Source organism: Pedobacter ginsengiterrae, assembly GCF_039537385.1.
Lineage (GTDB): Bacteria > Bacteroidota > Bacteroidia > Sphingobacteriales > Sphingobacteriaceae > Pedobacter > Pedobacter ginsengiterrae.
In genome coordinates this window covers 346,029-576,714 of sequence record NZ_BAABAK010000015.1, presented here as the reverse complement: position 1 = coordinate 576,714, position 230,686 = coordinate 346,029, and the positions used below count along the sequence as shown (strand labels likewise).

General features: G+C 35.4%; 197 protein-coding genes and 1 riboswitch (2 of these 198 only partly in view). Of the genes, 92 read left to right on the top strand and 105 right to left on the bottom strand.

Annotated elements, in window-relative coordinates; translation table 11 throughout:
- The 5 genes from ABD692_RS15585 to def form a co-directional block, all read left to right on the top strand.
- A protein-coding gene (locus tag ABD692_RS15585; RefSeq protein ID WP_344768423.1) for a TIGR03915 family putative DNA repair protein crosses the window boundary here: on the top strand, positions 1-638 show its 3' portion. Its footprint begins 127 nt before the window's first position; the window shows 638 of its 765 coding nt (coding positions 128-765); the start codon falls outside the window, past its left edge; its stop codon occupies positions 636-638.
- 34 nt (positions 639-672) lie between these two features.
- Positions 673-1,698, top strand: coding sequence for a sensor histidine kinase (locus tag ABD692_RS15580; protein ID WP_344768421.1), 1,026 nt, complete (start codon positions 673-675; stop codon positions 1,696-1,698).
- A 166-nt stretch (positions 1,699-1,864) separates the two neighbouring features.
- Positions 1,865-4,015 (top strand): S9 family peptidase, encoded by a 2,151-nt coding sequence (locus tag ABD692_RS15575; protein WP_344768419.1) that lies wholly within the window; start codon positions 1,865-1,867, stop codon positions 4,013-4,015.
- 133 nt (positions 4,016-4,148) lie between these two features.
- Positions 4,149-5,381 carry a M16 family metallopeptidase gene (locus ABD692_RS15570; protein ID WP_344768417.1) on the top strand — a complete coding sequence of 411 codons (1,233 nt, stop codon included), beginning with the start codon at positions 4,149-4,151 and terminating at the stop codon, positions 5,379-5,381.
- 135 nt (positions 5,382-5,516) lie between these two features.
- The gene (def, locus tag ABD692_RS15565; RefSeq protein WP_316754709.1) at positions 5,517-6,077 is read left to right on the top strand and encodes a peptide deformylase; all 561 of its coding nucleotides are present in this window, start codon (positions 5,517-5,519) and stop codon (positions 6,075-6,077) included.
- A 67-nt stretch (positions 6,078-6,144) separates the two neighbouring features.
- Here def and ABD692_RS15560 read toward each other — a convergent pair whose 3' ends face one another.
- From ABD692_RS15560 to ABD692_RS15540, 5 genes are read right to left on the bottom strand one after another with little or no spacing between them, the layout of a single operon-like run.
- The gene (locus ABD692_RS15560) at positions 6,145-6,381 is read right to left on the bottom strand and encodes a hypothetical protein (protein ID WP_344768415.1); all 237 of its coding nucleotides are present in this window, start codon (positions 6,379-6,381) and stop codon (positions 6,145-6,147) included.
- A 2-nt stretch (positions 6,382-6,383) separates the two neighbouring features.
- Positions 6,384-6,635 (bottom strand): hypothetical protein, encoded by a 252-nt coding sequence (locus ABD692_RS15555; protein ID WP_344768413.1) that lies wholly within the window; start codon positions 6,633-6,635, stop codon positions 6,384-6,386.
- A gap of 9 nt (positions 6,636-6,644) precedes the next feature.
- Positions 6,645-7,283 carry a peptidase associated/transthyretin-like domain-containing protein gene (locus tag ABD692_RS15550; protein ID WP_344768411.1) on the bottom strand — a complete coding sequence of 213 codons (639 nt, stop codon included), beginning with the start codon at positions 7,281-7,283 and terminating at the stop codon, positions 6,645-6,647.
- A gap of 52 nt (positions 7,284-7,335) precedes the next feature.
- A complete protein-coding gene (locus tag ABD692_RS15545) occupies positions 7,336-7,581 on the bottom strand; it encodes a NifU family protein (RefSeq protein WP_316754714.1) in 246 nt (81 codons plus the stop codon).
- Between the two features lie 34 nt (positions 7,582-7,615).
- A complete protein-coding gene (locus tag ABD692_RS15540) occupies positions 7,616-8,692 on the bottom strand; it encodes an Mrp/NBP35 family ATP-binding protein (RefSeq protein ID WP_344768409.1) in 1,077 nt (358 codons plus the stop codon).
- 130 nt (positions 8,693-8,822) lie between these two features.
- On the opposite strand from ABD692_RS15540, the gene ABD692_RS15535 reads away from it, so the two are divergent.
- From ABD692_RS15535 to ABD692_RS15525, 3 genes are read left to right on the top strand one after another with little or no spacing between them, the layout of a single operon-like run.
- Entirely contained in the window at positions 8,823-10,976 is a 2,154-nt protein-coding gene (locus ABD692_RS15535; RefSeq protein WP_344768407.1) for a transglycosylase domain-containing protein, read from the top strand.
- 44 nt (positions 10,977-11,020) lie between these two features.
- The gene (gene hpt / locus ABD692_RS15530; RefSeq protein WP_316754721.1) at positions 11,021-11,563 is read left to right on the top strand and encodes a hypoxanthine phosphoribosyltransferase; all 543 of its coding nucleotides are present in this window, start codon (positions 11,021-11,023) and stop codon (positions 11,561-11,563) included.
- A gap of 55 nt (positions 11,564-11,618) precedes the next feature.
- Positions 11,619-12,278 carry a phosphatidylserine decarboxylase family protein gene (locus ABD692_RS15525; protein WP_344768405.1) on the top strand — a complete coding sequence of 220 codons (660 nt, stop codon included), beginning with the start codon at positions 11,619-11,621 and terminating at the stop codon, positions 12,276-12,278.
- A gap of 75 nt (positions 12,279-12,353) precedes the next feature.
- On the opposite strand, the gene ABD692_RS15520 is transcribed toward ABD692_RS15525, so the two are convergent.
- From ABD692_RS15520 to ABD692_RS15500, 5 genes are all read right to left on the bottom strand, one after another.
- Positions 12,354-13,523, bottom strand: a complete 1,170-nt coding sequence (locus ABD692_RS15520) for a mechanosensitive ion channel family protein (protein WP_344768403.1) — start codon at positions 13,521-13,523, stop codon at positions 12,354-12,356.
- A 139-nt stretch (positions 13,524-13,662) separates the two neighbouring features.
- Positions 13,663-14,010, bottom strand: a complete 348-nt coding sequence (gene rplS, locus ABD692_RS15515; protein ID WP_344768401.1) for a 50S ribosomal protein L19 — start codon at positions 14,008-14,010, stop codon at positions 13,663-13,665.
- 137 nt (positions 14,011-14,147) lie between these two features.
- On the bottom strand, positions 14,148-14,822 hold the full coding sequence (gene trmD, locus ABD692_RS15510; protein WP_344768399.1) for a tRNA (guanosine(37)-N1)-methyltransferase TrmD: 675 nt from the start codon (positions 14,820-14,822) through the stop codon (positions 14,148-14,150).
- An 18-nt stretch (positions 14,823-14,840) separates the two neighbouring features.
- Complete coding sequence (rimM, locus tag ABD692_RS15505; protein ID WP_344768397.1) at positions 14,841-15,368, bottom strand: ribosome maturation factor RimM; 528 nt, start codon at positions 15,366-15,368, stop codon at positions 14,841-14,843.
- Positions 15,369-15,550: 182 nt separating this feature from the next.
- Entirely contained in the window at positions 15,551-16,123 is a 573-nt protein-coding gene (locus tag ABD692_RS15500) for a 30S ribosomal protein S16 (RefSeq protein WP_316754730.1), read from the bottom strand.
- Positions 16,124-16,267: 144 nt separating this feature from the next.
- On the opposite strand from ABD692_RS15500, the gene ABD692_RS15495 reads away from it, so the two are divergent.
- On the top strand, positions 16,268-16,789 hold the full coding sequence (locus ABD692_RS15495; protein WP_316754732.1) for a 5' nucleotidase, NT5C type: 522 nt from the start codon (positions 16,268-16,270) through the stop codon (positions 16,787-16,789).
- A 111-nt stretch (positions 16,790-16,900) separates the two neighbouring features.
- On the opposite strand, the gene ABD692_RS15490 is transcribed toward ABD692_RS15495, so the two are convergent.
- Positions 16,901-19,939: a VIT domain-containing protein gene (locus ABD692_RS15490; RefSeq protein ID WP_344768394.1), complete on the bottom strand. Its 3,039-nt coding sequence runs from the start codon at positions 19,937-19,939 to the stop codon at positions 16,901-16,903.
- A 285-nt stretch (positions 19,940-20,224) separates the two neighbouring features.
- Between ABD692_RS15490 and ABD692_RS15485 the strand changes: the two genes are divergently transcribed.
- Entirely contained in the window at positions 20,225-20,548 is a 324-nt protein-coding gene (locus tag ABD692_RS15485; RefSeq protein WP_316754736.1) for a heavy metal-binding domain-containing protein, read from the top strand.
- An 84-nt stretch (positions 20,549-20,632) separates the two neighbouring features.
- On the opposite strand, the gene pfkA is transcribed toward ABD692_RS15485, so the two are convergent.
- From pfkA to ABD692_RS15465, 4 genes are all read right to left on the bottom strand, one after another.
- Positions 20,633-21,616: a 6-phosphofructokinase gene (pfkA, locus tag ABD692_RS15480; RefSeq protein ID WP_316754739.1), complete on the bottom strand. Its 984-nt coding sequence runs from the start codon at positions 21,614-21,616 to the stop codon at positions 20,633-20,635.
- Positions 21,609-23,303: a protein-disulfide reductase DsbD family protein gene (locus ABD692_RS15475; protein WP_344768391.1), complete on the bottom strand. Its 1,695-nt coding sequence runs from the start codon at positions 23,301-23,303 to the stop codon at positions 21,609-21,611. Before ABD692_RS15475 ends, pfkA begins: the two co-directional genes overlap by 8 nt.
- 137 nt (positions 23,304-23,440) lie before the next feature.
- Positions 23,441-23,890, bottom strand: a complete 450-nt coding sequence (locus ABD692_RS15470) for a protein-disulfide reductase DsbD domain-containing protein (protein WP_316754744.1) — start codon at positions 23,888-23,890, stop codon at positions 23,441-23,443.
- A 7-nt stretch (positions 23,891-23,897) separates the two neighbouring features.
- The gene (locus ABD692_RS15465; RefSeq protein WP_344768388.1) at positions 23,898-24,674 is read right to left on the bottom strand and encodes a biotin--[acetyl-CoA-carboxylase] ligase; all 777 of its coding nucleotides are present in this window, start codon (positions 24,672-24,674) and stop codon (positions 23,898-23,900) included.
- Positions 24,675-24,718: 44 nt separating this feature from the next.
- Here ABD692_RS15465 and rsfS point away from each other — a divergent pair, with 44 nt between their 5' ends.
- From rsfS to ABD692_RS15445, 4 genes are all read left to right on the top strand, one after another.
- Entirely contained in the window at positions 24,719-25,093 is a 375-nt protein-coding gene (gene rsfS / locus ABD692_RS15460; RefSeq protein WP_344768386.1) for a ribosome silencing factor, read from the top strand.
- Positions 25,094-25,120: 27 nt separating this feature from the next.
- Positions 25,121-27,220: an ATP-dependent zinc metalloprotease FtsH gene (gene ftsH, locus ABD692_RS15455; RefSeq protein ID WP_316754750.1), complete on the top strand. Its 2,100-nt coding sequence runs from the start codon at positions 25,121-25,123 to the stop codon at positions 27,218-27,220.
- 68 nt (positions 27,221-27,288) lie between these two features.
- On the top strand, positions 27,289-27,933 hold the full coding sequence (locus tag ABD692_RS15450) for a LutC/YkgG family protein (protein WP_316754752.1): 645 nt from the start codon (positions 27,289-27,291) through the stop codon (positions 27,931-27,933).
- Positions 27,934-28,303: 370 nt separating this feature from the next.
- Positions 28,304-29,380, top strand: a complete 1,077-nt coding sequence (locus tag ABD692_RS15445) for a 3-oxoacyl-ACP synthase III family protein (RefSeq protein WP_344768383.1) — start codon at positions 28,304-28,306, stop codon at positions 29,378-29,380.
- A 6-nt stretch (positions 29,381-29,386) separates the two neighbouring features.
- Here ABD692_RS15445 and ABD692_RS15440 read toward each other — a convergent pair whose 3' ends face one another.
- The 5 genes from ABD692_RS15440 to ABD692_RS15420 form a co-directional block, all read right to left on the bottom strand.
- On the bottom strand, positions 29,387-30,877 hold the full coding sequence (locus ABD692_RS15440) for a tetratricopeptide repeat protein (protein WP_344768381.1): 1,491 nt from the start codon (positions 30,875-30,877) through the stop codon (positions 29,387-29,389).
- 174 nt (positions 30,878-31,051) lie between these two features.
- On the bottom strand, positions 31,052-31,795 hold the full coding sequence (locus ABD692_RS15435; RefSeq protein ID WP_316754758.1) for a zinc ribbon domain-containing protein: 744 nt from the start codon (positions 31,793-31,795) through the stop codon (positions 31,052-31,054).
- The gene (locus tag ABD692_RS15430; protein ID WP_344768378.1) at positions 31,795-32,892 is read right to left on the bottom strand and encodes a Nif3-like dinuclear metal center hexameric protein; all 1,098 of its coding nucleotides are present in this window, start codon (positions 32,890-32,892) and stop codon (positions 31,795-31,797) included. The genes ABD692_RS15435 and ABD692_RS15430 overlap by 1 nt, the downstream gene beginning before the upstream one ends.
- Before the next feature lie 320 nt (positions 32,893-33,212).
- The gene (locus tag ABD692_RS15425) at positions 33,213-33,581 is read right to left on the bottom strand and encodes an NINE protein (protein ID WP_344768376.1); all 369 of its coding nucleotides are present in this window, start codon (positions 33,579-33,581) and stop codon (positions 33,213-33,215) included.
- 4 nt (positions 33,582-33,585) lie between these two features.
- A complete protein-coding gene (locus ABD692_RS15420) occupies positions 33,586-33,888 on the bottom strand; it encodes a DUF2752 domain-containing protein (RefSeq protein WP_344768375.1) in 303 nt (100 codons plus the stop codon).
- 251 nt (positions 33,889-34,139) lie between these two features.
- Here ABD692_RS15420 and mfd point away from each other — a divergent pair, with 251 nt between their 5' ends.
- Together mfd and ABD692_RS15410 are read left to right on the top strand one after the other, a co-directional pair.
- Positions 34,140-37,478, top strand: coding sequence for a transcription-repair coupling factor (mfd, locus tag ABD692_RS15415; protein WP_344768373.1), 3,339 nt, complete (start codon positions 34,140-34,142; stop codon positions 37,476-37,478).
- On the top strand, positions 37,478-37,696 hold the full coding sequence (locus tag ABD692_RS15410) for a DUF3820 family protein (RefSeq protein ID WP_316754770.1): 219 nt from the start codon (positions 37,478-37,480) through the stop codon (positions 37,694-37,696). The genes mfd and ABD692_RS15410 overlap by 1 nt, the downstream gene beginning before the upstream one ends.
- Positions 37,697-37,798: 102 nt before the next feature.
- On the opposite strand, the gene ABD692_RS15405 is transcribed toward ABD692_RS15410, so the two are convergent.
- Positions 37,799-38,515 (bottom strand): DsbA family oxidoreductase, encoded by a 717-nt coding sequence (locus tag ABD692_RS15405; RefSeq protein WP_344768369.1) that lies wholly within the window; start codon positions 38,513-38,515, stop codon positions 37,799-37,801.
- A gap of 97 nt (positions 38,516-38,612) precedes the next feature.
- Positions 38,613-41,315, bottom strand: a complete 2,703-nt coding sequence (locus tag ABD692_RS15400; protein ID WP_344768367.1) for a M14 family metallopeptidase — start codon at positions 41,313-41,315, stop codon at positions 38,613-38,615.
- Positions 41,316-41,504: 189 nt separating this feature from the next.
- Positions 41,505-41,708: riboswitch (cobalamin riboswitch) on the top strand.
- A gap of 197 nt (positions 41,709-41,905) precedes the next feature.
- Between ABD692_RS15400 and metE the strand changes: the two genes are divergently transcribed.
- The 3 genes from metE (at position 41,906) to ABD692_RS15385 (ending at position 45,449) form a co-directional block, all read left to right on the top strand.
- Positions 41,906-44,239 carry a 5-methyltetrahydropteroyltriglutamate--homocysteine S-methyltransferase gene (metE, locus tag ABD692_RS15395; RefSeq protein WP_344768365.1) on the top strand — a complete coding sequence of 778 codons (2,334 nt, stop codon included), beginning with the start codon at positions 41,906-41,908 and terminating at the stop codon, positions 44,237-44,239.
- Between the two features lie 79 nt (positions 44,240-44,318).
- On the top strand, positions 44,319-44,705 hold the full coding sequence (locus ABD692_RS15390; RefSeq protein ID WP_344768363.1) for an acyl-CoA thioesterase: 387 nt from the start codon (positions 44,319-44,321) through the stop codon (positions 44,703-44,705).
- 72 nt (positions 44,706-44,777) lie between these two features.
- A complete protein-coding gene (locus ABD692_RS15385) occupies positions 44,778-45,449 on the top strand; it encodes a class I SAM-dependent methyltransferase (RefSeq protein WP_344768361.1) in 672 nt (223 codons plus the stop codon).
- A gap of 150 nt (positions 45,450-45,599) precedes the next feature.
- Here ABD692_RS15385 and ABD692_RS15380 read toward each other — a convergent pair whose 3' ends face one another.
- Genes ABD692_RS15380 through ABD692_RS15370 form a run of 3 tightly spaced genes read right to left on the bottom strand, consistent with a single transcriptional unit; the run spans position 45,600 to position 47,569 of the window.
- Complete coding sequence (locus ABD692_RS15380; RefSeq protein ID WP_344768359.1) at positions 45,600-46,409, bottom strand: phosphatidate cytidylyltransferase; 810 nt, start codon at positions 46,407-46,409, stop codon at positions 45,600-45,602.
- A gap of 46 nt (positions 46,410-46,455) precedes the next feature.
- Positions 46,456-46,662 carry a putative signal transducing protein gene (locus ABD692_RS15375; RefSeq protein WP_316754785.1) on the bottom strand — a complete coding sequence of 69 codons (207 nt, stop codon included), beginning with the start codon at positions 46,660-46,662 and terminating at the stop codon, positions 46,456-46,458.
- Positions 46,643-47,569 (bottom strand): CPBP family intramembrane glutamic endopeptidase, encoded by a 927-nt coding sequence (locus ABD692_RS15370; RefSeq protein WP_344768357.1) that lies wholly within the window; start codon positions 47,567-47,569, stop codon positions 46,643-46,645. The genes ABD692_RS15375 and ABD692_RS15370 overlap by 20 nt, the downstream gene beginning before the upstream one ends.
- A gap of 44 nt (positions 47,570-47,613) precedes the next feature.
- Between ABD692_RS15370 and dusB the strand changes: the two genes are divergently transcribed.
- Both dusB and apaG read left to right on the top strand, forming a co-directional pair.
- Positions 47,614-48,621, top strand: a complete 1,008-nt coding sequence (dusB, locus tag ABD692_RS15365; RefSeq protein WP_316754789.1) for a tRNA dihydrouridine synthase DusB — start codon at positions 47,614-47,616, stop codon at positions 48,619-48,621.
- Positions 48,622-48,658: 37 nt separating this feature from the next.
- Entirely contained in the window at positions 48,659-49,045 is a 387-nt protein-coding gene (gene apaG, locus ABD692_RS15360) for a Co2+/Mg2+ efflux protein ApaG (RefSeq protein WP_344768353.1), read from the top strand.
- A gap of 490 nt (positions 49,046-49,535) precedes the next feature.
- Here apaG and ABD692_RS15355 read toward each other — a convergent pair whose 3' ends face one another.
- Positions 49,536-50,231, bottom strand: coding sequence for a zinc metallopeptidase (locus tag ABD692_RS15355; protein ID WP_344768488.1), 696 nt, complete (start codon positions 50,229-50,231; stop codon positions 49,536-49,538).
- An 86-nt stretch (positions 50,232-50,317) separates the two neighbouring features.
- Here ABD692_RS15355 and ABD692_RS15350 point away from each other — a divergent pair, with 86 nt between their 5' ends.
- Positions 50,318-51,454 (top strand): NAD(P)/FAD-dependent oxidoreductase, encoded by a 1,137-nt coding sequence (locus ABD692_RS15350; RefSeq protein ID WP_344768352.1) that lies wholly within the window; start codon positions 50,318-50,320, stop codon positions 51,452-51,454.
- A gap of 25 nt (positions 51,455-51,479) precedes the next feature.
- On the opposite strand, the gene purU is transcribed toward ABD692_RS15350, so the two are convergent.
- Entirely contained in the window at positions 51,480-52,319 is an 840-nt protein-coding gene (gene purU, locus ABD692_RS15345; protein ID WP_344768350.1) for a formyltetrahydrofolate deformylase, read from the bottom strand.
- Between the two features lie 117 nt (positions 52,320-52,436).
- Between purU and ABD692_RS15340 the strand changes: the two genes are divergently transcribed.
- A complete protein-coding gene (locus ABD692_RS15340) occupies positions 52,437-53,810 on the top strand; it encodes a DNA recombination protein RmuC (RefSeq protein WP_344768348.1) in 1,374 nt (457 codons plus the stop codon).
- Between the two features lie 53 nt (positions 53,811-53,863).
- Here the strand turns inward: ABD692_RS15340 and ABD692_RS15335 are convergent, their stop codons facing one another.
- The 4 genes from ABD692_RS15335 to nadA form a co-directional block, all read right to left on the bottom strand.
- On the bottom strand, positions 53,864-54,376 hold the full coding sequence (locus tag ABD692_RS15335) for a trypsin-like serine protease (RefSeq protein ID WP_344768346.1): 513 nt from the start codon (positions 54,374-54,376) through the stop codon (positions 53,864-53,866).
- A 242-nt stretch (positions 54,377-54,618) separates the two neighbouring features.
- The gene (gene thiL, locus ABD692_RS15330) at positions 54,619-55,659 is read right to left on the bottom strand and encodes a thiamine-phosphate kinase (protein WP_344768344.1); all 1,041 of its coding nucleotides are present in this window, start codon (positions 55,657-55,659) and stop codon (positions 54,619-54,621) included.
- Positions 55,660-55,756: 97 nt separating this feature from the next.
- A complete protein-coding gene (locus tag ABD692_RS15325) occupies positions 55,757-56,983 on the bottom strand; it encodes a dicarboxylate/amino acid:cation symporter (RefSeq protein ID WP_316754804.1) in 1,227 nt (408 codons plus the stop codon).
- A 43-nt stretch (positions 56,984-57,026) separates the two neighbouring features.
- On the bottom strand, positions 57,027-58,025 hold the full coding sequence (nadA, locus tag ABD692_RS15320) for a quinolinate synthase NadA (protein WP_486352094.1): 999 nt from the start codon (positions 58,023-58,025) through the stop codon (positions 57,027-57,029).
- A 449-nt stretch (positions 58,026-58,474) separates the two neighbouring features.
- On the opposite strand from nadA, the gene nadB reads away from it, so the two are divergent.
- Positions 58,475-60,061: an L-aspartate oxidase gene (gene nadB, locus ABD692_RS15315; protein WP_316754808.1), complete on the top strand. Its 1,587-nt coding sequence runs from the start codon at positions 58,475-58,477 to the stop codon at positions 60,059-60,061.
- A gap of 82 nt (positions 60,062-60,143) precedes the next feature.
- On the top strand, positions 60,144-60,659 hold the full coding sequence (locus ABD692_RS15310) for a gamma carbonic anhydrase family protein (protein ID WP_316754810.1): 516 nt from the start codon (positions 60,144-60,146) through the stop codon (positions 60,657-60,659).
- A 1-nt stretch (position 60,660) separates the two neighbouring features.
- Here ABD692_RS15310 and ABD692_RS15305 read toward each other — a convergent pair whose 3' ends face one another.
- From ABD692_RS15305 to ABD692_RS15280, 6 genes are all read right to left on the bottom strand, one after another.
- The gene (locus tag ABD692_RS15305) at positions 60,661-62,298 is read right to left on the bottom strand and encodes an Ig-like domain-containing protein (RefSeq protein WP_344768340.1); all 1,638 of its coding nucleotides are present in this window, start codon (positions 62,296-62,298) and stop codon (positions 60,661-60,663) included.
- A gap of 121 nt (positions 62,299-62,419) precedes the next feature.
- On the bottom strand, positions 62,420-64,282 hold the full coding sequence (gene mnmG, locus ABD692_RS15300; protein WP_344768338.1) for a tRNA uridine-5-carboxymethylaminomethyl(34) synthesis enzyme MnmG: 1,863 nt from the start codon (positions 64,280-64,282) through the stop codon (positions 62,420-62,422).
- A 146-nt stretch (positions 64,283-64,428) separates the two neighbouring features.
- Positions 64,429-66,291, bottom strand: a complete 1,863-nt coding sequence (locus ABD692_RS15295) for an ABC-F family ATP-binding cassette domain-containing protein (protein ID WP_344768336.1) — start codon at positions 66,289-66,291, stop codon at positions 64,429-64,431.
- A gap of 282 nt (positions 66,292-66,573) precedes the next feature.
- The gene (locus tag ABD692_RS15290) at positions 66,574-67,209 is read right to left on the bottom strand and encodes a GIN domain-containing protein (RefSeq protein ID WP_344768334.1); all 636 of its coding nucleotides are present in this window, start codon (positions 67,207-67,209) and stop codon (positions 66,574-66,576) included.
- A 425-nt stretch (positions 67,210-67,634) separates the two neighbouring features.
- On the bottom strand, positions 67,635-68,072 hold the full coding sequence (ybeY, locus tag ABD692_RS15285) for an rRNA maturation RNase YbeY (protein ID WP_344768332.1): 438 nt from the start codon (positions 68,070-68,072) through the stop codon (positions 67,635-67,637).
- 199 nt (positions 68,073-68,271) lie between these two features.
- Complete coding sequence (locus ABD692_RS15280; protein ID WP_344768330.1) at positions 68,272-71,589, bottom strand: DUF4175 family protein; 3,318 nt, start codon at positions 71,587-71,589, stop codon at positions 68,272-68,274.
- Between the two features lie 460 nt (positions 71,590-72,049).
- Here ABD692_RS15280 and ABD692_RS15275 point away from each other — a divergent pair, with 460 nt between their 5' ends.
- From ABD692_RS15275 to ABD692_RS15260, 4 genes are all read left to right on the top strand, one after another.
- Positions 72,050-73,558: a glycerophosphodiester phosphodiesterase family protein gene (locus ABD692_RS15275; RefSeq protein WP_344768328.1), complete on the top strand. Its 1,509-nt coding sequence runs from the start codon at positions 72,050-72,052 to the stop codon at positions 73,556-73,558.
- 72 nt (positions 73,559-73,630) lie between these two features.
- Positions 73,631-76,000 (top strand): phosphocholine-specific phospholipase C, encoded by a 2,370-nt coding sequence (locus ABD692_RS15270; protein WP_344768326.1) that lies wholly within the window; start codon positions 73,631-73,633, stop codon positions 75,998-76,000.
- Positions 76,001-76,058: 58 nt separating this feature from the next.
- Positions 76,059-78,968 carry a ligand-binding sensor domain-containing protein gene (locus ABD692_RS15265; protein WP_344768324.1) on the top strand — a complete coding sequence of 970 codons (2,910 nt, stop codon included), beginning with the start codon at positions 76,059-76,061 and terminating at the stop codon, positions 78,966-78,968.
- Positions 78,969-79,005: 37 nt separating this feature from the next.
- The gene (locus ABD692_RS15260; RefSeq protein WP_344768322.1) at positions 79,006-79,632 is read left to right on the top strand and encodes a response regulator; all 627 of its coding nucleotides are present in this window, start codon (positions 79,006-79,008) and stop codon (positions 79,630-79,632) included.
- A 403-nt stretch (positions 79,633-80,035) separates the two neighbouring features.
- Here ABD692_RS15260 and ABD692_RS15255 read toward each other — a convergent pair whose 3' ends face one another.
- The 4 genes from ABD692_RS15255 to ABD692_RS15240 all read right to left on the bottom strand — a co-directional run bounded on the left by ABD692_RS15255 (position 80,036) and on the right by ABD692_RS15240 (position 83,448).
- Positions 80,036-80,605 (bottom strand): DUF2911 domain-containing protein, encoded by a 570-nt coding sequence (locus ABD692_RS15255; RefSeq protein WP_344768320.1) that lies wholly within the window; start codon positions 80,603-80,605, stop codon positions 80,036-80,038.
- Positions 80,606-80,671: 66 nt separating this feature from the next.
- Entirely contained in the window at positions 80,672-80,857 is a 186-nt protein-coding gene (locus ABD692_RS15250; protein ID WP_316754834.1) for a hypothetical protein, read from the bottom strand.
- A 60-nt stretch (positions 80,858-80,917) separates the two neighbouring features.
- Positions 80,918-81,571, bottom strand: a complete 654-nt coding sequence (locus ABD692_RS15245; RefSeq protein WP_344768486.1) for a polysaccharide deacetylase family protein — start codon at positions 81,569-81,571, stop codon at positions 80,918-80,920.
- 71 nt (positions 81,572-81,642) lie between these two features.
- Positions 81,643-83,448, bottom strand: coding sequence for a glycoside hydrolase family 9 protein (locus ABD692_RS15240; RefSeq protein ID WP_344768317.1), 1,806 nt, complete (start codon positions 83,446-83,448; stop codon positions 81,643-81,645).
- A 115-nt stretch (positions 83,449-83,563) separates the two neighbouring features.
- Here ABD692_RS15240 and ABD692_RS15235 point away from each other — a divergent pair, with 115 nt between their 5' ends.
- The 5 genes from ABD692_RS15235 to ABD692_RS15215 all read left to right on the top strand — a co-directional run bounded on the left by ABD692_RS15235 (position 83,564) and on the right by ABD692_RS15215 (position 90,997).
- Complete coding sequence (locus tag ABD692_RS15235; protein WP_316754837.1) at positions 83,564-84,190, top strand: TetR/AcrR family transcriptional regulator; 627 nt, start codon at positions 83,564-83,566, stop codon at positions 84,188-84,190.
- Positions 84,187-85,506 carry a TolC family protein gene (locus ABD692_RS15230; protein WP_316754839.1) on the top strand — a complete coding sequence of 440 codons (1,320 nt, stop codon included), beginning with the start codon at positions 84,187-84,189 and terminating at the stop codon, positions 85,504-85,506. Before ABD692_RS15235 ends, ABD692_RS15230 begins: the two co-directional genes overlap by 4 nt.
- 8 nt (positions 85,507-85,514) lie before the next feature.
- Positions 85,515-86,594 carry an HlyD family secretion protein gene (locus tag ABD692_RS15225; RefSeq protein WP_316754841.1) on the top strand — a complete coding sequence of 360 codons (1,080 nt, stop codon included), beginning with the start codon at positions 85,515-85,517 and terminating at the stop codon, positions 86,592-86,594.
- 7 nt (positions 86,595-86,601) lie between these two features.
- Entirely contained in the window at positions 86,602-88,149 is a 1,548-nt protein-coding gene (locus ABD692_RS15220) for a DHA2 family efflux MFS transporter permease subunit (RefSeq protein ID WP_316754844.1), read from the top strand.
- Positions 88,150-88,411: 262 nt separating this feature from the next.
- Positions 88,412-90,997, top strand: a complete 2,586-nt coding sequence (locus ABD692_RS15215) for a phosphoenolpyruvate carboxylase (protein ID WP_316754846.1) — start codon at positions 88,412-88,414, stop codon at positions 90,995-90,997.
- Between the two features lie 318 nt (positions 90,998-91,315).
- Here the strand turns inward: ABD692_RS15215 and ABD692_RS15210 are convergent, their stop codons facing one another.
- The 5 genes from ABD692_RS15210 to ABD692_RS15190 form a co-directional block, all read right to left on the bottom strand.
- Entirely contained in the window at positions 91,316-91,564 is a 249-nt protein-coding gene (locus ABD692_RS15210) for a DUF6952 family protein (RefSeq protein ID WP_344768312.1), read from the bottom strand.
- Positions 91,564-91,872 (bottom strand): thioredoxin family protein, encoded by a 309-nt coding sequence (locus tag ABD692_RS15205; RefSeq protein ID WP_344768310.1) that lies wholly within the window; start codon positions 91,870-91,872, stop codon positions 91,564-91,566. The genes ABD692_RS15210 and ABD692_RS15205 overlap by 1 nt, the downstream gene beginning before the upstream one ends.
- Before the next feature lie 14 nt (positions 91,873-91,886).
- Complete coding sequence (locus ABD692_RS15200; RefSeq protein ID WP_010599334.1) at positions 91,887-92,519, bottom strand: peroxiredoxin; 633 nt, start codon at positions 92,517-92,519, stop codon at positions 91,887-91,889.
- An 858-nt stretch (positions 92,520-93,377) separates the two neighbouring features.
- Positions 93,378-95,765, bottom strand: a complete 2,388-nt coding sequence (locus ABD692_RS15195; RefSeq protein WP_344768308.1) for a S9 family peptidase — start codon at positions 95,763-95,765, stop codon at positions 93,378-93,380.
- A gap of 258 nt (positions 95,766-96,023) precedes the next feature.
- Positions 96,024-97,211: a hypothetical protein gene (locus ABD692_RS15190; RefSeq protein ID WP_344768306.1), complete on the bottom strand. Its 1,188-nt coding sequence runs from the start codon at positions 97,209-97,211 to the stop codon at positions 96,024-96,026.
- A gap of 111 nt (positions 97,212-97,322) precedes the next feature.
- Here ABD692_RS15190 and ABD692_RS15185 point away from each other — a divergent pair, with 111 nt between their 5' ends.
- Together ABD692_RS15185 and ABD692_RS15180 are read left to right on the top strand one after the other, a co-directional pair.
- Complete coding sequence (locus tag ABD692_RS15185; RefSeq protein WP_344768304.1) at positions 97,323-98,714, top strand: aldehyde dehydrogenase family protein; 1,392 nt, start codon at positions 97,323-97,325, stop codon at positions 98,712-98,714.
- 122 nt (positions 98,715-98,836) lie between these two features.
- The gene (locus tag ABD692_RS15180; RefSeq protein ID WP_344768302.1) at positions 98,837-99,364 is read left to right on the top strand and encodes a YfiT family bacillithiol transferase; all 528 of its coding nucleotides are present in this window, start codon (positions 98,837-98,839) and stop codon (positions 99,362-99,364) included.
- A gap of 177 nt (positions 99,365-99,541) precedes the next feature.
- On the opposite strand, the gene ABD692_RS15175 is transcribed toward ABD692_RS15180, so the two are convergent.
- The 8 genes from ABD692_RS15175 to ABD692_RS15140 all read right to left on the bottom strand — a co-directional run bounded on the left by ABD692_RS15175 (position 99,542) and on the right by ABD692_RS15140 (position 105,065).
- The gene (locus tag ABD692_RS15175; protein WP_316754861.1) at positions 99,542-100,261 is read right to left on the bottom strand and encodes a heavy-metal-associated domain-containing protein; all 720 of its coding nucleotides are present in this window, start codon (positions 100,259-100,261) and stop codon (positions 99,542-99,544) included.
- A 159-nt stretch (positions 100,262-100,420) separates the two neighbouring features.
- Positions 100,421-101,245, bottom strand: coding sequence for a 4,5-DOPA-extradiol-dioxygenase (gene ygiD / locus ABD692_RS15170; RefSeq protein ID WP_344768299.1), 825 nt, complete (start codon positions 101,243-101,245; stop codon positions 100,421-100,423).
- An 85-nt stretch (positions 101,246-101,330) separates the two neighbouring features.
- Positions 101,331-101,903: a YceI family protein gene (locus ABD692_RS15165; protein WP_316754865.1), complete on the bottom strand. Its 573-nt coding sequence runs from the start codon at positions 101,901-101,903 to the stop codon at positions 101,331-101,333.
- 212 nt (positions 101,904-102,115) lie between these two features.
- A complete protein-coding gene (locus ABD692_RS15160; RefSeq protein ID WP_316754867.1) occupies positions 102,116-102,676 on the bottom strand; it encodes a helix-turn-helix domain-containing protein in 561 nt (186 codons plus the stop codon).
- On the bottom strand, positions 102,676-103,179 hold the full coding sequence (locus ABD692_RS15155) for a DUF3347 domain-containing protein (RefSeq protein WP_316754869.1): 504 nt from the start codon (positions 103,177-103,179) through the stop codon (positions 102,676-102,678). Before ABD692_RS15155 ends, ABD692_RS15160 begins: the two co-directional genes overlap by 1 nt.
- Before the next feature lie 8 nt (positions 103,180-103,187).
- On the bottom strand, positions 103,188-104,000 hold the full coding sequence (locus tag ABD692_RS15150) for a hypothetical protein (protein ID WP_316754871.1): 813 nt from the start codon (positions 103,998-104,000) through the stop codon (positions 103,188-103,190).
- 3 nt (positions 104,001-104,003) lie between these two features.
- Positions 104,004-104,540: a heavy-metal-associated domain-containing protein gene (locus ABD692_RS15145; protein ID WP_316754872.1), complete on the bottom strand. Its 537-nt coding sequence runs from the start codon at positions 104,538-104,540 to the stop codon at positions 104,004-104,006.
- Between the two features lie 120 nt (positions 104,541-104,660).
- Positions 104,661-105,065 carry an HYC_CC_PP family protein gene (locus ABD692_RS15140; protein ID WP_344768295.1) on the bottom strand — a complete coding sequence of 135 codons (405 nt, stop codon included), beginning with the start codon at positions 105,063-105,065 and terminating at the stop codon, positions 104,661-104,663.
- A gap of 94 nt (positions 105,066-105,159) precedes the next feature.
- Here ABD692_RS15140 and ABD692_RS15135 point away from each other — a divergent pair, with 94 nt between their 5' ends.
- From ABD692_RS15135 to ABD692_RS15115, 5 genes are read left to right on the top strand one after another with little or no spacing between them, the layout of a single operon-like run.
- Entirely contained in the window at positions 105,160-105,879 is a 720-nt protein-coding gene (locus ABD692_RS15135; protein ID WP_316754876.1) for a peptidylprolyl isomerase, read from the top strand.
- Entirely contained in the window at positions 105,879-106,646 is a 768-nt protein-coding gene (locus ABD692_RS15130) for an exodeoxyribonuclease III (RefSeq protein WP_344768293.1), read from the top strand. The genes ABD692_RS15135 and ABD692_RS15130 overlap by 1 nt, the downstream gene beginning before the upstream one ends.
- A 9-nt stretch (positions 106,647-106,655) precedes the next feature.
- The gene (locus ABD692_RS15125; RefSeq protein WP_316754879.1) at positions 106,656-107,231 is read left to right on the top strand and encodes a hypothetical protein; all 576 of its coding nucleotides are present in this window, start codon (positions 106,656-106,658) and stop codon (positions 107,229-107,231) included.
- Positions 107,228-108,499, top strand: coding sequence for an imidazolonepropionase (gene hutI, locus ABD692_RS15120; RefSeq protein WP_344768290.1), 1,272 nt, complete (start codon positions 107,228-107,230; stop codon positions 108,497-108,499). Before ABD692_RS15125 ends, hutI begins: the two co-directional genes overlap by 4 nt.
- Positions 108,492-109,478 (top strand): formimidoylglutamase, encoded by a 987-nt coding sequence (locus ABD692_RS15115; protein ID WP_344768288.1) that lies wholly within the window; start codon positions 108,492-108,494, stop codon positions 109,476-109,478. Before hutI ends, ABD692_RS15115 begins: the two co-directional genes overlap by 8 nt.
- 84 nt (positions 109,479-109,562) lie before the next feature.
- Here ABD692_RS15115 and ABD692_RS15110 read toward each other — a convergent pair whose 3' ends face one another.
- Both ABD692_RS15110 and ABD692_RS15105 read right to left on the bottom strand, forming a co-directional pair.
- Positions 109,563-109,721 carry a hypothetical protein gene (locus tag ABD692_RS15110; protein ID WP_316754882.1) on the bottom strand — a complete coding sequence of 53 codons (159 nt, stop codon included), beginning with the start codon at positions 109,719-109,721 and terminating at the stop codon, positions 109,563-109,565.
- Between the two features lie 6 nt (positions 109,722-109,727).
- Positions 109,728-110,288, bottom strand: a complete 561-nt coding sequence (locus ABD692_RS15105) for a 5-formyltetrahydrofolate cyclo-ligase (RefSeq protein WP_344768286.1) — start codon at positions 110,286-110,288, stop codon at positions 109,728-109,730.
- A 104-nt stretch (positions 110,289-110,392) separates the two neighbouring features.
- Here ABD692_RS15105 and ABD692_RS15100 point away from each other — a divergent pair, with 104 nt between their 5' ends.
- The 4 genes from ABD692_RS15100 to ABD692_RS15085 all read left to right on the top strand — a co-directional run bounded on the left by ABD692_RS15100 (position 110,393) and on the right by ABD692_RS15085 (position 115,612).
- Positions 110,393-112,180, top strand: coding sequence for an AsmA family protein (locus tag ABD692_RS15100; RefSeq protein WP_344768284.1), 1,788 nt, complete (start codon positions 110,393-110,395; stop codon positions 112,178-112,180).
- A 61-nt stretch (positions 112,181-112,241) separates the two neighbouring features.
- The gene (locus ABD692_RS15095) at positions 112,242-114,041 is read left to right on the top strand and encodes a hypothetical protein (protein WP_344768282.1); all 1,800 of its coding nucleotides are present in this window, start codon (positions 112,242-112,244) and stop codon (positions 114,039-114,041) included.
- 60 nt (positions 114,042-114,101) lie between these two features.
- Entirely contained in the window at positions 114,102-114,659 is a 558-nt protein-coding gene (locus ABD692_RS15090; protein WP_344768280.1) for a LemA family protein, read from the top strand.
- Positions 114,659-115,612 (top strand): DUF3137 domain-containing protein, encoded by a 954-nt coding sequence (locus ABD692_RS15085; RefSeq protein WP_344768277.1) that lies wholly within the window; start codon positions 114,659-114,661, stop codon positions 115,610-115,612. Before ABD692_RS15090 ends, ABD692_RS15085 begins: the two co-directional genes overlap by 1 nt.
- Here ABD692_RS15085 and ABD692_RS15080 read toward each other — a convergent pair.
- The 7 genes from ABD692_RS15080 to ypfJ all read right to left on the bottom strand — a co-directional run bounded on the left by ABD692_RS15080 (position 115,609) and on the right by ypfJ (position 123,498).
- Positions 115,609-115,974 (bottom strand): response regulator, encoded by a 366-nt coding sequence (locus tag ABD692_RS15080; RefSeq protein ID WP_344768275.1) that lies wholly within the window; start codon positions 115,972-115,974, stop codon positions 115,609-115,611. The two genes, ABD692_RS15085 and ABD692_RS15080, sit on opposite strands and share 4 nt — an antisense overlap.
- Positions 115,975-116,008: 34 nt before the next feature.
- Positions 116,009-116,593: a chemotaxis protein CheB gene (locus ABD692_RS15075; RefSeq protein WP_344768273.1), complete on the bottom strand. Its 585-nt coding sequence runs from the start codon at positions 116,591-116,593 to the stop codon at positions 116,009-116,011.
- A complete protein-coding gene (locus ABD692_RS15070) occupies positions 116,578-117,396 on the bottom strand; it encodes a CheR family methyltransferase (RefSeq protein WP_344768271.1) in 819 nt (272 codons plus the stop codon). Before ABD692_RS15070 ends, ABD692_RS15075 begins: the two co-directional genes overlap by 16 nt.
- A complete protein-coding gene (locus ABD692_RS15065; RefSeq protein WP_316754898.1) occupies positions 117,389-117,769 on the bottom strand; it encodes a response regulator in 381 nt (126 codons plus the stop codon). The genes ABD692_RS15070 and ABD692_RS15065 overlap by 8 nt, the downstream gene beginning before the upstream one ends.
- A gap of 16 nt (positions 117,770-117,785) precedes the next feature.
- Positions 117,786-121,370 (bottom strand): response regulator, encoded by a 3,585-nt coding sequence (locus ABD692_RS15060; RefSeq protein ID WP_316754900.1) that lies wholly within the window; start codon positions 121,368-121,370, stop codon positions 117,786-117,788.
- 36 nt (positions 121,371-121,406) lie between these two features.
- Positions 121,407-122,555, bottom strand: a complete 1,149-nt coding sequence (locus ABD692_RS15055) for a sensor histidine kinase (RefSeq protein ID WP_344768269.1) — start codon at positions 122,553-122,555, stop codon at positions 121,407-121,409.
- 103 nt (positions 122,556-122,658) lie between these two features.
- Positions 122,659-123,498 carry a KPN_02809 family neutral zinc metallopeptidase gene (gene ypfJ, locus ABD692_RS15050; RefSeq protein WP_316754904.1) on the bottom strand — a complete coding sequence of 280 codons (840 nt, stop codon included), beginning with the start codon at positions 123,496-123,498 and terminating at the stop codon, positions 122,659-122,661.
- A gap of 133 nt (positions 123,499-123,631) precedes the next feature.
- On the opposite strand from ypfJ, the gene ABD692_RS15045 reads away from it, so the two are divergent.
- On the top strand, positions 123,632-124,387 hold the full coding sequence (locus ABD692_RS15045) for a DUF6597 domain-containing transcriptional factor (protein ID WP_316754906.1): 756 nt from the start codon (positions 123,632-123,634) through the stop codon (positions 124,385-124,387).
- 9 nt (positions 124,388-124,396) lie between these two features.
- Entirely contained in the window at positions 124,397-125,557 is a 1,161-nt protein-coding gene (locus ABD692_RS15040) for an FAD-dependent oxidoreductase (protein WP_344768266.1), read from the top strand.
- Between the two features lie 80 nt (positions 125,558-125,637).
- On the opposite strand, the gene gltX is transcribed toward ABD692_RS15040, so the two are convergent.
- Positions 125,638-127,146, bottom strand: a complete 1,509-nt coding sequence (gene gltX, locus ABD692_RS15035; RefSeq protein ID WP_316754910.1) for a glutamate--tRNA ligase — start codon at positions 127,144-127,146, stop codon at positions 125,638-125,640.
- Between the two features lie 225 nt (positions 127,147-127,371).
- Between gltX and ABD692_RS15030 the strand changes: the two genes are divergently transcribed.
- From ABD692_RS15030 to ABD692_RS15020, 3 genes are read left to right on the top strand one after another with little or no spacing between them, the layout of a single operon-like run.
- A complete protein-coding gene (locus ABD692_RS15030) occupies positions 127,372-128,577 on the top strand; it encodes a sensor histidine kinase (protein WP_316754913.1) in 1,206 nt (401 codons plus the stop codon).
- Positions 128,558-129,067, top strand: coding sequence for a DinB family protein (locus tag ABD692_RS15025; RefSeq protein WP_344768263.1), 510 nt, complete (start codon positions 128,558-128,560; stop codon positions 129,065-129,067). Before ABD692_RS15030 ends, ABD692_RS15025 begins: the two co-directional genes overlap by 20 nt.
- Entirely contained in the window at positions 129,057-129,479 is a 423-nt protein-coding gene (locus ABD692_RS15020) for a hotdog fold thioesterase (protein WP_316754917.1), read from the top strand. The genes ABD692_RS15025 and ABD692_RS15020 overlap by 11 nt, the downstream gene beginning before the upstream one ends.
- A 49-nt stretch (positions 129,480-129,528) precedes the next feature.
- Here ABD692_RS15020 and ABD692_RS15015 read toward each other — a convergent pair whose 3' ends face one another.
- Both ABD692_RS15015 and ABD692_RS15010 read right to left on the bottom strand, forming a co-directional pair.
- Positions 129,529-130,647, bottom strand: a complete 1,119-nt coding sequence (locus ABD692_RS15015; RefSeq protein ID WP_316754919.1) for a serine hydrolase domain-containing protein — start codon at positions 130,645-130,647, stop codon at positions 129,529-129,531.
- A gap of 1 nt (position 130,648) precedes the next feature.
- The gene (locus ABD692_RS15010) at positions 130,649-131,005 is read right to left on the bottom strand and encodes a DUF6249 domain-containing protein (RefSeq protein WP_316754921.1); all 357 of its coding nucleotides are present in this window, start codon (positions 131,003-131,005) and stop codon (positions 130,649-130,651) included.
- Positions 131,006-131,155: 150 nt separating this feature from the next.
- Between ABD692_RS15010 and ABD692_RS15005 the strand changes: the two genes are divergently transcribed.
- The 4 genes from ABD692_RS15005 (at position 131,156) to ABD692_RS14990 (ending at position 133,279) form a co-directional block, all read left to right on the top strand.
- Positions 131,156-131,710 carry a Crp/Fnr family transcriptional regulator gene (locus ABD692_RS15005; RefSeq protein WP_344768259.1) on the top strand — a complete coding sequence of 185 codons (555 nt, stop codon included), beginning with the start codon at positions 131,156-131,158 and terminating at the stop codon, positions 131,708-131,710.
- Between the two features lie 67 nt (positions 131,711-131,777).
- Entirely contained in the window at positions 131,778-132,098 is a 321-nt protein-coding gene (locus ABD692_RS15000; RefSeq protein ID WP_316754926.1) for a DMT family transporter, read from the top strand.
- A 117-nt stretch (positions 132,099-132,215) separates the two neighbouring features.
- Positions 132,216-132,797: an RNA polymerase sigma factor gene (locus tag ABD692_RS14995; RefSeq protein ID WP_316754927.1), complete on the top strand. Its 582-nt coding sequence runs from the start codon at positions 132,216-132,218 to the stop codon at positions 132,795-132,797.
- Positions 132,794-133,279 carry an anti-sigma factor gene (locus ABD692_RS14990; protein ID WP_316754928.1) on the top strand — a complete coding sequence of 162 codons (486 nt, stop codon included), beginning with the start codon at positions 132,794-132,796 and terminating at the stop codon, positions 133,277-133,279. Before ABD692_RS14995 ends, ABD692_RS14990 begins: the two co-directional genes overlap by 4 nt.
- Before the next feature lie 58 nt (positions 133,280-133,337).
- On the opposite strand, the gene ABD692_RS14985 is transcribed toward ABD692_RS14990, so the two are convergent.
- From ABD692_RS14985 to ABD692_RS14965, 5 genes are all read right to left on the bottom strand, one after another.
- Positions 133,338-133,862 (bottom strand): RBBP9/YdeN family alpha/beta hydrolase, encoded by a 525-nt coding sequence (locus tag ABD692_RS14985; protein WP_316754930.1) that lies wholly within the window; start codon positions 133,860-133,862, stop codon positions 133,338-133,340.
- Between the two features lie 114 nt (positions 133,863-133,976).
- Positions 133,977-134,168, bottom strand: coding sequence for a cold-shock protein (locus ABD692_RS14980; protein ID WP_010599196.1), 192 nt, complete (start codon positions 134,166-134,168; stop codon positions 133,977-133,979).
- A 104-nt stretch (positions 134,169-134,272) separates the two neighbouring features.
- A complete protein-coding gene (locus ABD692_RS14975; protein ID WP_344768254.1) occupies positions 134,273-135,202 on the bottom strand; it encodes a hypothetical protein in 930 nt (309 codons plus the stop codon).
- 41 nt (positions 135,203-135,243) lie between these two features.
- Entirely contained in the window at positions 135,244-136,110 is an 867-nt protein-coding gene (locus ABD692_RS14970; RefSeq protein ID WP_316754935.1) for a phosphodiester glycosidase family protein, read from the bottom strand.
- An 85-nt stretch (positions 136,111-136,195) separates the two neighbouring features.
- Positions 136,196-137,446 carry an aspartyl protease family protein gene (locus ABD692_RS14965; protein WP_344768252.1) on the bottom strand — a complete coding sequence of 417 codons (1,251 nt, stop codon included), beginning with the start codon at positions 137,444-137,446 and terminating at the stop codon, positions 136,196-136,198.
- Positions 137,447-137,583: 137 nt separating this feature from the next.
- On the opposite strand from ABD692_RS14965, the gene ABD692_RS14960 reads away from it, so the two are divergent.
- The 8 genes from ABD692_RS14960 to ABD692_RS14925 all read left to right on the top strand — a co-directional run bounded on the left by ABD692_RS14960 (position 137,584) and on the right by ABD692_RS14925 (position 147,799).
- Positions 137,584-138,825, top strand: coding sequence for a D-alanyl-D-alanine carboxypeptidase/D-alanyl-D-alanine-endopeptidase (locus ABD692_RS14960; RefSeq protein WP_344768251.1), 1,242 nt, complete (start codon positions 137,584-137,586; stop codon positions 138,823-138,825).
- Positions 138,826-138,831: 6 nt separating this feature from the next.
- Positions 138,832-139,629, top strand: coding sequence for an alpha/beta hydrolase (locus ABD692_RS14955; RefSeq protein WP_316754940.1), 798 nt, complete (start codon positions 138,832-138,834; stop codon positions 139,627-139,629).
- 12 nt (positions 139,630-139,641) lie between these two features.
- Positions 139,642-140,685 carry an aminotransferase class I/II-fold pyridoxal phosphate-dependent enzyme gene (locus ABD692_RS14950; protein WP_316754942.1) on the top strand — a complete coding sequence of 348 codons (1,044 nt, stop codon included), beginning with the start codon at positions 139,642-139,644 and terminating at the stop codon, positions 140,683-140,685.
- A gap of 92 nt (positions 140,686-140,777) precedes the next feature.
- On the top strand, positions 140,778-141,329 hold the full coding sequence (locus ABD692_RS14945) for an RNA polymerase sigma factor (protein ID WP_316754944.1): 552 nt from the start codon (positions 140,778-140,780) through the stop codon (positions 141,327-141,329).
- A 55-nt stretch (positions 141,330-141,384) separates the two neighbouring features.
- Positions 141,385-142,398: a FecR family protein gene (locus ABD692_RS14940; RefSeq protein ID WP_316754946.1), complete on the top strand. Its 1,014-nt coding sequence runs from the start codon at positions 141,385-141,387 to the stop codon at positions 142,396-142,398.
- Positions 142,399-142,524: 126 nt separating this feature from the next.
- The gene (locus ABD692_RS14935) at positions 142,525-145,800 is read left to right on the top strand and encodes a SusC/RagA family TonB-linked outer membrane protein (protein ID WP_316754948.1); all 3,276 of its coding nucleotides are present in this window, start codon (positions 142,525-142,527) and stop codon (positions 145,798-145,800) included.
- Between the two features lie 10 nt (positions 145,801-145,810).
- Positions 145,811-147,181: a RagB/SusD family nutrient uptake outer membrane protein gene (locus ABD692_RS14930; RefSeq protein WP_316754951.1), complete on the top strand. Its 1,371-nt coding sequence runs from the start codon at positions 145,811-145,813 to the stop codon at positions 147,179-147,181.
- A 117-nt stretch (positions 147,182-147,298) separates the two neighbouring features.
- Entirely contained in the window at positions 147,299-147,799 is a 501-nt protein-coding gene (locus tag ABD692_RS14925; RefSeq protein ID WP_344768246.1) for a phosphoglycerate mutase family protein, read from the top strand.
- A gap of 44 nt (positions 147,800-147,843) precedes the next feature.
- Here the strand turns inward: ABD692_RS14925 and ABD692_RS14920 are convergent, their stop codons facing one another.
- From ABD692_RS14920 to porX, 4 genes are all read right to left on the bottom strand, one after another.
- Positions 147,844-148,527: a M15 family metallopeptidase gene (locus tag ABD692_RS14920; RefSeq protein ID WP_316754955.1), complete on the bottom strand. Its 684-nt coding sequence runs from the start codon at positions 148,525-148,527 to the stop codon at positions 147,844-147,846.
- Between the two features lie 36 nt (positions 148,528-148,563).
- Positions 148,564-149,793: an alanine dehydrogenase gene (locus tag ABD692_RS14915; protein WP_316754957.1), complete on the bottom strand. Its 1,230-nt coding sequence runs from the start codon at positions 149,791-149,793 to the stop codon at positions 148,564-148,566.
- A 406-nt stretch (positions 149,794-150,199) separates the two neighbouring features.
- Entirely contained in the window at positions 150,200-150,628 is a 429-nt protein-coding gene (gene tsaE / locus ABD692_RS14910) for a tRNA (adenosine(37)-N6)-threonylcarbamoyltransferase complex ATPase subunit type 1 TsaE (RefSeq protein WP_344768244.1), read from the bottom strand.
- Positions 150,629-150,748: 120 nt separating this feature from the next.
- Positions 150,749-152,302: a T9SS response regulator signal transducer PorX gene (porX, locus tag ABD692_RS14905; protein WP_316754959.1), complete on the bottom strand. Its 1,554-nt coding sequence runs from the start codon at positions 152,300-152,302 to the stop codon at positions 150,749-150,751.
- A gap of 112 nt (positions 152,303-152,414) precedes the next feature.
- Between porX and ABD692_RS14900 the strand changes: the two genes are divergently transcribed.
- The 6 genes from ABD692_RS14900 to ABD692_RS14875 all read left to right on the top strand — a co-directional run bounded on the left by ABD692_RS14900 (position 152,415) and on the right by ABD692_RS14875 (position 158,159).
- Entirely contained in the window at positions 152,415-153,638 is a 1,224-nt protein-coding gene (locus tag ABD692_RS14900) for an HD domain-containing protein (RefSeq protein WP_316754960.1), read from the top strand.
- Between the two features lie 122 nt (positions 153,639-153,760).
- Positions 153,761-154,837 carry a UDP-3-O-(3-hydroxymyristoyl)glucosamine N-acyltransferase gene (gene lpxD, locus ABD692_RS14895; RefSeq protein ID WP_344768241.1) on the top strand — a complete coding sequence of 359 codons (1,077 nt, stop codon included), beginning with the start codon at positions 153,761-153,763 and terminating at the stop codon, positions 154,835-154,837.
- Positions 154,827-156,239, top strand: a complete 1,413-nt coding sequence (locus ABD692_RS14890; protein WP_316754962.1) for a bifunctional UDP-3-O-[3-hydroxymyristoyl] N-acetylglucosamine deacetylase/3-hydroxyacyl-ACP dehydratase — start codon at positions 154,827-154,829, stop codon at positions 156,237-156,239. Before lpxD ends, ABD692_RS14890 begins: the two co-directional genes overlap by 11 nt.
- Positions 156,240-157,025, top strand: coding sequence for an acyl-ACP--UDP-N-acetylglucosamine O-acyltransferase (lpxA, locus tag ABD692_RS14885; protein WP_154281849.1), 786 nt, complete (start codon positions 156,240-156,242; stop codon positions 157,023-157,025).
- A 32-nt stretch (positions 157,026-157,057) separates the two neighbouring features.
- Entirely contained in the window at positions 157,058-157,522 is a 465-nt protein-coding gene (locus ABD692_RS14880) for a GNAT family N-acetyltransferase (RefSeq protein ID WP_344768235.1), read from the top strand.
- Positions 157,523-157,544: 22 nt separating this feature from the next.
- Complete coding sequence (locus tag ABD692_RS14875) at positions 157,545-158,159, top strand: ABC transporter ATP-binding protein (RefSeq protein WP_344768233.1); 615 nt, start codon at positions 157,545-157,547, stop codon at positions 158,157-158,159.
- Positions 158,160-158,731: 572 nt separating this feature from the next.
- On the opposite strand, the gene ffh is transcribed toward ABD692_RS14875, so the two are convergent.
- On the bottom strand, positions 158,732-160,069 hold the full coding sequence (gene ffh, locus ABD692_RS14870) for a signal recognition particle protein (protein ID WP_344768231.1): 1,338 nt from the start codon (positions 160,067-160,069) through the stop codon (positions 158,732-158,734).
- Positions 160,070-160,260: 191 nt separating this feature from the next.
- Here ffh and ABD692_RS14865 point away from each other — a divergent pair, with 191 nt between their 5' ends.
- Positions 160,261-162,684, top strand: coding sequence for a DUF5916 domain-containing protein (locus ABD692_RS14865; protein WP_344768229.1), 2,424 nt, complete (start codon positions 160,261-160,263; stop codon positions 162,682-162,684).
- A gap of 172 nt (positions 162,685-162,856) precedes the next feature.
- On the opposite strand, the gene ABD692_RS14860 is transcribed toward ABD692_RS14865, so the two are convergent.
- The gene (locus ABD692_RS14860) at positions 162,857-163,846 is read right to left on the bottom strand and encodes a helix-turn-helix transcriptional regulator (RefSeq protein ID WP_344768227.1); all 990 of its coding nucleotides are present in this window, start codon (positions 163,844-163,846) and stop codon (positions 162,857-162,859) included.
- Positions 163,847-163,975: 129 nt separating this feature from the next.
- Between ABD692_RS14860 and ABD692_RS14855 the strand changes: the two genes are divergently transcribed.
- Positions 163,976-164,671 carry a siderophore-interacting protein gene (locus ABD692_RS14855; RefSeq protein WP_344768225.1) on the top strand — a complete coding sequence of 232 codons (696 nt, stop codon included), beginning with the start codon at positions 163,976-163,978 and terminating at the stop codon, positions 164,669-164,671.
- A 3-nt stretch (positions 164,672-164,674) separates the two neighbouring features.
- On the opposite strand, the gene ABD692_RS14850 is transcribed toward ABD692_RS14855, so the two are convergent.
- From ABD692_RS14850 to ABD692_RS14815, 8 genes are all read right to left on the bottom strand, one after another.
- Positions 164,675-165,676 (bottom strand): DUF3078 domain-containing protein, encoded by a 1,002-nt coding sequence (locus ABD692_RS14850; protein ID WP_316754980.1) that lies wholly within the window; start codon positions 165,674-165,676, stop codon positions 164,675-164,677.
- 127 nt (positions 165,677-165,803) lie between these two features.
- Positions 165,804-166,139 carry a hypothetical protein gene (locus ABD692_RS14845; RefSeq protein ID WP_344768223.1) on the bottom strand — a complete coding sequence of 112 codons (336 nt, stop codon included), beginning with the start codon at positions 166,137-166,139 and terminating at the stop codon, positions 165,804-165,806.
- The gene (locus tag ABD692_RS14840) at positions 166,136-166,888 is read right to left on the bottom strand and encodes a hypothetical protein (protein ID WP_344768221.1); all 753 of its coding nucleotides are present in this window, start codon (positions 166,886-166,888) and stop codon (positions 166,136-166,138) included. The genes ABD692_RS14845 and ABD692_RS14840 overlap by 4 nt, the downstream gene beginning before the upstream one ends.
- Before the next feature lie 48 nt (positions 166,889-166,936).
- On the bottom strand, positions 166,937-167,773 hold the full coding sequence (locus ABD692_RS14835) for a glucosaminidase domain-containing protein (protein ID WP_316754986.1): 837 nt from the start codon (positions 167,771-167,773) through the stop codon (positions 166,937-166,939).
- A gap of 50 nt (positions 167,774-167,823) precedes the next feature.
- Entirely contained in the window at positions 167,824-168,501 is a 678-nt protein-coding gene (locus ABD692_RS14830; RefSeq protein WP_344768219.1) for a glucosaminidase domain and LysM peptidoglycan-binding domain-containing protein, read from the bottom strand.
- 25 nt (positions 168,502-168,526) lie between these two features.
- On the bottom strand, positions 168,527-169,162 hold the full coding sequence (locus tag ABD692_RS14825; RefSeq protein WP_344768217.1) for an O-methyltransferase: 636 nt from the start codon (positions 169,160-169,162) through the stop codon (positions 168,527-168,529).
- A gap of 8 nt (positions 169,163-169,170) precedes the next feature.
- Positions 169,171-169,587 carry a Holliday junction resolvase RuvX gene (ruvX, locus tag ABD692_RS14820; RefSeq protein WP_316754992.1) on the bottom strand — a complete coding sequence of 139 codons (417 nt, stop codon included), beginning with the start codon at positions 169,585-169,587 and terminating at the stop codon, positions 169,171-169,173.
- Between the two features lie 174 nt (positions 169,588-169,761).
- Positions 169,762-172,044, bottom strand: a complete 2,283-nt coding sequence (locus ABD692_RS14815) for an outer membrane beta-barrel protein (protein WP_344768214.1) — start codon at positions 172,042-172,044, stop codon at positions 169,762-169,764.
- Between the two features lie 346 nt (positions 172,045-172,390).
- On the opposite strand from ABD692_RS14815, the gene ABD692_RS14810 reads away from it, so the two are divergent.
- Genes ABD692_RS14810 through ABD692_RS14800 form a run of 3 tightly spaced genes read left to right on the top strand, consistent with a single transcriptional unit; the run spans position 172,391 to position 175,485 of the window.
- Entirely contained in the window at positions 172,391-173,539 is a 1,149-nt protein-coding gene (locus ABD692_RS14810) for a DNA polymerase III subunit (RefSeq protein ID WP_344768212.1), read from the top strand.
- Position 173,540: 1 nt separating this feature from the next.
- On the top strand, positions 173,541-175,025 hold the full coding sequence (locus ABD692_RS14805; protein WP_344768210.1) for a PSP1 domain-containing protein: 1,485 nt from the start codon (positions 173,541-173,543) through the stop codon (positions 175,023-175,025).
- Positions 174,994-175,485 (top strand): gliding motility lipoprotein GldH, encoded by a 492-nt coding sequence (locus ABD692_RS14800; RefSeq protein ID WP_344768208.1) that lies wholly within the window; start codon positions 174,994-174,996, stop codon positions 175,483-175,485. Before ABD692_RS14805 ends, ABD692_RS14800 begins: the two co-directional genes overlap by 32 nt.
- A gap of 8 nt (positions 175,486-175,493) precedes the next feature.
- Here ABD692_RS14800 and ABD692_RS14795 read toward each other — a convergent pair whose 3' ends face one another.
- Complete coding sequence (locus ABD692_RS14795; protein ID WP_344768206.1) at positions 175,494-176,795, bottom strand: UDP-N-acetylmuramoyl-tripeptide--D-alanyl-D-alanine ligase; 1,302 nt, start codon at positions 176,793-176,795, stop codon at positions 175,494-175,496.
- 83 nt (positions 176,796-176,878) lie between these two features.
- Between ABD692_RS14795 and ABD692_RS14790 the strand changes: the two genes are divergently transcribed.
- The 8 genes from ABD692_RS14790 to ABD692_RS14755 all read left to right on the top strand — a co-directional run bounded on the left by ABD692_RS14790 (position 176,879) and on the right by ABD692_RS14755 (position 195,039).
- Positions 176,879-179,374, top strand: a complete 2,496-nt coding sequence (locus ABD692_RS14790) for a M14 family metallopeptidase (protein ID WP_344768204.1) — start codon at positions 176,879-176,881, stop codon at positions 179,372-179,374.
- Between the two features lie 568 nt (positions 179,375-179,942).
- The gene (locus tag ABD692_RS14785) at positions 179,943-183,080 is read left to right on the top strand and encodes a SusC/RagA family TonB-linked outer membrane protein (protein ID WP_344768202.1); all 3,138 of its coding nucleotides are present in this window, start codon (positions 179,943-179,945) and stop codon (positions 183,078-183,080) included.
- A 10-nt stretch (positions 183,081-183,090) separates the two neighbouring features.
- The gene (locus tag ABD692_RS14780; protein ID WP_344768200.1) at positions 183,091-184,710 is read left to right on the top strand and encodes a SusD/RagB family nutrient-binding outer membrane lipoprotein; all 1,620 of its coding nucleotides are present in this window, start codon (positions 183,091-183,093) and stop codon (positions 184,708-184,710) included.
- Positions 184,711-184,742: 32 nt separating this feature from the next.
- Positions 184,743-185,285 carry a DUF1735 domain-containing protein gene (locus ABD692_RS14775; protein WP_344768198.1) on the top strand — a complete coding sequence of 181 codons (543 nt, stop codon included), beginning with the start codon at positions 184,743-184,745 and terminating at the stop codon, positions 185,283-185,285.
- A 243-nt stretch (positions 185,286-185,528) separates the two neighbouring features.
- Positions 185,529-188,537, top strand: coding sequence for a SusC/RagA family TonB-linked outer membrane protein (locus tag ABD692_RS14770; RefSeq protein WP_344768196.1), 3,009 nt, complete (start codon positions 185,529-185,531; stop codon positions 188,535-188,537).
- A 10-nt stretch (positions 188,538-188,547) separates the two neighbouring features.
- A complete protein-coding gene (locus ABD692_RS14765) occupies positions 188,548-189,915 on the top strand; it encodes a RagB/SusD family nutrient uptake outer membrane protein (protein WP_344768194.1) in 1,368 nt (455 codons plus the stop codon).
- Between the two features lie 459 nt (positions 189,916-190,374).
- Positions 190,375-193,557, top strand: a complete 3,183-nt coding sequence (locus ABD692_RS14760; RefSeq protein WP_316755018.1) for a SusC/RagA family TonB-linked outer membrane protein — start codon at positions 190,375-190,377, stop codon at positions 193,555-193,557.
- A gap of 18 nt (positions 193,558-193,575) precedes the next feature.
- Positions 193,576-195,039, top strand: a complete 1,464-nt coding sequence (locus ABD692_RS14755) for a RagB/SusD family nutrient uptake outer membrane protein (protein ID WP_316755019.1) — start codon at positions 193,576-193,578, stop codon at positions 195,037-195,039.
- Between the two features lie 72 nt (positions 195,040-195,111).
- On the opposite strand, the gene ABD692_RS14750 is transcribed toward ABD692_RS14755, so the two are convergent.
- Both ABD692_RS14750 and ABD692_RS14745 read right to left on the bottom strand, forming a co-directional pair.
- The gene (locus ABD692_RS14750; protein WP_316755021.1) at positions 195,112-195,519 is read right to left on the bottom strand and encodes a DoxX family protein; all 408 of its coding nucleotides are present in this window, start codon (positions 195,517-195,519) and stop codon (positions 195,112-195,114) included.
- A 1-nt stretch (position 195,520) separates the two neighbouring features.
- Complete coding sequence (locus ABD692_RS14745; protein ID WP_344768191.1) at positions 195,521-196,420, bottom strand: S66 peptidase family protein; 900 nt, start codon at positions 196,418-196,420, stop codon at positions 195,521-195,523.
- A gap of 39 nt (positions 196,421-196,459) precedes the next feature.
- Here ABD692_RS14745 and metG point away from each other — a divergent pair, with 39 nt between their 5' ends.
- Both metG and ABD692_RS14735 read left to right on the top strand, forming a co-directional pair.
- Positions 196,460-198,565, top strand: a complete 2,106-nt coding sequence (gene metG, locus ABD692_RS14740; protein WP_344768189.1) for a methionine--tRNA ligase — start codon at positions 196,460-196,462, stop codon at positions 198,563-198,565.
- 563 nt (positions 198,566-199,128) lie between these two features.
- Positions 199,129-199,740: a GIN domain-containing protein gene (locus ABD692_RS14735; protein WP_344768188.1), complete on the top strand. Its 612-nt coding sequence runs from the start codon at positions 199,129-199,131 to the stop codon at positions 199,738-199,740.
- 152 nt (positions 199,741-199,892) lie between these two features.
- Here the strand turns inward: ABD692_RS14735 and ABD692_RS14730 are convergent, their stop codons facing one another.
- Positions 199,893-200,153 (bottom strand): hypothetical protein, encoded by a 261-nt coding sequence (locus ABD692_RS14730; protein WP_316755030.1) that lies wholly within the window; start codon positions 200,151-200,153, stop codon positions 199,893-199,895.
- 848 nt (positions 200,154-201,001) lie between these two features.
- Between ABD692_RS14730 and ABD692_RS14725 the strand changes: the two genes are divergently transcribed.
- Together ABD692_RS14725 and ABD692_RS14720 are read left to right on the top strand one after the other, a co-directional pair.
- On the top strand, positions 201,002-201,613 hold the full coding sequence (locus ABD692_RS14725; RefSeq protein WP_344768186.1) for a hypothetical protein: 612 nt from the start codon (positions 201,002-201,004) through the stop codon (positions 201,611-201,613).
- Positions 201,610-202,068: a hypothetical protein gene (locus ABD692_RS14720; RefSeq protein WP_344768183.1), complete on the top strand. Its 459-nt coding sequence runs from the start codon at positions 201,610-201,612 to the stop codon at positions 202,066-202,068. Before ABD692_RS14725 ends, ABD692_RS14720 begins: the two co-directional genes overlap by 4 nt.
- Before the next feature lie 271 nt (positions 202,069-202,339).
- Here ABD692_RS14720 and ABD692_RS14715 read toward each other — a convergent pair whose 3' ends face one another.
- The 4 genes from ABD692_RS14715 to ABD692_RS14700 all read right to left on the bottom strand — a co-directional run bounded on the left by ABD692_RS14715 (position 202,340) and on the right by ABD692_RS14700 (position 207,351).
- Positions 202,340-203,164: a carboxypeptidase-like regulatory domain-containing protein gene (locus tag ABD692_RS14715; RefSeq protein ID WP_344768181.1), complete on the bottom strand. Its 825-nt coding sequence runs from the start codon at positions 203,162-203,164 to the stop codon at positions 202,340-202,342.
- Between the two features lie 107 nt (positions 203,165-203,271).
- Complete coding sequence (locus ABD692_RS14710; protein ID WP_344768180.1) at positions 203,272-205,221, bottom strand: tetratricopeptide repeat-containing sensor histidine kinase; 1,950 nt, start codon at positions 205,219-205,221, stop codon at positions 203,272-203,274.
- A gap of 383 nt (positions 205,222-205,604) precedes the next feature.
- Complete coding sequence (locus ABD692_RS14705; RefSeq protein ID WP_344768178.1) at positions 205,605-206,315, bottom strand: LytR/AlgR family response regulator transcription factor; 711 nt, start codon at positions 206,313-206,315, stop codon at positions 205,605-205,607.
- The gene (locus tag ABD692_RS14700) at positions 206,308-207,351 is read right to left on the bottom strand and encodes a sensor histidine kinase (protein ID WP_344768177.1); all 1,044 of its coding nucleotides are present in this window, start codon (positions 207,349-207,351) and stop codon (positions 206,308-206,310) included. Before ABD692_RS14700 ends, ABD692_RS14705 begins: the two co-directional genes overlap by 8 nt.
- A gap of 240 nt (positions 207,352-207,591) precedes the next feature.
- Between ABD692_RS14700 and ABD692_RS14695 the strand changes: the two genes are divergently transcribed.
- Positions 207,592-209,964 (top strand): outer membrane beta-barrel protein, encoded by a 2,373-nt coding sequence (locus ABD692_RS14695; protein WP_344768175.1) that lies wholly within the window; start codon positions 207,592-207,594, stop codon positions 209,962-209,964.
- Positions 209,965-209,966: 2 nt separating this feature from the next.
- On the opposite strand, the gene ABD692_RS14690 is transcribed toward ABD692_RS14695, so the two are convergent.
- The 7 genes from ABD692_RS14690 to ABD692_RS14660 all read right to left on the bottom strand — a co-directional run bounded on the left by ABD692_RS14690 (position 209,967) and on the right by ABD692_RS14660 (position 217,085).
- Positions 209,967-210,479: a thermonuclease family protein gene (locus tag ABD692_RS14690; RefSeq protein ID WP_344768174.1), complete on the bottom strand. Its 513-nt coding sequence runs from the start codon at positions 210,477-210,479 to the stop codon at positions 209,967-209,969.
- Between the two features lie 289 nt (positions 210,480-210,768).
- Positions 210,769-211,650 carry a hypothetical protein gene (locus ABD692_RS14685; protein ID WP_344768172.1) on the bottom strand — a complete coding sequence of 294 codons (882 nt, stop codon included), beginning with the start codon at positions 211,648-211,650 and terminating at the stop codon, positions 210,769-210,771.
- Between the two features lie 9 nt (positions 211,651-211,659).
- Complete coding sequence (locus tag ABD692_RS14680) at positions 211,660-213,552, bottom strand: phospholipase D-like domain-containing protein (protein ID WP_344768171.1); 1,893 nt, start codon at positions 213,550-213,552, stop codon at positions 211,660-211,662.
- 99 nt (positions 213,553-213,651) lie between these two features.
- A complete protein-coding gene (locus ABD692_RS14675; RefSeq protein ID WP_344768170.1) occupies positions 213,652-213,786 on the bottom strand; it encodes a hypothetical protein in 135 nt (44 codons plus the stop codon).
- 613 nt (positions 213,787-214,399) lie between these two features.
- Positions 214,400-215,071 (bottom strand): response regulator, encoded by a 672-nt coding sequence (locus ABD692_RS14670; RefSeq protein ID WP_344768168.1) that lies wholly within the window; start codon positions 215,069-215,071, stop codon positions 214,400-214,402.
- Between the two features lie 6 nt (positions 215,072-215,077).
- Positions 215,078-216,757: a tetratricopeptide repeat-containing sensor histidine kinase gene (locus tag ABD692_RS14665; RefSeq protein ID WP_344768166.1), complete on the bottom strand. Its 1,680-nt coding sequence runs from the start codon at positions 216,755-216,757 to the stop codon at positions 215,078-215,080.
- 130 nt (positions 216,758-216,887) lie between these two features.
- Positions 216,888-217,085, bottom strand: a complete 198-nt coding sequence (locus ABD692_RS14660) for a hypothetical protein (RefSeq protein ID WP_344768165.1) — start codon at positions 217,083-217,085, stop codon at positions 216,888-216,890.
- Positions 217,086-217,455: 370 nt separating this feature from the next.
- Between ABD692_RS14660 and ABD692_RS14655 the strand changes: the two genes are divergently transcribed.
- The gene (locus tag ABD692_RS14655) at positions 217,456-218,535 is read left to right on the top strand and encodes a hypothetical protein (RefSeq protein WP_344768163.1); all 1,080 of its coding nucleotides are present in this window, start codon (positions 217,456-217,458) and stop codon (positions 218,533-218,535) included.
- Here ABD692_RS14655 and ABD692_RS14650 read toward each other — a convergent pair.
- From ABD692_RS14650 to ABD692_RS14640, 3 genes are all read right to left on the bottom strand, one after another.
- The gene (locus tag ABD692_RS14650; protein WP_344768162.1) at positions 218,522-218,797 is read right to left on the bottom strand and encodes a hypothetical protein; all 276 of its coding nucleotides are present in this window, start codon (positions 218,795-218,797) and stop codon (positions 218,522-218,524) included. The genes ABD692_RS14655 and ABD692_RS14650 overlap by 14 nt on opposite strands.
- Before the next feature lie 10 nt (positions 218,798-218,807).
- The gene (locus ABD692_RS14645) at positions 218,808-219,398 is read right to left on the bottom strand and encodes a sigma-70 family RNA polymerase sigma factor (protein ID WP_344768160.1); all 591 of its coding nucleotides are present in this window, start codon (positions 219,396-219,398) and stop codon (positions 218,808-218,810) included.
- Positions 219,399-219,496: 98 nt separating this feature from the next.
- Positions 219,497-220,513 carry a 2-hydroxyacid dehydrogenase gene (locus ABD692_RS14640; protein WP_344768158.1) on the bottom strand — a complete coding sequence of 339 codons (1,017 nt, stop codon included), beginning with the start codon at positions 220,511-220,513 and terminating at the stop codon, positions 219,497-219,499.
- Between the two features lie 158 nt (positions 220,514-220,671).
- Here ABD692_RS14640 and ABD692_RS14635 point away from each other — a divergent pair, with 158 nt between their 5' ends.
- Positions 220,672-222,267 carry an ABC-F family ATP-binding cassette domain-containing protein gene (locus ABD692_RS14635; RefSeq protein WP_344768156.1) on the top strand — a complete coding sequence of 532 codons (1,596 nt, stop codon included), beginning with the start codon at positions 220,672-220,674 and terminating at the stop codon, positions 222,265-222,267.
- A 56-nt stretch (positions 222,268-222,323) separates the two neighbouring features.
- On the opposite strand, the gene ABD692_RS14630 is transcribed toward ABD692_RS14635, so the two are convergent.
- Positions 222,324-222,746 carry a VOC family protein gene (locus ABD692_RS14630; RefSeq protein ID WP_344768155.1) on the bottom strand — a complete coding sequence of 141 codons (423 nt, stop codon included), beginning with the start codon at positions 222,744-222,746 and terminating at the stop codon, positions 222,324-222,326.
- A 236-nt stretch (positions 222,747-222,982) separates the two neighbouring features.
- Between ABD692_RS14630 and ABD692_RS14625 the strand changes: the two genes are divergently transcribed.
- Genes ABD692_RS14625 through ABD692_RS14610 form a run of 4 tightly spaced genes read left to right on the top strand, consistent with a single transcriptional unit; the run spans position 222,983 to position 229,981 of the window.
- Positions 222,983-223,669, top strand: a complete 687-nt coding sequence (locus ABD692_RS14625) for a hypothetical protein (protein WP_344768152.1) — start codon at positions 222,983-222,985, stop codon at positions 223,667-223,669.
- A gap of 1 nt (position 223,670) precedes the next feature.
- On the top strand, positions 223,671-226,430 hold the full coding sequence (locus tag ABD692_RS14620) for a TonB-dependent receptor (protein ID WP_344768150.1): 2,760 nt from the start codon (positions 223,671-223,673) through the stop codon (positions 226,428-226,430).
- Position 226,431: 1 nt separating this feature from the next.
- Entirely contained in the window at positions 226,432-227,601 is a 1,170-nt protein-coding gene (locus ABD692_RS14615; protein ID WP_344768148.1) for a DUF4249 domain-containing protein, read from the top strand.
- 10 nt (positions 227,602-227,611) lie between these two features.
- Complete coding sequence (locus ABD692_RS14610; protein ID WP_344768147.1) at positions 227,612-229,981, top strand: hypothetical protein; 2,370 nt, start codon at positions 227,612-227,614, stop codon at positions 229,979-229,981.
- Positions 229,982-229,987: 6 nt separating this feature from the next.
- Here the strand turns inward: ABD692_RS14610 and ABD692_RS14605 are convergent, their stop codons facing one another.
- Positions 229,988-230,686: the 3' portion of an aldose 1-epimerase family protein gene (locus tag ABD692_RS14605; RefSeq protein ID WP_344768145.1), read on the bottom strand. It continues 168 nt past the right edge of the window; only the last 699 of its 867 coding nucleotides appear in the window; the start codon falls outside the window, past its right edge; the stop codon is at positions 229,988-229,990.

Sequence of the window (230,686 nt, the reverse complement as noted above, 5' to 3'; positions counted from 1 at the left end):
GTTTTACGGTGTTAACTGCATCAGAAAAGGCAGATAGAGTTTGGGCTGGCTTACAAAAGAAATTAAAAAAAGACTGGTTACGTAAATTTTATTGCAGCTACCTCTCCGAAATTCCAGAAGCTTACAATCATCTGTTCCATTTTGCTTGTTATATTTTCCAAAATTCTGCAGGAGCCGAAAGCAATTATGGTAATGAAAATGTAATTGCCTTATCTAAATATGCTAAAAGTGTCGAGCGTGAAAAGCATAGAATGGAAGCCTTTATTCGTTTCCAGAAAACAGGCGATGGAATGTTTTATGCAAGTATTGATCCTGATTTCAATGTTTTACCGCTAATCTCCAACCATTTTAAAAATCGTTATGCCGATCAGCAATGGATTATTTACGATTTAAAGCGTAAATACGGCTTGCATTACAATTTAATCACTGTTGAAGAAATAACGATCAGTTTTACCAATGGAATTAATAAAGCAAACCCCGCAGCTGTATTATTGGATGAAAAAGAAGAACTTTATGCCGCACTTTGGAAAGATTATTTTAAAAGTGCAAACATTGTAGCCCGTAAAAACACTAAATTGCATGTACAACATGTACCAAAAAGGTATTGGAAATATTTAACTGAAAAGCAACTCACTTAACATTCCATTAATATAAAAACCACTAAATTGCCGAATGAAATTAAGTGTATTGGTTTTATTCACCGCTTTGGCTGTCGCCCTATCCATAGGGATGGTTAACTTTTATTTTCAACACAGCTTGTACTACCTTGCCATTTCTTTTGGCGTTTCTTTTTTAAGTAGTTTTTTAGTTTTCTATTATCTTTTAGAGAAATACATTTACACCAAAATTAAGCTGATTTACAAATTAATTCATAATCTTAAGCTTGGCAAAGATTTAAAGGATGCACTCGGCGAATATGTAAGTCCAGATCCAATTAATGATGTAGAACAGGAAGTAAAAGAATGGGCAGGAGCAAAGAAAAAAGAAATAGATTTGTTAAAAAAACAAGAACAATTTAGAAGAGAATTTCTATCTAATGTATCTCATGAGTTTAAAACACCATTATTTGCTATTCAAGGTTATGTAGAAACTTTGCAAGATTGCATTGTTGACGACCCCGAAATGGCTATGAAATTTTTAAAGAAAGCCGAAAGCAATGTAGAACGATTAAGTTATTTAATAAACGACTTAGATGTTATTGCTAAACTGGAAACTGGCGAGGCACCAATAAATTATCTAAAATTTGATTTCGTTCAATTAGCTAAGGAGGTAATGGAGAATTTGGAAGATAGAGCCAAAGCTAAAAACATTAAACTTTTCTTCAAGGATAAATACACCGCAATAACACCTGTTATGGCCGATAGAGAAAAAATCCGTCAGGTTCTAATTAATTTAATGGTTAACAGCATTAAATACGGTATTGAAAGTGGAGAAACTGCTATTAAGATTTTCGAGCTTCATGATCAGGTCTTAATTGAAGTTACCGACAATGGAATTGGAATCGAGGAGAAACATTTGCTTCGTTTATTTGAACGTTTTTATCGTATCGATACACACCGTGCCCGCGAGGTTGGTGGTACAGGTTTAGGGCTTGCAATTGTAAAGCATATTCTCGAAGCTCATCAGCAAACTATTTCGGTAAGAAGCACACCAGGAATTGGCACAACCTTCGCTTTTACACTACAAAAGGCTGGTTAATTATCTGTATAAATAGAAATATCTTTTTCAAAAGATATTACCATTAAACACCATAGTCTTGTGATTGGTTTATTAGCTATTTGCTTCAAATCAAATCCGTTACACAAGCAAAATTAAAAGGTTCCGGGTTTTTTGTTAAATTGCGTTAACTAATCCCGAACCAATCATGAAACTTATCTTACCATCGCTGGTTTTGCTCAGCGCAATTTCGGCTTGTAACAACCCACAAAAGAAAGAAATGAAACCTATGAAATGGCCAGATGCTAAAGCTCCAATAGCAGAAATTATTCCTCATAATCGAATTATACATGGCGATACTGTAGCGGATAATTACTATTGGATGATTGATTATTTTAAGAAAGGCCCAGATAGCACTAAAGTAGTTGATTACTTAAAAGCAGAGAATAGTTATTTAGACACTATGATGAAAAGTACCGATGCTTTTCAGTCAGATTTGTTTAAAGAAATGAAAGGCAGAATTAAAGAAAAAGACGAATCTGTACCTGTTTTAAAAAATGGATACTTTTATTATACAAAAACCGAAGATGGTAAACAATATTTTAAATATTGCCGTAAAAAGGGCAGCTTAACTGCTCCCGAAGAAGTGCTTCTTGATGTTGATGAAATGGCAAAGGGCCATGCTTATTACAGCGCCAGCGGATTTAGTATTAGTCCCGACAATAAACTACTTGCTTTTGGTGTTGATAAAGTTTCGAGAAGACAATACACCATAAACATTAAGAATTTAGAAACTGGCGAGATTTATAAAGATGCCATTACGAATACACAGGGGGCTGTGGCTTGGGCTAACGATAATAAAACCTTTTTCTATACGTCGAAAAATCCAGTTACTTTATTAAGTGAGAAGATTAAAAAACATCAGCTTGGTGCCGATGCAAAAACTGATGTTGTGGTTTATGATGAAAAAGATAACACCAACTATATTGGCGTTGGAAAATCAAAAAATGACAAATATATTTTCATTTCCTCAGCTGGAACATTAACTAACGAGTTTAGAATGATAGATGCTGATCATCCAGAATCGGCCTTTAAAGTTTTCTCGCCTCGTTCTAAAGATGTTTTGTACGATGTGTTGCCTGTTGATGGTAAGTTTTACATTACAACAAACTGGAATGCTAAAAACTTCCGACTAATGGAATGCCCATTAAATAATACCAGCAAAGAAAACTGGAAAGAAGTGATTCCAAACCGAAACGATGTCCTATTAGAATCTGGCGAAGAATTTAAAGATTTCCTTGTTTTATCTGAACGTAAAAACGGATTAAGAGAAATTCATGTTTTGAAAAACGACGGTAGCGATTATTATTTAAAGTTTGACGAACCTGTGTATGCTGCTGGTATTGGAGCCAATCCAGAGTATAACAGCAAAACGCTTCGATATTCTTATACATCTTTAGTTACTCCAAGCTCTACCTACGATTATGATTTGGAGAAAAAAGATAAAAAACTAATGAAACAACAAGAAGTTCTTGGTGGTTACGATGCAAAAGATTATGTATCAGAACGGGTGTTTGCGACGGCAAAAGATGGAACTAAAATCCCAATAGCTTTAGTTTATAAAAAAGGTTTGGATAAAAACGGAAAAGCACCATTATTGCTGTATGCTTATGGTTCTTACGGCTCCAGCACCGATGCAACTTTTTCTTCGCCAAGATTAAGTTTACTAAACAGAGGTTTTGTTTTCGCTATTGCCAATATTCGTGGTGGAGAAGAAATGGGCCGCCAGTGGTATGAGGACGGAAAACTAATGAAAAAGAAAAACACATTTACCGATTTCATTTCAGCAGGAGAATATTTAGTTGATCAAAAATTCACTTCGAAAAATCATTTATATGCTCATGGTGGTAGCGCAGGAGGCCTATTAATGGGTGCAGTTGCAAATATGGCTCCAGATTTATGGAATGGTATAATTGCCGATGTGCCGTTTGTTGATGTGGTAAACACCATGTTAGATGAAAGCATTCCGCTTACTACAAATGAGTTTGATGAGTGGGGAAATCCAAAGAAAAAAGATGCTTACGACTATATGAAAAGCTATTCGCCTTACGAAAATGTAGAAAAGAAAGCTTATCCAAATATGCTGGTTACCACGGGCTTACACGATAGTCAGGTACAATATTTTGAACCTGCAAAATGGGTAGCCAAACTTCGGGCAACGAAAACCGATAAGAATGTTTTACTGCTTAAAACAAACATGGAATTCGGCCATGGTGGTGCTTCAGGGCGATTCGATTACCTGAAAGATGTTTCCCTTAGATGGGCATTTTTATGCGCTCTTGAAGGTATCGAAAAATAGTTCTTCAATCTAAATCAGTTAGGCCAAAAGCTTAACTGATTTTTAGTTTTTATCATAAATTGATATCCTCTTTACAATTGTAATACTCTGAGTAGGAGGCATTGTAAGCAATTAGCTTTATCTTTGCCATCCAATGGAATACAATGTTCATACTTTACCTAACGGCATTCGCATATTGCATGTGCCTTCGGCTTCAGCAATATCTCACGCTTGCATTATTATTAACACAGGCTCTAGAGATGAACCCGAAAACAAAGCTGGCTTAGCTCATTTTATCGAGCACTTAATTTTTAAGCGAACCGAAAAACGTAGTACAAATCAAATTTTAAATCGATTAGAGAGTGTTGGCGCAGATTTAAATGCTTACACAACTAAAGAATATACTTGCGTTCATGCTTCTTTTCTTAACCCTTATTTAGATCGAACATTAGATCTTTTTAACGATATCATTTTCCACTCTACTTTTCCTGAGGAAGAAATGGATAAGGAGAAAAGTGTTATTTTAGATGAAATCGCATCTTACCTAGACCAACCTGAAGAAGCAATTAACGATGATTTCGAAGATATGCTTTTCGCAGGCCATGCATTGGGAAATAACATTTTAGGTACAACTGATTCTGTTCAGAATTTTACCAGGGAAGATGTTATCAATTTCAGAAAAGCGAATTACCGCACCAACGAAATCGTAATCGCAGTTTTGGGCAACTACACTTTAAACAGCGTGGTTAATAAAGGCACAAAACACTTTGCCGATGTTGAAGAAAATACACCAGCTAAAGAACGTTTCAAACCAGCTATTCTACAACAATCCAGTACAGCCATTTACAAGCCAATTATGCAATCGCATTGTATTTTAGGCACACAGGCTTATTCAACCTATCAGCATGAAAAAGTGCCTTTAATGTTGTTAAATAACTATTTTGGCGGAAATGGCATGAGTTCTGTTTTGAATCTTCAAATTAGAGAGAAGTATGGAATTGCTTACACCATCGAATCAAATTTTTCTCCTTTAAGTGATACTGGGATCTTTTCAATTTACTTTGGAACAGATAAGGAAAAGCAAATTAAAGCCTTATCCCTAATCTTCAAAGAAATAAAAAAGCTTAAGGAAAAACCGCTAAACGAACTGCAATTACATAAGGCAAAAAACAAATTTATCGGTCAAATTGCTTTAGGCGAAGAAAATAGAATTGGCTTAATTATTTCGATGGCTAAAAGCTTAATCGACCATAATCAAATTGATTCTTTAGCAACCGTTTTCGAGAAAATTAACGCGGTAACTACCGATCAAATAATAAACGTGGCTAATGAAGTTTTAGATATAGAACAGCTGAATATCTTTACATTCTCGCCAATAGAGGAATAATTCTTATTTTTGTAAAATAATTACTGTAATCCTAAAACATCTTAGGTGTTTGAGTCTGTTTTCAACGAACTCAGATTGACAAAAGTAAACCAAATTAATGAGTCGGATTTTAGATCTGAAAAAACACAACACATAATGAAATTACCTATAGTAGCTTACGGAGACCCTGTTTTAAAAAAAATAGGAACCGATATTGACAAAGATTATCCAGAATTGAAACAATTGATTAGCGATATGTTTGATACCATGTATTATGCAAATGGTGTTGGTTTAGCTGCACCTCAAATTGGTTTACCAATTCGTTTATTTATTGTAGATACCGGCGAAGATGAGGATGGAAATCCTGGCTACAAAAAGGTTTTTATCAATGCACAAATTTTAGAAGAAACTGGTGAACCTTGGTTTTTTAACGAAGGGTGTTTAAGTATTCCTGATATCCGTGAAAATATCTCACGTAAACCAAATGTGAAGATTAATTATCTGGATGAAAACTTTGTAGAGCACACAGATGATGTAGATGGAATGTCGGCCCGTGTAATTCAACATGAGTATGATCATATTGAAGGGAAATTATTTACAGACAAAGTAAGTGTTTTACGTAAAACGATGCTCAAAAGCAAACTGGACGCAATTTCTAAGGGAAATATAAAAACAGATTACAAAATGAAGTTTCCAAATAAAAGCAAGAAAAGATAAATTTCTTAATTAAAATATTGCAGGGAAAATGGAAACGTTTTCCCTTTTTTTATTTAATAAAATACCTCTATGCTTGTTCTCTTGCTTCAAGTATCTCAATCAAGATTTTTTTTACTGTTTTAGCATCGCTATTAAATGAAATCTTTGCTAACCCATAAGCAAATGCCAACATATTTAAAGGGAATAAACATCCTAAAATAATTTTAGAATCGTTGATCGCAGCTATTAAAATTACCAATAAAGCGAAACCTACAAAACTACACCACATTATTAAGAAAATAGAAACAAGAGGTTTCAATTTCATGTTTATTTTTTCACTAGAGTTTCTGTTTCTGTGATTTCCACTACACCGAAAATATCTGCCTTAAAACCGTTGCTGTAAGAAAGTACTCTGGAAATTTTAAACGAGTTTTCAGAAACAGATCCTTTAAATAGTCTTTTGTATTGCTTAAAGTGTTCTTGTTTAACAACTAATGTATTAGAAATTATTCTTTCCTTTACCTGAATCGGGGATAGGCTTGTAGATAATTCAAATGCCTTAAATGGCAAAAAATTCATCGTTAGCTACTAATTATCGCTTCGTTGTTTATCCCCATCAAAAATTTGTTGCATTAGCTTACCCCATGCAAAAGGATTTAACAAGGGATTGGTTTGAACCATGTTTTTGTTAATCATCCGATCGAAATTATATCGATAATTTTGGCTTCCTATTTCTCCAGCATCACGCGGTAACGCTTGTATTAAGCCATTAATTGATGACCGCGAAAGGTTCTTTTTAGCAATTGCCAAATCGTCATCCGCTAGTTTCATAGAAAGAAATTCACGGGTAAATTCCTCTGTAGTTGCCCATGGAAAAACACGAACAGTAGGCAAATTAATTACCTCTGCTCTTAATTTTACCATGATAGTGTATTTACTATCTGGTGTACCTAATGGGATAATTGTAGAAAACTTTTTGTAACCAATTGCAGTAAACAAAATCGTATCGCCAGGATTTACAATAAAAGTAAAGTAGCCGCGGTAATCGGCACCTACCCTTTTACTTTTTGCAGAAAGATTCGTTATAGTAACGTAAGGAATTACATTGCCGCTATCGATATCAGTTATAATACCAGAAAATTGGATCAGTTTATCCTTGTCGGTTTTTTGTTGACCAAAAGCCGTGACAGAAAAAACAAGCAAGATTAGGGTAAAACAATATCTCATTAAGACAAAAGTAATTTTAATAATAAAACTTCGGTGTTAAATATTGTTAAAGCTATTCTTGCTCGGCCATGTTTAACGCAACAACCGATGTAATAGTTGGTACAGCTTTCATAATTGCCTGCTCAATTCCCGATTTCATTGTCATGAAACTCATTGGACAAGAACCACAGTTACCTAATAACTTTAGCTTAACCACGCCATCTGATGTAATTTCTTCAACAGAAACATCACCCCCGTCGGCCTTTAAATATGGTCTGATAGTTTCTAATGCTTGTTCTACTTGCTCTGTTAAATTCATTATTTGTTTATTAATTTATAAAAATAGTAATTTTTTAGCAATTCACCATTTGCGCATTGTTGATAGATATTTGCTGAGCAATTTTACTTGCTATATCTCCAAATATAACATCCAACAATGGGTTTTCATTTAAAGCTACTGGCTTTCCATTATCCCCAGCCTCAGCAATACTCTGAATAATCGGAATTTCTCCTAAAAACGGAACGTCAAATCTTTCTGCAAGTTTTGTTCCCCCGCCTTTTCCGAAGATGTAATATTTGTTTTCTGGTAATTCTTCTGGCGTAAAGTAAGACATATTTTCGATTACGCCTAAAATTGGAATATTAATACCAGGCATGCGGAACATAGCTAAACCTTTATGTGTATCGGCTAATGCAACTTGCTGAGGTGTTGTAACTACAACAGCTCCCGAAATTGGGAAACTTTGCGTAATTGTAATGTGTATATCGCCAGTGCCTGGAGGCAAATCAACGATTAAATAATCTAGTTCGCCCCAGTTGGTATCGTTAAATAACTGCTTTACTGCATTCGAAGCCATTGGACCACGCCAAGGCACAGGTTGACCTGGATCAGCAAAAAAGCCCAACGACAATAACTTGATTCCGTATTTTTCAATAGGTAAGATTTTCGTTTTACCATCTGCGGTTTCTTCAGCTCCTGGTTTTGCATCAACCAAATCAAACATGGTTGGTACCGATGGGCCATAAATATCAGCATCAATTAAGCCAACTTTCGCACCATCTTTTGCTAAAACAACGGCCAAATTACTAGCCACTGTAGATTTACCAACACCACCTTTTCCAGATGAAACCAAAATGATGTTTTTGATGTTATCTAATGAAGATGAGTTTGTTGGCTGTGTAACTCTAGAGGTTATATTGATATTTATTTCCGCTTCTGCTGATACGAAATGCTTAATTGCATTTGTACAGGCATTTTTCAACATATCCTTCATAGGGCATGCTGGCGTAGTAAGTTCGAGTGTAAAGTTTATTTGAGTATCAACTATTTGCAAATCCTTAATCATGTTTAAGGTTACCAGGTCTTTTTTAAGATCTGGATCTTCTACATTTTTCAAGGCATCTAAAACTTGTTGTGGGCTAATCTGCATTATATTAATTTAAATCCAAAATTAACAAAACATAGCCACAAATACTTTTATTTAGGCTTTTAAACTGTAATTTTAACACGAAATAAACATTTAATTGTTACGTTTAAGCAATTAACCATTTTAACACTATATGCGAATACCCAAAATTAACGTCCCAAAAAAATATTTAAAAATAGGTGCCTGGATTTTAGGCGTGTTTTTTATTGTTTGCATTGCGCTTGGAGCGGTTGCCTATAGCAAAAGGGAGGCACTTTTGAAAAAAATGGTAGCTAAGGCAATTGCTAAAGCTGACAAAGACTATAATTTGGATGTTAAAATTGGTTCGGCAGGATTTACGGGATTAAGCACCGTGAAAATGACTGCAATATCTGTTGTACCTAAAGACAGAGATACTTTGGTTAATCTTAACGAGCTTAGCGTAGGTGTTAAGTTGTTCCCTTTAATTTTTGGCAATGTTAAACTAGCAGAACTAAAGCTTAATGAGGGTTTTGTAAACATCGTGTTTAAAGATTCTATTAGTAACATCGACTTCATCCTTAAAAGAAAGAAAAAAGACAGCACCGAAACCAAAAGCAAAGTAAACTTATCAGAAATAGCCAGTAATTTATTAAACCAGGTTTTATACAAAATTCCTGATGATATGGATGTAAAAAACATGGTGTTTAAGTTAAATGATAATGATACAGCTAAACTAAGTTTTGCAACAGTGGCTACGATAGATGGCGGCGATTTAAAGTCGACCATTAATGTTAATAACGGCGAATCTACGTGGCATTTCGATGGTTATGTTAATCCAGGAAGCAAGGAATTAAGTATTACCGCTTATGCCGATGGGAAGAAATTGGAGCTACCTTATCTAAACAATAAACTTCATGCAAAATTAAGTTTCGATACGCTTCAAACCGAATTAAAAAACGCGAAATATAGCGGAGATGATTATAAAATTTCAGGCTCGTGGTCGGTTAAAAACATGTTGATAAATCAGCCAAGAATTGCGAGTAATGATATAATTGTTCAAAGCGCCAAGCTTGACGCGGATGTTTTAGTCGGACCTAATTATATTGCACTGGATAGCACCTCTACAGCATATTTAAAAAATGCTTCAATTCATCCATACGTTAAATATACCTTAGGAAAAAATAAAATTTACGAACTTAAATTGGATGCTGAAGAACAAGATGCACAGGCTATTTTCGATGCGTTTCCACAAGGTTTGTTCGAATCGTTGGAAGGTTTAAAAGTTCAAGGTAAAATAAAATACAACCTAAACTTTCACTTAGACACTGCAATTCCAGATAGCGTTCGTTTCAGTTCTACTTTAACGCCGGTTGGTTTCAAAATTTTAAAATGGGGTAAAACCGATTTACAAAAAATTAACAGCCCTTTTGTTTATACGCCTTACGAATATGGTAAGCCGATGCGTGATATTACAATTGGCCCGTCGAATCCGAATTTTACACCACTTAATGCAATTTCCAAGAATTTTGTAAACTCCGTTCTAACGGCTGAAGATCCCTCATTTTTTACCCATAATGGTTTCGTAGAAGAATCTATTCGTAAATCAATTGCGGTAAATTTCAAAGAGAAGAAATTTAAACGCGGCGGAAGTACAATTAGCATGCAATTGGTAAAAAACATTTATTTAAGTCGCCAAAAAACGCTTGCCCGCAAAGCTGAAGAGATTTTAATAGTTTGGCTAATTGAACACAATCATTTGGTTAGCAAACAACGAATGCTTGAGGTTTATTTTAACATTATGGAATTAGGCCAAAACATTTATGGTATTGGTGAGGCTTCGAGATATTATTTCGGTAAGCAACCTGCTGATTTAACGATAGGTGATGGACTTTTCTTAGCCAGTATTGTACCTAAGCCTAAAGCATCAATGTACAAATTTATGGCTGATGGAAGCTTGAAGCCGTATATGTTCAACTATTTCAGGTTTATGGGTAACATCATGGCAAGAAGAGGATTAACACCATCTGATACTTCTGGTTATGGCTTTTACAATGTTCGATTAAGAGAAGGATTACGTCGTTATTTAGCGCCAGACACAGCCGTTATAGACACAGCAGTTTTCGATAATGACGACGATAATGATGTTGCGCCTGTTGTTATGCAAGACAAAAACAAAAGCTTATTCGATCGGATTTTCGGCGGTGGAAAAAAAGATACAACAACTAAAATTTCAAAACCTATTGACACTGCAAAAACTAAAAAGCAGTTGAGACAGGAGCGTAGGGAACAGCGCAGAAAAGAAAAGGAACTGGAAAACGGGCAATAAATTATCTGATAATTACCGTTAACTTCGTCGCAAATAATACTAGCATGCACAAAATAAAAGTAGAGGATAAAGAGTTCGAGATTTTTTTAGAAAACGATACGATAAGCAAAAGAATTCGCCTATTAGGCATTCAAATGAACGTTGATTACGAGCAGAAATGCCCGTTATTTATTGGCGTACTAAACGGAAGCTTTTTATTTATGGCCGATTTAATTAAAGAAATTAACGTTCCTTGTGAAGTTGCATTTATGCGTGTTGCATCATACGAAGGCACTTCAAGTTCTGGCAAAGTTAAAGAGTTAATTGGCCTGCCTGATGATATTGAAGGACGGGATATTGTTATAGTTGAAGATATTGTAGATACTGGCCTAACTTTAACACATATTTTAAAAACAATAAAAGAGAAAAACCCAGCCTCTGTAAAAGTAAGTTCTTTGTTGCTAAAACCTACGGCTCTTAAATATGAAATAGAAGAACTTGAATATATTGGTTTTGAGATTCCTAACGAATTTGTTGTTGGCTATGGCTTAGATTATAATGGATTAGGAAGAAATTTAACTGATATCTATAGGGCTACAGAAGCATAATTTATAGATAGGATTAATTTATTTTTCGCACCTTTGTTTCAAATTTTCTAGCACAATGACCATACACAAAGAAGGCTACACAACAATAGCTTTAAGCATATTATTTATTTTCATTATTAATGCACTTATAGATTACAAATATTATGATGTAACCTGGTTACGTTGGTTTGTTTACATCTTCTCTGCTGCATTATTTATTATTGTATTGCAGTTTTTCCGTAACCCAAGTCGTAGTTTTTCATCTGGCGAAAGCTTAGTTATTTGCCCTGCAGATGGAAAAGTTGTGGTGATTGAAGAAACAGAAGAAGGCGAATACTTTAAAGATAAACGTTTACAGGTTTCCATTTTTATGTCGCCAGTAAATGTGCACATTAATCGAAATCCAATTTCAGGCGTGGTTAAATTCTTTAAATATCACCCAGGAAAATACCTTGCGGCCTGGAATCCGAAATCTTCTACAGAAAACGAGCGTACAACCACAGTTGTAGAGCACAAAAACGGAACACCTGTACTGTTTCGTCAAATTGCGGGTGCGTTAGCTCGCAGAATTGTTTGGTACGTTAAAGAAGGCGATCAGGTTGTTCAAACCGAACAGTTCGGATTTATTAAATTCGGATCGCGTGTTGATGTTTTTCTTCCCGTTGGAACAAAAGTTAACGTAGAACTTAATCAAGTAGTGAAAGGCGGAATAACAACTTTGGCTACGCTTAGCTAAAAGGATTGTATAAAAATATAAAAGCCGATTTAGTAATTCTAAATCGGCTTTTTTGTTTGTTCTTTTTAATAATTATTAATCCGTTGTGTCGTTTCCAACCTCTTTATCGTGTGCTGCTAATGGTATATCGCTAATTAATCTTTGTGTTGGATACGCAAAATCAGATTTATTTTTCATTACAATATCCATAATCTCCAAATTTATTTCTTGTCTGATTTTTAGAAATTCTGCATTGTTTAAAATCACAACAAAATAAGAAACCTCAATATTCAATCCTGATTCTCCAAAACTTTTGAAAGAGGCACTTACATCTGCTGTTCCTTCTCTATTGCTAATATAATCCTCAATTTCGGAAACAATTTTCTTAACAGAGCCTGCGTTTGTTTCGTAAGTTAAGCCAATTGTAAATGCTACCTTCCGCGAATTTCTTAAAGAAAGATTCTCAAGAACTCCATCAATCATCCCCCGATTTGGTATTGTGGCCATCGTTTTTTCTGATGTTCGTATTCTAGTACTTCTAAAACCAACCTTTTCTACGGTTCCTTCAACTCCATCAACTTTAACCAAATCACCAACAATAAATGGTTTATCCAGAAAGATAGTGAACGAGCCTATCAAGTTCTCTAAACTTTCTTTTGCTGCTAAAGCAATAGCTATACCGCCAATACCCAATCCTGTAATCAAGGTTAATACATTTACTTCGAAAACAAAGCCTAAAAGTGTAAAAAAACCAATAAAGATTACAATGGTTTTGAAAAGTTCTTTTAAAAAAGGTACAAGTTGATCATCAGATTTATTATCTGTTAACGATGCCTTATATAATAAAACATGACTGATAAAATCGATTATCCTTAAAATTATCCAAAAAGTAGATAGAATGATACCGAATAGAAATATTCTATCGATACAATCTCCAATGCTCACTGGAATCTGTTCTTTAACCTTACCTACAAGTTTGCTGTAGTGAAATATGGCAACTTCTAAAGGATGTTTTAACTGATTTATAGAAAGGTATAGCGTTGTTAAAAGGATAAAGGTTTCTATAGGCTTTACCAGCAGCGCAACAAAAGCTTCATCATGAGATTGATTTGAAAAGCTTTTGAATAGTTTAAATAAGAGCTTACTCAGAAGTCTCGAAACAATTCTTTTAAAAATTAAACCAACAAAAAGTATTCCGCCGAAAAGGCAATAAGCTTTTACCGTATTACCCCAAAAAACCTGCTCAAAAAATGCCGAATCTAACATAAAAAGAAAATTGAATAGCTGAAATGTACTTAATTCATTAATCGCAATAATTTGCAAATTATTATCTGAAAAGAAAATTATAAACAAAAAAACCTCCACGATTTAGATCGTGGAGGTTTATATCTTGTAATAAAGAATATTATTTTCTTAAAGACTTAATACGAGCTGCTTTACCAGTTAATGCACGTAAATAGAACAATTTCGCTCTACGAACTTTACCATAACTGTTAACTTCTACCTTCTCGATATTTGGAGAATTTACAGGGAAGATACGCTCTACACCTACACCGTTGCTCATTTTACGAACTGTGAAAGTTTCGTTAGCACCTGCACTGTTGCGTTGAATTACAACACCTTGGTAAATTTGAATACGTTCTTTATTACCTTCGCGAATTTTATAGTGTACGCTCACTGTATCGCCAGACTTGAACGCAGGAAAATCTTTTTTCGCGATGGCCTGCTCTTCAACAAATTTTACTAAATCCATGATTTTAAGCTATTAAATCGATATTTCAACCCGTGAAATTCGGATTGCAATATTAGGGATTTTTTTTTAATAAAAAAAACTAATTTTATTTTTTCCACAATCTTTTAGAATTCCACATTAAGATTGTGTAAATGCTTCTATTCCAAAAGGTCAGGCCTACGGATTTTAGTTCTTTCCAATGCCTGTTCATGGCGCCATTCGTTAACTTTTGCTTCATGCCCACTTAACAAAACATCAGGCACTTTATTCCCCCGCCAGTCAGCAGGACGGGTATAGACTGGCGCATCTAAGAGCTCTCCCTGAAAACTATCAGACAATGCCGAAGTTTCATCATTTAAAACGCCAGGAATTAAGCGAACCACAGCATCAACCACAATAGCTGCGGGCAATTCTCCGCCACTTAAAACATAATCACCCACAGATATTTCTCGGGTAACAAAGATATCGCGTATGCGCTGATCTATGCCCTTGTAATGCCCGCATAAAATGATGATGTTTTTTTTAATGGAAAGTTCATTAGCCGTACTTTGGTTTAGCGTTACTCCATCTGGACTCATAAATATGATTTCATCATATTCACGTTCAGCCTGAAGTTTCTCAATACAAGCCGCAAATGGCTCTATGCTCATAACCATACCGCTTCCGCCACCGTATTGATAATCATCAACACTTTTTTGCTTGTTCGTAGCATAATCCCTTAAATTATGGACAACAATTTCTGCAATTCCTTTTTTTTGCGCTCGCTGTAAAATAGAATGAGCAAAAGGGCTTTCGAGCAAAGCGGGCAAAACGGTTATAATATCAAAACGCATAGGGCAAAGTTAATTTTTTTATTTTTCAAGATAAACATCCAATAAACCTTCAGGTAAATCGAGGGTTAAAATCTTTTGTTCATCATCAATCTCAATGATAAAGTCTTCGTTTAGCGGAAAAAGAATTTCTGTTTCCTTATACATAACTGCAGCTACGAATTGCTGAGGATATTCGTTTACTTCGATAATTTCACCAAGTTCTCCAAGTGTTTCATCAACCGCTACAAAACCCTTTAAATCGGTGTAAAAAAACTCATCCTCATCACGTTCTGGTTTTTGAGCAATAGGTAAATACAATTTCTTTTTTAGTAAAGGCTGGACTTTGTCAATATGATCAACATCATCAAAATTAAAATAACCTGTTTTGTTGGCTTGTAACTTTGCGGAGGCAACAAAGTAGGGTACAAGTTTGCCATTCATATCAGCAAAAACGATATCAAACTCAAGTTTTTCATAGTCATCAAATTCAAAAAATACTTGAACCTCTCCTTTCAAACCTCTTGTTTTTGTAACGTAACCTATATAAAATGCTTCTTCGTGTTTCATATCAAATTATTGTGTTTCCATCATTGCGAATCTGGATTTTTATCCGGTACGGCAATCTTTTCTTCGGGGAAGAAGATTGCTTTCTTGCCATGCAATGACCACACTGAAAAATTTCTTTCAAATAAAAATAGCGAAGCTCTTTTGAAAGAAACCTCGCTATTTCTGCAACAAAATAATTTAAATTATTCTGCGCCTTCTTCTTTAGTAGCTTCTGCTGCAGGAGCTTCTTCAGTTGCTTCAGCCTCAACAGCTGGTGCTTCTTCAGTAACTTCTTCTTCAACAACTTCTTCTGCAACTGGTGCATTTTTAGCTGCGATTGCTGCTGCTCTATCTTCTTTTTTCTTAGCTTCTGCAACTAATGCTGCTTTACGAGCATCTGCTTTAGAAGTAGCTAAACCTTCTGTTTTACCAGAGATTTTACCAGCTTTAGCATCAACCCAAGCAGCGAATTTTTCGTCAGCTTGTTCTTGAGTTAAAGCACCTTTTTTAACTCCACCTTCTAAGTGTTTTTTGTATAAAACACCTTTGTAAGATAGAATAGCACGAGCTGTATCAGTTGGCTCAGCACCACTGTTTACCCAAGCTAAAGTTTTTTCGAAATTAATTTCGATGGTTGCAGGATTGGTGTTTGGGTTATAAGAACCTAAACGCTCAATGAATTTACCATCACGTGGAGAGCGAGAATCTGCTACCACAACGTGGAAAAAAGGTTTTCCTTTTTTACCGAATCTTTGCAATCTGATTTTAGTTGCCATTTTCTTTTGTATTTATGTATTCAACATAGTTCCCGGAGCTTCATGCTGCGGGGCTGCAAAGATAACTAAAATACTGTAAATTAAAAACATAGTTTAATTTCTTTGTTTTAAGGATATTAGCGCCAAAATATTTGAAGATACGAAATGAAAAGAATTGCTATAGACATGGATGAGGTTATTGCTGATGTGATACCTAAATTTATTAGTCTTTACAACCGAGATTTTGATGTTCCGCTTGATTTGGTTATTGAGCCAGGTAACGAAGTTTTTAAACAGGTACCACAAGATGTTAATCAAAAATGGTTCGAATACATTAATGAGAAAGGCTTTTTTCGAGATTTAGCTGTAATTCCTGATAGCCAACGTGTAATTAAAGCTTTGCAAGAAAAATACGATGTTTACATTGTTTCGGCCGCTATGGAATTTCGTAATTCGCTTGAAGATAAATATGATTGGCTTGCTGAACATTTTCCTTTTATTGATTGGCAGCACATTATGTTTTGCGGAAATAAAATTGTTGAAGTAGATGTTTTAATAGATGATAGAATAAAAAACTTTGTCAATTTAAAAGGTCGTCCTTTGCTGTATACTTCTCCGCACAACCTTTTAATTACCGAATACGAAAGAGTAAATAACTGGGAAGAAATAGCTGGCTTACTACTTTAGTTTTTAAAAGTTGCTATGTTTTCATTTGGAACGTAGTGGAGAAATCTTTTTAATTAGCATAAAAGATTTCTCCATTTTCGTTGTACTCCCGTTAAAACAACAACAAGAGGTTTAGTTAAAATTAAACTCCCCAACTAAATTTCCACTTCTATTATCGGCTGCCATAGGCAGTACAATTACTTTTCTTTGTTGCTTGCCCGTAGCGTAACGGGTATAAATTTCCGCTGTAACTGTTGTTGGCCCGCTAATATTTATTTGTCTATCACCATAATAGTTTACTTCGATTTTATATTTGCCTTTCATGGCTTTTTTCAGCATAAACTGCTCAGGGCCATAACCCGAAGTAAAGTCATTACTAATTCTTCCGCCAATTTTGGTTTTTGGGTTGCCGTAATAACCCTTTTCGCCAGTTGGGTCGGTTAACCACAAATCGATATCCGTATCATTTTTATTCCAGTTTAAAACTACCCGAACATCAACTGGCAAAGGCTGAATTAATCTCTTATCAATGCCTTTTGTATTAAGCTTACTGCCATATTTGGCAATTAAGTTATTAATTTCCGAAATAATAATTTCTTCAATTCCCTGATCTCTATCTGCAATTTGCGAGTTATAACTTTGAGTTAACACTTTATATAAATTATTTAAAGCCTTTTGGTATTGACCAGCATCGGCCAAAGCCAGGGCATAATCGCGATAACTTTGTGCATCCATTGGGCGCCATTGTAAAACTTTCTCAGTTATAAAGATTTCGCTATCATAATTACCTGTTTGCTTCAATTTGTAAGAAAGTGTTTTATATAAATCAGCGTTTTCCAAATCTAAATCGGCAATGCTGCTTAAAATCGTTAAAGCCCTAACACTGTCTTTTTGCTGATAAAACCAATTCGCTACATCGAAATAAAACATTGGTGTAGTTTTATAATTAGGGCGCATTTTTATATATGCCCGATAAGCACTGTCGGGATTACCAACCAGGTTTTTCATGTAATCTTTATCGCTTTTAAATTCTGGAATAACAATGGTTGGTTGTGTTTCCACGTTTGTAGTTGTGCTTTTATTTTGTATGCTTACTCCTGCAACTCGTCCTTGCAAAGCTGAATTTGCACTAATAGACTGAGACCTGACTATTGTTGTGGCACTTGCAGTTTCCATTCGCTTTGCTTGTGCAGCGTATGCCACAACAACAACCTCATTTAATTGACCTTTTGCTTCCGATTCTTTTGCTCTTTCTACTCTTGGTGGTGCAGGCGGAGTACCTGCAGGGCGTGGTGGAGGTGTGGCTGAGATGTTTTGCGTTACCACTGGGGCGGCATCAATGGCATCTCTAACAGGAATAGGGTAGTCATTTTTACTCTTAATAGGCTCCTTATAACTAAAATCAGTGTTCCACCAGGTTTTTAAATCTTTAGTCATGGTAACCGCAGCATTTAGTAACTCAGTTTTACGCTCCTGAAAATCTACTCGGCGTTGTTTCAAAACTGCATCATAAGCCTGGCGTAGCTCTGCTGGAGGCGCAATATCATAACGCAAATAATCATCGAGATTTTCGAGAACAATTAAGCTGGTGTTTCGCGTTACAATACCAAATTGCTTGCTTAACACACTAATATCAGCCTTATTTGCTTCGTACTGGATATCCATTTCCGAAATTTTTTTCTGTGCCCAAACTCTGCTCACATCTATGCTACTTAGCGCATGTTCAGTAGCATTTAATTGGATATGCTGTTCTGAGGTAATCGAATTTCCATAGCCAAATTGTAACACAAAATCGGTATTTAAACCATTCAATATTCCTGCAAGAGAAAAATGCCCATTTACTTTTACATGCATTGATGGGTAAGTTTGACGCACATCTGAACCGTTTTTAATTCCCAAAAATTGTAAATTTTCCTGGCCTAATTGTTTAAAAGCATCATTTGTAGATATAGCGTTTAGGTTTACAAACTGGCCGCCAGTTTGTAAACTGATGTATTTTAATGTGCTGTAATCTGCCTTCAAAGATGTATTTATAGTATTAACAGGTTTATATAGCGCAATTGAATTTCGGCCAAAAGTTGATAACCCATCGCTAAAGAAAATATATTCGTCGGCCTGAAAAGACTGAGCGTTAACCGAACCAAAATTTGTACCCCCATCATAAACTATGTTTTCAAGTTTCTTTTTTAAATCATCCCAATTTCCTTTCGATATGATAAAAGTACCACTGTTTTTAAATCCGTTATTTAACAAACCTAGTTGTATGGTTAGATTTTGTTTTTGCTTGATAATTAAATCTAAAAGTTCTAATTCCTTTTTTGTGTCACGTTGTAAACCACTTAAAGATGTATCCCAAATTAATCCTATTTGGTTTGACCATTGACGGGGTCTGCTTTCTGATTTTGGAAAAACATTTACTAAAAAATAATACCCATTAGATGCTTTTTGCATTTGCACTTCTGGTAAATTATTGCGTTTAGGAAGATTTATCGTTAAACCTTTTTTTGGTTGATAATCAGTTTTGTTTATCTCGCCAACATAAGTATTTCCATTAACTTTTAAATTGAAGCTTCCATCGGGTTGTTCGCCTAGTTCGGGTTTTAAAATACTTTCGAAAACCGTAGTTTTTAATGCAAAGGTTTCTATAGGTTGGTTATAATCTAAAGGTAAATGATAAGTTAAAGCATTTGCGTTATTAAAATTAAGTTCTTCTTCATAACCAACAATTATAGTTCTACTGCCATTGGCAGGCATGGGATAAATCCTTGTTCTAAAATTATTTCCTTCTACTTTTTCGAGTAAACCAGGATCTACACGGCGGCGTTCGATACTTTCGAAAACCTCGGTTGCTTTGGCTTTTTCTACAGGGACAGCTTCACGCATTTTCCCATTAATATCTAAAGCGTAGCGGCTAATGCTTACACCTTCGGGCATTGGAAAAGTTAATTCTCCTTCTAATATTCTATTGCTGTTGTTGTAAAAAGTCATGGTCATTACGGTTGTTGCAATGTTTCCAGTAATTTGCACATCGATATTTAACTTTTTAAGCTTTACGGCATCGTTTTGCTGATTACTTTCTGCCCGCTGAACTTTAAGCACGGGCATTTGTGCGTGCAAAAAAGAATTGATAAATAATGAAAGGGCAATGAGTAGGATTTTAGATAGTTTCATAATTGTAGGTTTTAAATATTGATGCAAAACTTTTACATATTGCATAAATTTATTTTCGGGCGATGGGTGGGAAACCAAAAATAGCTGAACGAACCTGCGTAGAATAAACCCGATAGTAGTGCAAATACTTTTGATGCAGTTTTCGACGAGATCAGGCTGACGTTAACAAAAGATTGAAACGAATAGCGGGAGGAAATAAAGCTAAAAGTGTAGAACCTTGCTTTTCGAAAAAAAATTGTAACATTTTATAAAAAATACATTCTAAATATTAAAAAAACTGAAACTATGTTAGTAACCACAACGCCTACAGTTGAGGGCAGAAAAATTATAAAATATATTGGCCTGGTTACAGGTGAAACTATTATTGGCGCAAATATTTTTAAAGATTTGTTTGCAGGTATAACCGATATTGTTGGCGGAAGAGCGAGTTCTTACGAGCGTGTTTTACGTGAGGGAAAAGACACGGCCGTGAACGAAATGCAACAGTATGCCGCAGCTTTGGGTGCGAATGCTATTGTTGGAGTAGATTTAGATTATGAAACTGTGGGTAGCGGCGGAAGCATGCTGATGGTTAGTGCGAATGGTACTGCCGTTATTTTAGAAGATTAAAATATTGCTTAACGCGAAAACTAAGCAAAAAAAGAAAGTCATTCTGGTGCGAGAATGACTTTTCTTTTTTATAATGAGGTTTGATTAAAACGAAAGAATATCGATTAGTTTTAACCATGTTGAACTTACTTTTTCTGCATCGATATGCTTAATTGCATGGTCGAATGGTGTGTAAATCATTTCTTTGTTAACCTGTCCGGCCATTACATTTCGTTCGCCTTTAATTAGGCCTTCTACTGCCGAAACGCCTAATCTACTTGCTAAAACCCTATCCATACAGGTTGGTTTACCACCACGCTGAATGTGGCCAAGAACCGAAACTTTTGTATCGTAATGTGGGTATTTTGATTGCAAAATTTCGCCAACCTTAAAGGCTCCTCCTGCATCGTCGCCTTCGGCAACAATAATAATTTTCGAGGCTTTATCTTTACGGCTATGTTCTAATTTATGAAGAACATCTTCTACACCCATATTTGCTTCGGGGATAAGAATGGCCTCGGCGCCAACACCAATTCCGCTTCTTAAAGCAATAAGGCCTGAATCTCGACCCATAACTTCTACAATGAAAAGCCTGTCGTGAGATTCTGCTGTATCTCTAATTTTATCAACCGCATCAATAACTGTATTAATTGCAGAATCGTAACCAATTGTAAAATCGGTACCCACTAAATCGTTATCAATTGTTCCTGGCAAGCCAACAATAGGAAAATCGTATTCCTGAGCAAAAACATTTGCACCAGTAAAAGTTCCATCTCCACCGATAACAATTAAAGCATCTATTTTTCTTGCTTTTAAGTTTTCGTAGGCTGTTTTTCTACCTTCAACTGTTTTAAAGTTTTCACTACGGGCAGTTTTTAAAATTGTGCCACCACGTTGAATAATATTGGCTACAGATTTGCGATCCATAGGCATACAATCATCATTAATAAGGCCTTCATATCCACGAAGGAATCCTGTTACTTCAATATCGTAATAAATTGAGGCTCTAACAACGGCCCTAATAGCGGCATTCATGCCCGGCGAATCGCCACCGGAGGTTAAAATACCAATGTTTTTTATCTTATTCATTTGTTTGTTTCTTAGCAAATTCTGAAAGTCCCTTATCCAGATATTGCAAATATTTCTCTATACTAAATTCTACCCCGATTGGAGGCGAAACTAATTCTTTTTCGTCGGTACCCAAAAGTACATAATAAGGTTGCGAAATTGTATTAAATCTTTCGGCTTGTAAGTGTTTAAACTTTTTCCCTACGGTATTAACTTTAGTTTCTAAAACCTTCGAATCGAATTGCTCACTCTCTGGCAAAGCTGTTTTATCATCGGTATATAAGGATACAACGATGTAATCTTCCTTTAATTTTTTAAGTACTCGAGCATCAGACCAAACTCTTGCTTCCATTTCGCGACAATTAACGCAGCCGTGACCTGTAAAATCTAAAAATAATGGTTTTTTAACTTCTTTTGCATAAGCTAAAGCTTCTTCATAATCGAAGAAACCATCGATGTTATGTGGAATATGCAAGAATTCTGAATATTTTCTTTTAGGATGCTTTGATGAAGCTGTTTGATTACCAGAGTTACCTTCCTGGCCGATTACAAAATCTTGAGTAGATAGGGGTGGAACTAATGCACTAACTGCTTTTAATGGCGCGCCCCATAGTCCAGGCATTAAATAAAATGCAAATACAAATGCTGCTCCACCTAAAAACAATCTTGGAATTGATATATATGGCAAATCGCTATCATGAGAGAATTTAATTTTACCTAGCAAATAAAAACCTAAAATGAAGGCAATTACAATCCAGATTGCGATAAATACTTCTCTATCTAAAATTCCCCAGTGATAAGCCAAATCTGCTGTTGATAAAAATTTCAATGCCAAAGCAATTTCTATTAAACCCAAAACTACTTTAACTGCATTTAACCAACCACCAGATTTAGGAAGTGAAGTCATCCAACTAGGGAAAATGGCAAATACAACAAATATTAATGCTAAAGCGAGTGAGAAGCCGAACATACCCATGATTGGGGCTAAAAATCCACCAGTTTGTCCTACAGTAACTAAAAGTGTTCCGATTAATGGCCCAGTACATGAAAATGAAACAACTGCTAAAGTGGCAGCCATAAAAAAGATGCCTGTTAATCCTTTAGAATCAGATTTTGAATCCATTTTATTAACGAAAGAACTTGGTAAAGTAATTTCAAATGCACCTAAAAACGATATACCAAAAATTAAAAGTATAAGGAAAATAAATACATTAAAAAATCCGTCGGTAGCCAATTCATTTAAAGCACTTGCGCCAAAAATTACGGTGATTAGTAGACCTAACACTACATAAATCACGATGATAGAAACGCCATATATTATTGCACCTTGAATACCTTTACCCTTAGTTTCTGCTCTTTTGGTAAAATAACTTACGGTTAAAGGCACCATTGGAAATATACACGGAAGTAAGAAAGCTATTAGACCCGCAATAAAACCTGCGGCGAAAATAGAAAGCAATGTATTCGAACCTCCTTCTGTTGGTTGTGTTTTTGCAACAACGGCGGTTGCCCCGGTTGTGTCTTTTGATATAGAATCTTTTATCGCATTATTGGCTGCACTATCTTGGGCAGATCCTACTTCTGTAAATACAAGATCCTCGGGGGGAGCCGTTGCCGTTGTATCTTGAGCTACAGCGGCATAGCTTTTAACAGCTGGCAATGCAATAAACATGGCCGCCATCAGTAATAAAATTAAAACCTTTTTCATTTGTGTGTTTTGAGGCGGTGAAATTAAGAATAATTTTATAAAGGCTTGGTCTTTAAACCTATTCGAAACGTAGATTTTACTTTAAAAAGAAAGAGTCCCAAATAATTTGGGACTCTTTATAAATATTTTAATTTCAGTTACTTAACAGGGATGCTAAATTCAACCTCTTCTGGTGGAAGACATTGTCTATCATTACAAGTCATAAACTCTACTCTACCCTTTACAATAGTAGTACCCTTGTTTAGTTTTATTTTCTGCTGAAAAATAACTTGGTTTTCAAAATAACTAACATTCATTTTAAAAGTATCTTCGTATTTCACAATTGCTTTAGGTTCTGTTGTTTTTCCAACTAAGCTAAAATCTTTCGATGGAGAAAAAGCAAAAGTTGTTTTAACTGGCCCACCACTTTTAACATTTTGAGAGTAAATATGCCATTTACTATCGATTGATGCCTTTAAATATAAAACCGCTTCGGTTTTATTAACCTTTTTTGCTACATAAGACCATGTTACTGGCTTTTCTATTTGGGCAAATGCGCCAGCAATGGTAAAGAGTACCATTGACAATACTAAGGTGATTTTTTTCATTGTGTGTTTATTTTGTGTGTATGTATTCTATTTCCTTAAAGTTAAAAGTTGTGGTTTCTTGATCTACCTCCATAATTAATAAACCACTATCTTCAACTCCTTTTATAATACCTTCAAAAACCTGACCATTCTGAAGATATGTAGCAACAGTATTAAAATTCAAAAGCCTGTTGAGATAGCTTTTTTGCAAAATACTGTATCGTTCTGATTTCAAATTTAGATAGTATTTTTCCATATAAACGAATATTTTTGCCATAACAAGCTCTAAATCTACTTGTTTATGTAAAATTTGATATAAAGATGTTGCTTTTTCGGCCAAATCGTTGGTAAACTCCTCTTGGTTAATGTTTAAACCAATGCCAACCACTGCAGATTTTATGGTAGAACCTGTCAGTGTATTTTCGATAAGTATGCCACCAAGTTTCTTTCTATTGTAATAAATATCGTTCGGCCATTTTACCTTAACAGGATGAGGAAGAAAAGATGATAGTGCTTCTGCCACCGCTAAACTAACAGCCATATTTAAGAAAAACTGCTTATTTAGCGGTAAAAACGACGGTTTTAAATAAATACTTGCACTGATATTTTCCCCTGGGACGGTTTGCCAAACACTTTCTTGCTGCCCTCTTCCCGCAAATTGATGATCTGCCATAATTACAGTGCCTTCGGGTAATGGCTCGGAATTTGAAGCCAAATTCTTTAAATAATTATTAGTAGAATCAACTTCTTTTAATTTGATAAAATTTTGACCAACAAATAGTGTCGAAAAAGTGTTATTTTGCAAGTGTTGAATTTATTTTATTGTAATTCCAAAATTAAAGCATTTTAATGGTAAAAAAGAATATAGTAGCCCTTTCTACATACCTTTCTGAGTTGGCCGTACATGGCATACAAGAAAAAAAAGGAGAAGATATAGTGCGGTTGGATCTAAAAAATATTCATACATCTGTGGCTGATTATTTTATTATTGCGAGCGCCAATTCGGCAACGCAAGTAAAAGCTATTGCCGATAGTGTAGAAAAAGAGATATACAAAGCCACACAAGCAGACCCACGACATAAGGAGGGATTTGAATCTGCCGACTGGATAATTTTAGATTATTTTGATGTGGTTGTGCACATTTTTAAAACCGAAAAGCGCCACTTCTATGGCATTGAAGAATTATGGGGCGATGCTGAAAGCACAAATTATAAAAGCGCATAGCCAAACCAAACCTTTTGAAAAAGACAAATGAACGATAATCAAAATACAAACGAAAACAAAAAACCTGGGAAGAAATTACCAAACATCCCTAAAAAGCCTCAAAAGGGCACTAAGTTTAATATTTTTTGGGTTTATGCCGCGATTATACTAGCTATTGTTGCTGGCAATTATTTCTTAACTTCTGATGGAAGTAAGGAAGTTTCTTACAGAACTTTTGAAACGCAGATGTTGCTTAAAGGCGATGTAGAGAAAATCATCTCATATAAATCTGACGATATTGTAAAGGCAGAGGTTTACATAAAAAAAGATAGCCTCAACAAACCAGAATACAAAGCATACAAAAACACCAGCAACTTTAATGCAAACACAGGGCCTACTGTTTATTTTGTTGCGGGCTCGCCAGATGCGTTAGATAAACTTTTATCTGATTCTCAGAAAAATATCCCCGAAGGTTCGAGAATTTTAGCGCAACCAACAACAAGAAATAATCCTTTAGCAAGCTGGTTTTTAAGTATCATTCTGCCAGTTTTATTGTTAATCGGTTTCTGGATATTTATGATGCGCCGTATGGGTGGTGGTGCTGGTGGTGGCGGTCAGATTTTCAGTATTGGAAAATCTAAAGCAACCTTATTTGATAAAGAAAGCCAGGTTAATATTACTTTTAACGATGTTGCAGGTTTAGAAGAAGCTAAACAAGAGGTTATGGAAATTGTAGATTTCCTTAAAAACCCAAAAAAATACACAAACCTTGGTGGTAAAATTCCAAAAGGCGCATTGCTTGTTGGTTCTCCAGGTACTGGTAAAACGTTATTAGCAAAAGCTGTTGCAGGTGAGGCTCAGGTTCCGTTCTTCTCATTATCAGGTTCTGATTTTGTGGAAATGTTTGTGGGAGTTGGTGCATCACGTGTACGTGATTTGTTTAAACAAGCAAAAGATAAAGCACCATGTATCATTTTTATTGATGAGGTGGATGCGATTGGCCGTGCTCGTGGCAAAAATAGTGTGATGGGTGGTAACGATGAGCGTGAAAACACATTAAATCAGTTATTGGTTGAAATGGATGGTTTCGGAACGGATTCGGGTATTATCATTCTTGCAGCAACTAACCGTCCTGATGTATTGGATTCTGCATTATTACGCCCAGGTCGTTTCGACAGACAAATTTCAATCGATAAACCAGATTTAGTTGGCCGTGAACATATTTTTAATGTACACTTAAAACCAATTAAAACTTCTGCCGAGGTTGATGCTAAAAAATTATCAGCTCAAACACCAGGTTTTGCTGGAGCCGAAATTGCCAATGTTTGTAACGAGGCTGCGTTAATTGCTGCTCGTAGAAACAAAGAATCTGTCGATATGCAAGATTTTCAAGATGCTATTGACCGTGTAATTGGTGGTTTAGAGAAGAAAAACAAAATCATTTCGCCAGAAGAGAAACGAATCGTTGCTTACCACGAAGCTGGTCACGCAATTGCAGGCTGGTTCCTGGAACATGCAGATCCTTTAGTTAAAGTTTCTATCGTTCCGCGTGGTGTTGCTGCTTTAGGTTATGCACAATATTTACCTAAAGAACAATTCTTGTACACAACAGAGCAATTAATCGACGGTATGTGTATGACTATGGGCGGCCGTGTTGCAGAAGATATTACCTTCGGTAAAATTTCGACAGGTGCTCAAAACGATTTAGAGCGAATTACTAAATTATCTTATGCGATGGTTAGTATTTATGGTATGAACGAAGCGGTTGGAAATGTTTCTTTCCACGATCCTCAAAATGAATACAATTTTAACAAACCATATTCAGAAAAAACTTCAGAGTTAATTGATGTTGAGGTTCGTAAATTAATTGGCGATGTTTATATAAAAACAAAACAATTACTAACAGATAAGAGAGATGGTTTAGAAAAATTGGCGCAGAAATTATTAGAAAAAGAGATTTTATTCCAAGCTGATTTAGAAGAAATTTTAGGCAAACGCCCGTTCGATACACGTACAACTTACGATGAGTTTGTAAATGGAACTGGCGATCAATCTCCAGCTGCTGAAGGTTTAGTTCACGATGGCGTTAGCAGTCCTGATCTTAATCAAGATGCTGCAGGTTTAAACCCTAGTTCTGAAAAAGAATAAATATTAAAGGATATTAATATATTTGAAACCTCGGGTGTAAGAAATCCGAGGTTTTATTTTTTTAAGTGATGAAGGATAATACAACCGCGAAAGAACAGATACTAAAAAAGATAAGGAAAGCACTTTTAGAAAAGCGTGAAAACCCTTATCCAAACTTAGAAGATAGTTCGTTGTATAAAAAAAATGTAGATGAGCTTGAGGTTTTATTTGCAGAGCAACTAACAGCGATATCGGGCAATTTTATTTTTTGCGAGGATGGAATCGATTTTATCGAAAATATGCTTCAACTCGCCGATCGATTTAAATGGCGCAAAATTTATTGCTGGGAACCAGAGTTACAAGAGTTTTTATCGAAATACGAATTTCCATTTTACCAAACGGATAAAGATTTTGAACAGGCTGAAGTTGGCATTACCATGTGCGAAGCATTAATTGCCAGAAATGGCAGTGTAATGGTTACAAATGAAGGTGCCGCAGGCAGAAGGTTAAGCATTTTTCCACACCATCATATCGTTATTGCTAGAACAAGCCAATTGGTTTTAGATTTAAAAGATGCTTTTCAGCTGCTTAAAAATAAATACGGCAACCAAATCCCATCGATGATTAGCAACATAACGGGGCCAAGTCGAACCGCCGATATTGAGAAAACATTAGTACTAGGCGCTCACGGACCAAAAGAATTATTTGTGTTTTTGGTGGATGATTTTAGTTGAGCTATCATCAATAAAGCTTTAAATCAATATGCACAATAAAAAGGATAATTAATGGTTATAAAATGCCCGGCACTATTTAATTACCATGCTTATATTATTACTCGGTATTTTAAATTATGTTTTTGATGATTTAGGAATTACAACTTTATATTTTACAATACTATAGGTTTAGTTGTAGGTTATATTAGTATTTTTACAGTCGATACGAGCCGAAAAAACATGATTCAAAAGCTTAATATTGATAAAAAAAGCGGGTTTTTAAATTTTGTGATTAAAAATAATCTCTAGCTAAAAACGAATTTATTTCCATTTCTAATTTATTAACCATAGTTTTATACTACATACCGTTTTAGTATGCGGTATCATAATTATGAGCGCAACAATAAATACAGTAATTATCGGTACAGGAAGCTATATTCCTGAAAATATTATTTCTGGTAATGAATTTTTAAATTCAACTTTTTTTGAAAACGGAAATCTTTTAGAAAAAGAAAATTCTGAGATTATCCATAAATTCTCAGAAATAACTGAAATTGTAGAAAGACGCTACGCCTGTCCTGATCAATTAAGTAATCATATCGGAGCAAAAGCTGCTGAAAAAGCAATCGAAAATTCGGGTATAGATAAGGAAACATTAGATTATATTATATTTTGCCACAACTTTGGCGATATTCCATTAAACAGTAATCGAATTGATATTCTGCCATCACTCGCATCTAAAGTTAAGCAACAATTAGGCATTAATAACCCTGATTGTGTTGCTTACGATATTATTTTCGGATGTCCTGGTTGGGTTCAAGGTGCTATTCAGGCAGATTATTTTATAAAAAGTGGCGATGCTAAACGCGTATTGGTTATTGGCGCAGAAACGCTTTCGCGTATTATCGATCCGCATGATCGGGACAGTATGATATTTTCGGATGGTGCTGGTGCTGTAATTTTTGAAGGTGTTTCATCAGAAAATAAAAACGGAATCTTAGCTCATAAAACAGAAACTCATGCTGTAAATTATGGCAACCTTTTAATCATGGGCAAAGGTTCTCATCCAGAAGAAACCAGTGGCAATTACTATTTAAAAATGAACGGACGTAAGCTTTACGAGTTTGCTGTTGTTCAGGTTCCTCAAGTAATTAAAAAAGCAATTGACAAAGCGGGTTTATCTGTTGAAGATGTAAATATTGTTTTCGTTCATCAAGCTAACGGCAAAATGGATACTGCTATAATGAAACGTTTATTTAAACTTTATGGTTTAGATACCGTTCCAGAAAACCTGGTTCCAATGACCATCAGCTGGCTCGGTAATAGTTCGGTGGCTACAGTTCCAACGTTATTAGATTTAGTTTTAAAAGAGCAAGTTAAAGGCTATAAAGTTAAAAAAGGCGATGTTGCTGTTTTTGCTTCCGTAGGAGCAGGTATGCACATTAACGCTTTTGTATATAGATTTTAACAAGGCTTAGTTTAATCTTCTTAAGCCAGCCTTTGCCTGGCTTTCAATACTGTTTTCGTATTCATGATTTTTCATGCCGATTGCGGTATTGAAGGCTTCTTTAGCTTTTACTTTATTATTCTTTTTCTCGTAAACCTTGCCCATTTGCAAAGCAGCGTTTGCTGCGAAATAGTACTTTAAATTTCGGCCTTGATTTATAGTTGATTGATAATAAGTAAGTGCTTGATCATCTTTACCTAAATCATCATAAATTCGTCCCATTCTGTAATTAAACTCCGTTTTATCCTTATCTGTATTGTAATCGGCTGTTTTTTTATCATCAAGAACCTGGGCCGCTCTTGTTAAGTAACCTCCATCAAATAAAAGTCTGGCTTTTAGCAAATCTGTTGGTGGAACAGGGGCCGCAGCTTCGTTCTGGGCTTGCTTATCCTTTTCATTATAAGTGTAACCCGAATTAGTTGCTTTTGCTATATAGCTTGTATACCCAGATTTATCTCCTTTTAAGAGCGAAATCCAACCAAGATGAAGGTTTGTGTCTTTAATATAATTAACTCCCTTATTGGTCTGCAAAAAACGATTAAAATATGTAGCTGCATTCAAATCGAGCTTATTTAAATGTGCAATTCCTTCAAGATAATCCAAATAAGGAAAAGATTGATAAGTTGCGCCTTCGGGCTTTTTAGCTAAAATGTTAATGGCATCGTCATTGTGTGCGGTTTTGATACACACGTAACTTTGAAGATAGGATTTCAAAAGACTACTATCTGCAATGCGTTCGGTGTATTTTATGGTTTTCGAATAAGCTGAAGAACTATGAGCAACATCTGTTAATACGTAGGCATAGTAGAAAACAACTTCATCATAAAACGGCTCGTAGGTAGACTTCGGTAGGTTATCAGCAAGTTTCTCGAACATATTTAATCCGTTTTGAAGATTTCCGCGAATACCAAATGTGGCCAATGTGCTTTTTAGAGCTCCATCTGGCAAGTTTCCTAGTACTGCATTTATTAAACCCAAACCTTTGGCATTAAGCGGAAAATTTGGAAATTTTTTAGCGTTGTCCTGCAGCATATTATTCGCCTTACGTATTTCCATTGCTGCATTAAAATATTCGCCGTATCGACCTCTTATTAACGCCCATTGCAGGTTTATTTCTGCCTGAGCATATAAGTAATACGGTGAAGATTTATCATCATCACTTATTTTATCTAATCTTGATGATTTATTTCCTTTCAATCGATCAAAATCAGCCTTATTTTCAGATGTAATTAAAGTAAAGTAATCCACGTAATTCTCTAATAAAGGAATAATAGCATTATTAGGGCGAAGTTTTTTTTCGGTTGATATATAAGCTTTTGCATTACCTAATTTTAACTCGAAAATGCTTCTGTAAGCATTTAAACAATTGGCGTTAAAATCAAAGTTGGCGAAAGAAGATAGAGGAGATAGGAAAGCGAAGAGCAGAAAAGCGGCAATAAATCGTAAGCTTTTAATCATTTTATAATTCGTAATCGGATGGATAATATTTAAAAAGCACACAAATACTGTACCTCAAATAAATAACATTCTCCAATTAACGTAAAAATACTACGCTTCGTTTATTTTGGTATAAAACAAAAAGCGGTCACGAAAATATTCGCGACCGCTTTTATAAGTAATTTTAATTGTCGATTAAGCTTCTGCTACTTCTTGAGTTAAAGCCTCATCAACCAAAATACGACCACAGTGTTCGCAAACGATAATTTTTTTACGTTGACGAATATCTAATTGACGTTGAGGTGGAATTTGATTGAAACAACCTGAGCAAGAATCACGGTCGATGGTTACAACAGCTAAACCATTTACCGCATTTTTGCGTAAACGTTTGTAAGCAACTAATAAACGTTCCTCTATTTGAGGCTCTGATTTATCGGCTTTCTTTTGTAAATCTTGTTCTTCTTTTTCAGTTTCAGATGTAATTACATCTAATTCTCCTTTTTTAATTTCTAAATCTTTCTTTCTGCCATCCAATTCAGCTTTAGCAGCTTCAAAGATTTCAGTTTTAGAAGTGATTTCAAAACCGTGTTCTTTAATTTTCTTTTCAGAAACCTGAATATCTAAACCTTGAATCTCAATTTCTTTAGTTAAAGCATCGTATTCACGGTTGTTTTTAACTTCCTTTAATTGAGTATCGTATCTTTTGATTGCAGCTTGTGCATCTTTGATTGTGTTTTTACGGGTTACGATTGAATCCTCAAGATCATCAAGTTCGCCTTTGATTTTTGAAATTCTAGTTTCTAATCCTAAAACATCATCCTCCAAATCGGCAACTTCCATTGGTAACTCACCACGTACTTGGCGAATTTTATCAATTTTCGTGTGGATATTTTGTAATTCGTATAAAGCTTTTAGCTTTTGTTCTACGGTTTGTTCCATTAAAACAAGTAATTTATGGGGTTTGTATTTTGCTCCGTTAAACGGATTGCAAAGTTAGTAAATTTTTTCTGAATAATTTCAACCAATAAATTTGATGTAAATTGTTCAGTTTCAAAGTGTCCGATGTCGGCAATCATTATTTTTTCTTCTGCGTCGAAAAACTCGTGATATTTAAAATCTGCAGTGATAAAAGCATCAGCTCCGGCAGCAATTGCTTCTTTTAAAAGAAAACTACCAGAACCACCACAAACGGCAACTTTTTTTATTCTTTTTGGAAGAACGGATGTGTAACGAACAACTTTAGCCTGCATTCTGTCTTTTACCATGTGCAGAAAATCGTAAGCTTCCATATCGTATTCCAACCAGCCTAACATACCAGAACCAACTTGTTGATGTTTATTTTCGAGTTTATAAATATCGTAAGCTACTTCTTCGTACGGATGGTTTTCGAACAAAGCCAGTAAAATTTTTCGTTCGGCTTGTACTGGAAAAACAACTTCTATCCTTAATTCAGACTCGTGATGTTGTGCACCCTTTTCGCCAACAAAAGGATTTGCGTTTTCATTCGCTTTAAAAGTTCCGAAGCCTTCGGCATTAAAACTGGCCTCGCTATAATTACCAATATTGCCAGCGCCCGCATAAAATAAAGCCGAACGCAATTGTTCTGCCTGTGCCTGCGGGCAAAAAGTAACCAGCTTTTTTAACAAGCCCGATTTTGGTGAAAGTACTTTTATGCCGCTTAATCCAAGCGTTTCACAAATTCTCGCATTTACACCCGTATGTACGCTATCCAAATTGGTATGTATGGCATATAAGGCAACATTATTTTTAATTGCTTTTAACACCACCCGCTCTACATAATTTTTACCGTTAAGCTTTTTTAACCCTTTAAAAACGATTGGGTGATGCGTGATTATGAGATTGCAGCCTGTAGAAATTGCTTCATCAACAATTTTTTCTACACAATCTAAAGCCACTAAAGCAGCCCTAACTTCCATATTCGGATCGCCGACGATTAAACCAGAATTATCGTAATCTTCCTGATAATTTAATGGCGCTATACTTTCAAGGTAGTTTGTTATTTCTGATAATCTCATGCTATAAAGATATATAATTTCAAGTTTTTGTTTGAAATGAAACCATTAACTTTTTTTTAGTTTCGGTCGGTGAGGCACCAACCGGTAGTTAAAACTTGTGTCCGCTCTGAACTTTTAGAATACCTTATTATAATCGAAAACTAAAGTCAACAACCTGGTTATAATAGGTGGAAAAACCAACCCAAAAACTACAAAGCCTTACTTTTTTAACCCTGATAGAAATGAAAAGCCCGCAAACCCGATTCTTCATCGGGTGCGGACTTGTAATGTATAGCAGGACAAACGCTTAAAAAGTGTATTGTTTTTGCTTTTCTAAAAATTTATTGAAACCCACCCATTCTTACCATTTGTAAGCTTTCGAAGGCCATTTTCTGGTTATATTCGTAAGCCAGGTTTTTATGGTTAACAATATCTACGATTGAACCGATAAAACACAATCCGATTGTGAATAGGTACAATATGCCCATCCCAATTTGACCGATGATAAATCTTTGTAAGCCTGGCACAACAAACAATCCGATTAAACAGAATATCAACATATCTGACGGGTTTTTTCTTTTGCTACTATAAACCATCAAGAAATTACGCAATTGTTGCTCATTTAAACCTGTTGTTGCTTGTTGTAAGTATGAGTATTCTTCTGGCGTTATACCTGGTAACGACATAAAGGGTGATTGAAATATATCCATGATTTTATGTGTTTAATGTTGAGTATTTTTTATTTGTTATGTATTTTATTAGTGCAAATATTCTGTATCCTATAATTATTAAAGCAGGAAAGCCAAACCAATGTGCTGAAAAACTTTCGGCAAATTCGCCATGAAAAATGTAGCTTATCGATCTTCCTAAACCGCATCCTGGACACCACTGCTCGAAGCCTAAATTGGCTAGCGGACAAAGTGTAAAGTGATGCTGATGTATGTTTGCCGTTGCTAACAACACTAAAGCCGTAACCCAGAAAACAAGTTCTAGTGGAAAGCTTTTAATGTTTTTCATCTCTTTTGCTTTTTATATTGTTTAGAGGCTTTAAAGAGCCCATTGTTACGCAAATATCCTTTTACTCGACGAAAGGCACAAATATTTCGACCAAGCGGCTTTATAAATCTAAGAAATTATGAATTGCGTTTTCGGCAGCCAAGATAACCAAACTAAATAACAACATTTAACTAAGCCAAAATAGATGAAACTTAAAAAAACCTTTACATAACTTTACCGTTAAATATAAAAGATAAGCTTATTTTTGCACCTTGAACATTCGCGATTTAATAAACCGATACAAAACCGACGACAGGGTAACTGAGTTTACCAAAGCGTTAAACAGCACCAAAAACCCAAAGATACAATTGAAGGGTTTGGTGGGTTCTGCTGATGCTGTAGTGGCACTTTCATCATACTTCTTGCTTCATAAGCCTTTACTTTTCGTTTTACCTGATCGGGAAGAGGCATCATATTTTCAATCTGATTTAGAAGGTATTTTAGATAAACAGGTTTTATTATTTCCTTCTTCTTACAGAAAATCTTTCGATTTTACACAGGTTGATACGGCTAATGTATTAGCTCGTGCCGAAGTTTTAAACGAATTGAATCATGATTCGGAGTATGGCAAAATTGTAGTTTCATATCCAGAAGCTATTGCAGAGAAAGTTATTGATCGTTCTGCTTTAGAAAAAAATACGCTCGAAATTAGTCTTGGCGCAAAACTCGGCATCGATTTTATAAATGAATTTTTAATTGACTATGATTTCGACCGAAGAGATTTTGTTTATGAGCCTGGGCAATTTTCTATTCGTGGTGGTATTGTAGATATTTTTTCTTTTTCTTCGGATTTACCTTACCGAATTGAGTTTTTTGGCGATGAGGTAGAAAGCATTCGTAGTTTCGAAATCGAAAGTCAGCTTTCGGTTGCGGATGTAAAATCGCTTACCATTGTACCGAATGTGCAGGCAAAGTTTTTAACGGAAAGCAACATCAGTATTTTAGATTATATCGATCAAGATACGCAACTCTGGTTTAAAGATGTAGAGTTTACACTTGACATAATTAAGGCTGGATTTAAAAAAGCCGTAGAACTTTGGAAAGCTTTATCGATTGCTGATAAAACACAAAACCCAGAGTGGATTGACCCTAAATTTGCTTTTACTGATGAGAAATTACTTGGCGATCACTTACAGGATTTTCCGATAATTGAGTTTGGTAAACAGTTTTTTTATCAAACAGAAAATCGTTTCGAGTTTGAAACTAAACCGCAGCCATCATTTAATAAAGATTTTAACCTCCTTATTCATAACTTAAAAGAAAACGAAAAGGCTGGAATTATTAACTTCATTTTTACTGATTCGCCAAAGCAAATTGAGCGTTTGTACGCCATTTTAGACGACATTGATAAAACCGCGAAGTTTACACCGATTAACAGCATGTTGAGAGAGGGTTTTATTGATCCTCAAATTCAAATGGCTTTTTACACCGATCATCAAATTTTTGATCGTTACTATAAATACAAACTCAAAAAAGGCTATCAGAAAAGTCAGGCCATTACCCTTAAAGATTTACGTGAACTAAAATCGGGCGATTACGTAACCCATATCGATCATGGCATTGGAAAATATGCTGGATTGGAAAAGGTTGAAGTAAACGGAAAAACCCAAGAAATGATTCGCCTGATTTATGCAGATAATGATTTGCTTTACGTAAACATTAACTCATTAAATCGCATTGCAAAATACAGCGGCAAAGAAAGTGGCATACCGAAAATGAATAAACTAGGTACCGACGCCTGGGATAAGCTCAAAAAAACTACAAAAAAAAAAGTTAAAGACATTGCTCGTGATTTGATTAAGCTTTATGCGATACGCAAAACACAAGCGGGTACAGCATTTTCTCCTGATGGATATTTGCAAACTGAACTCGAAGCTTCATTTATATACGAGGATACCCCCGATCAGTTGAAAGCTACTCAAGATGTTAAAAAAGATATGGAATCGCCACACCCAATGGACCGTTTGGTTTGTGGTGATGTTGGTTTCGGTAAAACCGAGATAGCTGTTCGTGCGGCATTTAAAGCTGTAGCAGAAGGAAAACAAGCAGCGATTTTAGTGCCAACTACTATTTTGGCTTTACAACATTTCAAAACCTTTTCATCTCGATTAAAAGATTTCCCGGTTACGGTTGATTATATTAATCGTTTTAAAACAAATAAACAGATTAAGGATACTTTGGCCGAAGCCGCTTCCGGGAAAGTTGATATTTTAATCGGAACACATCGTTTACTTAGCAAAGATGTAAAGTTTAAAGACCTTGGCATCATGATTATTGATGAAGAGCAAAAGTTTGGCGTTACCGCAAAAGAAAGGTTAAAGGCCGTACGGGTAAATGTTGATACTTTGACTTTAACGGCAACGCCGATTCCGAGAACGTTACACTTTTCCTTAATGGGTGCTCGAGATTTATCAATTATCAGTACTCCACCGCCAAACCGCCAACCTGTTAATACAGAATTACACGTTTTTAATGATAAGTTAATCCAGGAAGCAATTCAATTTGAATTGGATAGAGGCGGGCAAGCTTTCTTTATTCACAACAGGGTAAATGATTTGATGCAGTTAGGCGGACTGATACAAAAACTTGTTCCTAAAGCACGAATTGGTATTGCACACGGCCAGTTAGATGGCGATGCTTTGGAAGATGTGATGCTTGATTTTATTAATGGCGAAAAAGATGTTTTGGTTGCAACCACCATTATCGAAGCTGGGTTGGATATTCCGAATGCAAATACGATCATCATTAACCATGCACACATGTTTGGGTTGAGCGATTTACACCAAATGCGTGGTCGCGTAGGCAGGAGTAATAAAAAAGCTTTCTGTTATTTATTATCGCCACCGCTTTCTACTTTAACTTCTGAGGCAAGAAAACGTTTGAGCGCCATTGAAGAGTTTTCTGATTTAGGAAGTGGCTTTAATGTGGCGATGCGAGATTTAGATATCCGCGGTAGCGGAAACTTATTGGGTGCCGAACAAAGCGGTTTTATCGCCGAAATTGGTTTTGAAATGTATCATAAAATTTTAGATGAAGCCATTCAGGAACTAAAAGAGGCAGAATTTAAAGGTTTGTTTGAGAATGAACCCGCTCGTCCGTTTGTTGGCTTTACTCAGGTTGATACCGATTTAGAGCTTTACATTCCTGATGCTTACATTACCAATATTACCGAGCGATATAACTTATATACCGAACTTTCTAAGCTAAGCGACGAAGCCGAATTAGCTGTTTTCGAAAAACATTTAGCCGATCGTTTCGGCCCTGTTCCGCCGCAAGTGAAAACTATGTTAAGCGTTGTGCGACTACAATGGTTGGGTAAAAAGTTAGGTTTCGAAAAAATAAGTTTTAAGAAAAACAGTTTGCGTGGTTATTTTCTAAGTGATAAACAATCGGCTTATTTCGATTCGAACACTTTCACCAAAATTTTAACTTTTGCTCAAAATCATCCACGAATGTGTAATTTAAAAGAGGTTAAAAATACTTTACGTATTGCCTTTGATAACATTAGCAGTGTTGAAGAAGCCATTGAAACTTTAGAATTAATCGATTAATGGACCCAACTTTATTGCTCGATTTAGTTAAAATGCAAATGCCCTATGGTAAATACAAAGGCTATTTAATTTGCAACATTCCAGAAAGTTATTTGCTTTGGTATAAAGATAAAGGTTTCCCGAAAGGGAAATTAGGTGATTTAATGGCAACAATGTTCGAAATTCGAGTCAATGGATTGGAGTATTTGCTAACGCCATTGAAGAATCAGAATAGGTAGTTATTTCACAAAGTCGTCATTGCGAGGCACGAAGCAATCTTAATGCTTTTGATATTTTTGCGATCGTTGTAGAATTGCTTCGTGCCTCGCAATGACGGAAGTCTATATCTCACAGCCATTTTCATCACAAATGGCATCGTTGTTTTTATTTAATGATGTCAATGTTGTTTTAGGCTGAGTTTCTTTCCACTCTGTAAAACTTTGCGTTAACGCATCTGTAAAGGCTTGTACTGGCTGTGCGCCAGAAACACCATACTTTCTATCCATTACAAAATAAGGTACGCCACGAATACCCAAATTTTGGCTTTCGTAAACATCATATCGAACAGCTTCAGCAAACTGATCGCTTTTTAAAACAGATTCTGCTTCGGATTTATCTAAACCAATTTGGATAGCTAGTTCAACCAAAACATTATATTCTCCAATGTTTTTGCTGTTCACAAAGTGAGCTTCAAACAGCTTCTCTTCTGCTAAATCTTGCAAACCATGTTTTGCGGCCAAATGAATTAGCCGATGTGCATCGAAAGTATTTGCGGGAATATTTTTATCAAAATCGATAGTTAAACCTGCATTAGCAGCCATATCAGATACCTGTTTCGTCATCTGTTTAGCTTGCTCAATCGGCATTCCCTTGCTTCTCGATAAGTAATCGTAAACCGTTTCGTTGCTTGTGTTGTGATAATCAGGATTTAACTGATAACTTTTCCAATCTACTTCAATTTCGTTTTTAAATGGCAATTTTTCAATTGCTTGTTCAAAATGACGTTTACCGATATAGCAAAACGGACACATCACATCCGACCAGATTTCTACTTTCATAATGTAAAATTACCCCATCTGGATTTAAGCAAAGTAAGCAGAAAGTAAAAAGCCGCTATCTTTTTGGATAGCGGCCGATTTATAAAATGTTGTTTTGTTATTTATATAACTGATTAAATATCAACTTAAATGTTCCATGCGTTTGCGCTCTAAAAGCAATTTCAGGACCAAAGGCGTAAAGTTTTCCTTTGCCTATATTAGCTTCGAAAGCTGTTACACCATCTTGCAAATAAGCTTGTCCCCAAGCCCAGCCACTACGCAAAGGGGTTGCAGAATTAAACCACATTAAAGGTTTAATTTTTCCAGCAGCAATTGCATCGCCAGTTAGCCTAAATACAGGGCTGTTATCAAAATAAACATCAGCCTCTTTTTCCATGCCCCAATTCGCCTGCTGCTTGCTGTCTACTTCAACATTAAGCATACTACCTGGAACATAATATTTTTCATCTGGTAAGCGTTTTTCTGTTCCGTTAACAATTTCGACCATTGCATTACGAACAGGCAACTGTAAATGATAAGCCAGGTTTGTACTCGAACCAATTGTTACCACTTTACCACCTTCTTCAAGGAATTTTTTAATCTGTGGAATTGATTTATCTGCAGTGATTCTTCCCGTTTGTTTTTTGTATTCATCAGGAATATCTTGTGGTGTTGGCGCATTAAAACCTCCGCCTCTTCCAGCTGCTCCAGCATTTGGCAATGCAGGAATTGCACCACCAACAAATACAATCACATCATATTTTGATTTCAAATCGCCTGCATCGATATCTTGAGGATAAATTACGGTTGCATTGTAGTGGTATTGCTCCATCATCCAACGTACCCAACCTGATGCCATAGAACCACCATAAGTATCCCAAAGAGCAATTCTGCCTGCTGCTATTTTAGTTTTATTTTTTGGTGCAGCGGCCGATTTTACTTTAACATTCGCTTTCTCTAAAATACTTTTTGCATTGCCTGAAGCAGAAACGTAGAAATCGCCATTTTCATTTGAACGATAAACATCTGCTTTTGCTTTTAAAAGATCGTTAACAGCGGTGTAAGAATCGTTTTGAGCAGCACTCAAAACAAAGCTCGATCCCGATGTTAATTTGTTCTCAGGCTTTAATAATTGACCAAAAGGAATTCGCTCAAAAGGTCCGTTGAAGTCATCTTGTAAACGATCGAATTTTACATCCATCATATAGGCTAATGTCCAGCCTGCAGCATCGTAAGGAGGCGTTGGAGCGCTACCTTCATATTTAAAGTCATTCGGGTGATCTTGTGGTTCGAACATATCTAAAACATGAGGTCGAAAAGCCTGATCGGTTTTTACAACATAGCTTCCAGCAGGATAACTTTTACCAGCGATAGAAAATGGTGCTGTAGCTTTTTGAACCAAAATTCCTGTTCTAATTAAAGCATTTAAAAATTTAATAGCCGAATTAAAGTCAGGTTGATCCGCTGATAAAATATAGCCTCTTGGATCACGGTTCAAGGGCGCTTTCATCACGGTATCAAAAGCTTTCATGCTTATAATGCCTCTACCTCGTCCAAATTCGCTAGCTCCTTCAGAAGTTGAGCTTTTTGCAGCAGCATTTATGGCATCTATCTTTTTAGGCGAGAAAGACCAATTGTCCTTTTTTCCTCTATCAATTGAGTTTTTACCCATCTGATAAATATTATACAACAATTCATCGTGGTAACGTTGTGCATAACCTAAAACTGCATAATTTAACGAAACAGAATAATCAATTGAGTTTTTGAAATACCATTTGCGTGGCGTAATTGGATTTGGAGAATCGCCGCTTGGCAATAATCTTGATGGAACTAGAGGAATATCAGACGGCGTTGGGCTACCGATAATTTCAGTTAACAAGCCAACCATATTATGAAAATAAGTTGTGGTACGCAAACCACCATTATACCATGTAGAATATACCGAACCTCCTCTTTGTGTATATCCCGCTTTGTTCTCCACATTCATTCTATTATGCATTGCCGCACCCACAGCATCAAGGCTGGTTAAAATGGTTGCATCAAAAACATAGTTAAATGGATCACGGTATGGAGGGCCAGCTACTACTGTTCCCGCAGGGCCTGCCTGGTGGTGATTGTACATAATTTGTGGTATCCACTCTACAAAAAGCTGACGACCCATATTTTGGGTTTCTTTAAGATTTAACATGAAGAAATCGCGGTTGTTATCATGTCCTGCGTACTTTTCATATAGTTTCGGCAAGCCAGATAAAGATCTTTTTTTAGGGTCTTTTTCTCTCATATACCAATTGCTCACCAATTCTTGTCCATCGGGATTTGCATGGGTAAACAGGATAATTACATTATCTAAAATCCTTAACGTTTCTGGATCGGTTTTCGAGGCAAATTCGTAAGCGGTTTGGATAAGTTGATGTGCGCCAACAGTTTCATTAGCATGTAATCCACCATCAATCCAAACTACTGCTTTACCTTCTTGGGCCAGAGCTTTAGCTTGTTCTGCTGTAATTTCGGCATGCGCCAGTTGCTGTGAAATCTCTTTATATCTATCTAATTTTTTTAGATTTTCAGGCGACGACATAATCATCATATATTGGGTTCTGCCTTCTTCGGTTTTACCAATATCTACAAGCTTAACCCTTTTCGAAGTTTCGGCTAGTTTTTTAAAATAAGCCTCAGTTTGGGTATATGTTGCAAGCTGGTAATCATCTCCAATATTAAAGCCAAAGTGAGATTTAGGGCTAGGGATTTCTTGTGCAATAGCAAGCGTGCTACTTAAGATTAAAAAAGCCACGCACAACTTTTTAAAGTAGTTTTTTATCATATTCAGGAAAGTTTGGTTGGTTGATATCAAATATATAACAGAAATATGGTGTTAATATCCTTGCTGTAAATTTGTTACAGTTAAAGGTTATTTTCAAAAGGCCGTTAAATCACAAAAAACCTAAATTCGTTAAAATTCCTGCTTCATATTGCATACATTTGCCTTTGATGTAAGTTCTTAACTTTATTTTTTCATCAAACCGATATTGGTTTTACTTAGCTGTAGATTAAAAGGGAATCGTGTGTAAATCACGAACTGTCGCGCAACTGTAAATCCTGTCTTTTTAAAAAAAAGACAACAAATTATCAATAATGCCACTGTACCAGGTAACGGAATGGGAAGGCGATAATTTGAGGATAAGTCAGGAGACCTGCCAAATATCGAATTGACAATGCTTTCGCGTTAAAGAGCAATTGGTCAGGTCTGATTTGTACAATAAAATTAACCGTTTTATTTGGTTTTGCTTTGAGCCTTCTGGCTGCGAAGAAGATTTTTTGTGCACAAACCTTTCCTTTTATTTTTATCAAAAATCATTGTAAAATATAGCTTAAAGGGCTTTTAACGATTTATTTACTTAATCTTTAAAAGAAATGCTAACGCAAAATCTGGGCTACCCGCGTATTGGTAGCCACCGAGAACTAAAAAAAATCTGCGAAAACTATTGGGCAGACAAAACCGGGTACAAAAACGTACTTCAGGTTGGAAAAAACATTCGCCAAGAAAATTGGCAACTACAAAAAGAGGTAGGAGTTGATGTTATTCCTTCTAATGATTTCTCTTTTTATGACCAGGTTTTAGACCATTCTTTAACTTTCGGCGCTATCCCAAAAAGATATAACGAAGTTATTTTAAGAAAAGGAAATTCTGAGCTTGATTTGTACTTCGCTATGGCCCGAGGCTATCAAAAAGATGGCCTTGATGTTGTAGCGATGGAAATGACAAAATGGTTTGATACCAACTACCATTACATTGTGCCTGAGTTTTACAAAGATCAGCCATTTAAACTTTTCTCTACAAAAATTATCGATGAGTTTTATGAAGCCAAACAGTTAGGAATTACAACAAAACCTGTTTTAATCGGCCCTGTTTCTTACCTCTTGCTTGGAAAAGAAAAAGAAGCTGGTTTCGAAAAAATTGATTTAATTAAAAATCTGCTTTCTGTTTATCTTGATATTTTAACACGGTTAGATTCGCTAGGCGTTGAATATATTCAGTTCGACGAGCCATTTTTAACCCTTGATTTATCTGAAAAGGAAAAAGAAGCTTACAATTATACTTACAAGCAAATCAGAAAATCGTTTCCAAAACTGAAAATTATTTTGGCTACTTATTTCGAAGGCTTAGGTAATAATTTAGCTTTAACAACTTCTTTACCTATTGATGTTTTACATGTTGATTTAGTAAGAGCGCCAAAACAATTAGACGAAATAATTTCTACATTAAATGAAAAAACAATTCTTTCTGTTGGAATAGTTGATGGCCGTAATATCTGGAAAAATGATTTTGAAAACTCCTTAGAAATCATCAATTCGGCAGTGGATAAATTAGGTAAAGAACGTGTTTGGGTTGCACCATCATGTTCACTAATTCATTCTCCTGTTGATTTAGACAACGAAACGAACGAACGAAATCTTTCGGAAGAGATTAAGCAATGGCTAGCTTTTGCTAAACAGAAAGTTGCCGAAGTTGTAACGCTAAAAAAACTTGCCACAAACGGAAGCCCTGCATCTACCCTGCAAAAATTCGAAGCCAATAAAAAAGCAACAGCCAATCGCAAAAGCTCTGTTCTAATTCATAATCCTGAAGTTAAACAAAGGGTAGAGCAACTTAAAGCAGGAGATGCGGATCGTTTAAGTCCGTTCGCTTTAAGAAAAATTAAGCAACAAGCATTAAAATTACCTGCTTATGCTACCACAACAATTGGTTCGTTTCCGCAAACAGCCGAAGTTAGAAGCTGGAGAGCAAAGTTTAAAAACGGAACATTTTCGGCCGATGAATACAATACGTTAATTGCCGAAGAAACCGCTAAAGCTGTAAAATGGCAAGAAGAAATCGATTTGGATGTATTGGTTCATGGCGAATTTGAGCGTAACGATATGGTTGAATATTTTGGAGAGCAGCTGGATGGCTTTGCTTTTTCTAAAAACGGCTGGGTGCAAAGTTATGGCTCTCGCTGCGTTAAGCCACCAATTATTTTTGGCGATGTTTCTCGTCCACAAGCTATGACCGTGAAATGGACCGCCTATGCGCAATCGCTTACTTCAAAATACATGAAAGGCATGTTAACGGGCCCAGTTACTATTTTGCAATGGTCGTTTGTTCGTAACGATCAACCGCGTTCGGTTACATGTACGCAAATTGCTTTGGCCATTCGTGATGAAGTTTGCGACCTGGAAAAAGCAGGAATTAAGATTATTCAGATTGATGAACCTGCAATTAGAGAAGGGTTGCCTTTGCGAAAAGCAGATTGGCAGGCATATTTAAATTGGGCTGTTAATGCTTTCAAAATCTCTGCTGCAGGCGTAGCGGATGAAACGCAGATTCATACGCACATGTGCTATTCTGAGTTTAACGATATTATTCAAAACATTGCCGATATGGATGCAGATGTCATTACAATTGAAACATCACGTTCGCAAATGGAACTTTTAGATGCTTTTGCAGATTTTAAATATCCTAACGAGATTGGTCCAGGTGTATATGATATTCATTCGCCAAGAGTGCCCAAACGCGAAGAAATGATTACGTTGCTTAAAAAAGCAAAGGCTGTAATTCCATCAGAACAGCTTTGGGTAAACCCTGATTGCGGCTTAAAAACACGCGGTTGGGATGAAACCAAAAAAGCACTGATTGAGATGGTTGAAGCGGCGAAAGAAATGCGAAAAACTGAAAATGTTTTAGCCGCAGAGAATCTGATTAATTAAATTATTTTTGCCACGGAAGCGCAGAAACATAGTATTTCTTTATAAAACTGTATTTCCGTGGCATTTTATATAAATCAACATGACCCTAGAACAAAGAATCGAAACTTCGAAAACCAGTATTTTTAAAGCTGTTTTCCCCAATACAACTAATCATTACGATACCCTTTTCGGAGGAACAGCTATGCACATGATGGATGAGGTTGCTTTTATAACTGCAACTCGTTTTAGCCGACAAATAATGGTTACCGTAAGTAGCGATAGAATTGATTTTAAAAAATCGATTCCAGCAGGAACAATTGTTGAATTAATAGGACAAGTTACCAAAGTGGGCAATACAAGCTTAAAAGTTAATGTAGAAATTTATATTGAGCAAATGTATGCCGAAGGTAGGGAATTAGCGGTTCATGGCGATTTTACTTTCGTTGCAATTGATGAGAATAAGAAACCTGTACAGGTAATTAAATAATTGCTGATAATATTATAAAGATTTATAGATAAAGTATAAATTTTCTGTTCTTCAATTTTTTTAAATTGCAATATGGAAAATCAACCTTCAGCAGAACACTTAAAGGAAATTGCCAGGCAATTGAGCTGTCCTGATGGCGAGCACGGCGTTAAAACAGGAGAGATGATGAACATTAGTAACATCGGAATGACAAGAAGCGCTGTAGAGGCTTTGTTGCTCAAACCGAATGATGTTATTTTGGAGCTTGGACATGGTAACGCGGCTCATATCGCTGATATTTTTAATAAGGCAGAAAACCTGACTTATTTTGGAGCCGATATTTCTAAAACAATTATTGCCGAGGCGGAGAAAAATAATGCTTCGTTTATTACCAACAAGCAAGCTTCTTTCTTCCTTACAAATGGCACAACATTACCTTTTGAAGATGATTACTTTGATAAAATATTTACAGTAAATACCATTTACTTCTGGCAAAATCCCATTCAATATCTCGAAGAAATTAAGCGGGTTTTAAAATATAACGGTATGTTAATTATTGCTTTTGCTGATAAAAGCTTTATGGAAACCTTGCCTTTTACTAAATTTGGTTTCGAGCTTTATGATGAATTAAAAGCACATAAAGTTTTAAAAGATTCTGGTTTTGAAATTATAAAATCAACCCAGAAACACGAAGAAATTCAAAGTAATGCAGGCTTTAAAGTAAATCGTGATTATTACGTTGTTTCGGCTGTGGCTAGTAAATAGCAGCACCAACTAAGTTAAATAAACTGGATTGCAGTGAAAATCCTTTTTTGCTGTAATTACGATGAATAGAGCAAAATACACTCACAAAAAAGATTGGAACAAAAAGCCAGACTACCGTAATTATACATTACTTCAGCACCTTTTCAAATATTAATATAAGATTAGATACAAATACGCGTAAACAACAGGCGCAGATAACAATAAGCCATCAAAACGATCTAACAAACCGCCATGGCCAGGAAGCAGGCCTCCGCTATCTTTTGTATCTAAACTGCGTTTAAGCATCGATTCTACCAAATCGCCAAGTGTACCAAAACTGGCGATTAAAATAGCCATACCAACCCAAACAACTGGTGTAGTTTCTTTAAATAGAAATGATAAACCAAATCCGACCAATGCAGCAGTTAACATTCCGCCAAAAAAGCCTTCCCAGCTCTTTTTAGGCGAGTGGCGTTCGAATAATTTACGTTTACCATATTTTACACCGAACATATAAGCGCCAGTATCGTTTGCCCAAAGCATTAATAAAAAGGCCAAAGGAAAATGAAAGTTATATTCGCTCCAGCTGTGGATAAAACCCAATGCATGAAAAAAGCAAAAAGGAAAGGTTACGTAAACAAAACCCACAAAAGTGTAAGATATGTTGGCAAATGGAATTTTGCTTTTTTTATAGAGTTCGGTTATAAAAACCGAAAAAATTAAAGGGATACAAAGTAAAAGATATTTAACATCGTATTTTAAATAATGCAAACCCGCCGCCATTAAAAATATTAAAGCACTTGCCGCCAAACCAATATTTCTATGGGGTCTAATACCCGAGTTTTTAATCAATTTATAAAACTCGAACAAAGAAAGTAAGCTTAAAATAAGGTAAAAAGCGGTAAAAACGTAAGTTCCTAAAAAAACAGAACCAAGCATTACAATGGTAAAAAAGAAAGCGGTTATTGCCCGGGTTTTCATTTATGTTTTAAGATAAGATGTGAAAGATAAAAGTTATAACGATAAATTATTCTATTTCGTTTTTAACTATATATTCGATTGCTTTATCGAAATCGACTTTGTTTACCAAAACATTTATCTCGCCAATATTATAGGCAGAAAGTTGTTTATTGATGATAACCGCAGGAATATCTTCTTCGACTAATCCTTGCTTTAATACTTCGGCGGCAAATGCATCGCCGGTTGTGTACACTTTAACCCAATTTTCGCTCACGTTGTGCTGTATCTTTAAAAAATATAAACAAAGCTATGGTTAATATTGCACTAATTAAATAGGCATACCAAGTAAAACCAACTGGGTCGTCTGCTTTATCGAGTGGCATATTGTGTTTTTGCATATATAATGCCGCACAAACTGCATAAGCATTATTTAAAAAATGTGCTAACATGGCGTACCAAATGCTTCCACTGAAATAATATAAATATCCAAATCCTGCGCCCAAAAGCAATCTTGGTAGAAAGCCATAAAATTGTATGTGTATGGCGCTGAAAATAATTGCCGAAATCCAAATCGCTGCGTGATGATTTTCAAACATTTTATTGATTGAACGCTGCACACCACCACGAAACATTAATTCTTCGCCAATGGCAGGTAAAACTGCAATCATAATCAGGTTTACGATAAAATCCCAATTGTTTCTTACGGTTAACAACTGAATCGTCATTTTCATTGCCGATTGCTCGCTCTCTTTCATCCACTTTTCGAGCCATTTCAAACCTTCGGGTAAAACCATTTTCTGATTCCAAACCGCTGTCCACTCCATAATTGGCATGGAAACTATCATAATTAGAATTACCAGAATTAGCAATATAAATTTCGGTTTAGCAAAGGCGTAAAAGTTAGATGTTTTTATTCCGTTGGTAAAGGCTAATGCAATTGGTGGCAATACAAACATACCGATTGAGGTACCGATTTGAAGTATTTTTAAGGCATCGGTATATCTTGGATCGCCAGATGCGATAAGGTTAAAATCTTTTACAATTTGGAACCCATAAATGGCTAAAATAAAAACAAATGAGATAATTGTAAAAATTACGGCACCAACAACTGCGTAAAATAAAAGTAAAAGTAATTGCAGGAAAGGGTTGATTTCTTCCTTATTAGGTGTTACAACGTTCATTATTTGTACCTTTGTATGTTTTTATTAATCGTTGAAGATAGAAAATGTCTGTTAAGATAGGAAATATAGATTTAGGTGAATTCCCATTATTGCTTGCTCCGATGGAAGATGTGAGCGATCCGCCGTTTCGTTTTGTTTGTAAACAGAACGGTGCAGATTTGATGTACACCGAATTTATTTCTTCTGAGGGATTAATAAGAGATGCGGCAAAAAGCCTTCAAAAATTGGATATTTTTGAATACGAACGCCCCATTGGCATTCAGATTTTTGGTGGAGATATTGAACACATGCGTGAAGCTTCGGAAATTGCTTCTGCTGCCAATCCCGATTTGGTCGATATAAATTACGGCTGTCCGGTTAAAAATGTGGTTTGCAAAGGTGCGGGTTCTAGCTTGCTTCGTGATATTGATAAAATGGTAAAAATGACCGAAGCTGTGGTTAAAGCTTCGCATTTACCAGTTACCGTAAAAACTCGTTTGGGTTGGGATGATGATAGTAAAAACGTTTATGAAGTTGCAGAACGACTTCAGGATGTTGGAATACAAGCCTTAACCATACACGGCAGAACCAGGGCACAGCTTTACAAAGGCGAAGCCGATTGGTCGTTAATTAGAGAAATTAAACGCAATCCACGCATTAAAATTCCAATTTTTGGCAATGGAGATGTAGATAGCCCTGAAAAAGCAGCTAACTGGCGCATGGAATATGAGGTTGATGGAATTATGATTGGTCGTGCTGCGATTGGTTATCCATGGATTTTCCGTGAGGTTAAACATTTCTTCAAAACTGGCGAGCATTTAGCAGGCCCAACCATTGAAGAAAGAATTAATGTTTGCAGAACCCATCTCGATAAATCTTTAGAGTGGAAAGGCCCGAAAACGGGCATTTTTGAAATGCGCCGCCACTACGCAAATTATTTTAAAGGCTTGCCCGATTTTAAACCCTACCGCATGCGATTGGTTTCTGAGGGAGATATAGCCAATATTTACAGCATTTTAGACGAAGTGGCAGAAAAATTTGCCAACTACGATCCTGCCAATCAACTGGCTTGATTTTTGAAAAGCTTTTTGTACATTCGTATAAATCATCATGGTTACAGCAATTACAGATGGAATTAAGGTTTCGGTAGAAACGATATATCAGCCAGAATATTCGAATCCGGCTAACGAGCATTTTATGTTCGCTTATCGTGTAGAAATTTCTAATCTTTCTGATTATCCAGTTCAGTTAATGCGCCGTCAATGGTTTATTTTCGATTCTAACAGCAGTAGCCGCGAAGTAGAAGGCGAGGGTGTGGTTGGTTTACAGCCAATTATCGAGCCTGGTGAAAGTCACGTTTATGTTTCTGGATGTAATTTAAAAACAGATATGGGCAGCATGCAGGGGAAATACTTAATGAAACGCATTGTAGATGATGCAGAATTTGATGTAGATATTCCTGAATTTCAGCTGGTAGCACCTTATAGGTTAAATTAATTTCTATATTATTTTTTTGTAAAATAAAGCTTTGTGGTATTGGCGGCCGCAAGTCGCGCTACCGTTATTGCAGCGCAGCAGAGAAATCTCAAGATTTTAAACAAAGCTAAATCTGTGAATACAGAAGCTATCTCTTTACCCTAATTTTAAAGATTTCTCCATAAAGTATAAATGAATAAGGGGTTTTAAATTCTTGCTCATCAGAAAACCAAGAAGTACTATTTTTGCCCATTAGCCCGACATAAACGGAAATACTTTTGGTTGCGTAAACTTTAATTTACCACTACAAATCGCCCAAAAGATTGAAGTATTGGCGGGACTGTATTAACAAAAGTACCACAGGTTTTCCGCTTCAAATCTTATAAACCATTAATTTATTTCGCTGAGCGGTCCATTCTATAAAAATGGGAAACATGGGTATTAAATGCGAAAGCGGCCGAAAAATTAATTCCGAGCCGCTTTTCAATTTTCATAAGTAGATGAAAATATTTTAATCTCTGCTTCTTCCGAAAAGCATTGATGCATAGTAAAGTAAATTGGCCAATGCGCCAACGGCTGCAACAACGTAGGTCATGGCTGCCCACCAAAGGGCGTCTTTAGCCTGTGCATTCTCTTCCTGCGTTTGCATTACGCCATTGTTGTTTTTTAACCAGGCTAATGCCCTGTTGCTGGCATCGAACTCGACTGGTAGTGTAACAATGCTAAATATGGTTACCAAAGCTAAGCCTACCACTCCAATTGCCAAAACGATTGGTGTAACTGCAAATACAAGCAACATTACGCCTAATAATAAAACCCATTGCAACAAATTCGATGATATGCTTACCACTGGAACCATTGTACTGCGCAAATTAAGCCAGGTATATGATTTTGCATGTTGAACCGCATGACCGCATTCGTGTGCTGCAACTGCCGCCGCTGCTACGCTTCGGCTATAATAAACATCGGTACTTAAATTTACCGTTCTATCTGATGGATTGTAATGATCTGTAAGTTGCCCTTCGGTACTCATCACTTTCACATCGAATATGCCGTTATCGTGCAGCATTCGCTCCGCCACTTCCTTACCCGATAAGCCCGAGCTTAATTGCATTTCTGCGTATTTAGAAAATTTGTGTCTAAAACGCCATTGTACAAACATGCTCAGTAATAATACCGGGACTATTATAATTAAATAAATTCCCATTTTCTTGTGTGTATGTTTTTCAGATACATATATATCAAAAAGCGTTCCCATATTGTAAGGCGTATAAAATGTATTATTTTTATAGCATGGCTAACGCATTATCTTACTGGGAAAAGACATCTTTTTTTGATTACGATGTTGTTGTAATTGGCAGTGGAATTGTTGGTTTAAATGCAGCAATTCACCTTAAAAAATCTTCGCCTTCTTTAAAAATTTCGGTTCTAGAAAGTGGCTTTTTACCAACGGGTGCAAGCACTAAAAATGCAGGTTTTGCCTGCTTCGGCAGTATTTCTGAACTGATTGAACAGGAAAGAATTTGTGGTACAGATGGTTTGGTGAATTTAATCGAAACCCGATGGAAAGGTTTACTAAAACTGAGGCAATTACTTGGTGACAAAACAATTGATTATATGCCTTTCGGTGGGTATGAACTATTTAGAGAAAGTGAAGTTGATTTGACCGAACAGTGTGTATCTAAAATTGAACATTTTAATAAACTTATTGAAACGATAGTTGGATTAAATGCTTTCTATTTAAAAAACGAAAATATAAAGACGTTTGGGCTAAAAGGTATAAAAAATTTAATAGCAAACCGATACGAAGCACAGATTGATACAGGGAAAATGATGTTTAACCTGCTTCAATATGCTCAACAAATCGGCATCTCGATCTTTAATAATTGCAAAGTAGAAAAAATAGTTTCTAAAAATTCTGCTGTTTTACTCAAAACCAAGGATGGAGATTTTAGTTGCAAAAAGGCAATTGTTACTACAAACGCTTTTGTAAATACATTAATACCCAATTTGGATGTTACTCCTGGTCGGGGTCAGGTTTTAGTTACCAAACCTATTAAGAATTTAAAAATTGAAGGCACTTTCCATTACGATAAAGGCTATTATTATTTCCGAAATATTAATGGAAGGGTTTTGTTAGGTGGAGGTAGAAATTTGGATTTTAAAGCCGAAGAAACAACTGAATTCGGACAAACTGATGGTGTACAATCTACATTAGAAAATTTACTTCGAGAAGTTATTTTACCCAATACAGATTTTGAAATAGAGCAGCGTTGGAGCGGAATTATGGCTTTTGGAAAACAAATTAATCCAATTATTACTGAAGCCAAGCCCAACGTTTTTTGCGCTGTTAGGTGTAATGGGATGGGCGTAGCAATGGGTCCGCAAACTGGTGCAGATGTCGCCGAATTGGTTTTGAAAAGTTTATAAGCTTAATTGCTTTCGGTGAATGCTACTATTTAAACACAATCGTTTTATTTCCACTTACAAAAACACGATCTTCGAAAATAAGTTCTAAGGCTTCTAACAAAACTTTTTTCTCAATTTCTTTTCCTGCACGAATCATTTCCTTTACACCAAAATTATGGTCGACATGTGTAGTGTGTTGAGTTATTATTGGGCCTTCATCCAAATTATCGGTAACAAAATGAGCTGTAGCCCCAATAATTTTTACACCTCGCTCAAAAGCTTGCCTGTAAGGGTTTGCACCAATAAAAGCTGGTAAAAAGGAATGGTGAATATTGATGATTTTTCCTGAATAATCCTTCACAAAATCTGAAGATAAGATTCTCATAAACTTCGCTAATACCAAATAATCGGCATCGAATTGGTTTATTATTTCTTTTACCTGCTTTTCGAACTGACTTTTATCTTTATCAATATGGGTAACATAAAAATAAGGAATACCTAGTTTTTCGGTAAAATCTCTTAATTCTTCATAATTACCAATTACGGCCTTAACATTTGCACCCAATGTTTTAAATTGATTTTTAATCAGTATTTCAGCCAAACAATGGTATTCTTTAGTTACTAAAACAACAATTTGTTTTTCCTTTTTAGTAATGAGGGTAACTTCTGCTTCATCAGGCAAATTTTGTAATAATTTTTCTTTAAGTTTTTCGGTTTCTTCGAAAACTCCAGTACAAGCTATTCTGGTAAAAAAGGCTTTGTTTTGTTCATCAACAAATTCTCGCATGGCGATAATATTTAATTGATGGCTAGCCAAAATCCTGGTAATATTGGTTACTAAACCAACTTGATCGGGACAGGAAATAAGAATTGTTAAATCATTCATTTGCAATATAGAAAGCTCAATTATAAATATTTTTTTTCGTTATATCCATCTCATATTAACTAATATTTTTTGGTATATCTGTTTTTAATATTCATTTTTACTAAAATTTTTATCATTATGGAAGTTGCTGGTATTGCTTTACTAATCGTTATTTTAATTGTTTTGATGCTTTTGTTTTTAAAGAAACCACAGGCAGCTATTTCTTTAATTTCTATTGAGGATTTTGAAAAATTAAAGGGCGAAAATGAAATGCTAAAAATTAATTTAGCTAAGGCAGATGAACGTGTTTCTAATTTATTGGCTGAAAAAGAAAATATAACTCTTTTACTTAAACAGGAACAAAAACGCTTAATTGACGAATTACAAGCAGAACGAGATCGGCTTGCAGATGCTAACCGTGAACTGGAAAGTACACGTTCTTTTTACATAGCAGAAAAAGAAAAACTGATTGAGCAAAAAGCCAGTTTAGAGCAGAACCAGGTGAAGTTTAATAAAGATTTTGAACTAATTGCTAATAAAATTTTAGAAGAGAAATCGACTAAATTTATTGAACAGAATAGAACAAATCTGGATATTATTTTAAATCCACTAAAAGAAAATATTAAAGCTTTTGAAGATAAGGTAGAAAAAGTTTACAAAGCGGAATCGGATGAAAGAAATACCTTAAAAGGTGTAATTTCTTTGCTTATGGATCAAAGTAAACAAATTCAAGAAGATGCAAATAACTTAACTAAAGCATTAAAGGGCGATACTAAGAAGCAGGGAAATTGGGGTGAAGTTATATTGGAAAAGGTTCTAGAACGCTCGGGGTTAGTTCGCGATCAGGAATATCGCATTCAGGCTTCGCATACCTCCGCCGAAGGCGGGCGATACCAGCCAGATGTAGTAATAGATTTACCTGATGATAAACATCTCGTGGTTGATGCTAAGGTGAGTTTAGTTGCTTATGAACGTTCTGTATCTGCAGAGACGGAAGAAGAGCGTGAAGGCCATGTAAAAGCGCATCTAGCTTCCATAAAAAATCATATTCAGGAATTATCTGCAAAGAACTACCAGGATCTATACAAAATCAATTCTCCAGACTTTGTTCTACTCTTTGTTCCGATTGAATCTTCTTTTAGTATCGCTGTACAAAAAGATGCCGAGTTATTTAATTTTGCCTGGGATAGAAAAGTAGTAATTGTAAGTCCTTCAACTTTGCTGGCTACATTGCGCACCATTGCCAGTATTTGGAAACAGGAAAGGCAAAATAGAAATGTATTTGAAATTGCAGAGCAAGCAGGATTTCTCTATGAAAAATTCGTCGGCTTTTTAAAAGACATGGAAGATATCGGGAGACATATCGGCTCAACACAAAAAGCTTATGATGGAGCATTCAATAAACTAAAAGAAGGCTCTGGTAATATGATTAATAAAATTGAAAATCTTAAAAAGCTAGGGGCTAAAGTGAAAAATAATAAACAAATTGATATTAAATATTTGGAGGAATAGGACAGTTTCGGCGGATGAGGACACCCACCGAGTGTGGAATATTAAGCTGACTCTTAATATTTTTTTTGATGCAAATTTTCTAAAAATACCTTTAATCCAATGATAGCGCAAGGAGCAAAATATGATTTTCCAGAATCTGGATCAGTTGTTTTACCTGATACAATACCAACAACTTTACCATCTTCGTCTAAAACTGGTGCTCCGCTTAGTCCTCCGAACTGTTCAGGAACAACAATATCTTTTAATAAAATGCGCTTACCAATCGTTTTATAATATTCAAATTCATAAATTCTCTGTTCACCATTTTCCATTTTTCTTGTCCACCCAACAACATAAACTTTCTCACCAGAAATTAAAGGTTTTTCTCTTATTTCAAGTGCTTTTGCTTTCGAAAAGTTGTTTTTTAATGAGAAAACCAACCAATCATCATCATAAGTCGATTTTTCTAGGATTGGCTCTTCCTTGTTTTCATTCAATAATTTATCAATTATAACATTTTCTGATGGTTTGGTTAAACCGTACAAACTCCATCTTTTTATTCCATTCTCAAATGAAACTCCTTCCATTTGCGGGGATTTAATAAATTTTAATAGATGCTTAGCTGTAATTCCAAAAGTATCCTTATCGAATTTCAGCAAAAAGGCACAACCGAACTTTTGTTGGTCATATTTGGAATTAACAAAATCAATTTTATTTAAAAAAGTGATGTCATCAAATTTTTTAGACGAACTTTTTTCCTGACTAAAGCAGTTTGCGATGTAAATAAACATCAAAGCAATCAGACAGATTGATCTCATTTTATTCTAATTTACTTATTAAATGCGTTCCAACCTTGTGCCTTTAATTCGTGAACATTATTAGATTTAGAAACCATTTTACAGCCAGAGTTTTTATCAGTTACATGGCCAATTACAGTAATGTCTACGTCGTGCTTTAATTTTTTATAGTCTTCCTGAGAGATGGTAAACAATAATTCATAATCTTCACCACCGCTTAAAGCACAAACTGTTGGGTCAATCCCCAACTCGCGAGCAGTTTCATAAGTCATTGGATCTAAAGGAATCTTCTCTTCGTATATGGTAATTCCTTTATCACTTTCAGTTGCTAGGTGCAAAATTTCAGAAGCTAAACCATCTGAAATATCGATCATAGAAGTTGGTTTAATATTCATTTCTTCCAAAAGCGCAACAATATCCATACGTGCTTCTGGCTTTAATTGTCTTTCTATTATATAATCTTTCCCTTCTAAATCTGGCTGAATTTGTGGGTTTTCTAAATAGATTAATTTCTCTCTTTCTAAGATTTGAAGACCAACGTAAGCACCACCTAAATCGCCAGAAACACAAAGCAAATCATTTTCCTGGGCACCATTTCTATAAGTTACTTTATCTGCATCGGCGTAACCAATGCTGGTAATGCTAATTACCAAACCTTGTTTGCTTGATGAAGTATCGCCTCCAATTAAATCGATGTTGAATTTATTACAAGCTAATTCAATGCCTTTATAAATTTCTTCGACAGCTTCTAGTGGAAATTTACTCGACAAACCAAGTGAAACCGTAATTTGACTTGCTTTTCCGTTCATTGCATAAATATCACTAAGATTAACCTGAACTGCTTTGTAACCCAAATGCATTAACGGCACATAAGCTAAATCGAAATGGATACCCTCAAGTAATAAATCAGTCGAAACTAAAATTTGTTTCCCTTTAGCGTCTAAAACAGCCGCATCATCGCCAACACCTTTTACTGAATAATCATTTCTTATTTTAAAATTAGTGGTTAGGTGTTTTATTAAACCAAACTCGCCTAACTCATTTATATCTGTACGCTCCTTATTTTCAAACATATTCTTATTTTTTGCAGTAAAAGGGCAAAGCCCCAATTTCTTTAAATGTCATTTAAGTAAAATATACGCTGAATTTAACAGCTTAACGATTTCTCGCTTATAGCTTACTTTCCATCCAGTTTTTTCCTTCAGTAAATCTGGCAATTAACATGGCAGCAACATTATCTCCAGTTGCATTTAATAAAGTAGCCATCGGATCTACCAAAGTTCCAATAATCATAGCTGGTGGCAAAGCTTCGGGCGGCAATTGATAGGCAGAAATCATCAATAATTCGCCAATGTAACCTCCGTTAGGTATTCCACCTTCTACAATGCTTACTAAAACCGTAATTCCCAATGCTAAAATTATGGTGTCTACCTGTACTAAATCTTTTCCAAAAATGGCAAAAACTACAGCAATTTTTATAATTGAACTAATACTCGAACCATCTTTATGTAAAGTTGATCCTAATGGAATGGTAACATTTGTTATGTAAGCAGGAACGCCCATTTTTGTAGTTCCTTCTAAATTTGCCGGTATTGTTGCAATACTGCTGCAGGTTCCTACGGAGGTCAATGAAGGTACAATATTATTTTTCCAGAAAACTTTTATCGCTTTAAAACCGCCTGCAATAAATGCATATAAAGTAAAAAAAACTATAAAATAAAATGCACCCACTCCGTAGTATAAGCCTAAAGCTTTTGCATATGTGCCGAAAAGTTGGGGACCGAAAACGCCAACCTGGTAAGCAAAATAAGCACCTAAACCTATTGGTCCTAATTTCATAATTAGGATAATAAGTTTTTTCATTACTTCATTTCCAGATACTAGAAATTTCTTAAAACCATCACCAGCTTCTTCCGCATATAAGGTAGAAAAACCAACTAAAACTGAAAAAATTATGAGCGCCAGCATATTTTTTCGGCTCCCAATTTCATAAAATTCTCCAACAGTTAAAAGTTGCGTCATTTGTTCGCCAACTGACTGAATTTTTTCTGTTTCAGTAGGTAAAACGCTAGTTCCTAATTGCTGATGGATAGGAAAAACCCAAGTGGCAACCAGGGTTAACATAGCAGATATTAAAACTGTTGATAGGAAAACCAAAACCATAACAGTTAATAATTTTCCTAGTTTTTTAGATCTATCTATATTCGCAATTGCTGATGAAACCGCAAAAAATACTAAGGGAATAACGGCAGTGAACAACAGATTTAAAAATATATCACCTAATGGTTTTATACTTTCAACACTTTTCCCGAAAATTAAACCAACTATACTTCCAACAGTTATACCTGCCAAAAGCCACAATAAGCCTGCGTAATTTTTAAGAATGTTGTTTTTCATTTTTTATTTTCTTTTCTCCATTGCGAGGCAATGAAGGCTTTTTTTAGAGTCCTAATTCTGCAGAAATATCAAGCATTCTCTGAATTGGTTTACGAGCTTGTTCTATAATATGTTCAGGAACAGTTACTTCTGGCGAACCATTTTTAAGACATAAATATAGTTTTTCTAAAGTATTTCGTTTCATATACGGACAATCATTACAAGCACAGCTGTTATTCGGCGGTGCTGGAATAAATGTTTTATCTGGACAAGCTTTTTCCATTTGGTGGATAATTCCACTTTCTGTAGCAACAATAAATTCAGTTGCTGGATTAGAAATTGCATATTTCAAAAGGCCTGTTGTTGAACCAATGTAATCGGCCATTTGTAAAACAGCATCTTCACACTCTGGGTGCGCAATAAATTTAGCATTCGGATGGCGTTCTTTCAGCTTCGTAATTTTCTCTTTCGAAAAAATCTCGTGAACCATACAAGCCCCGTTCCACAACACTAAATCTCTACCTGTTTTTTTTGCAACCCAGGCACCTAAATTTCTATCTGGACCGAAAATTATTTTCTGGTCTTTAGGTAAACTTTCTACAATTTGAACAGCATTTGTCGAGGTACAAACAATATCACTCAAAGCTTTTAGCTCAGCGGTACAATTTACGTAAGTGATAACCAAATGATCTGGATATTTCTCTTTAAATATTTTAAAAAGATGAGGTGGACAGCTGTCAGCCAAAGAACAACCTGCTTTCACATCTGGCAATAAAACCTTTTTTGAAGGCGATAATATCTTTGCTGTTTCGGCCATAAAATGCACACCAGCGAATACAATTACCTCAGCATCAGTTTTCGCAGCTTCTTGAGATAAACCTAAACTATCACCAATATAATCAGCAATATCCTGAATATCAGGTTCTTGATAATAATGCGCTAAAATAATCGCATTCTTTTCCTTCTTTAATTTTTCAATCTCAACAAATAAGTCAAGCGTAGGATCAATTTCTTCTTCTACAAAACCTTTTTTGTTAATTTCTTCTAAGACATCTATGTTCATTTGTAAATTTTCCTTTTTTGAATTTTGACGTTGGTCAAAGATAAAGCTTTCCACGTCTCAATAATTAATAAGTTATTTTAAATAAATAAATCTTGTTTGTTTATTAGTGTGTTAGTATTGTTGGCAAGTTTAGAAAATTTATTCTTTTATATAAGTTGTTAATCGTTTACTAACATTTAGATTACATTTTTATAATATGATAAGATTGATTTTCAGCACTATCGAAAAATGACTTAAATTTTATCAATATTGGAATGTTAATTGTTTATAAGTGTGTGAAAAGTTAATTACTTGTAGAAAGGTGCTTAAAAATTGAGTAAAAGATTGTGGCAAATTGTCTTTTTACAGTAGCTTTAAACATTCAAATTTATTTGTTAGCATTATTTCTACATAAAGCTAACAGTTGTTCTATAGTTATCAACATCGTTGATAAAGTAAATGTTTTTTAAATGAGAAAAGTAGATTTTCTGGTAATTGGTTCAGGTATAGCGGGTTTAAGTTTTGCACTTAAGGCTGCCAAGTTTGGGAAGGTTTTAATCGTCACCAAATCAAATGAAGATGAATCTAATACAAAATATGCTCAAGGCGGTGTAGCAGTTGTTGTAGATAAGGATGATTCTTTTGAAAAACATATAACAGATACACTAATTGCTGGCGATGGTTTGTGTGATGAAAAAATAGTGGAAATCGTTGTAAAAGAGGGGCCTCAACGAATTCAGGAGATCATTGACTATGGTATAAATTTCGATAAAGACAACTCTGGTTTTTATGATTTAGCAAAGGAAGGCGGTCACTCGGAGCATCGTGTTTTACACTATAAAGACATCACTGGATATGAAATTGAACGGGTTCTTTTAAATGAAATTCATGAGAATCCGAACATAGAGATATTAACACACTACTTCGCACTGGAGTTAATTACCCAGCATCACCTTGGTGAGTTTGTTGATAAGCGTAGTGAAGTTATTAACTGTTACGGTATATATGCCTTTAACACAGAGCTTAACGATGTGGAAAAGATTGTGGCAAACGTTACGGTTATGGCTTCTGGTGGTGCGGGACACGTGTATTCTGCTACCACAAATCCTGTTATTGCAACTGGCGATGGTATGGCAATGGTTTACCGCGCAAAAGGAAAAGTGAGAAATATGGAGTTTATTCAGTTCCATCCAACAGCTTTATACCATCCTGGAGAGTATCCATCTTTCTTAATTTCCGAGGCAGTCAGAGGTTTTGGTGGGGTTCTTCGTCGTAAGAACGGTGAAGAGTTTATGCAAGAGTATGATGAGCGTAAATCGTTAGCACCTCGTGATATTGTAGCCAGAGCGGTGGATAATGAAATGAAAAAATCGGGCGATGATTTTGTTTATCTGGATATCACTATGCGTAAGAAAGCTGATATTTTAAAGCACTTTCCTAATATATATGCTAAATGCTTATCTATTGGTATAGATATGACAAAGGATTTTATACCAGTTACACCAGCATCTCATTATATGTGTGGAGGAATATTGGTAGATGAATATGGTCGTTCATCCATAAAAAATCTTTATGCATGCGGAGAATGTTCTTCAACGGGTTTACATGGTGCCAATCGTTTGGCTTCAAATTCTTTACTCGAGGCTACCGTTTTCGCTCACCGTATTTATCAAGATGCGATCGAAAATTTTGAAAAGAATATAATTCCTGAAAATATTCCAGAATGGGATTCTAAAGGTGTAACACAAACTGATGAAGACATTTTGGTAACGCATAACCTTCGAGAACTGCAAAAAATTATGGGTGATTATGTGGGAATTGTTCGCTCAGATTTTCGTTTAGAAAGAGCACATCGCCGATTGTTTTTAATCTACCAGGAAACAGAGGAATTTTATAAAAAGAATAAGGTTTCTGTTAAACTTTGTGAATTGAGAAATGTAATTCAAACCGCTTATTTGGTGATTAAATCTGCCATGCAACGTAAAGAGAGTCGTGGTTTACACTATACTACAGATTATCCAAATCATGCAGAAGAATTAATTGACACAGTATTTTAGTTTTTTTGTTTCTGGTTTGTTAGTTTTTTAGACTTGCAAATCAACTATTCAAACAAAATAATTAAAAACAAAAAACTATAATATGCCCTTAATACTACCCGTTAAAAATAAATATCCTGAAATAGGAAAAGATAATTTTATTGCAGAAAACGCTACAATCGTTGGCGATGTTATACTTGGCGATAACTGTTCGGTTTGGTTTAATGCCGTTATTAGAGGCGATGTAAACAAGATTACCATTGGAAATGAGTCAAACATTCAAGATGGTGCTGTAATTCATGCAACATACTTAAAAGCTTCTACACACATCGGCAATCGTGTATCCGTTGGACATAATGCAATTGTACATGGTTGTAAGGTACAAGACAATGTTTTAATTGGAATGGGAGCAATTGTAATGGATCATGCTGTTATAGAAGAATATTGCATTATAGCTGCTGGTTCTGTAGTTTTAGAAAATACAATTTGCGAAACAGGTTATCTGTATGCTGGAACTCCTGCTAAAAAAATAAAGCCCATCACTGAAGAGCAAAGGGCTTTATTAAATAAGTTACCAGATAATTATATTATGTATTCAGGCTGGTTTACCAATCCTTAATTTATTTAGGTTCTGGAATTGTTAAGGTGTTTTCTACTTCCCAGTTCGGTCTAATTGATTGTTCTTCTAGTGAATACCAAATCGTTTCTGGCTGAGTACCTAATTTTACATTTCCTGTATCCCAGACACCATTTTTATTTTCATCATAAATAACTCTTACAAAATATTTACCTGAGGCAAAATTGGCTAATAGAATCCTTGTCTTTTTATTGATAACATAAGATTTTATAGGTACTTTTTTTTCGTTAATAAACTCTACAATATAATTCTTGGTTGTATCAGGGACTTGAACGGTTAAAGCTCGTGTTCCATAATTTTCTGTTGGTTCTAAAGTAAATTTCTTAGTAAATTCTTTATTCTTTGCGTTAAATATTCCAGTAAATGCACCAGCTGTAAACTTCAGATCATACGTTCTTTTTACTTTCCAAGGGAAGTTAATTTTGTATTTTAAAACGTTTGTGCTATCCTTTATCAGTACGAAGTTTGTTCTTTTAATAGAATCATCAAGCAAAGTTATTTTAGAAGCATCTGCAGCAGTAATAGGCAGTGGAAATGTTAATGTATAACTTTGATAAGGATTCAGTTTGCCATTATTTGTATTGTCGATAGGGGTAAGGTCTCTTACATAAGTATCCTTTTTACCACGATTTATGTTTATGGTTTGCAGTAGTTTTCCCTCATCTTTTATGGCAACCTTAATTGAATCAAAACTTAAATTGTTAAGCCAAACTTTAGCAGTATCGTTAGATAAATTAAACATTACTCTTTTTCCTTCATCAACAGATGCAGGTTCTGTAATCGTTAAAGTGGGCTTTTTTAACTGTTGCGTGAAGGTTAAAGATAAACTACCATCCGTATTTATTTTTCTTTCCAGAACCCTAAATTCTGGAGCAGTTTCTTTAAAAACCTTTAAGTTAATGTTCTCATTATTCTTCCCGATTACGATAGGATCTTTCACAAAACCAACTTCGTCTGATGTTTGCTGATAAATTTTGTCGCCACCACCAGTTGCTTCTTTTAGTGCATATATTTTATAAGTTCCTGCTCTTAAATTATTTAATTTAAAATTACCCGAGCTATCTGTTAAGGTATAAATTGAAGGTCTTTTTTTTCCAAACAAAGAATCTCTTTCTGCTGGAAGTATAAATACAGTGGCTTCTAGCTCAGCTTCACCTGTTAATGCACTAGTTACCTTACCAGCTAAGCTTAATGAATCTATTTCGTTGCCTGTAGAAAAAACATAACTTAAATTTTTGATAACATTACTTTCATTAATATCGGCAATAGCTTTACCAAAATTTAATGTGTAGGTCGTATTTTTCTCCAATGTATCTGGTAAGGTAATTTCTAAAGCTTTCTTTTTAATTTTTAATATTGGCGCTTTTTCTAATTCTGGCGAGATAGAAAATTCTTTTGTTTCATTCTGAATCTTAAAATATTCATCAAATTCTATAACTATTTTTTTAGCACTAAAATTCTTTGTCAAATTTTTTGGTGTCATATTTAAAACTTTTGGTGGAGTACGATCCTGTGGTCCGCCAGTTACTGGTTGGGGAGAGGCACAACCAAAAAGTTGTAGAATAATTGCCAGGGCAATAAAACTTATAAGGTTAAAATATTGAGATTTTAAATTTGGCATATTTTAAGCGTTTTAACGCATTTTTATTGTTTTTGGAATCTTAATATTAAAAAATGTTTTTTTTAGATTATATAGCTTTAATTAAAGTCTATTTATTTTTAGTTAAATAATTGATTATCAGCTACTTATTTATGTATACCATTAAAACTGATATATCTGAAGGTGAAACTCCAGAAATTCTTGATGCTTGACCTAAAGTACGTGGTTTTATCTTAAATAATTTTTCCCGAGCTTCTTTTGATATGGAAACTATTTTATTATAGTCGAAATCGGGCTTAATTTCTTTGTCTTCCATCTTAAGCATTTTCGCTACAATTTCATTTTCTTTTTCAAAATAGCTTTCATACTTAATCTTAATTTCAGCTTGTTCAATCGTTTCGTTATCTAAATCCTTTGTTGCTTCTGCTAAAGGTTTGCTTACTTTAATTATGTCTTGCAAGCCAACGTGTGGTCTGGCTATTAAACTATTTATTTTTACATTTTGATTTAAAGGACTTGAACCTAAACTCTCAAGCGTTGCATTTACATCACCCATTTCAATGCCCTGTGTTTTAGTAAATTTAACCAAGGCATCAGCTTTAGCAATTTTTTGGTTTACTTTTTCTAAACGTTCGTCAGAGATTAAACCCAATTCATGACCAATAGGAGATAGGCGAATATCTGCATTATCTTGTCTTAACAACAAGCGATGCTCAGCTCTTGAAGTAAACATGCGATATGGTTCTTCGGTTCCTTTAGTTACCAAATCATCAATTAAAACGCCGATATAACTATCTGATCTTTTCATGATCAGTTCGTGTTTATCAGTAATTTTTTGATGTGCATTTATGCCTGCCATGAAACCTTGGCAAGCTGCTTCCTCATAACCTGTAGTGCCATTAATCTGACCAGCTAAAAATAAATTACTGATTAACTTAGTTTCTAATGTTAATGATAATTGAGTAGGTGGGAAGAAATCATATTCAATAGCATAACCTGGTCTAAACATTTTTGCTTGTTCGAAACCTGGTATTAATCTTAATGCTTTAAACTGTACATCTTCTGGAAGAGAGGTCGAAAATCCATTTACATAAATTTCGCAAGTATTCCATCCCTCTGGCTCGACAAAAATTTGATGTCGATCTCGTTCAGCGAAACGGTTAATTTTATCTTCGATAGACGGACAATATCTCGGGCCTAAGCCTTTAATTCTCCCAGTAAACATCGGCGATTTTTCGAAGCCTTCTTTTAAAGTTTCGTGTACATCACTATTAGTATAAGTAATCCAACAACACCTTTGATCAGTCGAAACTTCAGTATCAGAGTAAGAGAATTTACCAGGATTTTCATCTCCCCACTGCTCTTCCATTTTGGTGTAATCTAAGCTTCTTCCATCTACTCGGGGTGGGGTACCAGTTTTCATTCTACCAGCTTCCATGCCCAGTTCTACCAATTGTTCAGTAATACCAGTTGATGCTCTTTCAGCCGTTCTACCACCACCAAATTTCTTTTCGCCAATATGCATTACGCCGTTAAGGAAGGTACCATTTGTTAGCACAACAGCTTTACTTTCTATCTCTATACCTAGTGAAGTTTTTACGCCATATACTGTATTATCTTTAACCAACAAGCCAACAACGCTATCTTGCCACATATCTACATTGGGTGTCTTCTCAAGAGCTAAACGCCATTCTTCCGCAAACCGCATTCTATCTATCTGCGCTCTTGGACTCCACATTGCTGGGCCTTTAGATTTGTTGAGCATTCTAAATTGTATCGTCGATTTATCAGATATAATACCTGAATAACCGCCCATAGCATCAACCTCACGAACGATCTGCCCCTTTGCTACTCCACCCATTGCTGGGTTACAACTCATCTGGGCGATGGTGCCCATATTCATTGTTATTAATAAAACAGATGATCCTAAATTGGCAGCAGCAGCGGCAGCTTCACAGCCAGCGTGGCCTGCACCAACAACAATCAAATCGTATTTTGAAAACATTTTATCTTTTATTTATTCAATTGTTCCACGTGAAACACTTTTATTTTTTAATCTTTTACTCAGAAAACTTGCTCGTTAAATTCATTTTAATTTAATGTTCCACGTGAAACATAACGTAGAAAACCAATTAGAATTGTTTTAAAATTTTACTCCGAAAGCTCCAGCCATCGCATGGTAAATTCGTCAAGTTTAAGTTTTAACTTTTCAATTTCATCAGAAACTTCTTGAATTTTTACATAGTCTGAAGCGTCAATTTTAAGTAAGCTTTCAGTTAATTCAGCTATTTTATTTTCAGTTTCATTCATTCCTTTTTCGCTGTCATCAAGTTCTTTTTGTTCTTTAAAACTTAACTTTTTTGCAGCTTTAAAAGGAGTTTGTTCAATGTCTGTTGTGACAGGTTTTTTAACTTCAGTCTTAATTTTTGGTTGGTCTAAACTTAAACGATATTCTGAATAGTTACCATTGTAAATCTTCACAATACCTTCGCCTTCCATAATGAAAAGCTGATCACTCATCTTGTCAAGTAAGTACCGATCGTGAGAAACCAACATCAAAATTCCAGGGAAGTTTTCTAAAAATTCTTCCAATACATTTAAAGTGTCAATGTCTAAATCATTAGTCGGCTCATCCAAAATCAGGAAGTTTGGATTCTGCATTAAAACCTTCATTAGGTTCAAACGCTTCTTCTCACCACCACTTAACTTCTCAACCATGCCATGTTGTTTCTTAGGCGGGAAGAGAAAAAGCGTTAATAGGGCAGAAGCTGTAATCACAGAACCATCGGCCATTTTAATATATTCAGCATCTGATTTTACAATGTCGATCACTCTTTCTTTTGGATCGAATGTTAAACCGCCTTGTTTGTAGTAACCAAAAACTGTGGTTTCTCCAGTATCAACCGTGCCTGCATCAGGACTTAATTGACTGGTAATAATATTTAGAAGCGTAGATTTACCCGTACCGTTTTTACCAGCTAAACCAATTCGATCTCCTTTTTTGAAAGTATAACTAAAATCATTGATAATCGGACGCCCATCAAAGGCTTTTGCAATATGATCGATCTCAATAATCTTCCCGCCTTGGCGAGACATCTTCATTTGGAGGTTAATAGTCTGATTATCAGACTTTTTCTTTGTTTTTTCCTCTAAATCGTAAAATGCATTGATTCTGGCGTTAGATTTTGTTCCACGTGCCTGCGGCATGCGTCTCATCCATTCTAATTCTTTCTTTAATAACTGTTGGTTCTTATGTTGAACCGTAGCGTCTAACGCTTCCCTTTCTGATTTCTTTTCTAAATAGTAAGCGTAATTTCCATTGTAATTGAAAATCTTTCCTCTATCCAATTCTACAATGGTATTACACACATTGTCTAAGAAGTACCGATCATGGGTTACTAATAGAATTGTTTTTTGTCCTGTGGTTAACAATTTCTCCAGCCACTCAATAGTATCAATATCCAAATGGTTGGTAGGCTCGTCTAAAACTAAAATCTCAGGGTCTTCAATTAAAAGCTTAGCAAGCGCCAAACGTTTCTTTTGTCCACCAGAAAGGGTAGATATTTTTTGTTGCAAGTGAGTAATGCCCATTCTATTCAAAATGGTTTTAATCTCATGCTCATATTCCCAAGCATTGTGCTCACTCAATTCTTCGTATAATCGATTAAGTGTTTTCTCGTCAGGATTAGGATTCTCAATTAATTCCTCATACTCCTTAATCAGCTGCTGCTGCTTATTTTCTAAAGAAAATATATGATCGCTGATGGAGAAACCTTCTGTAAATTGAGGTTCCTGATCTAAAAAACCGATCTTAACAGCTTTATTTTTTACAATCTTACCTTCGAGCGGAGGGAACCTTTCTGCCAATAATTTCAAAAGTGTACTCTTACCAGCCCCATTAATTCCTACCAACGCAACACGCTGACCAGAGTTAATGCCTAAGGTTAAATTTTTAAATAGCCATTCATCATGATAACCATGACCTAAGCCTTCTGCCGCAATTAGTGTGCTCAATTTTTGTGTATTTCGGATTTATAAAGGAAAATTAGTGCAAAAGTACGGATAAAATTTTTGGAACAACGTAAGCATATTTTAAAGAGCTTCTGTATCTACTAAAAATGGCAAAATATTGATTGTTTCCCATGAATACTTAACCACAAATGAAAAGGATCTGCATGGATAATTTATTTATTTAGCATATTAAACACTTGTTTTATAAACGAAAACAGCGGCTGGAATCGCTCCGCCGCTGCTTCAATCATTAACTAAAACTAAACTTTATCTTTATTTTGTTGCCTAGAAAAGAGTTTCTAAGAAATCAACTTTAATACCTTCATATCTGTTTGCACTATAAGTTGCAATAACTGGCGCAGTGCTAACATTGCTATTACTAGCGGTAAAATCATTCATGCCCACCTTAGCAAATGTGCCCAAAACAGCACTATAACTTTCGGTAGAACCACTTAACACTAGGTTAGAAGTGCCATTAATACATGTGCTTAAGTTTACCGTATTCGCTTTAATATCTGCAGTTGCCGCATCATTTAAAACCACATTTAAGTCTAATAAATTAAAGTTTCCTGCAGTTTGAATAGTAGAAGTGTTAGAGGCTTCAATAGATGAAACATTGTTCACATGTGCAATAACCGTAAGTGCTTCTTTAGTAAATGAGCTTATTCTTAACTCACCATTTTGCTGCTGCACTAAAGCGTTTTTAGCAAAGTAGTTATCGTAAACTTCAACACTTTCCTTAGCGTCCTGAATCAAAATCAATTTAACATTACCGCTGATTTTAATTTTGCTGATATTTTTAACCGAAGTTAAATTGGTGTAATTAGTATTGTTTTCTGTAGCGTTTGCGGCTACACTTGCAGTACCTAAAATAATTGTTGTTAAAGCTGCTGCGAATAATGTTTTAATAGAAGTTTTCATAACCGTATATTTTTAATTTTTTAAATCTTTTTGTTGTTGTTTTGAATATAAGACTGCAACAAGAAGAAAAGGTTGCACGCAGATTTGCGGTAATATACCAGCGTAGACTAATTATCGACGAACGCCTGTAACTATTAGACGAACAGGAAGAAAAATTTTTATTTGAAAAGCAATTTTCGGAGATAATAGGGAAGAGCAGCCCCGCTTTTTACTTCAACAAAAGCAGAAAAAGCTTTTGGTTTTCGTTACAATCGGGTTTATATCGTTGTGGTATAGTAACTTATATGAACAGTTTCCACTCAAACGAAAAATAACATCGTTTTTTTGGATGTATAATTCATTATAAAATCAATGGGAATGGGAGGAGGTTCTATTGCGAGAAAAGAAGCAATCCACTTCAATATCGACGAGAACGGAGGAGAAATTTAAACTAAGCCAACAACACTTCTATAACCTAAATATTCATCTTCTTTCTGAGTCATTAAGGCTTTGGCTGTTTTACCTTTATCCTTATAGCCAAGTAAATGTAGGGTTCCATGAATCATTATGCGGCAAACCTCATCAAAATCGTTTGTTTTAAAAATTTTTGCATTCTCTTTAACACGTTCAATACTGATGAAAATATCGCTCACAATTTGTTTTTCCACTTCAGAATTATCAAAAGTGATAATATCTGTGTAGGTATCATGGTTTAAGTACTGTTGATTAATACCCAAAAGGTATTCATCGCTGCAAAAAATGAAATTAAGCTCCTTTAATTTGAATCCTTCTTTTTCAATAGTAGCTTTAATCCACTTTTTAACCTTTAATTTCTGAGGAAGATTGTAATTAATGGATTCTGTAAAAAAGGAAATTGCAGGCATAATAGAAAAGTTTAAGGCGGCAAATTTAAGAAAATATTAGTCGTCTTTGTCAATCTGAACGCAGAGAAGAATCTCCCAGCAATGGAAATTAATTTCGAACAACTCAAAAATAGAACTAGTCGATGAATTTGAAGTGCTAATGTGTTTAGGATTCTTCGTACTTCAGAAGGACATTCAGTAAAACAAATCTCTGGCCAACCTACCTTACCATATTTAACGATTTCAAATATTCGGCAATCTTATTTTTGTAATAATAGTTTAACGATGGTGGTAATTTTTGCAACATATCACTTCCGTTTTTCTGCTGCTGATTATACTGTTGCAACATTTTTTGGTATGATGGCGGAAACTCCTTTGCTGCTTTACTTTCGCGTTTAGAATCCTCTTCCTGGTCGCGTTCTGCTTTTTCGGCATCTAACAGTTTGGTTAACAGTTCTTTCTGTCTGTTTAAAGTTTCTTGCTGTAAACGTTTATTAACCAAATCGCTTTCCGTCTCTTTCATTTCCTTAATGGCCTCGTTAAGATTGCCCATTTTGCCAGATCCATCTTTATTTTCTTCACGATTAATTTTTTCCAGCGCCTGTCGAATCATTTGCTGTTGTTGCGCCATTTTACCAAATTCCTGGCTCATTTGGCCTTTACCTACAGTACCTTGATTACCGCCCGACTTCTGCATCTGCTCGCGGGCTTTCTGCATACTCTTATTCAGTTGTTCCTGCATTTGCGAAAGCTGTTTCATACCCTGTTTTTGCTTTTTACCGCTGCCAGATTTAGAATTCTTTTGCATATTCTGTAATTGGTTTAAAGCTTCACTCAACATCAAATTTAAATTGTTAATCGAGGTCATGGTAAATTGCTGGTAACGATTTGCTTCAGGCGTTCTTCTTTCGCCTAAACTTTCTAAACTCTTATTAAGATTAAAATTAATTTTATTCATCTCCTCATTCACTGTCGATTCGATTTGAGGAACACGTTTGCTTAAGCTATACAAACTATCGGCAATAGTTTTAAGGTTATCTTTAATGCCTCGTTGCTTTTGCACATTTGTCGTATAAGAAGGATCAGCCTGATTCATTCTTTTTAAGGCTAACATTACTTTTTCCTGCTCAAAAGAGGTATTCAAAAGGTTTTCCAGTAAACGCCGTAACTCTTTAGCATTTAGGTTATTCTCCATTTCCTCTCCTTCTTGCTGCATTTCACTCATCTTTTTAGATAACTTTTCCATTTGTTCGCCAGCTTTTTGCTGTTTCTGACTAGCACCTTTCGAGTCTTTTTTATCTAACGCCTCTTTACTTTCTTGTTGTTCTTTTTCTATATCCTGAATATCTTTTTCTGGGCTTTCGAATGGATTAGGTCTTTCCAGAGATTGATTTTTTTCTTCCAGCTTCTTTAAATCCTCTTTCAAATCTTTCATCTCTTTGTTTAGCGCATCCTGCTTTTGCTTTAGTGCCTCGTTATCCTGCTTTTTACCAGCGGTTTGTGCTGAAAGTTCTTTTTGGTCTTTAGCCAGTTCATTTAAACGGTCTATATCGTTTTGAAGATTTTGCTCAAATTCTAATTGCTTGTAAAGCTCTAAAATCCTATCAAGCTCGTTTTTTAGCGTTTTATTATCCAATTGCATTTTCGAAAGCTCGTTTTGCGTTTGGTCTTTATTCTTCTCATTCATCAAATTTTGAAGTTTTTGCAAAAGCTCTTTCGTTTTTTCATCCAGCACATTATCAAATAAATCTTTAATCTGCTTTTGTTTTTCTAATAACGCTTCATTTTGCTTCTGGTCTTCATTTTGCTGAATGTTTTTATCATTCTGAGCCTTAATTTCTTTCACAGCATCGTCCAGCTGCTTTTGTTTATCAAGTAAGGCTTCTATTTGTTTTTTATCTTCAAACGAAATCTGTTTCTTGTCAATTAAACTTTCAGCAACCTTTTTACTTTCCTTTTCAATGGTATTTGCTAATCGAATGGCCGATTGCATTTTCTGTTTAAGCGCCTGATTATTAGCACTCACTTGCTCTGCCGATTCCTTTTTGGTGGGTTGCTTAAATGTTTTAATTTCCGAACGAGCGATTTTAGAGCCATTAACGCCGTCATTATCAGCTATTTCGAAATAATACTCAATTTCTTGTCCTGGTTTCGCAGTAACGGCTTTCAAGTCCCAGAAATAGAAAAAAATACTTTCCGTAACCTTTTCCTTAATGGCTATGTTTTTAGTAAACGAGTTAATAATTTTGTTATTCTCTTTAATATTATACTTAAAGCTTAATCTACTAAAACCATAATCATCCGTTACCTGACCATTAAAATACAACGCTTTATTACTTATCGAATCAGTTTTTTCTTCAACAGAAATACCAGGCGATTGATCTTTAATTACGGTAATTTGGTGAGATAAGGAATCTCTCAGCATTACAAAATCATTTTTTGGAGTAATACTATATTTAGAATTATTTTTAATTGTCGCCTTAAAGGCCGAAAGGTTGTTTTCGATTTTCAAAACATGCTCCGAACTATTTAACACAAATAAAAGCGCATTGCTTTTACCTGTTTTAAAGCTCCATGTTACCTGCGTTCCTTCGGGTAAAAGCAAATCGCCTACATTGGCAATTACTTCAGCTTTCTTACCCAGGTAAGGTGGATAACTTAAAGTTGCTGTTGCATTTAGCAATTCAGGCCTAGGTTTAACGCTTACCGTAAAAACGGAAGAGCTAAAACCGCCACCTTTGAAAATCAGTTTTTTATCACTTTGTATATTTTTAACATTGTAATTAAACTTGCTTATATTCTCTTTATCAAGCTTATACGTGTTTTTTGCGTCTTCCACGTACACTTCGGCAGGTAATTCATTGCCAACCAATTTCAAGTTTAAAGTAAAATCATCACCCTGTGTAACCGTTAAGTTTTTATTCAAAACAGAAAAACTAAAAGGCGCTTTGGGTGCAATATATTCATCATATTTAAGAAAGCTATTCGTGCCTTCGCGTAAAATTGCGGGCGCTATAATGGCAATCAGTAAAATAACCGAGAGCGGGATGAAAAGATATTTCAGGTATTTTTTATTGTCATTTATCCGAACAGCACTATAAAATGGAACAGGCTTTAATTCCAGAATTTTTTGGTCGATACTGGCTAAAATCAGCTGATTATTTTCTGGTCGATTTTCAGATAACTGGTGCAACTGCAAGGTATTTAAAAGCTTATCCTTAATATCAGAAAAATGATTTCCAATAATTACCGATGCCTCATCGAAAGATAAGTGTTTACCCAATTTGAGCATCGCAAGCAATGGTTTTATAATTAAAAAACCAACTAAAAAAATACCGAGCAATAAATATGTAAAAAAAATAAAGGTTTTAAAACCAGTAGAAGGATTAAGGTAATATAGGCTTAAAAAAACCAGCAGATACAACGCAAGCAGAATTGCGGCGGCATAAATGCTACCCCGCAAAATCTTATTCAAATAAAATTTTCGGATAAATTCATCTATTTTTTTAAGTAAATCGCTGTAGTTACTACTCACCATATCACCGTAAATGTAAAAATTGTTCCAATCAATTGAAAGAATCCTGCATTAAGGTAACGCGTTTATTTCAAATAGTTTATTTCTTGGTGGTTAAATATAATTTAGAAAAACAATGTACCGTGTTTCATAGCAATTTCAGTCCCGCTTTTTGTTCCAATCTTTTTTCAACTTCTGTCGTTCGGTCCATAATCGTTATTTCGAAGATCAAAGACATCGCAATTTTTTTCGTCCGTATAGAAAAAAGTATTTTCACTTCAATCGGGTTTATAAATAACGCTTTTCGGTTAAAACCCAAAATGCTCTAAGAAAACGCAGTCGAGTAAAGCCACAGTTGGTTTCAATCAAAGGAAAAATAATTTAAAATATATATCTTGGTTTATAGTTAATACAAAGGTTACATAGATTTTAAATTAGTCAGTTTATAAAAATCTACTTTTGACTTTTCGTAAAAAACCCCAATATGAAACGAGTACTTATATCAACCTTTATGGTTTTCATTTTCACAGCTTCTTTTGCTCAAAAATTTAACTGGAACAAAAACCAGGTAATTGCACATCGTGGTGCATGGAAGAAGCAAAATTTCCCCCAAAACTCGATTGCTTCGTTAAACGAAGCCGTAAAATTGGGTTGTTATGGCTCCGAATTCGATGTTTGGATGACCGCCGATAATGTTTTGGTTGTAAATCATGATCCAGAATTTCAAGGCTTAACCATCGAAAAAGTAAAATATGAAGAGCTTTTAACCAAAACAATGAGCAATGGAGAAAAAATCCCTACGCTTGAGGCTTATTTAAAAGAAGGAAAAAAACAAAAAACAACCAAGCTAATTTTAGAGATCAAACCATCATTAATTAGCAAAGAACGAGGAATCCTTGTTACCAACGCTTGCATCGATATGGTTAAAAAGCTTAAAGTTTTAGATTGGACAGAGTACATTAGTTTTGATTATGATTACTGCAAACGCATTTTAGAAGTACTACCAAAAGCTAAAGTTGCTTACTTACGCGGCGAGATTAGCGCTGAACAATTAAAAGCCGATAAATTAACAGGCGTAGATTATCACTACAGCGTTTATCAAAAAGATGGATGGATAGAAAATGCACATAAATTAGGTTTATCAGTTAACGCATGGACTGTAAATACAGTTCCAGAAATTCAATGGTTATTGGCACATAAAGTAGACTATATAACCACCAACGAACCAGAATTAACTTTTGAAGAGCTAAAGAAAACTCCAGCTGCTTTAGGTTGGAATTTAAAATGGAGTGATGAATTTGACGATAATGGATTGCCTTTAACGAAAAACTGGAGCTACGATGTTGGTGGCAAAGGCTGGGGAAATAACGAATTACAATATTATACTGATGCAGATTCTACAAATGCACTTGTAAAAAAGGGGAATTTAAATATTACAGCTGTAAAAGCGGATAAAGAAAACAACCATTACACTTCGGCAAGGTTGGTTAGTAAAAACAAATTCGATTTTAAATATGGCAGGGTTGAAGTAAGAGCAATGTTGCCTAAAGGACGAGGTTTATGGCCAGCAATTTGGGCATTGCCAACCGATTGGAAATATGGCGGCTGGCCAAAAAGTGGCGAAATAGATATTATGGAGCATGTAGGTTACGAGCCCGATAGCGTTTACGGAACCGTTCATACCGAAAAATTTAATCATGTTATTCATACACAAGTTGGTAAGGGCGTTAAAATAAATCCATACAATGCATATCACGTTTACGCAATAGAATGGTTTGAAGATAGAATTGAATTCTTTGTTGATGAACAGAAATACTTAAGTTTTAAGAATACAGGAAAAGGTGCTGGAGATTGGCCATTCGATCAAAATTTCCATATAATTTTAAACATTGCCGTTGGTGGTGGTTGGGGTGGTAAAAAAGGTGTTGATGATACCATTTTCCCTGCAATAATGAAAGTAGATTATGTTAGAGTTTACCAGAAGGGAAAGTAAAAGAGATCATTACTCAACCTTTTCGAGTATATAAAATTGTAAACTACTTATTGAAATAACCAAATATTATCTATGGATTCGCGTAGAGAATTTTTAAAAAAAGCAGCTTTATTTGCTGGAGCAACTGGCATGGCTAATACCTTGCCTAGCTCAGTACTTAGGGCTATGTCTATAAATCCCGAATTAGGGAGCACTTTTAATGATGCGGAACACATCGTATTTTTAATGCAGGAAAACCGTTCTTTCGACCACATGTTTGGTAAAATGAAAGGTGTTCGTGGTTTTAACGATCCGCATCCACACATTCAGCCAGATGGAAATAAGGTTTGGTTGCAAAAAGATGGTCAGGGTTATACTTATGCGCCATTTCATGTAGACATAAATAAAACCAAAATTACCTGGCAAGGCGGTTTGCCCCATTCCTGGAATGATCAGGTTGCAGCCAGAAACGGGGGGAAGTATGATAAATGGATTCCTGTTAAAACACCAATGACAATGGCTTATTATGATAGAAATGATATTCCTTTCTATTATGCTATGGCTGATGCTTTTACGATTTGTGATCAACATTTTTGTTCATCATTAACTGGAACTACACCAAACAGGCTATTCTTTTTTACTGGAACAGTTCGTGGAAAGAAAAGCGAGAATAAAGTTGCCGTTGTAAATAATGATCAGGCCGAATCGCAGAACAATGTATTTGTAGATTGGCCAACTTTTCAAGAAACTTTAGAAGATAATGGAATAGACTGGAGAATTTATCAAAACGAACTTTGGACCTCAAAACTACCCGAAGGAGAGGTGGACGATTGGCTGGGCAATTATGGTGATAATCCTGTAGAGTATGTTAGCAGGCACAACGTTAAGCTTTCGGCCTACTTTAGGAAAAATGGCGATAATACCGTTAAACCAGCGCTAAGTGCTGCTGAGGTTCAAGCCAAATACAATAAGTTATCTCAAAGAGAAAAAAATCTAATTGATAAAGCTTTTCAAACTAACATCAGCGAAAAAGATTACCTGGATTTGACACCATTTACTTTTACTAATGATCAAGGCAAATCAGAAACGATAAATGTTCCAAAAGGAGATATTTTTCATCAATTTAGAAAAGATGTAGACAGCGGAAAATTACCAACGGTTTCCTGGTTGGTTGCACCACAAAGATTCTCAGACCATACCAGCTCGCCACTTTATGGAACCTGGTATGTAAGCGAAGCCCTGGATATTTTAACTAAAAACCCTGAAGTTTGGAAAAAGACCATATTCATTTTAACTTATGATGAAAATGATGGTTATTTCGACCATCAACCACCTTTTGTTGTTCCAAACCCCGACGATGCTTCTAGTGGAAAAGTTTCAGAAGGCATAAATTATGCTACCGATTTCGAAAATAGAAAAGGTAGTCCCATTGGTCTGGGTTATCGTGTTCCTTTTATTGTTGCATCTCCTTGGAGTAAAGGCGGTTTTGTAAACTCTCAGATTTGCGACCATACTTCATCATTAATGTTTATGGAGAAATGGTTAAGTAAAAAAACTGGCAAAAATATTAAAAGCAATAATATAAGCGATTGGAGAAGAAATATTTGTGGAGATTTAACATCAGTATTTCGACCTTATCATGGCGATGAAATACAATCGCCCGAGGCTTTGAAAAGGGATGTTGTTGTTACAAATATTGGCAATGCAAAAAATAAACCAGCACAGGTTGGTCCAACGGCCTTGAATAAAACTGAAGTGGCAAAAATTAATAAATATGAGGCCTTTTCTGCTCAAACTTCTATTCATGCCCCAAAACAAGAAAACGGAACAAAATCTGCGTGCGCACTCCCATATCATCTAATGGTTGATGCAAATTTGATTAACAGCGAAATAGAGTTAACTTTTCAATCGGCAAAAACCCTTTTTGGAAACGAAACAGAAACCGTTGGCGCACCTTTCAATATGAGTAGCAATGCTAAATTTAAAGGTGTATCAGGTAAAATTTGGGCTTATGCCGTTAAAGCTGGCGATAAGGTAAAAGACAAAATAAATATTGAAGACTTTGATAATGAGGTTTATGATTTAGCTGTTACAGGCCCAAATGGTTTTTACAGACATTTTGTAGGAAATAAGAAGAACCCTCAAATTCTTATTAAAGCATTTCCCGAACAAGGTGGTTTAATTAGTAAAAAACTAACTGGAAACCTTCTTTTTGCAATAGAAAATAAAGCGAATGGTGCCATTAACATTCAGGTAATTGATAATAAGTATAAAGCTGCAACACAAATCATTACTTTGAAGGCAAAATCATCAACAAATGTGCTTTTAAACTTATCTAAAAACTCAAATTGGTACGATTTTACAATCAAGCAAACGGGAAATATAATATTCAATCATCGTTATGCGGGTAAAATAGAAACAGGAGAAATTACCAAAACAGACCCGTTTATGGGAAATGAATAGATTATCCCCCTAAAAGGGTTATGGTATTTGAAAGGAATTATGCTTATTTTGTAGTAAGATGTGTCACAAACAGTTTATTATCAAATTAAAATTCATAATTCCTTTCGTATTAATCTTTAGCCTCAAGCTATCTGCCCAAAATTACAATTTCTCAAATTACAGCCTAAAAGAAGGCCTTCCTCAGTCACAAGTTAAAGTTATTTATCAGGCAAAAAACAGAACACTTTGGTTAGGTACTTTTGGTGGGGTAAGCAATTTTGATGGCAAAGAATTTACCTCGTACAGTAAGGCAAATGGATTAATCTCGAACTCGATCAGAAGTATTGTAGAAGATAATCAAAATCAAATCTATTTAGGAACCGAAGCAGGAATAAATATACTCAAGGAAGGGAAAGTTTCTACAATTTTAAAAAGCTCTGAAGTTTACGCGTTAAGCAAAGATAAAAGCGGAGCAATTTGGGGCCTTAGCGATTACAAACTTTTTTCATTAAAAAATGGTAAACAGATTTTCTATTCCATAGAAGGTTTGAGTATAACCAGTTTAGATAGCGATCATAATGGCGATTTATATGTTTCTGTTAGGGGCAAAGGCATTTTTAAGTTAGTAAATAACAGTTGGGTTTTATATCTGAAATTTTCGGCAGATTTGGTTGATATAGGTGCTAAAAAAATATTGTTTGATAAGAGAAATACAGCAAGAATTTATTTACTGACACTTAGGAAAGGCGTATTTGTTTCAGATAAAGGAGAAATTAAACCCTTTTTTAGTGATAAAAAAGTTTCGACATATTATTCTATTGAACAAGATAGTAAGGGCGATATTTGGATCGGAACAGAAAGCGGAGCTTATTTGGTTAAAAAAACATCAATAGTTCAATTTAATTCAAATAATGGGTTAACCGATAATCGTATCGATGAAATATTTAAAGATGCTGAAAATAACATTTGGATTTCGAGTTCTAGTGATGGCATTTTCAAATATGAGGGCGATGCTTTTATCAGATATAATACATTTCGCGGTAAAAATTTAACCTATCCAATTAGTGGAATTGCAGCAGATAAGAGAAACAATATATGGATTGGGACTTTTAACAAAGGACTTTTACAATATGACGGGAAGACGATTGAACCAGTAAAAGAAACCCAATTTATAAATAAGAATGTCTTTTTTGTTTTTTCTGATAAGGGAAAAAACATTTGGTTTTCAGTAGTAGGAACAGGTATTTGGAAATACAATGGAGAAAAATTCGATCAAGCAATTAACCTTCCTAAAGCTGATTTTAATTCAATGGCAGAGGATGAAGAAGGCGGATTATGGTTAAATAGCCCAGCATTTTGTTTGTACGTTAAAAACCAAAAAACACTAAAAATAACAGGTTTTAAAGGTTATACTTCAAGTGTTTTTCCGATTAATAAAGACAGCGTTTTACTTGGAACTTCATCAGGTATTTACCTGATAAAAGATAAAGTAATTGATAAAAGCTTTAAAATTAGCGCTTTAAATAATGCTTACGTTTTGAGTATAATAAGGGATGGAGATAAATTTCTTTTCGCAACATTGGGCGATGGAATGATAAGCTGGGATATAAAAACGAAAGAAATAAGACGTTATGCTACAGAAGATGGTTTAAACTCGAATGATATATATAGTCTTGCTTTAGACGATAGGGGCCATTTATGGATGGGAACTGGCAGGGGAATCAATAAACTTAAATTTAATTCTGCAACAAAGCGATATAATGTTTCTCGAAATAATCCGCTAATTGTAGAATGTAATCAGAATGCTATTCTAAAATACAACGGTAACATTATTGTTGGTACAATTAACGGGTTGGTGAGGTGTAAAACTGAGGCCTCAGCCGAATTAAAACAAGTGCCCTTCGTAAAAATTAGCAGAGTTAACATCTTTAGAAAAAATGATCAGTCTAAAGACGTTTTAATCTCTTCGGTTAATAAAGATTTACATTATGAATTGGGTTACAACCAAAACCACTTAACCATTCATTTTAACGCTATATTTCTAACTAACCCCAATGCAGTCACTTATAGGTATAAATTGCAAGGCTTAGATGCTGATTATAGAACTGTGGATGAAAATACAGAGGTAGAATACTCGGCATTAAGACCAGGTAATTATACTTTTCAAGTAATGGCGCAGGCAAACGGACAAAAATCGAATGTAGCTGAATTTAACTTTACAATTATTCCCCCATTCTACGACACGGTTACTTTTAAATCATTTGCCGTTCTTTTTATCATATTATCGATCTGGTTGGTTTTCTATTTGTTTTTTAAAACAAGAGAGAAGAAAAAACAAAGCCTTGAAGAAATAAAGCTGAATGAACAGGCAAAAATCCGTAAACAAACAGCTGAAGATTTCCACGATGATATAGGGAATAAACTCACCCGAATTAATGTCTTATCAGAAATTTTAGACAAAAAAGTTGATGATACTCAGATTGAGCAAAAAGAGATAATAAGGCTAATAAAAGAAAACGCAGATTTACTCTATACTGGAACAAAGGATATTTTGTGGGCTTTGGATCCAAAGAGTGATAATTTATTTGAAATATTGGTCCATATTAGAAATTTTGGGATCGATTTATTTCAAAATACTGGGATTGAATTTAAAATGGAAGGGATTTTACCAGCATATCAAAAACTAAAATTGACGATGGAATTTAATCGAAATCTATCGTTGGTATTTAAAGAAATGTTAAATAATATCCTTAAGCACGCTCATGCTAGTCAGGTTTTAATAATCATAATTGCTGCTGATGATAAACTTATTAATATATTAACAACCGACAATGGTAAAGGATTTGATTTAAAATCTGCTCCGATGGGTAGGGGGTTAAAGAACATTAAAACAAGGTGCAGCAGAATAAATTCTACTTTTAAAATTAATTCTATCTTAGGTAAAGGAACAACAACAAGAATATCTACAAGAATTTATGTCACAAATTGATGAAATTTGCGTCTTACAATTTTAAGTGGTTATAGCTATGGATAAAAATTTACGAATTGTATGTATTGAAGATGACGATATTCTTAGGATGGGCTATGAATCGATACTAAGCGGAGTTGAAAATTTTATTTTTGTAAATGCGTATGCTTCTTATGATTTAGCAAAGAAGTTTTTAGAGATAGATAATCCCGATGTTATCCTTCTTGATATACAAATGCCAGGCACATCTGGCTTGCAAGCTTTGCCCCACATAAAAAAAGCCTTGCCCAACACAAGTGTAATTATTTTAACCGTTTTCGATTCTTCAGAATTAGTATTTGAAGCACTTACCGTAGGAGCCAGTGGATATCTCACAAAAGATTCTAGCTCATCTAAAATTATTGATGCCATAAAAGAAGTTAATTCTGGTGGAGGAGCGATGAGCACCAATGTAGCTAGAATTGTGATGCATTCATTTCAGAAAAATTTAAATTCGCCCCTTACAAAACGCGAAACCGAAATTCTTGATCGTATAGCAAATGGGCAAACTAAACCTCAAATAGCAAACGAATTATTTATCGATCAGGAAACAGTACGAAGCCACGTTAAGAATATTTATACCAAGCTTAATGTGAATTCAAAGTATGAAGCTATAAAAAGAGCTAAAGAGCGACGATTTATTTGATTTCATATAAAAGGAGCCACTTTTTCGTAAAAATCCCCCTTTTTGGGTGGTAATACTTCAGCTATTTACATCTAATTTTACAGCGAACTAGTTGTTTTGTTGGCTATCGTGTTTCTAGTTAATTACATAGCTTTTTTACATTTCCACATAAGTTCAATAAAACAAAATATAATATACGAACTATAAAAACGATGGTTTTCACATCTTCTAGAATTGTGTTAAAACCTGATTTTTCACCGTACTTAAAGGGACAAACATTGTAGAAGTTTTACCTTATAGGTTAATAATGATTAAAAAGCAAACTTCCAGGATTGGAGTTTGCTTTTTGCTTTTAAACGATTGGCGTATAAAACAAAAGGCTTCAGAATTTCTGAAGCCTTTTGTTTTTAAATATCTATTTACTTTAAAAAGTAATAGGAAGTTCAACTTGTATTTTATCCCATGCGGCAATTAAAGTTGCTCCTTTATCAAGCGGGGTAAATGTTATCGAAAAATACTCAACTGATTTTGTTAAAGGTTTAACAGGAACATTTAAGCGAATAACATCCTTCGATTCATCATAAGTAAAAGCACCCCATCTATCGGTTTGTTTATTTACGATAATCGTCCAGGTATCTTTATTTGGTATTGCAAACAGGCTATAAACGCCAGCCTTAATTTTTTTGCCACCAATTGTTACTTTTTCAAAGAAGTGTATTTCAGTAGATTCATTAGCACCAAAGCGCCAAACTTTACCATACTGTTCTAAAACGCCAAAAATATCACGTCCTTTTTTTTGTGGACGAGAATAAACAACTTTTATAATTGGTTTAGTGGCATCGCCAACTTTTACTTTCGCCGCATTTAAGGGAAAGTAAACAACATCGGCAGGGCTTGGATCTGCAATTGCAAATTTCACTTCATTATTGGTTACTTCTTGAGCCTTAACTCCGAAACACAAAAAAGCGAAAACAAGAATCAATACATTCCTCATTTGCTGTAAAGTTATAAGTAGAATTTAAAAAGGTTGTTAACGAGAAAAGTATAACTAGCGAAATGCTTAGTATTTTCTGCCTTTAACGATAGCGTTTAAAAATAAACCTGCACTTAATAAACCAAGAACGCCACCTAATAGTGCGTAAATGTAGCTATGTGTAATAATTGCCCCAGTAAATAGACCAAAAAATAAACCTAAAGCATAATAAAGCCAGTTAAAGTTATTGCTGCTGTTTTCTTGTACACTCATTTTTTTAAATATTTGAGGCAAAGTTAATATTTATTTTAAATTTTAATTTGTGATAAATGCTTAATGACTTAATAAATTATCAATTTTAACCATTTCATACCCGTTTTCCTTTAAGTAAGTTAGCAATTTCGGTAGCAAGTGATAAAACTTATCGGTTCGACGAGGATCGGTGCCGATGTGCAACAACAAAATAAAACCATTTAGCCCGTTCTTTTTCGACTCATTATAATTGATGATGGATTGGTAAATTTCATCGCTGCTTTTATAGCTTTTACCCAACTGAGGATAGGTATAGTCGGCATTTGAACGTGTTCCCGAAGTAAAATTTATCAATTTTAAATTCTGTTCTTCCGTCCAGCTTGATATGGTTTCATTGTACCATTCGTAAGGTGGAAGAAAGTATGGAGCGTTTTTTTTGTTTATTCCAAAGTTCGCCATTTCTTGATAGCTCGATTTTAAATCGGTATCAAAATGCATTTTTGTAACAAGTAAGCTATCTCTTTTATTCCAGTCGCAGTACAAAAGATGTTTATCTGAATGCGACCCTAAATAATGACCTTCTTTTTTTAGATTAGTGATTAAAGGTTTAAAACCCCGATTACGATAAAAGTTTCCAGTTAAAAAGAATGAAGCTTTGATGTTATTATCATTTAATGTTTTGCTGATTTCTTCCCCACCGTCTGCAAATTCATCACCCGTAAATACTAAGGCAATTTTCTTTTTGGTTGAGTCTGCCCGAACAATTGCCCCTAAAATTTTAGTTTCGCCTCTAAAATTAGAGGCATCTACTTTTTTGGCTGAGCGGCGGCCTCCTTTGCCGCAAGTAAATAAATTAGAGATGCCGTGCCATCCATCGTCGGCTCATTTGTGCTGTAATCTCCATAATCATCGTGGTAAACGGCTAAATCGCTTTGAAAAAGCGCATATTCATCAGGGTTTGCTAACGTAATTCCAATCAAACCTTTATAAATATTGGTATAAACTGGGCCATCAACCAGCCCGCCATCTATCGGATAATTTTTTAAATGGGTAAAAGCAGAATGTGGATCTTTAGGTGTATCGCCCCAATCTGGTAAGCCGTAGACCATACTTGTTCCCCATGGATTACAACCGAAAAGCCAATCAAAATTAGCTTGCTCTAGTTCCGAAAAACTTTCATCGCCAGTTAAATCTCTATACCAGGCGCATTGAATGGCAAAGGAAACTGTTAAATTATTACTGCACCATATAAAAGGAACGCCGCGATAAAAGGCATTATCTTTAGCTCGGCTCCAAACCTGCTCAATTCCTTGCTTATAGTAACTTTCTATTTTCTGCTTATCAATTTTCGTTGATTGTTTAGCCAACTCATAATGGCCCAGATTTATAAAAGGATAATATTGATAATGGGCAGCGGTGTCTTTTTGCATCCAAGGTGTAATTTTCTCCATTTCGGCATACTTAAAAGCATTTACAATTGCCTTTTGGTTTAATTTATTTTTTCCGAAATTTTGAGCAACCGAAGCAAGTTCCATATCATCAACCCAATTATCTTCGGCATATATGTAAGGAGATTTAACAGATGCAGTTTGCGTTACGCCTGGTTTAATTAAGGCGAAGTGATAAGCAGTTTTTGCTTTCTGTGCTAACTGTTTTGCATATGCCCGATCCACATTATTAAATAAAACTGCGCCTAAATTAAAAGCACTGCTAAATTTGGCTGCGGTTGAGCTTGTTCCATTGGTTGCATTTAAAAACTTTCCTCTTTGTTGCGGCTCACCAGTTATAAAATAAAGCGGTCGTTCGAAACCTTTGCCGTACTGGTTATCTTCTTTCGGAATGCGCATGGCTATATGATCCCTATCATCAGCCAGCTGATTAAACATGATATTTTTCTTCGGATGCATTTTAATTAACCAGTCTAAGCCCCATTTTGCTTCATCCAAAACATCGGCATTGCCATTTTTCCCGTCTAATCCATTTGCTTGTTTTTCATCACCAAAAACCTGCGGAAAATCTCGGTAGGCCATTAAAAGGTGGTATGTTGCGTTTGCAGAAGTTGTTGAATACTGTAAATAATCACTTGCATCATGCCAGCCACCTGAAGTGTTGAAATGGGTACTATCTTTTATTCCAGCTTTTTCGCCATATAAAACATAGCCATCATGCGTATGGCAACTATCTTTCAGATATGGATTAAAACCGCTTCTTTGCTGACGCATATATCGGAGGCAGAAATCTGCAGCACCTTTGTAAACATCATTTCCAATAATAATTAATGGAGATAAGATGCCATTTGCACGAATAAAGAATTCGCCAGTTTCTTTAAAGCCAGAAAAATTTAGACGAGCTGTTTTAGTAAATGGGCCATAAGCACCAAAAAATTTAATGTCGGTTGAAGTATATACCGTTTTACCGGATAACTTTTCGACAAGCTCGAATGAAGATGGCAATATATTTTCTTTGCTCGCCCAAACTGCAACTTTTGTACCCGAAGTAGGGTAGCCTAGCAAGTTTATTCTTATCCAGCTTTGCTGATTTTCTTTTCGATTGATTTTAAAAGAAAAAAGTGCAATCAGAAATATGAAGCACAAAAGATATTTTATTTTCATAACTGGATAGGATAAGTGAAATAAAAATAAGCTTTTATCAAGATAATGTAAAAGATGACTAAAAGCATTTGGAAATTAATCAAACGATTGATTAATTTTGTCTCATCAAAAAGAAATGAAAGTAGAAAAGATAGACAAGAGACAAGCTATAATTGAAGCCGCTGAGAAGCTGTTTTGCGAAACAGGCTACGAAGGCACTTCAACCCGTCAGATTTCAAAAGAATCGGGCGCAAACATGGCGATGATTAATTATTATTTCGGTTCGAAGGAAGGTGTTTTTATTGAGATTATGAATAACCGCATTGCAGGATTTGGTTCTCAGTTAAAAATCATCAACGAAGATAAAATTTCGGCAACTGAAAAATTGAATAGAGTGATTGAGGGCTACGCAACGCGTATTTTAGCTAATCCATCGTTCCATAAAATGATGCACCGCGAATTATCTCTAACTCAACGCCCAGAAATGTATAATAAAATTAAAGATGCAATGGGGCAGAACATGAATTTATTAGAGAAAATTTTAACGGATGGACAAGAAGACGGAAGTTTTAAAGAAGCGGATAACAGAATGGTAATTGCTACAATTATGGGTACGCTTACCAATATTATAATCTCACCACATAAAGTAATGCCCGATTACGACTTGGATTTAAACAACCCGAAAGACAAAAAATTAATTAAAGATAGGGCAGTAGCTCATCTTCAGGATTTAATTACCGTTTATTTAACAACAAAAAAATGATACCCAAATCGATTAGATTAATGCTTGTGGCATCATTAGTTCCAGCTGCTTTATTTGCACAAAGTACCAAAGAGCTAAATATCAATCAGGCAATTGAACTTGGCATAGCCAATAGTAAAAATTTAAAATTATCTCAAAATAAAATAGATCAGGCTGTGGCCCAGCTTGAGGTTGTAAAAGACAATGCACTGCCTACAGCTAATGCAAGCTTTATGTACAATCATGCTGAAATTCCAACAAGTACATTTACACTACCTGGCGGAGGTTCTTCTTTACAGTTACCGAAAAGAGCAGATGCTTTTGTAGGAACTGCAGCAGTACAAGAATTAGTTTATGGCGGAGGTAAATTAAAATACGCTAAAGAATCTACTAAATTACTTGCAGATGTTGCTCGTTTGGACGCAGATAAAAGCAAGGAAGAAGTTACTTATGCGGTAATTAACACTTATTATGCTTTGTATAAAGTATCGCAAAGTAAAAAAGTAGTTGATCAGAATTTAGAATCAATTGCGGCTCAAATTAAACAAGCGCAACGTTTCTTTGAACAAGGCATAGTAACCAAAAATGATGTACTTCGTTTTCAATTACAACAGGCAAATGTTACGTTAACGCAGTTAGACATAGAAAGTAACCGTAAAGTAATCAACTACAATCTAGATATCCTTTTAGGTTTACCTGAAGATACCGAAGTTAAAATTACAGATCCAAATGCAGGCCTAAAAACGGCGGGCTCGTTAAACGAATACATTGGTTTAGCAATGGCAAATCGCCAGGAATTAAAACAACTTGATGTGCAAAACAGAGTTGCTGGTTTTAACGTTAAAAGTATTAGAGCGAATACTTTACCAACCGTAGGTGTGGGTGCAAATTTGTACTACATCAACCCAAGTGGTAATTTTATTCCGCCAACCAATCAATATTTAATGCCTGTTACTTTAGGCGCAACAGTTTCGTGGAATATTGCAAGTCTTTGGTCTAACAAAAATAAAGTAAACGAGGCTAAAATTCAACAGAGTGAAATTACAATTCAGAAAGATATTCTATCAGATAACTTAAAAACAGATATCAACAAAAACTTTCAGAATTATCAGGTTGCTGTCAACAAGATTCAGGTTTTAGAAACCTCAATCAACCAGGCAACTGAAAATGATAAATTATTGGCATCGAAATACAAAAACAATGTAGCCTCAGTTACAGATCGAATTGATGCTGAAACCCTATTATATCAAGCCAAAATAAACTTAGAAATAGCTAAAGCTGATGCAGGCTTAGCTTACTATACATTACTAAAATCAACAGGAAAAATAACGCAATAAATACAGCAATGACAACTGAAAATAAAAAGAAGAGCAAAGTAGTACCTATCATTTTGGGTGTTTTACTTATAATAGGTATCGTTTTCGGTATCACAGAGTGGAATTATTTTAGCAAGCACGTAGATACGGATGATGCACAGATTGATGGCGACATTAGCCCTGTTATAGCTCGTGTTGGTGGTTACGTAAAGGATATTAATTTTGAAGAAAACACTCGTGTAACCGAAGGTCAGATTTTAGTTAAGCTTGATGATAATGATTACAAAGTGAAATTAGAGCAGGCGCAATCTGGCCAGAAAGGTGCAAGTGCAGGTGTTGGTGTTGCAAACTCTCAAATTGCGGCAACGCAAGCCAATACAAGTACCGCTAAAGCAAATGTTGAGGCTGCAAAATCAAATGTGCAAGCTGCAAATGTTAAAGTTAATTTAGCACAGAAAGATTATAACCGTTACGAAAACTTGGTAAAAGATGGTTCGATAACACAACAAGCTTTCGACCAGGCAAAAGCAAATAAAGAATCTGCTGAAGCAGCAAAACAATCGGCGGTAGCAGCTTATCAAGCAGCGCAAGACCAATACAATGCAGCGGTTAAACAGGTTGGTACAACTCAGTCGCAATTAGCGGTTAGTAGCAATGTGATTAGCCAACGCCAAAGTGATATCGATTTTGCTCAACTTCAATTATCATATACAGATATTAAAGCCCCAACAACGGGTATCGTTTCTAAAAAGAATGTTCAAAAAGGCCAATTGGTTCAAGCTGGTCAGTCTTTATTCTCGGTAGTTAACGATGGAAGTATTTATGTTACTGCAAACTTCAAAGAAACTCAATTAGAGAAAATTAAAACTGGTTCAAAAGTAGAAATCGAAGTTGATGCTTATCCTGATGAAAAAATTCAAGGTGAAGTTTACAATTTCTCGCCAATTACTGGCGCAAAAGGCTCTTTATTGCCACCAGATAATGCTACAGGTAACTTCGTAAAAGTTGTTCAACGTATTCCAGTAAAAATCAAAATTCATCCATCAAAAGAAATGTTAGCCAAATTACGTCCAGGAATGAGCGTTAAAGCTTCAGTTTCTATTAAATAATAATATAATGGCCGAAGTAGGTTTAAAAAAGTGGATTATTACGTTTACGGTTATCACAGCTTCTCTTTTGGAGCTTATTGATACAACTATTGTAAACGTAGCAATTCCTCAAATACAGGGAAACCTGGGCGCAACCCTCGAGGATGTGGCCTGGTTATCTACTGGCTACGCCGTTGCGAACGTGATCATCCTGCCTATGTCGGGCTGGTTGGGTAGCCGTTTCGGGCGTAAAAATTATTTCTTAACCTCCATCATCGTTTTTACACTTGTTTCATTTTTGTGTGGTAACGCAACATCACTAAACGAACTAATTTTATTCAGGATTATTCAAGGTTTAGCAGGTGGTGGTTTAATATCAACAGCGCAAGCTATTTTAATTGAAACCTGGCCGCGAGAAGATGTTGGTATTGCAACAGCTCTATTTGGCTTAGGTGCCGTAGTTGGTCCAACTATTGGTCCAACAATTGGAGGTTATATTTTAGAGATATCAGATTGGCCTTGGATTTTTTACGTAAATATTCCCGTCGGGATACTCGCCGCGTATTGTACCATAACCTTTATTCGAGAGACGCCCAAGGATGGGCAAGGTAAACCCGTCGATTGGTGGGGAATTGGTTTATTGGCTGTCGCGGTTGGAAGTTTACAAACTCTATTAGAAAAAGGAGAAAGCGAAGATTGGTTCTCTACACCATATATCGTTGCATTAGCAGTAGCATCTGTTTTTGGTTTGCTGTTATTTATTTGGAGAGAAACGAGCACCGATCACCCCATCGTTAATCTTCGGATTATGAAAAAGCGAAGCTTTTCTATTGGGATGTTTACTTCCTTTATTTTAGGCTTTGGATTGTATGGCTCTGTATTTGTGTTCCCTGTTTTTGCACAAAACCTCTTAGGATTTACACCTTTACAAACAGGAAAGCTCTTTATTGCAGGTGGAATTTGTACCATTTCTATGATGCCTTTTATTGGTATTATGCTTAAAAAAGGCGTGCCAGCACAGTTTATGGCAACAGGAGGAATGTTTTTATTCTTTGTTTTCTGCTGGATGTTAAGTAAATCAACATTAGCTTCTGGTACTGGAGATTTCTTCTGGCCATTAGTGATTAGAGGATTCGGAATGGCTTTGCTATTTGTACCATTAACTACATTAGCAATGCAAGATTTGAGCGGCCCAGAAATTGGACAAGGATCAGGATTAAACAACATGAGCAGACAGTTAGGAGGTTCTTTCGGAATTGCTGCTTTAACTACGCTAATCCATGTTCGTGCAGGTTTTCATAGAAGTAATTTATTAACCAACATAAATGAATATAATCCCGCTTTTACTCAAAAGTTAAATGGCTTGGTTCATACTTTTATGGCCAAAGGCACATCGTTTGTGGATGCAAAGTTAATGGCTATGAAAGCTATAGAAGGCTCGGTAATTAAACAAACTATGTTGCTTACTTACAATGATGCCTATTGGGTAGCTGGATTGATTATGTTATTTTCAATCCCACTTCTTTATCTTCAGAAATTTAAGAAAAATGCAAATATTGTTACCGATGCGCATTAATATTGGCAACAAATTGGCTTAAATAATGCCATAAAATAAAAACAGCCGGTGTATTTTATTACATCGGCTGTTTTAACCCAAAAAATTAACAATCAATGCAATGCCCTTAAACATTGCAAATGTTCTTACTTAACTACCAAGTAGCCAAATAAGATTCTAAAATTAAAATTTATTCTACAATTTTCCAAATTGTAAGCCTTAGAATTTTAATACCTTACGCATTTTTTGTAGTATTACAATATACAAAACTATTGCTTAAGCCATGCCTAAACTCCGTTTGACCACACAGCGTGAATCTATTTTTAACAACGAGGTTATCTCGAAATTTGAACTCTTTAACAGCCTTTTTTTAACACTGCCTTTTTACAAAATTAAAGATACTGGAACATTGTTGCCATTATTTTTTAAAAGCTGCGAAGAAGGGATCGCCAACGGCGAAAAGCCAGCTCAAATTATAGAAGAGTTTTTTGCGAAATACACAAGTTATACAGAGCGTAAGGATATTATCGATTTGCTCTTCCGCTTCATTCAATACATAGAGCGTCAGGTTGTGCTTTTTGATGCCGTTGAAGATGCTTCTTTTACCAAATTAAACACTACTGATGAGCAAAGTACGCTTGCGTTTATATTAAAAAAGAACGCAGATAATAAGCCAATGCTTTCAAAGATTGAAAACTTGATTGATGAATTATCACTACGTTTAGTTTTAACCGCTCATCCTACCCAATTTTATCCGGGCAATGTTTTAGCCATTATTACCGATTTAACGCAGGCCATTCGCGATAATAATATTACCGCGATGAACTCTTTATTGCAACAACTGGGCAAAACGCCGTTTTTCAATAAAAAATCGCCAACACCTGTTGATGAGGCATTAAATTTAGCCTGGTTTTTAGAGAACACTTTTTATTTTGCTGCGGCAAATATTCAGGAAGAGATCGACCAGAATTTAGATGAATATAATTTAGAAACGAAAAAGATATTGGAGCTAGGTTTTTGGCCAGGAGGCGATAGAGACGGAAATCCAAATATTCATGCCGATACTACTTTAGAAGTTTCTAAAATGCTGCGCCAAATTTTGTTCCGTTGTTACTACCGCGATTTTAGAGTTATTAAACGTCGTATTACTTTTAGGGGTGTGGAAGAAAACATTGCTATTTTACATGATGTACTATACAAAAATGCTTTCGATCAGACTTGCGAAGAAGAAGATATTTCTGACTTTTTAAGAGAAAATCTAAATAAAATTAAGGATACGCTTTTACAAGAGCACGATGGTTTGTTTGTTGATTTGGTTAACGACTTAATCAGGAAAATAGATTTATACGGCAATTATTTTGCCTCTTTGGATATTCGCCAGGATAGCCGAGTATTGAGAAGTGTGCATGCTTACTGCCGCCAGAATAAACCAATTTCTTCACTTTATCCTGCTGATTACGATAAACTCTCAGAGGCCGAAAAACTGAAATTAATTTCATTTAAAGAAGCATCAGTTGTTTATGCTTCAGAGCCAGATGCGCTAATTGAGGATACCATCCAAACCATTAAAGAAATAAAAGGTATTCAAAATAGAAATGGCGAAAAAGCTTGTCATAGGTTTATTATCAGTAATTGCCAGCAAGCAAGCGACATTTTGCAGTTAATCGAACTATTTCTTTGGAATGGCTGGAGTAAAGATGCACTAACAATCGATTTTGTGCCGCTTTTCGAAACGGTAAACGACTTAAAGGGCGCTGCTGATATCATGGATACTTTATACAGTAATCCCTTCTATAAAACACATCTGGCTAGCAGAGGTAATAAACAAGACATTATGCTCGGTTATTCTGATAGTACCAAAGATGGCGGTTATTTGATGGCCAATTGGTCTATATTCAACGGGAAAACTAGTTTATCTGCAATTGCTAAAAAACATAATATTCAATTGGCATTTTTCGATGGTCGTGGCGGGCCACCAGCTCGTGGTGGAGGAAAAACACATCGTTTCTATGCATCAATGGGTAAAGAAATTGCCAACAAAAATATGCAGCTAACTGTTCAGGGGCAAACCATAAGTTCGCAATATGGATCGGTAGAAAGTGCAGAGTTTAACATAGAGCAATTAATTAACGCAGGAATTTCATCAGGTTTGAAAGAAAAGCACAATGTACTTTTAGATCCTGAAAATAAATCTTTGCTCGATGAAATGGCTGAAGACGCCTACAAAGCTTTCGTCGATTTACGTGAACATCCATTGTTTGTAAGTTATTTAGAGAAACTTTCTCCATTGAAATTGTTATCGCAAGCGAATATTAGTAGCCGACCAGTGAAAAGAAATGGTGGTGGCGAAATGAAGCTTGAAGATTTAAGAGCAATTAGTTTCGTAACTGCATGGAGTATGTTAAAGCAAAACGTACCAGGCTTTTATGGAATGGGCACTGCAATGAAAAATCAAGAGAAGGCAGGCAATTGGGATAAAGTTGTAAAGGTCTATCAAGATTCTGACTACTTAAAAACCATCGTAGATAATTGTATGATGAGTATGAGTAAATCGGATTTTACAATAACAGCACATTTAGCGGCTGATAAAGAGTTTGGTGCATTTTGGACTCAACTACACAATGAATATAAGTTAGCTAAGGAGATGCTTTTAAAACTATCTGGACAAGAAACTTTAATGGCGAACTATCCTGTAGATAAAAAATCGATAGCTACCCGCGAGAAAATTATACTACCATTAGTGTTAATTCAGCATTTTGCTTTAGAAAAGTTGCAACATGATCAAAATGAAAAAGATCAAAGCGCTTTAGAGAAACTTGCCGTTAGAACGGTTTTCGGTATTGTGAACGCTGGTAGAAATTTGGCTTAAGTATCGTTGTTTAATTACTCAATTTGGCACGTTGAGCTTGTCGAAACGCTTTATGTACAATTTGAAAAAGTCCTTCGACAAGCTCAGGATGACAACGGATAGTTGATATGGCTTATTTTAGCATTTGACCACAACGGTCGTCATTGAGAGGCACGAAGCAATCTTAATGAGATGGGCTTAGCAGCTACCGTTGTAGGATTGCTTCGTGCCTTGCAATGACGTGTTGGCTGTTTCCGTTGCCAACACGAGACGCCTAAAAACAAAAAACCCTTTGCAAATCTGCAAAGGGTTATATTTCAAAGATTCTGATTGAAGAAATTATCGATCAATCGAACCCATTACTTTTTGACCGAAAGCGTTAAGCGCATCTTTTTCAGCAGCACCATCGCTTACCATTTGATGTACTTCAAGTGCACCACAAATATTGGTAATCATTTCGCCAGCAACATCAACTTCGTGTTCGCTAACGCCTCTGAATTCGCAGAAAGCCTCTAAAACCTCTAAAGTTGTCTCCAGTTGAGCAGGAGTACTGTTTTGAAATAACTGTCTTATAACGGGAATCTTCATTATTTTATCTTGTTAAAAAGTTCAATTAAACCTTCTGCTTTGTTGGTTTGAACCTGATCTACCAAAGCACCACCTTCAAAAGCTGCAAAAGTTGGTAAATTATCAACATTTGCAAATTTACGTGAGTTTGGAAGTTTCTCAGCATCAACAATTAAGAAAGCTACATCTTCATTTTCAGCAGCCAGTTTTTTAAACTTTGGTTTCATGATTCTACAGTTACCGCACCAAGATGCAGCATACTGAACCATAACTTTCGGGTTATCGGCCAAATACTCTTGAAGATTATCTTCTGTTAATTCTAAAAACATAATGTTTTATTTAATTAGTTAGCAGCTAAATATTCAGCAACACCAGTTCTGTTTGCGTTCATTGCTTCTTTTCCTTCTTCCCAGTTTGCAGGGCAAACTTCGCCATGTTTTTGAACGTGAGCATAAGCATCGATTAAACGTAAATATTCTTTAACGTTTCTGCCAACAGGCATATCATTAACACTTTCGTGGAAAACCTTACCAGTTTCGTCAATTAAATAAGTCGCTCTGAAAGAAACATTCGAACCAGAGAATGATTCATTTCCTTCTTCATCGTAATTAACTTCTTGATCTAAAATATCTAAAATACCAGATAATTGTCTGTGCGTATCAGCTAAAATCGGATAAGTAACACCCTCAATACCACCATTATCTTTCGGTGTATTCAACCAAGCAAAGTGAACTTCGTTCGTATCGCAAGATGCACCAATTACAATTGTATTTCTTTGTTCAAACTCAGGTAAAGCAGCTTGAAAAGCATGTAATTCTGTAGGACAAACGAAAGTAAAATCTTTTGGATACCAGAATAAAATAACTTTTTTGTTTTTACTAACAGCTTCTTCAAATACGTTGATTTTCAAGTCATCGCCCATGTCTGACATTGCATCAATACTAACACTCGGGAATTTTTTACCTACTATTGCCATAATTTTTTGTCTTTAATTTTGTGCCACAAAGATACGGCGAAAAGAACTCTCAATCAACCCAGATTCATTAATAGTTAATCGTATTTATTGATAGCGATATAGTTAAAAACTATAATCATTAAATAAAGTATAAAATTTCGCTATTTAATTATTTGTAAACGAAAGGATGGTGGTTTTGGCGGAGTACAGGCCCGCTATTCGTTGCAATCTTTTTGTTTCTGTTGTACTCTATTGTCGTCATTGCGAGGAGTAACGACGTGACCATCTATTTTATTTGTACAACAAAAAGTATTTTCACTGCTATCGGGTTTATGTAATTGATGTCTGTAATTCTTTGGCTGGTTTTAAATACGAGTTGCCCATTCGGCTAAAGCCAATAAGAAAAACATTTTATTCCGTTGGTTGAAACCAACGGCAAAGAATTGCACAGCATTGTTCCATAGATACCTTTACATGATTAACTGCTGGATGATATTTTCATTGCCGTCGTGCTTCAACCGATGGAACTTAAGGTAAAACAAAAAAGAATTGTCATGCTGAGCGTAGTCGAAGGACAGATTATTTTTTGTTTTCAAGCATCGAACTCGTCTTCGCCTACGCTCAGACTGACAATATTTTTGCTTATGTTAATGACATTTGAGGCAGTTTGTAAAGTTTTGTTTTTATTTCATCGTTCGACTAAAGCCAATAAGAAAAATATTTTATTCCATTGGTTGAAACCAACAGCAAAGAATTACACAGCATTGTTCCATAGATAAATTTACAAGATTAACTGCTGGGCGTTATTTCATTGCCGTCGTGCTTCAGCCGACGGAAAAAAAATCCCCCTTAATTTTCATTAAGAGGGATTTCTAAATTCTATTTCTTCAATGTATTTTCATACAATTTAAATATTCGTTTATATTCATCAGTCCAGCTGCTTGGCTCTATAAAACCATGATCTTCAACTGGGTAAACAGCAAGTTCCCAATTGTTTTTACCAAGCTCAATAAACCGCTGAGAAATACGAACAATATCCTGAAAATGAACGTTCACATCAACCATTCCATGCGCCATTAATAAATTCCCTTTCAACTTATCGGCAAAGTAAATGGGAGAGCTTCTTTTGTAAGCAATCGGATCGTTAAAAGGTTCATTCAAAATATTCGAAGTATAGCCGTGATTGTAATGCGCCCAATCGGTAACCGAACGCAAAGCAGCACCGCTTGCAAAAACATCCGATTCGTTAAACATCGCCATTAGCGTGATAAAACCACCGTATGAACCGCCATACAAACCTACATGTTTAGGATTAACATCATATTTTTCAACTAAAAATTTAACCCCATCTACCTGGTCTGTTAAATCTTTGCCGCCCATATGGCGGTAAATTCCCGTTCTATGATCGCGGCCATAACCCGAACTTCCAGTATAATCAATATCAATAACGGTATAGCCATTATCAGCCAATAAATTATTAAACATAAACTCGCGGAAGTAAGTGCTCCAACCAAAGTGAACATTCTGCAAATAACCCGCACCGTGAACAAAAACTACGGCTGGATGATTAGGGTTAGGATTTTCAGATTTATAAACCCTTGCATAAACATCAGCACCATAACGGTTTTTGAAAGAAACCATATCGGGTTCACGCCATTTGTAAGAATTAAATTCAGCTGAAGTAGACTCCGTAATTTTTACAGCTTTAGCGCCAATTTTATTAGCTTGAATGTATAACTCACCAGGTTTATTCATGTAAGAATAATTGATAGCGATATATTTTTCATCAGGAGAAAGGGTAATATCGTTTAAGCCTTTCATAGTGGTAATTTGCGCAAGCTCGCCACCATTTACACTAATTTTAAAGAAATTGGTAATCCCTGGATGTTCTTTATTAGCCTTAATGTAAAATGTGCTTTTATCTTTTGATAAGGTAACAGATTGAACTTCCCATTTTCCAGAAGTCAGTTGTTTTTTATCTCCCGTTAAAATATTAGTTACATATAAATGCGAATATCCAGTTGCTTCGCTTTGATAATAATAGCGATTATTATCGATCCAACCTGTACTTCCCTGGAAAAATCCGCTAATGCCAGGTCCACCAATCCAAGCCTCATCACGTTGGCGATCTAACAAAGAAAATTTGCCTGTTGCGGCATCTAATTTTAAAATCCAACGGTCTTTGTTATCCAACGAAGTTGCAATTACAATTGCTGCAGATCCGCTTTCATTCCATGCTGGGCCAAAGAAATTAACAGGTCTATCGGCATTTTTCTTTTTAAGCGTATCTAATTCTTTAGGATAATCCTTTAAATAATCGGGTAAATCTTTGATGCCCGTTATGGTTGCAGTTTGAATTGCATAAACAGAATCTTTCTGCGTATCGTAAATAAATCCTTGAGAAGTATTTTCGTTTTCGCCAACCTTGGTTCTGCCAGGAATATCTTCGGTATAGCCAGATGACGTTACGTAATTGGGTACAATGGTATTGTGGTTGTTTTGTGCTGGCGTGGTTAATTTATAAGTAATGTAATGCCCATCTGGACTAATAACAACACCGTTTAAAAACTTATCTTCAGTGTAAAGCTCTTTCAAAGATTTAGTATCGGCAGAGAAACCACCGAAACGACCTCTTCCTCCACGAGCACCACCGCTGCGTGTTTCAGCATTTCTTTTTTTAATAATATCGAATAGTGCAGTTTGCTCCCCTCTCAACCATTTATCTTGTTCGGTTGCGGGTTTAGATTCTGCTCTTCCAGCTTTTTTACCCTTAACGAAATTGGTTACTTGCTTGGTTTCAGCAGATTGTAAGTTGATTTCGAAAAGATTATCGCCTAATTGGTAAACGATATTTCCGTTGGTTAAAAAAACAGGACTGCTTTCTCGCTCCATGGTATTGGTTAGGCGAGTTTCTTTTTTGGTTTTAAAATTCTGAAGATAGATGTCCCCACTTTTCTCAACCAAACCAAGCGAATTGTCTTTATTGTAAGTGTAATTTAAGCTTAAAAGCTTTTCATCCTCTTTGTCAACAGCCTTAATTGGTTTTATAGCTGATGGCGTAATTTTAAAGAGTTCTTCTTTAGCTTTATTTTCTGGGTTCCAATTGAAATAAAGCGTCTTGCTATCTGCTGTCCAACGGAAATTTGTGGGTGCAATTCCCATCCATTTTGGGTCTCGCATTATTTTTTCTACAGTTAATGGAGCAATTTGTTGTGCAAAAGTGTATTCACCAGTGCAAAGCAAAAGGAAAAGTAAATATTTCTTCATGAATTTTTGTTTGGATGCTGCAATTTAGAGAATGAAGAGGCTAAAACTACAAGGAAATGGAAATGTTACAACATCTTACATTAAAGAGTTGCCACGGAACCACAGATTTACACGGAATAGGATTGAGAATTTATAAGGAAATGGAAATGTTAAAACATCTAATGTTAAAGCGTTGCCAAGGAAACACAGATTTACACGGAATAGTATTGACATTTTTTTAGTGTCTTCCGTGTTTCCGTGGCAAAAATAGCAGATAGGCTATCGAATCACCCTTCCAGTTCTATCTACATTTACAACATCGAATGGCTTTAAATACTCATTGATGATTGCCGAAAATTCTCTCCGTGTTAAAACCTTTTTTAAGTCGTATTTGGAAGAAAATTTATAGTTCTTATTCCACTTTTTCTCTATTTCAGTTTTTGTAGCATCAACAGCTTTATTTCCAACATAACTAACCATCGAAATGGTATTTTCTAAATTTATAGGAATATTATGATGATCATCAAACCAGATTTGCGCCTTGTAGTAATAGTCTTTTATCGGTTGTTTAATTTCATTGTAGGCTACTTCCTTTTCAGGATTGAAAAATAATTTTCCATCTTTAATATCGGCCTTTAATATGCCAGTAATACCAACTTTTTGTATAGCCAACCAATTAGAATCGATAACTTTTACATCTTCAAAAGGCATTAAAGAAAGTTTATAAGCCAAAAGTTCTCCTTGAATTCTTTTTAAGTTAGATAAACTGGTTTTAGTTTTATAAAAAGCTCCATATGCAGCGGTAGCTCCAGCCGCCTGACCAATTTCAAAACTATCCGCCCCGATGTATAATATATTTTCCTGATCTGGAATTAACAGATTGTATAACGAAAGAAAATTTGAAGTTCTTTGTAAGCCTCCAATTGTGGTTCGATATACGTTTTCAGAATAATTTATTGTGCTCGTTTCGGCTATTTTTAGACTAGGAATTTTTAGTGCGCTTAAAATTCTATCAGCATGATCAGTAACGATTAAAACCTTTGCTTTTATACTTTTATCTTTAGTGAGTTTTGCCTCCCAGCCACTTCCCGAACGTTTAATTTCGTAATACGATGCATTGTTAATCACATCAAATAATTTCGAGCTATCAGACCAGGTTTTGATAATTGCATTTAATATCTGATAATTCATTTCAGGTATCGCCACAGTATCCGCAAGTTTTAAAGATTTCCTTGCTCTTTTTTCAAATGCTTTGGTAACACCATTTTCAGGAAAATTTCTATAATCTCCTAGTTTGAAACCATCACTTTGTGTTAAAATTATAGCGTTTACGCCAGATTCTGAAGCCTGAACGCCTGCAGCAAAAGCAGCATTTGAGTTGCCTAAAACTAAAACATCTGTTTTAATGGTTTGCGCATAAATAACCACAGGGATTAGTAATGCTAAAACAAAAAACAATTTCTTCATTGCTAATATTTAAATTATTTGCAATATGCTTTAAATGGATGAGTTTTTGATAAAATGAATTGATTTTAACTAAATTTAAGGATAAACTCGGTGATGTCGATTGTGACTAATATGGAAGAAAAAATAAAATCTGTTTTCGATTTACAACAGCAGCACAAATTTGAGTTACGTAAAACTGACGCAAAAACGCGAATTGCCAAACTCAAAAAACTTAAGCAAGCTTTTGAAACTGCTGAAGAAGAAATATATAATGCTTTAGAAAAAGATTTACGTAAAAGTAGATTTGAAACAGCCGTAACCGAATTGTTTTTTACCTATGCAGAAATAGACCATGCGATAAAAAAACTAAACGGTTGGATGAAACCAAGATCGGTTAGCAAAACAATGAGTAACCTTTTTGCTGGCAATAAAATCTATTACGAACCGAAGGGTGTTTGTTTAATTATCGCTCCGTGGAATTATCCGTTTCAACTTGTGATGAGCCCGTTAATATCTGCGATTGCTGCTGGAAATTGTGTAATGTTAAAGCCCTCAGAGTTAAGCCCAAATACTGCGGCAATTATCAATCAAATCATCTCTAAAACTTTCGATGAAAAGGAAATTGCTTGTTTTGAGGGTGATGCCGAAACATCAACTGCATTATTAAAACTTCCATTCGACCATATTTTTTTTACTGGAAGTACAGCAATTGGAAAAATTGTAATGGCTGCTGCGGCAAAAAATCTTACTTCGGTAACATTGGAATTGGGAGGGAAATCTCCAGCAATAGTTGATGATTCTTGTGATTTAAAAAAGGCAGCAGAAAAGATTGCCTGGGGAAAATTGGTTAACGCAGGACAAACCTGTATAGCACCCGATTATGTTTTAATTGATGAAAAGCTAGAAGCAGTATTTGTAGGACATTATAAAGCTGCGGTGAAAAAAATGTTCTTCAACGGAGATGAAATAAATGAATCTGTTTACGGTAAAATCATTAATGAAAAGCAGTTTGCAAGATTGGGTGAACTGATTAAAAAAGCAATGAAAGATGGTGCGCAATTAGAATTTGGTGGAGAAATTAATGAAAGAACTTTAACCATAAACCCAACGGTTTTAACTTCAGTAAATGCCGAAAACGACATTATGCAGGAAGAAATTTTTGGTCCGATTTTACCGATCGTTACCTATAAAACCATACAACAAGCCATCGATTTAATAAACAAAAAAGATAAACCATTGGCGCTATATATTTTCTCTGATAATGTTAAAAATCAAGCTAAAATTATTAAAGAAACCAGTTCAGGCGGAACTTGTGTAAACGATGTTTTGGTTCATATTAGTAATCCAAATTTGCCATTTGGTGGCGTAAACAGTAGTGGAATGGGAAGTTGCCACGGAATTTTCGGCTTTAAAAACTTTTCACATGAGCGAGCTGTCGTTTTTCAATCCAAGTTCGGCATGACGAAAATGATTTATCCACCATATAATATGGGGCTGTTAAAATGGTTGAAAAAGCTACTATGATTAATGAAAGTTAAAAGCTTGCCACGGAAACACAGATTGATGCGGAATAAGGTTGATTATTTTCTGTGATTTCAGTGCTTCCGTGGCAAAAATAATTCTATTTAAATCCTTATTTTGCTTTCATGGATTTAGAACAACTTAAATACCCAATCGGGAAATTTGTAATGCCTGAAATATTTGACGAAAAGCAAGCCACAATCTGGATTTCGGAAATTGAAGCTTTACCAAATCAAATTAAAATGGCTACCGAGAATTTAAGTGACGAAGAACTTAATCAAGTTTATCGCCCAGATGGCTGGACATTAAGACAAGTTGTTCATCATATCCCCGATAGCCACATGAATGCTTATATCCGCTTTAAGCAAGCCATAACTGAAGATCTTCCAATCATCAGGCCTTATTACGAAGAGCGTTGGGCCGAAACAGAAGAAGCAAAGCATGCAGAAATAGACATGTCTATTGCTTTATTAGTCGCTTTGCATCACCGTTGGGTTACGTTTCTTAAAACCTTAAACATAGAGGATTTTCAAAGGCAATACACACATCCCGAACACGGAAAACAATTTACTTTGGCAAATATGTTGGGCACTTATGCATGGCATGGAAAACACCATCTGGCACATATTATTAATACCATTTCAAAAGGCTAAACTTGTTCTTCTTTCGTCAATAGAATTCCTGGTAAACACTTAATTCTAAATCAGGGATAGTTCGGTTATTACCCAGGTTTAACTCGGTACTATCTCGGTTCTAGAATCCGAATAAAACCTTAATTAAACCTTTAATAATTGCGACGAAATGGTAAATAGAGGCTACGCTTTGTTTTGCTACATCAAAATTAGCATCGCTGCACTCATCGCAATCATAATTGCATCTTCAACAATGGTAACGGTACTCATAGGCAAGTTAAAAACAGCACCCAAGCAAGCACATTGAATTTTTTTCTTGTTTAAAACGCTTTCCAGAACGCCAAGAATACTAACTGTCATTACAATTAATGTTACCCAGTTTACTACGACAGGCGATAAATTTAATGCAAAACTTAGCCCGAGGCCAAGTTCAATGAAAGCATAAATGTAACCCCATGCACTGAATTTTTTGGCTACGATATCATACATCGCATAACTTTCGGCAAAAGCCTTCAAATTCAACATTTTGAAAAAAGAAAACGTTAAGAAAAATCCAGCCATAAAAACACGCATAAAAGTCATGAAGTTTACAGCACCACTTTGCCATGAAACCGACAGCGAAATCGCTGTAACATAGCCGAAAATTAATAGAATTGGTTTGTAGGTCGTTGCCCATGATTTTGTTTCTTCAGCCAATTCACTATGGTTGTTCGCTGTTATCTGATATTTACTTTCAGGGCCGCCCAATGCTTGTTGCAAAGCATTTAAACCGATATGGTTATCCATACTAATGGTCGCCGAATTTGCATCTTTCGACACTTCTACAGCGGTTACATCAGGTAAAACCAAAAGATTGCTTTTTACTTTATTTTCGCAACTACTGCACGTCATGCCAGTAAGTTGATAGGTATGTGTCATAATAAAAATATTTATACAAAAATACCTTAACAACAGGCTAATCGCGTTACAGAATAATCATAAAATGTTATAGAATTTTTCTATCTGATGCACGAAGCATAGGTTTCAGATTCTTCGTGCCCCAGAATGACATAATCGAAGTTGCAGGTAAAAAAATAGCTACCCAACTAAAACCGAAGTCATGGTTAACGAACCGCCAACGGCTTTATCATTAAAGAAAGAAACCTCTTCTCTGTCGTTTTTTAAACCTAAGGTATAAATTAAAGGCAAGTAATGCTCGGGTGTAGGGATCGCGAGCATTGCATCACTTCCTAAATTTCGATAATCGATTAAAGGCTTATGATCGCCATTTGCAATTAAATTTTTGAATTTGTCATTCATTTCATTTGCCCAATCGTAACCGCCACCGTTAATCATTTCCCAACTTAACATACGTAAGTTGTGCACCATATTCCCACTGCCAATTACCAAAACGCCTTTTTTGCGAAGCGCATAAATCTCTTTTGCAATTTCGTAGTGCTGTTCGGGCGATTTTGTATAATCAATACTTAATTGAAGAACAGGAATATTGGCATCAGGATACATGTGTTTAACAACGGTCCAGGTGCCATGGTCCAAACCCCAATCGTGATCTAAACCAACATTTACAGAGTGAATTAATGATGGAATTTCGGCCGCCAGTTTAGCATCACCAGGAGCTGGGTACTGAACATCAAATAGTTGCTGCGGGAACCCGCCAAAATCATGAATAGTTGATGGAAAATCCATTGCGGTAACAAAAGTTCCGTGGGTGTACCAATGTGCAGAAACAACTAGAACGGCTTTTGGAACAGGGATGTTTTTTGCTAAATCGGCCCAGCTTTGACTAAACTCGTTATGCTCGATACCATTCATTGGCGAACCATGACCAATAAAAAGCGTTGGCATTAAATCAGTTTGGGGCAAGCCATGAGTAAAGTTTCTGAATTGAGATAATGTTGGCATGGTAGAGATAATTTTGTCACATTGAGCTTGTCGAAGCACTGATATGCATTTCCACAAGCTCAATGTGACAGGACTACTATATTAGTTATTTTGCTTGCACAAATTCTAAGTTCAAGTTAATGGTTACATCTTTTGCAACACCAGCACCAGTTGGGTCGTATTTAATGTTATAATCTAAACGGTTAATGGTTGTAGTTGCGCCAAAACCAGCCTTAGTATTGCCTTGCTGATCTTTTGCCGTACCACCATAAACTACCGCAAATTTTACATCTTTAGTTACATCACGAATGGTTAATTTGCCACTTAATTCATAATTGTTTCCGCTTAATTTTTTGAATGATGTACTTTCAAATTTCATTGTTGGAAATTTCTCTGCGTTAAAGAAATCATCAGTTTTTAAGTGACCATCTCTCATATCAACACCAGTTGTAATGCTATTTACTTCAACAGTGAAATTGATTTTAGCATCAGTTAAGTCTGGTTTTGAAGCAGCAACATTACCATCGAATTTTTTGAATGAACCATCAACAAAAGAGATGCCCATGTGCTTAACCGAGAAGTTAACAAATGAATGCATCGGATCGATTTTCCAGGTTGTTTGTGCAAATGATGCTACACTGATTGAGGCAGCGATCAGAAATAGGAATAATTTTTTCATAACTTTTAATTTGTTTTAATTGCTATGAAGCTTTCGGAAGTCAATAAATAATCTTCAGGCGATAACTTCCTCAAGTTTCATATTTTGCTAGTTTTTAATTAAACAAAAATACGCTGAAAATGAAAGGTTTAGTCTTGATGTATGATAAGAAAAAAGGCGTTAATTTTTAGCAGCCCATTGATTGCACATGGTTTCGCATTATGGCGCTAGATTTAGATCTCATCCAGTGTCTTTCTTTTATCCGAAGTTTGGGTTTTATATGCGGAAGGAGTTAAGCCGCAAACTTTTTTAAATTGAGCAGAAAGATGCGCAACACTACTGTAATTAAGTTGGTAAGCAATCTCGCTTAGGGTTAATTCGCCATAAGTAAGCATTTCTTTTGCTTTCTCTATTTTTTGAGCAATGAAATATTTCTCAATAGTTTGATTTTCAATTTCAGAGAAAACAGCACTCAGTTGCGGATATTCCAGATTGATTTGTACGCTTAGGTAAGCAGAAAGATTAATTTTTAATGGTTCTTTAGAGTAATGAACCAAATCGATAATTGAGGTTTTAATTTGTTCGGCAATTTGAGTTTTTTTATCTTCCAAAAGCTCAAAACCAAATGATTTTAGCTGCTCGCTAATTCTAATTTTATCGTCGGCAGAAATGTTTTCTTTAATGGAAACCGTTCCAAGTTCAACCGAAATAGGGTTAAAGCCAAGCTTTTCAAGCTCGGCTTTAACCACCATTTTGCAACGGTTGCATACCATGTTTTTGATATGCAGGTTCATTATTTCGATTTTATGGTTTCAGTAACATCACCGCAATCAAACATCATACTTCCGTAATATGGATTTTCGACATTTTCTTTCTCGTTTAACCAGCTTGCTTTAGCCATTGGACAATGCTGAACGAAAACTGTTGCATTGTTAAATTTGATGTTTCTAACTGTTTTAATCATTGCAGAAGAAATCATTTCGAAAGATTTTCTTTGTGCTTTGATGTCTTTTCCTGCCGCTAATTCGGATGCTTTTGCTTTGATAATTTTAGATTGCGCCATCCAAAGTGTGTGTTGTGCAGCTGGCAAATCTTTATGCGGAATTGCATCAACTTTGGCTGATAATGCTTTTACCTTTTGGGCTGCAACATCTTTCTTATCTGTAGCTAAAGCATTTTTTACATCGTAATACGCAGTTAATAACTGATTAAAAGCTACATCAGTTTTACTTTGTGCAAATGTTAATTTTGTACTTGCGATGGCAATTATAGCCACCATTATCATAATTTTTTTCATCTTGTATATTATTTTAAAACATTAAAAAAGTTAAATTCTGCCCTTAGCAGATACATATTTTTGGTATAGCGATTAGCCATATTCCCCGTCGCCTGGAAACGATAACCCAAATCAATTCTGGTGGTACTATTTAAAATAACCTGGATTGCTGGAGCCAAATCTAAATAAGATTGGCCAGTACTTGGGTCGGTTTTGCCTAACATTTCGAAATAGAGATTGAAATTCGGTTCTTTATAGTTTTTATAAACAACTGGTAATACCAAATAACCAGAAGATAGGCTATAAGAAAGCATATTGTTTGGCCTTGGCATACCTGTTACTTGTTTCTCGGAATCGTTAAACGAATGGGCATAGCCTAAAGTGGCAGATAAAGCCAGTTTGTGTAAAAGCTGTGTGAAAATAAAGCCACCTTGCACACCACTATTATCGCCTTCTAAGTTAATATCCCGAGTATAAGTTGGTCGTTTGCTTGTACTGATTCTTCCAAAAGCTGCTGCTCTAAAGTGGCTTTGAAGCTCATCGATAGAAAGAAAACGATACTTTGCGTACAAACTTCCTCCCTCTAAGCGATACTTTCCATCCATATCCGACAGGAAAGCTTGCGCATGGGCCATTAAGTTTTTATTGAAACCGATCATCACCTCAGGAATTGTTCTGCTTACAAAACCAGGATTGTTAAACATGCCTTCATTGGTTAAACGAACCCCAATTGATTTCGTGGGCATATTACTTGCTGGCTCTGTAAAAACGTATAATTCTTGACTAAAAGCATGATTGATTGCGCTAATAAAGACTAGCGCAATAATTAAAAACCGCCTCATTTTTTAAGAAAGAATTAAGTGATAAACACGGGTTTTTTTTCCGTTTACTACGGCTGTTCCGCTTGCGTAAGCATCAGAATTAGCTGAAGTGGATTGCTTTTTAAATGCAGAACCCGAGATGAAATTTTTATCAACAACCGAAGCTTTTACCGTTCCGTTTAAGGTTTTGTTTTTAGCGTTTATGAAACGATAAACGTTACCGCCAACAATCGCCTGGCCTTTATCATCAATTTTAACCTGATTGAAGGTGAAATCGGCAGTTAAGCCGCCGACAGAAAAACCAGCATCCTGAACTTTTTTACGAACTAAATCAAGATTGATATCAGCGCCATTTTTAAAAGTTAAAACAAAGATGTTTTTATTTAAATCTGGCTTTACGGTATTAATAAAACTTAATGTTTCTAAGGATTTTTGTGTTGCGTTTGAGCACATCGAACAAGTTAAACCAGTTACTTGTAAATTTGCAGTTGCGATTTGCTGAGCCGAAACTTTTACGGCAAAAAGAAGCATAATAATGCTTAATATTTTTATTGTTTTCATGATTTTTTGAATTAGAATAAACATTGCGCCATCGTCACTCTGAATTTATTTCAGAGCCTTAATAGCAATAGAGATGCTGATCGTAAATGTTCGGGACAGCATGACGGATTTGTTAATATCCTAATTCCTAAAAATGCAATTGAAAACGTGCAAAGCAACTCTTGTGGAAAGTGGAGGTGCCTTGTTCGAAATTTTGCTAAAAAATTTCGGGGTAATATTGGTAAGAAATTCTAAAACTGGCGGATGAAGAAATAATTGGATAGAAAATAACTTTGGCATTTGTACTTGTGCCTCAGTTTGATGACTGTCTTTTACTTTAACCGTTACCTGTGTATTTTTGCAGCAACCATCATCTTTTATCTTTTCTGCAGGGATATCCTTACATAATTTGCAAGAAAGCTCGTTACTAAAAAGTTTTACATTGGCCAGTTTACCACCGCAGAAATGCAAACTCAAAGCCAAACCCATAACACTAACCGCATAAAATACGGCCAAAGTAAGTGCTATTTTCTGTCTGAGTTTCATTATTACAAAGGTAACGCAAAAAACATCTAAATTGCATTCGTATTATTTATTGAATTTCATTTTTTAGCTTAATTTAGCCGCAAACACGATTCAAATGAAGAAATTAATCTTATTTATCTGCACATTTTCTGTGCTTTCTGCTTTTGCAGCTAAGCCTAAAAATCAATACATCCGTATTAAAACCGAATTTGGAGAATGTATTGTAAAACTTTATAACGAAACACCTTTACACCGCGATAATTTTTTAAAACTTACCAAAAAGGGCTTTTATAATGGAACGTTATTTCACAGGGTGATCAAAGATTTTATGATTCAAGGCGGTGATCCTGATTCAAAAACCGCTAAACCTGATTCACTTTTAGGTGAAGGTGATGTCGGGTACACAATTCCTGCCGAGTTTCGGGATAGCTTATTTCATAAAAAGGGTGTTTTAGCGGCGGCGAGAGATAATAATCCAGAAAAAGCATCGAGTGGTTGCCAGTTTTATTTGGTGCAGGGAAAGATTTTTACTGATGAACAACTAAATAGCGTAGAAGAAAAACGCCTGAAATTTAAAATCCCAGAATGGCAAAGACAGGTTTATAAAAACATTGGCGGTTCACCACATTTAGATCGAAATTATACCGTTTATGGCGAAATCATTGTTGGCTTAGATATGGTTGATAAAATTGCTGTTTTAACAACAGATAAAAACAATCGACCGAAACAAGATGTAAAAATGGACATTACAATTTTGAAAAGGAGAGAAGCGAAGAAGCTGGAGAAACAGTTGGCGAAAGGAATTTTGAAAGATAAATTGATTATAAAATCGTAATGAAAATCATCTCCTATAACGTTAACGGAATTCGGGCGGCAAGTACAAAAAACTTCTTCGGATGGTTACAAGCGACAAATGCTGATATGGTTTGCCTGCAGGAAGTTAAAGCATTGCCGTCTCAAATCCCAGAAATTATTGGATTAATAGAACAATTGGGCTACCATCCTTATTGGTTTCCAGCAGAGAAAAAGGGCTACAGCGGAGTGGCGATTTTAAGCAAAACAAAACCCAATCACGTAGAATATGGCTGTGGCGAAGAATGGATTGACAAAGAGGGAAGAATTTTAAGAGCCGATTTCGATAATTTTTCATTAATGAGTTTATACATGCCATCGGGCTCGAGTGGTGACGAAAGGCAGGTTAAAAAATATGAGTTTATGCGTTTTTTTGATGGATACATTGGAGAATTACGCAAAGAAATACCTAACTTGATTATCAGCGGAGATTATAATATTTGCCATACTTCAATAGATATTCATAATCCAAAATCTAATGCAAATTCCTCTGGGTTTTTGCCCGAAGAACGCGAGTGGATGCAACTATTTTTGGATAATGGTTTTATAGATACGTTCCGACACTTTAACAAAGATCCACACCATTACACCTGGTGGAGTTACAGATCTGGTTCGAGAGGGAAGAATTTGGGCTGGCGTATCGATTATCATTTAGTATCAAAGCCAATGGAAAACAGGTTAAAAAATGTAAGAATTTTGCCCGACGCTATACATTCAGACCATTGTCCTGTTTTATTAGAGCTGGAATAATCTCATTTTATGAAAATTTACTTTTGTTTCATTGTGGTAGTTCTAACTTCTAGCTGTACGCATTATGTTGTAAACGATGCAGGCTATATCAGACCGCCGAAAAGTCAAAAATTTTCCTATAAAAAGAGCTTCGCAGGCTTAAATCTTTCCTTAATTGATACAAATTCCATCTATTATTTATCAAACGGATATTACTATAAAAACAATAACGGCTATAAAAAGAAAGATAAATACATCCGTTTTTATAGCGATGGACGATTCAAGTTACAAGGATTAAAAGATTCACCAAAAATAGACGATATTAACAATCCAGATATTGGCATTGTTGGATATTACATTATGAAAGGCAATGTAATTAAAATGCAGATTTATGGTGATATCGACGCTGGTTCGATACAATTAGAATACGGCTATATTGATGAGAATAAAAACCTGATTGTAATGCACGATAATCCGAGGGTTGATTTTAATATCGGCTACAATGAGAAGAAAATCCGTAGACTGATAGAGAACTCGCCATTTAGCCCAGATGTTTATAAAAAAACGGCTGTAAAAGGGCTAACCTACATTGCGCCAAATTGGTGATAGAACAAATCGAAAGTAAACCAAATATGCTAATTACAAATATTAAGGGCCTTGTTGGCTTACATCCGAAAGATAAATTAGTTCTTCGTGGCGAGGAGATGAACAATTTGCCTGTTTTGGAAAATGCGTGGCTTTTGATCGAAGATGATTTCATTAAAGATTTTGGAACGATGAATGATATTCCTTCACAAATTTCGTCTCTCCCAACTCAAATCTCAGCTGAAGGTAAATTTGTGTTTCCATCATGGTGCGATAGCCATACACATATTGTTTTTGCAGCTTCCCGCGAGGAAGAGTTTGCCATGAAAATTCAGGGTAAAACCTACGAAGAAATTGCAGCAGCTGGGGGCGGAATTTTAAATTCGGCCAGTAAAATGCAAATTGCAACCGAAGATCAGCTTTACAGGAGTGCCTCTATTCGCTTAAAACAAATGATTTTGCAAGGAACGGGAGCCGTTGAAATAAAAAGCGGTTATGGTTTAACCGTTGAAAGCGAGATCAAAATGCTCAGGGTTATCAAAAAATTAAAGGCAAATTTTCCGATTCCCATTAAGGCTACATTCCTGGCTGCTCATGCTTTTCCAAGTGAGTATAAAAATAATCAGCAGGCTTACATCGATTTAATTATTAAAGAAATGCTGCCTCAAATTACAGCAGAAAAGCTGGCCGATTATATCGATGTTTTTTGCGAAAAGGGATTTTTCTCAGTCGAACAAACAGATCAGATTTTAAAGGCTGGCGCAAAATACAACCTGAAACCGAAAATACATGCCAACCAACTTTCAATTTCAGGAGCTGTAGAAATCGGCATAAAAAATAATGCAATCTCCGTCGATCATCTTGAAGAAACAAACGAAGAAACTGTTTTTGCATTAAAAAATAGCTCTACAATAGCAACGTTATTACCTTCATGCTCGTTTTATCTCGGGATATCTTTCGCAGATGCTAAAAGCTTAATTGCTGCAAATGTTGCTGTTGCATTGGCTACAGATTATAATCCAGGTTCAACACCATCTGGAAATATGAATTTTGTGGTTTCGTTAGGTTGTATAAAGTTGAAAATGCTACCAGAGCAAGCGATTAATTCGGCAACCTTAAATGGAGCCGCTGCAATGGAAATCAGCGGTACTTATGGGAGTATAGCTAATGGAAAAAAGGCAAATTTATTTATTACGAAACCGATGCCTTCAATTGCCTATTTGCCTTATAGTTTTGGTGAAACGCAAATAGAGACCATTATTTTAAACGGGAAAATTTACAATGGATAGTCTTAAAATATATTCGCAAAGCGATATTGATAACCTGATCATTCATCGTAAGGGAGAAAGGAAGCTTGGTGAAAACGTTGGAATATATAATCCGAATGACTCTTCATCGATTGATAAAATTTCTTTGGAAGGGCTTAAAAACAGCAGTGCAAAATTTGTGCTTTTAGGTATTCCAGAAGATATTGGGGTTCGGGCGAATTCGGGTGTCGCTGGTACATCTACAACCTGGCGTCCAGCCTTAGTGGCTTTCTTAAATATTCAAAGTAATCAGTTTTTAAATGGAAAAGAAATTCTTGTTTTGGGTCATTTTGAAATTGAGGAACCTGAAGATTCAGAGATTGATTGCTTAAGAGTTAAGGTTACTGAAATTGATAATTTGGTTTATCCAGTTATCGAAAAAATCGTTGCTGCGGGCAAAATTCCAATCGTAATTGGTGGCGGACACAATAATGCATTTCCGATGATTAAAGGAACATCTTTAGCGCACAAAAAAGCCATTGATGTTTTAAATATTGATGCTCACGCCGATTTAAGAGATCAGGAGGGAAGGCACAGCGGAAACGGATTTACTTACGCTTTAGCTGAAAAATTCCTAGAAAACTATTTCATGTATGGTTTACATCAAAACTATAACAACGAAGCTATTTTAAATCAAATTGAATCTAACCCACAGTTAAAAGCAGTGTTTTTTGATGATATTTTGAAGGGAATAGAGGAACAAAATTTTTTCACTGGCTTAAGTACTATTGCTGGTTTGGAGATAGATTTAGACTCTATTCAAAATGTACTTTCGAGCGCAGAAACACCATCTGGATTTTCTGTAAATGATATTAGAAGGTTGATTTTAACAAATGAAAAGCGTTTTTCTTATTTACACATCAGTGAGGGTGCAACGCGATTACTCGATGGCAGAGTGAGTAAATTAACCTCGAAACTGATCGCATATTTAGTGAGCGATTTTGTTAAGGCGCAGGCTTAGGGTTGTTTTCCGATAGATTCGGGAATCAAGCAGATTCTTTTTCGCAGAAACAGAGTAGCCAATGGGGAATACATAAATTAATATTTACAAATGGTCTGCCTCGTATTTTTCACCTGCTTTTAACATCAATTCAATTTGTTTTAAATCGTCGGCTGTTAGCTCTTCTTTTTCCTGCAATTCAAATACAGCAATCATATTGTCTTCGTACTGTTTTTCGGTTTTGATAACGATTTCGGTTGCCATGATTGTTTAAAATTTGATAATTTCTGTTGAAGTAATGCAAAGATCTAAGCGGATGTCGTGTTTATTAACATCATCAATCTTTTCTATTGCTGGCCACAAAGATAAGCCTATTTTCTGAGCATTTATATTTTCAAGAAACCGATCGTAAAAGCCTTTTCCATACCCCACACGATAGCCTTGTTTATCGAAAGCTAAAAGCGGAATTAAAACCATATCGATTTCGCCATTATGAATACTCGCTTTTTGAGGTTCCAGAATATTATAAATGTTTCTCTGTAAATCATCTATGCCCAAGTATTCGTGGTTGGTCATTAAGGCGGTTTCGAAATCAGCTTTCGGAACGATGATTTTAATTTGAGGATGCTTTTCTGCCAGCCATTCAATCAATAAAAATGTATTAGGCTCTTTCTTTTCTTCAATTGGCAGGAAGATGTGCAGCGTTTTTACCGCGCTAAAATCCAGCGTTATGAATTGATTTAACAAGCCATTATTTAACGATTCATATTCTATATCGCTAATCGTTAATCTATCTTTTATCGCTTGTTTTCTGATTTCGGCTTTTAACATCGTTTTCCAAAATTATATTTTTTTACAACAAGATAGGCGAGCGCTTGTTTTCAAATCAAAAACCTTTCTCCTTTCCAGCTGTTACCTATCGATAAAGCAAGATAATGACAGCTCAAAATAGAAATAAAATCTGGATTTGGATAACCAGTATTGTTGGCGGATTAATTTTAATTCTCGCTTTTGGAGCAATGTTTTTAAGTGCCAGATGGAAGCCGATACTTACCGAAAAAATTAAAGAGAGCGTTTACACCAGCTCGAAACATCTTTATAAAATTGATTTTAAAAGTATTAATCTAAACGTAATTACAGGAAGTTTAGCATTAAGAGATGTTACGTTAACTGCAGATACGGCTGTTTTTGATAGTTTGAAAACGCAAAAATTGGCACCAGCTTATATTTTCGAACTTAAATTAAAAAAGCTCCAAATTACAGGAGTTGGCATACTAACGGCATATTTCAAAAAACAGGCAAATGTTAATGCCATTATTTTGGATAAGCCTTCTATCAACATGATTCTAAATAAGGTTGAAAAACAGCCTGACACAGTTAAAAGCGAGAAAACGCTCTATGAACAAATTTCTAAAACTTTCAACTCGTTGCATATAAAAACGGTAAAAATTGTCGATGCGGATTTTGATTACATTAACAAAACAGGTTTAAAGAAGACCAAAAACTCGATTAAACACCTGAATATTTCAATAAACGATTTTCTATTGGATTCTCTTTCTGCAAATGATAGCAGTAGATTTTATTACACGAAAGACATTTCCTTTGAACTTGCAGGTTATAAATCGATAACTAAAGATAAAATGTACTCGATGAAAGTAGATACGATAACAGGCTCTGTTGCATCAAAAAAAATTACAGTTAAAGGTTTGAAATTAACGCCGCTATATCCAGAATTAACTTTTGCCAGGAAATACAATATCCAAAAAGACAGATATGATTTGGCTTTTGATAAAGTAGAATTTAATGGTGTAGATTTTATGGGTTTAAATAGCGATCAAAAACTTCGTGCAAAATCACTAAAAATTGGCCCAGCTAAGGTAGAAGTATTTATGAGTCGTGAATCGCCGCCGCCACCAGGATTTGATAAAGGCCAAAACTATCCGCACATGGCATTGAAAAGATTAAATTTTCCTGTGGATATTGATACCGTTAAATTAACAAATATTGATTTAAAATATAGCGAGTATAATCCTGCAAGTAAAAAAACAGGCTCGGTAGATTTTAAATCCTTAACAGGGAATATTTTAAATTTCACTAATGATACCTTGCAATTGAAGCGAAATAATCATGCCGTGGCCGATTTAAATTCACTTTTAATGGGAACTGGCAAGTTGAATGTGAAGATAGATTTTAACCTCACGGATAAAAACGGCGCATTTTCTTACAGCGGTAACTTAGGGAACTTCGACATGAAAGCTTTAAACTCGCTTTCAAAAAACCTTGGTTTGATAGAAATAGAAAGTGGAAACATTCAGAAAGTAGCTTTTAAAGCCAATGGAAATCTTCGCACTGCAACTGGCTCGATGAGTATGCTATATACCAACTTAAAGGTGAAATTATTATCTGATAATATTGACGGACAAGGCACAAAAGAAAAAGGGTTTTTATCATTTTTGGCTAATGCTGTTCTTGTAAAAGATGAGAATCCAAAGAAAGGCGAATCGCCAAGAACCGCGACAATGACCAATACAAGAATAAACTCTGCTTCATTTTTTAACCTGATGTGGAAAACAGTTTTTATTGGCATAAAGGATATTGTAGGGGTTGGTATCGTTCCTGAAAAGAACCCAGTAAAACAACAAAAAGTTATAGCAAAGAAAATTAGAGAACAAAAGCGAGCCGACAGAAAAGAGGCACGAAAAGAAAAAAGGGATAAAAATTAGGCGCACATTTTTAACAAATACGTTTTAAATGTATATTGCTGATAAAACAGTCCTTAATGAAATGCCAGAAAAAAAAAGACATCGATACAGGTTTATAAAATGGGCTGCGTGGATACTTTTAATATTGGCAGCAATACTTGCATCAATTGCCTGGTTTCTTAATGTAAAATCTCGCCCGCTATTAACATCGCAGATTAAAACGTTGCTTTATAAATCAACTGATAGTCTTTATACCATCACCTTTACTAAGGTTAGTACGAATATTTTAACGGGAAGTGCAACACTTCAAAATGTAAAAATTACTCCAGATACGATTCGTTATAAACAATTGGTGGCTTTAAAAAGAGCGCCAAACAATCTCTATCAGGTTTCACTAAAAAAACTGGTAGTTAATCATTTTCATCCTTTTATACTTTATCGCGAACAAAAGCTTCAAATTGAAGATGTTTTGTTTGATAAACCTGAAGTGTACATGATTAACAAGCAACTCGATTTTAATGAAAATCGAGCGCCTCGACCTATTCAATCGCCTTATACCTTTATCTCCAAAAGCCTGAAAGAGTTTAGCATAAAAAATATTCGTTTTAGAGATGCTAGTTTCAATTACATCAATAAAAATGTAACCAAACCCGAAGTATTTTCAATCGATGATTTAAACATTACACTTGTTGATTTGCTTGTTGATTCTACTTCCTTTGAAGACACCAAAAGATTCTATTTGCTGAAAGATGTTATTATAAATTTAAAGGATTATAAATATCCAACGCCCGATAAAATGTATAACCTGAAACTTAGCCAACTTGATTTCAGAGCATCAACAGGCCGATTAAGGGTTAACAAATTTGCTGTAGAACCACTTTACGATGAGATGAAATTCGGTGAAGTTGCTGGTTATGCAAAAGATCGGTTTAGTATCCTGATGAATAATATTTCATTAAGTGGCATTAATTTACCGCTGTACATTAGCAGGCAAGAATTAAGGGCCAAAGAAATGACAATCGCTAATGGATTTGTAGCGGTTTTTAATAATAACAGTTTGCCTGATCGGGGTAAAGTTAGCCGAATTGGGAAATATCCGCACCAGCTTTTGCAGAGCTTGGATGCACCAATTTTGGTTGATAAAATAAAACTAAAGGATATTGATATTAGCTATGCGGTTTATAATAAAGAAAGTCAGCAAAGAGGTCGGATTTCTTTTGAACATACTTCAGGCATAATTTCTAATGCAACAAATATTGCAGCGGTAAAGGTTAAAAATCCGATTATGGAAGCCAAATTAAACACTTATCTTCTAGGTCAGGGCAAGCTTGATGTCGATTTTAAATTTGATTTAGCGGCTCATACTGGAGATTTTTCTTACAGTGGGATTTTACAGAATTTTAACGCAAGGGTATTAAATCAAATTACAAAACCGCTAGGTTTGGTTCGAATTAACCGTGGTAATGTAGATAAACTTAAATTTGATTTTAAGGCTGATGATTTTGGAACCAAAGGAACTGTTGATTTTTCTTATTTCGATTTATCTGTTGCTTTGATGAAAAATGATCCAGAAAAAGATCATTTGGTTAAGCGAGGTTTACTTTCTTTTTTGGCAAACGCCTTGATCATCAAAGCTGAAAATCCCGGGCCAAATGAAAAGCTTATCTCCGAAAATGTAGTTTATGAGAGGCCTCCAAACACTTCTTTTTTTAATATGATTTGGAAAAGCTTGTTCGTTGGTATTAAACATAGTGTTGGTATTACCGAAGAAAAACAGGCAAAAATTCGAAGCCATATAGCCACATTTAAGGCCATTAAGGAAAGTCGTGAACTAAGACGGCAGAAGAGAATAGAGCGACAGAAATTGAAAGAAAATCGTTGATAAACAAATAATTGTAACGTTTTAATATATTTATGCTCTAAACCTTATAAAACTGAAATTATGATTATTGCCCTCGTTATTATTGGTTTCCTGTTTTTAATGGGAATTTTCTTTTACAATTCTTTAATTGGAAAGAAAAATCAGGTTACAAATGCATTTTCTGCAATTGATGTAATGTTAAAAAAACGTTTCGATTTGATTCCAAATCTTGTTGAAGTGGTGAAACAATATACCACTTACGAACAAGGAACGCTTACCAAAATTGTAGAGTTAAGAGCTAAAGCGGTTTCTGGAAATGTTAGTGATGCAGAGAAAGCTACGATTGATACGCAATTAAGTAGCAGTATAAAAGGCTTAATGTTAAATGTAGAAAACTATCCAGATTTAAAGGCAAATACCAACTTTATTAATTTACAAACAACCTGGACAGAAAGTGAAGAGCAAATTGCTGCAGCCAGAAGAACTTATAACTCTGCAATAACTGATTACAATAACGCGATTATGATGTTTCCTGGAAGCATGTTTGCTGGAATGTTGAACTTTCAGCCTATGGCGGTTTTAGAAACTGCACAAGAAGAACGCAAAAACATCAGCGCAAAAGATCTTTTCAATAGTTAATGGTTAATATTGAAAATAACGCAACACTACAAAATGTACTTGCTACGTTAGAAACCGAGCGGGCTAAAATATCATCAACGCAAAAAAAAGGCTATCTTTTTATAGGCGCAGGTATTATAGTTGCAATAGGGTTTTCTGTGTGGGGCATTCCTGTGCCTGGAGTTATTATTGGGCTTTTCGGTGCTATTTATGGCGGTATAGTTCTTTACAAAATTGCCGATGCACTGAAAGCTTATAAAGAAGCATTTAAAACTCATGTTATTGGGACAGCGCTTAAATCGCTAGATGAGAGCTTAACAATTGAACCTTACAATGGTATTCCCGTTTCTGAGTTTTGTAGCACTCAACTTTTTTCTGAACAACCCGATCGTTATCATACTGAAGATCTGGTTAGCGGAAACGCAGCGAAAACAGGCTTTTATTTTGCAGAAATTCATGCAGAATATAAAAGAGAGGTGCAAACTAAAAACGGTACCAGAACCGAATGGCATGATATTTTTAAAGGTATAATTTTCGTAGCCGATTTTAATAAAAACTTTAAGGGTGTTACATTAGTAAAACCAAAAGATCTTTTCGGTACAATGGGCGCCTGGTTTTCTAAAAATTTGTTTTCATTTAGTGATAAAAATGTAATTAATCTCGAAAGTACGGATTTTGATAAGACCTTTATCACGCATTCAACCGATCAGGTTGAGGCTCGATATATTTTAACGCCAGCGATGATGGAACGCATTTTAACCTTAAACAGAAATGCAAAAAATACAGTTTCACTATCGTTTATCGACAGCAGAATGTATATTGCGTTTCCTTTAAATAGGAATTATTTTGAGGCTCCTGTTTTCAAAACACTCTTAAATCCCGATTTATTAAATGAAGATATCGCGATAATTAACTTTATGTATGATATTGTTAGGGAGCTTGATTTGAATACCAGGATTTGGGGTAAAAATTAGCTTATATACTTTTTAATAATCTCCTCCAAATCGTTAATATCAAACGGTTTAGATAAATAACTATCTGCTCCAGCTTCTTTGGCCAACGCAGAAATATCGTTATTGGCCGAAAAATAAATTACTGGAATGTGTTTTAACTCAGAGTGATTCTTTATTGCTTTTGTGGCCTGAATTCCACCTAAATCGGGCAGCCAATTATCCATAAAAATGATATCGGGCATGTATGCTGCAACCTGGTTTTCTATATCACTAGCATTTTCAGATGTTCTGATTTCATAACCTGCATCTTCTAAAATGAAGGTACATAAATCTAAAATATCTCTATTGTCATCGAAAACGAATACTTTTTTTGTTTCAGTCATAAATTTTACCTTCCGAAGCGTAATTTATATTTTTTTAATTAATCAGATTGTTGATAAATTCTGCCATGTTAAAGGCATCCAAAACCACAACAGGTTTTACTTCATTAACGGCCTGTTGGGGCATATAAGGCATAATTGCTGTGTTTGGATTTTGTACAACAACTAAACCACCAAAACTGTTTGCAATTTTTAATCCAGCTACTCCATCTGCGTTAGATCCCGAAAGTAAAATACAAACCAGTTCATCTTTAAAAATTTCGGCAGCCGATTGAAAAGTCACATCAATAGATGGTCTGGAATAGTTTATCTTTTCTGAATAATCTAAAGAAATGGTATGATTTTCTTCAATTAATAAATGATAATCTGCAGGAGCAATGTAAACATTTCCTGGCAAAATTATTTCTTTTTCTTCTGCTTCGTTAACCGTTAATTTCGTTCTGTTTTTAAGCAGATCACTCAATAAAGAATCGTTACCTGTTTTACGGTGCGTAACCAAAATAATAGGGAAGTTGATATCGCTACTTAAGTCTGGAAAAATTTCTAGCAAAACATCTAAACTACCAGCAGAACCGCCAATAATTAAAGCACTACATTTTCTGGATTCTACAGTTTTCGCCATATTTTTTCCGTTCTGATGCGCTTATATTCTTTAGATCGATTCCAAAAATCTAAGCTTTCTTTGCTACCTAATGCCAAATAACCTAATTTTTCCAGACTGTTATCGAATAACTGAAAAACTTTATGCTGCAATTCTTTATCAAAATAGATCAGTACATTGCGACACAGAATAAGCTGAAACTCATTAAAAGAATGATCAGAAACCAGATTATGGGTCGAGAAAATCATTTTAGAGCTCAGTGTTTCATCAAATTTAGCAAGCGAATAGTTTGCGGAGTAATAAGAAGAAAAGTCTTTTAAACCACCTGAATTAACGTAGTTTTCAGAATATGTTTTTAAATGATTTAAAGGAAATAAGCCTTTTTTTGCTTTTTCTAAAACCGAGGGATTAATATCGGTTGCATAGATAAGCGATTTGTGTAAAAGGTTTAATTCTTTTAATACAATTGCCAATGAATAAGCTTCTTCTCCAGTAGAACATCCAGCAACCCAAATTCTGATAAATGGATAAGTGCCTAAAACAGGTAAAACGTCGTTTCTAAGCGCCTTATAGAAAGTTGGATCGCGAAACATTTCTGTAACATTTACCGTAATTTCTTCTAAAAATCGCTTAAAATATTGCTTATCCGTTCTAACGGTATATCTAAATTCAGCAAAGCTTACAAAGTTATCCAAGGCATACAAGCGTGTAATTCGTCTTTTTATTGAAGCATGGGAATACTCCAGAAAATCGTAACCATGTGCCTCTAGTACATCACTTAAAAGCGTTTCTATCTGTTCATTATCTATCGCGTCGCTAATCACCTGTTTTTGTAACTTCTTCTATCTGTTCTACTAACTCATCTACATTTATTGGTTTCGAAACATAACCCGAGGCACCAGCGCTCAAGCATCTTTCTTTATCACCAACCATTGCCTGTGCTGTTACTGCCAAAACGGGAATGTTCCACATTTTTTCTGATTTTTTCATGGCAGATATGGCTTGATATCCGTCCATATCTGGCATCATCATATCCATTAAGACAACAGCAATATTTTCATTTTCTTCAATAATGGCAAAACCTTCTTTGGCGCCAGGAGCTGATAAACAACCAAAGCCCTTGGCTCTTAAAACAGCTTTAAGAGCGAAAATGTTTCGATAATCATCATCAATTATAAGTACTAACTTTTGAGACATATTTTAAATAAGAGAATTAAGCGTTATGATGATTTTCGTACAACCAAACACGTAAAAGAGAAACTAGCTGATCTAAATCAACAGGTTTACTTATGTAATCGGAAGCGCCTGCAGCAATACATTTTTCACGATCACCCATCATTGCTTTTGCGGTTACGGCTAAAATAGGTAAGTTTCTGTATTTAATATTCTGCCTTATAGCTGTTGTGGTTTCGTAGCCATCTAATTCTGGCATCATCATATCCATTAAAACAACATCAATGGCGGGATTTTCATTTAACAATTTTAAAGCTTCTTTCCCATCGGTTGCAGCGATAACTTTCATTTGATGTTGCTCTAACATTTTTGTTAACGAGAAAATATTTCTGACATCATCGTCAGCAAGCAAAACAGTTTTACCTTTTAAAACATCTTGTAATTCTGAATATTTTTTAGATGTTTTAGTTTTTTCTTTATTCTTTTCTTCTACCAAGTGAAGGAATAATCCAGCTTCATCTAAAATACGTTGGTAAGAATGCGCTGTTTTTACAACGATAGAATCTGCATATTGTTTAATTCTGTTTTCTTCTCCTTTAGATAGGTTTTTACCTGTAAAAATAATAATTGGTAAGTTCTCTAATCCAGGTGTTTTCTTAACAACCTCCAAAGTTTCGTAGGCATGTTTATCTGGAATGCCCATATCCAGGATCACACAATTAACATCTGGTTTATGCAATGCAGATACACTGTCGCTAACCTTAGTTGCTATTTCGGTTTGAATATTGAAATTGCTTAAGAAATAACTTAAAGCTTTTGCATGTTGCTCATTTTCTTCAACAATTAACACCTTTTTTGGGTGACGACTAAGCGCATGTTCCAGTTTTTGGAAAATCTCTTGCATGTGCTCAAAAGCAAATGGCTTATTAATAAAATCTACCGCACCTTTAAGTAAACTTTCTTTTTTTACCTGAAGTGATGACATAATATGCACTGGAATTGGGCGTGTATCAGGAGATGATTTTAGTTCCTCCATTACCTGCCATCCATCTTTAACTGGTAATTGGATATCGAGCAATATGGCTACTGGTTTGTAGGCTTTAGCCATCTCAATTCCAACATCTCCACGAACGGCAACCAGGCCTTTATAATTACGTTTTCGGGTAAATTCCAAAAGCGTTTTTGCAAAAGGGGTATCATCTTCAACAATTAAAATAACTTTATCATCAGGGAGAATATTATCTCTATCATCCTCAATTTCTTGTGGGATATTTGATACCGTTAAACGAGTAACTTTTGGAGTTGTTGATTCCAGGGCAACAGGTTTTTCCCAGGCACTTTTTGTCTCGTTTTCAATGCCTTTATTTTTATCAATCGGCAGGGTTAAGGTAAAAGTACTTCCTTGGTTTTCTTTACTGGTTAAATCGATATAACCTCCTAAAAGTTTTGCGAGTTCTCTGCTAATCGAAAGCCCAAGGCCTGTTCCACCAAATTTACGGCGGGTAGAACCATCAGCTTGTTGGAAAGCTTCGAATACCATTCCTTGTTTATCGGGTGCAATTCCAACGCCTGTATCCTGTACTTTGAAGATTAATGCATTCAGATTTTCGTTTTTCTCGATGTTAAGCGTCACCGCTCCTTCAGTAGTAAATTTAATTGCATTTGATAATAGATTTTTCAAAATCTGTTCCAAGCGCATTTTATCGGTATGAAAAAACTCTGGCACATCGTTCGTTTTATCGATCACCAGTTTTAAGGCTTTTTCTTTTGCCAAAGGATTAAATAACGAAGCCATGTTTAACATTACCTCATCAATTTTAATATTGGCTCTGTCGAGCTCCATTTTGCCAGCTTCTATTTTAGATAAATCAAGAATCTCATCAATTAAACTTAACAAACCTTGTCCAGAACTCTGAATAACTTCTGCATATTCCTGATGTTCGCGATCCATTGCTTCATTTTCGGCCATCAATCTGGATAAAAGTAAGATTGAATTTAATGGCGTGCGTAACTCGTGTGACATATTTGCCAGAAACTCAGATTTATATCTTGTGCTTAATTCTAATGCTTCTGCTTTTTGTTGTATTTCTGCATTACGCTCTTCAATAAGTTCGTTCTTTTCTTCAAGCAAACTACTTCTTTCTTCGAGTTCTTGATTACTTTGTAACAGCTCTTCTTGTTGAACGCGTAGTTCTTCTTCTGATGCCTGAAGTTTTTGAGCCTGCGCTTCTAACTCCGCATTCATGCCTTCAAGCTCATTATGTTGAACCTGTAGTTCTTCTGATTGTGCCTGAGTTTCTTCTAAAAATTGTTGCAGTTTTTGACGGTTTTGAGCACCTAATAATGCAGTGCCGAGATCAGAAAGAATAAGATTTAGAAAGTGTAAGTGTAATTCGCTAAAAGAACCTATTGTGCCTAATTCTAAACCGCCAATCGAGATAGAATTTCTAATAATTGGTAACACCAATAATTGCGCAGGTTTTATATTTCCTGTTGCATAACTAACTGTTAATCCTCCTTGTGGTACTTCATCTAACAAAATTTGTTTACCTGATTTAACCGCCTGGCCAATTAAACCTTCACCAAGCTCCAGCTCTTTGCTTAAATCTTGTCCGTTCAGAGCATATTGTCCCTTTAAATGCAAGCGACCATCATCTTTAAACAAATAAATGGCTCCAATCTGGCTCTTTGTGTAAGTTGCAAGAAATTCGATAATATCATCAGCTAAGCTGAAAACATCTTTTTCGCCAACCATTTTAACATTCAGGTTTGCAACACCAGTTTGTATCCATTCGTTTTCGGCAAGCGTATCGAACGATTTTTTTAACGAAGAAGACATGGTGTTTAACGAATAGGAAAGCTCGCCAATATCATCTTTAGTTTGGCTATCCATAGTGGTACCGTAATTGCCTTCAGAAATTTGGTGGGCAATTTCTTTAATAGCAATAATACGTTTTTCCATTTCGAACTTTTTATCTTCAATTTCCTTTTGAAGTAAAACGCGTTCATCAAAATCGATTGAAACCTTTCTGTAAAAAAACAGGGTAATTAAAATGGCTAAAATTGCTGCGATTACAATTAAAACTGGAGTATAAGCAGTAAGCTTGTTAAGTTCTATCGTTCGTTGTTCTAAGAGATTTCGTTCTTCCTTAACCATTCGCTGAACAACTGAACGAGCTTGATCCATATAGGTTTTGCCTTGGAAAAGAACTGTTGGGTCTACATTGCCGCCTAACGATTTAATTTCGATTGTAGATTTTATGATGTTCAATCTACGAACCATAATATCACGAAGTTCGGCAATACTTTTTTGTTGATTTGGGTTGTCTTTGGTGCTTGCGGCAATTTTGTTTAAAGCCGCAAGAGCCGTATCAGTTGCGCCGTTGTATGGTGCTAAGAAAACTTTGTTTCCTGTTAACAGGTAGCCTCTTTGTCCTGTTTCGGCATCTTTTAAAGTTGAAATTACACCTTCTACATTTAAAATTACTTCGTCGCTGTGTTTAACCAGATCGGTACTTTTTATTAAATTACTAATGCTTATGTATGAAGCAAGCGAACTGATAAAAAGAATAATAAGCGATAAGCCTAAACCTAAACGTAAATTATTTTTAAGAGTTGTTTTCATTAAAATTGTATGCTATTTTTTGTTTGGGGATTTTTATTAAATGGTTTTTGATGCCTCTTCTTGTTCTGATATTGTTTGTTCATCAGTAGGAATAATAAAGTAGAATTCGGAACCTTCATCGATAACGCTATTCACGCCAATTTTGCCACCATGTCTTGCTATAATTTCAGCGCAAATGTATAAACCAATTCCTAAACCATTAAATCGGTTACTGTTTTCTTCCACCCGATAAAACTTATCGAATATTTTCTGCTGTTGTTCTTTCGGTATGCCAATTCCAAAATCCTTTACAGAGAGGTAAAGTTGTCCGTCTTTTATGTTTATAGTAACATTTACCTGATTAGTACCTGGAGCATATTTTATGGCATTGGTTATAAAGTTAATTACAACCTGTTCAAGTCGTATTTCATCGCCAAAAACCATTTCATTGGTTTTGCCAAGTTTGTTAATTTTGAAATCGGGATTGGCTTGCTGAAGCATCTCGATTGCATTATTAACCATGTTATCGGCGCAAAAGCTTTGCATGTTAAACTTCAGCTTTCCGCTTTCAATTTTAGAAATATCAAGCAAATCAACAATAAGGTCGTTTAATTTTTCGAGTTGAGTACTTGCCTTAGCCAGGTGGTTTTCGGCCATGGTTTTATCATCTCTACTTAAACTTCGCTGAAGTAGTTGGATGTAACCTTTTACACTGGTTAAAGGTGTTTTTAATTCGTGACTGGCAATACTAATGAATTCGTCTTTTTTATTTTCTGCTAGCTTTCTAAACTCAATCTCTTCGAGCAGTTTCTCTTGTACTTCGTTAAGTTTTCTGCTTTGCTCGTAAATACGATAAAAGGTTTTTATTTTTAGTAAAAGCACATTTATATCCACAGGTTTAGTAATGTAATCTAAACCACCATTCAAATAACCTTTTGTTATAAACCTTAGTTCGGTGTTTACTGCAGAAAGAAAAATAATTGCGGTGTCTTTTGCCTTGCTAAACCCTGAAATGGCTTCTGCTACTTCGAAACCATCCATGTCTGGCATTTGAACGTCCAGAATGATCAGCACATAATTATTCTTTAAAACTTTTTTAAGGGCATCTTCTCCAGATGAAGCGGTATCGACTTCGAAATTATTAGCTTGTAGTACTTTCTGTAAAGAAATTAGGTTTTCAGGCCTGTCATCAACAATAAGGATCATCTTTTATAAAACATTAGGGAAGCTAGTTAATCTTGTTTGATTTTAAGGGAAAATTACCCCTTAACTGAAAGCAAACAAAGAAGTTTTGAAAATGTTTTAAAAATTATAAATTATTTGATTTGAAGGTATCGCCTTGAGAAATATCGCCAGTTTCGAAACCTTTTTTAAACCAAAACATACGTTGTTGCGAAGTTCCGTGAGTAAAAGAATCGGGTGTAACTTCCCCTGTAGCTTGCTTTTGTAATTTATCATCACCAATGGCATTTGCTGCGGTTAAAGCTTCTTCGATATCACCTTCATCTAATCTAAAATCTTTTAAATTTTGTGCGTTGTGTGCCCAAAGACCAGCAAAAAAATCGGCTTGTAATTCTAATTTAACTGATAAACGATTGTATTCAGTTTCGCTAACGCGCCCACGGGCTTGCTGCAATTTATCGGAAATACCTAAAAGATTTTGAACATGATGCCCAACTTCATGAGCAATAACATAAGCTTGAGCGAAATCGCCTGCGGCACCAAAACGGTTTTTTAACTCATCGTAAAACGTTAAATCAATATAAACTTTATGGTCGCCAGGGCAATAAAAAGGACCAACAGCCGAACTTGCACTTCCGCAAGCGGTTTGAACACCATCACTAAAAAGAACCATTTTTGGATGCTCATAAGTTTTACCCATAGCTTCAAATTCTTTATCCCAAACTTGCTCTGTAGATTCTAAAACACCAGAAACAAATTTTGCCTGTGCATCATTTTCTGGAACGCCCTGTTTAACTTCTGTTGTTCCCGTTTGTGGTAACTGGCTAACCAATCCAGATAAATCCTTTCCGAAAATTAAACCCAATACAATAATAATAATGCCGACCCCACCGCCTAAAGCAGTTTTGCCGCCGCCGCCGCCTCTGCCATCCTCAACATTATTACTTCCTTTACCGAACCACTGCATAGCTTTAAATTTTTTTAAATGAATACCCTATTAATTGAAATTGTAACACTAAAGTATAAAATATTTTTTTTATTAGTTGAGGGATATTTTTTAAGTTGAGGATTAGCTGAAAAGATTAAATTTACAATTAACAATGGACAAGGATTTGAATTTCAAACTAACCAGGCCCGATAAATCAGTTTCTGATTTTGTAGAAAGCTTTTGGCTATTGCATAACCAATCAGATCAGGACAAAGATATTGTGGTTTTGCCCGATGGAAGATTGGAATTGACTTTTTCTAAATCTGAAGCTGAGCCTTTTCATATTGTCCGCTCAGGGATTGAAACATTCCCTTCAAAAGTGGTTTTGAAAGCCAAAACGCTGATGTTTGCCATAAGCTTTAAATTGCTTGCAACAGAATATATTTTTCAAAATGTTGTTTCTAATTTATTGAATTATGCAGAATACATGCCCTTAAATTTTTGGGATTTTACTGAAAAGGATCTTGAAAATTTCGACGGCTTCTGCGAAAAGGCCTCAAAAAAAATACATTCACTTTTACCAAAAAATATAGACGAGCGGAAACAGAAACTTTTTGATTTAATTTATGCTTCAAAAGGCTCATTAACCGTTAAAGAGCTTTCGCAAAGTGTGTATTGGAACAGTCGGCAAATCAATCGGTATTTTAACCAGCAATACGGCATTTCGTTAAAATTATACTGCAATATTTTGCGTTTCCGTGGATCTTTGGATCATATTGCGCAGGGGCAGCTTTTTCCAGAATCACACTTTACTGACCAAAGCCATTTTATCAGGGAAATAAAAAAGTTTTCGGGTGTTGTACCTAAAGAATTATTAAAAAACAAAAACGACCGATTTATACAATTTTCAGTGCTTGATAGGGAATAATTTTGTGTTATGAAATTAGAAAACAAGCAAATTGCCATAGTTGGTGGTGGCCCAGGTGGATTAACACTTGCAAGGTTGCTACAACTAAAAGGCGCAAATGTTAAAGTTTACGAAAGAGACTTTAATAAAGATGCCCGTGTGCAAGGTTCGCCACTCGATTTGCATGAAGAATCGGGCTTGGCGGCTTTACGTAAAGCGAATTTAATAGAAGAGTTTAAAAAGAATTTTCGCCCAGGTGCGGATAAAAAAATCATAGTAAATGAAAACGCAACAATATTTTTCAGCGACCATGAAACTAAAGTAGAAGAAGACTTTGGGAACAAATATTTTCGTCCAGAGATAGATCGTGGTCCGTTAAGGCAAATGCTGTTAGAGTCTTTGCAGCGAGATACCGTTGTGTGGGATAGCCATTTTATTTCCATGGAAAAACAAAATGATGTCTGGCTATTACACTTCAAAAACGGCAGATATGCCTACGCAGATTTGGTAATTGCTTCTGACGGCGCTAACTCTAAAATTCGCCCATATTTAACAGATGTTAAAGCTTTTTATACAGGCATCACCATGCTTGAAATAAATATTTACAATGCCGAAAAATTAACCCCTCAAATTAATGCAATGCTAAATGGCGGTAAAGTAATGGCCTTTGGAAATTCGAAATGTTTATTGGGCGGACAAAAAGGTAACGGCGATTTGGGTTTTTACGCCAGCTTTAAAACTGATGAAAGTTGGGCAACCAATAATGGTTTAGACTATGGAAATAAAACGCAGTTATTGAATTGGTTTAAAAGTGAATATCCAGAATGGAGCAACGTTTGGTATGAAATATTTGAAAATATAAATGCTCCAGTTATTCCTCGACCAATTTATTGCATGCCATTTGATCAAAATTGGAAAGCGTTATCAAATTTAACCATGCTTGGTGATGCAGCGCATGCAATGCCTCCCTTTGCAGGAGAAGGGGCAAATATGGCTATGCTTGATGCATTGGAGTTAAGCGAGTGTTTAACGGCTGATAAACACCATACTGTGCAAGAAGCAATTTCGTTTTACGAAACACAAATGCGTAAAAGAGCAGCAGTTGCGGCTAAAGATTCGGTTGAAAACGGTGAGCGAATGCATTCAGATACGGCCTTGCATGAAATGTTAACGATGTTTGGCCAACATTAATTGGCGATCAGTTTGGAAATGTACTGGAAAGCAAAAAGCCCAGATTTTTACTTCTGGGCTTCTAAGTTTTATTCGCTACACTAACTATTAAAAACAGCTATTGCTTTTTCAATTCTTGATTTTGTTTCGGCTTCGCCAAGTAAAACAGCAATGTCAAAAACACCTGGCCCAAATTTACCGCCTACCAACATAATTCTGAATGGTAACATTAATTCGCCAGGTTTAAATCCTTTTCCTTCAGCAAGTGCTTTAAAAGCAGCTTCTGCATCAGCAGCATTGCTTAAGTTTAAAGTTGAACCAAAAACAGTAAAAAATTCAGCTTTTTCTGCTGTCCATTTTGGTTTCACAGCAGCCGAATCGTATGCTGTTGGCGTAGTGAAAAAGTAAGCACTTTGTGCCACAAAATCAGGCAATAATGTACATCTATCTTTGATTAAATCGATAACTGTATTTAAGTAAGACTGATCTTTTACTTCTATTCCTGCATTTTTTAATTCCTCTGAAATAACTGTCGCCAATCGCTCTGCACTTTCTGTTTTAATCCACTCGTGGTTGTACCATTTTGCTTTTTCAAAATCGAATTTAGCACCAGCTTTACTAATTCTTTCAATAGAAAATTTTTCTTCTAATTCGGTTAGCGAAAATATTTCTTGTTCGGTTCCATCATTCCAACCTAAAAGAGCAAGCATGTTAACAAAAGCTTCTGGCATAAAGCCCATTTCTTTAAATCCTTTGGTTACATCACCTGTTTTTGGATCAGTCCAGTTCATCGCATAAACAGGAAAACCTAAGCGGTCGCCATCACGTTTACTTAATTTTCCATGTCCATCGGGTTTTAAAATTAACGGCAAATGTGCCCATTGCGGCATATCGGCTTCCCAGCCTAAATATTTCCAAAGTAAAATATGAATTGGTGCCGATGGTAACCATTCTTCACCACGGAAGGCATGAGTAATTTCCATCGCTTTATCATCAACTACAACGGCTAAATGATAAGTTGGCATTCCGTCAGCCTTAAGCAAAACCTTGTCATCAACAATTGCGGTTTCGAAAGATACATCGCCACGAATTAAATCGTTAAAATGTACATTTTCGTTTTCAGGAACTTTTATGCGGATAACGTGCGGTGTTTTTACGGCTAATAAGTCTTCAACTTCACTAATGGTTAAAGTTAAAGAGTTGCGCATTTGCATACGTGTTGCTTGTCCGTATTGAAAATTTGGAATTTCCTTACGTTTAGCATCCAAATCTTCAGGCGTATCGAAAGCGTAATACGCATAACCATCGCTAATTAATTGCTCGGCAAATTTGCGATAACTTGGCTTTCTTTCGCTTTGGCGGTAAGGGCCATAAGCCCCAGGCTTATTCGGACTTTCATCTGGTGTAATTCCGCACCAGTTTAAACAGTTTACAATATACTCTTCAGCACCTTCTACAAAGCGATTTTGGTCCGTATCTTCAACACGTAGAACAAAAGTTCCGTTGTGCTTTTTAGCGAACAAATAATTAAACAAGGCTGTACGTACACCGCCTAAATGCAAGCCACCAGTTGGGCTTGGTGCAAATCTTACTCTAACTTTTTTATCCATGGTTGGTTTGTTGAGCGGTAAGCGTTTGGCGTTAAACAACTAAATGTTCATCGCTATGCGCAAAACGCAAGACGATGCAAAGATATGTTTTTCATCTATTTTATATTGTTTTCATAATCAATGAGGCTATTATAATTTTAAAAGTATTTGCCGTTTGGTTTTAGGAAAAAGCATAATGGTTTTATGTTTTTTTCGTTTTGTTATTGTAATTTGGCTACCCAAAGCATGAACCCTTACGAAAAAAAACGCCGCTGGAAATTTTTCCTTCTCATTTTTGCTATCTTAATTGGCATAGCATCAGTGTTTTATACAGATTCATTTGTGAAAAAGATGGAGCGAGAAGAAGCAAATCAATTTCAGCTTTGGGTTAAAATCACAGAGCGTTCTATGCTCTTAATGGATAACGAAAATCTAAGCAGCATTATCGAAACCGTGAGGCAAAACACAAAAATGCCTGTTATATTGGTTAATAAGGATGATGTAATCGTTTCTTCTACAGGATTGGATAGCACTAAAACGATGTATTCGGGTAACGATAAATTAGTTTATGATAGTTTATATTTCGTAAAACAGTTAAGGCAAATGCAGGTTCAGCATAAACCTGCTGCTATGAATATTTTTGGAGATGAGTTTAAAGCATATTATAAAGATTCGTTTATATTAACCCAACTTCGTTATTTCCCCTATATCCAAATGGGTGTAATTTTTCTCTTCCTTTTAACGGCTTATGCAGCGTTTAGTTCGGCAAGGCGAGATGAACAAGACCACGTTTGGGTAGGATTGGCAAAAGAAACAGCTCACCAGCTGGGTACACCAATATCATCGTTAATGGCTTGGGTAGAGTTAATGAAATCGAAATTCGATGCTGAAGACGACCCGCTTATTGCTGAAATGGAAAATGATATTAAGCGCCTTGAAATTATAACCGACAGATTTTCTAAAATTGGTTCGAAACCGATTTTGGATGACCATGTTGTTTACATTGTTATCAGCGATTTTATTCGATATTTTAAAGTCAGAACTTCTGATAAGGTAAAGTTTAGTATTACTGGAGATGAGCAGGTGAGAGCAATGTTAAATGTGCCTTTATTTGATTGGGTTATCGAAAATCTTTTAAAAAATGCTGCCAATGCCATCGAAAATGAGGGTTCTATATCCGTAAATATTATCGAAAACCTGGCAAAAGAACAAGTTTTTATAGATGTTAGCGATACTGGGAAAGGTATTCCGAGATCCAAGTTTGATGCTGTTTTCCAACCTGGTTATACCACAAGAAAACGTGGATGGGGTTTAGGTTTATCTTTAACCAAACGTATTGTAGAAAATTACCACAGTGGCGAAATCTTTGTAAAAGATTCGGAATTAGGAAAAGGAACCACTTTCAGAATTATATTAAAAAGCAGTTTAACTTATGAACCGACCACAGCCTAACGAATATCCTGCCTGGGGAGAAACTTACATTAGTAAAGTAGATAAAGATATTTTTGAAATACTTGAAGAACAGGTTTTTAGTATTCCAGTTTTATTTGAAGCAAATAAGGAGAAAGAAAACTTTGCTTATGCAGACGGGAAATGGACATTAAAAAAAATGCTTGGGCACATTATCGATTGCGAGCGTATTTTTGCTTACAGAATTACTGCGTTTGCAAGAAATGAAAAACAACATTTACCAGGTTTTGATGAGGATGATTATGTTTCGAATGCTCGTTTCAGCGAACGCAATTACGAAGATATGATTGAGGAATTTGCTGCACTCCGTAAAGCAAATTTATACTTATTTAGAAGTTTAAACGAGGACGAGTTAAATCGGATTGGCACAGCATCAAATAGAGAAATCAATGTAAAATCAATTCTTTTTATTGTTGCAGGTCACATTATTCATCATGTTGGAGTATTAAAAGAGCGTTATCATGTGGTTTAAAAATTTTACTATTGATGATTTAAACAGCCGTCCGAAAAATCATATTGGTGGTTTGTTGGATATAAAATTTACGGAGATTGGTGAGGATTTTATAATCGGAACCATGCCCGTAGATGAACGCACACATCAACCTGCGGGTATTTTGCATGGCGGGGCATCAGTAGTTTTAGCCGAGACATTAGGTAGCATTGCCTCTTACATGTGTATCGATCCTGATAAATATGTTGCAGTAGGTTTAGAAGTAAATGCAAACCATTTACGACCTGTAAAAAGTGGTTTGGTTACTGGTATCTGCAAGGTTATTCACCGAGGCGCAAAAACTCATATTTGGGATATAAAAATTTACGATGAAAGAGGTAAAATGAATTGCATTAGCCGTTTAACGGTTGCAGTTATTAATAAGCCCCAATAAAAAGAAGCCTGTTTCGTTTGTACAAAACAAGCTTTTTATAAATTGATATTTATTTATTCTTTAACATTTCTAAAGCTAAAGCTGCAATTTCGCCTGTAATTTGTGTTGGCGAGTTACAGTCGCAATTGCTCAATCCGATAACGTAAATATCTTTAGCAGGAATATAAACGCCCATTGTTTTGAAGCCGAATACGCTACCGCCATGTTCTCTGGTCGCTATTCCGTTTATTTGTTTAACGTGCCAGCCATATCCGTAAGTAAATTCTTCGCCATTATTTAATTTGTATTTGCTGAAAGCTTTTTGTGTTTCTTTTGCATTAAGCAGGATATTCTGGTTTAACGCATTTTGCCATTTCAACATGTCGCCCACAGTCGACATTAAAGAACCTGAAGAAAAAGGAACAGTAAAACTAATTATTGTTTTATTTACATATCCAGATTCCTTTTTGTGATAACCGTAAGCTCTTTTGTTGATTACATTTCTATCACTTGCGTAGTAAGAATGAGCCATTCCAGCTTTTTCGAAAATATAATTTTTAACAAATTGCTCATAAGTTTCTCCAGAAACCAATTCTATAATATACCCTAAAATAACATAGCCAGAATTGTTGTAGTCAAATTTTTCACCTGGTGGAAAATCGCTGGGCTCATTTTTAAAAAAATCGACCATCATTTTTGGTGTCATATCCTTTTGTGCAATACTGGCAAGCGATTTCATTTTTGTAAAATCCCTTATTCCAGAAGTATGCGTAAGCAAATGATGAATCGTTATTTTATCGCCAGATGGATAATCGGGTATGTATTTGGAAACTAGGTCTGTTACCTTTAACTTGCCTTGCTCTTCCAGTATAAGTATCGATATGGCTGTAAACTGCTTGGTCATAGAACCTAGCTGGAAAACATTTTCAGAAGTTAAATTTACATCCAACTCTAAATTTGCCTTGCCCACAGCTTTTTGATAAACTGTTTTTCCGTTCTGTGCAACCATAAATACAGCGCCAGGGCCACTTTTATTGCTAAACGCTGTTAAAATCAAATCATCAACTTTAGTTTCAAAACTTTGTGCACAAGCTACCACAGAGTTTAACAGAACGCAAACGAAGAATAGCGAACGGGCATACATAGGCTTGAACACAAAACTTTTAAACTCTTTATATGCCACGTTCATGTTATTTATCAATTGCTTTCTTTTCGATAAGGAATGAGGTAATTAAACCTAAACCACCGAAAATACCTAAACACCCAAAGTAAACTGCAACCGCCTGACCTTCTTCGTTGTGGGTCATATTCGGGCCAAATATACTTCTTACTGTAAATAGGGCAACTAATAAGCCGATTCCAAGGCCAACTAATAATAAGCCGAATTTTAAACTTAAGTATGGTTTTGGCGCAGATTTACCAATACCAGGGTTGATACCGCGTTCGATCATTGCCATTTTTTCCTTATTCGATAAATAACGGATTCCGAACACCATTGCGAATGTGCCTAGGAAAATTGAGATTGGGACTAATATACCGCCTTCCATGATTATAATTTTTTAAAGTGTAAATATTTAAATTTTCTTTTTAGAACTTGTTCTGTGTATTATGACTACATGCTTTTTAATCAGGTTACACCCCGAGAGAAAAAACTTTTTATAGCTTTATATTCTTTAAAAACCATTTTGCAAAATCAATTGAGAAATATAGAAATCTTTTCTTCGCTAAGCGATGAAGCATTGGACTTACTCTATGTTCATGTTAGTTTGGTTAATCATCAGAAAGGTGAAATCCTAATCCACGCAGAGCGAACAGAACCATATTTTTATATCCTAGAGGAGGGTATTGCCAGGGCGTATTCTGATGGAGAAAATCAACAAATCACATTTTGGTTTGGGGAAAAAGGAGATATTCTATTCTCTTATAACAGTTATATTAACAATAAACCAAGTTACGAAAATATAGAACTATTGGAAAATTGCAGGCTTTACAAAATCAAAATTGCGGATTTGTTGGCCTTGTATTCTGTAAATATCGAACTAGCAAACTGGGGCAGAAAAATTGTAGAAGCCGAATTAATTGCAACAGAGAAAAGATTAATAGATCGTTTATTTAAAACAGCAACAGAGCGTTATCACGATTTTTCGATACAAACTCCCGAATTAATTAAGAAAGTAGCACTCAAGCACATTGCTTCCTATCTCGGTGTTACGCAGGTTACACTGAGCAGGATAAGAGCTACAATAAAATAGTTTATTATTTAACATATGTAAAATGTAGCATCTAACCACATTCATAACTTTGCACAAACACATTTTTATGAACTGGATTATCTTAATTATAGCTGGCTTGTTCGAAGTTGGCTTTACCACATGTCTTAAATTATCTAATAACTTCTCCAATATAAAATGGAGTGTAGGTTTCTTTATTTGCATTGCGTTAAGTTTTATGTTACTAAACAAAGCGGCACAAACTTTACCAATGGGTACGGCGTACGCCGTTTGGACTGGAATCGGTGCTGTAGGAACCGTAATTGTTGGTATAATTTACTTTAATGAGCCAGCCACATTTTGGCGTATATTTTTTATCTGTACTTTAATCGGCTCTATTGCAGGATTAAAATTCTTTGCATCGCATTAAGGGTTGTATGTTTTTTCTTGCAGATTAAAAGCACAAATTAGTGCGAAAGAGACTAAAATAATATAATTTATTTTCAGCTGTAACCTGCCTATCTTTAATGTAGTCTTATGGGTAAGTATGAAGCAAGAGTTAACAGATTTAGAGCTGATTCAAAATGTATTAACTGGAGAAACCAGTCAATATGCTTTGTTGGTAAAACGCCATCAGCGATTTGTTTTTACGCTTGCTTTACGTTTTGCTAAAAACCGTGAAGATGCCGAAGAAATTGCTCAGGATTGTTTTATCAAAGCTTATAAAGCATTAGGAACATTTAAACAAACTGCTAAATTTAGCACCTGGCTGTACACAATTACTTATACAACCGCAATGACTTTTCTGCGGAAAAAACGGTTAGATACTTCATCTATAAGCGATGAAGATACTTTTTTGCAGTTAGAAAACCATACCTCGGCATTTAATGCAAATATTTACGAACAGCAGAATAGTCATGCTTTTTTAAATGAAGCAATTACACATTTAATGCCCGATGATGCTGCCATTATAACCATGTTTTATAAAGGCGAACAAAGTTTAGAAGAAATTGGTGTTGCTTTAAATATGGAACCCAATACGATAAAAGTAAAACTGCACCGAGCCAGGCTAAGATTAAAAGAGAAATTACAATTTTTGTTAAAAGATGAAGTAAAGGAGTTACTATGAATACAATAGAACAACAACTTTGGGATTATATTGATGGAAATCTTGACGAAATCCAAATAAAAAACATCGAAGAAAAAATAGAAAGCAATGCTGCCGTAAAATTGCAGTACGAAGAATTATTAAACTTAAATTTCGCTTTTAGCGAGATGGAGCTTGACGAACCTTCTATGTCGTTCACTAGAAATGTGATGGAAAATGTTGCGCTCGAACCTGCGCCTGTTTCATTAAAAACGAGAGTAGATACCCGTATTATTTTTAGTATTGGTGCCTTTTTTGTTATTTCGATACTGGGTCTTTTAGGTTATATACTTTATAATTCTACTTTTACAATGCCCAATTTTGGTAAATATTTTACTGCAGATTTTAATTTAGATAAATATATAACGCCAACTGCAATGTATGTTTTTATCGGTTTGGATATTATTATTGGTTTAATATTTATGGACTATGTGCTAAGAAGAAAATTGAATCATAAGGATTAATTACATTTCTTCTCCCGTAGATTGAATTGATTATTTTATCCGTTTTACGGGATAAGAATTAAATAGACTTTAAAATTTTTAAACCATCTTTCCACCCACCATAACCAGAAGCCGCATTTATATGCCCAGCTTTACCAATATCTATAAATTCACTTCCCCATTTTTCAGCAAAAAACTCGGCTCGTTCCATCGAAATCCACTCGTCGTTTGTGCTGGCTACTATTATAGTTTTAAAATCAATTTTAAATAAAGGAATAGGGTCGAAGCCAATGGTTGGGAAAGTATATTGCGGTGCTTCAACATCGCTTGGCGCAACTAACATGGCGCCTTTAATCTTTTGATTATACTTTTGTGCCCAATGTACAATAGCCATACAACCCAAGCTATGGCCAATTAAAACTACAGTTGATAAATCGTAACCTGAAATGGCTTTATTAATACCCTCAGTCCAATCATTACAAGAAGGTGAATCCCAATCGATTTGATTTATTCGGGTAAAATTCGAAGCTGATCTTTCGAAATAAGTTTGCCAATGTTCTGGTCCTGAGTTGCCGATTCCAGGAACAATAAAATAGTTAATCATGATAAAATTTGGGGCTTGATTTATTAATAACGAGAGTAATTCCTTTTAAATTTTACTCAATAAAAAAGGCTGCCATCGCAAGAAAGCAGCCCTCTTTGTAAATATGATAGTTAATTAAATTACTTTCACATTAACGGCGTTTAAGCCTTTTTTACCGTTAGCAACTTCGTACTGTACTTTGTCGTTTTCACGGATTTCGTCGATAAGACCTGTTGAATGAACAAAGATTTCGCTATCGCCGTTTGCAGGGATGATAAAACCAAAACCTTTAGTTACATTGAAGAATTTTACTGTGCCTTCTTGCATTGTATTAAATATTAAAATTAAGAACGCAAGGTAAGTTTTAATTTTTAAAATCAAAATAATTTTTAACATTTTTTTAACGTTAAAAATTTGTAAAGGACAGATTACTAAGGCTTTTTAATTGCTTTACCAACAACGCCAATCGAAATTTGACTATTATGGGCGATTCCTAAAGTTGTTCCTGGCATTACATTAAAAAGATTTCTAATGTATATATCTGCAATTCCCTGTACTACTTTAATTTTCTGATCTGTATCTTCAGGAATAATGCCGCTGATACTTTTTACATGGATATTTCCTTGAAAATCGACAATTGCGGTAAACTTATAAGCAAAATCTCTGTATGCTCTATCTATATCAATTCTATATTCAGGAAATATGTAATTATAAGATGCTGTCCGTCCAGATAATTTATCGCCAGGTATTTCTATTTTTTTTACCTTAACAACTTTACTTTTTGGGATAAACACCACGGGTTCTGTTGCTGCAAAACTGCTGTCGCTGCTGGCATTAACTACATCAGAACGTTTAAGAATAAATGAAGTATCTGCTTTGGTTGGTTTCTGTAATTTATCGGCTGTGGTTTTAAGTTTATTCTTAATATAGGTCTGAGCATAAAAAGTCATATTCACATCCGAACGGAAATCTTGGGCAATAATTTTATTGTTAACCTGTACACGTTGAAAAACCAAACTATCTTTACTAATGTGTTTTACCTTAAACCACTCTTCTGCAAAATTGTAAAGGTTTCCGTGGTCAAATTGGAGGTAGAAATTTTGCATTCTATTTTTTTGAGGGCTCCAGGCGCTCATGGTATCTTCCTTAACAACCTCAATTATCCACGATGGCTTTTGCATAAAACCTTCGGGGTTAAAAGAAAGGCCATTACTAAACCTTCGCTTAACCTCTGTATATTTTATGCCCTTAACTGGCTCAAATCTAAAATCACGTAATTCGGGATTGGTTGTTTTATTACCAGATTTGCAAGCAGAAAATAAAGCCAATAAAAAAAGGAGGTAGCAAAAATTTTTAATCATATCTATATAACGCAACAAGCACAATTTTCGACTAAAATAATTTATTTTTTCTTAACGAGAATTACGTTAGCTACTTTTCGTTGCCCTTCATGATCCCATTTTTTATTATCCGTTGGATAATTGATTACGCCCTGATCGGCAAAACCATTAATCCAAAGTGTTGTAGATCCGCCGCCATCGAAATTAATAGCACTTGTGCAGCCTAACCAACTCATAATTTTAGTAAGCTCAGGTAAACTCGCACCTGCCGAATTGTCATTACGGCCATCTATTGCAAGTAAAATAACGCTGCCATTTGGTTTTATCCCCAAACACGTTCTTGGATGTCTCAATCTATTAAAATCGGTTGTGTCTAAATCTTCTTTAATGCCATTTAAAAAAAGTAAAGGGCCGTTTAGCATTATATTTTGTTCGGTTAGTTTCGTTTCCCAGTCATTTGTTTGATCCCATTTTTTTATGGATATTTTTCCATGCTCGATAACTACGGCTGCCTGTTGGTGCCTGGCTCGCTGATTATTTTTCTCTAAACGATTTTCGTTAATTATTTTACCGTTTAGGCGAACAAAATCTACAGAACCCCCATTTTTAACATCAAAGAAATTTCCATTAATTGCGGCAATTGCGGTATCTCTCAATCCGAAGTTACTTGTTGTAATGAGTTCTTTTTCTTCGGCATCAATGGCAAAAACAGCTTTTCTACCTGTGTTTTTAACTTCTATAAAAGAGATGTTTTCATTTGCAGCAAAGAGATTCTTATTGTTAAAATGATGTTTGAAAAGTTTAACTTGTTTAGCAACCCGCGTTTTTAGCCATTTAGTTTTTAAAAAGGTTACAGAGTCTGAATTTTGGGCAAAGCCAGAAACTGACAAGCTAATAAATAAGAACGCCAACATTAAATTTTTGAACATAGATCTCAGTTTTATGGAATAGCAAATTTAAATGCTCGCAAACTGACAATTGGGTTGTAACCTGAAAATTACGTAATGTTTTTTGTTAAATCCGACGTTCCAGATGAATTACCCTAAAGAAGGTTTTATTATCGCGATAAATTTCTAAAATTATACTTTTCGTTGAATTCGATTTGAAAAGTTCTGATAATTCATTTAAAGAATAAACATCAATAGGCCTGAAGTTAACGCCTATAATTTCGTCATCAGGGCACAGTCCCGACTTTTCTGCTGGCGAATTTTCATCAATTTCTCCTATTAAAAATCTTTTGTACTCCTGCTGATCTAAATAAACTACCATTCCAACCATATCGTGCTCAAAAGGATTTTTGAAATAGCTGTTGGGTCTTACATAGATAAACCCTTCCCCATAATTGAATTGAATATTAAATCTGCGCAATAATTCTGCTCCCAGATTTCCGTTTCGGTTCTTTAAATCTACTTTTTGGGATATTACAGCATAATCTGGAAAACCCGAAATAACGTCATTAAATTCGAAATGACCGATAGAAAACTCTTTTATCCGCCCTAAAAAACCTTTAATCTGTCCACTTAGACTCATGCCCAAGTTCGCTTTAATTTTAGTGTAGGGTAGCGGAAACTTATCACCGTTATACATTTCCATCGATAAAGCATGGCTTGCTCCAGTATCCATTAAAAATTTTGCGCTTATTTTTCCACTATCTGGTACTTCAACTTCGGCGTAAACATAAGGCTTAAGGTTTTCTATAACGATGGGTATTTTATTACCCTTGTATTTTATGGGGATATCAGGATTGCTAAAAATAATGCGGTTTTCTGAATATCGAACATCAACAATAAAACTATTGAAAAAACTATAACCGATTAGGCCGTAGATTTTTGTGCCCAAATGACCAGAGAGGTTAAAAAGATCTTCTTTTAGAATGGCCGTTGGTACATGGTCCATTTGTGCTCTGTTTATTCTTGCGGTAATGTTTTGCGAAACAAAAGCCTCAACAGTTTCTATTCCTAATCCTGTAACTTTAATTTTTCGCATTTTAGCAAAGTCCAGAGAATCTATAATAGAAGGCTCCGTAATAATCATCGGGCCTACGCCAGTATCTAAAAGAAAATCGTAAGGCCCTTTGTTGTTGATGTAAATGGGGATAATAATTAAATTCTTTATTGATTTGAAATGTATCGATTGTCTTTTTTGGCGATCGAGAAACTGAAAATCCTGAGAAAAGGCTGAGGTAAAAAAGTACAAAGTAATGCCCACGCAAATAACTAATCTGCGAAACACGGAACGCATATCAAACTTATATTTGGTTAACATTTAATTAAATTTAATGATTTAGTTTGTATAATTACCAATAACTTTAAAAGATGATTTATCACAGATTATTAAACTTTTTTTTATGCGCCATAATACTATCTATCAGTATGTTATTTGGCTGTTCAGCAGATAAATTAATGGCAAATAAAGTTTCTAAAGAATTTAGAAAATCTGCTATAATTAAACAATATCAGGTTGGTTTTGCGCTTTATAATCTGAGCGATAAGAAAATGATTTTTGAGCAAGATGCAGATAAGCAGTTTACACCAGCATCTAATACAAAGTTATTTACTTTTTATGCAGCACTGAAAATGATTCCAGAATCAATGCCCGCACTTCGTTACGTAGAAAGGAATGACTCACTAATTTTTTGGGGAACTGGCGACCCGTCTTTTCTTCAATCAGAATTAAAAGATAAATCAGCTTATAATTTTCTACTATCTACTAACAAAAAATTATTTTTTGCACCCGGACGTTACACAGGTGATTTTTTTGGCAGCGGTTGGGCCTGGGATGATTATAACGACTATTATCAGGCAGAAATTAACGAATTGCCTTTGTTAGATAATACTGTTTGGGTAAGAGGAAATCAAACGGGCGGATTTTCTATCATACCTAAAAATTTTACCTCGTGTTTTGTTAAGGATGCAAAAACAACTACGGGTGATTTTTTTGTGAAACGTAAATTTAACACAAACGAATTCGATTATGATGCCGTAAACGTAAAGGCAAACTATGTTCAGCAAATTCCATTTAAGGTAAGTAACGAAACCACTTTAAGTTTATTAGCCGATACACTGCATAAATCTGTAGAGATCATCGATATGAAGATGCCCGCTGATGCCAAAACACTCTCAGGAGCAAACCGCGATTCGGTTTTAAAGGCCATGCTTTTACCCAGCGATAACTTCATTGCAGAACAACTGCTGCTTGTTTGCGGCGATAAGTTAAGCGATACACTAAATACTAATAAGACGATTGAATATGTTTTGAAAAATTATTTAGCTGATTTACCAGAAAAGCCTCGATGGGTTGACGGTTCAGGTTTATCAAGAATGAATTTATTTTCGCCAAAAGATATGATTATGGTTTTAAACCTGATTTACGGCGAAGTAAATAATCAGGCAAAATTATTCAACATGCTTCCAGCAGGAGGTAAGAGCGGAACTTTAAAAAACGCTTATCCAAAAACAAATGAGCCTTTTGTTTTCGGAAAAACTGGCTCGCTAACAGGCGTTCATAATCAAAGTGGTTTTGTGGTTACAAAAAAAGGAAAGGTTTATACTTATTCCTTTATGAATAACAATTTCGTAAACCCTACAGCGGCAGTAAGAAATGAAATGGTTAGAATTATAACCTACATACATGATAATTTTTAAATTGAAATGAAAGTTTTTTTAATTGCGATAGCCATCTTTTTTTCGGTAAATGTTTATGGGCAGAAACAAATTGTTTTTAACTCTAAAAATTTGCCTCAGCCAGATACAACTTGGGTTTTTATTCCAAAAAAGCTTGATAAGAAAGTAAAGGTTCCAGCAGTAATACTTTTACATGGTTTCGGTGGAAATTATAAACAATGGAACAATATTATGGATGCTCAAAAATATGCTGATGAGTATGGCTATATATTAATTTGTCCTGATGGTTTGGTTAAATCCTGGTATTTAAACAGTCCTGCAAAAGCAGATTGGCAATATGAAAACTTCTTTTTCGATGAACTAATGCCAAAAATTAAAACTGATTTTCCAATTGATACCTCAAATTTATTTATAACAGGTTTAAGCATGGGTGGCCATGGTGCGCTATGGTTGTTTTTAAAGCATACTGAAGCGTTTAAAAGCGCAGGCAGTACTAGTGGAGGCATAAATTTAAGAGATGCCATCGGGAAATTTGGTGTTCCCGAGCTTTTGGGAAATCCAGAAAAAGATAGCGAAATTTGGTTGAAATATTCGGTAATTCAAAATATTGATAAGCTTGCAGGCAGTAAGAAGGAGATTATTTTTGATTGTGGCTCAGGCGATTTTTTTTATGATTCGAACAATGAAATGAAGAAGAAATGCGATAGTTTAAAAATCAACGCAACTTACATTTCACAGCCAGGTTCGCATAATTCTGCTTACTGGAAAAAATCTATAAAACAGCAATTCGAATTTTTCTCTAAACAAGTTTCTCAAAATCAATAACATCATATTTTGATGGATAATAAATTTAAATCGATTACACAACCATTTTCAAATACCATTAATGTCGATGGGAAGGATTATTTATATTTTGGCGGTACAGCTTATCTAGGGATTCCTCAAAATCAAGAATTTATCGATTTGTATATTGATGGGATTAAAAAATTCGGCTTAAATAATGGGACGAGCAGAAGCAACAATATTCAGTTGGGTATTTACAACGAAGCCGAGAAAGAAGCCGCAAAAAGATTTTTAGCTGAAGATGCGTTGATTACCTCGAGTGGGTATTTAGCCGCACAGCTTACTGTTAAAACATTATCAGCACTTGGAAAGGTAATCTGCGCCCCGTCCACTCATCCTGCACTTTGGCAAAATCAGCAACCAGATACGTTATCTGAGTCATTTAGCGAATGGAAAGTTAAAACCATTGAAACAATAAACGCATCTGCTCAGTCTAACTGGGTTTTGATCAGTAACTCGATGAATAATCTTTTCCCTGAAATTTACGATTTCGATTTTTTAGAGGAGGTTTTACCTGATAAGAATATATTGCTTATCGTTGACGACTCACATGGGATTGGTGTAAACAACCATGGACTTGGCGCATTTAGCCAATTGCCCAAACTCAAAAATGTGGAGACTGTAGTTGTTTCATCCATGGCAAAAGCATTAGGCGTCGATGCTGGCCTGGTTTTGGGATCAAAAGAAATCATTAAAAAGCTTAAATTGTCAAATACTTTCGTAGGTGCTTCACCTCCTTCGGCGGCAGGTCTTTATGCCTTTATATATGCAAGAGATATTTATCAAAAAGCCTGGGAAAATCTTCAAAAAAATATTGTTCATTTTAACGATGCTATAAATTTAACCTGGAAATTTGAACAAGGCTTTCCAGCCTACCTGATTAATTATCCAAACTTAGCCGAGGATCTTTTAAAACATCAAATTTTAATTTCCTCTTTTCCTTATCCAGCCCCAACTGATAAACCTTTAAATCGTATTGTGCTTTCAAGTTGGCATACCGATGCAGATATTAAAATACTAATTTTAGCCTTGAAATAAGTTTATCGCTCAAAAAAATTAATGTTAATCAAATAAATAAAATTAACACTATATTTATTTCCAGCTAACATTAACCAAGTAGTTTTGAGCCATTGTCAGATTATATCCAAAATATACGGCAGGGAAACCATACATCTTTCGAAATAGTTTTTAAACTATGGCATAAAAAAGTGTATGGCTATTTTTTAAAAAAAACAGCTTCTGATGATTTAGCTGAAGAACTTACACAGCTTGCTTTTATTAAGCTTTGGCGATTCAAACATACGTTAACCGAAGACTTTCCTTTAGATGTGCAATTGTTTAAAATTGCTAAAACTACATTGCTAGATTATTTTAAAAAACTAGCAAATGATGAACGAAATCTAAAAATTTATAGCGCAGATTTGGCTGATAAAATAGCTGAACAAAGTCTTCAGTTTGATATCAATAAACAATTAGAAGTTGTTTTAAACTGCTTACCGCCTACACGAAAACAAGTTTTCGTTTTAAACCGTGTTCATGGATATTCTTACAAAGAAATTGCAGAAAAACTTTCCATCTCTCCAAGAACGGTAGAAAAACACATTTCTTTAGCCATTAAGCAACTTAATGGCTATGCCTATTTGCCTATATTTATCTTTCTGCTAGATTTATTAGCTAAATAAAAAAAATATTTCAATCCCGTTACGGGTTATTCCTAAATCCAATCGTATTAGTAGTATGAACATATCTGATGAGCTCTTAAGCAGGTATTTTAAAGGTATTTGTACACCCGAAGAAAAACTTTTGGTGGTAAATTATTTAAAACAAATAGATGATTTACCCGAGCATTATTTGAGTAAAAACGATTGGGATGATGCAGATGATGCGTTGATTTCAAACGAGAAGAGTGACGAAATATTTGAAGCGGTTAAGAAACAAACTTTAGCAAAATCAATAAGAATAAAATGGCTCAAAATTACATCGGCGGCAGCAGTTGTTGTTGTATTGCTTAGCGTTGGATTTTTATTGTTAAATAAGCCCGAAATAGTTCCAGATTTCGTAAAGAGTAAAGCGGTTAAAAAGGAAACAATTAACTGGAAATCGATTGTGAATTATACAAGTTACAATCAATCGATGGCTTTGCCAGATGGTTCTACAGTAAAAATATATCCAGGAGGGGAATTAAGATATGCCGTTCCCTTTGTTAAGGCAAAACGTGAAATTTATTTAAAAGGTAAGGGCTTTTTTCAGGTTACTAAAGATAAGAAACACCCGTTTATTGTTTACGCTAAAGGAATATCAACTACTGCATTAGGAACATCTTTTACCATTACCGCAACCGAACAGGATAAACTCATAAAGGTGGAGTTACATACGGGTAAAGTTTGGGTTAAAAATATTAGTGCTGATAAATCGGTTTTAACTTTCGATAAAATTTTGTTGCCAGGAAGTGAATTAGTTTACAACAGCATCAAACATCAGGTTAAAGTAGTTGATCAAGCTATGCTTGCGAAGGAATTACCAAAACTTAACGAACTTAACTTTAAACAAGCATCGCTAAAAGAGGTGTTTGATAAAATACAAGAACACTATAAAGTTAAAATTATTTATAACGCTGATGAATTAGATGAAATTTCATTTACGGGTACAATCGATTTAAATCGTAAGGCAGAAAAAATTCTTGAAGAGATAACCGAATTAAACAAACTTAACCAAACTAAAACAACTGAAGGCTACCTGATTACCAAATAAACCAATAATATATTTTGAATAAACGAGCTGCTAAAAAATAGCGGAAAAGGAATCTTTTTGCAAAAAAAAAACAAACTAATAATTATAACTATGTTTAGAAAATTTACAAAACACTTGTTCTTTTGCATGCTGTTAATAACAGCTGGTGCAACTGCCCGAGCTCAAACATCCGAGATAACGGGGATTGTAAAAGATGAAACGGGCCAGCCATTAATTGGTTCTTCTATTCTTTTACTAAATACTAAAACCAACGAAAAAAAGGGGGTTATGGTTAATGCAGATGGAAAGTTTTCCATCTCTGGCTTAACAGCAAACGTTCCTTATAACATTAGCGCTTCATTTATTGGTTACACAACCAAAACAATTGAAAATTACATTTTAAAAGCAGGAGAGCAGGCAACACTTTTAATTCAATTGGCTCCCGAATCGGCTAAACTAACAGATGTTGTAATTGTAGGTTATGGCAGTCAGAAAAAGAAGGATGTGACCACTGCAATTGCAAGTATAAAAGCCTCTGATTTGGAGAATCAACCAATTAATAATGCTGCAGAAGCAATGGTTGGTAAAATGGCAGGCGTTCAGGTTTCGCAAGGATCGGGTGCACCAGGCGGTGCATTATCCATTAAGGTACGTGGCGTTGGTACAATTACAGCTGGTTCAAATCCTTTATATGTAATTGATGGCGTTCCGATTTCAAATGATAATATCAACACAATTAATACCAATGATATTGCATCCATAGAAGTATTAAAAGATGCATCATCAGCTGCAATTTATGGTTCTCGTGGATCAAATGGTGTGGTTTTGATAACGACCAAACAAGGTAAAACTGGTATAGCATCAATCAGCGTAAATAGTTACACGGGCTGGCAAAGTTTGGCGCATAAAATTGATATGATGGATGCATATCAGTATGCTCAAATGACGCTTGAATCGAGAAATAATACTTATGCCGATGCCATGGATGCGATTAATCGTCGTAATGTTGCGAATGGATCGGCAACAATCGCATACAGCATTAACGATACCAATGTGCAGCGTTTGGTTAATTCTGGAAATAATACGAGTGCCGTTATTCCTACAGAAATTCTGCCTTATTTAAGCGGACAACAAGGTTTAACAAATACAGATTGGCAAGATGAAATTTTCAGAACAGCAAAAATTCAAAATCATTCAATTTCTGCTTCGGGCGGAAGTGAAACCATGAAATATTATGCTTCTTTAGAATATTTTGATCAAGATGGTATCATTTTAAATAGCGGATTTAAACGTTATAGTGGTCGGTTAAATTTAGATGGCAAAAAAGGAATTTTCAGGTATGGTGTAAATATAACGCCATCAGTAATTAAAGAAAAAAGGCTAAATGCCAACGGTGCTTATAACGCTGGGAATGCAAACGGCTTAAATACAGGTGGTATTGTAGCTTCTGCGCTTCATTATTCTCCACTCTGGCCAGTTTACAATGCAAATGGTAGCTATAGTTTTGCACAAAACTCTTGGAGTCCTGGTCAGGTAACCACTTTGCCTAATGGTTCTACAATAACTGGTAACGGAGAAACTCAGGCCTGGAATCCTGTTGCTTTAGCGATGTTGCAAAAGGATGATGTAGGCTCAAACAGATTAACAGGAAGCACGTTTATTGAGGCAGAAATTATCAAGGATTTGAAATATAAACTCCAATTAGGTGTTGATATTTTCAGCAGCGCTGAAGATACTTTCCGTCCTTCGATTATTCCATTATCAAATACGGCAGGCAATCCATTATCTGATGCTCAAGCGAGTTCCAGAACGATTAAAGAAACCAACTGGTTATTAGAACATACTTTAAATTACACTAAAACATTCGGTGATCATAACCTGAATGCATTATTGGGCTGGTCTAACCAGAAAGATGATTTAAGCGGAAATTATGCTGTTGCCACCAGAGGTTTTATTAGCGATCAAATCGAATATTTAAGTGCGGGCTTAGTTACCAACGGAACATCAACAAGACAACAATGGTCTTTGGCCTCTGGTATTGCCCGATTGCAATACAGCTATAAAGGCAAATACTTATTCACGGGGTCGGTAAGGGCAGATGGTTCATCTAGATTTGGATCAAATAATAAATGGGGTTACTTCCCATCTGCTTCTGTGGGTTGGAGATTATCAGAAGAAGAATTTTTGAAAAACAGTAAAGCTATTTCCGATTTAAAACTTAGAGCAAGTTTAGGACAAACTGGTAACTTCAATATACCAAATTATTTGGCTCAAGGGGCCATGACTAATTATGGTTATGTTTTTGGGGGTGGAACTCCTGGCGTTGTTAACGGTGCCGCTCCTTTTGCACAACCTAACGATGATTTAAGCTGGGAAAAAACAACACAATTAAATATTGGTTTAGATGTTGCTTTCTGGAACAATCAGTTAACATTATCAGTTGATGCCTACAACAGTAATACTACTGATTTATTACTAAATGTTCCTGTGCCATTATCTACAGGCTTCTCTTCTGAATTAAAAAATATTGGTAAAGTAAACAATAAAGGTGTTGATATAAACTTAGGTACCACACAACAGTTTGGCGCTGTAAAATGGACTGCCAGCGGTAACTTCTCTAAAAACAAAAATAAGGTAGTAGAATTAGGACCAGGGAATGCAGACATTATAAGCACAGGTTCAGTTGCCAATGCTTATTTCCTAACAAGAGTTGGCGAACCAATCGGATCATATTATTTACCTGTTGTTTTAGGTGTTTTCAAAAACCAGGCAGAGGTAAATGCTTATCCTCATTACTTAGATACTCAAGGTAATTTTGATTTAAATACGGCTAAACCAGGCGATTTTAAATTTAAAGATGTTGATGGTGACGGCGTGATCGATTTAACTAAGGATCGTGAAATCGTTGGTAACTACTTGCCAAAATTCACTTACGGTTTTGCTACATCGGCAGAATATAAAGGCATAGATCTAAATGTTTCGATGCAGGGTGTTTATGGAAACAAAATTCTTAATCTTTCTCGTAGATATTTTGCTAATAAGGAAGGTAACATGAATAACATGATTAGCTCTTTAGATAGATGGGTTTCAGAAAGTAATCCAGGTAGCGGACAAGACGTAAGAGCAAACCGTGTGGCTAAAGGCAGTAATGGAACAACCTCAACATGGCATGTAGAAGATGGCTCTTATTTGCGAATCCGAAATATTGCATTGGGTTATACTCTTCCAACGGATTTGATTAAGAAACTTTCCTTAACTAAGGTTAGATTATATGTTTCGATGCAAAATCCATTTACTTTTACAAAATATACAGGTTACAATCCTGAGGTTACAAATCGTTCAGCAGCTACTACAAACGGAGAAGATTATGGTGTTTATCCGACGGCGAAAACAACTTCAATCGGTTTAAACATCACTTTATAAAATTAAGACCATGAAAAAATATATCATACCAATCATAACATGTGGCTTAATCATTACGGCTACTTCTTGCAAAAAGTTTTTAGATTTAAAACCACTTGATTCTTACACAGAAAATACCTTTTATGTTGATGAAAAAGGCTTACAAGGCGGTTTGGTAAGTTGTTACGATGCCCTGCAAACCGATAGTTTGTACGGAAACAACATGCTTACCCTAGGTGAAATTCGTGGCGACAATGTTACGGATAACGACCCGGGTTCTGGCGCTGGTGTACGTAACTCTATCGAGGTTTTCTCTGAAACATCCGCCAATGCAATTCTTTCAGCTTCGTGGCAAGGACATTATAAAGCAATTTATCGTTCTAACATTATTTTAGATCGTGCACCTGGAATTAGCATGGCCGATGCAACTAAAAATCAAATTATTGGGCAAGCGAAATTTATCAGAGCATTAAGTTATTTTAACTTAACGCGTTTGTGGGGTAATGTTCCTTTAGTTTTAACCGTTCAGAAAACGGCCGAAGCCAGAGAAAATACCAGGGCAACTTCTACTGCGGTTTATCAGCAAATTATTAACGATTTAACTGATGCAGCAACGAAATTACCAACAACATGGCCAGATGCACAACGCGGTAAAGCAACAAGCTATGCCGCATCAGCTTTATTGGCGAAGGTTTATTTGTATCAAAAGAAATATGATCTTGTTGTATCAACTTTGCAGCCAATTGCAACTGCAATTTATGCAGGAACTAATCTTTCTGTTGTGCCACAAACTACAACTTTTCCAAGTGGACTAAAAACAAGTAAGGATATTATTTTTGCTGTTTTGTACTTAAATGGAGGGGTAAAAGAAGCTGTTAATCAAGATAACCGTTATAGAAATAACAATAACACAAATACAATAACAATTCCTCAGGCTTTATTTGAAACTGGCGATAATCGCAGAGCTTTAGTTGCGCCAACAGGTACGGGCATTCGCCCAGGTAAATTTAACAGCGCAGTTTCTAACTCAACAGAAATTAGTGGAGATTTTCCAATACTTCGTTGTGCTGATGTTTTATTAATGTATGCGGAGGCTTTAAATGAGGTTGCTTATGGCAATGCAGAAGCTTTTAAAGCTTTAAATGCTATACGGACAAATGCAAATGCTACAAATAAGACAGCGGCAACCTTGCTAACTCAGGCCGATTTTAGAAACGCGGTTTATTTAGAAAGACGTTTAGAACTTGCCTTAGAAGCAGACCGTTGGTTTGATATTGTTCGAACTACGCAAATGGCAACCGTATTTCCTGGCATTCCTGCTTTTAGAAGTATTTATCCAGTTCCGCAAATGGAAATTGATAACGTAAACAATAAAACTGGATGGCAGAATCAAGGCTATTAATTTTTAATCTATAACTTTTCTAACCGATACTGTGGTAATGCAGTATCGGTTTTTTCAATTATACATATTTCTTCAAGCCGATAATTTTTTCAATATTTATAACCAAAATCAAAAGCAATGAAAAAGTTTTTTTTCCTTATATCGTTATCATTTCTATGTCTTATAAATGCACAGGCACAAACGACCGAGATTTGGGTTGTTCGCCATGCAGAAAAAGATAAATCGAATCCTCAAGAGAAAAATCCAGATTTATCAGAAGAAGGAAAAACTAGAGCAAGAGATTTGGCTATTTATTTAAAAAAAGAAAAACTTGATGTTGCTTTCAGTACACCATATAAAAGAACTCGTCAAACTTTAGATTCGCTGGTAATTCCGAAAGTTATTGATTACACAGACATTAAATCTCTGGTAGAGAAGGTTAAAGCCGATTATTTGGGTAAGAAAATTATTATAGCTGGTCATTCAAATACCGTTCTGGAGATTATTGAAGCTTTTGGCGGAAAGCGCCCAAGAGAAGAGTTAACCGATGATGATTATGACTTCATTTTTCGTTTAAATGTTAAAGGCGATAAAGCAAAGGTAAAGATGAGTCAGTATGGTGTTCCGCATCATTTGTAGCATTAACTTTAGCTAGGCAGGGGAAGGAATTAATCGTTAATCAGCTAAAGCTTTTCAAAAGGAATATCCATTAGGTCATAATTCTGCCAGCCTTGGAAATCGTAATGCCACCATTCATTTTCGAGCACATTTAATTTGTTCTTCTTCATTATCGAAATCAAGTATTCCCGATTTTTTCGAACCACGTCTGACACTGGTTCGTAATTAGCTGCTGCGGCTTTCGAAAAGCTATCGTAAGGCGTTGCCATTTCCAGTTCTTTACCCGTTTTTAAATTGATAACGGTTAAATCGATTGCGCAACCTCGATTATGTTTTGATCCTTTTGCAGGGTTTGCTACAAAGCTTTTATCGCTCGCTTTTTTATAAAATGCTACCGTAATTGTATAAGGGCGATAACCATCAAAAATTTTCAAACCTAAGCCTTTTTTATTTAATGCTAACTGTACTTTCTTAAGGGATTCGACAACTGGTTTACGGGCAAAAGCTCGTGCTTGTTTGTACATAACCTGCTGCATGAAATTGTTTTTTGTTGCGTATCTAATATCTAGTTTGATATTTGGAATGGCTTTTTTAATCTCAACAAGTTCGTTGTTTGGGTTAAGTTTAATCGAAGCCAGATACTGATTATAAGAATTTACAACAACGAGTTTTTGTGGCTTTAGAGGCTTAGTTTGAGCCAGAGCAAAAAAGGAGGCAAATAAAAGAAGAATAAAGAAGTTTAATTTCATACTACATTGGCTAAATCGCAAGAACTAAAAATGAGATTACTGATTTGAAACAACGAGTAATTCTAAATCCTTAAAAGGTAAACTAAACATATCTGCCAAATCTTTATTGGTTACGTTTCCCTGGTAAATATATAACGCTTCGCGAATGCCTGGATTGTTCCAAACCATATTCATTAAGCCGCCATATTCGCCAATATCGAGCAAAATAGGAGCAAAGATATTTGTTAATGCATACGACGCTGTTCTGGGAACCCGAGATGCAATGTTCGGAACACAATAATGAATTACATCGTACTTCCTAAAAACGGGATTGGTATGGTTGGTTACTTCAGACGTTTCAAAACAACCACCTTGGTCAATGCTTACATCGATAACTACCGAATGTGGTTTCATTTTGGCAACCGTTTCTTCCATAACAATACATGGGCTGCGGCCATGGCTTGCACGAATGGCACCTATTACTACATCGCAGGTTACAATTGCCTTGTTTAAAACAATTGGTTGCATAACCGAAGTAAAAACACGGCTGTTACCTAAGTTATTTTGAAGGCGGCGCAAACGATAAATAGAACTATCGAAAACTTTTACTTCGGCACCTAAAGCTAGCGCTGTTCTTGCGGCATATTCTCCAACAGTCCCTGCACCTAAAATTACAATTTCTGTAGGTGGTACGCCAGTAAAACCGCCAAGCATTAAACCTTTTCCACCGGTAACATTGCTTAAGTATTCGGCAGCAATCAATATAGAGGTAGAACCAACAATTTCGCTCATTGCCCTTACCACACTCAGCACATTACCTTCATCACGCAAGTTTTCAAAACATAATGCATTAATCTTTTTTTGCATTAATGCTTTAAGATATTCTTGCTTTAAAGTGCCCGTTTGCAAAGATGATATTAAGGTTTGGCCTTTATGCATCATTGCAATTTCTTCGAGCATTGGCGGTGCTATTTTAACAAGAATATCGCAGTCGAAAACTTCTTTTTTATCGTGGGTAATTTTTGCGCCCTGTTCGGCATATTCATTATCTGAAAAATTAGCAGCAATGCCAGCTCCGCTTTCTAAAATTACCCTATGCCCGTTATTAACTAAAAGCGCCACAGATAGTGGGGTTAAAGCAATTCGATTTTCTTGAAAAGAGATTTCTTTGGGGATGCCAATATTTAGATTATTCTTTCTGTTTCTGGTTTCCAGCGTCGCTTCTTGTGTTTGTAATAAACCTTGACGAGCTATATCGGCCATTCCTTCGCGTAATCCTGTAGCCATGATGTATTATAAAATATTTTGATTTTAGGTTGATGAAGGTACGGAAAATCTGTTAAAATACTGATAACTAAATGTAAAGAACCTGAAGAAATTACAACATCTATTTTATTTTAATTCTTTTTATTTTGTAGCGCAAAGTCTGTGGTGCTTTTGTAAACTGGTTCCCGCCAAGACTGCAATCTTTTGGTTAACGGCACTACTTTCTACAATATTGCTCTAGTTTTTTTAAGTTACGAGGTTTAAAACGATTTTTAAAACCAAAAGTATTTTCGTGTTTGTCGGGGCTAATTGGCAAGTAATTTGCTTTCGGATGGGTTTCTTCTACTTGCCGATGCGGGACTTAAGTTGCAAAGAATTACTGCATATTCGTTTTCTGAATAAAATCAAGCACGGGTTTTAAATTGTGTTAACAAGATTTAACTACTGTGCTAAACTCAAAAATTCTTTCACTTTCATCAATTATCGATATCTCTACTTTTATATATTTTTCGGGTAATAACTCTTCAATCCTTTCGGGCCATTCAATAAGACAGGTTCCGCCGCCGTAAAAATATTCTTCATAGCCTAAATCGTAAGCTTCCTGAATGTCTTTTATTCTGTAGAAATCGAAATGGTATACAGCACCTTGGGGGCTTTCATATTCATTTACGATGGAATAAGTTGGACTCGAAACCGCATCTTCAATACCTAATGCTTTGCAAAATGTTTTAATAAATGTTGTTTTGCCAGCGCCCATTTCTCCATTAAAAAGGAAAATTTTCTCGTTACCTGCAAATGCCAAAAGCTTATCGGCAACATTGGGTAAATCGGCTAAGCTGTTTACTTTTATTTTCATTGCTTATAAAATAATAAAGGCAAAAGTAATACATAATTGCATCGCTTTTGCCTCTGATTTTAAGTTATAAAGATTTCTCCATTTCGCTTCGCAGCAATCGAAGTAATGGAAAATTAATATTTATCTCGGTGAATAAGTTACCACGGGAATAATCATTTCCTCTAACGAAATTCCTCCATGTTGGAAAGTTTCATTGTAATAATTTACAAATTGATTGTAGTTATTTGGGTAAACAAAATAGCTATCCTCTCTTGCAAAAATATAACTGCTGCTGATGTTAATTTTTGGTAATAAAGCATCATGAGGATTTTTAATTAAGAAAACCTCTTTGGCATTGAAATTTAAATTTCTGCCTTGTTTGTATCTCAAGTTTGTGTTTGTGCTTCTATCGCCAATAACTTTAACTGGTTTTTTTACACGAATCGTTCCATGGTCGGTTGTAATAATTACTTTAACCTGCTTTTGAGATATTTTTTTCAGCAAATCGAACAAAGGAGAGTGCTCAAACCAAGATAACGTTAACGAACGATAAGCGGCGTCGTCATTTGCCAATTCGCGAATCATTTGCATATCAGTTTTTGCATGACTCAACATATCTACAAAGTTGAAAACAATGGCATTGAAATCGTTATTTAGTAGGTTATTAGTTTGTTCTACTAAATCTTTTCCTTGCTCGAAAGTTAAAATTTTATTGTAACTGAACTTGCAGTCTTTGCGTAAATTACGTTTAATGTTATCGGCTAAAAAAGCTTCCTCATGCATGTTTTTGCCACCTTCATCATCGTCATTTTGCCACAACTGTGGGAAACGTTTTTCCATCTCCAACGGCATTAAGCCAGAGAATATTGCGTTACGGGCATATTGTGTTGCGGTTGGTAAAATACTGCTGTACATATCTTCCTCATCAATTCTAAAATATTCAGAAATTAAAGGGTTGATAATTTTCCACTGATCGTAACGCAGGTTATCAATCAGAATAAAAAATACGGGTGTGGTATCGTTTATATGCGGAAACGCTTTTTTCTTTAATAACTCATTCGAAAGCAAAGGTGCTTTATCTTTATCCTTAATCCAGCCTAAATAATGTTCTTCTATAAATTTAGAAAACTGCGTATTGGCTTCCTGCTTTTGCATGGTTAAAATTTCATGCATTTGAGGGTCATCAAGTTTCTCTAATTCTAATTCCCAGAAAATGATTTTTTTATAAACATCAATCCATTCCTCGTAATTTAAGCGATCGCCAAGCGTCATGCCTAAACGACGAAAATCTTGTTGATAGGCCATTGATGTTTTTTCATTAACCAAAAGCTTTTTATCAATTAGCTTTTTAATGGTTAACAATACTTGCTTAGGGTTTACTGGTTTAATCAAATAATCGTCGATTTTACTACCGATCGCGTCTTCCATTAAATTTTCTTCCTCACTTTTTGTTATCAGAACAACAGGAACATCAGGATTTAAATTCTTGATGGCCGAAAGTGTTTCAATTCCACTCATTCCGGGCATATTCTCGTCTAAGAATACCAAGTCGAAATGGCTTTTGCCAAAAGCTTCCAATGCATCATTCCCGTTGGTAAAAGTAGTAACATTATACCCTTTGTCGTTTAGTAGTAATATATGAGGTTTTAGCAAGTCGATTTCATCATCGGCCCACAATATTTTAGTTTCTTGCATGTTTTTGTAAAAATAGGGTAAGTACTGCTCTTATATTTTTGCAGTTAAATCAAACTATAAATAAAAATAGCAATTTTTGTACCGTATCTATCTATTTAACTATTTTTAACGATTGAATAAGAAGAAAATAATAAATGATCCGGTTTACGGATTTATAAGTATCCCCACAGAATTAGTTTACGATGTAATTTCTCATCCGTATTTTCAGCGTTTGCGATACATTAAGCAACTTGGGATGACACATTTGGTTTATCCTGGCGCATTACATACTCGTTTTCACCATGCTTTGGGGGCAATGCATTTAATGAGCTTAGCCATTAGCTTATTAAAAAGTAAAGGGCATACAATTACCGATGGTGAAGAAGAATCGGCCATACTGGCTATTTTATTACACGATATTGGTCATGGTCCGTTTTCTCATGCACTAGAACATTCTTTAGTTACTGGAATTAAACACGAAGATATTTCAGCAAAGCTGATGCAGGAGTTAAACCAGCATTTTGATGGTAAATTAACCCATGCAATAGAAATTTTTAATGGCACATATCCTAAAAAATTTCTGCACCAGTTAATTTCAGGTCAGCTCGATTTAGATCGGATGGATTATTTGAATCGCGACAGCTTTTTTACTGGAGTAAGCGAGGGTGTAATCAGTTTCGATCGAATCATTAAAATGTTTAATGTTTACGACGATGATTTGGTTATCGAAGAAAAAGGGATCTATTCTATCGAGAAATTTTTAATTGCCCGCAGGTTAATGTACTGGCAGGTTTACTTGCACAAAACGGTTATTTCTGGTGAAATGATTTTGGTTAAACTTTTAGAGCGAGCCAAACAGTTATCTGCCGAAGGCGAAGATTTATTTGCCGCACCATCTTTAAATTATTTCCTTAAAAACGATATTAACGAAGAAAATTTCTTCGAACAACAAGAAAATTTAGAACATTTTACAAATCTCGATGATCAGGATATTTACGCTGCCGTTAAGGTTTGGGTAAAACATCCTGATAAAATTTTATCAACGCTTTGCAAAATGTTAACCTCCCGTAATTTGTATAAGGTAGAAATGAGTAATGAAATCGTTGATGTAGATCGACTTTCGTTTTTACAAAATGCAGCTGTTGATTTGTTGGGTATAAAGCCCGAAGAAGCAAATTACTTTGTTTTTACCGATTCGATAAAAAATAGGGCATACAATGCAGGTGTTGGGAATATTAAAATTTTAATGAAAAATAACGATATTGTTGATATTGCAAAAGCATCGGATTTATCCAATCTAGAGTCGCTGCAAAAAACTGTAGAAAAATATATCCTTTGTTACCCTCGTGGTATTTAAGTTTATTTAACAAAATAATTAACTTTTAGAGCCGTTTTAACTCTTATTATTGTGTAGAATATACACGGTTTAACCCTTACAGGTTTTTTTGTTCATATCAATTTAACATTTACCTTTGTACGATGCAATTTACTGCCAAGCAGATAAGCGAGTTTTTAAACGGTTCCATAGATGGTAACCCTGATGTAGCCGTAACTGAACTCTCTAAAATAGAAGATGGTAAGGAAGGCTCGTTGTCTTTTCTTTCCAACCCTAAGTACGAAAACTTTTTGTATTCTACTAAGGCTTCGGTGGTTATCGTTTCAAAAGACTTTAATCCAACGCAAGATTATACCAGCACTTTGGTTCGTGTTGAGAATCCTTATAGTTCATTTACTATTTTATTAGATAAGTATAATGAAGCTGTAAACGCTCAGGAGCAAGAAGCTGGTATTGATAAATTAGCTTATGTACACCCGACTGCAAAAATAGGAAAAGGCGTTTTTATTGGTGCTTTTGCTTATGTAGCCGAAAATGTTGAAATAGCTGCAGGTACAAAAGTTACTACGCAAACCTACATTGGTGCTAACTCTAAAATAGGAGAGAACTGTACTTTTTTTCCAGGTGTAAAAATTTATCACAATTCAATTATCGGCGATAGAGTAATTATTCACTCTAATACGGTTATTGGTAGCGATGGTTTTGGATTTGCACCCCAGAAAGACGGAACTTATAATAAAATACCTCAAATTGGTAATGTTATTATTGAAAGCGATGTAGAAATTGGTGCAAACACAACGGTTGATAGAGCTACAATGGGCTCAACGATTATAAAAAAAGGAGCAAAAATTGATAATCTGATTCAAATTGCTCATAATGCTGAAATTGGCGAAAATACCGTTCTAGCAGCACAATCAGGCGTTTCTGGTAGTACTAAAATAGGGCCGAATAGCGTTATTGGAGGACAGGTAGGCATTGCCGGTCATTTAACGCTAGCAAAAGGAACCCAAATTGGGGCTCAAGCTGGCATTAACTTTAATATTACTGAAGAAAATAAACAATGGCACGGTAGTCCTGCACAACCTTTGCGTAACTGGATGCGTGCTTCTGTAATTTTTAAACATCTTCCAGATGTAGAAAAAAGAATTAACGTACTCGAAGAAGAATTGAAAAGACTTACATCAGAACTGGAAAAGAATACAATAAACAATGAACGTTAGACAAAGAACGATTAACAAAGAAATATCAGCCTCGGGCGTGGGTTTACACACTGGAGCTAATGTTACCTTAACTTTTTGCCCTGCACCAGAAAATCACGGGTTTAAATTTCAACGCATTGATTTAGATGGACAACCAATTATCGATGCTGATGCAGATAACGTAACGGATACTTCTAGAGGGACTACTATTACTCAAAATGGAGCAAGCGTAAGCACTGTAGAGCATGTTATGGCATCTTTAGTTGGTATGGACTTAGATAACGTTTTAATTAAGCTTGATGGCCCTGAAACTCCAATTATGGATGGTAGTTCCATTCAGTTTATTGATTTATTAGAAGAAGCTGGTACTATAGAGCAAAATGCTGATCGCGAATATTTTACTATTCCCCATAACATTACCTACACAGAAGCTGATCGAAAAGTCGAAATCGTAGCCATGCCTTTGGATGACTATCGTTTTACCTGTATGATTGATTATAATTCTCCAGTTTTAGGAAGCCAGCATGCTGGAATTAATACTATTGCAGAGTTTAAAAAAGAAATTGCTTCGTGCAGAACTTTCTGTTTCTTGCACGAATTAGAATATCAGTTGCAACACAACTTAATTAAAGGTGGTGATTTAAATAATGCCATCGTAATTGTTGATAAAGAAGTAACCAAAGATGAATTAAATCATTTGGCAAAGCTTTTTAACCGAAAAGATATAGACGTTGCACCTCAGGGAATACTGAATAACATGGAGCTTCGTTACCAAAATGAACCTGCCCGTCATAAATTATTAGATATGATTGGCGATTTAGCTTTGGTAGGTATGCATTTGAAAGGCCATATCATGGCTGCCCGTCCAGGCCATGCAGCGAACGTTGCTTTTGCTAAAAAAATAAAAGCAGCTATTAAAAAAGAAAAAAATAAAAAAATCCAAAAGGTGTACGATCCAAGCGCTAAGCCATTATATGATATTGTTCAGATTATGGACATATTGCCACATCGCCAACCTTTTCTATTTGTAGATAAGATACTTGAATTGTCTAAAAACCACGTTGTGGGCGTTAAAAACGTAACCATGAATGAAGAGTTTTTTAAAGGACATTTTCCTGGGGCACCAGTTTTTCCTGGAGTAATCCAGATTGAAGCTATGGCGCAGGTTGGTGGTATTTTAGTATTAAGTACCGTACCAGATCCGAGGAATTATTTAACTTATTTCTTAAAAATAGATAATGTACGTTTCAGAGCACAAGTGCTTCCTGGCGATACAATTGTTTTCCGTTGCGATTTACTTGAGCCAATTAGAAGAGGCATTGCCCAAATGAAAGGTGTTGGTATGGTCGGCGAAAAAATCGTAGTTGAGGCTGAAATGATGGCTCAAATTTCTAAAATTAAACAAACAGAACCTGCTCAATAAATGATACAACCTTTAGCATACATACATCCCCAGGCAAAAATTGCCGAAAACGTAGTAATCGAACCATTTGTTGTAATACATAAAGATGTTGTTATTGGCGAAGGAACTTGGATTGGTTCGAACGTAACCATTATGGATGGTGCACGAATTGGTAAAAACTGCCGTATTTTTCCTGGAGCCGTTATTTCTGGCGAACCTCAGGATTTAAAATTTGCAGGAGAAGTAACAACTGCAGAAATTGGCGACAATACCACCATTCGCGAATGTGTTACCATAAACCGCGGAACTAAAGATAAATGGAAAACAGTAATTGGAAGCAATTGCTTAATTCAAGCGTATTCGCATATTGCGCACGATTGTGAAGTTGGAGATAATTGTATTTTCTCGAATAGCACAACTTTAGCAGGGCACATTACAATTGGAAACAATGTAGTTTTAGCAGGATTGGTGGCTATTCATCAATTTGTTAAGGTTGGTTCTTATGCTTTTGTAACTGGTGGTTCATTAGTTCGTAAAGACGTTCCGCCTTATGTTAAGGCTGCCCGTGAGCCACTTTCTTATGCGGGGATAAATTCTGTTGGTTTGCGTAGAAGAGGTTTTACCAACGAGCAAATTGACGAAATTCAGGAAATTTATCGTGTACTTTTTGTAAAACACAATAACGTAACCAAAGCCTTGGATATGATCGAAGCTGAATTCAAACCTACTGAGATTCGCGATGAGATTGTAGATTTCATTCGTAACTCTAACCGAGGTGTGATGAAAGGTTTTGGAATGGGAAGTTAAGCGGAAAAACCAAAGCTAAAAGCAAAACATTCATGGATGATATAACGCTAATCAGAACCAATTCAGATCATGCCAATTTTAGAGAATTGGTTACTTTGTTGGATAAAGATTTAGCGATTAGAGATGGTGAAGAGCACGCCTTTTATGCGCAGTTTAATAAAGTTGATGCAATAAAAGAAGTGGTTGTTGCCTTTTGCAATAATAGTCCCGTAGGCTGTGGTGCTATAAAGCCATTCTCAGATACCGCTGCTGAAGTAAAACGGATGTTTGTTCATCCTCAAAGCAGAAAAAAGGGTATCGCCATTAAAATTTTAACAGAGCTAGAAAATTGGGCAGCTGAACTTGGTTTTTCGGAGTGCGTTTTAGAAACTGGAAAAAAGCAACCCGAGGCGATTGCACTTTATCAAAAAGTTGGTTATCATATTACACCTAATTATGGGCAATATATCGGAATAGATAATAGTGTTTGTATGTTAAAGGCTCTTGTCAAATCTTGATATTCGCATTGAAACTAAGACAATGAAGATAACCTTAAGTAATGTTGGTCGCCGTTTTAACAAAGAATGGATTTTTAGAAGCCTGAGCAAAGAATTTACTTTAGGTAATAGTTACGCTATACTTGGGCCGAACGGCTCGGGCAAATCGACATTATTGAGCGTTTTAACAGGCAGCTTATCTCCATCTGAAGGGGAAATTTCTTTTTCCGATATTAAAGACATTACTGTTGAAGATATTTATCAATATATAAGTCTTGCAGCTCCTTATTTGGAATTGGTAGAAACATTTACCTTGAAAGAGATTATCAATTTTCATTTCAAATTCAAAAAAATAGCTAAGGATGTTGATGCTAAAAAGCTAATTTCAATTTTAGGTTTAGAAAAATCGGCTAACAAGGAAATTAAGTATTTTTCATCTGGAATGAAGCAAAGAACAAAACTAGCTTTGGCTTGCTGCGCAGATACACCTATATTATTTTTAGATGAACCTACCAGCAATTTAGACGTTCAGGGTATAAGTTGGTACAGAGAGTTGATAGAAAATTTTGCAAAAGATAGATTAACTATAATAGGTTCTAATCAAATTCAGGAATATGACTTTTGTACAGAGCATATTCAAATTTCTGATTATAAGTAGTTTAAGGTGCTTTCTCTTCGTGTATTAAACACACTAATTGTCATCATTTTGTATTATAAAAATATTTTTAAATAAATATTTTGTAATTGAAAAATAGTTATTACCTTTGCACCACCAAAAAGAGAAACAGTTATTTAATTTTATCTCTTCAAGTAAATGATAATATTTCTGCTTTTGCAGATTTTAATATATAGCCTGAAAAGGCAAAAGATTTTTCATAGTTTAGTTTGAGGTTTAGGTTGATTATGCCTTTGGAGTGGTTCCCAAAGGCATTTCTTTTACACGGAGGTTTTTTCAGTTAAAGCCCATGGTTTTTTAAGTAATAAACATTTGAAAGCCGAGTTAATTCGCTGTTTTGCGTTAATTAAACCCGATTGAACGAAAATACTTTTTTTGTTCGCATTAGCCTTCATTTTGCATAACAGGTAAAAAAGATTGGAGGAAAAGCGGGACTGATGTTGCCAATGAAACCAAACAATCATTTCCAAAAAAAAATCCCAACCATTTCTGATTGGGATTTGAATATCTGCAATATGCTTCTAACTTTATTCTTTCAACTTTTAGCTTATTAGCTATCTTCCAAATGGCATTTTAGGCATATTTTTCATCATTGCGGCAGCAGCAGCAGGATTTGAGAATTGCTTCATCATTTTGCGCATATCTTCAAATTGCTTAATTAGTTTGGTTACCTCTTCTATTTTTCGGCCCGAACCTTTTGCAATACGTAAACGACGGCTTTGCTGAATACTATCTGGATTTTCCTTTTCAAATGGTGTCATCGATTGGATAATTGCTTCGATTGACTTAAATGCATCATCTTCGATATCTACATTTTTCATCATTTTGCCAACGCCAGGAATCATGCCCATCAAATCTTTCATATTACCCATCTTCTTAATTTGTTGAATCTGGTTATAGAAATCGTTGAAATCGAATTTATTTTTGCGAATTTTTTTCTGTAATTCTGCCGCTTCTTTCTCATCGAACTGCATCTGAGCACGTTCAACAAGCGAAACCACATCACCCATACCTAAAATACGCGATGCCATACGATCAGGATAAAACACATCAAGTGCTTCCATTTTCTCGCCTGTACCTATAAATTTAATCGGTTTGTTTACGACCGATTTAATTGAAAGTGCAGCACCACCACGTGTATCACCATCTAATTTGGTTAAAACAACACCAGTAAAGTCTAATCTGTCGTTAAATACTTTTGCAGTATTCACAGCATCCTGACCAGTCATTGAATCGACCACAAATAAAATTTCGTGCGGTTGTGTTTTGGCTTTAACTTCAGAAATTTCGTTCATTAAAGATTCGTCGATCGCTAAGCGACCAGCTGTATCGATAATAATTACGTTATTTCCGTTTTCTTTACCATGAGCAATACCTTCTAAAGCAATACCAACTGGATCTTTAGAATCGCGGTTTGCATAAACTGAAACACCAACTGAAGTTCCTAAAACCTCCAACTGATCTACAGCCGCAGGGCGGTACATATCACCAGCCACCAATAAAGGTTTTTTGCCTTTTCCTTTTAAGTGCAAAGCCAACTTACCTGCGAAGGTTGTTTTACCCGCACCGTTTAAGCCTGCAATTAAAATAATAGTCGGATTGGCTTTGGTTTCTAACTCAGTAACTTCACCACCCATTAAGGCAGCAAGCTCATCGTTCATTATTTTGGTAAGTAACTGACCAGGAGAAACCGCAGTTAATACGTTTTGTCCTAATGCTTTTTGCCTTACATCATCGGTAAATGCTTTGGCGGTTTTATAGTTAACATCGGCATCTAATAGTGCTTTACGAATCTCTTTCATGGTTTCTGCCACGTTGATTTCCGTAATACTGCCTTGTCCTTTTAATACTTTAAATGCTCTGTCTAGCTTGTCCTGTAAATTATCAAACATCTTTTTATAAGCTAAAAGCCTGTTGCCCTAAAGCAAAAGCTACTTGTTTTTAATAAAGGGCAAATGTATCAAATTTTGCTTGTAAATCTTTGCAAGTCAAAGCCAAAACTTACAATTATGTTAAACTAAATTTTCAGTTTGGTGCAACATTTCCAATAACAACTAGTCTTATGGTTAACTAAGCCATCCAAATGAAATTCTATCTACTCTTGTTGAGCCTGTTTTGTTACACCTATCTTCAGGCGCAAGACCCTGCAAAACAGAAACAACTATCTGCGGTGAGAACTGCTGCGACACCAAAAATTGATGGTATTTTAGACGATGCTTGTTGGGTAAATGTACCCATTGCAACCGATTTTTTCGAAATCAGACCAGTGCCTGGTCGGGTAGAGGGAAAGGATAAACGCACTGAAATGAAGGTGATTTATGATGATGTTGCCATTTACGTTTATGCAAGAATGTACGATAATAAGGATAGTGTTTCTCATGAATTAGTTTCTCGGGATAACATCGGTAATGCCGATTTCATATCAATTATTGTTGATCCTTTTTACGATAAAATGAATGGTAACGGTTTCTTTGTAACTGCTGCAGGTGTTCAGTTTGATGCAAAATATTCGCAGGTTGGTGATGAGGACCCAAATTGGAACGCAGTTTGGGAAAGTGCAGTTAAAATAGACGATTTAGGCTGGACATGCGAAATGAAAATTCCCTATTCAGCTTTGCGTTTTTCTGGTAAAGATGTTCAAAACTGGGGCTTAAACTTTAGCAGAAGAATCCAACGTTCAAATACACAAACTTTCTGGAACTTTGTAAATCCAACGGTTAACGGTTTTATTAACCAGGAAGGCCTTTGGATGGGCGTTAAGGATATTAAACCGCCCCTTCGTCTTTCATTTTCTCCTTACATTTCGGCTTATGTAAATCATTATCCAGCAAATATTCCAGGAGTGAAAAATACCACTTCGAGATTTAATGGTGGTATGGATGTAAAGTATGGTATAAACAACAGTTTTACCTTGGATATGACTCTGGTGCCCGACTTTGGTCAGGTACAATCTGATAACAGAATTTTGAATCTTACACCATTTGAAGTTAAGTTTAACGAAAATCGCCAGTTTTTTACCGAAGGAACAGAGCTTTTTAACAAAGGCGATTTATTTTACTCGAAACGAATCGGTTCTATTCCAGCATATTCAGATTATAGTCAAATAAACAGCGGCGATAAAATAATTAAGGATCAAACGGAGGCTAAGGTTTTAAATGCAACTAAAATTTCTGGGCGTACTGCAAAAGGTTTAGGAATTGGTATTTTTAATGCAATTACCAATAGTATGCAAACCGAGGTTGAAGATGCCAATGGAAACCTCCGTGAGGTTGAAACCCAACCCTTAACCAATTACAATATTTTAGTTTTCGATCAATCGTTAAAAAACAATAGCTCAGCAACATTTATTAATACCAACGTTTTAAGGCAAGGCAGTGCTTATGATGCAAACGTAAGCGCCTTACTTTTCAATTTAAACAATAAAGGCAATAAATATTTTGTTAACGGCGGAGGTAAAATGAGCTATTTACGTGGCAATGAAACCAGTACAGGCTACAGTTATACCTTACGATTAGGAAAGCAAAGTGGCAATTTTACCTGGAGTTATAATCAAGTTTATGCCGATGATAAATTTGATCCCTCGGATATGGGTTTTTTCACCAATAACAACTTTTTAGATCAGCGTATTGGTTTCGGCTACAACATTTACAAACCAAGTAAATGGTATAACGAGTGGCAAAATTGGTTTAATACTTCATATTCTCGAAGAGCAGCGCCTGGCGATTATCAAAGTTTCGGCTTAGAAGGAGGTTCTTACGTTCGATTTAAAAATTTATGGTCGGCAGAAATCGATTTAAATTATGATGCCAAAGCTAACGACTTTTACGAGGCCAGAAATGGTCAGATTTATAAGGCGCCAGAAAACTTTACAATTGGTTTATACATTAATCCAAATCGTGCAAAGGCTTACAATTTTGGGGGTAATGTTCGTTATCGCGAACAACAATTGTTTAAAGGAAAATCATATAATTTCTATCTATTTCAAAATTTCCGTTTAAACGATAAAATAGCTTTTGGTTTAGATTTAAATTTCAATCCAAATTACAATTATGTTAATTGGGTAACAGCGCAAGGCAATCAGGCTATATTCTCTAAATACGATCGAAGAACAGTTGAAAACTCTTTCGATGCAAAATATACTTTTACAAACTTAATGGGTTTAACTGTTGTGTTAAGACATTACTGGAGCGATAGACGAAATAAGGAATTTTATTTGCTTAAGCCCGACGGAAATTTAACCGATTACCAGGGCCCAGCACTGACTGGAACCGATAGAAACTACAATGTTTTCAATATCGATTTTGTTTACACCTGGCAATTCGCACCAGGTAGTACACTTTCCCTATCGTACAAAGATGCAGCCGAAACTTACGATACTTTTTATACCCAGCGCTACAACAAAAACCTAAGTGGAATTTTAGCTTCCCCACAAAATAATAGCCTTTCGGTTAAAGTGCTTTACTATGTAGATTATCTCGATTTAAAGAAAAAGCACAAAAAAATATAATATTTGAAAAGGAACGGAGGTGTAATTTTTGGCGGTTTTCAGCCCCGCTTTCATTACAATCTTTTTTGGGAAAATAGTAGTTTTTTAACGAAAGTCGGGCACCAAAAAAGTATTTCCACTCAATCGGGTTTATAAAAGAAGTAAGCTTATAAAGCATAAAACCATTAAAGGTTTATCTGGCTTTGCCAGGGCTTATGCCAAATTTTTTGCTAAAAGCATTGCTAAAATGTTGAACTGAAGAATAGCCCAATTCGTCTGAAATATTTTTAATATCCATTTCACCATTGGTTAAAAGTTCTTTAGCTTTCATCAGTTTGTAATCGCTTAAATAGCCGAAAACTGTATTTTGAAAGGTTTCTTTGAAGCCCTCTTTTAACTTAAACTCATTAATGCCAGCAACCTTTGCAAGTTGGGTTAATGATGGCGGGTTATTTACATGTGCTAATAAGTATTCTCTGGCATAGTGAATCCTTTCTTTATCATAAGCCGATTTCAATTTAGGGGCTGCTGTTTTCTTATCAGCCAATTCAAATGCCTGTGCCTGTAAAGCCAGTAATTCAACGCATTTCGATTGTAGAAACAATAATTTTAAACCGCCAGTAAAGTGGCAGTTCATAATATCGTTAATGCAACTGTGCATGGCTAAACTTATGGGTAAATCGGTTTGCGATATTTCTACAGATTTGTTATTCATAATCTTATCTGCAAACCTTCTAAGCAAAACGCTGCTGTCTTTGGTTAAGTCAATAAAGCGTTCTCGGTCAAAATGAACTTCAAAAAATTTCAATTTTTGATCTATTGGAAATTCTGCCGTACCATCAAAATCTGGTGTATAAATAATATTGTGGTGGTTAGGCTTAATTGCAATCCTTCTTTTGGTCAAAAAGTTCTCTATAATTCCACCGCCATAAATCGAAAAATGAAGCTCAACCAATTCATTTTCATCAAAAGATTTAATACGAAGCCGATTTTCACGAACCATTACATCGCCATACACAATAAAAATCCCCGAAAAACCAATCTGTACCAACTCAGCATCGCCAAAAGGGAAGCTGAATTTTTCCCTACGCTCGGTTACAAGCGGCTGGTTAATCATAAAGTTATCTATGCTGTGTCCAACAACGTATTCCTTGTTCGATTTATCGTAAACGCTTAAGGCCATAAAATCCTTTTAGTATAAATTTTTATCCTTTTCGTGTAAAACACAAAAAACATAAGACAACTACTTTTGGCTAAAGTTACTAAACAAAATAATACGATGCCGAAATTACCTTCTTGGTTCGCCAATACCATGGAAAAAATCATCAGTAATAAAATCTATGCTGTTGATGTAGTAGAAACAGAAATGCTTAGCGGCAATTTAAAGTGTGTTACATTTAAAGGCGATTTCCTTAATGCCGATTTCGTGCCAGGAAATGAAGTGCTAATCCGTATAAATTCTAACGAATACCGACATTATACTCTAGCCGATTTTGATATGGAAACAGAAACCTGCAAAATCATTTTCTTTTTAAATAGAAAAGGTATTGGCAGTAGTTGGGCTGTTAATATTCAAAAAGGAGATAGCTTAAAACTCATTGCAGATGCTGCTAAAATAAAATATGATTTTGATTCAAATCAACATTTTTTCTTTGGCGATGAAACCAGTTTAGGCTTGTATGAATGGTTTGGAGAAATTGCTCTAAAATCTAATCACGAGTATTTTGGTGTTTTAGAAATGAAAGCCGAAAACGATGCTGCTCTGAACAACATTAAACTTTTGATTGATACGGTTCCATCAGAACTTATTGCACCTGCAGAAAACGCAATAGAATGGATGGAAAATATGCACCCAAAATGTTGGGAAATGTGGAAGGATGCAAGCTTTTACCTAACTGGAAGGGGGAAATCTGTACAGCGATTTAAAAAATACCTTAAAGAAAGAGGTGTTAGCTACAAACAAATTCAAACAACCTGTTATTGGGAAAACGGACGAACAGGCGGTTAGCTTTTATCTTGGAAATACAAATGCAAAGCCTAACGCAAGGGTTTGACTGGCCTGAATTTTATTGGTACCTGTATCGGTATCGTATAATAAAACGCCAGTTAAACTTGTGTTCATAAATCTGTTTATTTTTGCTGTTAAGGCAACATCCAGCCTATGATCAATTCTTTTAAAAGCAATATCCTCGTAAGGAATAAACATGGCGTAGCGAGCTTTTAAATTTGTATTGGTGAAAATATCTTTATCAAACGCGGCCACTACCTGAAATGCAAGTTCGTTTCTGAATTGTTTACCAGGGCTTACACCGAAGTTTTTAGCATTTGTACGATATAATGCAGTATCTAAAACAAAAGTCTGTCTGGCGGTACCCGTACCAATTCTGGTTGAGAAATATTTGTTTGGTTTATACTCGAAACCGATAGATTCGGTTAAATAACCAGGCCCCATAAATTTAGAAATTAATGTAGCCGTTTCTGCGCCGTTAACGGTTGAATACGAATAACCATTATCGAACTGAGATTCGAAGTTTATTGAACCGAAGAAATACCAATTTTTAGATAATTGAAAGGAAGCTTTGTTATCCCAGAAAATACGGTCATTAGTTTTCTTTTGAAGCTGATCTTTGTTTTTAATCTTTCCATATTGAAGAATAACCTCGCTTACATAGCTATAGCTGTTTTTGCTATACTCAGCCTTCCAGTTTAATAAACCACCAACAGCAATTGAGTTTACACCACCACCTTTCCAGTTATCGCTAAATTGTGCTTGGTTAATGTTTATACCAATAGCAGTTTTGGTTTTCCAATAATTAACCTTTGCATTAACAACTGCAGGGCGAAGTTTTACAGGCTCAAAAGACAAAGGTAGTGTTCTGCTTGGCAGCGGACTACGTTTAAGCCTAATGTTCATGTCTTTGGTATTGATAGGAATTGTATCAATCTCCTGAGCATATAATTTCGCAGAACTGAGGCTTAAAATGATGATTATGGAGGCTAAAAAATTCTTCATTGGTTACAAAGAAAATGAAAATTAACTACAGATAAAAAAGTTTAACGAAATGATTTTAATTTGAGGTTCAGAATTTTGGATTCCTGAATGAGTAAATTGGCAAAATTAAAGCCCTAATTTTTAAACGCTAAGTGCCGCTTTTTCCTGGCGCAAGCCAACCGAACCAATTTCCATTTTTCAGGTAATTCAGGTCGTTTTCATGTTGATAGGCTTCTTGTTCAAAGCATATTTTTCGGTAAGCCAAATCGTGTTTTTTATATCTTAAAATGTTAATTAAGTAGTTAACCAAGTACAGAAAATAAAAAGGAAAAATCAGCAGTTCTAATTGTTGCCTTAAATGGATTTTCTCATGATTGAGAATTTGCTTATCCTTTTTATAACTTTCTTTTTTAAGTAAAATAAATGGGAAAATAGCCATCCCTTCGGCAGGCAAATTTTTAACTATTAATATTGGCGCTTTCACAGCTTATCAATGCTAAGTTGTGGCAGAGCAGGTAATCGCAAGGCTTGTGGGTTCATGCGATAACTTCTGTAAGCATTTCTGATAAAAAGATTGAAAGCATAATCATTTGCATCTAAAACAAACTGATAGGTTGGTCGATACTGTTGCATAAAATCTTTCAATTCAGGGTCTTTTATATTTAAAATTTGCTGCACAAGCCCAGCTGTAAAACGATAATCAATCATGTCTTCGCGATAATCTTTTTCCAGTATTTTTTGCAAATGCCTTGCGTTTTTGCCTTGTCTGCTCAATAAATTATAAATTGCATCTATACCTAAACCTACACCGCCATTACCTAAATTAATTAAGTCTTTACTGCTCCCTCTCTGCGTAGCATAACGATATTCTTTTATGGTTTTTTCGTATTGTTCTTGTGGCGATAATTTCTTTTCTCGAATTAAAACATCTCTTAAACGAATGCCTAAAGATTTTAACTGAAAATATGCTGCAGGCTGGCCCTTAAAAACAATGGTATCTACACCATAACCAGAAAGTGCCGCAACTAAAGTATCGCCAGGAATTGCAAATGTGCTGAATTCTCCTTTTGTTGTATTATACATGCCATCGCCGCTTCTGGTATTATAAATGTAAACCTTTGCTAATCGCTGTTTGGTTTCTTTATCAATAACAACGCCTTGCACAGGTTTCGTTTGCGCGTAAAGCATCGCCGATAGGCCAAAGAAATACATAAAAGCAATTAAAAATCTCATTAGATAACAAAACTACAATTTACTGGTCAGCAATAAATCTGATTAACATTATTTAACCTTCAATACTTGCCCAAGTTTAATGCCATCAGTAGTCATATTATTTAAAATTTTTAAATCATCAATGCTAATGTTAAATCGCTTAGCTATGTTATAAAGGGTATCGCCTTTAATAACGGTGTAAGTTCCGTCGGCTAAAATTGGTTTTGCGCCAACGGGAGGTGTATCAACTGGCGTAAACTTTGCTTTTTCTTTCGGGATATTCTCATTGATTTCACTAAAAACCCTATCCTCGCGGGCAATTTTTTGCTTTTCATTTTCAGATTGATCATATTGATAAAGCTGATACTTTTCGATTGTGTTAATTAGCAAATCGGGGTATTTAGGATTAGTCGCATAGCCAGCTTGTTTAAGTCCTTGAGCCCAGCTTTTATAATCATTTTTATCTAACTGAAATAAGTTGCTGTAACGTTTGCGCTTTAAAAACTCAGAGTGATCTTTAAACGACTCGCGAGCATCTTTATATACCCTAAAGCAATCATTTTTTTGATCATCATCTCTAAAATAATTTTTGCCTTTCCAATCTGAAGTACATTTAATACCAAAATGGTTATTTGCATATTTTGCCAAATCGCTGTTTCCACTTCCCGATTCTAAAATGCCTTGAGCCAAGGTAATACTTGCTGGGATTCCGAAAGCGTTCATTTCTTCAATAGCTACAGCTTTAAATTCATCAATATAACTTAAAGTATTGTAGCTTTTATAGGTATTGTTGTTGGCTTTATTTGCTGCTTTTTCTATTTGTTTATTGTTTTTAGAATATTTACGTGATCCGCAAGAGCTAAAAAAAGCAACAGCAAGCAATAAGTATAGGTATTTGAATTTCATTAGGTGTTAAGTATATTAATTAGGTTATAGTAGTGGTCGTAATAACAAGATTACAATTTAATCTTTTGTCCAGGTTTTAGATTTGCTTTTTTTAATCCGTTTTTTTGCATCAGCGTTTTAACGGTGGTGCCTTTTTTCTTTGCAATAATGCTTAAATTATCGCCAGATTTTACAGTGTAGCTTCTACCGCTTCTGGCTTTCGAACTTCTTTTACGATAAGTTGTTGTAACGTAAACGGGTTCTTCGTAACCTTCAGGTCGTTCGTCATAATTATACAATTCGTACTTTTTAACTAAAGCCACAACCTGGCTTGCCCAGCTTCTGCTATGTGCATAACCCGAACGTTGTATACCTCTTGCCCAGCCTTTATAGTCGTATTGATCATATTTCTCGAATAAGCTGTTAAAAGGCGAACGCGTTTCCATAATTTCTACGAAATGGCTATACGATTCTTCGTCGCTTTCGTAATCGCGATAGGCAGAACGAATTTCGGTATTATTGTTTGGGCCTTTTACCCCAAAATGATTATTAAGGTATTGTGCAATTTTACTGTTTCCTGCCGCCGATTCGTGAATGGCAACTGCTAAAATTAAACTTGCTGGAATTTTATGATCACGCATTAGTGTTTGCGCAAATTCTGCATGCTCTGTAATATATTCTTCTGTTTCTTGTGCTTTAGAGAGAGTTACACTTAAAAGTAAAATGCAAAAAGTAAATATATTTTTCATTTTTTTCTATTGAATCACGAGTATTCTATTTCTTTCGAATTACAAAAAGCCCATCGCGAACTGGAAGAATTAACTTGTCAACCCGTTCATCATCAGCTATTTTATCATTAAAACTAGTTATATTTTTGGTGTCTTTATCTTGCTTTTCTTGAAGTACTTTTCCACTCCATAGCACATTATCAACAATAATAATTCCGCCTGGGCGAACACGCTCAAAAATCAGGTCGTAATAAGTTCCGTTGTTTTTTTTATCAGCATCGATAAAAACAATGTCGAAAACCTCATCTAAGCTAGTTATGGTTTTTGCGGCATCGCCTAAAATGTATTTTATTTTATCGCGATATTCAGATTCACTAAAACTCTTGCGAACCATGTCTTCGAGTTCTTCATTAATATCTAAAGTGTAAATTAACCCATCAGCTGCTAAGCCTTCGGCTAAGCAGAGGGTAGCATAACCTGTAAATGTACCAATTTCTAAAATTCGTTTTGGCGAATTCATTTTGCTTAACATACTTAAAACGCGACCTTGATAATGGCCTGAAAGCATGCGAGGCATAAGTACTTTAAGGTTGGTTTGGCGATCTATATTTTGAAGTAATTCGCTCTCCGGCTCGCAGTATTTAATTAATAAATCTTGTAGGTCGTCGTTTATCAGGCTCATTTTGTTTGTTATAAACGGTTGGTTTCCATAAAATATTGTAAAATAATTGTGGCGGCTATGGTATCAACACGTTCCTTATTTTGTCGATCACTTTTTTTTAAACCGCTTTGCATAATGGCCTGATGCGCCATTTTAGAAGTAAAACGTTCGTCTACCCAATGTTGTGGAATGGTTGGGAAAGCTTTTTTAAGCGATGTAGAAAAACCTTTGGCATGCTGTTTTGAGTCAGAATCTGAACCATCCATTTGTTTTGGATCACCGATTACAAATGCTTCTACTTGCTCGGTGACAAGGTACTTTTTTATATACTCTATTGCATCTTTTGGGTGTACGGTGTCTAAACCTGTAGCAATAATTTGCAAAGGGTCGGTAACGGCAATGCCGATGCGTTTAGTACCATAATCGAAGGCAAGAATTCGGGCCATATAATTTGTTAACGCCCCAAAGGTAAGGTTTTTTGATAACTCGTCTTTTTAGCAAGGTATGAAATACAGGCTTTAAGTAAATTAAACCCTGTTGAAGCGGCATCCCCGATTTTTTCTATCGGGATATAGCGAAAATAGGGGCGGACTTATCAAAGTACTACTGAAGTTGATTTTCTAATTAAGGCCTCCAACTCTTCGCATTTCGTCGGTTGCACCTCCATTCGATCGTTTTGTAGCTTTTATTGGCTTGCCGAATCGATAGCTAAAGCTCAGCACAAAAAGCCTGCTATCTCTGGTTAGTTTAAAATATTCTTGTGCCTGAGGAAAATCGGTAAGTCCTTCCATTTTCTGGGTAAAGAAAATATCGCGGGCATTGAATTTTAAACTCCCTTTACCTTTAAGAATTGATTTTGATAATCCTGCCGAAATCTGTCCGTTAGGGTACAATAACTCTTGCAAATCGTTTCTTGCCTTTGTGAGGTAGAAACCAGAAACTTCCCCACTAAATGTTTTAGTAATGCTAAATTGGTTGCTTAGGCTAAGCTGAAATTGATTAATATAAGATTGGTAATTAATGTTTTGATAACCATTGAATTTCTTATAATTAAAATTTCCCTGGCCGTTAAATAACCACCATTTGGCTGGGAAAAATTGTAACGAAACCGATAACCCTAAGTTGGTCATTTTACCAACATTGCCATCTGTGTAAATTAAAACATCTGATCCTTCGGAAAGGAAAATTTGGGAAAAGTAATTGTCGACAATGCTGTAAGAAAGCGAAGTTGTTAAGACTTGCTTAAAACGATGACTAAGTTCTAAATTCCAGCTGTATTGAGGTAGTATATATGGATTGCCTCTTTGTATTGTGTACTTATTTACGATAAAGGTGAAAGGGTTAAGTTTTTGGTATGCCGGGCGGTCGATTCTGCGACTTGCAGTTATGGTAAATATGTTTAGCGAATCAGCCTGATAACTCAAATAGCCAGATGGGAAAAGATTTCCATAGCTTCTGGAGAAGGTAGAATCTGGTTTTACTGCATTTCCAAGTTGATTTGCATCGTAATTAGTATGCTCGTACCGTAGTCCCAGCTGCGCATTTATTCTGCCCATTTTTTTCTGGTAAGTGCTATAAATCGCATTAACGTTTTCTTTGTACTTAAAATGATTGCTGCGGTTTAAATCTGGATAACGCATATTACCATTAAGGTTGGTGTAACCCGCACTATTATCCGTATTTATAGAAGAAGCTTTTATTCCTGATTCTAATTGTGCATTATCATTAAAATGAATAATATGATCGGCTTTGACAGCATATATTTTTATTGTAGATGGAACTTCGATATTTGTGCCTTGCGTATAACCTTTGAAAGTTAGAAGTTTGTTTGTAAACTCCTGGTTATTGTTCAAGCTATAACTAAGCATATCCAAATCAACTGATAAATCCTGTTGGTCACCAATGGATTGTTTTAGATTAAGGTTAATAGCACCATTTCTAAATTCATATTGGGTATTGCTATTTGTAGAAATAGCCGAGTCTATACTTCCAGATTCTTTTTTCCAAGTTGCAAGCGCATTACTTTCGCCATCTTTTTTTATCAATGTCCCGCTTAGGGCAATGCCTATCGTTGTATTTTTAGACGCGTAAAAATCTAATCCAGTTTTTAGAAATTTATAATGGGTAAGACTGGAAATGGCTGTAGTTTGGTCTAACGCCTCCGTTGCCTGATTATTGCCAAAATAGTTCCGGTAAGCTTTAATATCCACAAAATTGTTGTTTGTATTATAACTTGCCGTTGCAAAGGCATTTATTTTACGCGTTTTATAATTTAGTAGCAGGCTGTTATTATTTTTATAATCGCGGCTCCAGCCAGCAATTGTGGTAATTGTTCCGTTAAAGCCATCCTGGTTATTTTTTTTGGTTTTAATATTAATTATGCCTCCGTTTCCACTGGCATCGTACTTTGCCGAAGGGTTGGTAATTAATTCTATTTGATTTACCTGAGCAGAATTCATGCTTGCAAGCAAATTTGTTAAATCTACTCCCGATAAATATGTAGGCTTCTCATCAATCATAACTAATACGGTTGATTTGCCTTGTAAACTAATGGCACCTTCTTTATTTACCATTACACCTGGCGATTTTTCCAAAAGCTCTAAAACCGTTGTTCCCGTGTTGGTAATGTCTGCATCAATATTTACAACAATTTTACCTTGGATATATTGAACACCAGGCTTATTACCTTCAATAGTTACCTCTTTAAGTAACTGGCTGGTGGGTAATATTCTAAGCGTTAAACTATTTAATACGAATGGAGATTTAATAATATCGGTTTTATAAGTTTCATAACCTACAGCTTTTGCATAAAAAAAATAAGTTCCTGGTGCGGGTTGGGTAAAAATTGCAATACCTTTATTATCTGTTTTAACAGTTTGGATGGAGCTGGAATTTTTGGCCAAAAAAAGTTGCACAGTAACATACTGAAAAGGGACATTCTTTTCATTTAAAACGATTATTTTAATCGTTTTATTTTTTTTCTGGCTAAAGCTTGATATTGTTGAGAGCAATAAAAAAAGCAATAACAAAGACCTTAAAAAGTTCATTTGTAATGGCAAAAGTTAGTTTGAGATATTAATTGAGACTCAAATATAGTGAAAACAAGATAATTACACAGTTATAGGTTTTGGGTATTGTCACCCTTGGGTAATAAACTTAATACATAGTTAAAGCTGTTGAAGTTTGGTCAAAGTCAAAATCTTAACCAGAATAACCGACATCTCATATCTATTTCTTATTTTGCACCAAATGCAGTTTAAAGAAATCATTGGTCAGGAAAGAATTAAGCAACAGTTGGTCGGAACGGTAAAAGAAAACCGTATCAGCCATGCTCAGCTTTTTTTATCGCCTGCGGGTTCTGGAGCTTTGCCTTTGGCTATAGCTTATGCACAATATATAAACTGCTTGGATAAAAAAGAAACGGATAGCTGTGGCGAATGTTCAAGCTGTCGGAAATATGAAAGATTAATTCATCCCGATTTACATTTTTCATATCCTTTTTTTGCTTCTGCAAGTATAAAAAGAGCTGTTGATGTTTTGGATGACTGGAGAGATATGTTGCTTCAAGATTGTTATTTCGATATGGACATTTGGCGATCTAAGCTAGATGCAGCAAATAAACAAGCAAATATTCCAATTGGCGAGTGTCATGATATTATTAAAAAACTTAGTTATAAAGCTTTTGAAGCCCAAACCAAGGTATTAATAATGTGGCTACCAGAATATCTGGATAAGGCTGGTAATGCTTTATTAAAATTGATTGAAGAACCACCTGCAAATACTTTATTTATTTTAATTGCACAAAGTCAGGATCAGATTTTAACAACCATTTTGTCGCGTACACAGATTGTTAAAATCCCAAAACTATCTGGAGAAGAGGTTTCTGCCTACTTGCTCGAAAATAGTGGCTTAACCGAACATCAATCTATAGATTACTCTTTTTTAGCTGATGGAAATCTAATCGAGGCAAAAGCGTTGGCGGCGGATTCTCAAAACGATAGTTCGGGCACCTTTACCAGCTGGTTGCGAATGGGTTTTGGAAATAAAGTGCCCGATTTAATTGACTTTACAGATAATGCTGCAAAGTGGGGGAGAGAGAACCAGAAGAATTTTTTAAAGTACGGCGTAAATTATTTACGCGAATGCTGCTTAATTATTAGCGGTGCCGAAGAGCTGGTAAAATTGCCACCTTTAACCATGGAAACAGCTAAAAAGTTAAGCGCACATGTACTTACCTTGCCTATGGCCGAGGCAATTATCGGTGAGTTGGAAAAGGCTCATTACCACATTGAAAGAAATGCAAACCCAAAAATTCTGTTTTTAGATGTATCTTTACAATTGGTAAAAATTATCAAGTTTAAAACGCTCCCTGCGGGGACTCAATATATATACAATTAATATGGGATGTGGAAGTTGTTCAACAGGTGGTGGTTGCACCCCTAATGGATGCAAGAGTAATGGCTCATGTGGCACTGGCGGTTGCCAAACAATGGAAGTTCACGATTGGCTATCCAACTTGGATATGCCCTCTAATTATAAACCTTTTCAGGTTACAGAAATAAAATTTAAAGGCTCGCGAAAGGAGTTTTTTCTAAACAACGATAACATTTACCTTGAAATAGGCGAGTTGGTTGCCGTTGAAGGCCCAACTGGTGGTTTCGATGTTGGACACGTTTCCCTAACAGGGGAATTAGTTCGCGTTCAAATGAAACGCCGCAAAACGCCATTGGATCAGGTTGTTAAAAAAATATATCGCAAGGCTACAGAAGCTGATGTAGAAAAATGGAATGCTGCGAAAGAGATGGAATGGGAAACCATGCATAAGGCTCGTAAGCTGGCATTAGATTTACGTTTGTCGATGAAAATTAGTGATGTGGATTACCAGGCTGATAAAACGAAAGCAACATTTTTTTATACTGCCGATGGCCGTGTAGACTTTCGCGAACTGATTAAAAAAATGGCCGAAAATTTCCGTATTCGTATAGAAATGCGCCAGATAGGTATGCGCCAGGAAGCTGGCCGCTTAGGTGGAATTGGGTCTTGCGGTCGCGAATTGTGCTGCTCAACCTGGTTAACAAACTTTAAAACGGTATCTACCGCTGCGGCTCGTTATCAGAATCTTTCATTAAATACACTAAAGCTTGCGGGACAGTGTGGTAAGCTAAAGTGCTGTTTAAATTATGAATTGGATACTTATTTGGATGCTTTAAAAGATATTCCAGATAGAATTGAAAATTTAGATACTGAAGCAGGTTATGCCCGCCATCAAAAAACAGATATCTTCAAAAAAATTATGTGGTTTAGTTACCAGGGCGACGAAAACTGGATTCCAGTTGCAGCGGCTCGTGTAAAAGAAATCATGGTAATGAATAAGGCAGGTAAAAAAGCACCTAATTTAAAAGAAGAAGCCGTTCAAATTGCTGCACCTGTAGTGGTAGAAAAATCCTTCGATTATGAGAATGTTGTCGGTCAGGATAGCTTAACTCGTTTAGATGAGCGTTCGAAAAACAAAAACAATAATCAGAACCGTAACAATAGCCAGAAAAATAGTCGCAATAATAACCAAAATAGAAGAGAACGGGTTCCAGCGGCTGATAAGTCAGCTCAGCCTAAGCCTCAACAAAATCCAAATCAACAAAAACAACAGCAAAACGGTCCAAAGACTCAGCAAAAAGTACAACAACAAGGACCAAGGCCACAAAATGGTCCGAAAGCTCAGCAAGCGCAAGCAGGCAAACCTGTTGCTAAATTAGAAAGTAAACCAGAAGCTGAAGGAGCACAGGCGAGCGAACCGAGCAAGAACAGAAGTAGAAATAACCGTAGAAAAAATAATAACCGCCGAAACACTAACAATGGCTCAGAAAATAAACCAGCTACTGAATAAAAGGCAAGTCATTTTACTTTCTTTTATGTGTTTTGCTTCACTTTTTGTGGGTTGTACCTCGAGTGTTGTTGATAGTAATTTCGAAATTCCAGAAAGAAAATGGACTTACCGTAATCACATAAAAACATCCTTTGTAATTAAAGATGCTTCTAAAGCGTATAATCTTTGTTTTAAATTAAGACATACAGCGGATTATCATTATGCTAATATTTTTGTTTTGGTTCATTTTAAGGATGAAAAAAATAAAATAACCAGACGATATCAATATAGATTAGCCAAAAATGACGGTGAATGGCTTGGAAGTGGCTCGGGAAATGTTTTTGCCTATAAACTTCCCTTACTTACAAACTATCATTTCACGCATGCAGGCAATTACGAGATAGAAATTGAGCAGAATATGCGAGATAACCCACTTGTAGAAGTAAGTGATGCTGGTGTGTTAGTTGAGGAGGTACAATAACTTTCTGACTACAGATATTGTAGTAAACTTTCAAGTTTCATACCTCTCGATCCCTTTAGCAATACCAAAGCATCGGTAATTTTATTAGCCATTAGGTACTGGGCTGTTTCATCTGGGGTTTGAAAGAAAATTCCTTTTTCTGAATTTTTAAAAGCATAGAAGTATTTCCCGATGAAAATAATTTCATCCAAATTACTTACAAAAGCTTGTTCGGCTATGCGTTTGTGCTGGTTTTCAGATTCAGGGCCAAGTTCAAACATATCTCCTAAAATTGCAATCCTTTTATTTGCCGAAAGCTTTGAAATATTATTTAAAGCCGCATTCATGCTGCTTGGGTTAGCGTTATAAAAATCGCATATAACGGTGTTGTTCTCCGTTTTTGTTAATTGCGATCGATTATTTTTTGGTTGATAATTTGACAAGCCATTATTAATTTCTTCAGGGCGCATATCAAAGAAATCGCCAATGCATATTGCCGCTAAAATATTTTCGAAATTATAACTGCCAGTTAAATTGGTTTTAACAGAGGTAGAAACCTCGTGATTTGTCCAGTCAACTTCTATAAATGGATCACTACTTTTTAAACTCCCTTTAATGGTGTTACCATTTTCGGTACCGTAATAAATTAGTTTTGTTAAACCAGCAGCGACACTCATCTCTAATAAAAAATCATTATCTCGGTTAATGAAAGTATAGCCGTTGGTGCCTTTGAGGTAAGTGTAAAGTTCTGCTTTCCCCTTTTTTACACCTTCAAACCCACCAAATCCATCCAAATGTGCCATACCAACGTTGGTAATGATTCCATGTGTCGGTTGTGCGATAGTGCAAAGTAATTCAATCTCTTTTTGATGATTGGCGCCCATTTCTATTACAGCAATCTGAACATCCTCGGTAATAGATAAAATGGATAACGGAACGCCGATATGATTATTCAGGTTACCAAATGTGGCGAATGTTTTATATCGTTCTGATAAAACGGCGTTCACCAATTCTTTGCTGGTGGTTTTACCATTACTGCCTGTTAAGCCAATAACGGGTATGTTTAATTGTTTGCGATGATGGCGTGCTAAATCCTGTAAGGCCAGCAATACATCATTCACCAATAGGCATTTGCTGTTAATTTCAAATTTTACTTCATCAATTACTACAAAGGCAGCTCCTTTTTCAATTGCTTGTTCAGCAAATTCATTAGCATTAAAATTATCGCCTTTTAAAGCAAAAAAGATACAGCCTTCAGTAATATTCCGGGTATCGGTAGAAATTACTGGGTTTTTTAAATATTGCTTATATAATTCTGCGGTCGTAATCATGCTAATTGAAAAATTTTTGTGGTAAAATTAAGCTTTCGCAACAACAAAAAACAAAATTAGTACATTAGATAAAATTATTAATTATGAAGAAACTCTTTACCATCTGCTTATTGGCGCTGTCTTCTATTTTATTTGTGCAAGCTCAAGTTAAATCTCCTGATGAGTTTTTAGGGTACGAGCTTGGAGCACATTTCACGCCGCATCATAAAGTTGCCGAATATTTCAAACAAGCAGCGGCTGCTTCACCAAAAAATATTAAACTTATTGAGTATGGTAAAACAAATGAGGGGCGACCTTTACTTGCTGCTGTAATCTCATCGCCAGAAAACATTAATAAGATCGAGCAAATCAGAGCGAATAATCTTTCGTTGGCAACAGGAAAATCGAACGGAGTTGATTTAGCCAACCAGCCTGCAATTGTTTGGCTGAGCTATAATGTGCATGGCAATGAAGCCAATTCTACAGAAACGGCAATGAAAATGCTTTATACTTTATCGTCTGGCACAGATACAAGAGCTAATGAGTGGTTAAAAAATACAGTAGTTGTTATCGATCCATGCTTAAATCCCGATGGTAGAGATCGGTATGTGAATTATTTTAATAGTGTTGTCGGAGAAAAGCCCAATTCGGATCCATCTTCGAGAGAGCATATCGAACCTTGGCCAGGAGGAAGACCAAACCATTATTATTTTGATTTAAACAGGGACTGGGCTTGGCAAACGCAATTGGAAAGTAAACAGCGTTTGGCTTTATACAACCAGTGGATGCCACAAGTTCATGTTGATTTTCATGAGCAGAGTTACAATCAGCCTTATTATTTTGCGCCGGCTGCGGAACCTGTACACCAGGATATTACACCTTGGCAAAAAAGTTTTCAGGTTGTGGTAGGGAAAAATAATGCTAAATATTTTGATGAACAAGGTTGGCAGTATTTCACAAAAGAACGCTTCGATCTTCTATATCCATCTTATGGCGATACTTACCCACTATACAACGGTTCGATAGGAATGACTTACGAGCAGGGGGGGATTAGGGCAGGTTTATCTGTGGTTACCAATGATGGCGATACCTTAACATTAAAAGATCGTATTGCACATCATTTTACAACAGGAATGTCAACGGTCGAAGTTACTTCTCAAAATCGTGGCAAATTGTTGGATGAGTATAAAAAATATTTTCAACAGGCATTAACCACTTCCCCAGGTATTTATAAAAGCTTTATCATAAAACCAGATAATATATCGAGATTGAAAAAACTCGCCGAATTATTGACTAAAAACAAAATAGAGTTTGCTTATGGCGGCGAGAAAAGTGGTAGAGGTTATGATTATGATACGCAAAAGGAAGAGAGTTTTACTGTAGGCAGGAATGATTTAATTGTTAATGTATTGCAATCCAGAGGTGTTCTGGCAAACGTGTTATTAGAACCGCAAACTTTTGTAACAGATTCTAACACTTATGATATTACCGCTTGGGCGTTGCCTTACGTTTATGGTTTAAAAGCCTACGCATCTAAAGAGAGTATAAAAGGTAAGTTCGCTTCAATTGATGAAAGTAAAGCAACATCTTCCAATGTTGATAAACCTTTAGCTTGGTTATTCGGTTGGGGTAATAGTGAAGATTTGCAGCTATTGGTTGCTTTACAAAAGGAAAACATAAAAGTTCGCCAGGCAGATCAACCTTTTTCGGTAAATGGTAAAGACTATCCTGCAGGAACGCTTATTGTTTTACGCGTTGAAAATGAAAAATCGGTTAAAGACCTCAAGAATAAAATTATTCAGGCCTCTGCTAGACTCGAAAAACCGATACAAGCGGTAACTAGTGGATTTGTAGAGAAAGGCAAAGATTTTGGTTCTAATGTATATCCGATATTAAAACAGCCAAAGGTTGCTATAGTATCTGGAAATGAAGTATCATCATTGGCTTTCGGAGAGGTTTGGTATTATTTAGAACACGATTTAGGATTATCGCCGAGTATTTTAAATGCCCGCGATATTAATAACCTGGATATTAGTAAAGTAAATACATTAATTCTGCCTGATGGCAATTATAGCAGTTTTATTGATGACGGATTAAAAGGCTGGATTAGTAGAGGTGGCAAACTAATTTTAATGGAAGATGCTATAGAAAGTGTTTTAGAGAAAAAAGGCTTCGACATCAAAAAGAAAGAAGTAGCTGTAAAAAAGGATGAAAAACCTGAAGCCAGTAAATTGCTTTTTAAAGATAAGGATAGAGATGATTATGAAAATACCATTCCAGGCGCCATATATAGGATCAACCTGGATGCTTCTCATCCCTTCTCATACGGCATTGGCAAATCATATTACACACTTAAAACAGACCGCAGAATATATGAGCAATTAGTTAAGGGATGGAATGTAGGGCAATTTGGAGATAAAAGCTTAATGGCTGGAATTGTAGGTAAAAAAGTAAGAGAAGAACTAAAAAAAGGCTTAGTTATTGGTGTTCAAGATTCGGGCAGAGGGAATATTGTGTATTTGGCAAACGACCCATTATTTAGAAATTTCTGGGAAAATGGTAAAACCTTGTTCGGAAATGTAATATTTTGTAGCTATTGATTTAACTGATAATCATTTTATTAAACGGTGGTATAAATTATTTTATACCACCGTTTTCATAACTCTATCTTTTTTTATTTGACATTTAATGTATATTTAATTCCGATTCATCCTTAATTGTTTCAAATACCTAACTATAGTAGTTTTGCAATTAAGCTTAAAATGAGATAAGAAAAAATAATAGACTGGGTTAAATAATCCAGATAATTGCACAGCCTTTCCTGTCTAGTTAGAAAGGCTTTTTAATTTACCCCTTAATTAAACCTGTGTATTGAGCAGTAATTTCTAATCAACATAGATTTTAATTTTTATTCTTAAATTTTTCCAGAATTGACTGATAGCTATAAATAAGTTAGCTGCGTTATTCTCTTAGGTTGTTGGCCGTTAATTTGCTGTAGAGGCTTTTTGAGTAAGTTTTTGCTGCTGATAACCAGTAGTTTACTCGCATTTTCACAAATTGAGGTATGTTTTCTGCTTTTTTGTTAAAAAATGTTAAAAAAAATTTGGTGATTCAGCTAACTAACTATACTTTAGCACTTAAATCATTAACTAACCTATTTTCACAATTATGAAAAAACTTCTACAAAGTTTGTTCATACTTATGTTCGTTGCTGTAACAGCAATGGCACAAGATCGAACAATCACTGGTACAGTTACTTCAGTAGAGGATAAATTACCTATCCCTGGAGTAAGTGTAAGATTAAAAGGCACACAATCTGGTGCTGTAACAGATGCTGGCGGTAAATACGCCATCAGAGTAAATTCCAACAATGCAGTTTTAGAATTCTCATTCGTAGGATACACCGCACAAAGCAAGGCAGTTGGCTCGTCAAGTACGATAAATGTTGCTTTAGTAGGCGATGCTACATCGCTAAATGAAGTTATTGTTGTTGCTGCTGGTTTAACAGCAAGTAAAAGATCTCTAGGAACAGTTAACACAACTATTAAATCAGATCAGTTAATCGGTGCAAAACCAGTTAACGTTGCGAGTGGTTTATTAGGTAAAGTTGCTGGTTTGCAGATTAATGGAACTGGAGGTGGAACTAATCCTAACTTCCGTGTTGTATTAAGAGGGCAAAGATCATTAACAGGAAATAACGAGGCTCTTGTTGTTTTAGATGCGGTTATTGTTCCCAATGCTGTTTTAGGAAACTTAAATCCTGAAGATATCGAGAGCGTAACGGTTTTAAATGGCGCAAGTGGAGCTGCTCTTTATGGTTCTGATGCATCAAACGGAGCTTTAATTATTACAACTAAAAAAGGTAAACAAGGTAAGTTGGAAATTAAAGCACAACAAAGCTTAACTGTTGAGCAAGTTGCATTTTTTCCTAAATTACAAGAGCAATTTGGTGGTGGTTCTGATAACGATTTAAAAATCTATTTAGGCTATGAAAATCAACAATACGGCCCTGCTTTTGATGGTGTACCAAGAGAAATTGGTTTACCTTTAGCTGATGGTACAGTTAAAACAAGTCCTTACCAATGGGGTAATGATAAATATGATTTTTGGGATAATGGGTTAACCAGCCAAAGCGATTTATCTCTTTCTTCTGGTGATGAAAAAGGAACTTTGTTTATCTCAGGTCAATATGTTGATGTAAGCGGTACGCTTCCAAAAGACAGGTTTAATAAGGCCAATGTTCGTTTTAACGGAAGTAGAAATTTATTAAAAAACCTATCTACTTCATTCGCATTAAGTTATGCGCAAAACCGTTACGATCAAACAACTTCTACAGGTTTTTATGATCAAATGTTACAGAGTCCAGGTAACTTGCCAATTACTTCATTAAAAGATTGGAAGAATGATCCGTTTGCAGATCCAAGTGGATATCCAAATGCTTATTACACCAACCCATATTTTAGTATCGATAACTTCCGTGAAAAATTAAGAAATGATTATTTTACTGGAAGCTGGGATTTAAAATATAGCCCTGCGAAATGGGTAGATTTAACTTACCGTGTTGGTTTTAACTCACGTAATACATCAGGAAAATCTTATTCTGATATATATAAATTTAACGACTATATCAAAACTAGACCAGAAGTTGGTGCTTACAAAAAAACAGATATCGTTGGTGGTGTAACTGATAACTCGTTATACACAGCACGTATCACGAATGAATTTCAGGCTTCGTTTAAAAAAACAGTAAACGATTTTAACTTTAACTTAGTTGCTGCTGCTTTTTTACGTCAAGATCGTACAAAATCTCTTGATGCTTCTGTAAGTGGATTGGTTCAACCTGGTTTATTTAACTTAAATAATAGTACAAATACACCTACAGCTAACGAATCAAACTATCTTGCTCGTCAGCAAGCTATTTATGGTTTATTAAACATTAGCTATAAAAACTATTTGTTCTTAAGTGCAACAGCCCGTAACGATTGGGATTCGCGTTTATCAGCAGCAAATCGTTCTTTCTTCTATCCTGGAGGTAACATCTCATTTGTGCCAACAGATGCGATTCCTGCAATGAAATCATTTAAAGCGCTTGATTATATGAAAATCAGAGCGGGTTTATCTAAGGTAGGTCTAGTTAACGTAGGTGGTGCATCGAATACTTTAGGTGCCTACCGTTTAGATGCAACATTTAATCAAGGTTCTGGTTATCCATACAATGGCTTAGGCGGTTTTACATTAGGTAACAGTATTGTATCTCCTAACATTACACCAGAGTTTACTTATTCTTTCGAGGTTGGAACGGATTTATCGTTCTTTAAAGACAGAATTAATGCAGCTTTTACTTATTACAAAACTAAAACTAAAAACCAAACCGTAACTGCAGCAGTTGCAAATTCATCAGGTTATACTTCGTATCTTTTAAATGCTGGTCAAACAAGTAGTAAAGGTTTTGAAACTACTTTAGCATTTGTTCCAGTTAAGACTTCAAACTGGACAGTAACTGTAGCGGGTAATTATGCACACTACAATAACATGGTAGATGAGTTATTAGCAGGTATCCCTAGCATTAACTTATCTAACACTACAAATGCTGGTTCTTATGGTATTGCTGGACAACCTTTCCCAGTTTTACAAGGTAGATCATACAACAGAGATCCTCAAGGTAGAATTATTGTAGATCGTACAACTGGATATCCTTCTGGAACTTCAACATTAAATATTTTTGGTAACGCTGCTCCAAAGGATATTTTTGGAATTAACTTAAGTGCAACTTTCAAAGGAATCACCATGACAGCATTGGCTGAATATCGAGGTGGTTATTCGGTTTACAATGGTATCGGACCAAGTAGTTTAGATTTCAGTGGTGCGGGTATTAACACGGTTGCTTACAACAGAGAGCGTTTTGTGATTCCTAATTCATCTTACTTGGATCCTGCTACTAATACTTACGTTCAAAATACAAACATCACAATTAAAGATGGTGGACCAGGTTATTGGACAATCGGTGGCCCTAGAACGAATATTGATGAAAACTACATTACTTCAGGTAACTTCTGGAAAATAAGAGAGATTACCTTAGCATATGATTTTCCTAAATCAATCTTGGCTAAATCTAAATTCATTCAGGCTGCAAGAATTAGTGCACAAGGACGTAACTTATTCATCTTCCTTCCAAAAACTAACGTATATACTGATCCAGAATACAATAGCAACTCAACTACTAATAGTGGAAACGGAGTTGGTTTAAATGGTACACAAACGCCTCCTTCACGTTATTATGGCGCTACTCTATCACTTACTTTTTAAAATAGAAATTATGAAAAAAATATATATATTATTTTTTGCAGCTGTAGTCGGTGTTTCTTTATCGTCTTGCAAAAAATATCTAGATGTTAATGTAAACCCTAATCAGGCTACTTCTGGTACTCCTGAATTAGTTCTACCACAAGCAATTACTGCAGTTGCTAACCTAACATGGGGGCAAACTATAGGTTTAACAAATGCAAATACGAGTTCTTCTTTCAACTTTTATGGTTCACAGGCTGTAGGTTATCTTGCAAACGGAGGTGGTGTTAGTGGTTGGGGAGCGATCATATCTTATGATTATGCTTCTACAGACCAACAAGCTTTGTGGAATAACTCTTATGATGTTGCTACTGATATTCAGTATGTAATCGATAACACTGAAGGCAAAGCTAATTATGCTCAGTTTAATGCTGCTGCAAAAGTTATGAAAGCTTACACTTTCCAAAGACTTGTAGATCAGTACGGAGATTTACCATATTCGCAAGCGTTAAAAGGTGCTGCAAGTGTTACACCTGCTTATGATAAAGCTACTGATATTTACAAAGCTTTAGCTGACTTATGTGATGCTGCTATTGTGACTTTCAAAGCAAATCCAACTGCTGCTTCACTTTTCAAATCATCAGATCCTTTATTTGGCTCAAGCTCAACTACAGCAATTGAGATTACTAGATGGATTAAATTTGCTAACACACTTAAATTAAGATTGATTTTAAGAGGCGGTAGTAAAGTTGCATTTACTAACAAAACTTTTGATGCAGCAGGATTCTTAGATGAAGATGCTACGGTTAATCCTGGTTATGTTAAATCTAGCGGTAAGCAAAATCCAGCTTGGAATGCATTTGCTTATTCATTCGCTGGTGCTGCGGTAGGAGCAGGTGCACAATATGTTCCAACTCCATTTATCATGGGTTTCTACAACGGTACTAAATTAACCGATCCAGCTCGTGCAAATGTTGTTTATAAATCTGGTATTACTACAGCTACAAATCAATTGGGTAACCAATTAGCTACTGCTGGTCGTGGATTGGTTCCAAACTCGTGGTTTAGAGGTACGAGCTCTACATCTTACGAATCAATAGGTATTTTCAAAGGACCTGATGCAGCTGCACCATTATTTTTATTAGCTGATAGTTACTTCTTGCAAGCTGAAGGTGCTTTAACTGGTGTTACTACTGGTACACCTTTAACACTTTTCAACTCAGGTATTCAGGCATCTTTCAGGTATCTTTACAAAAACAGTACAGGTGCGGTTACTGCAGGAAAAGATCCTGTTGCTGATGCAACAGCATACCAGGCAGCTAATGCAACAAAATATATTGCTAATTACGGTTTAGCGGTTGGGCAAGCTCAACAGTTAGAAGCTATAATTACACAAAAATATATTGCATTAAACTTCCTTTTTGGTGATGAAGCTTGGAATGAATATAGACGTACAGGATATCCTGCAAGTAATTCTGATATAAACGCGGCGACACCTGCACAAACAATTGTTTCAATTGCTGGTGTATCAACTGCTGCAGACAAATTACCTGCTAGATTACTTTATCCAAGTACAGAATTTACTTATAATGCTGCAAATGTTCCAACAGGCATTAACAAGTACACAAGCAAAATATTTTGGGCTAGATAGGAGCGGTAATTTTAAATTTAAATATTAAAGAAATGAAAAGAATATTTCAAAATATAGCAATCTTATTGATGGTGGTAACGCTTAGTTCTTGCCTTAAATCAAAAGACTTAATCGGACCAGATGCACCTAATAGCATAGGCGCAATCATCGAGTTTGATAATCCTGATTATATTGCGTCTGGATCATTAACGGCTAGTGTTAAATTAGCTCGTTACCAGTTAACTTTACCTAAGGGAACTGCCTCACCATTAAAAATTAGAGTTAATTATGTAGGTACTGGTAAACCAGCAACTTCTGATGTAACTGTAGGATTAGGTGTTGATGCTGCTGCATTAACTTTACATAATACTCAGGCAAGCAGAACTTATACATTATTACCTGCTGCATGGTACGTAATGCCTGCAAGTGTTGTAATTCCTGCCGGCCAAGCTGGTGTGGATATTACAATTCCAATTAATACAAATAATTACGTTACTGGACAAACTTATGCAATACCTTTAAAAATCACTTCTACCTCTCAAGGTACGATTAGCGGTAATTTCGGGGCAATAATTGTTGCAGTAGCAGCTCAATAATTAAATCTTCTTTTTAAGAAGTACCAGCCAGGCAATCTTAGATTGTCTGGCTATTTTTTTTAGAAAAATCTGCTGAAGTTAAAACAAGATTAGAATTAATAGCGGGAATGGTGAATTCTCAGGGGTATTTGTCATTTTTAAATCATAAACTATTATAAAAATGTTAATTATCGTTAAATAAATATTTCGTGGGTTTATATTTAACGCTTTATTATAAACTAATTAATAATTAACTTAAATTTCATGAAAAAACTTCTACAAAGTTTGTTCGTGTTGATGTTTATTGCGATTACTGCATTAGCTCAAGAACGAACAATTACTGGTACAGTTACATCTAAACAGGATGGTTTGCCTTTACCAGGGGTAAGTGTCAAAATCAAAGGTACTACTAAGGGTACCATTACTTTATCTTCAGGGAAATTCTCAATAGCAGCGGCTGGATCTTCAGCAGTTTCATTAGAGTTCTCTTATCTTGGATATATTACTCAAACAATCGCTATTGGAAGCTCTAACTCTATCAATGTTGCTTTAGTTGAAGATACTAAATCTTTAACCGATGTAGTTGTTGTCGGGTATGGTACTCAATCTAAGAGGAATGTAACTTCAGCCCGAGTTGGTGTTACGTCGGAAGAAATTAAAGATCAGCCTGTTCCTAGTGTGGCTCAAGCGCTACAAGGAAGAATGGCGGGTGTACAAATTTCGTCTGGCTCAGGAAGACCTGGTGCGCCTATTGCAATCAATATTCGAGGTAGATCATCTATTACGGCTGGTAATAACCCCCTTTACGTTGTAGATGGAGTTATCTTACCTAGTAATAGTGGTAGCACTCCTTCGACTGCAGGTGCTGGAGTATCTGCTTTAGCAAATATTAACCCAGAAGATATCCTTTCTGTAGATGTGTTAAAAGACGCTGCTTCTGCAGCAATTTATGGTTCGCGCGGTTCGAATGGTGTCGTTATTATAACAACAAAAGGTGGAAATAAAAGTGGAAAATCAACAATCAATGTATCCGCATACACTGGTGCACAATCGTTAACGAAAACTCGCGATTTATTAAACGCATCAGAATACAGACAGATGTATAACGAAGCTAGAGTCAATGCAGGGCTTTCGACATTATTCACGCAAGCACAGATTGATAATCCTAATGCAAATGTAAACTGGTTAGACGAAATCATTAGTGATAATTCACGAACAAACAATCTTCAATTATCCATTGCTTCTGGCGCAGGAGAAAAAACACAATTTTATACTTCATTAAACTATTTCGATCAAGATGGAGCACTTAATTTTGGTGGATTTAAACGTTATGCCTTGAGAACAAATGTTACACATGACATTAATAGCTTTATTAAAGTTGGTAGTAACTTAGCTATCTCCCGTTCATACAGACAAGAATCTCCAGTAGATAATAGTATCTATTCTCCATTCCCACGTGCTTTGGTAGCAAGACCAGATCAGCCGATTTATAATGCAGACGGTACTTTCGCAGCTAATGATTATAATAACCCATTACATATGTTCCAATCTGTGAACTATGTAAACCTGTCGAATATTTTTAACTCAACTTTTGCTGAGGTGAAAATTTTGCCAGGATTAAAATTCAGATCAGCAGTTGGTATCGATTACACTTATGTAGATCAAAGAACTTATAACCCTATTACTTCACTTTCAGGACAAGGTTCTAATGGTTCTGGTTCTTCTGGCTATGTTCAAACAGAAAATTATCTGACTACACAGACATTATCGTATAACAAAAACTTATTCGATAATCGTTTAAATATCGATGGTACAGCAGTTTACGAATTCCAATGGAACAATCAATCAAATAATAGAGTTGATGGGTCTAATTTCCCTTCTGATTTAACTCCATATGTTACATCTGCAGCACAAATTACTGGTGGAACAGCGAGCTTAACATATTTTAAAATAGAATCGATGTTGGCTAGGTTAAATATGGCTTGGGAAGGTAAATACCTTTTAGGTGGATCAATCAGAAGAGATGGTTCTTCTAAAATTCCTGCTAAAGGTAGATATGGATACTTCCCTTCGGTTTCAGGTGGTTGGATTATCAGTGAAGAAGATTTCTTAAAAAACAACAACACAATTAGCTTCCTAAAATTAAGATCAAGTTATGGTTCTACTGGTAATCAGGAAGGTATTGGTAACTTCACATCTAGAAGATTAATTGGTGGTGGTTTCAACTATAACGATACACCTGGTTTCGCATTAAGTACAATTGGTAGCCCTGATTTGAAATGGGAAACTACTAATCAATTCGATTTAGGTTTAGAATTAGGCTTATTCAACAATAGAATTGATATTTCAGCTGATTATTTCAATAAAAAAACTAAAGACTTATTGTTGAATCGTCCCATCCCAAGCACCACTGGTTTCAATACAATACTAGAAAACATTGGTAGCCTTGAAGGACACGGTTTTGATTTCCAGGTTTCAAGTAAAAACTTTGTTGGCGCGTTTAAGTGGAATACCTCATTCAACCTTTCTACTTACAACAACAAAGTAACTTCGCTTTATAACGATCAGCCTATTGATGGTTCTTTTGCAACAAGAACAGCTGTTGGTCAGCCGCTTGGCGCATTTTTCTTAATCAAGTCGCTAGGGGTTGATAGAAATACTGGAGATATGCTTTACGAAGATATCAACGGAACAAATACAATAACTGGTGATGATAGACAATTTTTAGGTAATCCACTACCAAAATTCTACGGTGGTATCACTAACAATTTCTCTTACAAAGGATTTGATTTAAGTGTCTTTTTCCAATATTCATATGGTAACGATATCTATAACTTAGGTGCTGAAGGTACTGGTGGTTGGGCTAGTTTAGGTGGCGTTGTTTCGGCGACTGCTCCAGCAACTAATGTAATCAGAGATGTTTATGAAAACAGATGGACCCCATCAAACATGGATTCAAAATATCCAAGAGCTGTTGGTGGTGTAAGAGGTACTTATAACACTCAACGTTCATCAAGATTTTTAGAAGATGGTAGCTATTTGAGGTTAAAAAATATAACTTTAGGTTATAACTTACCAAAATCTGTCCTAACAAAATTACACTTATCAAATGTTCGTCTTTATGCAACAGGATATAATGTGTTAACATTTACTAAATACACTGGTTTTGATCCAGAAGTTTCTTCTGACTTTACAGTTGGAAATACAGGTGTGGATCAAGGAAGTATACCTCAATTTAAGACATATACTTTCGGGATTAATATTGGTTTATAGAAAAAATATTATGAAAAATAAAATAATTTTTGCCGCAATGGCCATTGGATTAACCGTTTTTTCTTCTTGTGAGAAACAGTTAGATGTTAATCCAGTTGCTTCTCTTTCTCCTGAAGTTGTAGGGCCAGCAGAAGCACCAAAATTGCTTAATGGTGTTTATGATGCTTTACAAGTTGGAAGTAATACATCATACTATTACTTAAGCTATGCTACAGAAGATTTATCTGCTGATAATTTAGTTTACAGAGCAACGTTTTTTCAGCATGGTGAGGTAGATAATAATGCAATCTTAACAAATAATGTTTTAGTTTCGAGATACTTTACCGGCCCGTATGCTATTATCCAAAAAGCAAACGATTTGTTGGATATTTTAAAAAGTGGATCTATACCAGAAGCTACTGCAAAACCCCTTTTAACACAAGCATATTTTTTAAGAGCATATGCTTATTACAGATTGGTTACCATATTTGGAGCAGTGCCAGTTGTGTTTAACAGAGACGTAGTTAAAGTTCCTAGAAAGTCACAAGATGAAGTATATGCGCAGATTATCGCGGATTTACAAGCTAGTATTAGCGCTGGGACAGATTTTTCAGACGCTAAATTCGCATCAATTCAGGCATCTAAAGCATTGTTAGCTCGTGTTTACCTTATCCGTAAAAATTATCCTTTAGCTAAACAATATGCTGATGAGGTGATTAACTCTGGTAAATTTCAGATTACCTCTAATTATGCGTCTATTTTTACAACTCCTTATGTTTCAACAGAGCATATCTTTAAGTTGAATTTCACCGCTACTGAAGGACAACAATCGCTCGATTTCTTCTTACAGCATCCAACTATGCCTGGTGGTGGTAGAGCAGAGCTTCCTGTAGATCAATCTTTAGTTAACGCCTATGAAGCTGGGGACACTAGAAAAGCAGCTTCAATTCAACAAATTGTTGCACCAACAGCTAACCCTGGATGGTATAGTAAAAAGTACCAAGATCCTTCTGGTAATGGCGCATTGCCTTTTTCTATTCTTCGAATTTCTGAGATGTATTTAATCTCTGGAGAAGCTCAGTTATTAATTTCTAATAACAATACGGATGCAACAGCATTATCTAGAATTAATGCAGTCAGAACTAATAGAGGTTTAGGGGCTTTGACTACAGCTGATCAACAAGCTTTTTTAAGAGAAAGACGCGTTGAACTAGCTTTCGAAGGAACTAGATGGATGGATATGAAAAGAACACCTTCTGCAACCAACCCTTCTAAGTCAATGGCAACTGTATTTTTAGAGGCAAAAGGTAGATCTATAAATGACGAACTATATCCAATACCTCAAGATGCAATAACAACAAATGATTTATTATTGCCAAATAATCCTGGATATAATTAATTCAGTATTCAGAGTTAACAACTCTATTTAAATCTAAACTTAAAGGGGTAAGCTATTATATTAGCTTACCCTTTTTGCATAAGAAATTTAACGTAAATTCATTTGTGAGTAATATTTCTTATAACCTCGCTTGCTATTCCCGCATGATTAATAAATTATGATTTTCAGGCCATAAGTTACCTATGATTTAAATTTTCAAAATGTTAGAAATAATCTTCGAGTACTAGCTGTTTTAAAAAAAATAAGGGGAGAATATTCATAAACTATAATTGAATTAATTCGCTGGAAAAGAGGGAGACTTAAACATGCTCTATTTTTTTTTGAAAAAAAACTTTAGCTAAAACGATTTATATGCAATTAAGTCGACTTAAACACTATACATTGTTTTCGTAAAGATTGCATTACATTACAATATTTTATATATTAGTTTTTAATTAATCAAACTAAACTTAAATTTTTATGAAAAAACTTCTACAGAGTTTGTTCATATTGCTGTTTATTGCGGCCACCGCATTCGGGCAAGAAAGAACAATCACAGGAACAGTTACGGGAAAGGAAGATGGTCTGCCATTACCTGGTGTAACTGTTAAACTAAAAGGCGCCACTGGTGGAACAATTACCACTGCAAATGGCAGCTATTCTCTAAAAACATCAGCTAAAGCGGGCACTTTAGAATTTTCATCAATCGGATTTTTAGCACAAAGTAGAACATTAGGAACCTCAAATGTTGTTAATGTTGCATTAGAAACAGATTCAAAAACATTAACCGATGTTGTTGTAGTAGGTTATGGTACTCAGAAAAGAGGAGAAACTACTGGAAGTACAGCTTCAGTTAGCGGTGCATCGATTGCTCAAAAACCTATTCAGAGTTTAGAAGCTGGTTTAGCTGGCAGGGCGGCTGGTGTTCAGATTACTGTTCCTGCAGGATTATTAAATACTCCACCTGTATTTAGAATACGAGGAACGAACTCTATCTCGTTAAGTTCTCAGCCACTTTTTGTAATTGATGGTATAGTAGCAACTACCGGCGACCAGGGTTTAACCGCCTCTGCCGCCAATCCATTAGCAAGTATCAATCCCAATGATATAGAAAGTATAGATATTGCGAAAGATGCGGCATCTACTGCGATTTATGGTAGTAGAGCAGCAAATGGAGTTGTATTTGTAACCACTAAAAGAGGTAAAACAGGCGCTCCTGTTGTTAATTATGATTTTTGGGTTGGATGGTCGAAAGCATATCGTTTACCAGAGTTGCTTGATGCTTTTCAATATACAGATTATAAAAATGAAGCTATTGCAAATGCAAATGCAATTCGTCCTGGTAGTGTTAACGTAACCTTCAATGGCGTTTCTCAACTTCAAAAATTTGTACTAACGAATGGCCCAGATGGCCAGCCAATTAATACAAACTGGTATGACTATGCCTATCGTACTGGAGTTTCACAAAATCACAATATGAATGTATCTGGAGGTACAGAAAGCACTAAATATTATATGGGCTTTGGTTATACCAATCAACAAGGTATTTATCAAAAAAATGATTTCAAAAGACTAAATGGCTTATTTAACGTAGATAGTAAGCTAAATAAGTTCATTACAATTGGTGGTAAACTTTCATACTCTAATGAAAAAAACTTAGCAGCAATATCTTCAGGATCATTAAATGGTGAGGCCTATGGTACAGCTGGTATAGCAAGAACCACATTGGTTAATGCACCTAACGTATCACCGTTTAATAATGATGGATCATATAACCTTGGAGCAACATTTGTTGGGCCAATGAACAACATTGTTACTGGTAACCAAGTTGGTTTCTATAATTTTGCTCAGGTGCTTTCTCTAAACAGAGAAAATAATGAGATCGATCACTTACAATCAAATGCATATTTTCAATTAACACCATTTAAATGGCTTAATTTAAAATCTATGTACGGAATCGACTACATCAATAGCGATAACGATATTTTTTATAACCCAGTTCATGGACCTGGTCAAGGTGTATTAGGAGAAGGAATAGGTGCTTTTAGAAAAAGAAAAAACTGGACCTGGACTAATACAGCTCAGGCTACCTATGAAGTTTCTCAGCACAATTTTAATTTGTTACTTGGACAAGAGCAACAAAGGAATACAGTAACTGGCTACGGTATCGATAGACAGGGCTTAACTGATCCTGCATACGATGTTGTTCAAGCAGGTTATACGCTTAACAACTCAACTGGAGCAGCTTATGGTGAAAACTACTTGTTGTCTTATTTTGGTAGGTTAAACTATAACTATGCAGGTAAATATTTTTTAAGTGGTAATTTGAGACAGGATGAATATTCTGCGTTAGGCGTAAAAAAGGGAACTTTCTGGGGTGCATCAGCTGGATGGGAGATCACTAAAGAAAACTTCTGGGCATCAGCAGGGTTAGATAAGGTTTTCAGTAGTTTTAAAATTAAAGGAAGTTACGGTAAAGTTGGTAATATTTCAGGTATTGGAGATTATGCAACATTCTCTACTTACGGATCAGCTCTTTACGGAGGTATTGCATCTTCAATTTATAGTGCAGCAGGTAACAAAGAATTAACTTGGGAAACTAGTAAGAAAACAGATGTTGGTATCAATTTTGGCGTCTTAAAAGGAAGACTTGAATTTGAAGTTGATTATTATAAAAACAACATCGATGGATTAATTCTAAATGTATCGCAGTCACCTTCAACTGGAGTTCCTTCTAGTGTTGCAACCAATATTGGCTCAATGTACAATAAAGGTTTCGAGTTTAATGTTAATGCAACTCCATTAAAATCTGCAAGCTTTTCTTGGAATAGTAATTTTAATATCGCATACAACAAAAATGAGGTTACTGCACTTGCACCAGGTTTGACAGAAATTGTAACACCTACTGGCTCTACAGCTACAGGTGAGAATGTGAACCGTTCGATACCAGGTTATTCAATTGGCTACTTATATGTAGTTAGAACAGGTGGTGTTGATCCAGCAACAGGAAGAAGAATTTTCTTTAACCAGGCTGGTAGAGCTGTAACTTATCAGCACATCGTTCCAACTGGCGCTTCACAATGGACTTACTTAGATAACGGAGCCACTGCTCCAGCAATCACTCAAGGAGCTGATGCGGTAATGTATCAGAATACAGCCCCTAAATTCTATGGTGGTTTCGATAATACATTCCGTTATAAAGGATTTGACTTAAATGTTATGCTTACTTATCAGTTAGGCTTCTATGTTTCTTATGGTACAAACGCAGGTTTACATGATCAGCGTTATTGGAATAATGCTGTTGATGTTTTAGGTCGTTGGCAAAAACCTGGTGATGTTACAAATTTCCCAAGAGCTGTTTATACCGATAACGTATCCTATGGAAATACCATTCCTTTAGATATTAACATATTCAAAGGAGACTTTGTTAAATTAAGAAACTTAAGTTTTGGATATACAATTCCACAAACGGCGTTTGGCAAAACTGGTATTAATAGACTTCGCGTATATGTAGCTGGTCAAAATCTTGCAATTATTACAAACTATCCAGGGCCTGATCCTGAAGTTTCTTCTAACGGCTCTAGCTCATCAGGACAAGGTTCTGATAGAAACTCTGGCCCTAATGCAAGAACCTATACAATGGGACTTAGTTTAGGTTTTTAACATCAAATAAAAAGAATCATGAATAAAAGAAATTTATATACAGCTATTTTGTGTTCGGTAGTCATTTTTACAAGTTCTTGCAAAAAGGAATTTTTGGATCCGTCACTTAAAACTTCTGTTGCAGCAGAAAATGCTTTCGATACACAATTTCGTATTGAGAGCCAGGCAAATTCATTATACGGCTCATTAAAAAATGGGTCTTTTTACGGAGGTAGGTACTTAGCATATGGAAATATAAGAGGCGAAGATTTCATAAATGAAACTGGAAACTTAGTTACTGCTTCTGATGTTTGGAGCTTGAACCTTGCAAATAGTGCAACTTCTGTAAAAGGATTATGGTCTCAAGGTTACCTAACTATAAACAGATGTAATGTGTTTATTGATGGAATGGCCTCGAAGGGTAATTCTGTAGTTGGTGATGCTGCTGGTGCAAAGTATATTGCCGAAGCTAGATTAATTAGAGCATTATCTTATTATAGTCTACTACAACTTTTTGCCAGACCTTATGCAGATGGAAATGGCAGCAAGCCAGGTTTGCCTTTACGTTTAGTCGGCATCACTGGACCAGGCTTCTCAGATTTGGCTCGTAGTACCGTAGATCAAGTTTATACTCAAATACTTGCCGATTTAAATTATGCAGAAACAAATCTTCCAGCTACAAATGCGTCAGCATTACTTAATACAACAAGAGCACATAAAAATACCGCTATTGCCTTAAAAACAAGAGTGTATTTAACTATGGGTAAATGGGCTGAGGTAATTACAGAAGCGAACAAACTTGTTCCGGCTGTTGCTCCATTTAAGGCTAAGGTTAATGTCGCTAATGATTTGGTTACCGATATTGCATCAGTATTTAAAGCACCATATACAACTGCAGAATCGATTTTCTCTTTACCTATGACTTCTTCTGCGAGTCCACTTGATTATCCTGGAACTCAAAACTCATTAGCATCATATTTTTATTTTACTAATGCAACCCCAGGTACGACAGAGTACTCACTTAATCCAGTAGGCATTATTGCAAACACAGGTTGGAAATCTACAGACAAAAGAAGAGCATTACTATTTACTTCTGCTGCTTCAAAGCAGTTTGTTGCAAAATTTGTTGCGCCAAGTCCATATACAGATTATGTTCCAGTTATAAGATGGTCTGAAGTGTTATTAAATTTAGCAGAAGCTAGAGTACGTAGTACAAACACAGTTGATGCACAGGCCCTTTTACTTCTTAACGCAGTTCGCCAACGTTCAGATGCTACAACTACGTTTGCGCCAGCAACTGTTGCAGATTTTACAGATGCTTTATTGCTTGAGAGAAGAATAGAATTCTTAGGAGAAGGCTTAAGAGGTCCCGATTTAACTCGTTTATTATTAACACTTCCGCTTAAAGGAAGTGCACCAGCTAAAACAGCAACAGAAAATGGATATATATGGCCAATTTCTTCAGATGAGTTGTCATTAAACAAATTGATGACTGACAATTAAAGTATTAGCTTAACTTATAAACAGAAAAAGCCAGCAAATTTTGCTGGCTTTTTCTGTTTATAATGATTTTACTTACTTCTTATCTACACTGTATTTCCCTGGGCCAATAAAAATTAGAGAGAAAAATACAATCCCTAACTCAATGGCGTGACTAGCGCCACCTAAACCATCGCCTTTACCAAAATGAACCAATGCTGCGATAATCATGGTGAAAACTAACAGAATGCAAGCAGGACGATAAAATAAGCCTACAATTAGTAAAAAACCACCAAATGTTTCTGTCGCTGCGGCCATAAAACCCCAAAAAACAGGTAAAAAATCTATTCCAATAACTTTCATGCTTCCACCTAAACCTTCCCAACCTTTTGGGCCGCCTGCCAGTTTAGGAAAACCATGAATAATAAACATTACACCAACGCCTATGCGCAGTAAAAGCAATCCTGTGTTGCGATATTTTCCTAAACTATCTAAAATGGCCATACTATATATATTTAAACTCTACGTTATTTATTTCGACTTTCAATTCAACTTCTGCGCCAACAACCATAGTTAGGTTGTTATCAATATGTCCGCTTGGGAAATTGAAACAAACTGGGTAGTCATACTCTTTAACGATATCCCAAATTACCTCATCAGCACTTTGTCCGAAAGGAATTTTCTCTATTTCGATTTCGTTAAATGCTCCAATAATTAAGCCTTTCAATTTCGCCAGTTTGCCTGCTCTTTTAAGCATTCTCATCATTCGGTCTATCGAAAATTCATGCTCGCCAACATCCTCTAAAAAAAGAATCTTATTATCGAAATCCATTTCTGAAACGGAGCCCTGAACCATACAAAGCAGTGTTAAATTTCCACCGATTAAAAGTCCTCGGCAATGCCCAGCACGGTTGTTAAACCCACTCTGGTGTTGGAAAACTTGTTTTTCGCCAAACAACGCCTTTTGCAAGGAAACTAAAGACTCTGTAGTAGCTTCCTCAAAAGTATAAGGCATTTGGGCGTGCATCGATTGAATTTGCAATTCCGCAAAAATGTGCGATAAGAGCACGGTAATATCACTAAAGCCAATAACCCATTTTGGATTTTCTTTAAAATGGGTAAAATCCAGTTCATCAATAATACGAACAGTACCATAACCACCACGGCCTGAAATAATTGCTTTTATCTCTGGATCATCCAAAAAAAACTGAATATCAGCAGCACGCAAAGCGTCATCGCCAGCAAACTGATGTGCTTCTGCATAAACACTTCTACCAATAATTACATCTAATCCCCAACTTTTTAAAACCGAAATGGCATAATCTATAGGCTTGGGTAATTTTTTCGCCGCACAAACTATGGCGATTTTATCTCCTTTTTTTAAATATGGTGGCTGCTTTATCATGTTCAAAACACTTATCTTTGCCAAAATAAATAATTTGTTTTGGATAATAGTAAAATAAAAAGATATACCGTTACTGCAGCACTTCCTTACACAAACGGACCAGTGCATATCGGTCATCTAGCGGGTGTTTATATTCCTGCCGATATTTATGCCAGATACCTGCGCTCAAATAAACGTGATGTAAAATTTGTTTGTGGTTCTGATGAAAACGGTGTGCCGATTACCTTGAAAGCTAAAAGAGAAGGGATTACGCCGCAAGAAGTGGTAGATAAATATCATAAAATCATAGGCGATTCTTTCAAAGAGTTTGGCGTTTCTTTCGATATTTACCACCGTACCTCATCATCTACACACCACCAAACGGCGGCAGATTTTTTTGAAACACTATATGATAAAGGTGTTTTTACAGAAGAAATTACCGAACAATATTACGATGAACAAGCTAAGCAATTTCTTGCCGATCGTTACATTACTGGTACCTGCCCTAACTGTGGAAATGAAAATGCTTATGGTGATCAATGCGAAAACTGCGGCAGCACGCTTAATGCTACCGATTTAATTAACCCGAAATCTACGCTATCAGGTAATAAGCCAATTTTAAAAGAAACTAAAAATTGGTTTTTACCTTTAGATAAATATGAAGGTCAATTAAGGGAATATATCGAGAGCCATAAAGAATGGCGACCAAATGTTTATGGCCAATGCCAAAGCTGGTTAAATGCAGGTTTGCATCCTCGTGCCATGACTCGTGATTTGGACTGGGGAATTCGTGTACCCGTTCGTGGTGCAGATGGTAAAGTGCTATATGTTTGGTTTGATGCGCCAATTGGTTATATTTCAGCAACAAAAGAACTTTGCAACTATGCCAAGCTTGATGTATGGAATCCAAAAGCAGAAGAATACTACATAAATAATTACGAAAGCGATAAATGCGGTTGGGAAGAATACTGGAAAGATGAAAGCACAAAACTAGTACACTTCATCGGGAAGGATAATATCGTTTTTCATTGCATTATTTTCCCAGCAATGCTGATGGCTCACGGTGGTTATATTCTGGCCGATAATGTTCCTGCAAACGAATTTTTAAATCTCGAAGGGCAAAAAATATCAACATCTAAAAACTGGGCCGTTTGGCTAAACGAATACCTGCGAGAGTTTGAAGGCAAGCAAGATGTTTTACGTTATGTATTAACTGCAACAGCACCCGAAACAAAAGATAACGACTTTACCTGGAAAGATTTTCAGGCTAGAAATAATAACGAATTAGTGGCGGTTTTAGGCAACTTCGTTAATCGGGTGGTTGTTCTTACACATAAGTACTTTAATGGGGTTGTGCCAACCTTAATGGAGCTTAAGACTGAAGATCAGGCTGTTGTAGACGAGTTGGCTTCTTTCCCTGCAAAAATTTCTGCATCGATCGAAAATTATCGTTTCAGAGAGGCTTTATCGGAAGTAATGAATGTTGCTCGTTTAGGTAATAAATACTTGGCCGAAACTGAACCTTGGAAACTGATTAAAACAGATGAAGATCGTGTTCGTACAATATTGAATATTTCCCTTCAAATTTGTGCCAACCTGCAAATCCTGGTCGAACCATTTATGCCTTTTACTGCAGATAAGTTAATGAAAATACTTAATAACGGTAAGCAGGCCTGGGCAGAAGCGGGCTCATCGCATTTAATTAAACGCGGCCATAGCATAAACGAAGGTGAACTTTTATTCGAAAAGATTGAGGATGCCGAAATCGATTTTCAAATCGAGAAATTAAATCAAAGCAAAGCTTCGAATGCGACCCCTGCAGCAGCAATACCTGCTAAAGAAAACATTAATTTTGATGATTTCTCGGCAATGGATATTCGTGTTGCTACTATTGTTTCCGCAGAAAAAGTAGAGAAAACCAAAAAACTACTAAAACTTACCGTTGATACTGGTATTGACCAACGTACGGTAGTTTCGGGCATTGCAGAGCATTATAAGCCAGAAGATATCATTGGAAAACAGGTAAGCATAATCGTAAACCTGGCGCCAAGAGAAATTAAAGGTATTTTATCGCAAGGGATGATTTTAATGGCTGAAAATTCGGAAGGCAAATTAACCTTTGTAGCACCCACTGAACAATTTGAAGCTGGTAGTGTAATACGATAACTAAGTTTGAACGCGATAGTTCAGTCACCTAGTAATGACTAAAGAGAATCATAGTTATTCAGCGGATGAGATGGAAGTTTTCTAAACTTTAGGTCTAAGTTCGACTCATCGAGGGACCACAAGCATGGTAGATACTTTTTGTACTACCATGTTTTTTTTGCCCTGCTTTTACGTGTCATTTTAGCCTTATTAAAATAGCATAACAACAAATCCATTTTTTAATATATCTAGGTGAGGCTTTTGCTGCATTAAATCTTCCAAAATCTCATTGGCGGCGATTTCAGGCTTTTCCACATCGCAACTTCCCACACGCAGTTGCAAATTTTTTTGTTACTGATCGCGCTTCTAAAATTTTTATGCTCGATCAACCGCCGACAAACTCGTCATTGTTAACCTGGTTTTTCTGCTCATTGCAAAATCACTTCAACGGTTCGTCGAGAAATTACAGGCGTTGGTCTAGCACTTACCTAAACTGGTATAATACAAGGTTTTTGCCTGCAACGTTTTAGGCGTAATGGCGTCTTAATAACAAAACAATAGCAAAAACCTAAAATATAAAAGATATGAAAACCTTAGCAAAAACATTATTCGCAACAGCATTAACAGCAGTAGTATTAACTTCTTCAGCTATGGCAACTCTCGCCACCGAGCCTGTTACAACAGATATAAAAACATCTTCAATTAAAACTTTTGATAGGATTTGGGTAAGTGGGAATGTAAAAATCGTTTTAACGCAGGGCGATAAACAATCCGTAGAAGGCGGAGACAATTTTAACCCTGCAAAAACTTCGGTTTACAGCAATGGTAAAATTCTAGTTGTTAATTCAACCGAAACTGGTGAGGTTACCCTTAACGTTACCGTTAAAAATTTAGAAAGAATAGAAGCTTACGGTCAGTCGCAAGTGATAACCACTAATAACCTGGATTTAAAATACCTGCAGTTATTTTTACACCATAGCGCTACAGCTAGAATCAAAACTACAACCGCAAGTTTATATTCAGTAGTGAATGATGATGCGGTATTGAAACTAAACGGTACTGCTGATCAGAGCACGATCATCGCAAGTAATCAGAAAAACTTGAAGCTTAATAATTTTGCAAGTCAACGATCAGCTTCTTACGCCTCGGAAGCGATTATGGCAGCTGAACATAATGCAATGAATTTAGCAAAATAAAAAAATCAAACTCACGTTATAATTTGGCCGCCTATTAAGGCGGCTTTGTTGTTTAAAATTAAATATTTCTTATGCTGGCGCTAAGTCAAATCAGTATTAATTTTTAAAACTTTTCGTTTTAATCTTTCAACCTCAGCTTTCTCCTTTTTACCTTAACTTTCTGTTTCGAGTGCGTTTGTGATTTGCGTTAAAATTTTTTCGCTGAAATTATGCTTTCCGTTTAACCACTTGTTAACTTCGGTTATTTGGGTATCAACCAGATGAGCGAGCGTATTGGCATTGAGTCCTTTTTGTGTAAGAAGCAGACTAACTTTTGCTGCGGTTGCTAAATTTACCTTTGTCAATTTTTCGATGGCTGGGTTTCCATTTTCCAGTATCCAGTTCGAAACAAGATCTTCCTTCTGGGTATTCATACTTGTAGGCTACGCTTTTGTTGTTTTTAATTTTTTTGCAAAGATATTATCTTTGTTTTCTGCCAACAATTTTATTTGTAGCAAAATAGTAAAGAATAGCAGGCTACACCAATAAGGAAAAGCTGGGCAGTTTTCTTCCATTCCGCCAAATGATATTACAAAATGCATCAAAATTATCTAGAATTTATTTCTTTTGAAATTTTGAGGAGCATAATTAAAATATACGGAAACTTGTTGGCAAGGATTATTCGATGGCAACACTTATCGAATATTCAACTTTGTCTAAAATCACTAAAGTTTTTCCTACAATTCCGATATAAAACAAGGGATATAATATTAATAATGGTTTAATTCTATTCAAAACTCAACTCTTAGGTGTTAGCATTCTTTCTAATAATTTGCTAAATTCGAAACTTATAAAAAAAAATGTTCTCAAATGAAAAGCAAAGAATGAGCTTTCAAATTTATTATTGACGTTAGTGGTAAATCAATTATATGGTGGATCTTCTAGCTGAACTACTCTTGCTCAAAGTTTAGCTGACTTGGTTGGAAGCACAACGACTTCATTTGCAAGACAGTACAATACTTTATTTGAGAGTAATTATGGAGATCAGGTTGGTGTAAATTTATCCGCAGGGCAAATAACTGGTCAATGAGGCAAAATATTTACATTTAATATAACTGTCGATGAGGGGGTTTTACCATCATGCCATGCGTTCAATTTTAGTTTTTAGTAAACATTTTAAGTGAAAAATATAATTCGGATATTGTGCATCCTGATAGCAGTTTTTATTGTTATCAGGTTAATTACCTCAACGGTAAGTGGTCTAAGAAAAATAAGTTCGACAATGATTAAGGGGAGGGAAGTGCCGTTTCCGAAAATCACTAACACATATCAGGAAATTTTTCCTCTTAGAGAGAGGGCAAAACTTACGCCTTCTTATACCTTTTATAGCGGTTTTAAGGATCCAATAGCGACTTTTAATTATCAGGGGGATAGGTTTTCAATATTAGTTTATAAAATTAATATTGATACTAATGTATTTTCTTTGAAAAATTCATTACAATTAAATTACGAGGATTTGCCTACTGCATCTCCTGATGTTGTTTATAATTCTTCATATAAAAACAACTACATAAGGTTTAATGATGCAGAAGTAAAGCCTGAAAAAATATCTGATCTTTTTCTAAATATAGATGGTGAAAATATTTATGAAGCCGAAACAGATTCTACGTATTTTTTAAAATTAAGATATAAAAGCTTTAGTTTACGTTTTTCAAAAGATGGAATTATCAATGCATCTTCAAAGACAGCATCAAAATTGCTATGGAAACAAGTTCCTATAGAATTGTTATTTTTAAAAAAGAAAGATGCGGTTTTTATGCTTTTGCTTAGCCCTACGGATCTCGACTACAAAGATTTGAATCAAAGAATTTTACCTAACATTATTCAACAATGAAAAATATAGCTAATCTACTATTAGCATCTGGTCTCATAATGGTCTTTGGATGTAACTTCGAGAAAACTGAGATTAATGATAAAAAAGATAAAGAAAATGCTTTGAAACTAGTTTCAGAATTTTATACGACACTGGAAAGCGAGAATTACAATGAAGCATATGGTTTCTTTATATCCAAGAATACAAATCTTTCCGTATCTAAGAGAGACACACTACTAAAAAGATTGTTTGTGAGCCAGCTCATGAAATTTGGTAAGATTTCTAATGTTGCAATAAAATCTGTTACAACTAAGGTTTCTCAAGAAGGAAATTCTAAAACTGGAGCTTATCTATTAACGTATCTCGTTACAAGAGGTGATTTACATCAAACAATTGAAGACTCATTTTTGCTTATAATTGAAAACTCAAACCTTCGTATTGCGAACTATAATAGTCGACCAATTGTCCTCAACTAATTAGAGTTAGATAAGGAAATTTGAACAATTGTACTCTTCAACTAAATTGCGATTTGAAAACAAACTTCTGCTCCTAGATTTACATTTGAAAATAGAAGTTATTCTTAAATAGATTTATTGGTTTGCATTTAGAGTTCACTGTGTTTCTGGTTTCTAACTGATGGTATAGTAGGTGTTTGCACGGTTTGGTTCGAGTCCCTTTCAGGCTACTGGATTTATAATTCCTTTATGGGGCAGTGCGCCATAAAGTGAAGTGGAATTAAACACTTAACTACATTTCTGCGGTAACATACATGGTAGCGCCACCAACTTCATTTTTGCGCCATAAACCAAGACTATTACTTCTTAACCAACTATCTGAAGCACCCAATTTGGCGGCGAAAACAATACGTTTATTATCTTCCTTACCATCGGGAAGGTATTCGAATGATACAACAAAATCTTGAGCGATATAAATATCCTCATCTGAAAGATCGATTGAAAGCCAACCTTTTTTTAGAACTTTTCTTTTTATAATACTTTTTTCAATTAATCTTTCTGCAGGCATACCGTTTTTAAAGGCATAAAAATTAACCCTGATGGTTACCTCGCGTTCATCGTTAGATATTAAAAAAATGTTTGCATCCAGTATTTTTGCAGCCGATTGAAGGTGAATTAACCTGGCTTGTTCGAAAATATCTGTAGAGGTTTTACTGGAAGTAGGTATAGACACCATTGGCGTTCTACCCGTGATGCCTAGTTTGCGGACTTTTCTTTTCGTATTACTGATTTTTACCTCGTTAAGTAGCTCTATCTTTTCGCTTAAAGTGATCTGAAGATTAGGTTGTTTTGCTAATTCTGTACCTGAAAATGTTTGCTCTTGAAATCCTATACAAGAAAATGTAAAAGATTCGGCTAAAAGATCTTGAGGGATACTTAGCTTAAAGTTTCCTTTGGCATCGCTGATTGTACCTATTTTGCCGCCCTTTACCCCAATATTGACGTAAGACAATGGACCTCCCTTAGCATCGGTAATTTTGCCGCTAATTAACTGTTGCGCCTTAGCTTTTAAAAGAAAATCGCTGGTAAAAAGAAATAATAATAGATAAGTACGCATGTTTTAAATGTATAATATTGTTGCAATTTCTTTGCAAGTTTTAACATACTTTAACTTAGAAACGTAAAGGTTAAGCATCAGAAGATTTTTATAACAAGTAAGTAAAATTACTTGACTTGTGAAGGGAAAGAAAAATAAAAACAAGCACCCTTTCCTTGATTGCTTTCTACCCATATTTTACCGTGGTTGGCTTTCACAAATTCTTTGCACAACATCAAACCTAAACCTGTTCCTTTTTCGCCTTCTGTTCCGTAAGCTACTTCAATATTGGCAACCTTAAATTTTTCCAGCTGTTCCATACTAATACCAGTTCCATTATCTTTTACAGAGAAAATTATTTCATGCTTTTGTTCATCAGCCTTGGCTAATATTTGCACGTTGCCAGAGGCAAAGCTGAATTTTATGGCGTTAGATAAAAGGTTTCGAATAATAAAATCAAAATGATCTGCATCGCCATATAAACTGATTTCGGATAGAGAATTGTCGGTAATTGTGATTTGTTTTTCCTCGGCCTGATGGTAAAGTAAACTAATGTTTTTCTCAATTAAAATTTTCGAATTAAAGCTGACAGGATTTACCTGGATGCCTTGCAACTGTGTTTGTCCCCATTTTAGCAAAGAATTTAGAATTTCGAGGGCTAATTCTCCTTGCTTTTTCATCATCGATACCTTGGTTAATACCTGCGAATCGAGATCTCGTTTCTCCATAAGCGAAAGCATGGTAGTGATGCCACCAATAGGGTTTCGGAGGTCGTGTCCAATAACAGAAAAAAGCTTGTCTTTAACAAGATTAGTTTCTGAAAGTCTCTTGTTTAATTTTCGGGTGTTGTAAAAATGATAAGCACCCATTGTAATTATAAAAAAGGCAAATACTGACGCAAAAATACCCACATTACGTTCGAATGTTCGATGTTGGTTGGTAAGTTCGAGCTGAAAAATACTTGCCCTTGATCGCTCCAGTTCATCATTACCTTTAACAATAACAGATTCGCGTGATTTGTTGATCACAATAAGCGTTTGCAGCAAATTGTGGTGTGCTTCCAGTGCCAGAATTGCTTCTTTAAATTTGTTTTGTTGTTGATACGTTTCACTCAAGCTGCGGTAAATTTCTGCAGCCAATGGTTTGTTGTCAATTTCCTTTGCAATAACAAGTGCACGGTTTAAATGATTTAGGCTTTGCCCTGCATTATCATTTTTTAGTACGCCAGCTATATTAATTAAGGATCTAGCTTGTTCTTCAGGAATGGCATATTGCACAGCCTTCGACAAGGAAAGTTTATGATAGCTGAGTGCACTATCTTTGTTTCCGATGCGGTTATGCACCATACCGCTACTGCTTAAAAAATCTAAGTGGGCACGTAAATGTGCGGGTTGCTGATCACTTTTATTTAATCCTTCATTAAAAATAACCAAGGCCCTGTTATTGCTGTCTATATCCGAATAAAGATTACCTAGTTTTTTAAGCAGATCAAGATAATCGTTAGAAAGGGGTTGCATTTCGCCAATTGCTTTCGCTTTAAGAAAATATCCAAGTGCTGCATCACTGTTACCCATGTGTTGGTTAACTTCTCCAAGATTTTTATAGCTAAGAAACGTACCATGATTTAAATGAAGTGCTGCATAAAGACTTATCGCTTTCTCCAGATTAAGATTTGCTTGTTTGAGGTTTTTTGCCTTACCGTACAGGTAGCCGAGAAACATATAAGCATGGGCACTTTCTGCATTTGAAGGATTGATTTTTTTATGCAGATTAAGGGCTTGAGTTTGATAGCTTATGGCCGTTATAAGAGAATGATATTGCAAGTTGAGCACTGCCATTTGCGAGAGCGTACGAGCTTCGCCAAGGGTAAAGTTAGTTTTACGAGCTTCCTTTAACGCATATCTGGCGAAATTTACCGATAAAGCAGGTTGATTGGCTTCGTGCAAACGCGATTTTTTTAATAGCTGACTAACGATTAATGTATCACGCGAAAGCGTTTTATAATTGCTTTTCTTGTCTTTAGCAAATACAAACAGGCTTAACATACAGAGAAAGGTTATCAATTTGATAATTTTCATATTAAATATACGATGTTAGGTGCAAGCTAGGATTTAATTTATTTTGGTGCTGAGTTTTATACGTTGCAGGCTTCGAAAGTTATCTAGCGATGATCTAATCAAAATGAAGATGCCCTGCAATTTATACTTTTTCTTTCACAGGAAAATAGGCTGACGATTCGGTTTTGGCTCATTAAAATAAACGTGATGATTTAGGGGGAATAATATATCTGGTAGTAACAGGGCTTTTTGAGAGATTTACACGGAAAATAGAAATAAGTTTGAACAATTGCAATTCAATTGTTCAATTATTAATTTTTAACCCCCATAAATAAGACTTTTCCTAAATTAGAATACCTTAAAAGCCTTTGAAACGCCTTTAAGGGCGTAATCTAGAGTTGTGCTTATTTTATATATTTAAAGAAAATTTCTTTATAGCTATCCGAAATTGGAATCAGCTTATCGCGAATGCTGATTCGTCCTCTTTCAATAAAATCGATTTTATCAAGAGATACAATAAAGGATTTATGAACACGCATAAAGTTAGGTTCAGGCAGGCTTTTCTGAATACTTTTCATGCTTTGCAGAGTTAAAATGGTTTCGTTTATGGTTCTGATGACAACATAATCTCTTGCGCCTTCAAAGTAGCAAATATCGGCATGATTTATTTTGACAAACCGATTCTCCGTTTTAATGAAAATATATGACTGCTGAGGTTGTGAGGAGTTTGTTTCGTTAAAAAATTTATTTTTTGCAGCAAGCAACCAGGCTTTTTCTACAGCAATTTGAAAGTTTGCCATAGTAATAGGCTTAAGCAGGTAATCAAGTATTTCGAATCGATATCCATCAATAGCAAATTCGCTATAGGCTGTAGTTACTATAACCATACATTTTTTCTGCAACAGTTCAAGAAATTCTAAACCACTTAGTTCGGGCATTTGCATATCCAGAAAAATAAGATCTATTGCTTCCGATTTTAAATAACTAATCGCTGCCAAAGGATTGGATACAGCAGAAATTAAATTCAATCCTGGTGTTTTTTCGATATAATCGGATAGAAGGGACAATGCCAAAGGCTCATCATCTACCACCATGCAGTTTAATACATTAGCCATTGATGGTCATTTTAAGTTTCACATCAAATATGTTATTATTTTCAATGATTTTAAGCTCGAAATCATTTGGCTTTAGTAGTTCTAATCTTTTACGCACATTTTCAAGCCCTATTCCACCAGTTTCATCTTTATGCATGTTATTCTTTTTATTTTTAATATTAAAATAAAGCCATTTATCTTTAACACTAATAGTTATAGAAAGCGGATATTCTGTAGTTTTAAGATCGCCATGTTTAAATGCATTTTCTACAAAAGGAATTAAAGTTAGTGGAGTAATGGTTAAACCCTCATCAATACCTTCCTCAATATTAATGTTTATGCAAGGCGTAAAATCGTACCTCATCAATTGCAAATCTATAAAGTTATGCAGGTAACTTATTTCTTTACTTAACAACACCAAATCTTCTTTTTGATAAAGCATATAACGAAGCAGTTCGGATAGCTTACTTACGGCGGGGAGTGCATTTTCTGATTTTTGATAAATTAAAGTGTAAATGCTGTTTAAATTATTGAAAAGAAAATGAGGATTAATCTGAGACTTTAAAAAAGAAAGCTCTGCATTTCTGGCTTGTAGCTCCAGCGCCTGTTTCTTCAGCTTGCTAAAACGCTCGTACTGTACCCCGAAAAACACAATAGAAAGCAAACTAAAATAAATGGTAAAGTAGATGTTATCGGGGATATAAATTTTAGCCGTTCGGGCATTTGTTCCATAATTATGATGCCCAGTGATGGCAAAAATAATTATTTCTTCTATCAGGTAACGAAGCGAAATCATAAGCGGAATGGCAATTATTAAATATACCAAAGTCGTAATTATGGTTCCTTTACGTGGATAGAGGTAAAAAAAGAGTAAGTATGTTAAAATAGCATCGAGCAAAAAAACATAGAAAGAAGTATTTAAAAATACATGGATAAGGTTTTGAAAAAAGCCTGCAACGCCTTTTCCATTACTAAATTCATTAACAGAACCCGAAAGATGATCTGCCAAATAGAAGGCGGTAAAACAAAGTATCAGCAGCGGGATTTTTGGTCTCATAACTCAAATCTACAGCTTTATATAGATTCTGAAATACAACATTAACAGAAAGTTAGCTTTCTATTAAACCTCCAAAATTTTGCAGAATAAAACAGCCAGTTGGCCTTCACTATTGCGCTTGTTAAAGATTCTATTCTTTATTGTTGAGGTTTGGATTTCATCTTTAGCAAAAAACAAACCGACAGGCATAGCGACTAAACCGCAATTATTACCTGTTTAAAAAGCCAAACTGTATTAGCGATGAAATATTTCTACCTATCGATTATTTTAATTTTAATAACTGGTTTTAGTGAAGCCAGACAAGTTGCAACGATTGATGGAACAATTATCGATTCAGTTAAAAGAGCTATTGCAGGTGCTAGTATCACCATACATAATTTATCGAATCAGGTAATTTATAAAACAGTTTCGGATGGAACAGGAAAGTTTTCTATTAAAGGGGAAATAGGTAAAAGTTATCTGGCAGTTAACCACATGGGATATATTCCTTATCGCATTAGCTTAACAGATACTACAGGCTTCTTAAATATTGTTTTAATGTCGACAAGCCAGCAATTGAAGGAAGTAATAATTAGCAGCAGTAGACCTTTTTTACAACAAGAGCCCGACAAGCTTCTGGTAAATGTAGATGGTAATCCGAAAGCTGGTATCAATGCCGTAGATGTACTAAAAAAAATACCTGGTGTGCTTATCAATCGTGATGATATTACCGTAGAAGGTAAGCCTATTATGGTTTTAATAGATGGAAAACCTACTCGGCTCAGTGGCAATTCTTTAATAACATTACTCGAATCGTCGCCCAGTACAGATATCGGACAAATTGAGGTTATTTATAATCCTTCTGCAAAATATGATGCTGCTGGTGCTGGCGGAATTATCAATATTAAAACCATTAAAAGGATAAAGCCAGGATATGATGCAACTATCAATTTTACTTTAGGACATGGCTGGAAATATCCATCGGCAAATGGAAGTGCAGGGCTTAACTATAAAAAAGGGAAAAATAATATAACCCTCAATTATAGCCGTAGCGGAGGTAAACAATATCAGGAATTGCAAACTGTAAATAAGCAACAGGATTTGAATCAAACACTGCTTGATTCGTCGGTTTACAATACACCTTACCAAAGTCAAAATATTCGGACTGGCTTCGAACGTAGTTTAAATACTAAAGAAAGCATCAGCGCATTGTTAACAGGAAACTACAGTAAGAGAGAACCAGGTTTTACCTCTATTGCAAAAGTTGGGTCTTTTTCTAATGCTAATGATTTTGATTATACGTTGTCTGAAAATCCAGGCTCTGTTGTGAATAAGGGCTTAAATTTAAACCTTAGTTATCGATATTTAATTGATACCAAAAAGCAGCAGGAACTTAATATAGACGCCGATGCGGGATTATTTGAATATCACAATGAGAGTAAAAATTTAATCACCCAGCTAAATAATGGCTTACCAATAAGTCGAAATTATATTCAGGAAGGAAAAACTACCTCACAGATTTACAGCTTAAAGGCCGATTATACACAGAAAATAAAATCTGGTACGCTCGAAACTGGTTTAAAAATTAGCGACGTTGGTTTAGAGAATAATTTTAGTTCTGTAATGAGCAGTCAGGGGCAACCTGTTCTGGATTATGGAAGTAACGAATTTCATTACGATGAAACAATTATTGCAGTTTACGGTGCCAGCCGAATGGTTTTTGGTAAATTTAGTTTGCAGCTTGGGCTACGGGCAGAACAAACTTTTACCAGTGGCATATCGCTAACGCTCGGAAGCAGGGTTAAGAATGCCTATTTAAATCTTTTTCCGAACTTTAGCTCAGGGTTTAAAACAGGAAAGCACGCCTTCTCGTTAACTTATGGAAGAAGGATAGGCAGGCCATCATACAGCGAGCTGAATCCTTTTATGATTGTTACAGGTGCTTTTAGCTCGAGAACAGGAAATCCTTATCTCAATCCTTCTTATACCCAAAATTTCAGACTTGCTTACGTGTACAACAGCAAGCTTAATTTTTCTACCTCTTATTCTACCACTAAAGATGTAATTACCGATTTCCAGACGAGGGACAACCAGGATGAAATTTACAAAGTGCTTAAAGCGAATATTAGTAGTTACCACAATATGGGCTTTAATATGTCGTACAATAATACCTTGTTTAAAATCTGGCAGCTTAATTACGCTTTAGGAATATCGAACAGTAATTATCGCTTTAATTACAATAATGTAATGGAACAGGTTAAGCAAAGCACAGGTTACTTATCTATCGGAAATAACTTTCAACTTAGTAAAACTGTTTATGCCGAAATATTTTTCTATGGGCAGGCTAGAGTAACTTATGGTACATATATAAATCTCCCATTTAGTACAACGAGCTTTAGTGCAGGCAAAAAAATATGGAAGGGTAATGGCAATCTTGGTATCAGTATCAACGATATTTTCTTTACAGGCATAACCCGAAGTTTAAGGAATTATGGGAATATAGATTATAGCGTAAAAAGTAAATATGATAGCAGAAGCATCCGCTTAAATTTTTCTTATCGTTTTGGCAACGCCCGAATCGAAGGTAGGAAACGAAATTCTGGTTCGGATGAGGAACAAAGGCGAAATCAGTAAATTTAAAGAAAAAATGCTTTAGGTTTTGGTTTCCGCCATTCCCATGGTGGTGTTGGCTTTGCATCTTTCCACAAACCAACTTTATTTCTTCTGGCTTCTATTTCCAGTTGTGCATAAAGCGGGTCGGTAGAATATTTTTTAAAATGCCAGGCCATGCCTTTTTTAATCATTTCCTGATTAACGGTTTGTTTTCTTGAATTAATTACTACGGCAATAAGTCTTTTATAGCGATCGTATTTCTGTGCCTGAATGGTAACGTTTTGCCCAAAGCATAAATCCGATAGTGCAATTTTGGCGTTATTACCAAAAGGTTGTTTTCTTCTTTTTTCTGGACAATCGATATGTGCCAGTCTTATTTTTATTGGCGTATTTTGGTATAAAACCTCCATCGTATCGCCATCCAAAATTCGAATAACTTTGGCGGTAAAAACGGTATTTTTTAAATTGCGTGGATCAGCAAGGCCGAAAGCCTGCCCAGTAAAAAGCAGTAAAATCAGGGCGGTTATTTTTCCCATCCACATAAAGTTTTTTTGTCTTTGGTTGCTTTTTCAAGGGTGGTTTGCACAATTTTATATTGGCAATTGCTTAAACCACGGCAGCTGGATTTTAAATGATATTTCGTAGCATTTTCGCTGCTGCAAATATAAACAGTGGTTGGTGCATTGAATAGAATGTTGGTAAACAAAAATAGGAGTAGGGAGAGGGTTTTCATAGGGGGATGATTTAGAATTAAATAGAGGGTTATTAAGGTTACTTAATTGTTATCAAGTATTAATATCAGTTAAAGGTTTTTTAGGCGGGTAATTAATATTTTTTCCATTCAAAACTTCTAAAACCACTTTCTAATGCCCACTTTCTCCATACAGCTTCTAGAATTTCATTATCTCTTAGCCCTTTTGGATATTTGTATGTTTGCAATTTATCGTTTTTATCACGTTCATGTGTTTCTAATATGTGAAGACTGATAAATTGATTTTTCTTTCCAGTTAATGCAGGTAAGGTTAGCAATTGATTTGCTTTAAGAGTAGTTGCTATATCTGATTTATTAGCTATACAGAACTGTCGTATCTTATCTATTTCAAGAATGCCGAAATAAAATTGACTGTTCGTTTTTTTATTTAAATATTCCAAATAACCATCTGTGAAAATGTAAATATTGTTTTCATAATTGATAAAAGTTGTATCAATGCCGTCAGTTAACTCCTTGTTTTGTTTGATAATTCCTTCATTTTCAATTTTTTCACTTAAAATGCTTATTAAATCCAAGCCTTGGTTTCTCGCATTTGCATAAACACTTTTTGCTTTCTTTTCAAAAACTTCAATTTGTTTCTGCAATCCATTATTCTGATATACTCCAGTCGAATTTATAAATTGTTGTTTTGCTCCTAAACCTTTGAATTTATCTATGTCAATAGATGCTGAAACCAATCCTGAAAATGTAGAAAACGTAACAGAAGATTTATCACCAATTTTCTCTCCAGGTTTGACACATTCGTTCTTGAAAAATTGAATTATTTTATGGATTTCTTCCAAATCTTTCGATGGCTTATTATCGAGACGACTAGACATATCTGAAAGAATAACAATGTTTTGATACGTCAGATGTTTATTTTGTGGTTTTGTGTCAATAATGCCACATGACGTAAACAAGAGTATTACCAGTATATTAATTAAAATGGGTTTCATTCTTATAGCTTAATTAGTTGTTATTACTTGCTCAATTTCTCGAACTCTCCGAGCTACTTCACCAGTTGCGTAAAATTTGGGGAGATGCTCTATAAAACCAGAATTATATGCAGTAATAACACTTTCCAAAATTACATCTGTAAAGATTTTTCCACTTATTATCTTGTTACTAAAATCATCGAAAATTGCCTTAATTTGTTTGTGTAACTCCGCATAACTATTTTCGATTTGATTTTGGAGATTATTGATTTGCATCTCAAGATTTAGGATGTCGTCTTTCTTAATATTAATTGCGACATCAATTTCTTTAATTCGGTTAATAATGAATTCTTTATTCCCATTTAATTCTATCATTTCTTCATCCAGCAGCTGGATTTTTTTACTTTTTTCCGCGTCGACCAGCTCTCTTTTTGAAAGCTTATAGACACCAGTTATATTCTCAATTAAATAATGGGTAATAATTAGAGGAACCATTCCAAACATAAAAATCATCCAAAATTCGCCATGTTTGATAACTTCCCAAATTTGCATTTGAGATTCCTTACCTACTAATAAAGAGTTTATTTTATCAGTATTAATTGCAATCATTCCCGCGACTATGATGTCAAAAACAGCAAGTCCGACCCAGAATAAAAGATGATTTACGTACTTGTTTTTACTCCCGAGCAATTTTATATTGGATAGGAGAATTGGGAAAAGAAAGAAAATCGTGGCAATAAATCCGAACAATAACCCTTGTTGTTTAAATATTTTAACAATGGCATTAGCATCAACGAGTTTTGGTAACCCAGGATTTATACCCGCCTCTAAAGAGGCACTATATGCATTACTTTCAAAAAGCATTTTGTACAACGCCGAAGCAAAAAAAAAGGACAAATAACAGGTGAAAATAGTTAACAGAAAAGCTACTAATATTGTGCCGACTGACCAGAAATTTTTGACTACAAAAGATTGTTCAATTGTTTTACGCTCTAGTTTGTTTTTTTCAATTTCCTTATTGATTTGTAATAATCCCTTTTCCTCAGTCTGTTGATTCCCAGATTCTAATACAGATTTGTCTTGTCTTAATTGTGAAATTTTATCTGTGATTTGCCTATTTTCTAATTCACTGTCTTTTTTCGCTACAATAATTTTGTTCTGTTTTTCGTCGTCCAAGTTAGCTTTAGTACTGATAAAAGCTTTTGAGATGTTAGTAGTTAAAATATTTTTCTTACTACTCAAACTGTCGTCTGTCGCAAAAGCTCTAATTTCCTCTTTTATACTGTTATATTCTGCTCTAAATATTTCAATGCTTCCTTCACTATCTTTTGAGGAATCGTATCCTTTGTTTCTATATTCATCAGTATTTATTTGTGCTGCTGAATATACGAGGTCGTGTAAATGTTGAGAAAAAGTATCTATTACATTTATAGGTTGAGTCTGCTGAAGATTATTACTAGATAATTGCATTGTTATGTTTACATCGATGTTATGGTCAATATTATACCTTATTCGTTCAAATTCAGAAAAGAATTGTTTATAAGTTGTAGGATCATCTGAAACCTGAATATTCTCAACATTATTATTGCTTGCATTATAGGAATAGTTATATGAGCCGTTTATTGAAGTTTTGTTATCTATTAAACAAAATTTATGGTGCATCATTCCTCTATCATCACCTGTGTCAAATGCGTGAACGCTGATATTTGCGCCTTTAAACATTAATTTTACAGTTTCATTAGAAGCGTTTGAAGATAAAATAACATCAACATTGACATTTCTATTTTTTGCTTCAATAATTGCATTTGCAATATCTCTATCTGTGAACCACGCCATCGCTAGATAAATACTTGCTTTTGCATTTTGAATTTCTGAAATAATTCTTTGCTTTATTTCGACGCCAGTTGTTAGGATATCATTCATTTGTTATTTCTTTTTCAAAACGAGGAATTGCCGGTTTCTGTCCCGAGAAACTTTTGGCAATCCCTTCATTTTTTGAGAGCGGAGCGTTATTAAGTTTGATTAGTTAAGAGAGGAGTGAAGAATCTGAATAAAAGGCATTACAAAAGCATTTTTTGTCGCCTCTTCGGTATTAATTTGATCTTTTAAGCCATTCACCCTTTGGTGTAGCTGATCGAGCTTTAATTTTAGTTCCATAATCCAGAAATGATTTAGTCTGTTGGTTGTGAAGTAAAATTACTGCCGCCCGATATGCTTTCCTTACGGGAAACCGTAAAGGCTAAAATTCTTTTTTTATGCTTTGGGGAACAACTGCGAATAGATCCATGATGTTACCAGATATCTCTCTTTTCCCTTTGATAAAATTAGATCCACTTGCCTCGAAAATCGCACAATCCCATTTATTATAGCCATAATTGATTATATTTGTTTCAACCAAAGGGGTTGCTCAATCCCATATCAAAAACTCCAATAATTTTCCAGCAAACAAGTCTACCTCAATTCCGCATCAAGTCCACCTCAGGTCCGCGTTTAGTCTATGTTCCAGCTATGCCTGCATGCACCATGCTCCTAGTATGCTTCGTATCTGCTTCCTGAATACTTTAGTTCTGGAGAAAGGTACTCCAAAGGGCGTATCATCCTTTTAGAATGGTGTAGAGAATAATTAGGGTTAGGCAGCGGCGAAGATTTGGTGTAGCTTAGCCCAGCAAGTGGCAAAACTTTGGATTTTTAGCTTAGGCCATTTTAGATATTGGGCATTCTTCAAAGGCTATACTAGCAAAGCTTCTGTCTGGTTTAATTGGCAGGTTAATTATATAATTCCGAAGTCTTTGCAGTAAGCTACCAGTTGTTCATTTTTGGTAAACTCCAATAATTCTTTCATCATATTCAATCGTTTTTCAACGCTGCTTAAACCAAATGGTTTAAGGTTGTTTTCTTGCAAATAAACAGGTATGTTTTTTTGAAGTGTACCTTGAGAAAGTTGAGTAATGATGGCGATATCATAAGGAGTAAATTCAAAGGTGTTTTTTTCTTTCACACTCTGTTTTAAATCGGGCGAGATATAAGTTTTGCCCTTTGATAAGGCATCGATGGCAAGTTTTAGATCTTTAGCATCGTGGCGTGCTTTTCGAACATAACCATTTATGCCGTGTTTTTTAAAAAGCTCGTCGATTAATGCGGGTTTATTTTCTGCCGAAAATACCAGTACTTTAATACTAGGCTGTATTTGTTTTATGGCATTGATCAGTTCTACGCCACCAGCAAGTTCTTGTTTACGATGATCTTCTTCAAAAGAAAGATCGGTAATAAGTAAATCAAAAGTTATTTCTGCATTTACGTTTTTCTTAATGTGCATCAAGGCATCATCGCAATAGTAACTATATTCGGTTTGCGTTATGTTAAGTTCTTCCAAAGTTTTGCGCACCGAAATACTGGTACTTTCATGGTCTTCGGCAATTAATACTCGTTTAAACATCATCATTAATATTTAGGAAACAGGAAATGAGATTTGGATTTTTAGTCCTTTCTGCACTTTGGTATCAAAGGTAATTGCTCCTTTAATTTGTTCTATACGGTTTCCCGTATTTCGGAGTCCGTTTCCTAACAAAGCATCTTCGGGCATACCCAAGCCATTATCCGTATAGTAAATATTTATTTGTTCGTTTATATTTTCAAATCTTAGGGCTACATTACTCGCTTTACTGTGTTTTTGCATGTTTACCATCAATTCCTGAATAACGTGTTCGAGTTCGTAGCGGCTTTGTTCATTTACTTTGAGCCACAATTCCGCATCATTACCAGCAATTAGTATTTTAGTGTTTTCAGTTGCGAAAGAGCTTAGTAGTGCCGAAATAATTTCGTTAAAAGGCTTGTCTGGCGACACGGGCTTCTCGTAAGAAATATCACGCGATTTTTCGTAAAGGTTTTCTATTTTATCTAAAATAAGTTCTTTATTTAGGTTTAACTCATTTTCGATTTCTGTCATCACCCGATATAAACCATTGGCAACAACATCGTGTACTTTTTTCGAAGTTTTTAATCTACTCTCGGTAATCGCCTTTTGCGCTTCGGCCTTCATGTTCTCTTGTCGCTTGCGGTACCAAAACGCACCAATAATGGCTGCGGAAATAAAGGTGATAAATCCAGCCAGGAGCAGGAATTCTCTTGTTGCTAATTCATATTTTTTTTCGGTGTTTTCTTTTTGAAGCTTAAGATTGTCGGCTTTGGTTTTTTCTGACTCATAACGGATGAGCGCAAATTGATTTTTAGCGGCGTTTCTGATCGTTTGTAAACTATCTTCCAGATTTTGATAGCGATCGAAGTATCGTATTGAGTTTGCAGGAGCACTGAGTTTAATCAATTTTTGCAGGGCTTGAAGCTGATCGCCAGGGTTGTTTATTTCTTTAGCCGTTTGATACATCCGTTCAGCGAAATAAAGTGCTGAATCGGGTTTCTTTTTTGTGTAATAATCGGCTAATGCAAAATAACTATAGTTGAGCCCCTTTATGTCGTTTTCTTGTTCACGAATTTTTAAAGCTTTAAGTAGTGGAGGTGCGGCATTGAATTGTTCATTTTGTAACCATTCGGTATAAACAAGATTTGTCAGGGTTCTTGCATATTCGGTTTGACTTATGTTTTTTGCTAAAATATCTTTGTATATCGCCAGCGCTTTCGGATAATTCTTCAGCCTTTTATAAGCATTTGCAATATTATTTTGAACAACTAATAAGCCCAAATTACCTACCGTATATTTTTTAGATTTCTCGTAGAAAGTTATAGCCTGCTTATATTCTTTTAGATTATCGGATGTAATCCCCAGATTATTATAATTAGATTGAATGTAAACATGTTGCTTCTGGTCTTTTTCATTAAAGTAAGCTATCGCATTTAAGGAGAGTTCCTGCCCGCCAAAATAATCGCCTCTATCAGCAGAAATTATGGCCATATTAACCAGGCACTTTCCAGCACCTAAGCTATCGTTTTGTTGAATAAAAAAATCTTTTGCTTTGTTGAAATACAGAAATGCGCCATCAGGTTTTTTTGTTTCCCGATAAGCAAAGGCTTTATCATAAAAAGGGTTTTCAGTAGTTTTTTCTTTCTTGATTTCTTTTTTATAACAGGAAGAAAAAAGTATAGGGAGCAAAAATAAAAGAGCGGGATATTTCAAAATTTGTTAGGGTTTAAGCCTAAATTAAGAAATTAATAATTTCTTTCTGATAAAATTATTTTACCAGAAAGAAATATTTTAGATTAAAAGATAATAAATAGGCCGTGTAAGCCTATTCATAATTCTTTAACTATGGTTTTGGTGGAGGTAACTGACCATTCTCTCCGGTAACTGGGCCGCCACCACCCGTGTCGCCTCCATCACCATCACCACCGTCGTCTGGTGTGCCTTGTGTGGTTACGACTGTATTGTTATTATTTGGGCAGGTATTACCTGTTGAAGGATTTACTAATCCTAATAGAATTGCAATAAATAATGGAATAAACATTTTTTCAAAAATTTAGAAAATGAAATACTAGGTAGTTCCCCACGATCGTTCGTGGGGGCTGCTACAAACTGTAAATCAGAAGGCCTTCTGAAATTTTTGGGAAGTGTTTTGAGTTTCGATCACGGGCGCTTATAACTGCTTCCCAGGTCGGTTATTAAGACCCGCGATTTCTGCTCATTAGTAATCAGGTTTTTTATTTTAGCTTTGATAATGAATCATTGCGTTAGCTGATTGCTGATACAAATATGAGGGCTGCAAAAAGCTTATTTGGAGATAGTTCGGGTAGTTCCTTTAATTCTGTTGAAAATTCTGGAAAACCGTAAAAATTCCGAAAATTCTGTTGTACTTTTATACTAAATGCTTTCTATTAATGCCTGATTTTTCTCCAACACATATAAGATCTGTCTATATTGATTTATGTAAAGACCCAGTTTTTTCAATTAATTTGAGGATTCCTACTGATGCTCGAATAAAAAGAGAATGCAAGGATCTCTATAAGAAAAAAAATACCTTAGGCGACAAACAGATCGTAAGAAATTTTCTCCAATTATCAGATGATATTGAGATTGAGTCGGCACTTAAGAAAGTAAATGCAGATAAATTTAAACCTGTTGTTAATTTCTTGAAAGATGTAACCAAAGATCCTAGAAATGAAACTATAGAGCTTGTAGCTTGGTTAATAAATTTTAAGTTTGAATTGGGCAAATCTGAAAAAGAATCTGACGAAAGTGAAGATTCAAATAAGGAAGATAATGAGTTACAGATTATAGGGAATACAAGTAGAAACGAAGATCCAAGTATTCAATCAGAGCCTGATAGTGATTCTATCAATTCGTCAGCTCAAGAACTATTAACCCAACCAGAAACAAAAGATTTCGTGAGCCAAGTTGAAACCGTTGGTGATCCAATAATAGTAAACCAACAAAAAACTCGTCCCTCATTTCTAAACATCTTTTTAATCACCATAATAATTTTATTAATTGAAGCTGGCGCAATTTTTTTATGGAGAAATTATACAGATCGTATTAGTGTACCTGCGGTCGATGAAGGATGTATGTATTGGGCAGGAACCCATTATGAGCCAATTAAATGCGAGGATATAAAAGGAGATCTACCTGTTATTCCTTTAGACGTTAAAAAGTTGAATAACCTTAAAAAAATCTATTTATCAGATACGCTGACGCAAAAATCCTTAGGTAAGGTATGGTATTCTAGTGTGGATAAAAAACACGAATTTTTTACAGATAGCGGTATGCATCCAGTTGATACGGTTAAGAGGCTTAGACCACTCACTTCATATATTTTAACCAATCATACTTCCAGCCACCGCTTTATATTAAATGTTATAGCTTTGGTTTGCTGTTCAATATTGGGGGCAATATTATTTGCTTTTGGGTTAGATTATTTGATAAGAAAACAAAAAAATAAACGGCCAGTTAAAACTGACTAAGCTTTTCATCTAACCGTTTTTGTAAATCCTTTTTAAAATCATCATCGAGTTTTAGGCTATGATGTTGCGAAGCATTAAATAGCGACTTTACCATGTGGTTAATTACTAAACTCTGCTTTTCGAAAGTTTTACAAATGGAACAACCAGCTAAATGAATAGATAGTTCTATTTTTTCGCGAATTGTAATTTTACCGATTTGTTTCTTCTCGATTAAAAAGGTTGCTTTCCTGCAATTGTATTGAATCTTTTTTAGTTCGTTCATTTCGTTGATATTAAATCCAGTTTTTTTGAAGGCACGAACGCAGGTTTACTTTTGTTCGATGTATAATTACCCAAAAATTAGAGGAAGATATTTTAAGCGCTGTACAAATGCTTTCGGCACTTTCATCATCTAGATGTTTCATAGTAAAAACCGATAACCATAGGGCAGGTAATTTGTGGAAACAAAGTTGAAGTATCTGATTAAATTCTTTCTTTCCAAGGACATCAAAATCCTCAATACCAAAGGCTTTTGGGCGATGATTTTGATTCCAATGGCCATCATCTTTGTCGAAAAAATCCTGGGCATTGTAATCTTCCGCCTCGCTAATTTCTTGCTTTAAAAGTGATGCCGATTTTTTTCGGTACACATCGATAATCTTGTTTCTTAAAATCGCGGTAAGCCAGGTGCCTTCTTTACTTCTGCCTTCAAACTTTTCTACTTTTTCTAAGGCTGCCAAGAATGTTTCCTGTACTAAATCTCTTGCTAATTCATCATCGTTAATGCGTGTTACGGCATAATTGTAGAGGTAATCGGCATAGTTTACAACCCAGTTTTTAGGGTTGCAGGGAAAGGTATTTAAAGTTGCTGGCTCCGTTTGCATTTGCTTTTCAAATAATTTTGCTGATGATTATTGCTACGCTCAATTCAGTGTTAGTCGGTATAGATTTTATTTCCTTACAAATTATTTACGATTAAAATTTAAACTAATACTGATGGGTCGTTATCAACGGCTTGATTTTGCAAAAGCTTAGAAATGGTGTGTAATGTTGACTCTGCAATTTCTACAAGAGCTTCCTGGGTAAAAAATGCCTGATGACCCGTAACCAGTACATTTGGAAAGCTGATTAAGCGCTGAATCTCGTCATCATCGATGATACTGCCAGATAAATCTTTGAAGAAGAGTTTTTGCTCCTGCTCATAAACGTCGATTCCTAATGCTCCAATACGGCCGTTTTTTAACGCTTCAATAGTATCTTTTGTATTAATTAATCCGCCTCTGCTGGTATTAATTATAATTACACCTTTTTTCATTGCTGCAATTGCCGCAGCATTAATTAAGTATCCATTTTCTGCTGTTAAGGGGCAATGGAGCGAAATTACATCTGCCAGTTTTATCACTTCGTGAAAAGGTAAATATTCAATACCGCGTAATTTCAAATCGTCATTTTCGAATGGATCAAAAGCTACTACTTTGCAGCCAAAGCCCAGCATAATCTTGCAAAAGGCAGCGCCTATTTTTCCAGTTCCAATTACAGCAATTGTTTTCCCGAAAAGGTTAAAACCTATAAGGCCCGTTAGCGAGAAATTTTGTTCTCTTACCCGATTATAAGCTTTGTGTGTTTTACGATTTAAGGTGAGCAGCATGGCAACAGCGTGTTCTGCTACAGCTTCGGGCGAGTAGGCAGGAACCCGACAAACCCTCAAGCCATATTTCCTTGCAGCATCCAAATCCACATTATTAAAGCCTGCACATCGAAGGGCAATAATTCTAACTCCTTTTTCGAATAGGGTTTTAATTACCTCGGCAGTTAACTTATCATTAACAAATACACAAATTACATCTGTACCAGGTTTTACAGCATCAGCAATATGCGGGCCTAAGTGAGTTTCCCAGAATTCCATCTCAAAACCGTAATGGTTGTAACGTTCAAAAAATGTATTATCGTATGGTTTTGCAGAGAAGAACAGGATTTTCATAGTAGCTAAAATACTCATTTAGTTCGGCTATATGGCTGTGATTTAAATCATTTTCTTATTTTTGCATCATAATCAAAACCAATTCTGAATGTAGGATTTAATTTCTTTTCGAAAAAAATAACTAGCACAGGCACAGTAGGCTGTTGCTTTTAATTATGTACAGTTAAAAAGAAATTATGCTTATTCTACAAGAGAGTACTTACGTACATCCAAATAGAGATATACTCTTTTCAGGGTTAAATCTCCAAATCAATAAAAACGATAAAATTGCACTGATTGGAAATAACGGTTCGGGTAAATCTACAATCTTAAAAATATTAGCTGGAGATTTAATTCCTTCAAAAGGCGTTCTCAAGGCAGAAGTTAAACCTTACTATGTGCCGCAAATTTACGGGCAATACAATAACTGCACAGTTGCCGAAGCATTGGGCATTGCCGATAAGCTGAATGCTTTTTACGAAATTTTAGAAGGTCGGGCAACGGAGTCAAATTTAGAAACACTAAATGACGATTGGTTAATCGAAGAACGTTGCAAGGAATCACTTGCAATTTGGGGCTTAGATGAATTGGATTTGATGCAAAAACTGCAGTTGTTAAGTGGTGGTCAAAAAACGAAAATTTTTCTTGCTGGCATCCACATTCACCAACCCGAAATGGTGCTGCTTGATGAGCCGAGTAACCACCTTGATGATGCAGGTCGATTAAGTTTATATAATTATCTAGCCTCAACTAATCATACCTTACTGTTGGTAAGCCACGATCGAACATTACTTAATCTGCTAAATGTGGTTTATGAACTTAATAAAGCTGGTATCACTGTTTATGGGGGGAACTATGATTTTTATATCGAACAAAAAAAGATAGAAAGTGAGGCACACGAGAACGATTTGAAAAATAAAGAAAAAGCGTTACGTAAGGCAAAAGAAATACAAAAGGAATCAATAGAGCGGCAACAAAAATTAGATGCCCGAGGAAAAAAGAAACAAGAAAAGGCAGGTTTGCCTACCATTTCAATGAATACGCTGAAAAATAATGCCGAAAAAAGCACTTCTAAAATTAAAGGCATACACGCAGAAAAGGTAAATGAAATTACCAAAGATCTAAGTCAATTGCGGAGGGAAGCGTTGGATGTCGACAAGATGAAGATGGGTTTTGAAGCCTCTCGTTTTCATAACGGAAAAATTCTGATTACTGCGGAGCAGATAAATTTCCAATATAATAGTCAGTTGTTATGGAAAAACCCCCTAAGTTTTCAATTTACTGCTGGAGAAAGAATTGCTGTTAAAGGTTTAAACGGTTCAGGCAAAACCACATTTATTAAGATGATACTCGGATTGCTTGTGCCCCAGTCGGGCAGCATTAAAATCACCGATTTTAATGCAGTTTATATTGATCAGGATTACTCTTTAATTCGTGACGATTTTAGTGTTTATGAGCAGGCACAGTCTAATAATTCGGGGGCATTGTTGGAGCATGAAATTAAAATTCGTTTAAACAGGTTTCTTTTCACGAAAGAATTTTGGGATAAACCCTGCGCAACGTTAAGTGGTGGAGAAAGGATGCGGTTAATGTTATGCTGTTTAACAATTGGCACACAGGCTCCAGATGTTATCGTTTTAGATGAGCCAACAAATAACCTCGATATTCAAAACATAGAAATTTTAACTGCTGCGGTTAATGAATATGGAGGGTTGCTTTTAGTTGTTTCTCATGATGAATATTTTCTGAATCAAATCGGAGTTGAGAGGTTTATAAGCTTAACAGGCACTTAAAAGAGTAATGAGGCTGTATAATAAGTTGTTTTTTATTTATATACAGCCTCACTGTCTTAATATGATCCGAAATTAATCATCCATTGTATTCCGAACTTATCTTTAAAGCTTCCAAAATAATCTCCCCAAAACTGATCTTCCATTGGCATTTCTATGGTGCCGCCATTCGATAAACCGTTAAATAACCGATCTGCCTCTTCACGGCTCTCGGCTGCAATATTAATGTATATATTATTACCTGAGTTAAGTACATGGCCCGCCGAAGGAACGCAATCTGATGCCATTAAAATGGTATGCTCATTTATTGGTAAAGCAACGTGCATTACGCGATTACGTTCCTCTTCAGAGAATTGCTCAGAATCTGGTGCATCACCTATTTTTTTAAGAAAAATAAATTCGCCACCGAAAATTGATTTGTAGAAATTAAAAGCTTCTTCGGCCTGGCCATCGAAGTTTAAGTATGGGTGAAATGTATTCATATATTAGTGTTTTGATAAGCTAAGTTAAGCAACACTAAAACAGGCAGATGGGTGTATTCAAGACAAATTTAAGGGTTGTAGGTGCGCTGCCTTTTAGAGCCGTAGAGAATAACATTTTTGATACTTAATATTTTGTACAGCTTAATTATTTAACTTAAAAAATTATATCTCTCTATAAAATGTTCAAAGCTATAAGCTGTTCACTTCTTTTTTCAATTGGGCTTAGTCAAGCTGCAATGAGCCAGTTAGTTAAGTCTGATGGTGCTGAAGTTCAATCAATAGCTGAAAAGAATATCGAAACTTATTTCAATAAGGCTATCGGTTCTCAATCTCGTTTATATAACGGCTTTTCTTATGTTGGTTACCGTTCTAATATCGATGGATCACCGTACTTCCTCGAAGAAAAGTTACTTAAAAATGGTACTGTAGTTTACAATGGGTTTAAGTATGAGAATGTTCCATTACTTTATGATGTTTATAAAGACGTGTTAATTAGCAATAACTACGAAAGCTCTTTACAATTCAGCTTAATATCTGAAAAAGTAAGTTCGTTTACAATTTTAGATCACCATCACGTTTTTATAGATACGAGTAAAGATAGCGTTAACATACCTTTTAAAAGTGGGTTCCTGGAGCTGCTTCACGATGGGAAAACTCAAGTTCTCGTTAAGCGATCTGCAAGTTTGCAACAAACATCGGGAACTGCCGATTTAAGAAAATATTTTCAGGTAAGAACTCAATTCTTTGTGAAAAAAGATGGTAGTTATTCTAAAATCACCAATGAAAGCTCTTTCCTTAAACTTTTTAAAGATCATAAGGCCGAGATGAAACGATTGCTTAAAACCAATGCTGTTAAGTTTAGAAAAGAACCGACAAAGGCAATGGTTTTATTAGCTAATTATTTTGATAATCTTTCTAACTAACATGCGCTTCACTATTTATTTTATTTTTACTTTTTTCTCGTTTCTGAGCTTAAGCTCATTTGCGCAGAACGATATTTCAAAACCAATATCAGTTGATTTCAATAACGCGAAAATAATCGATTTGGTAAAGGATATTGAAGCCAAAACTGCTTATCATTTTTATTTCGAGGAAGTTAATGCCGTTAGTTTGAGCATTACATTAAAAGTAGAGCAAAAGCCAGTGTCTTTTATACTGGAAGAGGCATTTAAAAACACTGATTTTCATTATGCTATTAGCGGAAACGATATATTTTTAACTCGAAATAAACAAATTAAAACAGAGTTGGCCGAAGGCTACTATGCTGTTAAGGAAGGCCAAAAAGCCAAGGAAGTTAAAACTGCAGATTATTTTAATGATACCCAAACCGAAAAAGTAGCTGATGCAACGATAGAAAATAAGGTATATGCTGTAGGTACAAAAACTGGCCAGGCCAGGGCAACAATGGCGGGTTATTTGAAAGATATAAAAACAGGAGAACCAATTGTAGGCGCCAGTATTTATTCTTTAGAATCAAAGGTAGGTGCCATGTCAGATCAATTTGGATTTTACTCGCTAACACTTCCTACGGGTAGGCATACGCTGGTTGTTAAGTCTGTTGTTTCGCGTGATGCAAGAAGACAGATTTTACTAAACGGTGATGGTAAGCTGAACATCGAACTTCAGGAGCAGATTTTCTCTCTTAAAGAGGTAAAAATTTCTTCAGATAAAATCGCGAATATTAAGAGTTTGGAAATGGGCGTTAACCGCCTAAATATAAAAGATATTAAGCAGGTGCCTTCAGTTTTTGGCGAACCCGATATTCTGCGTGTGGTACTTACTTTACCCGGCGTTCAATCTGTTGGTGAGGCAAGTACTGGTTTTAGTGTTCGGGGAGGTTCTCAAGATCAGAACTTAATTTTGCTTAATGATGCCACAATATATAACCCATCACATTTTTTTGGTTTCTTTTCTGCATTCAATCCTGATATAGTAAAAGATGTACAGCTTTATAAAAGCACAATACCCGAACGTTTTGGCGGACGATTATCATCAGTATTAGAAGTAACTAATCGCGAAGGCAACAAAAAGAAATTTACAGGTACAGCAGGTATTGGCTTAATAACCAGTCGAATAAATATTGAAGGGCCAATCGATAGTAATAAAACCTCTTTTATTTTAGGCGCAAGAACTACTTATTCTAATTGGCTGCTAAAATTGCTTCCTGATGATTATAAGCAGAGTAGAGCCTCTTTTACAGATATAAATTTGGGTATCAGTCACCAGTTTGATGAAAAAAACAACATCTACTTCTCTGGCTACTACAGTACTGATGATTTCAAGTTAAATAGCGATACAGCCTACAGTTATAGCAATAAAAATGCATCATTAAAGTGGAAACATATCTTTAACAATAAGATTTATGGTGTGTTTTCTGCTGGCGTAGATCGGTATGAATATAATATTAACAGTGCTGTAAATCCTTTAACAGCATACAACCTCGATTTTAATATTAATCAATCGAATTTTAAAACCGATTTCACTTATTACTTAAATAACAACCACACGATTAATTTTGGTTTATCGAGCATTTATTATAAACTAAATCCAGGTAATTTCAATCCAAAAGGCGATGAATCTTTGGTTCGACCAGATTTAATGCCATCTGAGCAGGCTTTAGAAAGCGCATTATACATTGGTGATAAATATGATATTGGCACTAACCTTTCGATAAGTGCTGGTTTGCGATATTCTCTTTATAACTATTTAGGGCCGCAAACGATAAATAATTACGCTCCAGGATTACCAAAAACAAGTGTTAATTTAATTGATAGTGTAAAGTATGGTAATAATAAGCTTATTCAAACTTATCATGGGCCTGAAGTAAGGCTTTCGGCCAGATATAATTTGAGTGATAATTTTTCAGTAAAAGCTTCCTATAATACGTTAAGACAATATATTCACTTGTTATCGAACACAACCGCTATAGCGCCAACTGATGTTTGGAAATTGAGCGACCCTAACATTAAACCGCAGTTTGGAAGCCAGGTTTCTTTAGGACTTTATAAGAACTTTAAATCGCAAACTATAGAAACTTCTGTAGAGGTTTACTATAAAAAGTTAAAAGACTATCTGGATTATAAGAGTGGTGCTAATCTGGTGCTCAACCATCATATAGAAACTGATGTTTTAAATACCGAAGGAAAAGCTTACGGCGTTGAATTTTTTGTACGTAAAAACACAGGAAATCTTAATGGCTGGATGAGTTATGCTTATTCTCGAACCTTCCTTAAAATGGATGATGCAACTATAGCCGCTCCTGTGAATGGTGGAAATTATTACCCTGCAAACTATGATAAACCGCATGCCTTTAATTTTACTGGAAATTATCGTTTTACGCATCGCTATAGCTTCTCGCTAAACGTAACTTATAGTACTGGCAGACCAATTACACTTCCAATTGCGAAGTACTATTATGCTGGCAGCGAGCGGGTTTTTTACTCGGATCGAAATGCATATAGAATACCAGATTATTTCCGTTCCGATATCTCATTAAACATCGAAGGAAATCATAAAGTGCATCAGCTTACTCATAACTCCTGGACAATTGGAGTTTATAATGTTACGGGCAGACAAAATGCTTATTCAACATACTTTACAGAGCAAAACGGTGTAATAAGTGGTTACAAACTTTCCATCTTTGCATCAGAAATTCCATTTATCAACTATAATATAAGATTTTAACATGAAAAAGTTTAGCATTTTAGGCCTTGTACTTGTTGGAGTAATATTGTTTTGTTGTAAAAAGGCATACAAACCCGAAGTAACAGCTGTAAATTATAATTACCTGGTTGTTGAAGGTTTAATAAACACAGGGACTGATTCTACTTTTATTAGGTTAAGCAGAACAGTTGTTTTAGATAATAAAAATACCCTTAAGGTTGAAACGGGGGCTACGGTTACTGTTGAAAGCGATGCCAATCAAAGTTATAACCTATCGGATGTTAGGGTGGCAGGTACTTATGCATCGGCACCTTTAAACCTCAGCGTAAATCAAAAATACAGGGTAAGGATAAAAACATCGAAAGGGGTTACTTATTTGTCTGATTTTGTTGAGGGAAGAGTTTCGCCGGTAGTTGACAGCGTAAGCTGGAAAGCTACAGATAACGGTTTGCAGTTGTACACCAATACACATGACGCTACCAATAAAAGCAGGTATTATAGATGGGAATACAACGAAACCTGGCAATTTAGAGCTAAATATTTCTCTGGGTTTAAAGCAGATGGAAAAGCAATTGTACCAAGAAATTCAACTACAGAGAACATTTACGAATGCTGGGGAAATAGCATTTCAAGTTCTATAGTTTTGGCGTCTTCTTCGAAACTGGTAAATGATGTTATTTATTTAAATCCATTAACTTTTATTACTTCAGACTCGGAGAAGATTGGTGTAAAGTATAGCATTTTAGTTAAACAGTATGCATTAACAAAAGAGGCTTTTGAGTTTTGGGAATTGCTAAAGAAAAATACCGAGAATCTGGGGTCTATTTTCGATGCCTTGCCTTCTCAGTTAACGGGCAATATCCATAATATTAGTAATGCTGCCGAGCCTGTTATTGGTTACATTAGCGCAGGTACAGTTACGCAGCAAAGGATTTTCGTGCCGAGAGAAGCATTGCCTAATGCATGGCGGATAAAATATCCATATTCGTGCAGTGAGCCAGATTCTATTTATACTGTAAACCCAGTTACGGGTTCCAGAGATGAAGATGCCGTATTTCAAACAAAATCATTATTGCCATTAGAAGCAATTACAAACAATAATGGAGCTGTTATCGGGCATACTGGAGCAGGCGCTCAATGTGCCGATTGTACAATTAGAGGAACCAACAAAAAACCAGGATTTTGGCAATAAGTAACCGTATATGAATAAGATAATTTTAAAGTTATATTCAGTTGTTTTTTTATTTTCTCTGGTTACGCTGCGGTTAAATGCACAGGTACTACCTGAGATACAAAAGGCTTTGGTAAATCACCAGAATAATAATATCCTACAAGAAAAACTCTTTGTACAAACCGATAACGAATTTTACCTGACTGGAGAAATACTTTGGTTTAAAGCTTACTATACAGATTTGCAGAATAAACCATTAAATGTAAGTAAAGTAGCTTATGTAGAGGTTTTGGATGAAGCTAATACCCCAGTGCTACAAGCAAAAATTAGTTTAAAAAACGGTAGTGGTAACGGCTCTTTATATATTCCTGTTAATTTGAATAATGGAACTTATAAGTTAAGGGCCTACACCAACTGGATGAAAAATTTGGGCGCAGATGTTTTCTTTGAAAAACCATTGAAAATAATAAACACATTAAACACACCTCAGAATTCAAAGGCAGAAAGCAAAAAATATAATTTACAATTTTTTCCAGAAGGCGGTGATTTGGTTGAAGGAATAACCAGTAAGGTTGGCTTCAAAATTTTAGGTTCAGATGGCAAAGGGATGGATATAAGTGGCGTTATTGTAAACAACCGAAATGATACTTTAGCCCGCTTTAAAACTTTAAAATTCGGTATTGGACAGTTTAGTTTCATGCCATTGGCAAATAACGATTACAAAGCCATTGCAAGATCGGCACAAGGTGAAATTATAATACAGCAACTTCCAGCAGCAAAGAAAACAGGCTATGTGCTTAACTTAAAAGATGAAAATGCAAATTTGAACATCGATGTTTTCAGTAATTTAGGTAATCAAAAACTATATTTAGTTGCTCATAATGGAATTAAAACCGTCTTTGCATCAACAGGAGAAGTTTCGGGAGGTAAAGCATCTTTTGTAGTTAAAAAAGATAGCCTAACCGATGGCATAACTTATTTAACGGCTTTTAATAACGAAGGAAAAGCCGTTGCAGAGCGTTTATATTTTAAGAAATCGGCTAAAAAGTTAACCATAAATGCAGTTTCTGACTCGAAATTATATAATAACAGACAAGAAGTAAATGTTAATTTATCGCTTAACGATGAAAAGAACTTAAGTAAGTTGGCTGATGTTTCAATTTCAGTTCATAAGATCGATTCTTTAGATGTTAAAAACTGTCCAGATATAGAAAGCTATTTATGGCTTAGCTCTAATTTAAAGGGCGAAGTAGAATCACCTGGGTATTACTTCGAACAAAATAATTTAGGTACAAGTGAAGCACTTGATAATTTATTACTTACACAGGGTTGGCGACGGTTTAACTGGGCGGATGTTTTAAGTGGAAAGAAAGTGCCAGTATTTAAGTTTCTGCCAGAATACAACGGTCATATTGTTTCTGGAAAAATTGTAGATAAGGCAGGAAATGCGATTAACAATCATCTTGTATATATGAGCGTTCCGGGCAAAAGAATTCAGTTTTATGGCTCAACCAGCGATTCTACAGGGCAAGTTGTATTTAATACAAAAGATTTCTACGGCCAGAACGAGGTTGTTTTACAAACGAATACAGAATTAGATAGTACGAGTCTTATTACCGTAAACAATCCGTTTTTTGAAAAATATTCAGCAAATAAATATCTTTCAGGAAACCTTAAGACTTCACAATTAAACGATTTGAGTATGCGTAACTTAAGCATGCAAGTGCAAAATGTTTATTCGGGAGCAAAATTGAAACAGTTTTATAAGCCTAATATCGATAGTTCAGCCTTTTATTTAAACCCTTATAAAACTTATAAATTAAGCGATTATACCCGTTTTACAACGATGGAAGAGGTTTTAAGAGAGTATGTTGCGCAGGTTTTTGTATATAAAAAGCAAAAAAGATTCCATTTTCATATTTTAGGTGAAGAAGCAATTCTTGATGAGGAAGTAGACCCCTTGGTTTTACTGGACGGTGTGCCGTACTTTAATATGGATAAAGTAATAGCAATAGATCCGCTTAAAGTAGAAAAGTTGGAAGTAATTCGAAGCAGGTACTATTATGGGCCTACAAGCTCTGAAGGGATTTTGAGCTTTTCGACTATGAAATCAGATTTAGGCGGAACAGAAATAGACCCTCGTGCAGTTGTTATTGATTACGAAGGAATGCAATTACAAAGAGAATTTTATAGTCCAACTGAGGATGATTTGAAGAATAAAAGAATTCCAGATTTTAGATCCACTTTATATTGGTCGCCTGAGGTTAATATTGATGCTAATGGAAAAGGAAAAGTTAGTTTTTATACTTCTGATAAAAAAGGTAGTTACATTGGTGTTGTACAGGGGCTTACTGCATCGGGTATTCCAGGGGTAAGCTATTTCAGTTTCGAGGTTAAGTAGTCTGCTTTAAAAGCATTCTACTTCCCAAGATCTTTTCCAGCTTTTTCCTGCATCCAGTTTAACAATTCCTTCCTTGTAAGCCAACTGCTGGTTATGGTTAACGCTATCGGCAACACCACACCACGGCTCCAAGCAAACGAATGGTGCATCCTTGGCCGACCAAATGCCAAAGAAGGGGAAGTCATCAAAATGAAAATGTAAGCCATAATCATTTTTAGAGTTTAATAAGCTAATACAATTGCTTTGCAATGCTTTAAAAACTAAGGCATCATCATAAAAAAGATCGTGTTTTAGGTTTAACCGATGCCTGCTTAGGTCAATGTTCTCGGTTTCATTGGCAACCAGTCCATCCTCCAATTTCCAGTAGGTTAATTTTTCATCGTTATTAAATGCAAGGTAATAGTCTTCGTAGCTTGTATTTGGCGTGTTTGGAACAGCAAACGCTGGATGAGCACCTAATGAGAAAAACATCTTTTTACTGCCTGTATTGGTTACCGTGTATTCTAAAATCAACTTTCTATCTATGATTTGGTAGTTAAGTTTTAATTCGAATGGAAAAGGGTAAACTTTCAAAGTTTTATCACTTTGTGTTAATGTGAAAACAGCTTCAGCGGTATTTAATTGATCTGCAATAAATTCATTATCACGGGCAAAACCATGTCGGGGTAATTTATATGTTTTGTCTTTGTAAATGTAACTGTCGTT

What these genes read in the sequence shown, in the direction of transcription:
- ABD692_RS15580 (WP_344768421.1), top strand. Translation starts at nt 673, where the DNA reads ATGAAATTAAGTGTATTGGTTTTATTCACCGCTTTGGCTGTCGCCCTA.
- ABD692_RS15575 (WP_344768419.1), top strand. Translation starts at nt 1,865, where the DNA reads ATGAAACTTATCTTACCATCGCTGGTTTTGCTCAGCGCAATTTCGGCT.
- ABD692_RS15570 (WP_344768417.1), top strand. Translation starts at nt 4,149, where the DNA reads ATGGAATACAATGTTCATACTTTACCTAACGGCATTCGCATATTGCAT.
- def (WP_316754709.1), top strand. Translation starts at nt 5,517, where the DNA reads ATGAAATTACCTATAGTAGCTTACGGAGACCCTGTTTTAAAAAAAATA.
- ABD692_RS15560 (WP_344768415.1), bottom strand. Translation starts at nt 6,381, where the DNA reads ATGAAATTGAAACCTCTTGTTTCTATTTTCTTAATAATGTGGTGTAGT.
- ABD692_RS15555 (WP_344768413.1), bottom strand. Translation starts at nt 6,635, where the DNA reads ATGAATTTTTTGCCATTTAAGGCATTTGAATTATCTACAAGCCTATCC.
- ABD692_RS15550 (WP_344768411.1), bottom strand. Translation starts at nt 7,283, where the DNA reads ATGAGATATTGTTTTACCCTAATCTTGCTTGTTTTTTCTGTCACGGCT.
- ABD692_RS15545 (WP_316754714.1), bottom strand. Translation starts at nt 7,581, where the DNA reads ATGAATTTAACAGAGCAAGTAGAACAAGCATTAGAAACTATCAGACCA.
- ABD692_RS15540 (WP_344768409.1), bottom strand. Translation starts at nt 8,692, where the DNA reads ATGCAGATTAGCCCACAACAAGTTTTAGATGCCTTGAAAAATGTAGAA.
- ABD692_RS15535 (WP_344768407.1), top strand. Translation starts at nt 8,823, where the DNA reads ATGCGAATACCCAAAATTAACGTCCCAAAAAAATATTTAAAAATAGGT.
- hpt (WP_316754721.1), top strand. Translation starts at nt 11,021, where the DNA reads ATGCACAAAATAAAAGTAGAGGATAAAGAGTTCGAGATTTTTTTAGAA.
- ABD692_RS15525 (WP_344768405.1), top strand. Translation starts at nt 11,619, where the DNA reads ATGACCATACACAAAGAAGGCTACACAACAATAGCTTTAAGCATATTA.
- ABD692_RS15520 (WP_344768403.1), bottom strand. Translation starts at nt 13,523, where the DNA reads ATGTTAGATTCGGCATTTTTTGAGCAGGTTTTTTGGGGTAATACGGTA.
- rplS (WP_344768401.1), bottom strand. Translation starts at nt 14,010, where the DNA reads ATGGATTTAGTAAAATTTGTTGAAGAGCAGGCCATCGCGAAAAAAGAT.
- trmD (WP_344768399.1), bottom strand. Translation starts at nt 14,822, where the DNA reads ATGCGTTTTGATATTATAACCGTTTTGCCCGCTTTGCTCGAAAGCCCT.
- rimM (WP_344768397.1), bottom strand. Translation starts at nt 15,368, where the DNA reads ATGAAACACGAAGAAGCATTTTATATAGGTTACGTTACAAAAACAAGA.
- ABD692_RS15500 (WP_316754730.1), bottom strand. Translation starts at nt 16,123, where the DNA reads ATGGCAACTAAAATCAGATTGCAAAGATTCGGTAAAAAAGGAAAACCT.
- ABD692_RS15495 (WP_316754732.1), top strand. Translation starts at nt 16,268, where the DNA reads ATGAAAAGAATTGCTATAGACATGGATGAGGTTATTGCTGATGTGATA.
- ABD692_RS15490 (WP_344768394.1), bottom strand. Translation starts at nt 19,939, where the DNA reads ATGAAACTATCTAAAATCCTACTCATTGCCCTTTCATTATTTATCAAT.
- ABD692_RS15485 (WP_316754736.1), top strand. Translation starts at nt 20,225, where the DNA reads ATGTTAGTAACCACAACGCCTACAGTTGAGGGCAGAAAAATTATAAAA.
- pfkA (WP_316754739.1), bottom strand. Translation starts at nt 21,616, where the DNA reads ATGAATAAGATAAAAAACATTGGTATTTTAACCTCCGGTGGCGATTCG.
- ABD692_RS15475 (WP_344768391.1), bottom strand. Translation starts at nt 23,303, where the DNA reads ATGAAAAAGGTTTTAATTTTATTACTGATGGCGGCCATGTTTATTGCA.
- ABD692_RS15470 (WP_316754744.1), bottom strand. Translation starts at nt 23,890, where the DNA reads ATGAAAAAAATCACCTTAGTATTGTCAATGGTACTCTTTACCATTGCT.
- rsfS (WP_344768386.1), top strand. Translation starts at nt 24,719, where the DNA reads ATGGTAAAAAAGAATATAGTAGCCCTTTCTACATACCTTTCTGAGTTG.
- ftsH (WP_316754750.1), top strand. Translation starts at nt 25,121, where the DNA reads ATGAACGATAATCAAAATACAAACGAAAACAAAAAACCTGGGAAGAAA.
- ABD692_RS15450 (WP_316754752.1), top strand. Translation starts at nt 27,289, where the DNA reads ATGAAGGATAATACAACCGCGAAAGAACAGATACTAAAAAAGATAAGG.
- ABD692_RS15445 (WP_344768383.1), top strand. Translation starts at nt 28,304, where the DNA reads ATGAGCGCAACAATAAATACAGTAATTATCGGTACAGGAAGCTATATT.
- ABD692_RS15440 (WP_344768381.1), bottom strand. Translation starts at nt 30,877, where the DNA reads ATGATTAAAAGCTTACGATTTATTGCCGCTTTTCTGCTCTTCGCTTTC.
- ABD692_RS15435 (WP_316754758.1), bottom strand. Translation starts at nt 31,795, where the DNA reads ATGGAACAAACCGTAGAACAAAAGCTAAAAGCTTTATACGAATTACAA.
- ABD692_RS15430 (WP_344768378.1), bottom strand. Translation starts at nt 32,892, where the DNA reads ATGAGATTATCAGAAATAACAAACTACCTTGAAAGTATAGCGCCATTA.
- ABD692_RS15425 (WP_344768376.1), bottom strand. Translation starts at nt 33,581, where the DNA reads ATGGATATATTTCAATCACCCTTTATGTCGTTACCAGGTATAACGCCA.
- ABD692_RS15420 (WP_344768375.1), bottom strand. Translation starts at nt 33,888, where the DNA reads ATGAAAAACATTAAAAGCTTTCCACTAGAACTTGTTTTCTGGGTTACG.
- ABD692_RS15410 (WP_316754770.1), top strand. Translation starts at nt 37,478, where the DNA reads ATGGACCCAACTTTATTGCTCGATTTAGTTAAAATGCAAATGCCCTAT.
- ABD692_RS15405 (WP_344768369.1), bottom strand. Translation starts at nt 38,515, where the DNA reads ATGAAAGTAGAAATCTGGTCGGATGTGATGTGTCCGTTTTGCTATATC.
- ABD692_RS15400 (WP_344768367.1), bottom strand. Translation starts at nt 41,315, where the DNA reads ATGATAAAAAACTACTTTAAAAAGTTGTGCGTGGCTTTTTTAATCTTA.
- metE (WP_344768365.1), top strand. Translation starts at nt 41,906, where the DNA reads ATGCTAACGCAAAATCTGGGCTACCCGCGTATTGGTAGCCACCGAGAA.
- ABD692_RS15390 (WP_344768363.1), top strand. Translation starts at nt 44,319, where the DNA reads ATGACCCTAGAACAAAGAATCGAAACTTCGAAAACCAGTATTTTTAAA.
- ABD692_RS15385 (WP_344768361.1), top strand. Translation starts at nt 44,778, where the DNA reads ATGGAAAATCAACCTTCAGCAGAACACTTAAAGGAAATTGCCAGGCAA.
- ABD692_RS15380 (WP_344768359.1), bottom strand. Translation starts at nt 46,409, where the DNA reads ATGAAAACCCGGGCAATAACCGCTTTCTTTTTTACCATTGTAATGCTT.
- ABD692_RS15370 (WP_344768357.1), bottom strand. Translation starts at nt 47,569, where the DNA reads ATGAACGTTGTAACACCTAATAAGGAAGAAATCAACCCTTTCCTGCAA.
- dusB (WP_316754789.1), top strand. Translation starts at nt 47,614, where the DNA reads ATGTCTGTTAAGATAGGAAATATAGATTTAGGTGAATTCCCATTATTG.
- apaG (WP_344768353.1), top strand. Translation starts at nt 48,659, where the DNA reads ATGGTTACAGCAATTACAGATGGAATTAAGGTTTCGGTAGAAACGATA.
- ABD692_RS15355 (WP_344768488.1), bottom strand. Translation starts at nt 50,231, where the DNA reads ATGGGAATTTATTTAATTATAATAGTCCCGGTATTATTACTGAGCATG.
- ABD692_RS15350 (WP_344768352.1), top strand. Translation starts at nt 50,318, where the DNA reads ATGGCTAACGCATTATCTTACTGGGAAAAGACATCTTTTTTTGATTAC.
- purU (WP_344768350.1), bottom strand. Translation starts at nt 52,319, where the DNA reads ATGAATGATTTAACAATTCTTATTTCCTGTCCCGATCAAGTTGGTTTA.
- ABD692_RS15340 (WP_344768348.1), top strand. Translation starts at nt 52,437, where the DNA reads ATGGAAGTTGCTGGTATTGCTTTACTAATCGTTATTTTAATTGTTTTG.
- ABD692_RS15335 (WP_344768346.1), bottom strand. Translation starts at nt 54,376, where the DNA reads ATGGAAGGAGTTTCATTTGAGAATGGAATAAAAAGATGGAGTTTGTAC.
- thiL (WP_344768344.1), bottom strand. Translation starts at nt 55,659, where the DNA reads ATGTTTGAAAATAAGGAGCGTACAGATATAAATGAGTTAGGCGAGTTT.
- ABD692_RS15325 (WP_316754804.1), bottom strand. Translation starts at nt 56,983, where the DNA reads ATGAAAAACAACATTCTTAAAAATTACGCAGGCTTATTGTGGCTTTTG.
- nadA (WP_486352094.1), bottom strand. Translation starts at nt 58,025, where the DNA reads ATGAACATAGATGTCTTAGAAGAAATTAACAAAAAAGGTTTTGTAGAA.
- nadB (WP_316754808.1), top strand. Translation starts at nt 58,475, where the DNA reads ATGAGAAAAGTAGATTTTCTGGTAATTGGTTCAGGTATAGCGGGTTTA.
- ABD692_RS15310 (WP_316754810.1), top strand. Translation starts at nt 60,144, where the DNA reads ATGCCCTTAATACTACCCGTTAAAAATAAATATCCTGAAATAGGAAAA.
- ABD692_RS15305 (WP_344768340.1), bottom strand. Translation starts at nt 62,298, where the DNA reads ATGCCAAATTTAAAATCTCAATATTTTAACCTTATAAGTTTTATTGCC.
- mnmG (WP_344768338.1), bottom strand. Translation starts at nt 64,282, where the DNA reads ATGTTTTCAAAATACGATTTGATTGTTGTTGGTGCAGGCCACGCTGGC.
- ABD692_RS15290 (WP_344768334.1), bottom strand. Translation starts at nt 67,209, where the DNA reads ATGAAAACTTCTATTAAAACATTATTCGCAGCAGCTTTAACAACAATT.
- ybeY (WP_344768332.1), bottom strand. Translation starts at nt 68,072, where the DNA reads ATGCCTGCAATTTCCTTTTTTACAGAATCCATTAATTACAATCTTCCT.
- ABD692_RS15280 (WP_344768330.1), bottom strand. Translation starts at nt 71,589, where the DNA reads ATGGTGAGTAGTAACTACAGCGATTTACTTAAAAAAATAGATGAATTT.
- ABD692_RS15275 (WP_344768328.1), top strand. Translation starts at nt 72,050, where the DNA reads ATGAAACGAGTACTTATATCAACCTTTATGGTTTTCATTTTCACAGCT.
- ABD692_RS15270 (WP_344768326.1), top strand. Translation starts at nt 73,631, where the DNA reads ATGGATTCGCGTAGAGAATTTTTAAAAAAAGCAGCTTTATTTGCTGGA.
- ABD692_RS15265 (WP_344768324.1), top strand. Translation starts at nt 76,059, where the DNA reads ATGTGTCACAAACAGTTTATTATCAAATTAAAATTCATAATTCCTTTC.
- ABD692_RS15260 (WP_344768322.1), top strand. Translation starts at nt 79,006, where the DNA reads ATGGATAAAAATTTACGAATTGTATGTATTGAAGATGACGATATTCTT.
- ABD692_RS15255 (WP_344768320.1), bottom strand. Translation starts at nt 80,605, where the DNA reads ATGAGGAATGTATTGATTCTTGTTTTCGCTTTTTTGTGTTTCGGAGTT.
- ABD692_RS15250 (WP_316754834.1), bottom strand. Translation starts at nt 80,857, where the DNA reads ATGAGTGTACAAGAAAACAGCAGCAATAACTTTAACTGGCTTTATTAT.
- ABD692_RS15240 (WP_344768317.1), bottom strand. Translation starts at nt 83,448, where the DNA reads ATGAAAATAAAATATCTTTTGTGCTTCATATTTCTGATTGCACTTTTT.
- ABD692_RS15235 (WP_316754837.1), top strand. Translation starts at nt 83,564, where the DNA reads ATGAAAGTAGAAAAGATAGACAAGAGACAAGCTATAATTGAAGCCGCT.
- ABD692_RS15230 (WP_316754839.1), top strand. Translation starts at nt 84,187, where the DNA reads ATGATACCCAAATCGATTAGATTAATGCTTGTGGCATCATTAGTTCCA.
- ABD692_RS15225 (WP_316754841.1), top strand. Translation starts at nt 85,515, where the DNA reads ATGACAACTGAAAATAAAAAGAAGAGCAAAGTAGTACCTATCATTTTG.
- ABD692_RS15220 (WP_316754844.1), top strand. Translation starts at nt 86,602, where the DNA reads ATGGCCGAAGTAGGTTTAAAAAAGTGGATTATTACGTTTACGGTTATC.
- ABD692_RS15215 (WP_316754846.1), top strand. Translation starts at nt 88,412, where the DNA reads ATGCCTAAACTCCGTTTGACCACACAGCGTGAATCTATTTTTAACAAC.
- ABD692_RS15210 (WP_344768312.1), bottom strand. Translation starts at nt 91,564, where the DNA reads ATGAAGATTCCCGTTATAAGACAGTTATTTCAAAACAGTACTCCTGCT.
- ABD692_RS15205 (WP_344768310.1), bottom strand. Translation starts at nt 91,872, where the DNA reads ATGTTTTTAGAATTAACAGAAGATAATCTTCAAGAGTATTTGGCCGAT.
- ABD692_RS15200 (WP_010599334.1), bottom strand. Translation starts at nt 92,519, where the DNA reads ATGGCAATAGTAGGTAAAAAATTCCCGAGTGTTAGTATTGATGCAATG.
- ABD692_RS15195 (WP_344768308.1), bottom strand. Translation starts at nt 95,765, where the DNA reads ATGAAGAAATATTTACTTTTCCTTTTGCTTTGCACTGGTGAATACACT.
- ABD692_RS15190 (WP_344768306.1), bottom strand. Translation starts at nt 97,211, where the DNA reads ATGAAGAAATTGTTTTTTGTTTTAGCATTACTAATCCCTGTGGTTATT.
- ABD692_RS15185 (WP_344768304.1), top strand. Translation starts at nt 97,323, where the DNA reads ATGGAAGAAAAAATAAAATCTGTTTTCGATTTACAACAGCAGCACAAA.
- ABD692_RS15180 (WP_344768302.1), top strand. Translation starts at nt 98,837, where the DNA reads ATGGATTTAGAACAACTTAAATACCCAATCGGGAAATTTGTAATGCCT.
- ABD692_RS15175 (WP_316754861.1), bottom strand. Translation starts at nt 100,261, where the DNA reads ATGACACATACCTATCAACTTACTGGCATGACGTGCAGTAGTTGCGAA.
- ygiD (WP_344768299.1), bottom strand. Translation starts at nt 101,245, where the DNA reads ATGCCAACATTATCTCAATTCAGAAACTTTACTCATGGCTTGCCCCAA.
- ABD692_RS15165 (WP_316754865.1), bottom strand. Translation starts at nt 101,903, where the DNA reads ATGAAAAAATTATTCCTATTTCTGATCGCTGCCTCAATCAGTGTAGCA.
- ABD692_RS15160 (WP_316754867.1), bottom strand. Translation starts at nt 102,676, where the DNA reads ATGAACCTGCATATCAAAAACATGGTATGCAACCGTTGCAAAATGGTG.
- ABD692_RS15155 (WP_316754869.1), bottom strand. Translation starts at nt 103,179, where the DNA reads ATGAAAAAAATTATGATAATGGTGGCTATAATTGCCATCGCAAGTACA.
- ABD692_RS15150 (WP_316754871.1), bottom strand. Translation starts at nt 104,000, where the DNA reads ATGAGGCGGTTTTTAATTATTGCGCTAGTCTTTATTAGCGCAATCAAT.
- ABD692_RS15145 (WP_316754872.1), bottom strand. Translation starts at nt 104,540, where the DNA reads ATGAAAACAATAAAAATATTAAGCATTATTATGCTTCTTTTTGCCGTA.
- ABD692_RS15140 (WP_344768295.1), bottom strand. Translation starts at nt 105,065, where the DNA reads ATGAAACTCAGACAGAAAATAGCACTTACTTTGGCCGTATTTTATGCG.
- ABD692_RS15135 (WP_316754876.1), top strand. Translation starts at nt 105,160, where the DNA reads ATGAAGAAATTAATCTTATTTATCTGCACATTTTCTGTGCTTTCTGCT.
- ABD692_RS15130 (WP_344768293.1), top strand. Translation starts at nt 105,879, where the DNA reads ATGAAAATCATCTCCTATAACGTTAACGGAATTCGGGCGGCAAGTACA.
- ABD692_RS15125 (WP_316754879.1), top strand. Translation starts at nt 106,656, where the DNA reads ATGAAAATTTACTTTTGTTTCATTGTGGTAGTTCTAACTTCTAGCTGT.
- ABD692_RS15115 (WP_344768288.1), top strand. Translation starts at nt 108,492, where the DNA reads ATGGATAGTCTTAAAATATATTCGCAAAGCGATATTGATAACCTGATC.
- ABD692_RS15110 (WP_316754882.1), bottom strand. Translation starts at nt 109,721, where the DNA reads ATGGCAACCGAAATCGTTATCAAAACCGAAAAACAGTACGAAGACAAT.
- ABD692_RS15105 (WP_344768286.1), bottom strand. Translation starts at nt 110,288, where the DNA reads ATGTTAAAAGCCGAAATCAGAAAACAAGCGATAAAAGATAGATTAACG.
- ABD692_RS15100 (WP_344768284.1), top strand. Translation starts at nt 110,393, where the DNA reads ATGACAGCTCAAAATAGAAATAAAATCTGGATTTGGATAACCAGTATT.
- ABD692_RS15095 (WP_344768282.1), top strand. Translation starts at nt 112,242, where the DNA reads ATGCCAGAAAAAAAAAGACATCGATACAGGTTTATAAAATGGGCTGCG.
- ABD692_RS15090 (WP_344768280.1), top strand. Translation starts at nt 114,102, where the DNA reads ATGATTATTGCCCTCGTTATTATTGGTTTCCTGTTTTTAATGGGAATT.
- ABD692_RS15085 (WP_344768277.1), top strand. Translation starts at nt 114,659, where the DNA reads ATGGTTAATATTGAAAATAACGCAACACTACAAAATGTACTTGCTACG.
- ABD692_RS15080 (WP_344768275.1), bottom strand. Translation starts at nt 115,974, where the DNA reads ATGACTGAAACAAAAAAAGTATTCGTTTTCGATGACAATAGAGATATT.
- ABD692_RS15075 (WP_344768273.1), bottom strand. Translation starts at nt 116,593, where the DNA reads ATGGCGAAAACTGTAGAATCCAGAAAATGTAGTGCTTTAATTATTGGC.
- ABD692_RS15065 (WP_316754898.1), bottom strand. Translation starts at nt 117,769, where the DNA reads ATGTCTCAAAAGTTAGTACTTATAATTGATGATGATTATCGAAACATT.
- ABD692_RS15060 (WP_316754900.1), bottom strand. Translation starts at nt 121,370, where the DNA reads ATGAAAACAACTCTTAAAAATAATTTACGTTTAGGTTTAGGCTTATCG.
- ABD692_RS15055 (WP_344768269.1), bottom strand. Translation starts at nt 122,555, where the DNA reads ATGATCCTTATTGTTGATGACAGGCCTGAAAACCTAATTTCTTTACAG.
- ypfJ (WP_316754904.1), bottom strand. Translation starts at nt 123,498, where the DNA reads ATGCAGTGGTTCGGTAAAGGAAGTAATAATGTTGAGGATGGCAGAGGC.
- ABD692_RS15045 (WP_316754906.1), top strand. Translation starts at nt 123,632, where the DNA reads ATGGACAAGGATTTGAATTTCAAACTAACCAGGCCCGATAAATCAGTT.
- ABD692_RS15040 (WP_344768266.1), top strand. Translation starts at nt 124,397, where the DNA reads ATGAAATTAGAAAACAAGCAAATTGCCATAGTTGGTGGTGGCCCAGGT.
- gltX (WP_316754910.1), bottom strand. Translation starts at nt 127,146, where the DNA reads ATGGATAAAAAAGTTAGAGTAAGATTTGCACCAAGCCCAACTGGTGGC.
- ABD692_RS15030 (WP_316754913.1), top strand. Translation starts at nt 127,372, where the DNA reads ATGAACCCTTACGAAAAAAAACGCCGCTGGAAATTTTTCCTTCTCATT.
- ABD692_RS15025 (WP_344768263.1), top strand. Translation starts at nt 128,558, where the DNA reads ATGAACCGACCACAGCCTAACGAATATCCTGCCTGGGGAGAAACTTAC.
- ABD692_RS15020 (WP_316754917.1), top strand. Translation starts at nt 129,057, where the DNA reads ATGTGGTTTAAAAATTTTACTATTGATGATTTAAACAGCCGTCCGAAA.
- ABD692_RS15015 (WP_316754919.1), bottom strand. Translation starts at nt 130,647, where the DNA reads ATGAACGTGGCATATAAAGAGTTTAAAAGTTTTGTGTTCAAGCCTATG.
- ABD692_RS15010 (WP_316754921.1), bottom strand. Translation starts at nt 131,005, where the DNA reads ATGGAAGGCGGTATATTAGTCCCAATCTCAATTTTCCTAGGCACATTC.
- ABD692_RS15000 (WP_316754926.1), top strand. Translation starts at nt 131,778, where the DNA reads ATGAACTGGATTATCTTAATTATAGCTGGCTTGTTCGAAGTTGGCTTT.
- ABD692_RS14995 (WP_316754927.1), top strand. Translation starts at nt 132,216, where the DNA reads ATGAAGCAAGAGTTAACAGATTTAGAGCTGATTCAAAATGTATTAACT.
- ABD692_RS14990 (WP_316754928.1), top strand. Translation starts at nt 132,794, where the DNA reads ATGAATACAATAGAACAACAACTTTGGGATTATATTGATGGAAATCTT.
- ABD692_RS14985 (WP_316754930.1), bottom strand. Translation starts at nt 133,862, where the DNA reads ATGATTAACTATTTTATTGTTCCTGGAATCGGCAACTCAGGACCAGAA.
- ABD692_RS14980 (WP_010599196.1), bottom strand. Translation starts at nt 134,168, where the DNA reads ATGCAAGAAGGCACAGTAAAATTCTTCAATGTAACTAAAGGTTTTGGT.
- ABD692_RS14975 (WP_344768254.1), bottom strand. Translation starts at nt 135,202, where the DNA reads ATGATTAAAAATTTTTGCTACCTCCTTTTTTTATTGGCTTTATTTTCT.
- ABD692_RS14970 (WP_316754935.1), bottom strand. Translation starts at nt 136,110, where the DNA reads ATGTTCAAAAATTTAATGTTGGCGTTCTTATTTATTAGCTTGTCAGTT.
- ABD692_RS14965 (WP_344768252.1), bottom strand. Translation starts at nt 137,446, where the DNA reads ATGTTAACCAAATATAAGTTTGATATGCGTTCCGTGTTTCGCAGATTA.
- ABD692_RS14960 (WP_344768251.1), top strand. Translation starts at nt 137,584, where the DNA reads ATGGCAAATAAAGTTTCTAAAGAATTTAGAAAATCTGCTATAATTAAA.
- ABD692_RS14955 (WP_316754940.1), top strand. Translation starts at nt 138,832, where the DNA reads ATGAAAGTTTTTTTAATTGCGATAGCCATCTTTTTTTCGGTAAATGTT.
- ABD692_RS14950 (WP_316754942.1), top strand. Translation starts at nt 139,642, where the DNA reads ATGGATAATAAATTTAAATCGATTACACAACCATTTTCAAATACCATT.
- ABD692_RS14940 (WP_316754946.1), top strand. Translation starts at nt 141,385, where the DNA reads ATGAACATATCTGATGAGCTCTTAAGCAGGTATTTTAAAGGTATTTGT.
- ABD692_RS14935 (WP_316754948.1), top strand. Translation starts at nt 142,525, where the DNA reads ATGCTGTTAATAACAGCTGGTGCAACTGCCCGAGCTCAAACATCCGAG.
- ABD692_RS14930 (WP_316754951.1), top strand. Translation starts at nt 145,811, where the DNA reads ATGAAAAAATATATCATACCAATCATAACATGTGGCTTAATCATTACG.
- ABD692_RS14925 (WP_344768246.1), top strand. Translation starts at nt 147,299, where the DNA reads ATGAAAAAGTTTTTTTTCCTTATATCGTTATCATTTCTATGTCTTATA.
- ABD692_RS14920 (WP_316754955.1), bottom strand. Translation starts at nt 148,527, where the DNA reads ATGAAATTAAACTTCTTTATTCTTCTTTTATTTGCCTCCTTTTTTGCT.
- ABD692_RS14915 (WP_316754957.1), bottom strand. Translation starts at nt 149,793, where the DNA reads ATGGCTACAGGATTACGCGAAGGAATGGCCGATATAGCTCGTCAAGGT.
- tsaE (WP_344768244.1), bottom strand. Translation starts at nt 150,628, where the DNA reads ATGAAAATAAAAGTAAACAGCTTAGCCGATTTACCCAATGTTGCCGAT.
- porX (WP_316754959.1), bottom strand. Translation starts at nt 152,302, where the DNA reads ATGCAAGAAACTAAAATATTGTGGGCCGATGATGAAATCGACTTGCTA.
- lpxD (WP_344768241.1), top strand. Translation starts at nt 153,761, where the DNA reads ATGCAATTTACTGCCAAGCAGATAAGCGAGTTTTTAAACGGTTCCATA.
- ABD692_RS14890 (WP_316754962.1), top strand. Translation starts at nt 154,827, where the DNA reads ATGAACGTTAGACAAAGAACGATTAACAAAGAAATATCAGCCTCGGGC.
- lpxA (WP_154281849.1), top strand. Translation starts at nt 156,240, where the DNA reads ATGATACAACCTTTAGCATACATACATCCCCAGGCAAAAATTGCCGAA.
- ABD692_RS14880 (WP_344768235.1), top strand. Translation starts at nt 157,058, where the DNA reads ATGGATGATATAACGCTAATCAGAACCAATTCAGATCATGCCAATTTT.
- ABD692_RS14875 (WP_344768233.1), top strand. Translation starts at nt 157,545, where the DNA reads ATGAAGATAACCTTAAGTAATGTTGGTCGCCGTTTTAACAAAGAATGG.
- ffh (WP_344768231.1), bottom strand. Translation starts at nt 160,069, where the DNA reads ATGTTTGATAATTTACAGGACAAGCTAGACAGAGCATTTAAAGTATTA.
- ABD692_RS14865 (WP_344768229.1), top strand. Translation starts at nt 160,261, where the DNA reads ATGAAATTCTATCTACTCTTGTTGAGCCTGTTTTGTTACACCTATCTT.
- ABD692_RS14860 (WP_344768227.1), bottom strand. Translation starts at nt 163,846, where the DNA reads ATGGCCTTAAGCGTTTACGATAAATCGAACAAGGAATACGTTGTTGGA.
- ABD692_RS14855 (WP_344768225.1), top strand. Translation starts at nt 163,976, where the DNA reads ATGGAAAAAATCATCAGTAATAAAATCTATGCTGTTGATGTAGTAGAA.
- ABD692_RS14850 (WP_316754980.1), bottom strand. Translation starts at nt 165,676, where the DNA reads ATGAAGAATTTTTTAGCCTCCATAATCATCATTTTAAGCCTCAGTTCT.
- ABD692_RS14840 (WP_344768221.1), bottom strand. Translation starts at nt 166,888, where the DNA reads ATGAGATTTTTAATTGCTTTTATGTATTTCTTTGGCCTATCGGCGATG.
- ABD692_RS14835 (WP_316754986.1), bottom strand. Translation starts at nt 167,773, where the DNA reads ATGAAATTCAAATACCTATACTTATTGCTTGCTGTTGCTTTTTTTAGC.
- ABD692_RS14830 (WP_344768219.1), bottom strand. Translation starts at nt 168,501, where the DNA reads ATGAAAAATATATTTACTTTTTGCATTTTACTTTTAAGTGTAACTCTC.
- ABD692_RS14825 (WP_344768217.1), bottom strand. Translation starts at nt 169,162, where the DNA reads ATGAGCCTGATAAACGACGACCTACAAGATTTATTAATTAAATACTGC.
- ruvX (WP_316754992.1), bottom strand. Translation starts at nt 169,587, where the DNA reads ATGGCCCGAATTCTTGCCTTCGATTATGGTACTAAACGCATCGGCATT.
- ABD692_RS14810 (WP_344768212.1), top strand. Translation starts at nt 172,391, where the DNA reads ATGCAGTTTAAAGAAATCATTGGTCAGGAAAGAATTAAGCAACAGTTG.
- ABD692_RS14805 (WP_344768210.1), top strand. Translation starts at nt 173,541, where the DNA reads ATGGGATGTGGAAGTTGTTCAACAGGTGGTGGTTGCACCCCTAATGGA.
- ABD692_RS14800 (WP_344768208.1), top strand. Translation starts at nt 174,994, where the DNA reads ATGGCTCAGAAAATAAACCAGCTACTGAATAAAAGGCAAGTCATTTTA.
- ABD692_RS14795 (WP_344768206.1), bottom strand. Translation starts at nt 176,795, where the DNA reads ATGATTACGACCGCAGAATTATATAAGCAATATTTAAAAAACCCAGTA.
- ABD692_RS14790 (WP_344768204.1), top strand. Translation starts at nt 176,879, where the DNA reads ATGAAGAAACTCTTTACCATCTGCTTATTGGCGCTGTCTTCTATTTTA.
- ABD692_RS14785 (WP_344768202.1), top strand. Translation starts at nt 179,943, where the DNA reads ATGAAAAAACTTCTACAAAGTTTGTTCATACTTATGTTCGTTGCTGTA.
- ABD692_RS14780 (WP_344768200.1), top strand. Translation starts at nt 183,091, where the DNA reads ATGAAAAAAATATATATATTATTTTTTGCAGCTGTAGTCGGTGTTTCT.
- ABD692_RS14775 (WP_344768198.1), top strand. Translation starts at nt 184,743, where the DNA reads ATGAAAAGAATATTTCAAAATATAGCAATCTTATTGATGGTGGTAACG.
- ABD692_RS14770 (WP_344768196.1), top strand. Translation starts at nt 185,529, where the DNA reads ATGAAAAAACTTCTACAAAGTTTGTTCGTGTTGATGTTTATTGCGATT.
- ABD692_RS14765 (WP_344768194.1), top strand. Translation starts at nt 188,548, where the DNA reads ATGAAAAATAAAATAATTTTTGCCGCAATGGCCATTGGATTAACCGTT.
- ABD692_RS14760 (WP_316755018.1), top strand. Translation starts at nt 190,375, where the DNA reads ATGAAAAAACTTCTACAGAGTTTGTTCATATTGCTGTTTATTGCGGCC.
- ABD692_RS14755 (WP_316755019.1), top strand. Translation starts at nt 193,576, where the DNA reads ATGAATAAAAGAAATTTATATACAGCTATTTTGTGTTCGGTAGTCATT.
- ABD692_RS14750 (WP_316755021.1), bottom strand. Translation starts at nt 195,519, where the DNA reads ATGGCCATTTTAGATAGTTTAGGAAAATATCGCAACACAGGATTGCTT.
- ABD692_RS14745 (WP_344768191.1), bottom strand. Translation starts at nt 196,420, where the DNA reads ATGATAAAGCAGCCACCATATTTAAAAAAAGGAGATAAAATCGCCATA.
- ABD692_RS14735 (WP_344768188.1), top strand. Translation starts at nt 199,129, where the DNA reads ATGAAAACCTTAGCAAAAACATTATTCGCAACAGCATTAACAGCAGTA.
- ABD692_RS14730 (WP_316755030.1), bottom strand. Translation starts at nt 200,153, where the DNA reads ATGAATACCCAGAAGGAAGATCTTGTTTCGAACTGGATACTGGAAAAT.
- ABD692_RS14725 (WP_344768186.1), top strand. Translation starts at nt 201,002, where the DNA reads ATGATTAAGGGGAGGGAAGTGCCGTTTCCGAAAATCACTAACACATAT.
- ABD692_RS14720 (WP_344768183.1), top strand. Translation starts at nt 201,610, where the DNA reads ATGAAAAATATAGCTAATCTACTATTAGCATCTGGTCTCATAATGGTC.
- ABD692_RS14715 (WP_344768181.1), bottom strand. Translation starts at nt 203,164, where the DNA reads ATGCGTACTTATCTATTATTATTTCTTTTTACCAGCGATTTTCTTTTA.
- ABD692_RS14710 (WP_344768180.1), bottom strand. Translation starts at nt 205,221, where the DNA reads ATGAAAATTATCAAATTGATAACCTTTCTCTGTATGTTAAGCCTGTTT.
- ABD692_RS14705 (WP_344768178.1), bottom strand. Translation starts at nt 206,315, where the DNA reads ATGGCTAATGTATTAAACTGCATGGTGGTAGATGATGAGCCTTTGGCA.
- ABD692_RS14700 (WP_344768177.1), bottom strand. Translation starts at nt 207,351, where the DNA reads ATGAGACCAAAAATCCCGCTGCTGATACTTTGTTTTACCGCCTTCTAT.
- ABD692_RS14695 (WP_344768175.1), top strand. Translation starts at nt 207,592, where the DNA reads ATGAAATATTTCTACCTATCGATTATTTTAATTTTAATAACTGGTTTT.
- ABD692_RS14690 (WP_344768174.1), bottom strand. Translation starts at nt 210,479, where the DNA reads ATGGGAAAAATAACCGCCCTGATTTTACTGCTTTTTACTGGGCAGGCT.
- ABD692_RS14685 (WP_344768172.1), bottom strand. Translation starts at nt 211,650, where the DNA reads ATGAAACCCATTTTAATTAATATACTGGTAATACTCTTGTTTACGTCA.
- ABD692_RS14680 (WP_344768171.1), bottom strand. Translation starts at nt 213,552, where the DNA reads ATGAATGATATCCTAACAACTGGCGTCGAAATAAAGCAAAGAATTATT.
- ABD692_RS14675 (WP_344768170.1), bottom strand. Translation starts at nt 213,786, where the DNA reads ATGGAACTAAAATTAAAGCTCGATCAGCTACACCAAAGGGTGAATGGC.
- ABD692_RS14670 (WP_344768168.1), bottom strand. Translation starts at nt 215,071, where the DNA reads ATGATGATGTTTAAACGAGTATTAATTGCCGAAGACCATGAAAGTACC.
- ABD692_RS14660 (WP_344768165.1), bottom strand. Translation starts at nt 217,085, where the DNA reads ATGTTTATTCCATTATTTATTGCAATTCTATTAGGATTAGTAAATCCT.
- ABD692_RS14655 (WP_344768163.1), top strand. Translation starts at nt 217,456, where the DNA reads ATGCCTGATTTTTCTCCAACACATATAAGATCTGTCTATATTGATTTA.
- ABD692_RS14650 (WP_344768162.1), bottom strand. Translation starts at nt 218,797, where the DNA reads ATGAACGAACTAAAAAAGATTCAATACAATTGCAGGAAAGCAACCTTT.
- ABD692_RS14645 (WP_344768160.1), bottom strand. Translation starts at nt 219,398, where the DNA reads ATGCAAACGGAGCCAGCAACTTTAAATACCTTTCCCTGCAACCCTAAA.
- ABD692_RS14640 (WP_344768158.1), bottom strand. Translation starts at nt 220,513, where the DNA reads ATGAGTATTTTAGCTACTATGAAAATCCTGTTCTTCTCTGCAAAACCA.
- ABD692_RS14635 (WP_344768156.1), top strand. Translation starts at nt 220,672, where the DNA reads ATGCTTATTCTACAAGAGAGTACTTACGTACATCCAAATAGAGATATA.
- ABD692_RS14630 (WP_344768155.1), bottom strand. Translation starts at nt 222,746, where the DNA reads ATGAATACATTTCACCCATACTTAAACTTCGATGGCCAGGCCGAAGAA.
- ABD692_RS14625 (WP_344768152.1), top strand. Translation starts at nt 222,983, where the DNA reads ATGAGCCAGTTAGTTAAGTCTGATGGTGCTGAAGTTCAATCAATAGCT.
- ABD692_RS14620 (WP_344768150.1), top strand. Translation starts at nt 223,671, where the DNA reads ATGCGCTTCACTATTTATTTTATTTTTACTTTTTTCTCGTTTCTGAGC.
- ABD692_RS14615 (WP_344768148.1), top strand. Translation starts at nt 226,432, where the DNA reads ATGAAAAAGTTTAGCATTTTAGGCCTTGTACTTGTTGGAGTAATATTG.
- ABD692_RS14610 (WP_344768147.1), top strand. Translation starts at nt 227,612, where the DNA reads ATGAATAAGATAATTTTAAAGTTATATTCAGTTGTTTTTTTATTTTCT.